Annotated in this window: 223 protein-coding genes, 2 tRNA genes and 7 pseudogenes (2 of these 232 cut by a window edge); 105 read left to right on the top strand and 127 right to left on the bottom strand. The window is 54.8% G+C overall.

The window, feature by feature from the left end; genetic code table 11:
- The 11 genes from VW41_05720 to VW41_05670 all read left to right on the top strand — a co-directional run.
- Positions 1-636, top strand: the 3' portion of a protein-coding gene (locus VW41_05720; GenBank protein AJZ88567.1) for a nicotinate-nucleotide adenylyltransferase. 12 nt of this gene lie to the left of the window's left edge; 636 of the gene's 648 nt are visible here — the last part of the coding sequence; its start codon lies beyond the left edge, outside the window; the stop codon is at positions 634-636.
- Positions 637-951: 315 nt separating this feature from the next.
- The gene (locus tag VW41_05715; protein ID AJZ88566.1) at positions 952-1,269 is read left to right on the top strand and encodes a ribosome-associated protein; all 318 of its coding nucleotides are present in this window, start codon (positions 952-954) and stop codon (positions 1,267-1,269) included.
- Positions 1,270-1,272: 3 nt separating this feature from the next.
- Positions 1,273-1,743 (top strand): 50S rRNA methyltransferase, encoded by a 471-nt coding sequence (locus tag VW41_05710; GenBank protein ID AJZ88565.1) that lies wholly within the window; start codon positions 1,273-1,275, stop codon positions 1,741-1,743.
- 27 nt (positions 1,744-1,770) lie between these two features.
- Positions 1,771-3,672, top strand: coding sequence for a penicillin-binding protein 2 (locus tag VW41_05705; GenBank protein AJZ88564.1), 1,902 nt, complete (start codon positions 1,771-1,773; stop codon positions 3,670-3,672).
- Positions 3,673-3,674: 2 nt separating this feature from the next.
- Positions 3,675-4,787, top strand: coding sequence for a cell wall shape-determining protein (locus tag VW41_05700; GenBank protein ID AJZ88563.1), 1,113 nt, complete (start codon positions 3,675-3,677; stop codon positions 4,785-4,787).
- Positions 4,788-4,803: 16 nt separating this feature from the next.
- Positions 4,804-6,027 carry a lipoprotein gene (locus VW41_05695; GenBank protein ID AJZ88562.1) on the top strand — a complete coding sequence of 408 codons (1,224 nt, stop codon included), beginning with the start codon at positions 4,804-4,806 and terminating at the stop codon, positions 6,025-6,027.
- 143 nt (positions 6,028-6,170) lie between these two features.
- Positions 6,171-7,382 (top strand): D-alanyl-D-alanine carboxypeptidase, encoded by a 1,212-nt coding sequence (locus VW41_05690; protein AJZ88561.1) that lies wholly within the window; start codon positions 6,171-6,173, stop codon positions 7,380-7,382.
- 109 nt (positions 7,383-7,491) lie between these two features.
- Positions 7,492-7,755: a hypothetical protein gene (locus VW41_05685; GenBank protein AJZ88560.1), complete on the top strand. Its 264-nt coding sequence runs from the start codon at positions 7,492-7,494 to the stop codon at positions 7,753-7,755.
- A 224-nt stretch (positions 7,756-7,979) separates the two neighbouring features.
- Positions 7,980-8,624 (top strand): lipoate--protein ligase, encoded by a 645-nt coding sequence (locus VW41_05680; protein AJZ88559.1) that lies wholly within the window; start codon positions 7,980-7,982, stop codon positions 8,622-8,624.
- A gap of 247 nt (positions 8,625-8,871) precedes the next feature.
- On the top strand, positions 8,872-9,828 hold the full coding sequence (locus VW41_05675; GenBank protein ID AJZ88558.1) for a LysR family transcriptional regulator: 957 nt from the start codon (positions 8,872-8,874) through the stop codon (positions 9,826-9,828).
- 239 nt (positions 9,829-10,067) lie between these two features.
- A complete protein-coding gene (locus VW41_05670; protein ID AJZ88557.1) occupies positions 10,068-11,033 on the top strand; it encodes a lipoyl synthase in 966 nt (321 codons plus the stop codon).
- A gap of 85 nt (positions 11,034-11,118) precedes the next feature.
- Here VW41_05670 and tatE read toward each other — a convergent pair whose 3' ends face one another.
- Together tatE and VW41_05660 are read right to left on the bottom strand one after the other, a co-directional pair.
- Positions 11,119-11,325, bottom strand: coding sequence for a preprotein translocase subunit SecE (gene tatE, locus VW41_05665; protein AJZ88556.1), 207 nt, complete (start codon positions 11,323-11,325; stop codon positions 11,119-11,121).
- A 129-nt stretch (positions 11,326-11,454) separates the two neighbouring features.
- A complete protein-coding gene (locus VW41_05660; protein AJZ88555.1) occupies positions 11,455-12,243 on the bottom strand; it encodes a hydrolase in 789 nt (262 codons plus the stop codon).
- A gap of 103 nt (positions 12,244-12,346) precedes the next feature.
- On the opposite strand from VW41_05660, the gene VW41_05655 reads away from it, so the two are divergent.
- The gene (locus tag VW41_05655) at positions 12,347-12,730 is read left to right on the top strand and encodes a camphor resistance protein CrcB (protein AJZ88554.1); all 384 of its coding nucleotides are present in this window, start codon (positions 12,347-12,349) and stop codon (positions 12,728-12,730) included.
- Between the two features lie 216 nt (positions 12,731-12,946).
- Here the strand turns inward: VW41_05655 and VW41_05650 are convergent, their stop codons facing one another.
- The 7 genes from VW41_05650 to VW41_05620 form a co-directional block, all read right to left on the bottom strand.
- Positions 12,947-13,156 (bottom strand): cold-shock protein, encoded by a 210-nt coding sequence (locus VW41_05650; GenBank protein ID AJZ88553.1) that lies wholly within the window; start codon positions 13,154-13,156, stop codon positions 12,947-12,949.
- A gap of 195 nt (positions 13,157-13,351) precedes the next feature.
- Positions 13,352-13,921: a phospholipid:lipid A palmitoyltransferase gene (gene pagP, locus VW41_05645; GenBank protein ID AJZ88552.1), complete on the bottom strand. Its 570-nt coding sequence runs from the start codon at positions 13,919-13,921 to the stop codon at positions 13,352-13,354.
- A 197-nt stretch (positions 13,922-14,118) separates the two neighbouring features.
- Positions 14,119-17,238: a cation transporter gene (locus VW41_05640; protein AJZ88551.1), complete on the bottom strand. Its 3,120-nt coding sequence runs from the start codon at positions 17,236-17,238 to the stop codon at positions 14,119-14,121.
- Entirely contained in the window at positions 17,235-18,701 is a 1,467-nt protein-coding gene (locus VW41_05635) for a cobalt transporter (protein ID AJZ88550.1), read from the bottom strand. Before VW41_05635 ends, VW41_05640 begins: the two co-directional genes overlap by 4 nt.
- On the bottom strand, positions 18,701-19,954 hold the full coding sequence (locus tag VW41_05630; protein ID AJZ88549.1) for a heavy metal RND transporter: 1,254 nt from the start codon (positions 19,952-19,954) through the stop codon (positions 18,701-18,703). Before VW41_05630 ends, VW41_05635 begins: the two co-directional genes overlap by 1 nt.
- A gap of 11 nt (positions 19,955-19,965) precedes the next feature.
- Complete coding sequence (locus VW41_05625; GenBank protein AJZ91875.1) at positions 19,966-20,256, bottom strand: hypothetical protein; 291 nt, start codon at positions 20,254-20,256, stop codon at positions 19,966-19,968.
- Between the two features lie 153 nt (positions 20,257-20,409).
- The gene (locus VW41_05620) at positions 20,410-20,820 is read right to left on the bottom strand and encodes a hypothetical protein (protein AJZ91874.1); all 411 of its coding nucleotides are present in this window, start codon (positions 20,818-20,820) and stop codon (positions 20,410-20,412) included.
- Between the two features lie 411 nt (positions 20,821-21,231).
- On the opposite strand from VW41_05620, the gene dcuC reads away from it, so the two are divergent.
- Positions 21,232-22,608, top strand: a complete 1,377-nt coding sequence (dcuC, locus tag VW41_05615; protein ID AJZ88548.1) for a C4-dicarboxylate transporter — start codon at positions 21,232-21,234, stop codon at positions 22,606-22,608.
- A 90-nt stretch (positions 22,609-22,698) separates the two neighbouring features.
- Positions 22,699-23,502, top strand: coding sequence for a ribonuclease I (locus VW41_05610; protein ID AJZ88547.1), 804 nt, complete (start codon positions 22,699-22,701; stop codon positions 23,500-23,502).
- 346 nt (positions 23,503-23,848) lie between these two features.
- Here the strand turns inward: VW41_05610 and VW41_05605 are convergent, their stop codons facing one another.
- Positions 23,849-24,082, bottom strand: a complete 234-nt coding sequence (locus VW41_05605; protein AJZ88546.1) for a hypothetical protein — start codon at positions 24,080-24,082, stop codon at positions 23,849-23,851.
- Positions 24,083-24,496: 414 nt separating this feature from the next.
- Between VW41_05605 and VW41_05600 the strand changes: the two genes are divergently transcribed.
- Together VW41_05600 and VW41_05595 are read left to right on the top strand one after the other, a co-directional pair.
- Positions 24,497-25,873, top strand: coding sequence for a permease (locus VW41_05600; protein AJZ88545.1), 1,377 nt, complete (start codon positions 24,497-24,499; stop codon positions 25,871-25,873).
- A 162-nt stretch (positions 25,874-26,035) separates the two neighbouring features.
- A complete protein-coding gene (locus tag VW41_05595) occupies positions 26,036-26,446 on the top strand; it encodes a nucleoside diphosphate kinase regulator (protein ID AJZ88544.1) in 411 nt (136 codons plus the stop codon).
- Between the two features lie 236 nt (positions 26,447-26,682).
- On the opposite strand, the gene VW41_05590 is transcribed toward VW41_05595, so the two are convergent.
- The 11 genes from VW41_05590 to VW41_05540 form a co-directional block, all read right to left on the bottom strand.
- On the bottom strand, positions 26,683-27,369 hold the full coding sequence (locus VW41_05590; GenBank protein ID AJZ91873.1) for a hypothetical protein: 687 nt from the start codon (positions 27,367-27,369) through the stop codon (positions 26,683-26,685).
- Between the two features lie 167 nt (positions 27,370-27,536).
- On the bottom strand, positions 27,537-28,484 hold the full coding sequence (locus VW41_05585) for a flagellar motor protein B (protein AJZ88543.1): 948 nt from the start codon (positions 28,482-28,484) through the stop codon (positions 27,537-27,539).
- On the bottom strand, positions 28,484-29,347 hold the full coding sequence (locus VW41_05580) for a flagellar motor protein MotA (protein AJZ88542.1): 864 nt from the start codon (positions 29,345-29,347) through the stop codon (positions 28,484-28,486). The genes VW41_05585 and VW41_05580 overlap by 1 nt, the downstream gene beginning before the upstream one ends.
- 23 nt (positions 29,348-29,370) lie before the next feature.
- Complete coding sequence (locus VW41_05575; GenBank protein AJZ88541.1) at positions 29,371-30,057, bottom strand: flagellar biosynthesis sigma factor; 687 nt, start codon at positions 30,055-30,057, stop codon at positions 29,371-29,373.
- A gap of 24 nt (positions 30,058-30,081) precedes the next feature.
- Positions 30,082-30,549: a flagellar biogenesis protein gene (locus VW41_05570; GenBank protein ID AJZ88540.1), complete on the bottom strand. Its 468-nt coding sequence runs from the start codon at positions 30,547-30,549 to the stop codon at positions 30,082-30,084.
- A gap of 12 nt (positions 30,550-30,561) precedes the next feature.
- Entirely contained in the window at positions 30,562-31,116 is a 555-nt protein-coding gene (locus VW41_05565) for a hypothetical protein (protein ID AJZ91872.1), read from the bottom strand.
- A 470-nt stretch (positions 31,117-31,586) separates the two neighbouring features.
- Positions 31,587-31,892, bottom strand: coding sequence for a hypothetical protein (locus tag VW41_05560; GenBank protein ID AJZ88539.1), 306 nt, complete (start codon positions 31,890-31,892; stop codon positions 31,587-31,589).
- The gene (locus VW41_05555) at positions 31,885-32,280 is read right to left on the bottom strand and encodes a flagellar biosynthesis protein FliS (protein ID AJZ88538.1); all 396 of its coding nucleotides are present in this window, start codon (positions 32,278-32,280) and stop codon (positions 31,885-31,887) included. The genes VW41_05560 and VW41_05555 overlap by 8 nt, the downstream gene beginning before the upstream one ends.
- Positions 32,281-32,293: 13 nt before the next feature.
- Positions 32,294-33,613, bottom strand: coding sequence for a flagellar hook-associated protein (locus tag VW41_05550; GenBank protein AJZ88537.1), 1,320 nt, complete (start codon positions 33,611-33,613; stop codon positions 32,294-32,296).
- A gap of 215 nt (positions 33,614-33,828) precedes the next feature.
- Positions 33,829-34,635 carry a flagellin gene (locus tag VW41_05545; GenBank protein AJZ91871.1) on the bottom strand — a complete coding sequence of 269 codons (807 nt, stop codon included), beginning with the start codon at positions 34,633-34,635 and terminating at the stop codon, positions 33,829-33,831.
- 201 nt (positions 34,636-34,836) lie between these two features.
- The gene (locus VW41_05540) at positions 34,837-35,643 is read right to left on the bottom strand and encodes a flagellin (GenBank protein AJZ91870.1); all 807 of its coding nucleotides are present in this window, start codon (positions 35,641-35,643) and stop codon (positions 34,837-34,839) included.
- Between the two features lie 717 nt (positions 35,644-36,360).
- Between VW41_05540 and VW41_05535 the strand changes: the two genes are divergently transcribed.
- Positions 36,361-37,314 carry a transcriptional regulator gene (locus tag VW41_05535; protein AJZ88536.1) on the top strand — a complete coding sequence of 318 codons (954 nt, stop codon included), beginning with the start codon at positions 36,361-36,363 and terminating at the stop codon, positions 37,312-37,314.
- Positions 37,315-37,348: 34 nt separating this feature from the next.
- On the top strand, positions 37,349-37,753 hold the full coding sequence (locus tag VW41_05530; protein ID AJZ91869.1) for a hypothetical protein: 405 nt from the start codon (positions 37,349-37,351) through the stop codon (positions 37,751-37,753).
- 220 nt (positions 37,754-37,973) lie between these two features.
- Here the strand turns inward: VW41_05530 and VW41_05525 are convergent, their stop codons facing one another.
- The 12 genes from VW41_05525 to flgB are packed head-to-tail and all read right to left on the bottom strand — an operon-like array spanning position 37,974 to position 47,731.
- Positions 37,974-38,981 carry a hypothetical protein gene (locus tag VW41_05525; GenBank protein ID AJZ88535.1) on the bottom strand — a complete coding sequence of 336 codons (1,008 nt, stop codon included), beginning with the start codon at positions 38,979-38,981 and terminating at the stop codon, positions 37,974-37,976.
- Between the two features lie 2 nt (positions 38,982-38,983).
- Positions 38,984-39,868: a flagellar hook-associated protein gene (locus VW41_05520; GenBank protein AJZ88534.1), complete on the bottom strand. Its 885-nt coding sequence runs from the start codon at positions 39,866-39,868 to the stop codon at positions 38,984-38,986.
- Between the two features lie 53 nt (positions 39,869-39,921).
- A complete protein-coding gene (locus tag VW41_05515) occupies positions 39,922-41,292 on the bottom strand; it encodes a flagellar hook protein FlgK (GenBank protein AJZ88533.1) in 1,371 nt (456 codons plus the stop codon).
- Positions 41,293-41,295: 3 nt separating this feature from the next.
- The gene (locus VW41_05510) at positions 41,296-41,685 is read right to left on the bottom strand and encodes a peptidoglycan hydrolase (protein ID AJZ88532.1); all 390 of its coding nucleotides are present in this window, start codon (positions 41,683-41,685) and stop codon (positions 41,296-41,298) included.
- 9 nt (positions 41,686-41,694) lie between these two features.
- Positions 41,695-42,786 (bottom strand): flagellar P-ring protein FlgI, encoded by a 1,092-nt coding sequence (locus tag VW41_05505; GenBank protein ID AJZ88531.1) that lies wholly within the window; start codon positions 42,784-42,786, stop codon positions 41,695-41,697.
- 12 nt (positions 42,787-42,798) lie between these two features.
- The gene (gene flgH, locus VW41_05500; GenBank protein ID AJZ88530.1) at positions 42,799-43,464 is read right to left on the bottom strand and encodes a flagellar basal body L-ring protein; all 666 of its coding nucleotides are present in this window, start codon (positions 43,462-43,464) and stop codon (positions 42,799-42,801) included.
- Positions 43,465-43,491: 27 nt separating this feature from the next.
- A complete protein-coding gene (flgG, locus tag VW41_05495) occupies positions 43,492-44,277 on the bottom strand; it encodes a flagellar basal body rod protein FlgG (protein AJZ88529.1) in 786 nt (261 codons plus the stop codon).
- 18 nt (positions 44,278-44,295) lie between these two features.
- Entirely contained in the window at positions 44,296-45,027 is a 732-nt protein-coding gene (locus tag VW41_05490; protein ID AJZ88528.1) for a flagellar basal body rod protein FlgF, read from the bottom strand.
- Positions 45,027-46,220, bottom strand: coding sequence for a flagellar hook protein FlgE (flgE, locus tag VW41_05485; GenBank protein AJZ88527.1), 1,194 nt, complete (start codon positions 46,218-46,220; stop codon positions 45,027-45,029). The genes VW41_05490 and flgE overlap by 1 nt, the downstream gene beginning before the upstream one ends.
- A 35-nt stretch (positions 46,221-46,255) precedes the next feature.
- Positions 46,256-46,930 carry a flagellar basal body rod modification protein gene (gene flgD / locus VW41_05480; GenBank protein ID AJZ88526.1) on the bottom strand — a complete coding sequence of 225 codons (675 nt, stop codon included), beginning with the start codon at positions 46,928-46,930 and terminating at the stop codon, positions 46,256-46,258.
- Between the two features lie 2 nt (positions 46,931-46,932).
- Positions 46,933-47,358 (bottom strand): flagellar basal body rod protein FlgC, encoded by a 426-nt coding sequence (locus VW41_05475; GenBank protein AJZ88525.1) that lies wholly within the window; start codon positions 47,356-47,358, stop codon positions 46,933-46,935.
- A 22-nt stretch (positions 47,359-47,380) separates the two neighbouring features.
- On the bottom strand, positions 47,381-47,731 hold the full coding sequence (flgB, locus tag VW41_05470) for a flagellar basal body rod protein FlgB (GenBank protein ID AJZ88524.1): 351 nt from the start codon (positions 47,729-47,731) through the stop codon (positions 47,381-47,383).
- 224 nt (positions 47,732-47,955) lie between these two features.
- On the opposite strand from flgB, the pseudogene VW41_05465 reads away from it, so the two are divergent.
- The 3 genes and pseudogenes from VW41_05465 to VW41_05455 all read left to right on the top strand — a co-directional run bounded on the left by VW41_05465 (position 47,956) and on the right by VW41_05455 (position 49,187).
- Positions 47,956-48,333, top strand: a pseudogene (locus VW41_05465) (flagellar basal body P-ring biosynthesis protein FlgA).
- A 140-nt stretch (positions 48,334-48,473) separates the two neighbouring features.
- Positions 48,474-48,746 carry a flagellar biosynthesis anti-sigma factor FlgM gene (locus VW41_05460; protein AJZ88523.1) on the top strand — a complete coding sequence of 91 codons (273 nt, stop codon included), beginning with the start codon at positions 48,474-48,476 and terminating at the stop codon, positions 48,744-48,746.
- A 3-nt stretch (positions 48,747-48,749) separates the two neighbouring features.
- The gene (locus VW41_05455; protein ID AJZ88522.1) at positions 48,750-49,187 is read left to right on the top strand and encodes a hypothetical protein; all 438 of its coding nucleotides are present in this window, start codon (positions 48,750-48,752) and stop codon (positions 49,185-49,187) included.
- Between the two features lie 66 nt (positions 49,188-49,253).
- Here VW41_05455 and VW41_05450 read toward each other — a convergent pair whose 3' ends face one another.
- From VW41_05450 to VW41_05410, 9 genes are read right to left on the bottom strand one after another with little or no spacing between them, the layout of a single operon-like run.
- The gene (locus VW41_05450; GenBank protein AJZ88521.1) at positions 49,254-50,198 is read right to left on the bottom strand and encodes a hypothetical protein; all 945 of its coding nucleotides are present in this window, start codon (positions 50,196-50,198) and stop codon (positions 49,254-49,256) included.
- 36 nt (positions 50,199-50,234) lie between these two features.
- Positions 50,235-51,647, bottom strand: a complete 1,413-nt coding sequence (locus tag VW41_05445) for a glycosyl transferase family 2 (protein ID AJZ88520.1) — start codon at positions 51,645-51,647, stop codon at positions 50,235-50,237.
- Between the two features lie 10 nt (positions 51,648-51,657).
- Entirely contained in the window at positions 51,658-52,095 is a 438-nt protein-coding gene (locus VW41_05440) for a flagellar export protein FliJ (GenBank protein ID AJZ88519.1), read from the bottom strand.
- Positions 52,096-52,101: 6 nt separating this feature from the next.
- Complete coding sequence (gene fliI / locus VW41_05435) at positions 52,102-53,421, bottom strand: ATP synthase (protein ID AJZ88518.1); 1,320 nt, start codon at positions 53,419-53,421, stop codon at positions 52,102-52,104.
- Positions 53,414-54,160 (bottom strand): flagellar assembly protein H, encoded by a 747-nt coding sequence (gene fliH / locus VW41_05430; protein AJZ88517.1) that lies wholly within the window; start codon positions 54,158-54,160, stop codon positions 53,414-53,416. Before fliH ends, fliI begins: the two co-directional genes overlap by 8 nt.
- Before the next feature lie 2 nt (positions 54,161-54,162).
- On the bottom strand, positions 54,163-55,197 hold the full coding sequence (gene fliG / locus VW41_05425; GenBank protein AJZ88516.1) for a flagellar motor switch protein G: 1,035 nt from the start codon (positions 55,195-55,197) through the stop codon (positions 54,163-54,165).
- Positions 55,166-56,836, bottom strand: a complete 1,671-nt coding sequence (fliF, locus tag VW41_05420) for a flagellar MS-ring protein (protein ID AJZ91868.1) — start codon at positions 56,834-56,836, stop codon at positions 55,166-55,168. The genes fliG and fliF overlap by 32 nt, the downstream gene beginning before the upstream one ends.
- 10 nt (positions 56,837-56,846) lie before the next feature.
- A complete protein-coding gene (locus tag VW41_05415; GenBank protein AJZ88515.1) occupies positions 56,847-57,209 on the bottom strand; it encodes a flagellar hook-basal body protein FliE in 363 nt (120 codons plus the stop codon).
- A 19-nt stretch (positions 57,210-57,228) separates the two neighbouring features.
- Positions 57,229-58,275, bottom strand: coding sequence for a Fis family transcriptional regulator (locus VW41_05410; GenBank protein AJZ88514.1), 1,047 nt, complete (start codon positions 58,273-58,275; stop codon positions 57,229-57,231).
- A gap of 508 nt (positions 58,276-58,783) precedes the next feature.
- On the opposite strand from VW41_05410, the gene VW41_05405 reads away from it, so the two are divergent.
- From VW41_05405 to VW41_05375, 7 genes are read left to right on the top strand one after another with little or no spacing between them, the layout of a single operon-like run.
- Positions 58,784-59,668 carry a flagellar motor switch protein FliM gene (locus VW41_05405; GenBank protein ID AJZ88513.1) on the top strand — a complete coding sequence of 295 codons (885 nt, stop codon included), beginning with the start codon at positions 58,784-58,786 and terminating at the stop codon, positions 59,666-59,668.
- Positions 59,649-60,056 (top strand): flagellar motor switch protein FliN, encoded by a 408-nt coding sequence (locus VW41_05400; protein ID AJZ88512.1) that lies wholly within the window; start codon positions 59,649-59,651, stop codon positions 60,054-60,056. Before VW41_05405 ends, VW41_05400 begins: the two co-directional genes overlap by 20 nt.
- Positions 60,053-60,823, top strand: a complete 771-nt coding sequence (locus VW41_05395; protein ID AJZ88511.1) for a flagellar biosynthesis protein flip — start codon at positions 60,053-60,055, stop codon at positions 60,821-60,823. The genes VW41_05400 and VW41_05395 overlap by 4 nt, the downstream gene beginning before the upstream one ends.
- A gap of 2 nt (positions 60,824-60,825) precedes the next feature.
- Positions 60,826-61,098, top strand: coding sequence for a flagellar biosynthesis protein FliQ (locus VW41_05390; GenBank protein ID AJZ88510.1), 273 nt, complete (start codon positions 60,826-60,828; stop codon positions 61,096-61,098).
- Between the two features lie 3 nt (positions 61,099-61,101).
- Complete coding sequence (locus tag VW41_05385; GenBank protein ID AJZ88509.1) at positions 61,102-61,875, top strand: flagellar biosynthesis protein FliR; 774 nt, start codon at positions 61,102-61,104, stop codon at positions 61,873-61,875.
- Positions 61,875-63,014, top strand: coding sequence for a flagellar biosynthesis protein FlhB (locus VW41_05380; GenBank protein ID AJZ88508.1), 1,140 nt, complete (start codon positions 61,875-61,877; stop codon positions 63,012-63,014). The genes VW41_05385 and VW41_05380 overlap by 1 nt, the downstream gene beginning before the upstream one ends.
- The gene (locus VW41_05375; GenBank protein ID AJZ88507.1) at positions 63,001-65,100 is read left to right on the top strand and encodes a flagellar biosynthesis protein FlhA; all 2,100 of its coding nucleotides are present in this window, start codon (positions 63,001-63,003) and stop codon (positions 65,098-65,100) included. The genes VW41_05380 and VW41_05375 overlap by 14 nt, the downstream gene beginning before the upstream one ends.
- 90 nt (positions 65,101-65,190) lie before the next feature.
- On the opposite strand, the gene VW41_05370 is transcribed toward VW41_05375, so the two are convergent.
- The 5 genes from VW41_05370 to VW41_05350 all read right to left on the bottom strand — a co-directional run bounded on the left by VW41_05370 (position 65,191) and on the right by VW41_05350 (position 70,331).
- Positions 65,191-66,183, bottom strand: coding sequence for a hypothetical protein (locus VW41_05370; GenBank protein AJZ88506.1), 993 nt, complete (start codon positions 66,181-66,183; stop codon positions 65,191-65,193).
- Between the two features lie 179 nt (positions 66,184-66,362).
- Positions 66,363-67,379 carry a LacI family transcriptional regulator gene (locus tag VW41_05365; protein ID AJZ88505.1) on the bottom strand — a complete coding sequence of 339 codons (1,017 nt, stop codon included), beginning with the start codon at positions 67,377-67,379 and terminating at the stop codon, positions 66,363-66,365.
- A gap of 70 nt (positions 67,380-67,449) precedes the next feature.
- Positions 67,450-68,949 (bottom strand): PTS system N-acetylglucosamine-specific transporter subunit IICB, encoded by a 1,500-nt coding sequence (locus VW41_05360; GenBank protein AJZ88504.1) that lies wholly within the window; start codon positions 68,947-68,949, stop codon positions 67,450-67,452.
- A gap of 300 nt (positions 68,950-69,249) precedes the next feature.
- On the bottom strand, positions 69,250-69,462 hold the full coding sequence (locus VW41_05355) for a ribosome-associated protein (protein AJZ88503.1): 213 nt from the start codon (positions 69,460-69,462) through the stop codon (positions 69,250-69,252).
- 2 nt (positions 69,463-69,464) lie between these two features.
- On the bottom strand, positions 69,465-70,331 hold the full coding sequence (locus VW41_05350; GenBank protein AJZ88502.1) for a methenyltetrahydrofolate cyclohydrolase: 867 nt from the start codon (positions 70,329-70,331) through the stop codon (positions 69,465-69,467).
- Positions 70,332-70,527: 196 nt separating this feature from the next.
- Between VW41_05350 and VW41_05345 the strand changes: the two genes are divergently transcribed.
- From VW41_05345 to VW41_05330, 4 genes are all read left to right on the top strand, one after another.
- A tRNA-Arg gene (locus VW41_05345) sits at positions 70,528-70,604 on the top strand.
- Between the two features lie 132 nt (positions 70,605-70,736).
- Positions 70,737-70,946 carry a hypothetical protein gene (locus VW41_05340; protein AJZ91867.1) on the top strand — a complete coding sequence of 70 codons (210 nt, stop codon included), beginning with the start codon at positions 70,737-70,739 and terminating at the stop codon, positions 70,944-70,946.
- Between the two features lie 348 nt (positions 70,947-71,294).
- A complete protein-coding gene (locus VW41_05335; protein AJZ88501.1) occupies positions 71,295-71,513 on the top strand; it encodes a hypothetical protein in 219 nt (72 codons plus the stop codon).
- The gene (locus VW41_05330; GenBank protein AJZ88500.1) at positions 71,494-72,273 is read left to right on the top strand and encodes a methionine aminopeptidase; all 780 of its coding nucleotides are present in this window, start codon (positions 71,494-71,496) and stop codon (positions 72,271-72,273) included. The genes VW41_05335 and VW41_05330 overlap by 20 nt, the downstream gene beginning before the upstream one ends.
- 77 nt (positions 72,274-72,350) lie before the next feature.
- On the opposite strand, the gene VW41_05325 is transcribed toward VW41_05330, so the two are convergent.
- Both VW41_05325 and VW41_05320 read right to left on the bottom strand, forming a co-directional pair.
- Complete coding sequence (locus VW41_05325) at positions 72,351-73,484, bottom strand: FAD-dependent oxidoreductase (GenBank protein AJZ88499.1); 1,134 nt, start codon at positions 73,482-73,484, stop codon at positions 72,351-72,353.
- A gap of 1,119 nt (positions 73,485-74,603) precedes the next feature.
- Complete coding sequence (locus VW41_05320) at positions 74,604-74,831, bottom strand: hypothetical protein (GenBank protein AJZ88498.1); 228 nt, start codon at positions 74,829-74,831, stop codon at positions 74,604-74,606.
- On the opposite strand from VW41_05320, the gene VW41_05315 reads away from it, so the two are divergent.
- Positions 74,828-74,902, top strand: a tRNA-Arg gene (locus VW41_05315). The two genes, VW41_05320 and VW41_05315, sit on opposite strands and share 4 nt — an antisense overlap.
- A 227-nt stretch (positions 74,903-75,129) precedes the next feature.
- On the opposite strand, the gene VW41_05310 is transcribed toward VW41_05315, so the two are convergent.
- The 3 genes from VW41_05310 to VW41_05300 all read right to left on the bottom strand — a co-directional run bounded on the left by VW41_05310 (position 75,130) and on the right by VW41_05300 (position 79,101).
- Entirely contained in the window at positions 75,130-77,238 is a 2,109-nt protein-coding gene (locus VW41_05310; protein AJZ88497.1) for a colicin V synthesis protein, read from the bottom strand.
- Positions 77,204-78,505, bottom strand: a complete 1,302-nt coding sequence (locus VW41_05305) for a colicin V secretion protein CvaA (GenBank protein AJZ88496.1) — start codon at positions 78,503-78,505, stop codon at positions 77,204-77,206. Before VW41_05305 ends, VW41_05310 begins: the two co-directional genes overlap by 35 nt.
- 260 nt (positions 78,506-78,765) lie before the next feature.
- Positions 78,766-79,101, bottom strand: coding sequence for a hypothetical protein (locus tag VW41_05300; protein AJZ88495.1), 336 nt, complete (start codon positions 79,099-79,101; stop codon positions 78,766-78,768).
- 648 nt (positions 79,102-79,749) lie between these two features.
- Here VW41_05300 and VW41_05295 point away from each other — a divergent pair.
- The 5 genes and pseudogenes from VW41_05295 to VW41_05275 all read left to right on the top strand — a co-directional run bounded on the left by VW41_05295 (position 79,750) and on the right by VW41_05275 (position 83,031).
- Positions 79,750-79,971, top strand: a complete 222-nt coding sequence (locus VW41_05295) for a hypothetical protein (protein AJZ88494.1) — start codon at positions 79,750-79,752, stop codon at positions 79,969-79,971.
- Between the two features lie 30 nt (positions 79,972-80,001).
- Positions 80,002-80,307 carry a hypothetical protein gene (locus VW41_05290; protein AJZ88493.1) on the top strand — a complete coding sequence of 102 codons (306 nt, stop codon included), beginning with the start codon at positions 80,002-80,004 and terminating at the stop codon, positions 80,305-80,307.
- Between the two features lie 920 nt (positions 80,308-81,227).
- Positions 81,228-81,857: pseudogene (locus tag VW41_05285) on the top strand (transposase).
- Between the two features lie 187 nt (positions 81,858-82,044).
- Positions 82,045-82,488, top strand: coding sequence for a membrane protein (locus VW41_05280; protein ID AJZ88492.1), 444 nt, complete (start codon positions 82,045-82,047; stop codon positions 82,486-82,488).
- A 243-nt stretch (positions 82,489-82,731) separates the two neighbouring features.
- Positions 82,732-83,031 carry a hypothetical protein gene (locus VW41_05275; GenBank protein AJZ88491.1) on the top strand — a complete coding sequence of 100 codons (300 nt, stop codon included), beginning with the start codon at positions 82,732-82,734 and terminating at the stop codon, positions 83,029-83,031.
- A 176-nt stretch (positions 83,032-83,207) separates the two neighbouring features.
- Here VW41_05275 and VW41_05270 read toward each other — a convergent pair whose 3' ends face one another.
- Entirely contained in the window at positions 83,208-85,415 is a 2,208-nt protein-coding gene (locus tag VW41_05270; GenBank protein AJZ91866.1) for a CirA, read from the bottom strand.
- 605 nt (positions 85,416-86,020) lie between these two features.
- On the opposite strand from VW41_05270, the gene VW41_05265 reads away from it, so the two are divergent.
- Positions 86,021-86,251 (top strand): hypothetical protein, encoded by a 231-nt coding sequence (locus VW41_05265; protein ID AJZ88490.1) that lies wholly within the window; start codon positions 86,021-86,023, stop codon positions 86,249-86,251.
- Between the two features lie 1,571 nt (positions 86,252-87,822).
- Here VW41_05265 and VW41_05260 read toward each other — a convergent pair.
- Together VW41_05260 and VW41_05255 are read right to left on the bottom strand one after the other, a co-directional pair.
- A pseudogene (locus VW41_05260) lies at positions 87,823-89,679 on the bottom strand (invasin).
- Between the two features lie 540 nt (positions 89,680-90,219).
- Positions 90,220-90,612 (bottom strand): hypothetical protein, encoded by a 393-nt coding sequence (locus tag VW41_05255; protein AJZ88489.1) that lies wholly within the window; start codon positions 90,610-90,612, stop codon positions 90,220-90,222.
- Positions 90,613-91,224: 612 nt separating this feature from the next.
- Between VW41_05255 and VW41_05250 the strand changes: the two genes are divergently transcribed.
- Complete coding sequence (locus tag VW41_05250; GenBank protein ID AJZ88488.1) at positions 91,225-91,644, top strand: hypothetical protein; 420 nt, start codon at positions 91,225-91,227, stop codon at positions 91,642-91,644.
- Positions 91,645-91,999: 355 nt separating this feature from the next.
- Here the strand turns inward: VW41_05250 and VW41_05245 are convergent.
- Both VW41_05245 and VW41_05240 read right to left on the bottom strand, forming a co-directional pair.
- Positions 92,000-92,374, bottom strand: a pseudogene (locus VW41_05245) (hypothetical protein).
- A gap of 95 nt (positions 92,375-92,469) precedes the next feature.
- Positions 92,470-93,300, bottom strand: coding sequence for a hypothetical protein (locus tag VW41_05240; protein ID AJZ88487.1), 831 nt, complete (start codon positions 93,298-93,300; stop codon positions 92,470-92,472).
- A 141-nt stretch (positions 93,301-93,441) separates the two neighbouring features.
- Between VW41_05240 and VW41_05235 the strand changes: the two are divergent.
- Positions 93,442-93,705, top strand: a pseudogene (locus tag VW41_05235) (hypothetical protein).
- A gap of 69 nt (positions 93,706-93,774) precedes the next feature.
- Here VW41_05235 and VW41_05230 read toward each other — a convergent pair.
- The 3 genes and pseudogenes from VW41_05230 to VW41_05220 form a co-directional block, all read right to left on the bottom strand.
- Complete coding sequence (locus tag VW41_05230) at positions 93,775-94,137, bottom strand: hypothetical protein (GenBank protein ID AJZ88486.1); 363 nt, start codon at positions 94,135-94,137, stop codon at positions 93,775-93,777.
- A gap of 233 nt (positions 94,138-94,370) precedes the next feature.
- Positions 94,371-95,027: pseudogene (locus VW41_05225) on the bottom strand (hypothetical protein).
- 364 nt (positions 95,028-95,391) lie between these two features.
- The gene (locus VW41_05220) at positions 95,392-95,733 is read right to left on the bottom strand and encodes a DNA-binding protein (protein AJZ91865.1); all 342 of its coding nucleotides are present in this window, start codon (positions 95,731-95,733) and stop codon (positions 95,392-95,394) included.
- Positions 95,734-95,905: 172 nt separating this feature from the next.
- On the opposite strand from VW41_05220, the gene VW41_05215 reads away from it, so the two are divergent.
- The 3 genes from VW41_05215 to VW41_05205 all read left to right on the top strand — a co-directional run bounded on the left by VW41_05215 (position 95,906) and on the right by VW41_05205 (position 97,172).
- Positions 95,906-96,256, top strand: a complete 351-nt coding sequence (locus VW41_05215) for a membrane protein (protein ID AJZ91864.1) — start codon at positions 95,906-95,908, stop codon at positions 96,254-96,256.
- Positions 96,257-96,264: 8 nt separating this feature from the next.
- A complete protein-coding gene (locus VW41_05210; GenBank protein ID AJZ88485.1) occupies positions 96,265-96,669 on the top strand; it encodes a hypothetical protein in 405 nt (134 codons plus the stop codon).
- A gap of 218 nt (positions 96,670-96,887) precedes the next feature.
- Positions 96,888-97,172, top strand: a complete 285-nt coding sequence (locus VW41_05205) for a membrane protein (GenBank protein ID AJZ88484.1) — start codon at positions 96,888-96,890, stop codon at positions 97,170-97,172.
- 31 nt (positions 97,173-97,203) lie between these two features.
- Here VW41_05205 and VW41_05200 read toward each other — a convergent pair whose 3' ends face one another.
- Together VW41_05200 and VW41_05195 are read right to left on the bottom strand one after the other, a co-directional pair.
- On the bottom strand, positions 97,204-98,490 hold the full coding sequence (locus VW41_05200; protein ID AJZ88483.1) for a membrane protein: 1,287 nt from the start codon (positions 98,488-98,490) through the stop codon (positions 97,204-97,206).
- Positions 98,490-99,398: a LysR family transcriptional regulator gene (locus VW41_05195; GenBank protein ID AJZ88482.1), complete on the bottom strand. Its 909-nt coding sequence runs from the start codon at positions 99,396-99,398 to the stop codon at positions 98,490-98,492. The genes VW41_05200 and VW41_05195 overlap by 1 nt, the downstream gene beginning before the upstream one ends.
- A gap of 165 nt (positions 99,399-99,563) precedes the next feature.
- Here VW41_05195 and VW41_05190 point away from each other — a divergent pair.
- The 3 genes and pseudogenes from VW41_05190 to VW41_05180 all read left to right on the top strand — a co-directional run bounded on the left by VW41_05190 (position 99,564) and on the right by VW41_05180 (position 101,383).
- A pseudogene (locus tag VW41_05190) lies at positions 99,564-100,336 on the top strand (sugar dehydrogenase).
- 21 nt (positions 100,337-100,357) lie between these two features.
- Positions 100,358-100,858: a hypothetical protein gene (locus VW41_05185; GenBank protein ID AJZ88481.1), complete on the top strand. Its 501-nt coding sequence runs from the start codon at positions 100,358-100,360 to the stop codon at positions 100,856-100,858.
- Between the two features lie 93 nt (positions 100,859-100,951).
- Positions 100,952-101,383 carry a universal stress protein UspG gene (locus VW41_05180; protein ID AJZ88480.1) on the top strand — a complete coding sequence of 144 codons (432 nt, stop codon included), beginning with the start codon at positions 100,952-100,954 and terminating at the stop codon, positions 101,381-101,383.
- Positions 101,384-101,427: 44 nt separating this feature from the next.
- Here VW41_05180 and VW41_05175 read toward each other — a convergent pair whose 3' ends face one another.
- A complete protein-coding gene (locus VW41_05175) occupies positions 101,428-102,813 on the bottom strand; it encodes a deaminase (protein AJZ88479.1) in 1,386 nt (461 codons plus the stop codon).
- 49 nt (positions 102,814-102,862) lie between these two features.
- The gene (locus VW41_05170; protein ID AJZ88478.1) at positions 102,863-103,468 is read right to left on the bottom strand and encodes an ankyrin; all 606 of its coding nucleotides are present in this window, start codon (positions 103,466-103,468) and stop codon (positions 102,863-102,865) included.
- Between the two features lie 178 nt (positions 103,469-103,646).
- Here VW41_05170 and VW41_05165 point away from each other — a divergent pair, with 178 nt between their 5' ends.
- From VW41_05165 to VW41_05085, 17 genes are all read left to right on the top strand, one after another.
- Entirely contained in the window at positions 103,647-104,576 is a 930-nt protein-coding gene (locus VW41_05165) for a LysR family transcriptional regulator (protein ID AJZ88477.1), read from the top strand.
- A 91-nt stretch (positions 104,577-104,667) separates the two neighbouring features.
- The gene (locus VW41_05160; GenBank protein ID AJZ88476.1) at positions 104,668-105,252 is read left to right on the top strand and encodes a hypothetical protein; all 585 of its coding nucleotides are present in this window, start codon (positions 104,668-104,670) and stop codon (positions 105,250-105,252) included.
- Positions 105,245-105,586, top strand: coding sequence for a hypothetical protein (locus tag VW41_05155; protein AJZ88475.1), 342 nt, complete (start codon positions 105,245-105,247; stop codon positions 105,584-105,586). The genes VW41_05160 and VW41_05155 overlap by 8 nt, the downstream gene beginning before the upstream one ends.
- Entirely contained in the window at positions 105,570-106,451 is an 882-nt protein-coding gene (locus tag VW41_05150) for an alpha/beta hydrolase (protein AJZ88474.1), read from the top strand. The genes VW41_05155 and VW41_05150 overlap by 17 nt, the downstream gene beginning before the upstream one ends.
- A gap of 5 nt (positions 106,452-106,456) precedes the next feature.
- On the top strand, positions 106,457-106,906 hold the full coding sequence (locus tag VW41_05145) for a hypothetical protein (protein AJZ88473.1): 450 nt from the start codon (positions 106,457-106,459) through the stop codon (positions 106,904-106,906).
- Between the two features lie 218 nt (positions 106,907-107,124).
- Positions 107,125-107,847, top strand: a complete 723-nt coding sequence (locus VW41_05140) for a DeoR faimly transcriptional regulator (GenBank protein ID AJZ88472.1) — start codon at positions 107,125-107,127, stop codon at positions 107,845-107,847.
- 272 nt (positions 107,848-108,119) lie between these two features.
- Positions 108,120-108,371, top strand: a complete 252-nt coding sequence (locus VW41_05135) for a membrane protein (protein ID AJZ88471.1) — start codon at positions 108,120-108,122, stop codon at positions 108,369-108,371.
- A gap of 234 nt (positions 108,372-108,605) precedes the next feature.
- Positions 108,606-109,193 (top strand): sulfate ABC transporter substrate-binding protein, encoded by a 588-nt coding sequence (locus VW41_05130; protein AJZ88470.1) that lies wholly within the window; start codon positions 108,606-108,608, stop codon positions 109,191-109,193.
- A gap of 48 nt (positions 109,194-109,241) precedes the next feature.
- Positions 109,242-111,653 (top strand): formate dehydrogenase, encoded by a 2,412-nt coding sequence (locus tag VW41_05125; GenBank protein ID AJZ88469.1) that lies wholly within the window; start codon positions 109,242-109,244, stop codon positions 111,651-111,653.
- An 11-nt stretch (positions 111,654-111,664) separates the two neighbouring features.
- Entirely contained in the window at positions 111,665-112,549 is an 885-nt protein-coding gene (locus tag VW41_05120) for a formate dehydrogenase (GenBank protein ID AJZ88468.1), read from the top strand.
- Positions 112,536-113,192, top strand: coding sequence for a formate dehydrogenase (locus VW41_05115; protein AJZ91863.1), 657 nt, complete (start codon positions 112,536-112,538; stop codon positions 113,190-113,192). Before VW41_05120 ends, VW41_05115 begins: the two co-directional genes overlap by 14 nt.
- A gap of 213 nt (positions 113,193-113,405) precedes the next feature.
- Complete coding sequence (locus VW41_05110) at positions 113,406-113,666, top strand: hypothetical protein (GenBank protein AJZ88467.1); 261 nt, start codon at positions 113,406-113,408, stop codon at positions 113,664-113,666.
- Between the two features lie 33 nt (positions 113,667-113,699).
- Positions 113,700-114,467 (top strand): signal peptide protein, encoded by a 768-nt coding sequence (locus VW41_05105; GenBank protein ID AJZ88466.1) that lies wholly within the window; start codon positions 113,700-113,702, stop codon positions 114,465-114,467.
- A 93-nt stretch (positions 114,468-114,560) separates the two neighbouring features.
- Complete coding sequence (locus VW41_05100; protein AJZ88465.1) at positions 114,561-114,827, top strand: membrane protein; 267 nt, start codon at positions 114,561-114,563, stop codon at positions 114,825-114,827.
- A gap of 22 nt (positions 114,828-114,849) precedes the next feature.
- On the top strand, positions 114,850-115,680 hold the full coding sequence (locus VW41_05095) for a hypothetical protein (protein ID AJZ91862.1): 831 nt from the start codon (positions 114,850-114,852) through the stop codon (positions 115,678-115,680).
- A complete protein-coding gene (locus VW41_05090) occupies positions 115,677-116,426 on the top strand; it encodes a hypothetical protein (protein AJZ88464.1) in 750 nt (249 codons plus the stop codon). Before VW41_05095 ends, VW41_05090 begins: the two co-directional genes overlap by 4 nt.
- Before the next feature lie 40 nt (positions 116,427-116,466).
- Complete coding sequence (locus VW41_05085; GenBank protein ID AJZ91861.1) at positions 116,467-116,913, top strand: DoxX family protein; 447 nt, start codon at positions 116,467-116,469, stop codon at positions 116,911-116,913.
- Between the two features lie 76 nt (positions 116,914-116,989).
- Here VW41_05085 and VW41_05080 read toward each other — a convergent pair whose 3' ends face one another.
- The gene (locus VW41_05080) at positions 116,990-117,883 is read right to left on the bottom strand and encodes a LysR family transcriptional regulator (GenBank protein AJZ88463.1); all 894 of its coding nucleotides are present in this window, start codon (positions 117,881-117,883) and stop codon (positions 116,990-116,992) included.
- A 156-nt stretch (positions 117,884-118,039) separates the two neighbouring features.
- On the opposite strand from VW41_05080, the gene VW41_05075 reads away from it, so the two are divergent.
- From VW41_05075 to lldD, 5 genes are all read left to right on the top strand, one after another.
- Positions 118,040-118,435 carry a germin gene (locus VW41_05075; protein AJZ88462.1) on the top strand — a complete coding sequence of 132 codons (396 nt, stop codon included), beginning with the start codon at positions 118,040-118,042 and terminating at the stop codon, positions 118,433-118,435.
- A 13-nt stretch (positions 118,436-118,448) separates the two neighbouring features.
- Positions 118,449-119,189 (top strand): oxidoreductase, encoded by a 741-nt coding sequence (locus tag VW41_05070; GenBank protein ID AJZ88461.1) that lies wholly within the window; start codon positions 118,449-118,451, stop codon positions 119,187-119,189.
- A 216-nt stretch (positions 119,190-119,405) separates the two neighbouring features.
- Positions 119,406-121,061, top strand: a complete 1,656-nt coding sequence (locus VW41_05065) for an L-lactate permease (protein ID AJZ88460.1) — start codon at positions 119,406-119,408, stop codon at positions 121,059-121,061.
- The gene (locus VW41_05060; GenBank protein ID AJZ88459.1) at positions 121,058-121,846 is read left to right on the top strand and encodes a transcriptional regulator; all 789 of its coding nucleotides are present in this window, start codon (positions 121,058-121,060) and stop codon (positions 121,844-121,846) included. Before VW41_05065 ends, VW41_05060 begins: the two co-directional genes overlap by 4 nt.
- Positions 121,843-122,985 (top strand): lactate dehydrogenase, encoded by a 1,143-nt coding sequence (lldD, locus tag VW41_05055; protein ID AJZ88458.1) that lies wholly within the window; start codon positions 121,843-121,845, stop codon positions 122,983-122,985. Before VW41_05060 ends, lldD begins: the two co-directional genes overlap by 4 nt.
- Before the next feature lie 7 nt (positions 122,986-122,992).
- On the opposite strand, the gene VW41_05050 is transcribed toward lldD, so the two are convergent.
- From VW41_05050 to VW41_05025, 6 genes are all read right to left on the bottom strand, one after another.
- The gene (locus VW41_05050) at positions 122,993-123,295 is read right to left on the bottom strand and encodes a DNA-binding protein (GenBank protein AJZ88457.1); all 303 of its coding nucleotides are present in this window, start codon (positions 123,293-123,295) and stop codon (positions 122,993-122,995) included.
- Positions 123,285-123,614, bottom strand: coding sequence for an addiction module protein (locus VW41_05045; GenBank protein AJZ88456.1), 330 nt, complete (start codon positions 123,612-123,614; stop codon positions 123,285-123,287). The genes VW41_05050 and VW41_05045 overlap by 11 nt, the downstream gene beginning before the upstream one ends.
- A 207-nt stretch (positions 123,615-123,821) precedes the next feature.
- Entirely contained in the window at positions 123,822-124,118 is a 297-nt protein-coding gene (locus tag VW41_05040; protein AJZ88455.1) for an acetolactate synthase 1 regulatory subunit, read from the bottom strand.
- Between the two features lie 3 nt (positions 124,119-124,121).
- On the bottom strand, positions 124,122-125,810 hold the full coding sequence (locus tag VW41_05035; protein ID AJZ88454.1) for an acetolactate synthase catalytic subunit: 1,689 nt from the start codon (positions 125,808-125,810) through the stop codon (positions 124,122-124,124).
- Positions 125,811-126,147: 337 nt separating this feature from the next.
- A complete protein-coding gene (locus VW41_05030; GenBank protein ID AJZ88453.1) occupies positions 126,148-126,345 on the bottom strand; it encodes a hypothetical protein in 198 nt (65 codons plus the stop codon).
- Between the two features lie 141 nt (positions 126,346-126,486).
- A complete protein-coding gene (locus tag VW41_05025; protein AJZ88452.1) occupies positions 126,487-128,592 on the bottom strand; it encodes a carbon starvation protein A in 2,106 nt (701 codons plus the stop codon).
- Positions 128,593-128,982: 390 nt separating this feature from the next.
- On the opposite strand from VW41_05025, the gene VW41_05020 reads away from it, so the two are divergent.
- Together VW41_05020 and VW41_05015 are read left to right on the top strand one after the other, a co-directional pair.
- Positions 128,983-131,208, top strand: a complete 2,226-nt coding sequence (locus VW41_05020) for an outer membrane receptor protein (GenBank protein ID AJZ88451.1) — start codon at positions 128,983-128,985, stop codon at positions 131,206-131,208.
- A gap of 278 nt (positions 131,209-131,486) precedes the next feature.
- Positions 131,487-132,830 (top strand): glutamate dehydrogenase, encoded by a 1,344-nt coding sequence (locus tag VW41_05015; protein ID AJZ88450.1) that lies wholly within the window; start codon positions 131,487-131,489, stop codon positions 132,828-132,830.
- A 37-nt stretch (positions 132,831-132,867) separates the two neighbouring features.
- On the opposite strand, the gene VW41_05010 is transcribed toward VW41_05015, so the two are convergent.
- Positions 132,868-133,686, bottom strand: coding sequence for a GNAT family acetyltransferase (locus VW41_05010; GenBank protein ID AJZ88449.1), 819 nt, complete (start codon positions 133,684-133,686; stop codon positions 132,868-132,870).
- Positions 133,687-133,746: 60 nt separating this feature from the next.
- The gene (locus tag VW41_05005) at positions 133,747-134,361 is read right to left on the bottom strand and encodes a membrane protein (protein AJZ91860.1); all 615 of its coding nucleotides are present in this window, start codon (positions 134,359-134,361) and stop codon (positions 133,747-133,749) included.
- 90 nt (positions 134,362-134,451) lie between these two features.
- Between VW41_05005 and VW41_05000 the strand changes: the two genes are divergently transcribed.
- Positions 134,452-135,879, top strand: coding sequence for a DeoR faimly transcriptional regulator (locus VW41_05000; protein AJZ88448.1), 1,428 nt, complete (start codon positions 134,452-134,454; stop codon positions 135,877-135,879).
- Between the two features lie 76 nt (positions 135,880-135,955).
- Here the strand turns inward: VW41_05000 and VW41_04995 are convergent, their stop codons facing one another.
- The 3 genes from VW41_04995 to VW41_04985 all read right to left on the bottom strand — a co-directional run bounded on the left by VW41_04995 (position 135,956) and on the right by VW41_04985 (position 137,009).
- Positions 135,956-136,180, bottom strand: a complete 225-nt coding sequence (locus VW41_04995; GenBank protein AJZ88447.1) for a hypothetical protein — start codon at positions 136,178-136,180, stop codon at positions 135,956-135,958.
- Entirely contained in the window at positions 136,177-136,431 is a 255-nt protein-coding gene (locus tag VW41_04990) for a hypothetical protein (protein AJZ88446.1), read from the bottom strand. Before VW41_04990 ends, VW41_04995 begins: the two co-directional genes overlap by 4 nt.
- A 131-nt stretch (positions 136,432-136,562) precedes the next feature.
- Positions 136,563-137,009, bottom strand: a complete 447-nt coding sequence (locus VW41_04985; GenBank protein AJZ88445.1) for an AsnC family transcriptional regulator — start codon at positions 137,007-137,009, stop codon at positions 136,563-136,565.
- Between the two features lie 105 nt (positions 137,010-137,114).
- Here VW41_04985 and VW41_04980 point away from each other — a divergent pair, with 105 nt between their 5' ends.
- The gene (locus tag VW41_04980) at positions 137,115-138,008 is read left to right on the top strand and encodes a multidrug DMT transporter permease (protein ID AJZ88444.1); all 894 of its coding nucleotides are present in this window, start codon (positions 137,115-137,117) and stop codon (positions 138,006-138,008) included.
- A gap of 286 nt (positions 138,009-138,294) precedes the next feature.
- Positions 138,295-138,606 (top strand): cysteine methyltransferase, encoded by a 312-nt coding sequence (locus tag VW41_04975; protein ID AJZ88443.1) that lies wholly within the window; start codon positions 138,295-138,297, stop codon positions 138,604-138,606.
- A 27-nt stretch (positions 138,607-138,633) separates the two neighbouring features.
- Here the strand turns inward: VW41_04975 and VW41_04970 are convergent, their stop codons facing one another.
- Complete coding sequence (locus VW41_04970; GenBank protein AJZ88442.1) at positions 138,634-139,206, bottom strand: hypothetical protein; 573 nt, start codon at positions 139,204-139,206, stop codon at positions 138,634-138,636.
- A gap of 200 nt (positions 139,207-139,406) precedes the next feature.
- Here VW41_04970 and VW41_04965 point away from each other — a divergent pair, with 200 nt between their 5' ends.
- A complete protein-coding gene (locus tag VW41_04965) occupies positions 139,407-140,267 on the top strand; it encodes an acyl-CoA thioesterase (protein AJZ88441.1) in 861 nt (286 codons plus the stop codon).
- 92 nt (positions 140,268-140,359) lie between these two features.
- Here VW41_04965 and VW41_04960 read toward each other — a convergent pair whose 3' ends face one another.
- The 5 genes from VW41_04960 to VW41_04940 all read right to left on the bottom strand — a co-directional run bounded on the left by VW41_04960 (position 140,360) and on the right by VW41_04940 (position 146,365).
- The gene (locus tag VW41_04960; GenBank protein ID AJZ91859.1) at positions 140,360-141,652 is read right to left on the bottom strand and encodes an ammonium transporter; all 1,293 of its coding nucleotides are present in this window, start codon (positions 141,650-141,652) and stop codon (positions 140,360-140,362) included.
- A 31-nt stretch (positions 141,653-141,683) separates the two neighbouring features.
- The gene (locus VW41_04955; protein AJZ88440.1) at positions 141,684-142,022 is read right to left on the bottom strand and encodes a nitrogen regulatory protein P-II 1; all 339 of its coding nucleotides are present in this window, start codon (positions 142,020-142,022) and stop codon (positions 141,684-141,686) included.
- 260 nt (positions 142,023-142,282) lie between these two features.
- Entirely contained in the window at positions 142,283-144,058 is a 1,776-nt protein-coding gene (locus tag VW41_04950; protein AJZ88439.1) for a multidrug ABC transporter ATP-binding protein, read from the bottom strand.
- Positions 144,048-145,829: a multidrug ABC transporter ATP-binding protein gene (locus VW41_04945; GenBank protein ID AJZ88438.1), complete on the bottom strand. Its 1,782-nt coding sequence runs from the start codon at positions 145,827-145,829 to the stop codon at positions 144,048-144,050. Before VW41_04945 ends, VW41_04950 begins: the two co-directional genes overlap by 11 nt.
- Before the next feature lie 74 nt (positions 145,830-145,903).
- On the bottom strand, positions 145,904-146,365 hold the full coding sequence (locus VW41_04940) for a transcriptional regulator (protein ID AJZ88437.1): 462 nt from the start codon (positions 146,363-146,365) through the stop codon (positions 145,904-145,906).
- 115 nt (positions 146,366-146,480) lie between these two features.
- Between VW41_04940 and VW41_04935 the strand changes: the two genes are divergently transcribed.
- Positions 146,481-147,533 carry a cysteine synthase gene (locus VW41_04935; protein ID AJZ88436.1) on the top strand — a complete coding sequence of 351 codons (1,053 nt, stop codon included), beginning with the start codon at positions 146,481-146,483 and terminating at the stop codon, positions 147,531-147,533.
- A gap of 174 nt (positions 147,534-147,707) precedes the next feature.
- Here VW41_04935 and VW41_04930 read toward each other — a convergent pair whose 3' ends face one another.
- Entirely contained in the window at positions 147,708-148,532 is an 825-nt protein-coding gene (locus tag VW41_04930) for a thiamin pyrimidine pyrophosphate hydrolase (protein ID AJZ88435.1), read from the bottom strand.
- A gap of 94 nt (positions 148,533-148,626) precedes the next feature.
- On the opposite strand from VW41_04930, the gene VW41_04925 reads away from it, so the two are divergent.
- Together VW41_04925 and VW41_04920 are read left to right on the top strand one after the other, a co-directional pair.
- Complete coding sequence (locus VW41_04925) at positions 148,627-150,330, top strand: peptide ABC transporter substrate-binding protein (GenBank protein ID AJZ88434.1); 1,704 nt, start codon at positions 148,627-148,629, stop codon at positions 150,328-150,330.
- 75 nt (positions 150,331-150,405) lie between these two features.
- The gene (locus tag VW41_04920) at positions 150,406-151,101 is read left to right on the top strand and encodes a queuosine biosynthesis protein QueC (GenBank protein ID AJZ88433.1); all 696 of its coding nucleotides are present in this window, start codon (positions 150,406-150,408) and stop codon (positions 151,099-151,101) included.
- Positions 151,102-151,245: 144 nt separating this feature from the next.
- On the opposite strand, the gene VW41_04915 is transcribed toward VW41_04920, so the two are convergent.
- The 9 genes from VW41_04915 to VW41_04875 all read right to left on the bottom strand — a co-directional run bounded on the left by VW41_04915 (position 151,246) and on the right by VW41_04875 (position 161,688).
- Positions 151,246-151,647, bottom strand: coding sequence for a thioesterase (locus tag VW41_04915; protein ID AJZ88432.1), 402 nt, complete (start codon positions 151,645-151,647; stop codon positions 151,246-151,248).
- A gap of 132 nt (positions 151,648-151,779) precedes the next feature.
- On the bottom strand, positions 151,780-152,136 hold the full coding sequence (locus VW41_04910; protein AJZ88431.1) for a competence protein ComEA: 357 nt from the start codon (positions 152,134-152,136) through the stop codon (positions 151,780-151,782).
- 139 nt (positions 152,137-152,275) lie between these two features.
- Positions 152,276-154,150, bottom strand: coding sequence for a molecular chaperone (locus tag VW41_04905; protein ID AJZ88430.1), 1,875 nt, complete (start codon positions 154,148-154,150; stop codon positions 152,276-152,278).
- Between the two features lie 236 nt (positions 154,151-154,386).
- Complete coding sequence (locus VW41_04900; protein AJZ88429.1) at positions 154,387-154,659, bottom strand: transcriptional regulator HU subunit alpha; 273 nt, start codon at positions 154,657-154,659, stop codon at positions 154,387-154,389.
- Positions 154,660-154,868: 209 nt separating this feature from the next.
- Positions 154,869-157,223: a DNA-binding protein gene (locus VW41_04895; protein ID AJZ88428.1), complete on the bottom strand. Its 2,355-nt coding sequence runs from the start codon at positions 157,221-157,223 to the stop codon at positions 154,869-154,871.
- 176 nt (positions 157,224-157,399) lie between these two features.
- A complete protein-coding gene (gene clpX / locus VW41_04890) occupies positions 157,400-158,674 on the bottom strand; it encodes a Clp protease ClpX (GenBank protein ID AJZ88427.1) in 1,275 nt (424 codons plus the stop codon).
- 130 nt (positions 158,675-158,804) lie between these two features.
- A complete protein-coding gene (locus VW41_04885; protein AJZ88426.1) occupies positions 158,805-159,428 on the bottom strand; it encodes a hypothetical protein in 624 nt (207 codons plus the stop codon).
- A 295-nt stretch (positions 159,429-159,723) separates the two neighbouring features.
- Positions 159,724-161,022, bottom strand: coding sequence for a trigger factor (locus VW41_04880; protein AJZ88425.1), 1,299 nt, complete (start codon positions 161,020-161,022; stop codon positions 159,724-159,726).
- Positions 161,023-161,370: 348 nt separating this feature from the next.
- A complete protein-coding gene (locus VW41_04875; protein ID AJZ88424.1) occupies positions 161,371-161,688 on the bottom strand; it encodes a transcriptional regulator BolA in 318 nt (105 codons plus the stop codon).
- 305 nt (positions 161,689-161,993) lie between these two features.
- Here VW41_04875 and VW41_04870 point away from each other — a divergent pair, with 305 nt between their 5' ends.
- Positions 161,994-162,572 (top strand): hypothetical protein, encoded by a 579-nt coding sequence (locus VW41_04870; GenBank protein AJZ88423.1) that lies wholly within the window; start codon positions 161,994-161,996, stop codon positions 162,570-162,572.
- A gap of 57 nt (positions 162,573-162,629) precedes the next feature.
- A complete protein-coding gene (gene ampG, locus VW41_04865) occupies positions 162,630-164,105 on the top strand; it encodes a muropeptide transporter (protein AJZ88422.1) in 1,476 nt (491 codons plus the stop codon).
- Positions 164,106-164,184: 79 nt separating this feature from the next.
- Here ampG and VW41_04860 read toward each other — a convergent pair whose 3' ends face one another.
- The gene (locus tag VW41_04860; protein AJZ88421.1) at positions 164,185-166,962 is read right to left on the bottom strand and encodes an NADH:flavin oxidoreductase; all 2,778 of its coding nucleotides are present in this window, start codon (positions 166,960-166,962) and stop codon (positions 164,185-164,187) included.
- Between the two features lie 644 nt (positions 166,963-167,606).
- On the opposite strand from VW41_04860, the gene VW41_04855 reads away from it, so the two are divergent.
- The gene (locus tag VW41_04855) at positions 167,607-169,118 is read left to right on the top strand and encodes a citrate:succinate antiporter (protein ID AJZ88420.1); all 1,512 of its coding nucleotides are present in this window, start codon (positions 167,607-167,609) and stop codon (positions 169,116-169,118) included.
- Between the two features lie 47 nt (positions 169,119-169,165).
- Here VW41_04855 and VW41_04850 read toward each other — a convergent pair whose 3' ends face one another.
- Both VW41_04850 and VW41_04845 read right to left on the bottom strand, forming a co-directional pair.
- On the bottom strand, positions 169,166-170,491 hold the full coding sequence (locus tag VW41_04850) for a molecular chaperone DnaJ (GenBank protein ID AJZ88419.1): 1,326 nt from the start codon (positions 170,489-170,491) through the stop codon (positions 169,166-169,168).
- A gap of 2 nt (positions 170,492-170,493) precedes the next feature.
- Positions 170,494-172,194 (bottom strand): Heat shock protein 70, encoded by a 1,701-nt coding sequence (locus VW41_04845; GenBank protein AJZ88418.1) that lies wholly within the window; start codon positions 172,192-172,194, stop codon positions 170,494-170,496.
- 542 nt (positions 172,195-172,736) lie between these two features.
- Here VW41_04845 and VW41_04840 point away from each other — a divergent pair.
- The 6 genes from VW41_04840 to VW41_04815 all read left to right on the top strand — a co-directional run bounded on the left by VW41_04840 (position 172,737) and on the right by VW41_04815 (position 179,048).
- Positions 172,737-173,699: a cytochrome o ubiquinol oxidase subunit II gene (locus tag VW41_04840; GenBank protein AJZ88417.1), complete on the top strand. Its 963-nt coding sequence runs from the start codon at positions 172,737-172,739 to the stop codon at positions 173,697-173,699.
- A 19-nt stretch (positions 173,700-173,718) separates the two neighbouring features.
- The gene (locus VW41_04835) at positions 173,719-175,710 is read left to right on the top strand and encodes a cytochrome o ubiquinol oxidase subunit I (protein AJZ88416.1); all 1,992 of its coding nucleotides are present in this window, start codon (positions 173,719-173,721) and stop codon (positions 175,708-175,710) included.
- A complete protein-coding gene (locus VW41_04830; GenBank protein ID AJZ88415.1) occupies positions 175,700-176,308 on the top strand; it encodes a cytochrome o ubiquinol oxidase subunit III in 609 nt (202 codons plus the stop codon). The genes VW41_04835 and VW41_04830 overlap by 11 nt, the downstream gene beginning before the upstream one ends.
- The gene (locus tag VW41_04825) at positions 176,308-176,637 is read left to right on the top strand and encodes a cytochrome o ubiquinol oxidase subunit IV (protein AJZ88414.1); all 330 of its coding nucleotides are present in this window, start codon (positions 176,308-176,310) and stop codon (positions 176,635-176,637) included. The genes VW41_04830 and VW41_04825 overlap by 1 nt, the downstream gene beginning before the upstream one ends.
- A gap of 11 nt (positions 176,638-176,648) precedes the next feature.
- On the top strand, positions 176,649-177,536 hold the full coding sequence (locus VW41_04820; protein ID AJZ88413.1) for a protoheme IX farnesyltransferase: 888 nt from the start codon (positions 176,649-176,651) through the stop codon (positions 177,534-177,536).
- A 147-nt stretch (positions 177,537-177,683) separates the two neighbouring features.
- Entirely contained in the window at positions 177,684-179,048 is a 1,365-nt protein-coding gene (locus VW41_04815; GenBank protein ID AJZ88412.1) for a membrane protein, read from the top strand.
- A gap of 13 nt (positions 179,049-179,061) precedes the next feature.
- On the opposite strand, the gene VW41_04810 is transcribed toward VW41_04815, so the two are convergent.
- Complete coding sequence (locus VW41_04810) at positions 179,062-179,553, bottom strand: nucleotide-binding protein (GenBank protein AJZ88411.1); 492 nt, start codon at positions 179,551-179,553, stop codon at positions 179,062-179,064.
- Positions 179,554-179,693: 140 nt separating this feature from the next.
- Between VW41_04810 and VW41_04805 the strand changes: the two genes are divergently transcribed.
- Positions 179,694-180,611, top strand: coding sequence for a 2-dehydropantoate 2-reductase (locus tag VW41_04805; protein AJZ88410.1), 918 nt, complete (start codon positions 179,694-179,696; stop codon positions 180,609-180,611).
- Positions 180,571-181,167, top strand: a complete 597-nt coding sequence (locus VW41_04800; GenBank protein AJZ88409.1) for an oxidative-stress-resistance chaperone — start codon at positions 180,571-180,573, stop codon at positions 181,165-181,167. The genes VW41_04805 and VW41_04800 overlap by 41 nt, the downstream gene beginning before the upstream one ends.
- Before the next feature lie 211 nt (positions 181,168-181,378).
- Here the strand turns inward: VW41_04800 and VW41_04795 are convergent, their stop codons facing one another.
- Positions 181,379-182,827, bottom strand: coding sequence for a tRNA s(4)U8 sulfurtransferase (locus tag VW41_04795; GenBank protein ID AJZ88408.1), 1,449 nt, complete (start codon positions 182,825-182,827; stop codon positions 181,379-181,381).
- A gap of 221 nt (positions 182,828-183,048) precedes the next feature.
- On the opposite strand from VW41_04795, the gene VW41_04790 reads away from it, so the two are divergent.
- The 4 genes from VW41_04790 to VW41_04775 all read left to right on the top strand — a co-directional run bounded on the left by VW41_04790 (position 183,049) and on the right by VW41_04775 (position 187,242).
- A complete protein-coding gene (locus VW41_04790) occupies positions 183,049-183,291 on the top strand; it encodes an exodeoxyribonuclease VII small subunit (GenBank protein ID AJZ88407.1) in 243 nt (80 codons plus the stop codon).
- Between the two features lies 1 nt (position 183,292).
- On the top strand, positions 183,293-184,192 hold the full coding sequence (locus VW41_04785; GenBank protein ID AJZ88406.1) for a geranyl transferase: 900 nt from the start codon (positions 183,293-183,295) through the stop codon (positions 184,190-184,192).
- Between the two features lie 29 nt (positions 184,193-184,221).
- Positions 184,222-186,084 carry a 1-deoxy-D-xylulose-5-phosphate synthase gene (locus VW41_04780; protein AJZ88405.1) on the top strand — a complete coding sequence of 621 codons (1,863 nt, stop codon included), beginning with the start codon at positions 184,222-184,224 and terminating at the stop codon, positions 186,082-186,084.
- Between the two features lie 183 nt (positions 186,085-186,267).
- Complete coding sequence (locus VW41_04775) at positions 186,268-187,242, top strand: oxidoreductase (protein AJZ88404.1); 975 nt, start codon at positions 186,268-186,270, stop codon at positions 187,240-187,242.
- Between the two features lie 535 nt (positions 187,243-187,777).
- Here the strand turns inward: VW41_04775 and VW41_04770 are convergent.
- From VW41_04770 to VW41_04750, 5 genes are all read right to left on the bottom strand, one after another.
- A complete protein-coding gene (locus tag VW41_04770) occupies positions 187,778-188,749 on the bottom strand; it encodes a thiamine monophosphate kinase (protein AJZ88403.1) in 972 nt (323 codons plus the stop codon).
- A 62-nt stretch (positions 188,750-188,811) separates the two neighbouring features.
- Positions 188,812-189,231, bottom strand: coding sequence for a transcription antiterminator NusB (nusB, locus tag VW41_04765; protein ID AJZ88402.1), 420 nt, complete (start codon positions 189,229-189,231; stop codon positions 188,812-188,814).
- A 19-nt stretch (positions 189,232-189,250) separates the two neighbouring features.
- Positions 189,251-189,721: a 6,7-dimethyl-8-ribityllumazine synthase gene (gene ribH, locus VW41_04760; protein AJZ88401.1), complete on the bottom strand. Its 471-nt coding sequence runs from the start codon at positions 189,719-189,721 to the stop codon at positions 189,251-189,253.
- A 76-nt stretch (positions 189,722-189,797) separates the two neighbouring features.
- Positions 189,798-190,916: a 5-amino-6-(5-phosphoribosylamino)uracil reductase gene (ribD, locus tag VW41_04755; GenBank protein ID AJZ88400.1), complete on the bottom strand. Its 1,119-nt coding sequence runs from the start codon at positions 190,914-190,916 to the stop codon at positions 189,798-189,800.
- Positions 190,917-190,921: 5 nt separating this feature from the next.
- Entirely contained in the window at positions 190,922-191,371 is a 450-nt protein-coding gene (locus tag VW41_04750; protein AJZ88399.1) for an NrdR family transcriptional regulator, read from the bottom strand.
- 153 nt (positions 191,372-191,524) lie between these two features.
- Here VW41_04750 and VW41_04745 point away from each other — a divergent pair, with 153 nt between their 5' ends.
- Both VW41_04745 and VW41_04740 read left to right on the top strand, forming a co-directional pair.
- Positions 191,525-192,085 (top strand): lipoprotein, encoded by a 561-nt coding sequence (locus tag VW41_04745; GenBank protein AJZ88398.1) that lies wholly within the window; start codon positions 191,525-191,527, stop codon positions 192,083-192,085.
- A 595-nt stretch (positions 192,086-192,680) separates the two neighbouring features.
- Positions 192,681-193,535 carry a nucleoside-specific channel-forming protein Tsx gene (locus tag VW41_04740; GenBank protein ID AJZ88397.1) on the top strand — a complete coding sequence of 285 codons (855 nt, stop codon included), beginning with the start codon at positions 192,681-192,683 and terminating at the stop codon, positions 193,533-193,535.
- 40 nt (positions 193,536-193,575) lie between these two features.
- On the opposite strand, the gene VW41_04735 is transcribed toward VW41_04740, so the two are convergent.
- The 7 genes from VW41_04735 to queA form a co-directional block, all read right to left on the bottom strand.
- Positions 193,576-194,277: a DeoR faimly transcriptional regulator gene (locus VW41_04735; protein ID AJZ88396.1), complete on the bottom strand. Its 702-nt coding sequence runs from the start codon at positions 194,275-194,277 to the stop codon at positions 193,576-193,578.
- A gap of 59 nt (positions 194,278-194,336) precedes the next feature.
- Positions 194,337-194,702, bottom strand: a complete 366-nt coding sequence (locus VW41_04730; GenBank protein ID AJZ88395.1) for a glyoxalase — start codon at positions 194,700-194,702, stop codon at positions 194,337-194,339.
- Between the two features lie 132 nt (positions 194,703-194,834).
- Positions 194,835-195,806 carry a preprotein translocase subunit SecF gene (locus VW41_04725; protein AJZ88394.1) on the bottom strand — a complete coding sequence of 324 codons (972 nt, stop codon included), beginning with the start codon at positions 195,804-195,806 and terminating at the stop codon, positions 194,835-194,837.
- A gap of 10 nt (positions 195,807-195,816) precedes the next feature.
- Entirely contained in the window at positions 195,817-197,631 is a 1,815-nt protein-coding gene (gene secD, locus VW41_04720) for a preprotein translocase subunit SecD (GenBank protein ID AJZ88393.1), read from the bottom strand.
- 60 nt (positions 197,632-197,691) lie between these two features.
- Positions 197,692-198,024 (bottom strand): preprotein translocase subunit YajC, encoded by a 333-nt coding sequence (yajC, locus tag VW41_04715; protein AJZ88392.1) that lies wholly within the window; start codon positions 198,022-198,024, stop codon positions 197,692-197,694.
- A 21-nt stretch (positions 198,025-198,045) separates the two neighbouring features.
- Positions 198,046-199,173, bottom strand: coding sequence for a queuine tRNA-ribosyltransferase (gene tgt / locus VW41_04710; GenBank protein AJZ88391.1), 1,128 nt, complete (start codon positions 199,171-199,173; stop codon positions 198,046-198,048).
- 215 nt (positions 199,174-199,388) lie between these two features.
- Entirely contained in the window at positions 199,389-200,459 is a 1,071-nt protein-coding gene (gene queA / locus VW41_04705; protein ID AJZ88390.1) for an S-adenosylmethionine:tRNA ribosyltransferase-isomerase, read from the bottom strand.
- Between the two features lie 114 nt (positions 200,460-200,573).
- Here queA and VW41_04700 point away from each other — a divergent pair, with 114 nt between their 5' ends.
- Complete coding sequence (locus VW41_04700; protein AJZ88389.1) at positions 200,574-201,155, top strand: ACP phosphodiesterase; 582 nt, start codon at positions 200,574-200,576, stop codon at positions 201,153-201,155.
- A 200-nt stretch (positions 201,156-201,355) separates the two neighbouring features.
- Entirely contained in the window at positions 201,356-201,958 is a 603-nt protein-coding gene (locus tag VW41_04695) for a peroxiredoxin (GenBank protein AJZ88388.1), read from the top strand.
- Positions 201,959-202,170: 212 nt separating this feature from the next.
- Here the strand turns inward: VW41_04695 and VW41_04690 are convergent, their stop codons facing one another.
- The 3 genes from VW41_04690 to VW41_04680 all read right to left on the bottom strand — a co-directional run bounded on the left by VW41_04690 (position 202,171) and on the right by VW41_04680 (position 205,312).
- Positions 202,171-204,039 (bottom strand): amidohydrolase, encoded by a 1,869-nt coding sequence (locus VW41_04690; protein ID AJZ91858.1) that lies wholly within the window; start codon positions 204,037-204,039, stop codon positions 202,171-202,173.
- A 20-nt stretch (positions 204,040-204,059) separates the two neighbouring features.
- On the bottom strand, positions 204,060-204,605 hold the full coding sequence (locus tag VW41_04685) for an antibiotic biosynthesis monooxygenase (GenBank protein AJZ88387.1): 546 nt from the start codon (positions 204,603-204,605) through the stop codon (positions 204,060-204,062).
- A gap of 65 nt (positions 204,606-204,670) precedes the next feature.
- Positions 204,671-205,312 carry a hydrolase gene (locus VW41_04680; protein AJZ88386.1) on the bottom strand — a complete coding sequence of 214 codons (642 nt, stop codon included), beginning with the start codon at positions 205,310-205,312 and terminating at the stop codon, positions 204,671-204,673.
- A gap of 164 nt (positions 205,313-205,476) precedes the next feature.
- Between VW41_04680 and VW41_04675 the strand changes: the two genes are divergently transcribed.
- Positions 205,477-206,394 carry a LysR family transcriptional regulator gene (locus VW41_04675; GenBank protein AJZ88385.1) on the top strand — a complete coding sequence of 306 codons (918 nt, stop codon included), beginning with the start codon at positions 205,477-205,479 and terminating at the stop codon, positions 206,392-206,394.
- Between the two features lie 25 nt (positions 206,395-206,419).
- Here the strand turns inward: VW41_04675 and VW41_04670 are convergent, their stop codons facing one another.
- The gene (locus VW41_04670) at positions 206,420-208,237 is read right to left on the bottom strand and encodes a maltodextrin glucosidase (protein ID AJZ88384.1); all 1,818 of its coding nucleotides are present in this window, start codon (positions 208,235-208,237) and stop codon (positions 206,420-206,422) included.
- 159 nt (positions 208,238-208,396) lie between these two features.
- Here VW41_04670 and VW41_04665 point away from each other — a divergent pair, with 159 nt between their 5' ends.
- Positions 208,397-208,612 carry a hypothetical protein gene (locus VW41_04665; protein AJZ88383.1) on the top strand — a complete coding sequence of 72 codons (216 nt, stop codon included), beginning with the start codon at positions 208,397-208,399 and terminating at the stop codon, positions 208,610-208,612.
- Between the two features lie 37 nt (positions 208,613-208,649).
- Here the strand turns inward: VW41_04665 and proY are convergent, their stop codons facing one another.
- The 4 genes from proY to VW41_04645 form a co-directional block, all read right to left on the bottom strand.
- Positions 208,650-210,020, bottom strand: coding sequence for a proline-specific permease (gene proY, locus VW41_04660; GenBank protein AJZ88382.1), 1,371 nt, complete (start codon positions 210,018-210,020; stop codon positions 208,650-208,652).
- Positions 210,021-210,092: 72 nt separating this feature from the next.
- Positions 210,093-211,412 (bottom strand): branched-chain amino acid ABC transporter substrate-binding protein, encoded by a 1,320-nt coding sequence (locus VW41_04655; protein AJZ88381.1) that lies wholly within the window; start codon positions 211,410-211,412, stop codon positions 210,093-210,095.
- 426 nt (positions 211,413-211,838) lie between these two features.
- On the bottom strand, positions 211,839-213,146 hold the full coding sequence (gene phoR / locus VW41_04650; protein ID AJZ88380.1) for a phosphate regulon sensor protein: 1,308 nt from the start codon (positions 213,144-213,146) through the stop codon (positions 211,839-211,841).
- 22 nt (positions 213,147-213,168) lie between these two features.
- Positions 213,169-213,858, bottom strand: a complete 690-nt coding sequence (locus tag VW41_04645; protein ID AJZ88379.1) for a transcriptional regulator PhoB — start codon at positions 213,856-213,858, stop codon at positions 213,169-213,171.
- A 199-nt stretch (positions 213,859-214,057) separates the two neighbouring features.
- On the opposite strand from VW41_04645, the gene VW41_04640 reads away from it, so the two are divergent.
- Together VW41_04640 and VW41_04635 are read left to right on the top strand one after the other, a co-directional pair.
- A complete protein-coding gene (locus VW41_04640) occupies positions 214,058-215,275 on the top strand; it encodes an exonuclease SbcD (protein ID AJZ88378.1) in 1,218 nt (405 codons plus the stop codon).
- Entirely contained in the window at positions 215,272-218,427 is a 3,156-nt protein-coding gene (locus VW41_04635; GenBank protein AJZ88377.1) for an exonuclease SbcC, read from the top strand. The genes VW41_04640 and VW41_04635 overlap by 4 nt, the downstream gene beginning before the upstream one ends.
- Before the next feature lie 781 nt (positions 218,428-219,208).
- Here VW41_04635 and VW41_04630 read toward each other — a convergent pair.
- The gene (locus VW41_04630; protein ID AJZ88376.1) at positions 219,209-220,120 is read right to left on the bottom strand and encodes a fructokinase; all 912 of its coding nucleotides are present in this window, start codon (positions 220,118-220,120) and stop codon (positions 219,209-219,211) included.
- A 125-nt stretch (positions 220,121-220,245) separates the two neighbouring features.
- Between VW41_04630 and VW41_04625 the strand changes: the two genes are divergently transcribed.
- On the top strand, positions 220,246-221,157 hold the full coding sequence (locus tag VW41_04625; GenBank protein AJZ88375.1) for a recombination associated protein: 912 nt from the start codon (positions 220,246-220,248) through the stop codon (positions 221,155-221,157).
- 58 nt (positions 221,158-221,215) lie between these two features.
- Here VW41_04625 and VW41_04620 read toward each other — a convergent pair whose 3' ends face one another.
- The 4 genes from VW41_04620 to VW41_04605 form a co-directional block, all read right to left on the bottom strand.
- Entirely contained in the window at positions 221,216-221,509 is a 294-nt protein-coding gene (locus VW41_04620) for a hypothetical protein (GenBank protein AJZ88374.1), read from the bottom strand.
- An 82-nt stretch (positions 221,510-221,591) separates the two neighbouring features.
- The gene (locus VW41_04615; GenBank protein ID AJZ88373.1) at positions 221,592-222,269 is read right to left on the bottom strand and encodes an AroM protein; all 678 of its coding nucleotides are present in this window, start codon (positions 222,267-222,269) and stop codon (positions 221,592-221,594) included.
- A 256-nt stretch (positions 222,270-222,525) separates the two neighbouring features.
- On the bottom strand, positions 222,526-222,717 hold the full coding sequence (locus VW41_04610) for a hypothetical protein (protein ID AJZ88372.1): 192 nt from the start codon (positions 222,715-222,717) through the stop codon (positions 222,526-222,528).
- Positions 222,718-222,758: 41 nt separating this feature from the next.
- On the bottom strand, positions 222,759-223,283 hold the full coding sequence (locus tag VW41_04605) for a shikimate kinase (GenBank protein ID AJZ88371.1): 525 nt from the start codon (positions 223,281-223,283) through the stop codon (positions 222,759-222,761).
- Positions 223,284-223,633: 350 nt separating this feature from the next.
- On the opposite strand from VW41_04605, the gene VW41_04600 reads away from it, so the two are divergent.
- Positions 223,634-224,386: an ABC transporter substrate-binding protein gene (locus VW41_04600; protein AJZ88370.1), complete on the top strand. Its 753-nt coding sequence runs from the start codon at positions 223,634-223,636 to the stop codon at positions 224,384-224,386.
- Here VW41_04600 and VW41_04595 read toward each other — a convergent pair.
- Entirely contained in the window at positions 224,383-224,844 is a 462-nt protein-coding gene (locus VW41_04595) for a hypothetical protein (GenBank protein AJZ88369.1), read from the bottom strand. The two genes, VW41_04600 and VW41_04595, sit on opposite strands and share 4 nt — an antisense overlap.
- A 179-nt stretch (positions 224,845-225,023) precedes the next feature.
- Between VW41_04595 and VW41_04590 the strand changes: the two genes are divergently transcribed.
- Positions 225,024-225,833, top strand: coding sequence for a pyrroline-5-carboxylate reductase (locus VW41_04590; protein AJZ88368.1), 810 nt, complete (start codon positions 225,024-225,026; stop codon positions 225,831-225,833).
- A gap of 214 nt (positions 225,834-226,047) precedes the next feature.
- On the opposite strand, the gene VW41_04585 is transcribed toward VW41_04590, so the two are convergent.
- The 4 genes from VW41_04585 to VW41_04570 form a co-directional block, all read right to left on the bottom strand.
- Positions 226,048-226,359, bottom strand: a complete 312-nt coding sequence (locus tag VW41_04585; GenBank protein ID AJZ88367.1) for a hypothetical protein — start codon at positions 226,357-226,359, stop codon at positions 226,048-226,050.
- Positions 226,360-226,461: 102 nt separating this feature from the next.
- Positions 226,462-227,880, bottom strand: coding sequence for an alkaline phosphatase (locus VW41_04580; GenBank protein ID AJZ88366.1), 1,419 nt, complete (start codon positions 227,878-227,880; stop codon positions 226,462-226,464).
- Between the two features lie 93 nt (positions 227,881-227,973).
- Positions 227,974-228,234, bottom strand: a complete 261-nt coding sequence (locus VW41_04575) for a hypothetical protein (protein ID AJZ88365.1) — start codon at positions 228,232-228,234, stop codon at positions 227,974-227,976.
- A gap of 274 nt (positions 228,235-228,508) precedes the next feature.
- Positions 228,509-229,726, bottom strand: a complete 1,218-nt coding sequence (locus tag VW41_04570; GenBank protein ID AJZ91857.1) for a multidrug transporter — start codon at positions 229,724-229,726, stop codon at positions 228,509-228,511.
- Positions 229,727-229,958: 232 nt separating this feature from the next.
- Between VW41_04570 and VW41_04565 the strand changes: the two genes are divergently transcribed.
- Positions 229,959-230,686: the 5' portion of a D-alanine--D-alanine ligase gene (locus VW41_04565; GenBank protein AJZ88364.1), read on the top strand. The gene runs 373 nt beyond the window's last position; 728 of the gene's 1,101 nt are visible here — the first part of the coding sequence; its start codon is at positions 229,959-229,961; its stop codon lies off the right edge, out of view.

Genomic DNA, 230,686 nt, shown 5'->3' with positions numbered 1-230,686 from the left:
TCTCTGCTGGCACTGTATGGCGGCACCTTTGATCCTATCCATTACGGTCATCTGAAATCCGTGGAAGCCCTGGCCAGGCTGGTGAAGCTAAAAAGCGTCACCATCATGCCCAATAATGTGCCTCCGCACCGCCCACAGCCGGAAGCCAGCAGCGCGCAACGCAAAGAGATGATTGAGCTGGCCATCGCGAATCACCCGCTTTTCACTCTGGATGACCGCGAGCTGACCCGCACCACGCCGTCCTGGACTGTGGAAACGCTGGAGCAGCTTCGCGCTGAGCTGGGGCCAAAACAGCCGCTGGCGTTTATCATTGGCCAGGACTCATTGCTCAGCCTTCATCGCTGGCACCGCTGGGAAACGCTGCTTACGCTGTGCCATTTGCTGGTCACCCAACGCCCCGGCTATCCGCTAACCATGGAAACGCCCGAACAGCAGGCATGGCTTGATGAAAACGTGACTGACGCCGTTGAAACACTGCACCAGCAGCCCGCCGGCAAAGTCTTTCTTGCCCAGACGCCGCTCTACGACATCTCCGCGACAACTATCCGTCACCGGCTTGAGAACCACCAATCCTGTGACGATCTGCTCCCCCCGGACGTGCTGACGTTTATTGTTCAGCAAGGGTTGTACCGCTGAGCGGCCAGGCCAGCGCTGAATCACTTGGGAGAACGGCAGTGAAATGCCCGGCTTTAGGCTATTATGTTTTACCGGAAGCCGCAGCCATTGACACCACTCCTCAGGCTGTTATGCTCCGCTGCCATAATTTCCTGCCCGTAATCCGGCTTTTCTGAAATAGTTTTACAAAAATGGCAATGCAAACTCTGGCGCGCAATGGGATGATAGCCCGCGCTTCGCGCTGGCGGGCCAATTTTTCAGCCAAAGCCGCCTGCCCTGCTGGTCCAGGGTTTTTACGGGCTAAACCAAACACTCTCATTCTCTCAGGGGGAACACTTGCAGGGTAAAGCACTTCAGGATTTCATTGTCGATAAAATCGACGACCTCAAAGCCCAGGACATCATCGCGATTGATGTTAAAGGCAAATCCAGCATCACCGATTGCATGGTCATCTGCACCGGGACGTCTAACCGTCACGTCATGTCTATTGCTGAGCACGTTGTTCAGTCCTCCCGTGAAGTTGGCCTGTCGCCAATGGGCGTGAAAGGCATTAACGCTTCTGACTGGGTTGTTGTCGATCTGGGCGAAATTATCGTTCACGTCATGCAGGAAGAGAGCCGCCAGCTGTACGAACTGGAAAAACTCTGGAGCTAACGGGTGAAGCTGCAACTGGTGGCCGTTGGAACCAAAATGCCTGACTGGGTGCAGACCGGCTTTACCGAGTACCTGCGTCGTTTCCCTAAAGACATGCCTTTTGAGCTGGTAGAAATTCCGGCTGGAAAACGCGGCAAAAATGCCGATATCAAACGTATCCTCGAAAAAGAGGGTGAAATGATGCTGGCCGCCGCGGGCAAAGGTAACCGAATCGTGACGCTGGATATTCCCGGTCAACCGTGGGATACCCCGCAGCTTGCCACACAGCTTGAGCGCTGGAAGCAGGATGGCCGTGATGTCAGCCTGTTAATTGGTGGTCCCGAGGGATTAGCGCCAGCCTGCAAGGCCGCAGCCGAGCAAAGCTGGTCGCTCTCCGCGCTAACCATGCCTCACCCTCTGGTCAGGGTGCTGGTGGCGGAAAGCCTCTATCGGGCGTGGAGCATTACTACCAACCACCCTTACCATCGTGAGTAAACCTGAGCGGGTAATACTAAGCAGCGAATGAAATTACAGAATTCTTTTCGCGACTACACTGCTGAGTCTGCGCTCTTTGTGCGCCGGGCGCTGGTCGCTTTTATCGGCATTTTGCTGCTTACCGGCGTGCTGATCGCCAACCTTTATAATCTGCAGATCGTTCGCTTTAACGACTATCAGACGCGGTCCAACGAAAACCGTATCAAGCTGGTTCCCATTCCGCCCAGCCGCGGCATTATCTACGATCGTAACGGCACCCCGCTGGCGCTGAACCGCACCATCTATCAAATCGAGATGATGCCGGAGAAAGTCGATAACGTTCAGGAAACGCTGGAGGCGCTGCGCCCGGTGGTTGACCTGACGGATGACGATATTGCGAATTTCAAGAAAGAGCGTGCCCGCTCGCACCGCTTCACATCCATTGCGGTCAAAACTAACCTGACGGAAGTTCAGGTTGCCCGCTTTGCGGTAAACCAGTACCGCTTCCCTGGCGTGGAAGTGAAAGGCTACAAACGCCGCTTCTACCCTTATGGCTCAGCGTTGACCCACGTTATTGGCTATGTCTCTAAAATCAACGATAAAGACGTTGAACGCCTGGATAAAGAAGGCAAGCTGGCCAACTACGCCTCGACCCACGACATCGGCAAGCTCGGTATCGAACGCTATTACGAAGATGTGTTACACGGGCAAACGGGCTACGAAGAGGTTGAGGTTAACAACCGTGGGCGCGTCATTCGCCAGCTAAAAGAAGTACCGCCTCAGGCCGGGCATGACATTTATCTGACCCTCGATCTGAAACTTCAAACCTATATCGAAACCCTGCTCGAGGGCAGCCGCGCCGCGGTGGTTGTCACCGATCCGCGTACGGGCGGGATTCTGGCATTGGTTTCTATGCCGAGCTACAACCCGAACCTGTTCGTCGACGGTATCTCCAGCAAGGACTACTCGGGCCTGCTTAACGACCCGAATACGCCGTTGATTAACCGCGCCACGCAAGGCGTGTACCCTCCGGCATCTACCGTGAAACCGTATATGGCAGTTTCCGCCTTGAGCGCCGGAGTGATCACCCGCAATACCTCGCTATTTGACCCTGGCTGGTGGCAATTGCCCGGTTCGGAAAAACGCTACCGCGACTGGAAAAAATGGGGCCATGGCCGCCTGAACGTCACAAAATCCCTGGAAGAATCGGCGGATACCTTCTTCTATCAGGTCGCCTATGACATGGGGATCGACCGCATTGGCGAATGGATGAGTAAGTTCGGCTACGGTCATCTGACCGGCATCGACCTTTCAGAAGAGCGCGCGGGCAACATGCCAACGCGTGAGTGGAAACTGAAGCGCTTTAAAAAACCGTGGTATCAGGGCGATACCATCCCGGTCGGTATCGGCCAGGGTTACTGGACAGCCACGCCAATCCAGATGAGCAAGGCGATGATGATCCTGATAAACGACGGCATCGTTCGCGTCCCGCATCTGCTGATGAGCACCACCGAAAACGGCAAGCAGGTTCCCTGGCAGCAACCGACCGAAGCGCCGGTGGGCGATATCCACTCTGGCTATTGGGAAATTGCCAAAGACGGGATGTATGGCGTCGCAAACCGACCAAACGGCACCGCACATAAGTTCTTTGCGAATGCGCCTTACAAAGTGGCGGCGAAATCCGGTACCGCACAGGTCTTTGGCCTGAAAGCCAACGAAACTTATAACGCGCATAAAATTGCTGAACGTCTACGTGACCACAAGCTGATGACGGCATTTGCGCCGTATGACAACCCACAGTACGCCGTGACCATGATTCTGGAGAACGGTGGCGCAGGCCCGGCAGTCGGGACCATCATGCGCCAGATCCTCGATCATCTGATGCTGGGGGATAACAACACGGTACTGCCGTCGGAAGCACCGGCCGCCTCGGCCGCTGAGGATCAATAAGCATGACTGACAATCCTAATAAAAAAACAATTTGGGATAAGGTTCACCTCGACCCAACCTTCCTGGTGACCATCCTCGCGCTGCTGGTGTTCAGCGCCCTGGTGGTGTGGAGCGCCAGCGGGCAGGATATGGGCATGATGGAGCGTAAAATCGGCCAGATCCTGATGGGGCTGGTGATCATGGTGGTCATGGCGCAAATTCCGCCTCGCGTCTACGAAGGCTGGGCGCCCTACCTCTATATTTTCTGTATTATTCTGCTGGTTGCGGTTGACGCCTTCGGGGCAATTTCAAAAGGGGCACAGCGCTGGCTGGATCTGGGCTTCGTGCGTTTCCAGCCTTCGGAAATCGCCAAGATTGCCGTCCCGCTGATGGTGGCCCGCTTTATTAACCGCGACGTTTGCCCCCCCACGCTGAAAAATACCGGCATTGCGCTGGTGCTTATCTTCATGCCTACGCTGCTGGTTGCCGCCCAGCCTGACCTGGGGACATCCATTCTGGTCGCCGCATCGGGCCTGTTTGTGCTGTTCCTTTCCGGCATGAGCTGGCGGCTTATTCTGGTTGCCGTTTTGCTGGTGGCGGCCTTCGTGCCAATCCTGTGGTTCTTCCTGATGCATGACTACCAGCGCGCGCGCGTGATGATGCTGTTAGATCCGGAAAGCGATCCGCTCGGCGCGGGCTATCATATTATTCAGTCCAAAATCGCTATCGGTTCCGGCGGACTGCGCGGTAAAGGCTGGCTGCATGGCACACAGTCGCAGCTTGAATTCTTGCCCGAACGCCATACGGACTTTATTTTCGCGGTGCTTGCGGAAGAGCTAGGCTTAGTAGGCATTCTGGTGCTGCTGGCGCTCTATCTGCTGCTGATCATGCGCGGCCTGTTTATTGCCGCCCGCGCGCAGACCACCTTTGGCCGAGTAATGGCTGGTGGACTGATGTTGATCCTGTTCGTCTATGTATTTGTAAATATTGGCATGGTTAGTGGTATCTTACCGGTGGTCGGCGTACCGCTGCCGCTTGTCAGCTACGGGGGGTCAGCGTTAATCGTGCTGATGGCCGGGTTTGGTATCGTCATGTCGATACATACTCACAGAAAAATGTTATCAAAAAGCGTGTAACTGGATGAGGTGCGCAATGGGTAAGCAAAAACGGTGGGCTGGCGTCTGCATCGCAGCAGCGTTACTGGCAGCATGTTCGTCAAATGATGAGAGTCAGCAGCCGGTTAATCAGGCGCCACAGCCGGCCGTGTGCAACGGCCCAGTCGTGGAAATCAGCGGCGCTGAGCCACGCTACGAACCGCTGAATCCATCAGTTAACCAGGATTACCAGAACAACGGCAAAAGCTACAAAATTGTTCAGAATCCGGCAAACTTCAGCCAGGCTGGTTTCGCGGCTATCTACGACGCTGAGCCCGGTAGCAATCTGACCGCCTCTGGCGAGGCGTTCGATCCTAATGCGTTGACCGCAGCGCACCCTACGCTGCCTATTCCAAGCTACGCCAGAATCACTAATCTCGCGAATGGTCGCATGATTGTGGTCCGTATCAACGACCGCGGCCCCTACGGCAACGACCGGGCTATCTCGCTCTCCCGCGCGGCGGCAGACAGACTGAACACCTCGAACAATACCAAAGTCCGTATCGACCCCATCATTGTTGCGCAGGACGGCACAATGTCTGGCCCGGGTACGGCCTGTACAACTATCGCCAAGCAGACCTATGCGCTGCCGGCCCGGCCGGATCTTAGCGGCGGCATGGGCAGCGCCTCCTCCCCGGCTCAGCCAGCGGCACCACAGGGTGACGTACGCGCTATCAGCAACTCGACGCTGCAAAGCGCAGATACCACTGGCGCGCCGGTTCAGAGCAGCGGTTTTCTGGGCGCCCCTACGCCACTTGCGGCAGGCGTGATAGAAACGCAAGATACCGCAGCCACGGCGGCGGCAACCCCCGCGACACAACAGCCTGTTGCAGCGGCAGCCGCCGCAGCGCCCACGCCGCCTGTAGCCCCACAACCGGCCCCGATTGTTGAGCAGCCGGCCCCTGCCGTTTCTGCCCCAGTAACCGCGCCAGGTTCGACGCAAGGCCACGTCCAGCGCAGTGCGGCTGCAGCAAGTGCGCCGGCCAGCAGCGGGCGCTATGTTGTTCAGGTTGGGGCAGTCAGCGACGGCGCGCGCGCCAGCCAGTGGCAGCAGAAGCTCAGCCAGCAGTTTGGTGTCCCAGGCGCAGTGTCTCATAACGGCGCCGTGTACCGCGTTCAGCTTGGCCCGTTCAGCAGCCGCAATGAAGCCACAGCCCTGCAGCAGCGCCTGATGTCGGAAGCGCAACAGCAGTCATTTGTGACTAACGCTCCCGCTATGTAAAGCCGTGACTGGCCTGTTTCTTTCCCGTAAATTTGTGTAAAGACCATTAACAAACTCACGCGCAAAGTCAGATGCCAGTCAAAAATGCTTTTGCTATAGTAAGGCACTTTTTTTAATTCCATCACGGACGTCGTAGTTCCATCATGAATACAGCTCCTTCTGCACGTTTTGTTAAGCGCCTGGCGCTCACCTCGGCTTTCGCTCTTGCGGCTATGGCCTCTGCTCAAGCTGACGACCTCAATATTAAAACTATGATCCCGGGCGTCCCGCAGATTGATGCAGAAGCGTACATCCTGATTGACTACAACTCAGGCAAAGTGCTGGCCGAATCAAATGCCGACGCACGTCGCGACCCGGCCAGCCTCACCAAGATGATGACCAGCTACGTTATTGGCCAGGCGATGAAAGCCGGTAAATTCGACGACAATGCTATGGTCACCATCGGTAAAGATGCCTGGGCAACCGGTAACCCGGTGTTTAAAGGCTCCTCGCTGATGTTCCTGCAGCCGGGTATGCAGGTACCGGTCAACAAACTGGTTCGCGGCATCAACCTGCAGTCAGGTAACGATGCCTGCGTGGCGATGGCCGACTTCGTCGCCGGTAGCCAGGATGCCTTCGTGAGCCTGATGAACGGCTATGTTTCAGCCCTGGGCCTGAAAAACACCCACTTCCAGACCGTGCACGGCCTGGACGCCGAAGGCCAGTACAGCTCCGCGCGTGATATGGCGTTGATCGGCCAGGCGCTGATCCGCGATGTACCGAACGAATACGCTATCTACAAAGAAAAAGAGTTCACCTTCAACAATATCCGCCAGACCAACCGTAACGGCCTGCTATGGGATACCAGCCTCAACGTGGACGGCATTAAAACCGGCCATACCGATGCAGCAGGCTATAACCTCGTAGCATCTGCTACCGAAGGCCAGATGCGCCTGATCTCCGCGGTACTTGGCGGACACACCTACAAGGGCCGTGAAACAGAAAGCAAAAAGCTGCTGACCTGGGGCTTCCGCTTCTTTGAAACCGTCTCTCCGCTGAAAGCCGGGAAAGAGTTCGCTTCTGAGCCAGCGTGGTTTGGCGATAACGACCGTGCATCCCTGGGCGTGGATAAAGACGTTTATCTGACCATTCCTCGCGGCCGCATGAAAGACCTGAAAGCCAGCTATGTCCTGACAACATCTGAACTGCACGCGCCGCTGCAGAAAAACCAGGTTGTAGGTACTATTAACTTCCAGCTGGACGGTAAAACCATCGAGCAGCGTCCGTTAGTTGTGCTGCAGGAAATGCCGGAAGGGAATTTCTTCAGCAGAATCATTGATTACATCAAACTGATGTTCCACCACTGGTTCGGTTAATTATTGAACACTTGAAAGTGTCGAAGTTGACCCCATATACTTAGCATCAAAGCAACTCCCGCCCGCTGGCGGGAGTTATTATTTTTATTGCCGTAACGCTGGAGCTCCCATGAAAACCAAACTTAACGAACTGCTCGAATTCCCAACCTCTTTTACTTACAAAGTAATGGGCCTGGCGAAACCGGAGCTGGTTGACCTGGTCGTTGAGGTGGTGCAGCGCCACGCCCCTGGTGACTACACGCCGCAGGTTAAACCAAGCAGCAAAGGTAACTACCACTCGGTTTCTATTACCATCAATGCCACACACATTGAGCAGGTTGAAACCCTGTATGAAGAATTAGGCAACATCGAAATCGTTCGTATGGTGCTGTAATCCGATAACCCGGCTCAGGCCGGGTTTTAGCTTGATGACAAACAGTCGAAAATCGTGGTTTTCGCCTGTTTGGGGCAAACCTGGGCACAGCATTCATTGCTTTGATTAGATCAAGGCGCAAGTTTTTTAAATCAATTAACTTTGTTTGCAGCCTCTAACCCGGCTCAGACCGGGTTTTTACTGTGATATACTTCCAGCCACCCTTTTCTCCCGGAGACGCTGTTTTGTCTCAAGACACTATCCTGATTCGCACCCTTGGCCTGCAGCCTTATGAACCTGTCTCGCAGGCAATGCACGACTTTACCGACACCCGTGATGACACGACGGCCGACGAGATTTGGCTGGTTGAGCATCCTCAGGTTTTCACTCAGGGCCAGGCCGGTAAAGCCGAGCACGTCCTGATGCCGGGGGATATTCCGGTTGTGCAAAGCGATCGCGGTGGTCAGGTGACCTTTCACGGCCCGGGCCAGCAGGTTATGTATCTGCTGCTGAACTTAAAACGTCGTAAGCTTGGCGTGCGGGAGCTGGTAACCATACTGGAACAAACCGTGGTTAACACGCTGGCAGAATATGATATCCAGGCTTACCCCCGCGCCGACGCGCCGGGCGTGTATGTCGACGGACGCAAAATTTGCTCTCTGGGGCTTCGCATTCGTAAGGGATGTTCTTTCCACGGTCTGGCACTAAACATCAACATGGATCTATCCCCGTTCCTGCGTATTAACCCCTGCGGCTACGCCGGGCTGGAGATGACACAGGTCAGTCACTTTGTCGAAGGTATCACCGTGCATGATATCCAACCCCGACTGGTGGAAAACTTTATCGCCCTGCTAAACCACCCGCCCTACCAATATCCTGACGCAGAATAAACATCAGGCAGGCCTCCTGCAGGCCTGACATTGTTTTTTTATCACTTTCTCATCCATCAGTTATAATCACCAATTGGATAATTCAGTAACGTCATTATTTAAATAATATGACAGTCCAGAATGGGCTTCTGTGGCTTAATTTTTCTCATTCGTGCTTGGGTTGGCAAAATAACTACGCTAATTCCCCCAAATGCTCTATTTGTATCTATAAATATAATATTCTTTATTTTTTTAGCGGAGATCTGACATGGGGCAAAACCCACTGTCTGAGAAAAAAATCGTGGATCGTGATGGTGAAAACAACTATCCCGTATTCAAGACGTTACGCAACATAGATTTAAACTTGCTGACAATTTTTGAGGCCGTTTACATTCATAAAGGCATCGTCAATGCAGCCAGAGTGCTTAACCTCACGCCCTCGGCTATCAGCCAGTCTATCCAAAAGTTGCGCTATATTTTTCCCGACCCATTATTCATTCGTAAAGGCCAGGGCGTCACGCCGACGGCGTATGCGGCACACCTGCACGAATATATCAGCCAGGGCCTGGAATCAATTCTTGGCGCTCTGGACTTTAACAGCAGCAACGATCAGCAACGTACCATCACAATTGCCACCCAGCCGTCCATAGGGGCTTTAGTTATCCCTAAAGTCTATTCTGCGATCCGCAAAGTTAATCCAAACCTGCTTATTCGTAACGTGCCGATTAATGACGGCGAGTCACAGCTAAGCCAGTTTCAGACCGACCTGATTATCGACACCAGCCGCCACTACGCGCGCACAATAACCAGCGTACCGCTGTATCAGGAAAGTATCGCCGTGGTCTGCCGGGAAGGTCATCCTTGTCTTGAACAGCGGCTGACTCGCGAAGATCTGCAAAATATGGAGCACACCTTCCTGATCATGCAGGATGACCTGCTGCGCGATCTGCGCCAGGAGATCAGCGAGCGGCTTCCCAACAGACAGATAGCGTTTAGCAGCTACAACTACGTCACGCTGTCCTCACTGCTTGGCAGCAGTGATTTGCTGGGCTTCATGCCCTGGCGGCTGTACGAAATGTTTAAAGAGACGTGGAATCTCCGCGCCGTCGACTGCGATCTGTTTGCCGACAAGGCGATGGAAACCAGCATGCATTTTAACAAGCTAAGCATCCGGGATACGGTTTTGCAGGAGATAATCAAAGCCATTCGCACCGAGTTCGCTTGATCCCCAGTGGTTTTCACCTCTTACCGGACGTTTCAGAGGTGAACACCATGCCTGTTAACCTCGCATTTAGCACAAAACAACAACCCATTTACAATTCTTTCTCCATTTCATGTTGGGGTATACTGATTCTCCCTGGCCGTGATGATATACTCCCGGCCATTAATTCAAAAATAGTTGATAGATCCTAACTTAGCTTGAATTAGCCTGACTTCATTATCCGCAACTGGAATACGCACCCTATGAGCAAACCCATTGTGATGGAACGCGGCGTTAAATACCGCGACGCCGATAAAATGGCTCTGATCCCGGTTAAAAACGTGGTGACAGAGCGCCAGGAACTGTTGAGAAAACCAGAATGGATGAAAATTAAACTTCCGTCTGACTCAACCCGTATCCAGGGCATTAAAGCGGCGATGCGCAAAAATGGTCTGCACTCCGTTTGCGAAGAAGCCTCCTGCCCTAACCTCGCGGAATGTTTTAACCACGGCACCGCGACCTTTATGATTCTGGGCGCCATTTGTACCCGCCGCTGCCCGTTCTGCGACGTCGCCCACGGCCGCCCCGTTGCGCCGGATGCCAATGAACCCGAAAAACTGGCGCAAACCATAGCCGATATGGGCCTGCGTTACGTCGTGATTACCTCCGTTGACCGTGACGACCTGCGTGACGGCGGTGCCCAGCACTTCGCAGACTGCATCCGTGCTATCCGCGAAAAAAACCCAACCATCAAAATTGAAACGCTGGTGCCTGACTTCCGTGGCCGTATGGACCGCGCGCTGGACATTCTGACGGCAACGCCACCTGACGTGTTCAACCACAACCTGGAAAACGTACCGCGCGTCTACCGCAACGTCCGTCCAGGCGCAGACTACAACTGGTCACTTAAGCTGCTTGAACGCTTTAAAGAAGCCCATCCGGATATCCCTACCAAGTCCGGTCTGATGGTAGGCCTGGGCGAAACCAACGAAGAGATCATCGAAGTGATGCGCGACCTGCGCCGTCACGGCGTGACCATGCTGACGCTGGGCCAGTATCTCCAGCCAAGCCGTCACCACTTGCCGGTACAGCGCTATGTTAGCCCGGATGAGTTTGAAGAGATGAAAGCCGAAGCGCTGGCAATGGGCTTCACCCACGCCGCCTGTGGCCCGTTTGTTCGCTCTTCCTATCACGCCGATCTGCAGGCAAAAGGGATGGAAGTGAAGTAACAAGAGTTACATATTGTTACGTTTAAACTGACACACATTAAAAAACCGGCCATTATGAGCCGGTTTTTTATTTTGCAGTCGTCATTCAGTCTTTGTGAACGATGCGCTGTTCTGCAGAGGCTTCAGCTTCGGTATCGGGCTTTTTGCCACTGTCGTCTTCAGCCATCGCTTTCTTAAAGCCTTTGATGGCAGAACCGAGATCGCCGCCCAGCGTGCGCAGCTTCTTGGTACCAAACAGCAATACGATCAGCGCGCCGACAACCAGCAGCTTAGTGATACTAATCTCTCCCATACCTACCTTCTTTTGTGATGCGTGCCGTGACAACGGCGAATAAAAGACCTGATTGCATTAACGGACATTTGTCCGCGCGACACAATAGCAATCTGTAACAAGGTGAATCAAGGTTTGATTAAAAAAACATCATAGCATTTGCGGCACCGCAAAACGCCGGTTAAGCAGCACCGGCAGCATTTGCCTGACCGCCGCCACACGCTCTGCTGCGATCTCGGCAAAAATCAGCGCCGGGGACTCTGCTGCCGCCGCAACGGTCACTCCCAGCGGATCAATGATTCGGCTCTGGCCAATATTCTTATTGCCGCACTCCCCGGAAGCAACCACGTAACAGGTCGAGTCCAGCGCGCGCGCGGCGAGAAGCGTTGCCCAGTGAGCCTCTTTATGCGGGCCTTTCAGCCAGGCCGCGGGCAAAACCAGAACCTCTGCCCCGCTAAGTGCCAGGCTCAGCGCCATGTCAGGAAAACGCAGGTCGTAGCAGGTCATAAGCCCCACGTTCATCCCGGCAACCTTAATCAAGGGGGCCAGGCTTGCCCCGGCGTCCACCAGCCGGGACTCCTGCACGCTGAAAGCGTCGTACAGATGAACTTTCTGGTAGCTCGCCACAATCTCGCCGCTGCGGATTGCCAGCAAGGTGTTTGCCGCCCGCCCTTCTTGGGTAGGGACATGCAGCGTTAGCACCGTTGTCATATCGTTCTTCCGGCTTTCAGCCTGCAGCTGTTGCACATAGCCGCCATCCAGCTTCTGCGCTGACTTGACTGACAAATCCGAATCGCTATCACTCCGGGCCAGTACCGCCTCGGGTAAGACTAACAAATCGGCCTCTTTCGCCGCCGCCTGCGCCATCAGGCTAACGCAGGTTGCCGCGTTTTCCTGCCAGACTGGCCCTACAACGAACTGCCCCACAGCAACCTTCATATTCGCCTCACCGCTCAAAGGATTAATTACAGCACATTGGGTATAAATCTCCCGCGCTGAACGCTACACTTTTTCCATTGCTGATGTTTAATAAGGATTAATCGTGATTCAGATGCTTTTCGCCGTCTTTATCGGCGGCGGGATGGGCAGCGTAGCACGCTGGTTTCTCAGTATGAAGTTCAATCCGTTGCACATGGGGATCCCCATCGGGACGCTAATCGCTAACCTGACCGGGGCATTTATCATCGGCCTTGGGCTGGCGCTGTTTAGCCGCTTCAGCAATGTCGACCCGATGTGGAAGCTATTAATCACCACTGGTTTTTGCGGCGGCCTGACGACGTTCTCGACGTTTTCTGCGGAAGTCGTTTTACTGCTACAGGATGGGCGATTGATGTGGGCAAGCATGAACGTCCTGCTCAACCTTGCGGGCTCATTTATGATGACCGCGCTCGCATTTTGGTTGGTTTCTCTTTTCGTGACCCAATAAGCCGGCTGCGTTAATGTTAGCTTAATTTTTCTCTGCCACTATCCCTGCCATATCTTTGGGGGAACAGGCAATGAAAGAGCAAATAACCGGCTGGGCGAGCGTGCTGATAAGCGTCATCATCGTCGGGCTGTTTTTGAAAACGTATCTGTTTGCCTGAGAAATCACAGGCAAAAAAAAACCCGCCTTAGCGGGTTTTTATATTCTACTGGTAATGACTTAGATAGGCATTACGTTTGCAGCAGAAGGGCCTTTGGCACCGTTAGTGATTTCAAACTCAACGCGCTGGCCTTCAGCCAGGGTTTTGAAACCATTGCTCTGGATTGCAGAGAAGTGTACGAACACGTCTTTGCTGCCATCTTCCGGAGTAATGAAGCCGAAGCCTTTGGATTCATTAAACCACTTAACGTTACCTTTAATCTTAGACATCAAAATTACCTTTACATGAAAAAACGACACAAATGCTGTGTCGGGCATCAGTACAACAATTGTGGTGGCTTTTGTCCAGTCCAGAATTGCTAAAAAGTGATAAAAGTCGCTAACTTTTTACTAGCTTGCGCATTACACCTTGTTTTTTAAGGGGTATAAAAACCCTCAGTTTTCACAGGCTTCAGGCGCACAAAATCAGAACTGGAACCGCATCCAGGCAAAGTAGACATTACCGTTATTATAGGTACCCGGAATGTAGGTCATCTGGAAAGTCGCCGGACCATAGCCAATCGAAGCCAGCGGCAGCACCACCGGGATAGGAATATAGTTCCAGTTGTCGCGAGCAGTGACACCGACGGTATACCCCAGACCTAAATGGAAATTATCATCGCGTAGCGGTCGCCAGGTTTTCTCCCAGCCGTAACCGCCGATAGGCTCCCACTTATTAAAGGAGTCCTTGAACGCCATCAAATAGATGCCATTCCAGTTGCCATTTTCATCCCAGCGAGACTGACCAAAACCTGCACCCCACGGCCGCTCGTTATAGCGATCGGTTTTCTCTTTGTCATAGGCAAAGCGGGCGTGCCAGGTAATCGCCGGCACGTAAAGATCATAATGTTCTGGCTCGTGCCAGGTTTTAGAAACCTGGCCAGAGAAGGTGTCCCATGCATTGCTGAAAAAGCCGCCTTCCGCAGCAGCAGAAGTGCTCAACCCAAGCGTGCAAACAAAAATCAAAATTGAGAACAGTTTATTCGTGTAAGTCACGTCGTTATTACCATATTAAAATTCGACAGTTAGCTTACTGAATTATATCTCAATGAAAGCTAAATCTGCACATGACTTGTAAAGAAAATTATCCAGCATTCGTGCTCAACACGCTGATTTCTCAAATAGCTATCAGACAATTATGAATAAGGTTGTAGGCCGAAGCGCATAACTATATACGCCTCGGCCGATGGAACTTATTTCCGTTTTTTGATAAGCATATATACCGCCGGGATAACCAACATCGACAGCAGCGGCGCCGTCACCATTCCCCCAATCATCGGCGCGGCAATTCGCCGCATCACCTCTGATCCGGTACCATTGCCCCACATAATCGGCAGCAAACCCGCCATAATGGTGGCAACCGTCATCACCTTTGGCCTGACGCGCAGCACAGCGCCCTCATGAATAGCACGCCGCAGTATGCCATCATCCTGCACGTCATCGGTTTTTTGATGCCTGGTAAGCGCCTGATTTAAATAAAGCACCATGATCACACCAAATTCAGCCGCAACCCCTGCCAGGGCAATAAAACCAACGGCTCCGGCAACCGACAGGTTATATCCCAACAGATAGAGCAGCCACACGCCGCCAATTAATGAGAACGGTAAAGTCCCCATAATTAATAGCGCATCCTTTACTCGTGAGAAGGTGACATATAACAGTACAAATATGATTAACAAGGTAAAAGGCAGGACGATTTTTAATTTCGCCGTCGCGCGATCCAGGTATTCAAACTGCCCTGACCAGGAAAGGGAAACGCCTTCAGGTAATTTCACCTGCTCGGCCACGGCACGCTGCATATCCTCAACGGCGGATTTCAAATCACGGCCACGCAGATCGACATAAATCCAGTTTGAAAGACGCGCATTTTCACTTTTCAGCATCGGCGGTCCCTCTGTAATCGCAATATTTGCCAGTTCAGAAAGCGCCACCTGACTGCCGTTTGAGGTAATAACCGGTAAATCGCGCAATTTCTGCACGTTGTCGCGCAGTTCACGCGGATAGCGCACATTTATAGGAAAACGCTCGCGTCCTTCAATGGTTTCACCGATGTTTTCCCCTCCGATAACCGTGGCAACCAGCGACTGCAGCTCTTTAACCGAAACCCCATAGCGCGCCGCTTTACGTCTATCGATGTCGATATCCACATAGCGCCCGCCGCCCAGGCGCTCAGCCAGCGCAGACGTCACCCCAGGCACCTGCCTCACCACATGCTCAATCTGCTCGGCCACCGACTCGATGGCGGCAATATTATTGCCGTTCACCTTGATCCCAACCGGGCTTTTGATCCCGGTGGCCAGCATGTCCAGCCGGTTACGGATAGGCGGCACCCACACGTTGGCAATGCCCGGCACCTTCACCACGTTGTCCAGTTCGTTCACCAGCTTGTCCATCGTCATTCCCGGCCGCCACTGGTCGCGCGGCTTAAAGCGAATGGTGGTTTCTATCATCGTTAGCGGCGCAGGATCGGTGGCCGTTTCGGCGCGTCCGGCTTTACCAAAAACGGTTTCAACTTCCGGCACGGTTTTGATCAGACGATCGGTCTGTTGCAGCAGCCGCCCTGCCTCACGCGTCGAGATCCCCGGCAGCGTCGACGGCATATACAGCAGATCCCCCTCATCCAGCGGCGGCATAAACTCACTGCCCAGTTTGCTCAGCGGCCACAGCGTAGCCACTAACAGCACGCCGGCTACCGCAAGCGTTGTCCTCGGCCTGTCGAGCACCTTTTCCAAAATGGGTTCGTAGGCCGCAATCAGCCAGCGGTTAATCGGGTTGGCCTTTTCATCGGGGATCTTGCCACGAATGAACCAGCCCATCAGCACCGGTACCAGCGTTATCCCCAGCCCCGCGGCCACCGCCATCGAATAGGTTTTGGTGAAAGCCAGCGGCGAAAACATTCTCCCCTCCTGCGCCTCAAGAGAGAAAACTGGAATAAACGACAGGGTGATAATCAGCAAGCTACAAAACAGCGCCGGCCCCACTTCTACCGCCGCCTGTTGGGATATTTGCCAGTAATCCTCGCCGCGCGGCTGTTCTCCCGGATGATCGTGCCGCCACTGCTCCAGCACCTTGTGCATGTTTTCAATCATCACTATCGCCGCATCAACCATCGCGCCAATGGCTATCGCGATTCCGCCCAGCGACATAATATTGGCATTCACGCCCTGGTAATGCATGACGATAAACGCCCCCAGAATACCCAGCGGCAAAGTAATGATCGCCACCAGCGCGGAGCGGAAGTGGAACAGGAACAACGAACAAATAATGGCAACAACGATAAACTCTTCCAGCAGCTTGTGGGAAAGCGTTTCAATTGCGTTTTCAATAAGGTGAGAGCGATCGTAGACCGGCACAATTTCAACGCCCGCCGGCAAACTTTTCTGTAGCTGGGCCAGTTTCTCTTTCACCGCGTTAATCGTTTCAAGCGCGTTTTTGCCATAGCGCATCACGATTATGCCGCCCGCGACTTCGCCTTCCCCGTTAAACTCGGCGACGCCCCGGCGGATTTCCGGCCCCAGCCTGATGGAAGCAACATCGGAAAGCAGCACCGGCACGCCGTCGCGGCTGGCGATCGCGACCTGCTTAAAGTCATCCAGGTTTTTGAGATAGCCAGAAGTACGCACCATGTACTCGGCCTCTCCCATTTCGAGCACCGACCCGCCCCCTTCCTGATTGGCATTTTTTACCGCATTGATGACTTGTTCATGGGTGATATTCAGCGCCTTCATGCGCTCCGGGTCGAGCACAATCTGGTACTGGCGCACCATGCCGCCTACGCTTGCCACTTCGGAGACGTTAGGCACGGTTTTCAGCTCAAACTTCAGCGTCCAGTCCTGGAGGGCCCGCAGATCGGCCAGGCTGTGTTTCCCGGTTCTGTCCACCAGCGCATATTCATACACCCAGCCAACTCCGGTAGCATCCGGCCCCAGCGAGGCTTTGGCTTCCGGCGGTAGTTGAGATTGTACCTGGCTCAGGTATTCGAGCACCCGGGAACGCGCCCAGTAAGGATCGGTCCCGTCATCGAACAGAATGTAGACATAGGAATCGCCAAACATGGAGAAACCACGCACCGTTTTAGCGCCCGGGACGGACAGCATAGTGGTGGTCAGCGGATACGTGACCTGGTCCTCAACGATTTGCGGCGCTTTGCCCGGATAGCTGACCCGCACAATCACCTGCACATCAGAGAGATCTGGCAGCGCATCCAGCGGGGCCTTTTGCAACGACCACAGCCCCCACGCCGCCATAATAATGGCGGCCAGCACCACCAGCAGACGATTTTTAAGCGACCAGCGAATAACGGCGGCAATCATTTATGCGCCCCCGCCATTGGCATCAGGTGAGTGATAACGGCCCCATGTTCGTCATCCATCGTAAAGCTGAACATTACCGTATCGCCCGGCTTCAGGCCGGTGGGCGATGTCAGCGCAAAAGGCATGACCATCGCCCCCCAGTTCAGCGCGGGGATTGGATGATGAGCAATTGTAATAGCATCCGCACTGACCGCTTTGACCACGCCCTCTCCATCGTAGGTTGTTGCTGCTGGCGGAGCTTTAGGCTGCCCTTCCGGCTCCGGCAAAGCGCTGCGCAGGCTCGCCTCTGAGTCGATAAGGAACTGGCCGGAAGTGACCACTTTCTCCCCCTCATTCAGCCCGGAACGAATTTCCACCCAGCCTTTATCGCTGATGCCTGGCACCACGCTCACCGGGCGGAAGTGGCCGCCGTCTTCGGCAACCAGCACGCGGCTTTGACTTCCGGTTTCAATCAGCGACTCCTCGGGTACAGCCAGAACGGCGGCGTGAGGCTGTTGATTCGCCAGATGCACGCTGAGATACATGCCGGGCTTGAGCTTCATTTGCGGATTATCCAGCACAATGCGCGCCTTCAGCGTGCGGGTGGTGGTCTCGAGGTTCGGCAGCAGTTCGCTTACCCGCCCGTGGAATACCTCCCCAGGCCAGCTGTCTGCGGTCGCGACAATTTCGCTGCCCGGCTGCAATGCCTGAGCCTGCGACTGCGGGTAATCCACCACAATCCACACCGACGCAAGGCTTGCCACTTCGAACAGCGGAGCGTTCGCGGTCACCTGCTGCCCTTCCCGCGCCTCCAGCTTATTCACGTACCCGGCAAGCTTCGCGCGCAGGGTAACGCGGGTTTGGGGCTTGCCGCTGCGCTCAACCTGGCGAATGACCTCGGCGGGCATAAACTGCAGCTGCAGTCGCTCTCTGGCCGCAGCGGTTAAAGCGCTGTCTCCCAGCTTGCGTACCGCCAGAAACTCCTGTTGCGCCGCGGTCCATTCCGGGAACCAAAGCTGTGCCAGCGGTTCTCCGGCCTTCACGTACTGCTGCGGGGCTTTGACATACAGCGTTTCCACAATACCGTTAGCGCTGGCCGGGATTATCTGGACGCTGCGTTCGTCCAGCGTCACGGTGGCAAAAGCGGCGAACGGCACGCTCAGGGCCTTACGCTCAACGCTGGCCGTCTTAATGCCCAGGTTTTGCTGCTGCCGGCTGCTGACCGTCACGCCGCCATCGTTGGCCACTTCATCCGCATAGCGTGGCACCAGCGCCATATCCATAAACGGCGATTTTCCCGGCTTGTCGAACCGCTGGCCCGGCACCATAGGATCGTACCAGTAAAGCACTTTGCGGCCGCCTTCCTGTTGGGGCTGAACCTCGGCATTCTGCTGGGCGGTTTGCTGCTTCCCGGCGTAATATCCCGCGGCCAGCGCGGTAACGACCGCCACCGCCAGCAGGGAAAAAGTGAGTGATTTTTTCATTAGTTTACATCCTGTGGCGTGAGGTAGCGGATGGCAGCCCAGTTGGTGGCCACGGCTTTTTCCGCGCTGCTGGCGGTCAGTTCGCTGTCCAGAAGATCCCGGCGGGCGGCCAGCAGTTCAGCCAGAGAGGACTGCCCGGCACGATACTGAGACTCCAGCAAAGACAGACGCTGGCGCTGAAGCGGCAGCGCTTGTTCCTGCTGACGCTGCCAGACGCTTTGTGCAGCCTGATAATTCGCCACCAGGCTGTGAACCAGGGCGATACGCTCGCGGCGAGCCAGCGCCAGCTGATCGTTCGCTTCCATCGCACGGGAAACATCGGCGGAGTAGTCTTTATCCTGGCGCTGGGATTTAAACAGAGGTAAGTCGACGGTGAACATCACCCCCGCCATATCGTCGTACCCTTCCGCCCGGCGGCCGTAATACACCTCAATGCCAACATCCGGTTTAGCCGCCACGGCAGACTGCGCCGACTTTGCGCGAGCCACATCGGCTTCGCGGGCAGCCTCAACCACTTCCGGGTGCTGCATCACGCCTTCTTCAAGCACCGCCGGATCGGCAGGTAATCGCTGGTAGCGGGGCAGCGTGCCAACCACGCTATCTACCGTCTGGCCGGTCAACTGCAGCAACCGCGTCTGCGCCAGCGTGACATCGCGCTCGGCAAGCGTAACTTTGTCCTGCATAGTCAGCAGCGTCATGCGGATATCCACTACGCCAGAGGCGGGTGAACTGCCGCTGGCGACGGTGGCTTTCTGAACGCCAATTTGCCGCTCGGTTTCGCTCACCAGTTTACGAGCGGCCGTCAGCACGCGTTCAGATAAGGCAAGATCCAGCCATGCCTGTGCGGTGTCGCGTTGCAGATTGGCGCGAATCACCTCGGCTTTCGCCTGGCTGCTGGCCGACTGAGCCAGGATGGTGTCCGCTTTGCGATCGCGTTTTTCTTCGCTGACGTAGTCCTGCATGATGCCGATGCGCTGCATGGTCATGCCGTCGCGGCTAAAACGATGGTTATTACTGCCCTGCACCGGCACGTTTTCGATGCCAAACTTCAGCTTTGGATCGGGCAACTGCCGGGCAGAGTCGGCCATCGCGTTCAGGGCATCGCTCTGGTTACGGTTGGCGGACAGCGCCGCAGAATAGTGCTCGGCGGCCAGCAGAGTCTGTTGCAGGCTGAGCTCCGCCGCCTGAGCGGCGGAGACAGACGCAGTCAACAGCACCCCGCCAAGCCAGAGGCTCAGGGTGTGTCGTTTCATGGCAACCTCGGTTATTTCAGCGGGGTGGCGGAAACCAACTGGTACCCGGCTGCATGCTGGGCGAATGAGAAAGCAATCTTCTCTCCCACCGCTAACGCAGGCAGTGAACCGTCCTTCGGCAAAGCGAACGTCATGGTCATGGCTGGCCAGCCAAGCTCGGCGACGGGGTGATGGGCAATAGACACTGTATCGGCGGTGATTTTCTTCACTACGCCTTCGGTTTTATAAACCTGAGCAGAGGGTGAAGCCTGAGAAGACATCGCCATACCAGGCATATCAGACATCCCCTTCATGGAGGACATATCGTGGGAAGTTTCAGCGGAAAAAGCAGGGAAAGCGGCAACAACAAGCAGCGCACAGGCGGCAGCAGAACGAATAGCGTTAAACATGATTTATCTCCAAAACACAGTCAAAAAGGGAATGGGCAAAGCCCCAATGCATTGACGGTGCTGGAGTTATTCTCTAAAGCGGCAAAAACGAATGGTTGCCGGCGGTCCTGTTGTGGGAGGAGTAAGGTAAGGGGCGGATTCAACGGCCGCGGAACACTGAGGCGAGACCAGCGCGAGGGTATCGGCAACCGGCAGCGCCACCAGCGAACTGTGCCCGTTGTCTTTTTGCATGACGTCCGGCACGCAGTGTTTTTCACACAGCGGGTTGCTGAGTTTCGCCTGCATAGCCTTATCAGGCATCTGCATGGTGTCGCTATGCGGGGCTGCCATTGGGCCAGCCGTCATTTCAACCGGGCAATCGTAAGATGCTATCGCCACCTGACTGTTGACAAAAAACCAGCCCAACGCCAACAGCAGCATCAAAAGATGCTTCCTGATAAAGCGCCAGCGGCTTGTCGACCAGAGGGAGGTGTGCAGCATAAAAACCCCGACATAAAAGAGATCGGCAGTATAGGCGGCAGCCTGTGGCGTTTAAAAGTTTTTTTTAACTGCTTTACGAAAAAGCCACTTGTTAACAATCCAGCAAAGTAATCATTGTTTTCACATAACAAATCGTCGTTTTTACCGCCAAAATCCGCACGATTTTTATGCCTTATTTTTTATCAGCCGCGACGGTAAACGTAATGCAGCTAACAAAAGCTTTGCCTAAAGTTGATCCGTTGCAACGAAAATTGATGCTCATCAGAAACTCCAAACGGGTTCTGAGGCAAATTCTTAGCCCTTTACAGCCGACTGTAAAAAATCACTATTTTAATTTTCTGAGAGAAAACCACTTTTAGCCGCCAGCGTGAGGACGCCGAAGAGCGCCTTAACGTATCAGGGGATATCATGCTTACCATTCTGGAACTTATTATTGGGGTAGTGGTGATTGTGGGCGTTGCCCGCTACATCATCAAAGGCTACTCAGCCACCGGCGTGCTGTTCGTCGGCGGGTTGTTGTTACTTATCGTCAGTGCGCTGATGGGGCATAAAGTGCTGCCCGCCAGCGCGGAGAGCACCGGCTACACCGCTACGGACATTTTTGAATACGTCAAAATCCTGCTGATGAGCCGCGGCGGCGATCTGGGCATGATGATCATGATGCTCTGCGGTTTTGCGGCCTACATGACCCACATCGGCGCCAACGATGTGGTGGTCAAGCTGGCCTCTAAGCCACTGAAATTCATTAACTCGCCTTACCTTCTGATGATTGCGGCCTACTTCGTCGCCTGCCTGATGTCGCTGGCGGTATCTTCGGCAACCGGGCTTGGCGTGCTGTTAATGGCGACGCTGTTCCCGGTCATGGTCAACGTCGGCATCAGTCGTGGCGCTGCAGCGGCCATCTGTGCCTCTCCGGCGGCGATTATTCTGGCGCCTACTTCCGGGGACGTGGTGCTGGCAGCTCAGGCCTCTGAAATGTCGCTGGTGGATTTTGCCTTTAAAACGACCATTCCTATCTCCATCGCCGCCATCATCAGCATGGCCATTGCGCACTTCTTCTGGCAGCGCTACCTCGACAAGAAAGAGCACATCAACCATGAAATGCTGGACGTGAGTGAAATCCAGACTTCTGCGCCCTCTTTCTACGCCATCCTGCCGTTTACGCCGATCGTCGGCGTGCTGATTTTCGACGGCAAATGGGGCCCGCAGCTGCATATCATTACCATCCTGGTGATATGTATTTTGATTGCCGCCCTGATTGAGTTTTTCCGCAGCTTCAATACGCAGCACGTCTTCTCCGGGATGGAAGTGTGCTACCGCGGCATGGCGGACGCCTTTGCCAATGTGGTGATGTTGCTGGTTGCCGCCGGCGTATTTGCCCAAGGGTTAAGCACCATCGGCTTTATTCAAAGCCTGATTTCCATTGCCACCTCGTTTGGCTCGGCGAGCATTATTCTGATGCTGGTGTTGGTGGTGCTGACCATGCTGGCGGCCATGACCACCGGCTCCGGTAACGCGCCGTTCTATGCCTTTGTCGAAATGATCCCAAAACTGGCTCACTCTTCCGGAATTAACCCGGCTTACCTGACCATTCCGATGCTGCAGGCTTCAAACCTGGGCCGCACCATTTCTCCGGTTTCCGGTGTCGTGGTAGCCGTTGCCGGGATGGCAAAAATTTCGCCTTTCGAAGTCGTGAAGCGCACTTCCGTGCCGGTGGCCGTCGGCCTTATTGTGGTGATTATCGCCACGGAGATTCTGGTCCCTGCCGCAGCGATCGTTCACTAACAGGCAGGCATCATCGTTTCAAGCGCCTGCAACAGGCGCTTTTTTTATGCCTATAATAAGCCCGCCTCCAGGACAGATAAGAGAATAACGATGAATTTCACACCGCGATATTTACTGCTTTGCACCCCGCTTTTCCTCAGCCCTGTGGCTTTTGCCGACGCCCTTCAACCCAGCCAGTACGGGGATTTTGATCGCTACGTGTTAGCGCTCTCCTGGCAAACCGGCTTCTGTCAGAGCATGCACGACCGCAATCGCAACGAACCCGCGGAGTGCAAAGCCCAACAGGAACAGGCGGATAAAAGCGCTTTTCTGACCGTCCACGGCCTCTGGCCGGGCCTGCCAAAATCTATCGCCTCGCGCGGCGTCGATGAAAAACGCTGGATGCGCTACGGCTGCGCCACCCGCCCGATACCGAATATGGCTGAAGCCAGGGCCTCAAACAAATGCGCCGCGCCGGACACCGGGCTTTCCGTTGAAATGGCGTCAAAGCTGGCGGGCGTAATGCCCGGCGCCGGGGGGCAATCCTGCCTGGAACGCTATGAGTACGCCAAACACGGCGTCTGCTTTGGGTTTAACCCCGACGATTACTTCGGCACGATGGTACGCCTGAACGGAGAAGTGAAACAAAGCGCCTTTGGCCAGTTTCTGGCTCAGAACTACGGCCAGGTTGTGACGCGTAAAGCGTTTAACAAAGCCGTGAAGCAAACCTGGGGCAGCGACGCAGTGGACGCTATCAAACTCACCTGCGACGGCAACCCCAGCTACCTCACGGAGATGCAGATCTCCCTGTTGGCAGATAAGATCAACCAACCGCTGCAAACTGCCTCCTTTGCCCCGCAAAAACACCCGGGCAACTGCGGGAAGAGCTTCCGTCTGGACGCAGTTGGCTACTGATTGAATAAATACTGAAGTCAAAAATTAATCGCATCACTATTTGTTCCGGTTTTTTGGTTATAGCCTTCAGGTAACGGAACTGGAGGTCACCATGAGCAGAACAAAACGGTATTTATTGCAGTTGAAGGCACAGTTCGAGAGTGAAGGCAGTCGGCAAAAACTGCTGGGATTTATCTGGCTCTCGCCGCAGGAGCGCTATGACATTCTCAAAGAGCTTCTGCTGCCGATAGCGGAGCACAATGTTCGTTAATACCACTCGGGCCAGCGCATAAATCGGTGGCCCGGTCGTTCAATAATTCGTAAAAACATCCTTTCTGCAACGGTATAACCGAACGACGAGCCTTAATTAATAACCCGCGGCTTTATTAGCAGCCTTAATTCTTTCATTTCTCATATTTTTATCATGCGAGTCTTTGGCATTTAATATTTCACCCGTCGCGCTGATGAAATCCGAGGCCGTACAGCCGGTTAGCAGTAACGCCGTAGAGAAAAAAACTGCTTTAAGCATAGAACCATCCATGAAGAAGTTAATACCAACAATAGCAATTAGCCAGATTAAAAAAATACAAAGAAACTGCATTTCCCACTGATATTCAGCGGGCGTGGATTTTAGCCGGCGTGAAAATAAACACAAGAATTTTCCGCCCCGTTGAAATAAATTACCCATAAAGTATTACTGCCAGAAAAAATAATAAAAACACAGTCACGCTACTGCCTGCCCGACAACTGAATATTTCCTATCCCCCACATCCTCTGTCGGCGAACCAAACCCGGCACAGGCGCATGTCAGATTTTCTCCGGCCAAACAATTCTCCCGCTCACCTTTCGCGCTGATTATTTTGATTGTTTGAACTTCATCCCAAAATGTTAACAAACATTACAGAGTTCATTTACAGACAGCTGGATGTTACCGATATCATGTTACCGGTATCAACATCACCAGATAATAAGCTTTTGGTGCATTCATCTTAGAATTTGCCACTGGGGAAATAAAATGACTGAAATAACAACAAGTTTAGGCGCAGGAAGCCTGCTGGGTATTGCCGCCTGTTCCGTCGTGCTCCTGCTCATTTTGATCATGCGCTTTCGCGTGCATGCTTTTCTGGCGCTGACCCTGGTCAGCGTTATTGTCGCCCTCGTCACGGGCGTGCCCTTCGACAAAATTGTGCCCACGATTCTGGGCGGCTTCGGCAGCACCCTGGCGGGAGTCGCTTTATTGGTTGGGCTAGGCGCCATGATAGGCCGCCTGCTGGAAATTTCCGGTGGCGCAAAAGTGCTGGCGGATACGCTGATTGGCACCTTTGGCGCTCATCGGGCGCCCTTCGCGCTCGGCGTCGCCTCACTTCTGTTTGGCTTCCCGATCTTCTTCGACGCGGGCCTGGTGGTCATGCTGCCGATTATCTTCAGCGTGGCTAAGCAATTTGGCGGTTCAACCCTGAAATATGCGCTCCCGGCAGCCGGCGCCTTTGCGGTAATGCATGCGCTTCTGCCGCCACACCCAGGCCCCGTGGCCGCCAGTGAATTGCTGGGCGCGAACATCGGCCTGTTGGTGGTAGTGGGGCTGATTATCGCCATTCCGACCTGGTATATCGGTGCCTATCTCTTCGGGCTGTATGCTGGAAAGAAATTCGACATCCCTCTGCCAACCTCTTTCCTCGGCAAAATCGAAGTGGACGAAAATCACCAGCCACCGTCGTTTGGGATGGTGATGGCCATTTTACTGATGCCGCTGGTGCTGATTTTCCTTGATACCGGCCTCAACACCGCCACGGTGCTCGGCTGGGTCGGCGCCGACAATACGCTGGTGAACTTCTTGCGTATGCTGGGCAAAACGCCGATTGCGCTGCTGATCACCGTCTTTTTTGCGCTGATTGTCTTCAGCGGCAAGCACAGCCGTCAGCACCTTGAAAAAATTTGTGACGGTGCGCTGGGTCCGATTTGCGGCATTATCCTGGTCACCGGCGCCGGCGGTATGTTCGGCGGCGTGCTGCGCGCCAGCGGCATCGGCGACGCGCTGGCAGGCGTACTCTCGGACACCGGCATGCCGGTTATCGTTGCCGCCTTTGTTATCTCGACCGCGCTTCGCGTCGCTCAAGGGTCAGCCACTGTTGCCCTGACCACGACCGCCGCGCTGGTATCACCGATGGTCGAAGCCACCACCGGTCTCAGCCAGTTCGACCTGTGCTTTATCGTTATCGCCATCGCCGGGGGAGCAACCGTGCTGTCCCACGTAAATGACTCAGGCTTCTGGCTGGTGGGGCGTTTCCTGGAAATGGATGAGAAAACGACGCTGAAAACCTGGACCGTGATGGAAACGCTGATCGGCACCATCGCCTTCCTGCTGGCGGCGCTGGGAAGCGTGATTTTGTAAGCGGCACGGGTAAAGTCAAAATGTGACTTATCTCGCTTTCAACTGAAGGCCAAGCTCAGTATCATCGTTCCAACATGAACAACCCTCGCCGGTTTCGGTGGGGGTTTTTCTTTGTACGATTTCAGCACATGAGTGCCCTGTTTTTTTTACACGGAGAGAACTATGTCCAGACCTGCCATCATCATCAACGAACTAGACGCCGAACGCCTTGACCGCCTGCTGGAACAGCCGCAGTACGCCAAAGCCCCGGTGGCAGAGGCGCTCAACGCCGAACTCGATCGCGCGGAGATGTGCAGCCCGGAGAAGATGCCACCGGATGTGGTGTCCATGAACAGTCGCGTAGAGTTCCGCGATTTAAGCACTCAGGAAGTCCACGTTCGCACGCTGGTCTACCCGGCAAACCTGACCGACAGCGACAGCCAGCTTTCCGTTATGGCCCCGGTAGGTGCCGCGCTGCTGGGCCTGCGTGTAGGTGATAGCATCAACTGGGCGCTGCCAAACGGCAGCCAGACTCACCTTGAAGTGCTGGCGTTGCACTACCAGCCGGAAGCCGCCGGTGAGCTTCACCGTTAATTCGATTCGCCGGGGCGGTCTCTCTTCCGGGAGGGGCTGCTTGTTAGCCACAAGCCCCCACGATTATGGAAGCGCAGCGATTATTCCGTTGGCTTCCAGCCCGGCTTTATATGCAGCCACCGCGCCGGGGAACGGCGCGCTTTATGTCCGGGTACTGATTTAAACCAGCATTTCGCTGCTGGCTTTTACCTTCCCCCTCGCCCCCTGAGGGGAGAGTGCCGGGGTGAGGAGTAGCCTTACAAAATCGCCTCCTCGGTCAAAATACGTTTCGCCCCCAGATAATGATCCTGCCAGTAATTGTCTGCCAACTGGCTGATGCGAATATTTAGCCCGGTTCTGGGCGCTTCGATAAACTGCCCTTCCCCTAAATAAACCCCGACGTGATCGGCGCTGCCCTGGCTTTTGATACTGAAAAATACCAGATCGCCGCGCCGAAGCTCACGCTGACTGATTCGCTTGATGCGCCTATCCTGGAACATTCCGTTGGCGGTACGCGGAAGCTTTTGGCTGAGCAGCTGGTTATAGGCGTAATAAATTAGCCCGCTACAGTCGAACCCTTGTTCCGGCGTCTGCCCGCCCCAGACATAGGGTTTACCCAGCTGGAGCTTGAGGCGGGCGATCACTTTGTGGAGGGTGGCTTCAACCCGCGGGCTGCTCATCTCAGCCATAAGCGCTTCGGTCGCCAGCGGCCACAAAGCTTCAGAACCGCCTATCAACCCAGGTCGCCAGCGAATGTGCATGGCAAGCTGTTCACGGTTTAGAGCCCGGGCGGCTAGTTTTTCCGCGGCCTGGCGCTTTTTCTGTTCAGGCGTAGGCGGGACAACGGCGAGGCGCGGCCGGGCATTCGCGAGCAACCTCGCGCGATTCTTCATCCGTTCGCGAGCTTCTTTACTCTGCGGCTGCACGACCTGGGGGCGCTTCACTCCGGCTTTCGGCTTCTTAGCGGGTGAAGCCCAGGCTTGTGAAGAAAACAGAACAAAAAGCAGCAGAAAAAAAAATCCCGCCATGCGCCGGGAGAGTTCGGACGCAGGCGGAAAAGTGGAGACAATTGAGGTAGAAATCGATATGAACAAAACCAATACCTGAAAACTTATCGTGCCGTGGAGGGCTGCCGCGCGACGCGCTCGGCCAGAGGTTTAAGAACTTTCTCCCCGTGCTGGCCAAAGAACTGATATAGCGACGCGCTCGCGGAATGGGTTAACACCATAATTTCAATCCGGCGGTTGGCCGAACTGAGAGGATGCTCAGGATCGAGCAGCATCTGGTCCGCCATCCCGCTCACCTGCAGCACTTTCCCGTCAGCCAACCCGCCCTTGGTCAGCGCTTTACGTGCCTGCATGGCGCGCTCACCAGACAGGTTCCAGTTGTTGTAAAGCTCCTGATCGCGAAAGCGCGTGGAGTCGGTGTGCCCGGTAATAATGATTTTGTTATCTATGGAGTTCAGCGCCGTAGCAAACTCCGTCAGCAGGCGGTTAAAAAAGGGGGTCAGAATGGCGCTGCTACGCTGGAACATTTCTCTTTTTTGGTCATCCTGCACCAAAATACGCAGCCCCTGCGGCACGATTTCGATTTGCAAGTTGGACTGGGCATCATACGCAGAGGTGATCTTCATGATCACCCGGGCCAAATCTTCAATTTCCTGCTCAGAGCGGCGGTTCACGTCCTCCAGCCTTTCGCTCTGGCTTGCCGTTTTAGTCAATGCATGCAGGGCGGCGACATCCTGTTGAATATCGTGGCTGGCGTCATCCGGCTTCGATTTCCCGGCCAGGATGGTCACGCTCCCCCCGGAGCCGTTTGGCTGGGTTATGGGCGTCGCGGACATCCCGTCAAACAGCGAGTCGCTGTTAAGCAACGAGACAATCTCTTTACGCTCTTCTTCGGTGACCGCCCCCATAATCCACAGCACCATAAACAGCGCCATCATGGCCAGGGTAAAATCAGCAAACGCCACCTTCCACGCGCCGCCATGAACAGCGTCATGGCTTCTGCGTGAAGCGCGCTTAATAATGGTGGTAGGCCCCTTTGCTTTGCCACGCATTACGCTTCACCCGTCATCTGGTTTACCCAGCCATCGAGTGTGGCAAACGTGGGTTTGGAGTCCAGCGGCAGCATTTTTCGCCCGGCATCCACCGCCAGCAGCGTCGGTTTACCGGCAACGTGATTCACCAGCACGGTTCGCACGCACTCGAGCACCGCCATCTGCTTCTTGGTGCGCTGCTCCATGGCGTTTGCTACCGGATCCATCAGGCAGTAACAGAAAAAGACCCCAAGAAAAGTCCCCACCAGCGCGGCCGCTACTTTCACGCCGATAACGGCGATGGAGCCATCGATAGACTGCATGGTAATGATTATTCCGAGCACCGCGGCGCAAATCCCAAACCCCGGCATGGCCTCGGCGATACGCTGCAGCGAGCGGGACGGCAGCAGCAGATCCTCTTCCATCGCCACCAGCTCCTGCTCAAGGATCCCCTCCAGCTCGTGCTCGTTGATTTTGCCCATCGCCATCAGGCGGAAATTGTCCGAAATAAAGGTAATCAGCGCTTTGTCGCGCAGAATCAGCGGGTACTTTTGAAACAGCGGGCTACTTTCCGGCACTTCAATATGCTCGTCCAGCACCTTCAGACCGCCGTCCTGCACCAGTTCCAGCAGCTCAAAAAGCAGCATCAGCAGCTGGCGCTGATACTCATCGGTATACTCATTTTTGCGCATCACGCCGCGAAACTGGCGGTACATTTCGGCCAGCACCGCTTTAGGGTTAGCCAGCACCAGCGCCCCAAAACCGGCCCCTAAAATGATAATGATTTCACCAGGCTGCCAGAACGAAGCCAGCCGCCCGCCGGACATAATAAAACCGCCGACAACACAGACGAAAATAATCACTAAACCTAATAATTTCTGCATGAGTTTCCACTTCTCAAAAACTGCTAAAAAAACTGCTCAATTTTTTGCGCTATTTTTTTATTCAGCTGGCAAATTCGAGCCTCCGTCAGCCCCAGCACCAGCGCTATCTCTTTCAGGCTCATTTCATGCTGGTAGTAAAGCGTCAAAATCATTTGTTCACGTTCATCAAGGCTTGCCAGCGCGGTTTTCAGCGTGCGGCTCACCATCACTTCTTCTTCTAAATTTCTGCCATTCAATGAAACAGAATGCGTTTCGCTGCTGAGCAATTCATCCAGGCTGTCCATCGACTTCGCGCAGTCCAGCAGCAGATACTCCTGATACTCTTCGGCATCGATCTCCAGCCTCCCGGCAAGGTCTGAAAAGCTGGGCGGACGGCCAAGCTCACGGGCAACCTCCCGGATAGCGTCGTTCAATTTGTGGGTCTTTTGCCGCAGGCGGCGAGGACGCCAGTCGAGCTGACGAAGCTCATCCAGCACGGCCCCTCGAATGCGGTGCACGGCATAAGCCCCGAACTGTTCATCAGGATGACCATAGCGGCGCAAAGAGCTGAGCAACCCCATCAGGGCAATCTGCTCCATGTCTTCTTTGTCCATCACGCTGCTCGCCTGATATGAAAGCTGCTTCACAACCCGATGCACCAGCGGTAAGTAAGCATTCACATAATGTGACTCTTCCGCAGGCGTCAGCGCATCATCAGCAATAAAATCCATCATTTCCCTTACCGCCGTGGTGACTTACTGAAAGACCATCTTGCTGATGATCACATCCTGAAACGGTATGGTGCTGTTGAGGCTTCTGAAGCGTTCGCCATAGGCCTTCATTAGCTCTGCTTTCAGCTCGGAAACGCTCATAGCACGCACCCTGTCATAGTGCATGTCGGAGAGCAGGCTCACCGTGGCGCCGCGTACCGCCGGGGACATGTCGTTAATCCTCTGCACGCTACCAGGATCGTTGGTCGCTAAGGCCAGCTCCAGCAGCAGGTAACGTTCTTTACTCCCGTTGCTTTGCAGAGTGATAACGACATTTTTAATTTCGACAAACTCAACGCGCTGTTCATCCGTGGAGCTGAACAACGAGGTCAGCATGCCGCTTCCGCCCTCATCCCTGCTCAGAACGTGAGTACCCACTATGGTCAACACCGCCGCAAACGCGGCGGCAATAAGGGCGATTAACAGCCCCAGAGAAAACGTTTTTACTGTCATAATTTTCTGTTATTAAACGGTCATTAGAACGGAGGCATCTTCACGCCGCTCGGTGGCTTGCGCCTCGAGGTCTAAGGCGGCGATAACATCCTGCTGTTGCTCGCGTGACGCCTGTTGCTGCCCGCCATCGCGCTGCCCGTTCTGAGAGGAAACCTGGACATTCACCTGCACAAAATTCTGCTCAGTCAGACTCTGACGTAAGTCATTACTGACCTGCTGAAGCGCACGGTAAACCTCCCCCTGGCTTGCATTAATCGTGACCTGCACGCGTCCGTTTTCGATCTGCACGGCAATGTCTATCTTGCCCATCTCCGGCGGATCGAGCCGGATGGTCGCGTGCTGGATCTGGTCCTTAATCTGCACCTGTAACCGTTCGCCGAGCGCGGACTGCAGCTGTTGAGTCCAGCGTGAAGAGTCGGGCGCAAGCTTGATGGTCGCCGAAGCAAGCGGGGTTTCACTCCCCACAGCGCCAGGCTGTATTACAGGGCGCAAGGTTGAGACAGCCACGCTGTCACCGGCATTCAACCCGGCCACAGGTGCCGTAATCTCAATGTTTTTTATCGCCATCGACGGCATGGCTGGCAGTGCGCCGGCGTCAGTCAGCGTTGTCGCTTGTGCCAGGGCCGGCGAACCTGAGCCTGGCAAACTTACGGGCGAGAACAACGCTTCTCTCACCGGGGCTGGCGGAGTCGCATCAGCTATCAGGCTCGGGGCCGCGTTAACCGGCGCGGCCAGTGAGTCCCTTGCCGCCAGCAAGCCATCCAGCATTTGTTGAAGCAACATCACGGGCGCTCCGGCTTGTAGCGCAGAGTCTCCGTCTTCCTCTTCAGGCCCATGGAGAGTTGTCCCGGCATCGTCCAGTCCGACATCATCCCCAGGCCCGGTTTGCATCACGCTCAGCATCGAAAGCGTAAAAGGCAATGGAGTGGATACCGCGGGCTGCAATCCCGGGATGGCAGGCGCAATGCTGTGCGGCGTGACGGCATTCTGTAAGCCCGGCGCATCAGCCAGCCCCAAAGGTGAGGAGACCATCTTCATCATCGAATGTCCCCTTCATCCATAAAAGCTGCGTAGGCCGCAATCCCCTCCTGATTGCGACGCTGTAGCGCCATTTTTCGCTCCAGTTCTTCGCTTTTCTGGCGACACCTGTCGTTCACTTTCCGGTGCATACGCCGCAGCGCCTCCAGGGCAACACGCTTCTCATCGCTAAGGGGCTCCCCCGCTAATGAAGCGAGTAGCGAAGCGATTTGCTTGTCTACTTCCTGCACCTGAGACCAATTTTCGTTCTCTGCCGCCACGTCAAGCGCGCGCGTCAGGAAGCGAATGACCTGAATATCATTCATGCTGCTGGCCCATTTTTTGCCACCCGTCCTGCAGGTTGCCGAGGATCTTTTCCACCTCATCAACGTACTCAACGGAGAGTTTGTGGCTCGCGTCATACAGGCGATACACGCAGTAGTCATAAAGGTTGGCGAGGCTTAACGCCAAATCGCCCCCTTTGTCATAATCCAGGGCGCTGGTTAGCGCGTTAAGAATGTCGATGCACTTGTTAATGCTCTGCACCTTGCGCTCGTAACGGCGAGCAGCAATGTGGCTCTTCGCGCGGACTAACTCATCCATCAGGCCGTTAAACAACATCAGTACCAGCTGATGCGGGCTCGCCGCTGCGGCCTGAATGGCCAGATCGGACTGCTGATAGTGGCCGAGGCCCTCCTGCTCATTTCCATACATAACTTACTTTCCCTTAGGCCAGGCCAAACATACTCATGGTGTTATTCATCTGCGTCATGATGGACTGCAGTTGGGTAAACTGTTTCAGGTAGCGGTTATATGAGGTGTCATATCGCGCCTGGATTTTGTCCGTTTTGATGTCGATTTCCGTTTGCTGGCGATCCAGCGTTTCCTGGCGCCCTTTCAGCAGGCCGTTAGACGTGTTGAGGTATTTATCCAGCGACTTATCCATGCTTTTAATCAGCCCGCTATTGCCGTTAAACAGTTCATTCAGGCCATGGGGATCGTTCTGAAGAGCCTTATCGAGGCGGGTACTGTCGATGGATAACGTGCCGTCCCGACTGGCGGTGATACCGTAGTCGGTCATATTTTTTTCGCCGAAAGTCTGACGCAACAGGTTATTCAGATCCCTTTCCAGCGAGGCTATCCCGGCATCACCGGCAAAGGCGCCGCGATCTTTCCCGTCGCTGCCGCTGTTGGTGAGCTTACCCAGCTCGGTTTTCAGCGTATTAAACGCATCCACAAAGCTCTGTATCTGCTCTTTAGTGGCGGTGTTATCTACCCCGATATTGATACGCAGCGGCTCATCGCCGTCCTTTTGCGCTTTCGTCAGTTCAATGGTGACGCCGTCGATAAGCTTATCGAGGGTATTAGAACTACTTTCATAGACCTTATCGCTTTCACCCAGCTTAAACTCCGCGTTACGCGGTTTGGTGATGGTTTCTGACACGCCAAATTTTTGCGCGCTAGCCGGATCCAGACCGCTGGCATTGACCTCAACAATGTTGTCTTTGCCGCTTTCATCACTGCTCAGCATCAGGCTGACTTTACCGTCGGTACGAATCAGCGAGGCGGTCACTTTCGGCGCGTCTTTATCGTTATTGCTATTGATCTTCCGGGTCAGATCCGACATCGACTCCAGGCCATCCATCTCGATATCCATCGACTTACCGTTGATGGTGATGGTCATGGTTCCGGCCGCATTTTTGATCGACTCGTCGGTCATATCATCGAACGCAATCTGGTGCGCGGAAGCCAACTGCTGCACGAACAGGTTGTAAGCGCCTTTCTGCGCACCGCTCCCTGCGGTCACGTTAGCCACGCCTTCAACATTCGTCGTGGCCACGTTCTGCAGCATCCCGCTGTCGGTTTTATTCAATCCGGTTAATGCGCTTCGAAAGTCGCTCAAAGCCGTGCGAAGCGCCGTCAATGCCGCTTTTTGAGCAGTCAAAGAGCTGGTCTGTTTTTTCAGCGCCGCCTGCATAGCGGCGATGTCATACCCCGCTAGCTGCGTGGCCAGAGTTTGCGGATCCAGGCTGGTCAAATCAGACATTTTTATCTCCAGAAATACGGGCACGTAAGGCAAGTCAAACGCCGCTGAGCATTGTTTAGCAATTACCGTGCCATGTTTTAAGTTTCAAATTAATCAATGCATTAGATGAACACGCGGAAGAAAAGCTTCCGCACAGAAGGAAGGTGACACGCGAGAGGCAGATACAAAAACACCGCCCTAAAGCGGTGTGTTTTGTCGTCTTAGTGCGTGACGGCTTAGCCCAGCAGGGACATCACCATGCCGGACATGCTGTTGGACTGCTTCAGCATCGACATGCTGGTCTGCGCCAGCATCTGGTTACGCGTCATGGAAGACGCTTCGCTCGCGAAGTCAGCGTCCTGAATGTTGCCCAGCGCCAGTTCGGTGTTGTCTTTCATGTTCGCCAGGTTGGCCGCCGTGTGGCCCAGGCGATTGATGTTGGCCCCCAGGCTTGAACGAATGGTGCCCACTGCCGCCAGGCTGTCTTCCAGGTCAGACATCAGATCCTGGGCGCTGGCTGCATCGGTGATGGTGGTGCCAGACAGGCCATTAATGGCGGTGTTGGCATCTCCGAGGGAAGCCGACAGGCTGACGGTCATTTTCTCGTCCGCGCTCGAGCCAATCTGGAAGTTCATGTCCTGAGTCAGCTTGCCGGCCGCAGCAAACAGCTTCTCACCGCCGTAGGAGGTGTTGCTCATGATGTTGCCCAGCTCTTTTTGCAGTTCGCCCAGCTCAGAGTTGATAGCGTCGCGGTCTTCCGTGGTGTTGGTGTCGTTCGCGCCCTGGGTGGCCAGGTCCTTCATGCGGTACATGATGTTGCTCACTTCATCGAACGCCCCTTCCGCCGTCTGCAGCATCGCCGTGGCATCTGAGATATTGCGCTGCGCGACGGCCATGCCGTTGCTCTGCCCCTGCAGGCGGGAGGCAATCTGCAGGCCAGCCGCATCATCGGCCGCAGAGTTAATGCGTTTGCCGGTGCCCAGGCGCTCCATCGCAGTGGACAGCATGCTGTTGGATTTATTCAGCGCGTTGATCGACGCCATGGAAGAGCCGTTAGTGAAAATAGATAAAGACATAATCAATCCTTTTGATTCAGTTCGTATTGTGTAGCTTTCGTTACTCAATCAAGGCGGCACGCGGGCAGGCAAAATTAAACGGTACGATGAAAAAAACGCATTTTTCTGCCGATAAATAAAAAGCACCGCCCGAAGGCGGTGCTTTTTGTCGGCTCAGTACGCGGCGGTTTAGCCCAGCAGGGACATCACCATGCCGGACATGCTGTTGGACTGCTTCAGCATCGACATGCTGGTCTGCGCCAGCATCTGGTTACGCGTCATGGAAGACGCTTCGCTCGCGAAGTCAGCGTCCTGAATGTTGCCCAGCGCCAGTTCGGTGTTGTCTTTCATGTTCGCCAGGTTGGCCGCCGTGTGGCCCAGGCGATTGATGTTGGCCCCCAGGCTTGAACGAATGGTGCCCACTGCCGCCAGGCTGTCTTCCAGATCGGACATCAGATCCTGGGCGCTGGCTGCATCGGTGATAGTGGAGCCAGACAGGCCATTAATGGCGGTGTTGGCATCCCCGAGGGAAGCCGACAGGCTGACGGTCATTTTCTCGTCCGCGCTCGAGCCAATCTGGAAGTTCATGTCCTGAGTCAGCTTGCCGGCCGCAGCAAACAGCTTTTCACCGCCGTAGGAGGTGTTGCTCATGATGTTGCCCAGCTCTTTTTGCAGTTCGCCCAGCTCAGAGTTGATCGCGTCGCGGTCTTCCGTGGTGTTGGTGTCGTTCGCGCCCTGGGTGGCCAGGTCCTTCATGCGGTACATGATGTTGCTCACTTCGTCGAACGCCCCTTCCGCCGTCTGCAGCATCGCCGTGGCGTCTGAGATATTGCGCTGCGCGACGGCCATGCCGTTGCTCTGCCCCTGCAGGCGGGAGGCAATCTGCAGGCCAGCCGCATCATCGGCCGCAGAGTTAATGCGTTTGCCGGTGCCCAGGCGTTCCATCGCAGTGGACAGCATGCTGTTGGATTTATTCAGCGCGTTGATCGACGCCATGGAAGAGCCACTGGTGAAAATAGATAAAGACATGTTTATTCTCCTTGATGAACCTGATGCTCAGTCTCCTGACTGTTGTACAGAGATAAAACGACACGTCACTCTTTAAGATTAAATCTATTTTCATATTTATTTATGCCCCCTCTGAACCGCAGCCTGATAAAACATCTTTATTTTACAAACAATCATTCTCATTCAATATAAACGAGAGAGGGATGAATAAAAAACATTTCAAAGCGACACTTTTGAGATAAATCTTAAATAAAAAAAATAAATAAAAAATGCGTTGCGCCATTTTTAATAAAAAGAAAATAAAGTTAATAACTCACATTATTGAGAACATTATTTTCACATCAAAAATAATTTTTACAACATCGCCCACTCGCACTCACAATCATTAACTTTTCATTATTTTATTTAATAAAACACCACAAAAACCGCCTTAAAACATATTGATAATCACATTTTTATAGCGTAAAAAAGAGGCAAGGAAGATGACATTACTATCTCCACCCCTTTAAGCCACACCTTTCACCATCCACAGACGAACAAATCTGTACAAAGGTATAGAGGCAGGTTGCTTTTTCGTTCCCTCAGCAACGAGCAACCGCTTAGTAATGAAGATTAAATGGACTTAATGATGACGAATGTATTCGTGACGCTCACGTATGGCCTCACGATATCCGTTAATTATTATAGGAATGGCTGCAGCCAAAAATGAATAAACGCTATTGTGCTGTAAATAACTGGCTGATTGATATTAGCTCCGGTTCGATTCTCCATTTAACCAGCGGGGAACGTAAACGCCTCGGAGAATATCAGCTAAAACTGCTGGATACGCTGACTCAGCATGCGGGCAAGATCCTCACCAGAGAAGAACTGACCACGCTTGTCTGGGAGCATAGAGTGATTGGCAATAATAGTTTGCCAAACGCTATTCATGCGCTGCGCACGGCGCTGGAAGATGATGGCAAACAGCAAAAGATAATCAAAACCATCCCTCGAAAAGGTTATGTGCTGGAAGCTGATTACTGCAGCGTGATTGAAAAAGAAGAAGATGAAGTCACGGATAAATCGGACGATGCGCTACTCAGCGAGGCCGTACTCTTTGATAACCCGCAGCCTCCGAAAACGGATGAGATGGCAGAGCTCCCCTTCTCACCTGAGCCCGCAAGTGGCACAGCGGACACGCAGAAACCCGCCCCAGCGATGGCTCGCGCTCCCCGGTGGCAACGTTTTCCGACTATTGCCTTAATTGCCGCCGTGGCTCTGATCGTCACTGCCTTTGCAACATGGCGCTATTTTGAGCACGCCCACCATCTCCTGCAGTACCAGGAGCAGGAGAGTAACGTCTACAGCAACATTCATCTGTTCGAGATTTACCCGGCGGGCCATCTGAACGGCAATCAAGATCGGTTTTACAGCGAGCTGAAAGACACCCTCTATCAAATGAATCAACTCCTGAAAGGGCAGTCGATCATGATGAATGTTTATTATCAGAGCATCGATCAAACGCTCAACTATACGTTTTCGCTGAAAAGCCGCTGCGACAGTAAGCAACTGGCCATGGCCATCTACCACTGGCGGATCGACATCAGCCAGCTAAACAACCTGATCCTGAGAGAAACACGAAGAAAAATCGCTGAAATGGAGGAGTGCCGCATTGGTTAAATGGCTTCTGAGTGCAGTAATTGCCCTTCTGCTGATCGGCTTGTTCGGTTTTTACAACTGGCCGCAGGGTGCCACGCCCCCCGAGCAACAGGCTAACGTAGATGTCCAAATAGGCTTTTACGATCTGATGTCGCGGCGAAAAGAGACCTATGACACCCATATGGAAATGGTCAACCATACAATTTTGACGACCATTACCAGCCCGGACGATCCCCGTTTTATCCTGAAAGGAAAGTTCACCCAAATCAGCACCCATCAACGCCAGCAGTGGTTTTCCTGGTCTCCCATTTACTACAACGCCCCCAACAAGGGGTTAATGATTGACGGTATGGTGGATTTAATGATGAATATGGACATCTGGATGCAGCCGATCACACTCGCGGGGCAGCCGCTGGTCGTCGGGCAAAGCGGGATTATATTTCTTTATCCTTCACACTAGCACTTCCCTCTCCGTTCACTTTGAGTCCTGCGGTATACGCAGCCCTGGTGAACGGCTCGCTGTCTGTCGGGTTGTAACTTAAACCGCAGCGTCGCTTCTGGTTTTTACCCTCACCCTAACCCTCTCCCTGAAAGGGAGAGGGAATAAACCCCATATCCCGCGACCTCTTTTCCCTCCCCGCCCCTTTGGGGAGAGGGCCTGAGAGTGCGTAAACATAGCCCTACCCGAGCAAATTTTTCACCGTAGCAAGCTGCACGTTCGCCTGCGCCCCCAGCGCGCGGTTAAGCGTGGTAAAACTGTCGCCGCTTTTCTCCAGCACGCTGCCCAGCGCCTGCGCCGTGTCCTGCGCCTGCTGCGGGCTATACGGCGTGGCCATCTCATCAATACGCGACCGGACGCGCTCCTGATGTGCCCGCAGCTTACCGCGCTGCAGCGTTATCTGCTCCAGCGCCTGCTGCAAATGCGACTGCCCTTCCCGGCTGCTGCCCGGGCGCGCAGCCAGTTGCACCAGATCTTCCTGCTGAGCCTTTTCCGCCTGGACCGCCAGTAGAGTAAACGCATCGGACGGGAAGTTATGCCCTTCCCCCCGCACGCTGAGCTGTTGGCTGACCTGCTCCCAGCGCGATTCATCCACGCTGAAACTAACCTGTCCACTCCTGTCGAGGTTCGCGTGGATCCCCATTCGCCCCAGGCCAACGTTGAGGTGGGTTAAGACCGTGCGGGGCGAACCTTCTTCCGGCAGCGCGACCGCAGCCAGCTCTCGCTTCGCGCCGCCCAGCATAAAGACTAACGTTTCCCCGCCGGGTGAAGTCAGGATTTTGTCACTGCCGGGCAGCGTGAAATTCACCTGCGACTGGCTCTGTAGCCGGACGTTAAACTGGCGATCAACCGTCCCGCCGGAAAGCTGAGTACGCCGTGATAACAGACGCTCAAGCCCTGCCGCCGGCGCCTGAGCTTTCCCCTGATTCGCCGCATGCCGCAACTGCAAAAGCTGCGTTTCGGCGCTGGAAAGGTAGCTGTCCGCCTGCTGCACAGCCGTCAGTTGCTGATTGAGCTGGACGTTGTAGCGCAGCGGGCGAGTAGAGAGCAGCGCCGCTTCAGGAAACGGGCTGCGGGATGCCGTAGCTTCGTCAACCTTACGGCGCTGGACGGCCTGCGGGGCATCAATATTGCCGCGGCTCAGCGCGGCGGCATGTGAAGATGTTGTTGTGGTTAAACCAACCTGCATGGCTACATCACGCTAAACAAGGAGAGCTTACTGATCATGCTGTAAGCCTGGTTGGAAATCTGAACCGAATTTATAAACAATTGAAGGTTCACCGTCGCCGTCGCGGGGTCGCTGTAAGAAAGATCGCGGACCACCTGCTCGTTTGCCGCGCTGACATCAGTATGCGCGTCGCTCAGCAGAGTTAAGCGGTTCTGCCGCCCGCCCACGTCGGTAAAGATTGCCGACACGCTGTCCCGCGTGGCGGTGGTGGATCTCAGCATATCGTCTATCTCACTCTGGTAATCCGCTACCGGAACGGCCGGATCCTGCATCTTCTGCGCCAGCGCCTTGAGCTTGTTGAGCATGTCCAGATCGTCACTCCCGGACGAGAATGCGCTGGCCACGTTAGTATTTTCTTTAATGTTAACGCCGTTCGCCACGGTGGTTTCGCGCGAGCCATCATTGCCGGCAAACACAAATGTCCGTGCGGCCTCATCCCACTGCACCGGCTTAGTCCCGGTTTTGGTGCCGGCAAACAAATAGCTGCCGTTTTCATTCTGCGCATTCATGGATGCCACCAGCGAATCGAGCATTGACTCAAGCTCTGCACCGTAACCCGCCATATCCTTCTGGCTATTGGTGCCGTTAGCCGCCGCCAGCAGCTTGTCGTTCAGTGCCAGCAGTTGGTCGTTCATCGCCTGCAGGTGAGACTCCTGGCTGGCCAGCGTCCCGCTGATGCTGGTGATGTTGCTCTGGTACTGCTGAATTGCCGACTGCTCGCGGTTAAGCTGCACGAGCCGGCTGGCGGCCACCGGATCGTCCGACGGGACGTTGATTCTCTTCTGCGTGGCAAGCTGCTGCATCAGCTTGCTGATGCTCTCGCTGTTGCTGCCCAACTGGCTAAGCATCTGTGAAGAGTTATACAGACTACTGATTCTCATAAAGTGTTCTCCAACCCTCGTTAGAACAGATTAAGCAGATCGCTGAAAATCTGGTCGCCCGTGGCGATGACTTTCAGGTTGGCCTGGTAGGACTGCATATAAATTTGCAGGTTGATCGCTTCTTCGTCCTCGTTGACCGCGCTGAGATTATCGCGCTGGGTCTGGGCCTGATTGGCTACGGAGATAGCCGCTTCTTGTTCAGTTTTATTCTGGCGACTGGCAATCCCCACGCGGGAGATGATCGCCGCGGCCCCCTCGTTAAGGCTCATGTTGCCGAGGCCGCCAATGTTCGTTTTGCTGTTTTTTAGGTCGATAAGCTGTTGCAGGTTATCGCCGTTGCCCGGTTCATCATCCGTCCCTGACAGCGCAATCTCATCCGGTTTCAGGTCAGTGACCTGCAGCATCCCCGCGCTGTTGCTCGGATCAAACACAAACAGCGGCTTGCCGGGGTTCCCATTGAGATCAAACCCCTGCGCCAGCTGAGTGTTAAACAGGTCAGCGACGGCTTCCGCCATGCCCTGAATCGCGCTTTGCATCTCTTTCAACGTGGTCGTTTCATAGTCGTAAAGCGCGCCAAGCTGCCCGCCTGCCGATGGGTTGAGGCTAAATTCGCTGGTGGAAAACTTCAGGCTGAGGGTGCTGTTGCCGTTGGCATCTACACCCGCTTTCATTTCGCCCGCCGTTTTGCCACTGACCAGCGGCTGGCCGCCTTTCAGGGCCACGGTGTAGCTGCCGGTTCCGTCTTCAGTCACTTTCACGTCCGCCAGCTCACTCAGCTTTTTCACCAGTTCGTCGCGCTGATCCCGCAGCACGCTGCTGTTGCCGCCGGTGGACTCCAGCTCGATGATTTTCTGGTTATAGCTGGCGATACCAGAACTCAGGGAATTGATGCTATCCACCGCCGCATTACGCTGGGTAGAAAGTGAGCTTTTCTGGCTGTTGATAAAATCATTCATGCTGTTAAAACGCGTCGCCAGCGAGTTGGCCTGGTTTAACAACTGCTGACGAAGCGCCGGGGATTCAGGCTGCGTGGTCATCGCACTCAGGGCGCCAAAAAACTCATCCAGCCCTTTGCCCAGGCTGGTTGAATCCGTGCCAATCACTTCCTCCAGCGCACCGAGATACTGCTGCCCTGAGGTGTAATAGCTGGCTTTGGTGTTCGTCTGCCAGACCTGATTCACCAGGTATTGGCTGGAAATACGGCGGATACTGTCCACCTGTACGCCGTTACCAGCGGATAGGCCGACCTGGCCCATAGGCCCAACTGCACTTTGCAGCAGCCCCTGCCGGCTGTAGCCCGGCGTCAGCAGGTTGGCGATGTTCATCGAGGTGACGCTCATCCCCGTCTGGGCGGCCTGAATACCGCTATAGGCAATATTAATCATGCTCATCTGTTATGACTCCTGACCGCGACGCATCACGGGGATGACCGGGGTGGCTATTTCTGTTGGCTGCTGTGTTAAAGCGGCACTTTTCATCCCGGCCTTAACCCCGGCAGGCGCCAGCTGAGCGATAATCATCCCGGCAATGCCGGTGCTGCGCTGCGACGCCAGCTCAGAGGCCAGGCGATCGTCGTAAAAGTCACGCATCATGCGCTGCTGCTTACTGTTAAACGGGCTGTCCTCGGCGGCCATGGCATCCGAGGCTTTACGCATCTGCTGCATCATCGAACGCAGGAACATCGCTTCAAACTGTTCGGCTGCCTGCTCAATATTTTGTGGCTTGACCTGGCCGGTCATATCGCCGGGCAGCACGGTTTGTTGCCGGTTAATCGGATTGATCATCTGGGTTCCTTAAATCACCACCAGCTCGGCGTCCAGCGCCCCGGCCTCATGCAGCGCCTGCAGAATGGCCATGGTGTCGTCCGGGGCTGCCCCGAGGCTGTTAATGGTGCTAACAATGCTGCGCAGGCTGGTTCCAGCGGGAAGGGTGACCATCTGACCACGTCCGCGATTAACGTTAACGTCGCTGTCCGGCGTCACCACGGTCCGGCCCTGGCTGAATGCGCCCGGCTGGCTGACATTGCTGCTTTCGCGAATGGTCACCGTCAGGTTGCCGTGAGAAACGGCCGCGGCACGTACCACCACACCGTCACCGATAACTACCGTGCCGGTACGGGCGTTAAACACCACGCGAGGCGGTTGCTTCCCGGCGTTAATTTGCACATCTTCCAGCATCGACATAAAACGCACGCGCTCGCCGGGATCCATCGGCGCACGCACCGCAACGTTAGTCGCGCTTTGCGCGACGGCGGTGTTTGCTCCAAAGGCGCTGTTCAGCGCGACCGCTACGTTATTGGCGGTTTTAAAACTTGGACGCTTCAGGTTAAGCATCACCTGGCTGTTGTCCTGAAAATCGGTTGGGATCTCGCGCTCGATAGAGCCGCCGTTCGGCACTCGCCCTACCGTTGGCGTGTTCACGGTCACGCTGGAACCGCTGTTGCCCTCCGCTTTCACGCCGCCCACCACTACATTGCCCTGGGCCAGGGCATAGACTTCGCCGTCGGCCCCCCGAAGCTGGGTAAGCAGCAGCGTGCCTCCGCGCAAACTCTTTGCGTCGCCAATAGAAGAAACCGTCACGTCAATAGACTGCCCGCGAGCATAGCCCGGCGGTAGCGTGGCGCTGATGGCTACCGCGGCGACGTTTTTCACCTTAGGGTCAATTTTTGTAGGCAACTGCACGCCAAACTGACGCAGCATGTTGGTCACCGACTGACTGGTAAATTTCACCTGGTTTTTATCGCCGGAACCGTCCAGGCCAACCACCAGGCTGTAGCCCACTAGCTGGTTGCCGCGTACGCCCTGAATATCCACGATGTTGCCCAGCGTTTCAGCCAACGCACAGGTACTCCACAGGAGCGAGAGGAAAAGCGCTACGTTACGCATCGTCAACTCCGGTTAGATAGGGAACAGCGGGTGGTTGAAGATACGCGTCAGCCAGCCCGCCGCATTCGAGTCGCTCAGCGCCCCCCGGCCTGCATACGAGATGCGGGCGTTAGCGATGCGCTGGGAAGAAACGGTGTTATCCCGCTCGACATCATCGGCACGGACCAGGCCCGTGACGCGCATGTACTCATCCCCCTGATTGAGGGTGAGCCATTTCTCACCGCGCACCGCCAGCACGCCGTTTGGCAGCACTTTGAATACCGCAACGGTAATGGAGCCGCGCAGGCTGTTTTGCTGCTGGGAACTGGCGTTGCCGTTGAAGTTGCGCTCGCCGTCCACGGAACCGCTTAGCTTGTCGACCGAGTGGCCGAATGCCTGCGGCACGCCGAGCGTGACGTCGTTTTTCTTGCCGAAGTTGGTGCGGGCTTGTTTACTGGCCTGGGTTGACTCATCGAGACGCACGGTCAGGATATCGCCCACGCGATAGGCCCGGCGATCCTGGGTCAGCGACCAGTTATAGCCGCCGTTATAGACCCCGCCCCCCTGCACCGCCGTGTCCGGCATGATGAAATCTTCCGGCGGCGCAAAGGCCGCATCGTCTTTATGCACCAGCAAAGCCGGGCTTTCACACCCGGCCAGCATCAATGCCAGTAAACCGATAAAACACTGCTTTTTCATGACTCTCTTCACTTCATTAACCCATCATCACATCGTCTGGGTGACAAACTTGAGCATATCGTCGGCGGCGGACACCATTTTGGCGTTCATTTCGTAGGCGCGCTGAACGGTAATCATGTCCACCATCTCCTCGACGACCTGCACGTTAGACCCCTCGAGTGAGCCCTGCTCCAGCTGGCCGAAAGCCTCTTCGCCGGGGATGCCTTCGACGGCTTCACCACTGGCGGCCGTTTCGCGGTAGAGGTTGCCGCCCACGGCTTCCAGACCGGCCGGATTGACGAAGTTCACCAGGGTAATCTGCCCTAGCTCAACGGGATCGGCTTCGCCGCCCACCAGCGCCATCACGGTGCCGTCTTTCGCTATCTGAAGCTGTTTGGTATTCGCCGGCAGCTCAATTTGCGGCACCAACGGCAGCCCTGCGGCGTTGGTAATCACCCCTTCTTGATTGCGCTGCAGGTTGCCCGCACGGGTATAGGCGATTTCGCCGTCCGGCGTTTCGACCTGAAAGAACCCTTGCCCGGTAATCGCCACGTCCAGTTCCTGCCCGGTGTTCTGAATGTTGCCGGTGGAAAACTCTTTCTGCGTGCCGACAATTTTCACACCGCTGCCGAACTGGATGCCGGTGGGTGCGGTGTTGTTCTGATCGAGCTGCCCGCCCGGGGCGCGCTGGTTCTGATAAAACAGATCCGAGAACATCACGCGGTCGCGCTTAAACCCGGAGGTATTGACGTTGGCGAGGTTGTTAGAAATCGCGCCCATTTTGGCATCCTGCGCCGCAAGCCCGGTTTTACTTACCCATAAAGCTGGATTCATCGTTCTCTTTCCTTGTCATCAACTGCCGCGCAGCAGGCGATTGCCCGCCGTGGCCAGGTCATCTGCCGCTTTCATCATCTTGATCTGCGCCTCAAACTGCCGGTTCAGCGCAATGCTGGAGACCATCTCACTGATGGCCGACACGTTAGCGCTTTCAAGATGCCCGGAGGCCACCATCACGTCTTCATTACGCGGGTTGTTCAGCGCGTTAGTGACGAGGAGCCCGGCGCTGTTTTTCCGCAACTGCCCGGCGGGGATATCCACCAGCTTGAGGCGATCGATTTCCACCGGTACGGCGGGGCCGCCGTCATCCGGCACAATGCTTATCACCCCGTCCTGAGCAATGGAGATGTGTGAAAATGGCGGCAGCACGATAGGCCCGTTGTCACCTTCGACCGGCAAGCCGCCGATCGTCAGATCGCCTTCAGGGCCGACGTCAATTTGACCGTGGCGGGTATAAACTTCGCGGTTGCCGCTGCCGAGGGCGATCAGGCCGTTTCCGCGCAGGGCAACGTCGAGATCGCGACCGGTCTGCTTCATCGCCCCCGGCGTCATGTCAACGCCGCCGCTAGTCGGCTGCACCAGATAGCGTGAGTCGTAGCCCGCGCCCTCGATCTGCTGAGCCTGCGCGCTTTCCAGATCGCTACGAAAGCCATGGGTATTGACGTTAGCCAGGTTGTTGGCGTGGATCTGCTGCTGGGACAGGCTGCGGTTTGCGCCGCTTACCGCGGTATAAATTAAGTGATCCATTACACGGCCTGGAACAGCGCGTTCATCATGCTGTCGTTGGTGCTGATGACTTTGGTGTTCGCCTGGTAGTTACGCTGGGCGCTCATCAACCCCACCAGTTCGGACGTCAGGTCAACGTTAGAGGCTTCCAGTGCCCCGGCTTTAACCGGGCCGAGCAGGCCGCTTCCCGGGGTGCCGGTCAGCGGTGTCCCTGATGCGGCGGTCTGCATCCAGGTGGTGCCGTCCTGTGCGGCCAGCCCGTTCGGATTCGCAAAGTTGGCCAGGATCAGCTGTCCCTGCAGCATGCGCTCGCCGTTGGAAAACGTGGCATACACCGATCCGTCCTCGTCAATTTGCTGACCCGTTTTTTCACCGGATGCGTAGCCGTTCCCCTTATTTTTACTGACGGAGAAATCAGAGCCGTACTGGGTGGTGCCGGTGTAGCTCAGGTCGACATCCATCGCCTGTGCGCCGGGAATATCAATGGTCAGTTTCACGGCTCCGTTTGGCTCACTCAAAATGCCCTGATCGCTAAAAGTCATGGTTTTGCTCGCCGGGTTCGTCAGCGGCTGGTCGTCCATGTAGTAGTAAACTTCCCAGGTATTTTCGTCGGTCTTAACGAAATACTGATTAATCGTGTGTTCGCGGCCCAGCGAGTCGTAGACCTGCGTCGCGTAAGTATTGTTGTAGGAGGTGTTGTCTTTAGGATCGAATTTAGCGGTAACGGGTTTTTCCGCCCGGGCATCCAGGTTGGCGGTGAAATCGATATTTTCGGTGGCTTTCGCAGGGATGGAACCGCTGCTGATGGTCAGATTGCCGATGCTGCCCACCTGCAGCACGCCGTTGGCGTCAACCGGGTAACCCTGCAGGTTCATGCCGGAGCTGTTGATAAGGTTGCCGTTGTTGTCGGTACCGAAATAGCCCGCGCGGGTATAGGCCGTTGTGCCTGCGCTATCGCGCACCACGAAAAAGCCGTTGCCGGAGATAGCCAAATCCAGGCCATTACCGGTGGCATTGATAGCGCCTCCACGGGTAATGCTCTGGGTCATGCCGGTGACGCCCACGCCAAGCGGCTGGCTTTGGGCATACAGGGCAGCAAACTCCGCGCGGCCGGATTTAAACCCTACGGTACCGGAGTTGGCAATGTTGTTAGAAATCGCATTCAGCTGTTCGGTGATGGCGTTAAGGCCGGAGGTGGCAATGCTAAAACTCATATAATGTCTTCCTGATTAATTCTGCAAACCCTGATTTATGCCTTGCCGGCAGGGGCAGATTGTCCAAATTGGCTGATGTAGTTGTAGGCAATTTCGCCCAGGCCCGAAATGTTGAGCATGGTCGGGCTGCCGTCCAGAGGAATGCGCACGTTGTTGATGATGCCTCCCAGCTCAATCGGCACGGTTTCTTCCCCGGTATCGGTCACCACGCTGAGCGTGTATTTCCCTTCTGCCAGCCCCATTGTTTCCGGGTCGAGGGTAAAATCCACCTGCCCGGCGTCCTGCTTGCCCAGCTCGATTTTGTGCTCGGTACCGGCGGAATCCTTAACGATCACGGTCACGACGCCTGCGGCATGTTCCAGCGTCAACCGTCCGTCTACGGTCGTCGTCCCGTCGGAAGTAAAGCTACTGCTCTGCACCATCACCTTCTGTCCGACGAGGTTTCCGGTGCTGAGCGTTTGCAGGTTGTCCATCAGCACGGCGTTGTTGGCCATCAACTGGGACATGGTTTCCATCGATTGCACCTGGGTCAATTGCGCCAGTTGGCCGACATATTCGGTGCCGTCCGTTGGGTTTAGCGGGTCCTGGTTTTGGATTTGCGCAACCAGAAGCTGCATAAACAGGCTGTTCATACCGGCTGCGCTGCCATTGTTCGCCACGCCATTGTTGCCGCTGGCGCTAAAATTACTGGCGTCGTTATTCACATTCATGTTCACACTTCTCCAAGGCGCAGCAGGCTTTGCTGCATACTTTTCACGCTGTTAAGCACATCCACGCTGGTTTCAAAACTGCGTGAGGCCGACATCATGTCCGCCATCTCTTCCACCACGTTAACGTCCGGGTAATAGACGTAGCCGCGGTCATCCGCCATCGGGTGGTTAGGCTCATAGCGCTGCACCGCGTTGCCGGTTTCAACGACATCCATCACCTGCACTCTTGCCCCGGTCAGCGCCCGGTTGCCCATCAACTCATCATTTTGATAAACCGAGGCAAACACCGGGCGGCGCGCCTTGTAGACGCCGTTTTCTGTCGCCGAGGGCGAGTCAGCGTTTGCCATGTTGCTGGCGATGGTATTCAGGCGAACGGTTTGTGCCGTCATCGCTGAGCCTGAAACACGATAGATATTGTTAAATGCCATCTTGCATGCTTACCTGAGTCCGTTATTTCCCTTCGATAGCCTTTTTCAGGCCAACAAATTTCATGTTCAGAAAGGCCAGGCTTGCCTGGTAGTCCTGCACATTTTTTGAAAACTCAGCCTGCTCCACGTCTAAGGCGACCGTGTTGCCATCGGAAGCGGGCTGATATGGCACGCGATATTTTTCCTGCGGCGAAGAGGCAGTTGAAAAACTCCACGCTGAACGTTGCATCTCCGCGGCAAAATCAATATCTTTAGCCTGGAAGTTTGGGGTGTCGACGTTAGCCAGGTTGGCGGATAGCAACTCTGCTCGGGAAAGTCGAAGTGCTACTGCCTGCGGATGAACACCCAATGCTTTGTCAAAAGAAATACTCACAGCCCACATCCTCGTGATGAAAAACAACGGCCAAAAATCGCTAACTCACCCTTGTTTAGCAATTACCGTGCCAGAGTTATAACATCATGAATATCAAGAATTTTACCAAGCCACACCTGTATAAAGGGAAAGCAAACTTCCCCCTCTTCTTCCGGGTTGCGACGCTGTCGAGTTTGCTCGCGCTGACGCCTGCACTTTATGCCGCCGAGCAGAACGTGGTCGCCGCGAAGCACGCGCTGGAACGTGGGCATGTGTTGACCGGGGCAGATCTTCAGCTCAAAACACGCCCGGTTTCCGGATCGCGTTCCAGCTACCTGACAAATCCCAAAGACGCTCTCGGCATGACGCTGAAGCGACACCTCCGTGCAGACCAGCCCATTACCCGCGCCCACCTCGAGTCACCGGTGCTGGTTGAGCGCGGGCAGCGCGTGCTGATGGTGGCCATGCAGGACGGGATTGAAGCCAGGACCGTTGGGGAAGCGATGAAAAAGGGGCGAAAAGGCGAAATGATTAAAGTGAAGAATGAAAGCAGCCAACGCGTGGTTAGCGCCGTGGTGGCCGAGGCGGGCGTCGTGCGTATGCTCCACGCCGAGACAAAATAATTTTTAATTTTGCTATTAAAGTTTCGCTGTTACCGGGTCGCCTTACCCCGGTAAGGGAACAGGAAAGCGACTTTCCTCCCCGATGGAATCACCCTGCAACGCAATAAAAAACAGAACCATAGAACCACCGGAGAACAGCGATGAAAGTCAATTCAACCCAGTACAGCCCAGCCGTTGCCCCGCTTAACAGCAAAGCGGCTCAGCAGACTCGCCCCCAGGCGGAAGAAGGCAGCAGCGCCGAAAAGGCTCGCCCGGTGGATCCGGTTCTGGGCGAGGCACAGCAGAACATGGCCGCGATGCCGGAAGTGGATATGGCGCGCGTCGAAGCGATGAAAGAAGCCATCAGCGCAGGGAAAATCAGCCTCAATCTGGATGAGTTGACCGGCGCGATGCAGAAATACTATCAGAGGTAAGTGATGAGCAATGCAGCCCAGGGCGTTAAGCAGTTAATTGCAGACATGATTGCTGACCGTCAATACTACACCGAGCTTAACACCCTGCTGGAGCAGCAGCGCCAGCTTATCGTGGGCCATCAGTCCGCCAGGCTGGATGAGCTTAACGGCAAGCTGATACAAATCTATGAACGCCTGGCCGCCCATAGCCAGCAGCGTTATGCCACGCTTGCCGGGCTGGGCATCCCCGCCGGTCCGCAGGGGATTAAAGCCTTGCTTGCTTGTCTGCCGGCGTCACATCAGGGGCAAGTGAACGCCCTTTGGGCCGACCTGGAAATTCAGGCCATGCGCTGTCAAACAGCAAATGAAGGAAATGGGTTATTGCTGGGGATGCAGCAGGAAATCCTTGAGAATCTGGTGAACAGCAGCGAGCCGGAAAACTGGCTTTATCAGCCGGCTTAACGTTATTTTTAGATCAGCCTGACAGCTTCCCCCGTTCCCGTTCAGGCGGCAGCGGGGGGTTTTGCTTTACAGCAGCGAAAGTCCGCAAAGCAGGCTGTAGTCCGCACTGTTTTCTTTGTGCGTCACCGTCGGGTTGGCCTGACGCCAGCGATACCACGCGCTAAACAGCGCAATCATCGTCTTCTCCGTCAAACTTTCCTCTGCCTCGCTCCCGATGGCGAACAACATTTTTAACTGGAAGAAGTCCTGCGCCAGCGAGAACATGGCGGCCCCGTAGTTTTCGCAGCCAGGACCGGGGAAGACGTCGTGATACAGGCGGTAAATCAGTACATTACGTAAGATATGTGGCTGTGTCGTTAGCCATTCACAGCGCTGAAGGCCGGCTTGCAGCTCCAGTAAACGCTCGCTGAGGCGACTGGCGGGCATGACGCCTAATTCGCTCAATTTCAGCATCACGCTCATTTTCTCCGCGATCGGCAGGTTGAGATCCAGACGCATGGCGCCCATCGCTTTTAGCGCGGCCAGGGCGTTTTCTTCAATGGGCGGCAGCATCGCCAACTGTTGTGCCAGCACGCCATGCTCCGCCAGGTGAGCAAGCTGCTCGCCCATAGAAACCAGCCGCGCGGGATCGCAGTTATCGTCAGCAAGATCCTGCTGCGCTTTGCTTAACAGCACGCCGAGGGCGTACAGGCTCTCCTCCAGGGAAAGGGCCGGATGCACCGCCAGATGAATCCCCTGCTGGTTGAGCGTACTGTCCCACGCCTTCAGTTCACCAGCGGCTGGCGATTCCCCCTCCGACATGTGCAACACAAACGCCTGCGGATTAAGCAACAGCTCGCGGGCAACGCTTTCGCAGCCGGGGTCCAGGCTTTCGCGAACCTGGGTCGCCAGGTTTACGCTGATGCGCGGCCAGCCTTCGGGGGCACGGCAGCAGGCCGGGCACTCGCATACCGGATCCAGGGCCGCATGGCGAAGAACAAATTCAGGTTGATAACGTTCGATGATATCCATTTCTTTCTCCAGGATGGAATAGCGCCTTCCGTTGACTTATCGATGTTTACGGAAAAACCAGTGGGTGCAATCGACCGGCTGGCCGGTCTGCCTGTCCAGCGTTTGCTGGATAAAGGCGAAGCTGGGATAAAAACCAAGCCAGCAGCTTTGTTCAAATAATGTCTGACAGGCCTCATCGCGGGTTTGTCCCCCGGCGATGGCCTGGCGGTAGGCCGCAATCAGCGAGGAATAAAAGTTAGCATGCACGGCATAGGCGCAGCCGTTTTCCGCCGCACGCACGCGCACCACGCCAGACAGCGATTTCATTCCACGCAGTTCGCGGTATTTTCCGCCCAGCATCAGCGCCTGCCAGTCGATGTGTTCCAGCCGGGTCAGCAGCGCATTAACCTGCTGTACCGAATTTTCTTTCTTCACAAAGTGCACTGCCGCATCCAGCAGCAAGAGGTTGTGCCAGCCCTCCTGGCGGGCCTGCTCCAGCAGAGCGCAGTGGGTTTTCAGCTCCGCCAGCGCCGGATCGTTTTCCCGCTGAAGCGCCACCGGCAACAGTTGCCCGGCGCTAAAACCAAAATCGATAAGCGTCCGGCACTGTTCCTCAAGCGCCGCTTCCTGCCCAGGAGCGTAGATAACCGCGACCTTGTGGAACACCGACCATGCCACTTTTTGGTTTAGCGGCGCCCGGCTTAAGCGCCGGTAATGTGCCAGCAGATTTTCATCTTTTACCAGGTCTTCCAGGCGCAAATCTACCGGGATACAGCTCCCCATGACGAAGTCTTTGTCGTAGGTGTTGCGGCTGTGGGAAATGCAAACAATGGACTTCTCGGGGGCAAGCTGCAGCACCGGCGTGGTGAAGTTATTAAGAAAGGTTCGTTCTTCTCCCAGCGCGATATCGTCCTGATAACGGTTTTTCTTCAACAGGTTGCGATGCACGCCAAAAGTGCCGTTTAGCGCATGATGCGGGCCAAAGCGGTGGCTGAGGTACATTTTATCAAGGTGGCTGTACCAAACGTATATCTGGTCGCAGCCGGAAAACAGCGCGTTGTGGCCCTGCATTTCCGCCACCTGGTGTGAAATTTTCTCCGGCGGATAGTAGTCATCATCGTCAAAGCTGATGATGTACTCCCCGAGAGCAAGTTCGTTGAGCATATTGCGTTTTCGCCCAAGCGGCAGGCGCTCCGGGCTGTGAACATAACGCACGTTATGCAGCGCCGAATCGACCATCATCTCGATCAGATCCTGATTACTCTGCTCTGAGTCATCCAGAATTATCAGCTCGCGTTTATCCGCCGGGTAGTCCTGATACTGGTAGATGTAGAGCAGGTACGGCAGAAACTCACGCCGGTTCCAGGTCGGGCAAACCACGCTGACAAAGGGCGTCCGGGGCGGCACCGCCGCGCGCTGGCGCTTTAAAAGGTTATCGAGCAAAGTGTTGCGGTTACGCGTTGGTTTCATGAGGTAACTCTTAGCGATGAGCGAGCCGCTGACGGAGCCAGCACTGAGCGGACACGGCATCCGTAGCCTTCCGCTCGCCTCGCGCCTGTTCTGCATAACGCTCGCTGCGTTTTGCCTCGAGTACCACCTCAAGGCTTTTTTCACGCTTCGCTTCCTGCAGCAAAGCGCCCTGTAGCTGGCGCGCCTCCAGCTCGGCCAGCGCCTGCTCTTGCTTCTGCCAGTCGATGACTCGCTGGAGGGTGCGCTTATACCCGGAGTGGTTCACCATTTGCAGCGCCGAAGTCCCTGTTTCCGGGCCGAGTCCGGCGGCAAGGGATGTCAGGGTACTGATATTCTTTTCATAGCGCTGGCACAGCTGTTGCTGAGCATTCAGCCGGGCGCCGGTCTCTTTTACCGCCCGGTTGCGGAGCGTATGTAGCTGTTCAAGCGTGGTTATCAGTTTGCTCATGGCCGATTATCCCGCCTGCGATAGCAGGCATAAGTCACGGATGGTATTGACCAGCGGCGCGGGTTCATGCACCTCTTGCTGAAGAAATTGCGCGATCGCCGGGGCCAGTTTTACCGCCCGGTCAGCCATCGGGTCGGCCCCGGCAACGTAGCCGCCGAGCGGCAACAGCGGCTTGATATTTTGGTATTCGGCGTATAGCTGCTTCAGCGTTCTGGCCGCCAACTGGTGAGGACGTTCCGTTACCTGGCTCATGCAGCGGCTGATGGACTGCCCCACATCGATGGCCGGATAATGCCCGGCTTCGGCGAGATGCCTGGAAAGGACGATGTGCCCATCCAGCACCGCGCGGGCGCAGTCAACGATCGGATCCTGCTGATCGTCCCCTTCCGCCAGCACGGTATAAATCGCGGTCATGGTGCCGCGTCCGGTGCTGTTGCCCGCGCTTTCCACCAGGCGAGGGATCATGCCAAAAGCCGAGGGCGGGTAACCTTTGGTGGCGGGCGGTTCGCCAAGAGAGAGCGCAATCTCGCGCTGGGCCATTGCGTAGCGCGTCAGGGAATCCACCAGCAGCAGGACATCTTTACCCTTATCGCGGTAGTAGCTGGCGATGGTGTGACACAGTTCAGTGGCCTTGATACGCATCAGCGGCGACTCGTCGGCCGGGGCCGCCACGATAACCGACTTCGCCAGCCCCTCGGCCTGCAGCGAGTTTTCAATAAATTCTTTCACTTCGCGTCCGCGCTCGCCGATAAGCCCGACCACCACCACTTCCGCCTGGGTGTAGCGGGTTATCATGCCAAGCAGCACGCTTTTGCCGACGCCGCTGCCCGCCATCAGCCCGACGCGCTGGCCTTTGCCGATCGTCAGCAGGCCGTTGATCGTCCTCACGCCGACGTCGAGCGGCTCCGCCACGCCCTGGCGCGTCAATGGATGAACCTGGGGTAAATGCTGCGGTAGCGGCGTGTCGCCGACAAGCTTGCCTTTGTTGTCCAGCGGCTCGCCCAGCCCGTTGACCACGCGGCCAAGCCAGCGGTCGCCGATCATCACCCCTTCCTGTTTATCTGCCGGAAAAACGCGCGCCCCGGCGATTAAGCCGGTGGGATGTTTAAACGGCATCAGCCAGGTGAGATCGCGGTCAAATCCCACGACCTGGGCATCAATAAGTTCGCTGTCGGCGCCTTCTACCCGACACATCTGCCCTACCGCCAGCCTGCAGCCGACGCATTCAAGCAGAATACCGTTCACACGCACCAGCCTGCCCGCCACGCGGGCAAGGTTGATGTTTTCGATAGAGCGCAGCGCCTGTTCGAAATCCAGATCACTCATCTTGCGTTTCCGGCAGCAGGTTTTCTTTTAGCGCAGCCATGCATTGGTCAAGGCGATGCTGACAGCCGATATCCATTTCGCTGGTCTCCGTGACGACACGGCATTCACCGGCGTCGAGATCCGGGTCGGCGCCCAGCCCCCATTGGCGGGCTTTCTCTGGCTCGGCTTCACTGACGCGCTGGTATTCCTCAGCGCTGAGCAAGACGCGAATTTGTTCGGGGATTTGCGGCAGGCCTTGGAGCGCCTCTTCTACCAGCGTCAGCATCTGGGTAGGATGCAGCGCCAGCTCGCAGCGAATCACCTGGCGGGTGACTTTTTCCACCAATTGCAGAAGTTCTTCGCGACGGCGCTGCTCGTAGGCGCTGAGATACTGGCGCAGCTCCTGGGCGGCGCCGTCCAGCGGCTCAGCCGCAGCCAAAAACAGCTGACGAGCGTGCAGCTTTCCTTCTTCCAGCCCTTTACGCATCCCTTCGTCAAAACCGAGGCGGGCGCCTTCCTGATACCCCTCTTCCTTCCCCTCTTCCATACCCTGGGCAAAGCCACGGTTCAGGCCATCCTGGAAACCCTGAACCAGTTGTTGCTGGTACGCTTCCGGATCGAAGGCCTGGCCCGACTGCTCGAGGCTTGTCTGCTGCCAGCTTTTACGCAGCGGGGGGAATTTATGCAGTCTGGGCTTAATCACGCCCTGACGACGGGCAGTCAGGCTGCCCAGCGTGGCGGCTTTGGCATTTTTAAACATGGTCATTCCAGCGTCTGCTCCGCGAACAGTTGCACCTGGATTTCGCCATCTTCCGCCAGCTGGCGCACGGTGCCCATGATCTCTTTGCGCACCTGCTCAATTCGGCTGACCGGCACCGGGCCGAGGCGCGATGTGGTGCTTTGCAGCAGCTGCACCTGACGCTTTGGCATCACGTTGCAGATGGCCTGCCGCAGCACCGGTTCAGTGCCCTTCAGCGCCACCGCCCATTCTTCCATTGGGATCTCTTCCATCAGGCGCTGGAGCGTGTTTTGGTTCTGCCGGCTGAGGATGAAGAACTCGTACATTTCGTCTTTCAGCTCGTCCACGACGTCTTCGTCACGTTCGCGAAGCTGGTCCAGCAGCAGTTGCTGGTTTTCCGGGATGCGGTTGACGATATTGGCGGCGTGTTTAATACCGGTGACTTTGGAACCATGCTCTGAGAGCACCGCCACGCCGCGATCTATCAGTCTGTCCAGCTCATCAATAACGTCGCGGTTAACGTCATCCAGTTTGGCTATCCGGTAGACGATTTCATCCTGGCGTTCCTGCGCCAGCACGCTCAGCACGCTGGCCGCCACATCCGGCGGCAGGAAAGCAAGGAACACGGCCTGTAACTGCAAGTGCTCCTGCTCGATAAGCGCCGCCAACTGAGGCACGTCCACCCACTGCAGGCGAGCCATGCGGTAGCGAATCTCATCGCCATAGATGCCATTAATCACGCTGCGCGCAATTTCGCCCCCAAGGGCTTTTTCGAGAATGCTGCGCAGGTAGGTGCGTGAGGCGCCGTTAATCCCACTCTGCTCGCGGTAATCCTGAAAGAAATTGTTCATTGCCTGGCGCGCCTGCGTTACCTTCACGCCGTGCAGCCGCGCCATGGTTTCGCTGAGCAAAATCACCTCTTCCCGGCTCAGCTTCTGCATCACCTGAGCGGCGGCGTCTTCGCCTACGCTCAGCAGCAGAATCGCCGCCTGTTCTATGCGTGAGCGCCCGTTGCCTGCGCTGCTTTTACTGCTCTTGCTTACTGTTGGTTCGCTCATTGCTGTTGATCCACTGTTTCAGTACTTCCGCCACCCGCTCGGTTTCGCTCTGGGCGAGCATCTGTAAGTATTCGACTTTCGTTTCAAGGCCGGAGCTTTGCGGTGGCAGGTTGTCATCGTTCTGGAATGACGATTTAGGCAGCCCCGGCGCCAGGCCTTCATCGGTCGCCATTAATTCGTTTTCAAGCAACGAGCCGCTTTCCAGCGCTGGCTCATTTGCCGCCTCAGCAACGACGACTTCGCGGCGGCTGAAGCGCTGTACGACCGGGCGCACGCCAAACAGCAGGGTCAACAGCGCCAGCAGGCCAATGCCGCCGGTTTGCCCCCAATACTGCATGTGCGGATCCTGCCACCATTTCAGCACCGGGAACGCCGTCGCTTCTGGTTCAGTAAAGGCCATCACATCAAGCGTCAGCGAGTCACCCCGCGCCTTGTCTATGCCCGCCGCGTCCTCTACCAGCCGCGTCAGGCCAGCCAGTTTTTCCGGCGTGATCTTCGCCAGCGCAGGCGCGGTCTGGTTCAGGGCTATGGCCACGCGCAGCTTCTCAAGCTGGTAGCCCGGGTGGCGGATATGGCGGATATCGCGGTCGTAGGCGTACTTACGCTGCTCGGAGTTGCGGCTACTGAGGGACTGCGGATTAGCGGGCTGAGTCGCGTTAGCGTTGGCGGGCGCGTTCGCCGCCGCAGCCGGCGGGTTTACAGGGCGGTTACTGAGGGAGCCCGGTACGCCGATGGCCAGTTCATTAGTGACGTTTTCCTGGCTGATATTTTCATCGCTGACCCGGGCGTCTTTCCCCAGGCGCTCCTGAGTCTCTTCCACGCTGCTCATGTCAACCTGGGGCGCTACGCTAATGCGGAAGTTGTTGCTGCCCACCAGCGAGGTCAGTAGCCCGGAAATGTTCTTCTCCGTGTCCATTTTCATGCGCTGCACAACGTCATTGGCCTGACGAATACCGGCCAGGCTGCTGCCGTTTTGTAACCCTTCGGAAAGCAAATTGCCGGCCTGGTCCACCACGCGCACGCTGCTGGCCTTCATCCCCGGCACGCTGCCGGAAACCAGTTGAACAATGGCTGCGACCTGCGATTCATCGAGGGTTTTGCCGTGATGAAGCTGGACGATAACCGACGCGCTGCTCTCGGGCTTGTTGCTCATCACGAAGGAACTGGCTTCGCTAAGCCCAAGGTGAACGCGCGCCAGCTCCACCGGCTCCAGGCCCATAATGCTTTTTGAAAGTTCCCCTTCAAGGCTCCGCTTGTAGCGCACGTTCTGTACAAACTGGCTGCTGCCGAGCATCTCTTCTTTGTCCATCAGCTCATAGCCTTCCGGCAGTACCGCGCTGATGCCCTTCGCCGCCAGCGCCATACGCGCCTTCGACAGTTTGTTTTCCGCCACCAGAATTTGTCCGTTGTCCGGGTTAATCCGGTAGGCAATGTTCTCTGCGCCCAGGGCTTCAACCACCAGGCCGGTTGGCAGATTTTCCCGGGCGCCATACAGGGCGACATAGCCGCCGCCGCTGCGCCACAGTGAGGCCACAATAGCGCCGGTCAGCACCACGGCCGCAGCGCCCATAAACCATTTTTTATGCTTTCCCTGCACCAACGGCATCGCCGCAAGCTGAGTTTTAATTTTGTTTAACACGGTCAGGCCCTTAGAGCGCAATATTCATCACTTCATCCAGCGCGGTGGTGAGCTTGTTGCGCACCTGCATCATCGCCGTAAACGCCACGCTGGCTTTCTGGCTTTCGATCATCGCGCCGGTTAAATCGTCGCTCTGCCCGGTGTCGATGGCCGCCTGACGGGCGCTGGCGGCGTGCTGCATTTGGTCAACGTTGTTAATCGCCTGGGTAAGGACGTTGCCGAACGATACCGGCGTAGCCGCCCCCGTTCCCGTTGAGGCCAGCACTGGCGCGGCTGAAATAGCGCCAGATCCGGCGCTCGCCGCCGTCTGCTGCAGCCGCATCAACATTTCTTGCTGCCCCGCCGGCATGCCTAATCCTGAAATCTTATCCATTGCGGTTTCCTTCCTCTTTTCAGGAGTAACATCCAATATCGATGCCCTCTTCGCGCATCGAAGCCAGCCGATAGCGCAGCGCACGAGGAGTAATTCCTAAGAACTGGGCCGTTTTGGATTTGTTGCCCTGGTGGCGTTTCAACAGGTCGATGATGTACTTGTACTCGGCCATGCGTCCGTGCAGTTTCACGTTACGGATAGCAGCCGAGGTACCGTTTTCAGCCTGATGCGGGGTTTCATGCCAGGCGGGCATAAAACCCACGGCAGCGCTTTGCGCCTGTACCACCGGCGTCAGGCCAAAATCTTTGGCGGTGATTTCGCTGCCGTTGCAGAGAATCAGCCCGCGCTGGATAACATTTTCCAGCTCGCGGACATTCCCCGGCCAGTCGTAGCTCAGCAGCGTCTGGCAGGCATCTTCAGAGAGCTTAATTTTGCCCTGGTGGAATGCGTGGTATTTATCAATGAAGCGCTGGGCCAGCGGGATGATATCCTGCTGACGTTCACGCAGCGGCGTAATATGAATAGGCACTACGGAAATACGGTAGAAGAGATCCTGGCGAAAACGGCCTTCAGCAATTTCAAGCTGCAGATCTTTATTTGTAGAAGCAATAAGGCGAATATCAAGCGGGATTTTTTTATGGCTACCTAAGCGCTCAACTTCTTGCTCCTGCAAAACCCTTAATAATTTTGCCTGAAGCGCCAGCGGCATATCACCAATTTCATCGAGTAATAACGTCCCGCCATTGGCCTGCTCAAACTTGCCGGCCACGCTGGCCACTGCACCGGTAAAGGCACCTTTCTCATAGCCAAATAAAATAGCTTCCAGCATACTTTCAGGAATCGCCGCGCAGTTAACCCCAACATAGGGGGCATCATTGCCCGCAGCATGCTCATGAATATATTTAGCTACGCATTCCTTCCCCGTACCAGTTTCACCTGTCACCAGCACAGAAACATTAAATTTCGCCACACGGCGCGCAAGCGAAAATACACTCACGCTGGCAGGTGCACTGGCCACAAAGCCGTTAAGGTTTCCTGTGCTATGGTCCATAAATATATTCATGATGCATCACCCACTTAGAGTAAATTCTAACTAACGAGGACAGCAAAACCGACTTAACATGTTCTTTAATCATCAAGAAGAAAGAAAGCATTAAGACCGTTTAAATTCAGCGTCAGTCGCCAGATTATTTGACCGTCAGCATTTCAGCACCACGGTTATCGATGAGCGCCAGTATACTTAAGGCGATTCATTTGTCTCATTTTTAATGGGTATTAAAACATTAATCTTTTAAATACAATTAGTTATGAAACACATTAATCATCAATGCGTGCAATTAAATAATAGATTAATAAGCCTGTGGCTATTGCAACAACAAACAGAAGAGAGTCTAATCACCTTCCTGAAAAAAAGTGATGAGATGTTTGAAATTATCAACCCGTGTCGACGAATAAAGAGCGTCATCTCATAGTAGAAACTTAAATATCAGGTAAAATTTTTCTTTGGCGAGCGATGAATCAATAATGAAACTCATCACCAACATCGCCAGACACCATGGTTATGCGGAAGAATTATGCAGCCTGTATTACAACGACTCAGAATCCATCACCGCGATCGGCTTCCCGACCTGGTGAAACTGGAAGTAAATAAGCTTGGCCGTCCGTGGCATAAGCTGCCTAAAATAATGAATGATTGCTTCGATATTCTTGATGCAAGACTCAGCATTTATTTCCTTAAAAAATTCAGAGTGAACGTCATGTTAAAAAATATGACATTTGCTATTGATAAACATTATAAAAACACGCAGATATTTTCTACCGCTTACGGCAATCTCGGTTTCGATATTGATCGTATTTTGTTGCTTAATATTCTTCACGATTACTATGGCCTGAGTAAAGATAGCGCGCAGGTGGTGCCGGATTTATCTCAGCCAATTTCAAAAACCGAAGAGCGGCTTAAAAATAAATTAGGCCAGGAACTGACTGCGCTTATCGTCAATAAAGAAACTTTTGGCGAGGAGCTGGAAATCAAGAATGACTATTCCACGGTCATTAGCCAGTGGGCGTGGTGCATTACGTTTAGCCTGGAAGGGTACGAGCAAGGTGGATTTACCATCCTGCTCGACCCCCTGCATGTGGATCGCATGCTGGCCACGCTGCGCGCCCCGGACGGCGGGGACAGCGAGCGGGAATCCGCCATAAGCACCGGGCAAATAGAAAGATTGTTCTACGACCTGCCGCTAAAGCTGAATGGCCGGCTGGCGTCGCTGAACCTCACTGTCGCGCAAATTGCAGACATTGAGCCTGGGGATATTATTCCCATTTCGCTGAATCAACCTGTCCCGGTTTTTATCGGCAAAGAACAAATTTTTACCGCTGACATTGCGGAAGATCGCGGCAAATTGCTGCTGAGCGAATTTAACGATAAGACGGGGGAGAATCACTATGAGTCAAATTGAACAAGACCTGAACCAAACGCTGGATCTGGATGACCTGAACTTCGGTGATGCTCCGCAGGAAGAGACGGTGGAAGGCAACATCCGTCTGGATCTGCAGGAGAACGCCTCGCGCACAAATCCTATGGATCAGATCCGCAAAATGTCGCTGTTCAGTCGTATTCCCGTCACCCTGACGCTGGAAGTGGCTTCGGTGGAAATCTCGCTGGCTGATTTAATGTCGGTCACCAACGACTCCGTGATTGAGTTGGACAAACTCGCCGGGGAGCCTCTGGATATAAAGGTTAACGGCATCCTGTTTGGTAAAGGCGAAGTGGTGGTGCTAAACGATAAGTACGGGCTGCGCATTACCGAGTTTAACAACAAAAACCTGGGCGAACTGGCGGGATGAACAGCCTGCTGCGTGGCGTAACGAGCCAAAAGAGCGGCCTGGCGGCGCTGCTGATGTTCGGCCTGTGTTTCTCACCGCTGCTGTTTGCCGCCAACGGCGAGGTCACCTTATTTAGCGCCAACGACACCGACGCGGGCCAGGATTACAACGTCAAAATTGAAATCCTAATTCTGATGACCCTGCTCGGACTGCTGCCGATCATGGTGCTGATGATGACCTGCTTCACGCGCTTTATCATCGTGCTGGCGATTCTGCGCCAGGCGCTGGGGCTGCAGCAAAGCCCCCCCAATAAAATCCTGACCGGGATCGCCCTGGCCCTGACGCTGTTGGTGATGCGCCCGGTGTGGACCACCGTGTACAACGACGCCGTGGTGCCGTTCCAGAACGACAAAATCACGCTGAACCAGGCCCTGGCTACCGCCGAAGTGCCGCTGAAGAAGTTCATGCTGGCGCAAACCAACAACAAAGCCATGTCGCAGATGATGAGCATTGCCGGCGTGTCAGGAGACGCGCGCGAACAGGATCTGACGGTCGTCACACCCGCTTACCTGCTCAGCGAGCTGAAAACGGCCTTTCAGATCGGGTTTATGATTTACATCCCGTTCCTGGTCATCGACCTGATTGTTGCCAGTATTTTAATGGCAATGGGGATGATGATGCTGTCCCCGCTGATTGTCTCGCTGCCCTTTAAGTTGATGCTGTTTGTGCTGTGCGACGGCTGGACGCTGATCGTGGGTACGCTGACATCCAGCGTGCAGGGGCTGTAGCGATGATTAACATGGATACCGCCGGCGACATCATGGCTGCCGGCATTCAGCTGGTGCTGCTGATTTCCGCCGTGGCCATCGTGCCCAGCCTGCTGGTGGGTCTGTGCGTCAGTATTTTTCAGGCCACCACCCAGATTAATGAACAAACCCTGAGCTTCCTGCCTCGCCTGGTGGTCACGCTGCTGGTGCTGATTTTTGGCGGCAAATGGATGCTGACCCGACTGGTGGACTTCACGACGGGTATTTTCCACCAGGCCGCTTCGCTGGTTGGCTGACGCATGGGCATCAACATTCACGATCTGCTTAATCCGCTGCTGGCGATGATCCTGCCGTTTGTACGCATCCTGGCATTCGTGCATTTCTGCCCGGTGCTGGATAACAAAGCATTTTCCCGCCGCATTAAAATCGCCACCGCAATGACGCTAACGGTACTGATTACGCCAATGCTGCCCCACAACGTGGTGCTTAACGAACTGATGTCGATGAGGGCAATACTGCTTATCGGTGAACAGTTGCTCTGGGGGTTACTGTTCGGCATGACGATGCAGCTTGTATTCGTTGCGCTCCAGACCGCGGGCCATATTCTGTCGATGAATATGGGCCTCGGCATGGCAATGATGAACGATCCGGTGAACGGCGGCTCGACGGCGGTGATTTCACAAATCATCTTTGTTTTTTGCGCCCTGCTCTTTTTTATTATGGACGGCCATCTGCTGGTGGTCACCATTCTGGTAAAGGGGTTCACCTATTGGCCTATCGGCCAGGCCATCAATGAACCGACGCTGAAACAGCTGGCGCAAAGCCTCGGCTGGATCATGTCTGCCGCCACGCTGATTGCGTTGCCTACGACCTTTGTGATGCTGATTGTGCAGGGCGGTTTTGGCCTGCTGAACCGCGTCTCGCCGACGCTGAACCTGTTTTCACTCGGCTTTCCTATCAGCATGCTGTTTGGCCTGCTGTGCATCACGATGATTGTTTCCCATATCCCGGAGCACTATCTCAATTTGACCAATGAGATCCTCGCCCGGCTCGACGCCATGAGGGGGCAGTAATGTCGTCATCTTCAAGCGGAGACAAGAGCGAAAAACCGACGGCGGGCAAGCTGCGAAAAGCCCGTCAGAAAGGGGATATTCCGCGTTCCAAAGACCTGACCATGGCGGTGGGGTTAGTCGCCTCGTTTGTCACCATTGGCAGCTTCTTCCCCTGGTATAAATCGCTGATAAGCGAGTCATTTCTCTCCGTCGGCAGCATGGCCGGGCGGCTGGATGACAGCGGCGCGCTGAGCCAGTTTATGCTGCTTAATGCGCTGGTTATCCTCAAGTTTATCGCCACGCTGGTGCCGATTCCGCTGGCCTGTATTGGGGCAAGCCTGATCCCCGGCGGCTGGATTTTCACCCCCAACAAGCTGCTGCCGGACTTCAAAAAAATCAACCCGATAAGCGGGTTTAAGCGCATGGTCTCCGGCAGCCACTATGTCGAAGTTGGCAAGATGCTGCTGAAATGCGGGGTGATCCTTGCCGTGCTCTACACCATGGTGCATGAGTCGCTGTCAGGCTTGCTTTACCTGCAGCAGCTTTACCTGCCCCAGGCCATTAGCCGCGGCTTTGATATTTTTCATCACGTTATCAGCTACTTTGTCGCGGTCATTGTGATTTTCGCCCTGCTGGACGTGCCGCTTAGCAAATTCATGTTCACCAAAAAAATGCGCATGACTAAGCAGGAAGTGAAGGAAGAGCACAAGAACAACGACGGTAACCCGCAGATTAAAGGGCGCATCCGCCAGCTTCAGCGCCAGATGGCGATGGGGCAAATCAACAAAACGGTACCTTCGGCGGACGTGATTGTCACCAACCCGACCCACTACGCCGTGGCCCTCAAGTACGATCCAAACAAGGCGGAAGCGCCCTACATCGTGGCGAAAGGCGTTGACGACGTGGCGATGTTTATTCGTGAAGTCGCCCAGAACCACGGCGTGGAAATTGTTGAGTTCCCGCCGCTGGCTCGCGCGGTGTACTACACCACGCGCGTTAACCAACAGATCCCGGCGCAGCTGTTTCGCGCCATTGCTCATGTCCTGACTTACGTGATGCAGGTGAAAGCCTGGCGAGCGGGAAACGTTGAGCAAAAACCCCGCCTTAACAGGCAAATAGACATTCCAAAAGAGGTATTAAAAGCCGATGGCGAACAGTAAGTTAACCCAGGCCGTAAGCCTGTTGAGGCAGACGCACGTAGGCGTGCCTGTGCTGCTGCTCAGCGTGCTGGCAATGATTATTCTGCCGCTGTCACCGCTGGTGCTGGATATTCTGTTTACCTTCAACATCGTGCTGGCGGTCATCGTGCTGCTGGTCGCGGTGAACAGCAAACGGCCGCTTGATTTCGCCGTCTTCCCAACGCTGCTGCTGATCACCACGCTGATGCGCCTGACGCTTAATGTGGCCTCCACGCGAGTGGTGTTGCTGCACGGTCACGAAGGCGAAGGTGCCGCCGGGAAAGTGATCGAGGCCTTCGGCCAGGTGGTTATTGGCGGCAACTTTGTGGTCGGCTTCGTGGTGTTCGTCATTCTGATGATCATCAACTTCGTGGTCGTCACCAAAGGCGCCGAACGTATTTCTGAAGTTTCCGCCCGCTTTACCCTCGACGCCCTGCCGGGCAAACAGATGGCGATTGATGCCGATCTTAATGCCGGCTTAATTAATCAGCAGCAGGCCAAAACGCGGCGTAAAGACGTTGCCAACGAAGCTGATTTTTACGGCGCGATGGACGGTGCCTCGAAGTTCGTGCGCGGCGATGCCATCGCCGGGATCATGGTGCTAATCATTAACGTGATCGGCGGGATCTGTATTGGTATTTTTAAATACGATCTCGATGCCAGCCACGCCTTCCAGCAGTACGTCCTGCTGACCATCGGTGACGGCCTGGTGGCCCAAATCCCGTCGCTGTTGCTGGCAACCGCGGCGGCCATTATCGTGACCCGGGTTAGCGACGGGGGCGACGTTAGCCACGAAATTAAAACGCAATTGCTCGCTCGCCCGAACGTGCTTTATACCGCCGCGTTTGTGATGTTTATCCTGGCCATCGTGCCGGGTATGCCGCACGTCGCCTTCCTGAGTTTCACCGCCCTGCTGCTGTTTGCCGCCTGGCGGCAGAGCAAAGTTGTTCAGCCTGCGCAGCAGCAGGATGACGACATCATGGCGATTCAGGAAGCGCTCATCCCCGACACGGACCCCACCGTCAGTTGGGACAGCATTCCGCTGGTAGAGCCGATTGGCCTCAATCTTGGTTACAAGCTGGTTTCGCTGGTTGATACCGCCAAGGGCAGCCCGCTTTCGCAGCGTATTCGCGGGGCGCGCCAGGTTATCTCTGAAACCTGCGGCGTGCTGCTGCCGGAGATCCGCATTCGTGAAAACTTCCGCCTCAAGCCCGCCCAGTACGCCATCCACATCAATGGTATTCGGGTGGCGCTGGGGGAAGTGAACGCGGAAAAATTAATGGCTATCCCCGGCACCGAGCTGTACGGCGAAATCGACGGCGTGCTGGATACCGATCCGGCCTACGGCATGGCCATTGTCTGGATTGATCCGGACCAAAAGGCGCGGGCATTAAACCTTGGCTATCAGGTAGTGGACTGCGCCAGCGTGGTGGCGACGCACGTCAACAAAGTGGCGCGTCAGCATTTGCCCGAACTGTTTAACTATGACGATATTACCCATCTCCATGCTCGCCTGGCGCTGCAGGCCCCCAAGCTTGCGGAAGACTTAAATTCTGCGCTGAATTTCAGCCAACTGCTGAAAGTGTACCGCCAGCTTCTGCTGGAACAGGTGTCGCTGAAAGACATTGTCACCATTGCCGCGACGCTGCTGGAAAGCGCCGCGGTGACTAAAGATCCGCAGCTGCTGTGTGCCGATGTGCGTTACGCCCTGCGTCGCGCTATTTTGCATAACATCAACGGCGACCGCAGACAGCTTGCCGCCTACACCATTGATAATGAGCTGGAAAACTTGCTGCTAAACGCCCTGAACCAGGCCCAGCAGGCGGGGAAAGTTGCGCTGGACAGTTTCCCGGTTGACCCCAATATTCTGGCGCAGCTGCAAAATACCATGCCGATGATTTACGAGCAGATGAAGGCCAAAAGCCTGCCGCCGCTGCTGCTGGTCACCCCGCAGCTCCGCCCTATTCTGGCGCGCTATGGCCGCCTGTTTAGTGCCGGTCTGAACGTGCTGTCTTATAACGAGGTGCCTGACGACAGTGATTTGAAGATTGTCGGGACATTGGCGTGATTCTCTCCTCACCCCGGGGCTATCCCGTAGGGTGAGGGTAAGACCCGACGCGGTGGTTTAGCTGGCCGGGCACAAGTTCGGGAGCTACCACTACTTATCTAAAAACCGCAGCTTCCAGCCCTGGATAGTGCGCGGCAGGGGATCGGCTTCATTCTCCTTCGAGCGGTAAAATTTCGCTTCCTGAACGCCCTTCTTACCCGGCAGCGTTCGTGCCGCCCACATCTTACCTTCCGGTGTATACATGATAATTGCCGTGTGGCGGTTGGCTTCTCCACGCACCCACATGGCAATCACCTTCGCCCCGATATTGTCTATATCATCCTGATAGATATAGACATTCGCGGCATCGACAAAGTTTTGATAGTCGTTGCCCACCATCTCTCTGAAACGGTTGTCGGTTTCGGTATCCGGAAATATACCGATGGAAAGCAGCGTGGCCTTCGGGCGCGGATCCGTGGCGCTTTTAACGTAACGCCCGTCAATAAAGACGCCCGTCGGCATCGACAATTTACAGCCCCACTCTGCGTTGGTATGCACCTGGATTGAGCCATCCTGGCGCGGGATAAGCAGCAGCTTACAGTTGCTGGTGTTCTGCACTTTTTCCACCACCGCAATGCCGTAGATTTTCCGGGCTTCCGCCGTGAAGTCGTCGCGATTCACCCCTGCCCAGGCCCTGATATCAACGGTTAACGACCATTCCGCATTACGGCTAAAGGTTAAGGTGCCGCCGCTGCGGTTTGCCGCCACGGTATTCCACCACTGCCCCTGCCAGTCAAAGTCCTCTCTGACGCCGGAGATTCGGCTAATACCCTCATAGTAGGCGCGCTCAATGCAGCCATCCGAGGTGCAGCTTTCAAGTGATTTCTCCCATTCCCGATACTCTTTATGTACCGAGGGAGCATCGTATTTCACCAGCATGGCGCGATAAATCACGCTCATCGTGCTGTCGAGCCAGTGCAGGGTGTCATTATTGCAAATGGTATTTTCGAGTGGCGTAGCGGCACGCTGACAATTGACGGCCATCGCGCTGCCGGTATAAAACCCCGCCATCAGCAATAAGAGAGAAAGGATTCGCTTGAGCATTTTTAAGAGAAAAGTCCTAATCAGAGACGAGCATTCTGACCAGAAGGTATTCAACTTGCAATCTCAAACTGATTTCATGATTAATTGAAATTAAAATGAGAATAATGCGTTAATAAAATAAAAATAATTATGATGAAATTAATAACATATTAACCAATGCGAAATGATTAATATTAACGTTAAGCCGATTCACGCGGCACCAGCTCCCCGGAAATAATAATGCGCTGTGCCGGTAATCCAGGCTCTTTGATTTTGCTGACAATCAGAGAAGCAGCCTGCCGGCCGGTCTCTTCGCTGGATGCGGAGACATAGGTAAAGCTCGGCGAGGTCAGATTAATGTACATCATATCTTCGAAACCAATCAGCGAGACCTGCTGCGTTAAGAAAACGTCTTTCCCGACGGTGCGGCCCACCTGCTGAATGCCGGTGATGGCGCCGATGATCGCCGCCGGGGAATGGCACAGCATGGCGGTAATCTGGTTGCTCTTTTCCAGCATCAGGCGCGTGGCAAACGCCGAAGCCGATGTGTCGTCTGCACATTCCGGCGCCCACTCTTCTCTGAACGGCAGGCCATATTGCTGCAAGGCGCTGCGGTAGCCCGACAGCCGCTCGGCGCGGATCAGGCAGCTTTTTGTGCCGCCCAGCCAGGCAATGTTACGGTGGCCGCGCTCAATGAGGAAGCGCGTGGCCTGGTTACCGGCCTGGCGATTGTCCCGCCCAATCACATCGCGCGTACTGGTAATGGTTGATTCAGAGATGACCACCGTCGGCAGCGGGCAGTCGGTAATGGCCTGGGGAACCTCCGCGGAGTGGCAGTCGGCAGCCAGATAAATCACGCCGGCCACGCCCTGCTGGCTAAACGACGTCAGGCAGTTGCGTAGCTGCTGTTCGCCATCGCGCGGCTGGCCGAGAAAGACCATATAGCCTTGTTTTTCCAACTGCTGGACAACGCTCGCGGTCACGTTGACGGAGAAAGAGTTGTTGAAGTCGCGAATAATCAGGCCGATCAGGTTAGAGGTGCTGGAGCGAAGGTTGGCGGCGGCAACGTTATGCACGTAGCCCAGGGTTTTGATAGCAGCATTGACCTTATCAATGGTCGCCTCAGAAATTTTGCCCTTCTGGCGCAGAACCAGAGAAACCGTCGAGACCGATACGCCCGCCAGCTCAGCGACATCAATGATGTTGACCTTTTTCATTCCACCCCTGCAACCGCACATCCATAAATTTCAGCCCCCTGAAACATACAGGAGGCCGAAAGGTATTACATTATTTACCGATCATCGTCGACATTGTCTGTGCAATAAATTGCGCTCTGGCACCAAATATCACCTGGATGCCTGAATCGCCGACAAACACCACGCCGCGTGCGCCCAGGCTGTTCAGGCCGTCTTTGTCGACCATCGAACTGTCGTCCACCTCGAGGCGCAGACGAGTAATGCAGGAGCCTACAGAGTTAATGTTTGGCGCCCCGCCCAGCAGACCGATAATATCGCCCGCCAGTTCGGTGTCGGTTTTATCTCCCGCGTTGGCGGTCACTTCGGTACGGCCCGGCGTTTTCACGTCGAAGCGGCGAATAACGAAGCGGAAGGTGAAGTAGTAAATCAGCGCCATCGGCACGCCAACTACCACCGCCATCAGGAAGTTAGTCTGGTAGCCGTTGAACGACGGCAGAATACCGAAGGAGATGTAGTCGATCATCCCGGCGGAGAAGGATTTGGCAATATGGGCATGCAGCAGATACATACACATATAAGACAGGCCAGCCATCACCGCGTTGAACACATACAGGATCGGGGCAACGAAGATGAAGGTGAACTCAACCGGCTCGGTGATCCCGGTGAGGAAGCAGGTCAGCGCCGCAGAGAACAGAATGCCGGAGGCAATTTTCTTATTCCGGGTATTGGCTTCATGGTACATCGCCAGACAGGCTGCGGGCAGCGCGAACAGCATCAGCGGGAACTCGCCCTGCATGAATTTACCGGCATTCTGGTAGCTGTCGCTGCTGAAGGACTTGACGCCCTCTTCCAGCATTTTAAACCAAATCGTCTGGTCGCCGTGGATCACCTGCCCGGTGTGGGTGGTGTATTCCCCGAAGGAGTACCAGAAAGACGGGTACCAGATGTGGTGCAGACCCAGCGGGATAAGCGCGCGTTCAACCAGGCCGAAGATAAAGGTCGATACGGCCTGATTATCCCCGTTAACCACCACGGACAGGGCATCGATGCCGGACTGGATGTACGACCACACCCACGGCAGCACCATCCCCAGCAGGAAGGAAAGAAATGCCGTCGCGATGGCGACAAAGCGCTTGCCGGAGAAGAAGCCCAGGAATTCAGGCAGTTGCATGGTGTGGAACTTGTTGTAGCACCACGCCGCCAGGATGCCGGAGATAAGCCCGCCAAAGACGCCCATTTGTAACGTCGGGATACCTACCACCATGGCGTATTTCCCGCCCGCAGAGGCCATTTCCGGCGTGATGTGCATTACGGTGCCAATGGTAATGTTAATGATAAACACCGACACCGCCGCAGACAGCGCGGCAATACCCGATTCCGCGGCAAGCCCCACGGCAGAACCAATCGCGAACAGCATGGGCAGGTTATCGAAGATAACCCCGCCCGCATTCATCATTAGCGGTAAGTGAAACTTATCGCCGAATGCGAGCAGTAAGCCTGCGGCTGGCAGCAAAGAGATAGGCAGCATTAACGCGCGGCCAATCATGGAAAGCTTTGATAACGATTTAACAACACTGGACAACAGACTCATGGACGTTTCCCCCGGTGCAGACGCAGTAACCGCGTTTTGTCTGTTCACGCGTTTTTATGGTAGGTAGAACGTTCTAGTAGAACGTTCTACCTAGAGTGCCGAAACGATTTTTAGCCCGCAACTGAAATCTGCGTTGTTGCCATATTGTTATCGAATATTTGAAGTGGCGCAGGTTTTAAGGCCGGGCGCAGAGAAGGAGATTTGAATCTGAGGTGTGAAAAGGATCTTCAACTATCCTTCACTCAAACGGCAAGGAGAGTTGATGCCTGCCCTCTCCGTTCAGAACAGGGCAGCGCTGGATTAAGGCTGAACGGTAATGCTCAGGCTCTCAAAGCTTACGGTCTGGCCCGCCACAATTTTGCAGCGTTTGCGGGTTTCAACTTCACCGTCCACCTTCACGAGGCCTTCGGCAATCACCGCCTTTGCCTGTGCACCGCTTTCGCACCAGCCTTCCAGCTTGAGCAAGTCGCACAGTTCAACGTGAGGGTGTTTACCTAGTGAGAAGGTCGCCATTATTACTCTCCATCAACATCATGATATTCCTCGCAGGCCTGCAAGGTATTCTGAATTAGGGTGGCAACCGTCATTGGGCCAACGCCACCCGGAACCGGCGTAATATACGAGGCTTTGGCGGCGGCTTCATCATAAATTACGTCCCCGACCACTTTCCCGCTCTCAAGGCGGTTGATGCCGACGTCCACGACGATAGCGCCTTCTTTAATCCACTCGCCCGGAATAAAGCCCGGTTTACCCACGGCGACAATCACCAGGTCGGCGTTCTCAACGTGCTGGCGGAGGTTTTTGGTGAAGCGATGCGTCACGGTGGTAGTACAGCCGGCCAGCAGCAGCTCCATGCTCATCGGGCGGCCCACAATGTTGGACGCGCCAATGATCACCGCGTTCAGGCCGTAGGTATCAATGTTGTAGCGCTCAAGCAGCGTCACGATACCGCGTGGGGTACATGGGCGCAGGCGCGGCGCGCGCTGGCACAGGCGGCCGATGTTGTACGGATGGAAGCCGTCCACGTCTTTGTCCGGGTCGATACGCTCGAGAACTTTGACGTTATCGATCCCGGCAGGCAGCGGCAGCTGTACCAGAATGCCGTCAATCTCGGCGTCTGCGTTAAGCGCATCGATCAGCGCCAGCAGCTCAGCTTCGCTGGTGGTTTCTGGCAAATCATAAGAGCGGGAGACGAAACCGACCTCTTCGCAGGCTTTGCGTTTGTTCGCGACATAAATCTGGGATGCAGGGTTCGCTCCCACCAATACAACGGCCAGACCAGGGGCACGTTTTCCTGCGGCAATTCGGGCTTTTACTTTTTCAGCAACTTCAAGCCGTACCTGCTGCGCAATCGTTTTACCGTCAATAATCTTTGCTGCCATCAGAGAGAGAATTCCATCTGTAAACTTAAAGGAAGGGGGTTGCTGCTATTTTGTCAGATGCGCGGCCCGCTGTCAGGCACTGATGTGGGTTTATGCTCAATTGTCGCGCAGGTGGTTGAAAAGCCATTGACTCGAAAGGTGCTGACCGTATAATCCACCCCGCATCAGACCGTAATGTTACTCTGCATTACTCAGTGCGCCCTTAGCTCAGCTGGATAGAGCAACGGCCTTCTAAGCCGTAGGTCACAGGTTCGAACCCTGTAGGGCGTACCATTTCGAAGTTAACAGACATCAACCGATGTCTTTTTTTATGCCTGAAATTCAATTAATTGGCTGATTCTATACCTGACTCCGTAATACACCCCGTCTGCCGTCTGGCTTTCCTGGATGATTTTCCATGCCGCGATGAACCACAATTACATGGCAGAGAGTAGCCACAGAATAACGCGTCCTGAGCTTCCCGATTATCGAGAACAGTTCAGGGAGTCCGACATCAAAAGCGCGGTGGCCTTTTTATTATTTCACTTTCTATTTCAATACGTTGTGTTTTTTCTGAAATCACGTATTTCAATTCGGTTTGGGGTTATCGGGGCGGCTTTTGGCGTTTCTCTCTGACGCTCATCACGCAATTGCTTGACCCACGTTGTCATCGTGGAAAGACCAACATCTATGGCCTTAGCATCGTCAGAGACGGTGTCATTCTGATCGACAACCAGCAGAACGGATTCGCGTTTTAATTCTGGACTGAAATTTCTTCTTTTCATTGGAGCCCCCGTGTTGTTCTGAGGCGAGAATATCGCCTCTGTTCAGGTGACCAAATTTAGTAAACCACTGCAGGCGCAGGATGTTGTGTCAGGGTCAGCACGATCAAAAGTGAGCTTCAATAATGACCACTGAGACTGACGTGACATTTATCAATTACCTATATATGATTCATATACGAAATGTAATGGAACGTATACTATGGGCATTGTAAAAATTTCTGATTTATTACATGAAGACATTCGTGATGCCAGCAAAGCTATGTCGCGATCTGTAAACGCGCAGGCGGAATACTGGATCCGCCTGGGCATGATATGTGAACTTTATCCGCACCTGGACTATCACCAGATTAAAATGATGATGCTGAAATCCAGTTCTGACCGCTTACTGGAGGTGATAGATGCCATCAATTCACATTAAAACTGCCGATGAACTTGCACGCCAGCGCCATGCAGGAGCATTGCTCGCTTCTGTGTTTGATATGCTGGACATGTTTATTATTCCCGGCGTCACCACCATGGAAATAAATGATCGGGTAGAAGCTTTCATCACTGATGAGCTGAAGTCTCGTCCAGCCAGCAAGGGGCAATACGGCTATCCTTATGTACTGAACACATCTGTAAATGAGGTAGTTTGTCACGGCATTCCTAAAACCACTGAATATCTAAAAGCCGGAACTATTGTTAACGTAGATATAACTCTTGAAAAAGATGGCATGATTGCCGATTCCAGCAAAATGTACCTTATCGGAGAGGTCTCTCCAGTAGCCCGTAGATTAGTAAAAATAACCTGGGAAGCTATGTGGCTTGGTATTAAAGCTGTGAAGCCGGGAGCCAGGCTTGGAGATATAGGCTATGCGATTCAAAAACATGTGGAAGACAACGGATATAGCGTTGTAAGAGAATATTGTGGACATGGTATTGGCGCGGAGATGCATGAAGAGCCGCAGGTGCTCCATTACGGTAGACCTGGTACAGGCGTCGAGTTAAAGGAGGGGATGGTATTTACCATCGAACCTATGGTTAATCAGGGCGACAGAAAAATTAAAACTAAAAAAGATGGCTGGACAGTAGTCACCCGAGATAAAAAACTTTCGGCTCAGTGGGAACATACTGTAGTTGTTACCGCCGACGGGTTTGAAGTGCTAACACTGCGTAAAGACGAAAACAATCCCGATTAATGCATACCTCTCTGTCAGGAATACACTGTATGTGCACATAGAGCCGGTCTAAAATATGGCGACCGGCTCGTTCTTGGTTAGTCTCTGCCGAGACCAGTGAACATATCGACCACGCTACCAGGGGCGAAATCACCGAAAAACAGTTCCTGGTTTCGCGCAGACATTTGCGCTATGTCCTGACTTCTGGGAAAAAGAGCCGTTTCATAGGCTGTAATAGCGGCACCCAAATCATCGGGGCTCGCGGCAATCGATTGACCAAGCTCAGCACCGTCCCACATAGCAAGGTTGGCACCCTGGCCAGCAAATGGCGACATGAGATGTGCTGCGTCACCAATCAGGGTCACACCTTCACACCGTGACCACTGGATGTTGGCAGGAAGCGCATAGATCGGCAGGAGGATCGGTTCGGCGATGCTGTCGGTGATGAAATCCAGGAGATGAGGTGCCCACCCCGTGAACTGCTCCGCAATGACTGCCAGGCCAGCGTAAACGTTGCCGAAATTAACGGACCGAATCCATTCCTCTGACTTGTTCAACGCGACATACCCTTTAGCACTGCCATCCTTGTTACGGTGGGCAATGATACCCCGGCCAGGAGCAACCGCCATCAACGTACCCGTGCCTATCGCTAAGATACTTGCTGTGTGACGCGCATCGTCTCGAGTAAGCGCAATTTCGATGAAGCAGGTGCCCGAGTAAAGAGGCCTGGCATCAGTGAGAAGCGGCCGAACCCTGGACCAGGCTCCGTCCGCGCCGACGAGCAAATCCACGACGGTATTGGCTCCATCAACAAAGTCGATTTGGTGCCGACCATCTCCAAGCGGTTTCAGGGACGTAACCTTGCAACCCCAACGGATTGTTCCTCTGGGAAGCGAGCTGATTAGCATTGCCCGAAGCTCGCCGCGATCAACTTCCGGGCGGAGCGAAGATGCGTTGCTGGTGCGATCAAACAGAATGTCACCATCCTTGTTCACTACACGCTTGGCATCTTCACCGTGCCGGACGAGACGCAGAAAATCATCGCTCAATGCGGCAATCTCAAGAGCGCGTTGGCCGCTCTCAGCGTGAATATCGAGTAGCCCTCCCTGCTTGCGGACATAGGGTGAGGGTTCGGCTTCGTAGATCGTAGAGTTTATCCCGTGTCGATAAAGCACACGGGCAAGCATGAGGCCGCTAAGGCCGGCGCCAATAATAGCAATAGTCTGTCGCATAGATGCGCTCCATGTATCGCAGCATCGTTCGATACTGTCAGTTTTTCGGAGACGCTAGCCAACCGTGCCCTTGCACGAGAGGATGTACGCGGCCATGCCTGGTTAGTATGCAAACCTCGGCCAGCCGTTTTTCGCGACATCTGTATTTAACAGCAACTGTGCATGTTCGACAAGTCGATTGGATCGGGTCGGGAAGGAATCAAAAAGTCGGAAAGAAACTGTACTTTGTATGCCGCCAGCTTAAATGAGTGTTAATGTCACTGTTTCTGCTGGAATTAATTTTCTCCCAGAAAACAGTTCCAGATATTATCCTGCGTGCTGGCCCAGGCGGATATCTTCGATTACATTGAAGTGTTGTATAACCGGGTCAGGCGTCACAGTCAGTCCGGAGGCCTTTGAACAGGCCTCATAGTGAGGACAGAATTTGTCTACTGTCGGGGGGTCAGTCCAGTTACCTTTGACGGCTCGCTACTATCAGACGGCGGCACACATCGCAGGGGGAACCACTAACACCTCCGCCACCTTCACCATGACCTATAACTGACGGCATAACTACATAAGCCAAATTTTTCATCGGAGAACGGGATGGTGCAAACGGGCTTTCTCTGGCAGCACCGGCATAGCCCGCTGCTGACATGCGATCTCAGGGCGTTTCAACAGCAATGGCAGCGGCAGGCACGCTGCTGGCAATTAGCGCCCACCGTCCTCGGTTTCAGCGGCGGTGAACCGTTGATGTTATATCAGGGTAAGCCCGCATTGCCGCATACACTCCGACGGCTGGTTGTGGCGGGTTTTCACGGCGAGGAGCCAGCCGGTGTCTGGGGGTGCCTGCGCTTTTTACAGCAGAATCATCCACCGGATTTCATGCACTGTGCCTTCAGCCTGCTGCCGCTGGTCAATGCCTTCGGCTTCTCGCACGGCTGCCGGGGAAATGCTCAGGGGCATGATACCAACCGTGGATTTTCCCGCCGCCTCCTGCTGACCCGTGAGGGCCGACTGCTTATGTCCCATGCGGCACTCCTGCGTGAGGCCGGTGCGTCAGGCACAATGAGCTGCCATGAGGATCTGTCCGCTCATCACGCATACCTTTATACCTACGAGCGAAGCAGCACGGTTGGCTCATTTTCTCTGGGGCTGCGTGCCAGAATGGCCCGGCATTTCATACTGAAAAAAAGCGGTACCGCCGACGGTTACCGTTGCCACCGTGGGATCATATTTAATCAGCAAGATGATTCGTTTGAGTGCTGGATGGCTTCTCTGGGCGTGCCACTGGTTGCCTGCACCGAAACCCCAGGCAAGCGGGATTTTGAGGAGAGAATTCGTGCGAATGCTGCGCTGAACCGGCACTTTCTGCTGCATACTTCGGCAACGGCCTTCTAAGCCGTAGGTCACAGGTTCGAACCCTGTAGGGCGTACCATTTCGAAGTTAGCACACCGCCACTGAATTCTTTTTATCTCCTTTACGCTCCGCATTCCCCAAGAATTACTGAATTTTTCTGTCACGAGCGATGTCGGGACCAGCTCAGTTATACCCCCGTATCTGGGTGCTGGGGGCCTTTGAGGGCCAATGGAACGAGAACGTCCGCTAAGAGCGTAATTTATTGTTTATAATGAGGATAAAATCGCGCGAGCCCCTGAATTAGAGTTAATTCACTGCCCCGAGGGTAATCACCCGGTCTGCCGAGGCTATCGTGCTTTCCCGGTGCGCTATGATGATCCGGGTGATATTTAACTGTCTGATCGCCTGATTAACGAAGCTCTCACTTTCTTTATCAAGAGAACTGGTAGCCTCATCCATAAACAAAATCCCCGGTTTGCGGTACAGCGCACGGGCTATAAAAATGCGTTGTTTTTGCCCGCCCGATAATCCTTCTCCTAGCTCACCGATCAGGGTTTCATATCCCATCGGCATTTTCATAATAACATCGTGGATATGGCTGGCTCTGGCACATTCAGTCATCCAGACATCATCAGGATCCTCCACGAATCCGCAGATATTATCCCTGATTGAGCCGGAAAACAGTTTGTCATCCTGCATGACGGAGGCGATCATTTTATGATAATTGTTTATCCCGAGCTGTCGGACATCAAGACCATCCGCGATAATTTTCCCCGATTCCGGTTCAAATAATCCGCACAGGACTTTCATCAGCGTGGTTTTTCCGGCCCCGGATGGGCCGGTTATTGCCACGCTTTCTCCTGGCTTCACTGTCATGTTCAACTGGCTGAAAATCGCCGGTGACTGGCTGTCATAACGAAAGCTCAGGCCATGTACTTCCAGCGATACCGGTTTCATGCCGGCATGACAGGGAATATCCGGCTTTTTGCTTTCCGTTTCATTAAGTGCGATGTCAGAGATACGTTCATTATGCAGGCTCATCATCCGCAACTGAAGCAGAAAACTGGTCAGCGAAGCAACACGGCCGGAGAACTGTTCCCGGAAAGCGCCAAAGGCCACAAACATCCCGATGGTCATCTGGTTATCGATAACCAGCGAAGTGCCCAGCCACAGAATGACGACCTGGTCACAGGCGGCAATAAACGTATTCAGCCCCCCGAAGAGCAAATCCATTTTAGTCACTTTGATACCCGTATTAACGGTATCAATTTCAAGATTAAGCCAGTGGGCACTTCTTCTCTCCGTCATTCCCTGCATTTTGACGGTGGCTATTCCGTACAGCGTCTCCATGAAATAAGACCCGGCTCTGGCCGCCCTGACCAGCGCTTCCTCTGAAAGCTGTCGGTAATAGTTGTAGGTGAAAAGGCGAATGAAAACATAAACCAGAGTGAACCCCAGCACAAACCAGGTCAGGTATCCGCCATACAGTACCATCATCACCAGAACACCGAGCACCATGATACCGTCCATGATGGCACCGACCACACTGCCCGTAAATGTGGATCGCAGTGTGTCAAGCGAACCAAAGCGGGACTGGATATCGCCCAGCTTACGCCGTTCAAAATAGCCCAGGGGCAGACGCATCAGATGAGAAAACAGACCGCTTTTCCACTGAACGCCGATGAGAGTGCTCATGACCAGGGATGACCAGGCCCGCACCATACCAGTCGCCGCCCGTAGCAAAATGAAAAACAACAGCCCTACGCAGATAAGCGTCAGCAGGCCGCGATCGCCGGCCGGGATGGCATGATCCATGACCAGTTGCGTGCCTATCGGCATAACCAGAGTAATGGATTCAATCACCACTGACAGACTGAATATCTTAAGCAGGGCTCCCCTGATGCCGTGTACGCTGCTGATGAGCGTGGAAAGGCTGAGCCTGTTCCTGACGGTTTTCGCGGTAAAGTCGCTGTCCGGCCAGACTTCAAGCGCCACACCGGTAAAATGTTCAGACATTTCGGACAGGCCTACCGTAAGGCGGCCTCTGGCGGGATCATGGATCACAAACCGCTGTCGTCCGGCACTCACCAGCACCACAAAATGATTAAAGTCCCAGTGGAGTATGCAGGGTTTTTTCAGGACACCGACCTCATCCAGATCCAGAGAGAACGCCCGTGTAGCCATACCCAACTGAGTGGCTATGGTTCTGGCGCCGGCCAGCGTGGCACCGCGGGCGGAAAGATTAAACTGCTGACGCAGGGTAATCAGATCAATATTTTTCCCGTAATACCCGCAGATCATTGCCAGGCAGGCTAACCCGCACTCTGCCGCTTCGGTCTGATGAATGACGGGCACGCGATGGTGTAAACCGGTATCGAGCTTACTGATGAGAGTTCTGAATGACATCCTGATCATTTACTGGTCCTGTTGCACTGTGTTTCATGTCATAGAAAGGAGAAAGCATCCACTGATAAATTTTTCTTTTTTCCAGAAACAGGGTTGCCTGAGCCTTCATTCCGTTATCCAGACTTAATGTTTTTCCATCATAGAAAATGAACTGTTTTTCAGGCCTGACAATGATCTTGTACCAGGGGACAGAAACAGCCAGGCTGTTTTTAGGTGCCCCCGGATACGTCTGCATTTCCTGTAGCGATGCGGGTGTTCTGGAAATCATCTCGATTTCCCCGGCAAACTGGCCAAACTTTTCAGCAGGAAAAGCCTCGTAGCGAAGGTTAACGTTGTCCCCCGCTGAGATGTAGGGGATGGCATCATTCGGCACCCAGATAACCATCTGGTAGTTACTGATCCCTGCGGGTATCATTTGTGACAGGCTGTCGCCAGCATTGATCATCTGTCCGACCGTTACGCTGAGAGAATCAATCTTTCCGTCTGATAGTGCCCGGATGAGTATTTCCCCGCTGGCGTCGGTACCAGCCAGCTCTTTCTTAAGCTCATAACGCTGCAGCTCCATCTGATAAATCCGGTTGTCAAACTCACCCGCCTGTGTCTGGATCTGGCTTTCCAGGTTCGTTATCTGCAGGGCGTTCTGTTCATTTTGTCCGATAAGACTCAGTAAGTTATTTTGCTGCTGATAATAAAGTGCGGTCTGATTGGCCAGTTGATCCTTGTTTATCAGTCCCTGTTGCTGATAGTGCCGGTAATTCTCCATATTTTTTTTCATTATTTTTATGCCTTCTTCTGCTCGTCTGACGATATCAGAAGATTTTTCAAGCGCTTCAATATACTGTGTTTTTTGTTTTTTCAGCGCCGCAAGCGTTGATTCTTTGCTGTTTTCAATACGGGCAATAATATGGCCTATCTGCAAAAGCTGATTTTCTGTATCTTTTCTCAGATTATCACTGACAACACCGCTACTGGTGCTGCGGCTGACATCAATCTGATAAAGGGGATCACCACTTTTGACATACTGGCCTTCATTAACAAATTTTTTGACGACGAATCCCTGAACCCCGGAGTAAATAGTGATCGGCCTGAGATTTGTTATCACCTCTCCCGTAACGTTAACCCGCCGGGTATAGGTGCCGGTGATGATGAACAGCAGAAAGCTGATGAGGAAAAAAGTACAGAATCCGGTAATCAGCCACACCGGAAGTCCGGGCAGCAGCAGCGCTTTCCCCCGCCATCTCATTCTCTGATTTTTAACGGCCTCCTTGCGAAACAAAATTACCTCCTTTATTCAAAACATTACGCGGAGATAAATTCCATCCGGATTTACCAGATAATTAATTTAATGGCCGCATGTCCGTGTAAAAATTAAAGCCAGAGAAAACAGGAGTGTGCAGATATAATAACTTTGCAACAGCAGCCTGTTCTGTTATCAGTCCAGGATAAACACTCCGGTAAAACACAACTGACTGATAAAGAAATCCCTTTAGTGCTGAAAACCAAATAAAAAGGCCGCCCGTAGGCGACCCTGAATCGTTACCTCAGCAGGTTCAGAGGATTAATCAGACCGATGATAGCGCCACCGATATTTGTAATCCCTTTGCCAATTGATGATGTGGCAGTATCAACAGCATGCCCGCCAAGATTAACGCCCCATTCAGCCAGGGATGTAAGGCTTGCTACGCCGGCATCTACCGTAGCCCCAATCCCCGCACCCAGAGCTGTGCCTGGTGCAGTGGCTGTTGTGGAGCCTTTGGACCAGTCAACAACAGCACCAATTCCTTGGCCCAGTAATGAACCGGCTTCCTGTCCGAAACCCAGCCCAATACCACCGACTACTTCGTTAAGTTCAACAACCGTCAGTTCTCTCATAAAACCCCCTGAGAATTAGAATGATAAACATGTTCCCGGGGCAGTAATAATTAAGGGATAGAGCACTTACGTGTATGATTTAAATTGTATCCCTACATAATACTATCTCCGGAAGTGAAGTGCAGTGTTTAACACCTCACAAACATTTAAATAACACCCAACCCACCATGGGTAAAGTTTTATTTGTTATAAAAAATATTTTTTCTGTTATAAGGGCGGCACATTCTTCTTCAATAAACTATTTCTGTTACTAAAAAATAATTTATTATCAGTTTGTTGTGACATTCATTCAGCGCTCGACTTGCGCCTTTCTCACCCCGTAAAATTTTATAAATAGCGGAACGGCCAGAGACGAAAGTCAGTACGTTTTGTCAGGAGCCAGAGTTTACCCGACAAAATCTGTACCGACACATTCCCCCGGATGGTCAACTGCGAGAAAACGATATAAAGCTGCTGAAACGGAAGTAATTTATGTCGCCAAGAAAAATATTGAATCCTGCGTAGAACCCCCTCATGAAAATTTAAGTGATCATATTTTATTGACATGGTACATAAATCAATCTAACTATTATTCTAACTCTTCAGTTTTAACGGAATATCGTCATTAGCCAATAGTGGTTAATTCAGTGCAAACCAAGGAGGTAAGAAATGAGAGAACTAAGCGAGAAAGATATTCAGCAAGTCAGTGGTGCTGGCGAGGTCACCGACCTGATCAATGGGGTACTTGATGCCCCTGCCAGACAAATCGGCTCGGCAATCGGTGCTTTTGCTGGAGATCTCGCTGTACAGGGGTTCCACACGGCCACAAATGCTGTTAATGAGTTATACAAAGGTGTGTCATCCTTTGTCAGCGGTATCTTTGGTCGATAATTTCTAAATGGAATTTCAAGGAGAACAGATATGCGTGAATTAACTATTCATGAAGTTGAGGATGTCAGCGGTGCGGGCATCATTCAGGATGTTCTGACATGGGGTGGCGAAGCCATTGGTACCGCTATCGGCTCAACTGCCGCAGGGCTGGCTGGTGCTGCAGTAGGTACTATTATACCCGTTGTCGGAAATATTATCGGCGGTGGTGCCGGCGCTGGTATCGGCGGAACTATTGGAGCGGGTCTTGGAAGCGTGACAGGCCATACTGCCGGTGCAGTCATTGAAGGTGCCATTGGTGGATTCTTTGACAGTATTTCTCATTCGCAAGTAGCCTGAACACGTAAAACAAACTCTGCACTCAGGTGCAGGGTTTTTTTTACATTGTACCTGCTGGATTTAGTGTAATGCCCCGGTCTGCTGAAGCAACTGCCGACTCTCCGTGTGCGATAAAGATCCGCGTAATATGAAGCCCTTTGATCGCATGATTGACGGCGCTTTCACTTACCTTATCCAATGCACTGGTGGCTTCATCCAGAAATAAAAGCGCCGGTTCTTGTAAATCGCCCTGGCAATAAACAACCCCAAATGCAAGCGTTGAAGGCGTTTCGAATAAGAGACATGAGCAAGAAACATCAAATAAAAACAGTATGTTATCTTATCACCCCCTTAATGCAACAGAACCATTAGAACGCGATCTGATCCGCGAACGCACCTGTGCCAGTCTGGCCGCTGCTGCGGCTCGCGGTCGCAAGGGAGCGCGAAAGCCAGTTGTCACCGCTGACAAGTTGCAGCGGACGCGTGAATATATTGCCACCGGTCTAAATGTCCGCGAGGCCGCTTCAGGGTTCAGGGTTCAGGGTTCAGGGTGAGCAAAACAGCCCTGTATGCTGCCCTGCAAAAGGGAGAACGATGAGTCGCAGACAAAAAAGCAGCGCATTCGGTTTAACGGCGTTCTTCACTTTGAATGCACAGACAATAAATAGTCACGACAATCAGTTCAGTCAGCGTCAGATATAAGTTCGACATTCTGGTCATAAAATATTCACACAACTACTGTGGATAACATTATTTAATAACGTAATCTATTTAGTCTTGCGCGGTTGTCTATCGTGATAATTAAAAAGGATACAATTATGATGAGCAAGATTGCAGGGAAACTTTATGCGTTTTGCCGAGTTAAAGGTCTTAAGCCCAGTTAATACAGGAAGACCGTGCGTTCAAAAACAACGAATTAATCTCTTAACGTGGTTTTTTGCATGATTAGCCGTCAGCCCCCTAAACGTATTTACCGACTCTATCGCGAGCAGGGTCTGTCCCTGCGTCTCAAACCGCCCACGCCGAAATAAATCGGCACAGCGGCGACAGCCCCAGCCTCAGGGGTTGTATCCAAATCATGTCTGCGGCATGGATTTTGTCTCTGACGCCTTATTTGACGGGCGCCGGCTACGTCTGCGGACGGTCATTGATCTCTACACGCGCGAATGTCTGGGGATTTGCGTGGGTCAGAATCTGCGTTCAACGGAGGTCGCAGAGATGCTGAACGCCATTGCGCTCAGATACCCCTTACCACAATGGCTGAAAACCAATAACGGCTCTGAATTTGTAGGGAAATGCTGGACAAATGGGTGTATGAAAGGAGTTTCCGGATTGACTTCTCACGCCCGGGAACACCCACGGACAATGCGACCGTGGAGTCGTTCAACGGCAGGCTGCGGCAGGAGTGCCTGAACGAAAACTGGTTCATGTCGCTGGAGGATGCCCGGTACAAAATCGAAGCCTGGCGCATACACTATAACCAGAGACGCCCTCATTCTGAGCAGGACTGGATGACCCCGTCCGAATTTGCTGAAAAGTCTGCCGGTTGCCAGAACATGCAACCAACATGAAGCCGGTTATTCCTGATTATGACTGGAGCATATTCGGGGTCAGGATCAGGCTGCCTCATCACTAACTTTGCAACAGTGCTCGTCGGACTGCCTGTCACGTCGTTCCACCTCAACCCAACCTGCCCGTTTAGAGGTGGTAGAAATATGTATGATATACTTCAGCTTTTGAAATAAGCTTCCCAAGCAAATGGAAATTGAACTGGATAAAAGTTTTAAAGAGAGAATCTTCCATGCTGTCATTTTCGAAGTGACAGCGAACGTTATCACCGCGCTGTCGCTTGCCTGGCTGATGAACGTGTCGGTACTCCAGTCGGGTTCTTTGTCCGTGATATCAGCACTTACCGCGACGGCCTGGAATTTTGTGTTTAACAAACTCTTTGACGCGCTGCAGAAAAAATACCGCTTTCAACGAACCTTTCTCGTGCGGGCAATCCATGCGGTTGGTTTTGAAGCCGGACTTATCATCACATTAATCCCTGTCGCGATGGTTATGCTGGATTTAACAATGACTGAAGCTTTTTTTGTGGAGGTTGGTCTGATTCTGTTTTTCCTGCCATACACCCTGCTGTTTAACTGGCTTTACGACTACCTGCGCTGGACATTTGTTGGACGTAAACGATCTGTTATGTAGCGGTGGTACGTTTTAACGCGCGTTGATGACTGACCATCGCAATTGGCATTAAGCATTGAGGTGTCGCTTCATGAATAAACCTCTTATTCTTTTCCCCCACTCTGTGTTTAAGCGGTTGCGTGGATCTGGGTAAAATGGGAACACATCCGGAAGTGGCATCTTTCTATATCAATCATCCCAAAAGCCAGGTTGCAGACTGCCTCATATACGCCTCATCCAGGGAACATTTATCGCTGGAATTTGATGACACCCTTCCTGATGGTAGAGAGAGATAATCTGCAGGATAGTGATCCTACCGATGTTGCCTGGGTCGAAGTGAGTAAATTCAGCGGAAAACAGACTTTCGTTGAGTTTTATTATGCCCCGCACGATCCTGCGTTGCATAAATCAATTCTGTCTAATTCCACCTTGTGGCTGGATGAGTTTGATGATCCAACGCTGGCTGGCAAACTCTACAGCAGTGCTTTCCCGCTGGTAGACGTTACCGTCATTCCGGATGATGAAATGGCTGGTCATCGCAGCATGGCCGCTCAGCTTCGGTGACAAACTCATCAGAGGGACCAGGCGCCCAGGCCACAAAGCCGATGATATGGTGGCCTGCTGTCGCACTCTCCCCCGGCTGAATAAGCAGTAGACTGAGATGAGTAGGCGACGTTTCTCGCTATCTGGTGCCTCACAAGGAGGCACCGGTGAACACACGGCAGGACAGCATCATTCTTTCAGAATGATGCTGTCATTGAGGCGTAAAACGTCTGACCAGGTACATAGTAGTTATTACCACTGATTGTACTCCCGGAAGGCTCTGAAGGGGTCGGGTTTTTATCAAACAGGTTGTCTATTCCGGCGTTAAATTTCAGATTTTTAGTTGCCACATACTGTCCAGAGAGCCCATAGATTGTATAGGCATCGCGAATACGTGCGGTGGCAGTTGTACCACGAGATGCTTGATCTGCCTCACTACCCAACCCCAGCATTTTACTGTAATACTGGGCGGTAAATGCCAAGCTCAGATCGTTAGTTACCTGCCAGTCAAGGGATGACCAGGTGGCCAATCTGGGTGTAGTTACCAGCATCACACCCCGTGAATCTTCTGCCTTAATCATCCGGGTGAAGTTATTGCTTAGTGAGAGTTTCTGTAGCCATTGTCCCTTGGGTTCACTGATCAGAGGGATAGCTAGTGAACCCTCAACACCTTGAGTATGGGCATTATCAAGATTAACGCGCTCCAGCCAAAACCCGTTGCCTGGGCCATATGTGTATCCCAACGGGGATGTGGCAATTTTATCTTTGAAACGACTGTCAAAGAAGGTAAGTCCGGCACTCCAGCCCTCATAATCAAACAAGGCACCGATTTCCCAGTTATCAGATGTTTCAGGCTTGAGGCTGTTGTTCCCCATAGTGTAACAACCGCCACCCGTATATTCGGCATAGCCATTACAAGCTGCCCCTTGAGATGTTTCGATAAATCCTGGGCTTGCCTGACGTATCCCGGGGGTCTTGAAGCCTTCAGAATAGCCGCCTTTAAAGGTTAAATAATCTGTTGTGTGCCAAACCAGATAGGCGCGAGGTGTAGTTTTGTTGCCGTAATCCGTATAGTCATGACGAAAACCAAATGTCAGCGTCAGGTCATCTAGCAGGTTTATCTGATCTTCAACAAATAGGCCTTTAGTCGTGGCCTTACCGGTGTTAATACCATAAGTATCCTGTGAAATAGCAGTGACGCCGAGTGAACGGGGATTATTCAGTTCCTCTTGTTTCCATTGTCCGCCGATGGTCAGGCTTTGTGGCAGCACGAATTCGAATGGCAGGTTGAAATCGCCCTCCACAATACGTTCTCGGGTCCATAGTTTTGTGTCCTGAGTACCAACGGCCACGCCGCCACTAATTACAGGAACATTACTTGCAGCATTTTTATAAGTATTCTGATAAGCGGCAATTTTGGCGGAGAAAAAATCAAACAGGCCGCGGTAATCTACGGAGTAGTTTTCACGCTCAAGCTTATTTATACCACGCAATCCGATGGAATCGCCGTTGGTATTTGTGCCAGGAATACCTTCCTCTATACCCTGTTGCGTTGAAACAGAGAGGCGATGATTATCATTGATGTCCCAGCCCAACTCCGCACCATAGTTGTAGAGCTTTTTCCCTTCCAGGCCGCTACCCCAACGTAATGCTCCGGTATCGCTGATATCTGCGTTTCGTTTGTTCCAGGAGCCATTCATGCGTAGATCAAAACCGTATCCTAACGGCCCACCCACCGTGCCGGTCCAGGTATTGGTATCACCCCGCTTAGAATCTTTGGGCTGTCGGGTGCCGGCGGTTAGCGATCCATGCCAGTCAGTTTTAGCATTCTTCTTAGTAATGATGTTGACCACGCCACCCATGGCATCTGAGCCATACAGCGCAGACATTGGGCCCCGGACAACTTCGATACGTTCGATAGATTCTACCGGTAACCAGTTGATATCGTCGAAATAGTTTTGCTGTGTGGATTTAATGCCGTTGCTGGAGCCAATACGCTTACCATCTACAAGCAACAACGTATAGGCTCCAGGCATACCTCGAATTTGAATACCGGAGCTGACGTCGACGCCAATTGCTTTTGATACACCCGTAACCCGGCTAAGAATATCTGCAAGGTCAGTGGAAGATTTACCTATATTCTGCTGAAGTTCTTGGGATGTGATTACAGAAATACTGGCTGGGGCATCTTTGATTCTCTGCTCAATGGCAGAGGCAGTGACCACCATTATATCATCGCTATTCATTGAGATCTCATCGTCTGCGAAAGCAGGGACACTGAAACTCATAACAGGAATAAATATACCTGCTTTTAATTTTCTATTTAAAAACTCAATACTCATCCTTGTATCTCCAGAGATAATAATTAAACACCGCCTGTGACTTTTAGCATACACACATAACATAATGCAACTCACACTGATAATCATTATGATTATCATTAAGGATTGCAAAAATAAACTATGCATAAGGTGATGATAAATAGGAGATATAATTAGAGATAGCTTGGCTTTCCTCCAACTCCAGAGAATGGTAACGCATTGAAAAAAAATCATTATTTATGAAACGGTAATTATTGATAATTTCACTTTCTTATGCACGCACTCTGTCGCCTTAATTGGCCTGAATCTGGGGGATCTAGCCAATCGGAGTGAGAATTAAATTTTGTTAATACCGTGAAAGCATTTCAGATAAAATCTATATCTCCATATTTTACTCACAATCTTTAATTATTTTTACTTTATATTACATTAAACTTCAAACGCTGATTTATAGCGTTGCATGAGCACACACGTTTTAGTTCCTTATATTTTTTCTCCTCTCTGAAAACAGAGCTAGTCTAAACTGAAGTCACCGGTCTTTCTTCCATCCCAAAGGAGGCATATCTCCATGAAAAAGCCCCGTGATGCCGAAGAACAGATCGGGTTTGCGCTGAAACAGGCCGAAACCGCCCCTCGCGTCGGGGAAGTCTGCAGAAAGATGGGCATTTCTGAGGGCACTTTTTATATTTATGGACTTCCTCAGGGCACAGGAAAACCGACTCACCGCCCTGCAGCGCGATCGCCTACAGGTTCTGAATCAGCAGGCCGTGTTGCCGGGCACCGTGCGTATCTCATTCAGGCTAGATGCCCGGGAGAAACGCCGCCAGGCCGAGCTATTGCGGGATGAAAATCGCTTCAATCAGTTCCAGAATCTGGCAAAAATTTATCCCGAGTTTGATGGTTCGGCTACTGTTCCATAATTATCAGCGCTTCCTTGAGGGCCTTAATTTGCATATCAAGGGACTGTGAAGTGGTCTACTGAGTTTTTCTGTCACGAGCGCTCTCGGGGCCAGCTCAGTTATACCCCCGAATCTGGGTGCTGGGTGCCTTTGAGGGGGTTCATCTCGTTCAATGGAAATGAGGGGCTCCTTATGCCACTAAATGCACGACAGATTGATACTGCAAAACCCAAAGAAAAAGTTGTCATGTCTGTCGGGGGATACTGCGACTGATCTTACGCAGGCCTCAATAGCCACCTGCCGAATAGACCTATATCCCCGGCTAAGCAGACTCCATAGATACCACTCCGAAGAAGATCCGCTGAAGCGCAACAGAATTGCTCCCTTCCCGGTATGGCTTCCATTTTGATGATGCCCCCAATAAAGCGTTTATTGGGGGCATCAGGTCAGGGCATTGTCAGTTAGGGCGTGGCAGCGACAATGTCAAACTTCGTAGCGGATGTAACCTTCGTTATTCCATGCACGCGGAAACTTAGCGTCCGGTTTGCTCCTGGCGTTACAGCTTTTAAAATAATAAACTCAGCCCCCTGATTTTTCGAGCAAGTTTGGCCAGAAACAGTTACGAATGACGATAGCACCTCGACAGCCCCTTGACATGGCGTTGGGTTTTTGTATATATCCACCGGCCTCAGAGTGGCGGTTATCTCTTCGCCAACGACATATCTATAGTGATTGAGAGAATAGTTATAAGAAGTTGTACGACCAGGCTCCACATCAAAGTTCGCAGTCTGAATCCAGCCATTGAGCTTCAGTTCAACCTTCTGAAGATCCCTCTTATCATATTTGTACCCTAAGGCTTTTGTGACCTGTACCCTTATCGTATACGTTCCATCCTGATTATCCTTAAAGGAGCGCACGGCGGAGTCGAGGACACCATCAATAACAAGCTTAGTATTAAGATCCTGCCTGGTTAAAGCCCCGGATATTGGGTTATCCTGGGCATCCTTCACCGTCACCGTAATGGTCATCTCATCTCCGGCGGTATAACCACTTTTGTCCACCTTGATGCCGGACATTGCCTGGTCTGGAGCACCGGCCAACAGCGTCACCTCCGAGCTCATGCTGCCGATGGTTGCGCCATTGTAGCGGGGCACGACCACGTATTTACCCGCCAGGGTCCCTTGCAGGCTGGCCGTGTAAGTTCCCGGAGTGCTGCTCTCCGCGATAGCGCTCGCCGTAATGGCCCCTGCGGCAGGCGTATTGCCGAGGGTGTCTTTTATCTCCAACGTCAGGCTGTCTTTCAGGCCTGTCACGGCGTTACCCTGGGCATCCTTCATAACCAGCGTCAGGGTAGATACCGCTACGTTATCGGCGGGGATCGTCGCCGGGCCCGGCGTGAAGGTGGACGCTAAATTATCCGGAGCGCCGGCCAACAGCGTCACCTCCGCGCTCAGGCTGCCAATGGCTGAGCCGTTGTACCAGGGCACGACCACGTATTTACCCGCCAGGGTGCCTTGCAGGCTGGCCGTGTACGTCCCCTGAGTGCTGCTCTCGGTGACAGCGCTCGCCGTAATGGCCCCCGCGGCAGGCGTATTCCCGCCCGCGTCCTGTATCACCCACGCCAGGCTGTCTTTCAGGCCTGTCACGGCGTTACCCTGGGCATCCTTCATAACCAGCGTCAGCGTCGAGACCGCTACGTTATCGGCGGGAATACTCCCCTGGCTCACCGTGAACAGAGATTGCCCGGCATCCGGCAGGGTACGGACAATCGTGACTTTGGCCGGGGCCAGCGCGATGCCGTTCACTGCCGGGGTTAACGTCACCGTCTCCACGTCCACCCCCGCGGTTAGCGTGGCGGTGTAGACGCCCGGGGATTGTTGTGTCAACCCGGACAGCGTGGCACTTTTCAGCGCGCTGCTGGTCAGGCCTATCTCTTTCACATCGAGATCCACCGGCTGGCTATTCTCGTCTTTCAGTGACAGGGTCAGGACCTGCGTGCTCGTCCCGTCCGCCGGCAGTACGCTGCTTGCCGGCGTGAAGGAGGACACCTGCTGGTGCACCAGCCCCGCCGCCGACAGAACCGTGACCTGCGTATTGCTCCGCCCGGAGCGGTTACCCTTTGAGTCCACCGCCACGCCATGCACCGCATACGTGTTTCCCCCCTGCGGGGAGGCACGCCAGGCCGGCAAATGCACCGTATAATCCGCCCCGCTCTGCACAATTTGACCTCCGGCAGCCATCAGCTCCGCGGCCTCCCACTCGATACGGGCCAGCCCGTGCGTGCTGGTGACCGAGACCCCCAGGGACTTCGGCTCGCCGGCATAGCCGGTAATCAGGCCCGCCGCCCGCAGGCGAATGTCTGCCTTTTTGCGGTACTCCAGCACGATATTGTTATTGCGCTCAACCAGGTCATGCCGGCTGCCTGCCAGGCTACGCATCGCCGCCACCGCAGCCGGGTTAACCTGATGCCGCCACGGCACACCGGGGCGGTAGGTCAAATCCAGGGTGAAGCGGGTGTCACTCTTGCCTGACTGGCCCTGGCGCTGCTCTGCGCCCAGGGTGACCAGCGGGATCGGGGTATAGTTGAGCCCTGACGTGAAGGCATACGGGTTCTTTTGGCGATTCTTCGCCCCGAACAGGCCGACCTCGTTCCCGTAATACTGCTCATAAATAAGCTTCCCGCCAAGCTGCGGCAGGGCCGGAAGCCAGGCCTGCGCCCGGATGTCCCAGCCGCTGGCCGGCCGGGCCTGGTACCCCGCCAGGTCCGGAGCGTCTTTCCAGCCCGTCAGGCCCAGGTAAGCATTGGCACCCAACTTCAGGAAATCACGCCAGTATTCCGCCCCTACCCCCGCGCGTATATGGCCCCGGGACAGATCGTAGTCTCCGAACAGGTTGCCCCCGAGCATGTAGGTCGGCGTGAAGTGGCGCAGGCCGGCGCCCAGGTTAGCCTGGGTGCGCCCGTCAGTGCGGTGCAGGCTGCCCTGGGTAAAGGCCAGGGTGTCCATGTGTTCGTAGAAAGGGATCAGCAGATCCAGCTGTGAGTTTTTCAGGGAGAAGTTTTGGTCCACATCCAGCTGTACGCGGGCGGTGCCGAAACGGCTTAGCCACTGCTGTATTTCATCGCTGGCAGCCCCGGATGCCTTTCCTCTGACCATTGAGGCCACCGCCTCGCCATTGGCTTTGCTGGCCAGCAAGTTCCCGGCCTGTGAAGCGTATCCGGCCATCTTCTTTGCCTGTGGCCCATGGTCATCGCTCGCCGGGGCTGACGCGGCTTGTTTCAGTTCGGCGTGCTGGCTGAATTGTTGCTCACCTGGGCTGGCCATGACCGGCGAGAAGGCCATCAAAAGTGGCAAGGCTGCCTGTATGGAAACATTAAGCCAGGCAAAACGACGTAACCCCGGGGAAATAGAAGCTTCTGTATACAGATTCGGTCTGTGTATAAATTTCATATTATTTTTCCACAAAGGATAAAAAAACTCAGCATTACCAGCAGATCCCCAAGCAGGGATAATGTTAATGGTGAGTAAAATTAATTACGGAATGCGATATCTCTATATAAGAACAATAAGCATCAGCAGAAAACATAAACACTATTTAATTGAACGAGCAAAACGAACAGCATCTTACAAATAATAAAATCTACCGCATACTTCCTGTTTGCAATTTACTCACAATGCAAGCTCACTGGTTGAATTTAGTTAATCGCGTAATAATTAACGCCACAACCAATCATTTCCCCATTCAGATCACCTTTAATATTTAAGGAATAATATCATTGGTCATAACTATTCCATGACGCCCGCACCGGGAATTCCAGCGTAATTAAAAATGTTCATAGTGTTTTTCTGAAGGAAATAAAAAATTAACTGCAGATTGCCGTCACCCAGGCAAATTAAACGATGGCCCGGCACATTACCTGGTATAGTGTATGTCCACTATACCAGGTAACTCACAGGTCGCCTTGCTGGTTAGCTGCAGAGATTTTCTGCTTACCGGCGTAGTTCGGCTTCCGCTTCCGCCAGTTCGTCGCGCGCCTGGGCAGCTTTCTTCTCTTTCTGCTTAATCTTTTTCGCGTTGCCGGTTTCTTTCGCGTTGCGCACCTCCGCATCGCGTTCGGCCACCTTGCGCTCTTTCTCCGTGACCTTATTTTGGCGGTCACGCAATAACCCCGCCTCGGTGCAATGGGTGGCGTTCTCAGTGAGTGCCGCCTGCAGCCCGGCGACCTGGTGCTGGTTATTATGAGCCCTCGCGTAGTCAATCTGGCGCTGGATCTCGTCGCGCTTTGCCGCACAGCCGGTTAGTTCGTCTGCAGCCTGACCTTCTATAGTGAAAGCGAGTAAACCAACAGCTGCAATGTAAGTAAGGATGATAATTTTTTTCATCTTGTAACTCCTGGACATAAGGTAAGTCACAGCCTGCAAGTTGAAATATAAACATTACCTCAACGGCCACGGGGCCTTATAGAAAAATGAGGTGCTTTAGATAGCTCACGGTCATTATTTCTGACGTCAGTTTTTCGTTGGAGGCGTTATTTCGCCCTCGCCCGCTGAGGCTGGCGTAGATAAAGCCATAAGTGCACGCATTGTGGCCGCGTGTGTCACCTGAACGTAATCATTACCGCACTTCATGGCCTCCTCTCTCCATGAAAACCCCGCTCTACCGGGAAATACACTGCCAGCCACAGAGTAACGCCAATTAATATGACACAGAGTGTCACACACAAAAGACACACGAGAGCGCCGCCGATATTTCTCTCTTTTAAGAAAAATAATATTACCCTCGTATTTGGGTGTGATGACGCAGGATCTTGATTGAGAGCGACAGGCAAAGAATTACCGCACTTTAAACTTGAGTGTTTTAGTAGGTTTTATCTAAAGCAGCGACGTTAAATAAAATGAAATTACTTTAATAGGGCTTCCAGCAATCCCCCGTTACGTTCGCAGGGCTTCTTACATAAATGTTCGCGGTGCTTCTGACACAGGAAATGTAACGAGATGAAAAAGACAACGCGAAAATTTAAACACACCGTGCTTGCTGTGGCGCTAGCAATCGGAGTGGCTGGCACAGGGATTGCCGCCACAGTAGCCAGCCCCGCAGTCACGGAGGGGGCTCGTACCACGGCAACAGGTGATGCCTCAATTGCGCTCGGGGTCGAGCGCCCGGAGGCTAACGGGAGTGACAGCATAGCGGCGGGTGATAGCCCGCCAGCCGTTCCTCCGGCAGGTGAGAGCGGCTCCGGGGTCGCTAAAGATAGCGCGGCATCAATCGACAGTCGCAAAACGGCGACTGACCCGGACACTAAAGAGGCTGCCGGTAAAAAAGCACCAGTTAATCAGAGCGCGAAAAACATGGCCGACAAAAAGCGGCGATTGATAAAGCAAATACGGCGATTAGTGATAGCAAAAAAGCAGTAGACAAGGCACAGCCCACCGCGGACGGAGTCACTCCCGCCGCAGGTAAAGCGCAAAACGCCGCCGATAACGCAACGGCCAGGGCAGAAATACACCAACTCGCGCAGATTATGTAAAAGATGCCGCAGCCAGTGGCGCCGGGGGCATCTGGGTTCTTTCTCAGGAACGGTTCTTTCCACGACGCCAGCGCGGTAGCGATGAGGTTTCCACCGCCGTCGAGGGCGGCGGTGTGATGAAAATATGCAGGACGGCCAACACTCAAGGAGACTCCGGTTTAGTCCCCGATGTGGACGGGCAGTTCTAACGGTTTGCTAGCCCTCTCCCCCCCTTGAAGCCGCAGTGATGCGTAAAGAGAGGGCTAGCTTTTTAAACAAAAAACAAAGGGGACAGCAGTGCCGGCGAAAATATAGCCTTGCCCCTGCCTGTAAACCCCAAAGTTATGCGAGATATCGGGAGTATAAAAAAACTTCGGCAGTAGTATGGCCAGCTCTCTCTCATTCGCAGTGTCTGAGGGCAAAACGTCTACCTTATTCGAAGTGAGATTGAGCGTTATCCCGTAATGAGAATAACCAAAAAACACCTTACGGTTTATAACCCCAGAGCCCCCGGCTGTACGGGGGTAACTCCCATTTATCAGCATAACCCCGTGCCCGTTGGCGGCGCGAAACTTCATTACTCCGGTCAGGTAAAGGTCATCGACTGAAATGTTCAAATCTGCATTGCACGAAATATCATTAACTACAGCGGGGGCGCTTTCATGCCCAAAAAAATAGCCAGTGGCGGCTACAGCGACAAAGGCGGCGGTGCAGATGGCATACAAACGAACTTTCATTTTGCACTTTCCAGAAAGAATTTAGAGCGGCAGCCCGGCTTGCTCCCGGCAATATTAGCCACGCAGCTGATCACCGAAAAACGGTTAACGCCGGCGTAGGCAGTGACGTAGTTAAATGCCCGCTGGTCACACTCTAACAGGCCATTTTTTAAGATCTGCTCCAGCCTTTTTCGAGGCATGTTGGCGTTAATGTAAACCTTGCACCCTGTCGCGCTTGTTGGGGCAAGTTCGTAGTTTTCCATGTAGTTTGGCGTGTTGTAGCGGCCAAAGGTGAAGGCAATTGCCCACAGGACGACGACCGAGGCCATAGAAGACACCGCAATAGCAAAAATGACCTTGGTTCTGGCTTTGGAGAGCTCATCACTCGGCGGGTTTTCTAAGGCTTCCGGTACATCTGAGGCTTCTGAGGTTTCAGGTATGTTTTTTTGATTAAGTGAGTCGGTGTTATCGCTGACAGGTTCTTCATCGAGCCGCGTGACCTTGATACAGAGGGCCAGCGTCATGCCCCGGCGTGGGATGGTGACGACAACGTCGTCACACAGCCCCAACTGGGTAAAGGCCCGGCGTATGAGGCTAATGTTCTGGTAAACGGTATGCGTAGAAACGAGCATCCCTTTTTGCTTCCAGACGCGATCTAATAGTTCATCTTGCGGCAAGATAGTGCCCTGATTCTCTATTAGCAGCTCCAGGCAACTACTGGTGGGGGTGTGGAGTAATACTTGCTCGGTGGTTTGCTTTTCCGGATTCGGTGGCTCGCCGATAAGCGTCAATGTTCGCGCATCGGTATCGAATACGATCAGATTATTCAAAAGGTACTTTCCCAGCATAAATTTCCCTTTAATAGAAAAGTTAAGAAAAATCCTACCACATATTTTAAAAATGTTGGTTTAAAAATCTAAATACCAGGTGTAATGAAGCATTAATCTCGCTACTGTTGTGACTTTTTTTAAGCATAAGGACGGTGAAACATGGCGCTACTTAGCGTAATTGAGGCGGCGCAGCAGGCAGGTGTATCCCGCAAGACAATTTACCGCCATCTTGAGAGTGGCAAACTCTCCGCTGCCGTCACCGACGACGAACACACAAAGATAGAGACGGCTGAGCTTCTCCGGGTTTATGGCGAGCCGCAAGAGGCAGAGGACGAACCGCCGGTATACGTCGGAAAGCTGTTAGCGCAACTGACCAAAATGCAAGAGCAGATCGACGAGCTAACCAGTGAGATAGCCGACCTAAAGACCACGCTAGCAAAGCCGCAGCCTAAAGGCGTTTTCGGCTGGATGAAGCCACACCGGAAAAGCTAACTAGCTGACGAACTGCAGTTCGACCAAAGCCAAAGCAAGCACTCCCCACAGCACCGGGAAAATAAAGTATTCGAGCACAGAAAAACGCCTCTCGGGTGCTCTCTTTAGTGGCTGCTGCGGGATAAGGTGAGCGGTAGCCGATACGCGCGGCGGCTGGGGCAAAACGCCCTCGCTCGCCTCGTTAAACCACCTGCGCGCCGGGCTACCCGTGTCGAGTAACCCGCCGTCAACGCCGTAGAGCCTCTCCCACCCGATGCGCTCACATTCGACGCATTGCCGCCAGGAGATGGTTAGCCTGTCTTGCCCTTGCCCTTGCCCGTGGTGTGCATCTTGCCGGCGCATGTAGCCACCACAAATGCACATCACTCCCCGCCCCGGCGAAGGATGTCCGACTTCTCGGCAGCTTCGTAAAACCATTCCGTCGCCTTCTCGCCTTCCTCCAGCAACTCACCGCTTTTGAGGCTATACAGCTTCTCTTCGCCGCTATAGCCGCAGAACAGGCAAGTGACGTAGCTAAGCCGCATATCTGCTCGCGCACACCGGCTAGTGCAAGACTCTAATTTTCCTCCACAATTGCATTTAATCCCCCCAGCGCCAGGGCAAAGAACAAGACCACTCCGCAAGTAGTCGGCCACGTCGGCGGCGGGCGTGCCGGAATTCAGCCGGGCGAGCCCTTCGTTAATAACATGGTGTCGAATTTGTTCAATCTCTGCGGTGTAGGTCAGGCATTCCAGCTCCTGAGGCTCACGGCCAAGCGCTTGCCTGATGTACTCGGCGTTATCCGCCAGACGCGCCGAGTAGGCGTTAACGGCGTCGTTAGCGACCAGGTCGTTAATTAGCTTCCCTTCAATATGCCTGAGCACCTCACACAGCCGCTCCGGGGAGCCTGACCTATGCCCGGAGGTTATGCACCGGCGCAGGAGTTCCTTTTTCCCGGCCTCGAAAACGGCGCGCCTGCCCGGATCGCTCTCGCCTTGTGCTTTCAGAAAGTCGGTAACGTCGCAGCGCTCGATGTACGGCAGAACAGACAGGAGGCGCAACCGGCGAGCGGCTGTCAGCGCGGTCACATCAAAATAGGGGTGATATAGCGGCGGGGCATCGCTGCACCCGTAGTTGTCGGCGATGAAGAGCGCGCGATATTCGTCTAACACATGCTCGTAGATTGGGAGAGAAGGCCGAACGCCGTAGAGTGCTTTGATCTCATGTTTTAGCGCGTCTTTTTCTGCGCCGCTTTTAGGTAAAATGTTGTTCATAGCTAAAATCCTTCACGTAGCAGTAATCCCCCCGCTGAAAGCGGGCGGCGAGTGATGCGAAGGCAAAGCCAAAAAGAAAAGAAACGCGCCACTTTGGGCGCTATTAAGTTGCATTAAAACAATCGTTCTTTGAACGGAGCGGCAACAAAAGCCAAAAAGAAAGACGCGAAACGTCACGTAGGGGGAAAGCTGCGGCGGTCAGTTCACCTGCGGCCTGAATTCGGACAAGATTTGCCTGAGCGTCTGCCGCTCAGCCTTCTTCAGCCGAAGGATAAATACTCCATTCTGGCTTGCATACGCGGGCCGCCGTCTCTCCGGGGACTGGATATCGCCCCATGGCGCCACCCGCCTTTTACAATTAATATCAGCGAGATAAATAAAACTCATAGATAACGGCGAGAGTGAAAATTACGTTTATTATCACGGTTATAAAAAACCAGCGTCTAAAGGGCTGTTTCTGCGTTTTGTGGCGAAAGACCTGCTGAGCAAAAATAGCCCCCGGCCAGCCCCCCACCAGACCGAAGATAAGCAACGTTGCCTCCGGCACGCGCCGCCAGCCTTTTACCGCAGCCAGCTTGTCACCCCCGTAAACCAGCAGCGTGAGCACATTCCCCAGCAAAAACCACATCACCAAAGAGTGAGGCATAAAAGCGCTGCCCGCAGCGGCGAGCGCCAGAAGAAAATAACAGAAATGGTTAAGCGTCATTAAAATAGCCGTCGGGCCTACAATCAAAGAAAGTGCGGCAGTATAGCCAACAAACATCCCGTCAGGATTGTGTTTTATGCAATACTTCTGAGCAACCAATGGAAATGGCGGCATGGCAGCCTGCGGACACCCTACCCGCTGCGTCACCCCGGCAAGTAAGGTACGTACCATGATGGAATTTTACAGGCTCCTAAAGCGCCTGCGTGAAGAAAAGCCGCCCCAGGATAACGTCTCCAAAGCAAAGCAAGTCCTGACGGAAAACACTCAGGTGCTTTACGGCATTTTTGGCATGATTGATACCTCGGGTTATTTTCCCCCATTAGCCTTTCTGAATAGCTTTTTTATGGCGGGGAGCGATCCCTGCGACCAGGACGGAAGAATGGCGCCGTGGCGACCTTTTTCCCTGAATGAAGCAGAATATGGTGAGGTCAAAGCATGGTGGATAGCATCCCGGCCCGGCACCGTAGAGTCAGCGCTGAACTGTGAGAGCTGGGATGATTGGGTGCAAATTATACTGGAGTAAACGAACAGATGTGCAATTGCCAGGCGCTCCCCGCCTACGTCGCTGATATTTCTTATGGGCAAAATAGATTTCAGTTTATCGGGGAACATCTGCATGCAGATTATTTCATGCCTCCCGATAGCGAGCATTTTTCTCCGGCTCTGGACTACTCACAAAATCAATATCTCTGCCTGGAATGTGGCCAACAATGGTATTTCGAGTGTGCACCTGAACAGACATCTTTTCCCCTGTTTGCTTTAAAGCTGATATCTGACGCAGAGCCCGGCGTGACGGAGATCAACGCCGCAAAACAGTTTCTCGCCATTCTTGCCCATGATGGTTTTGCGTCTGAAAAATGCCGGATGAAGGGCTGCGAAAACTTTAAATTAAAAGGGCGTGAAATGTGCCATTTACACCTCAGGTTTCCCGACTAAGCTCCGCAAAATAGTTAGCTGATTAATTATTTCATTAGAAACAAAGTGGATTTGTATCTTATTGAATATTCAAGGATCGCCCGCAAGTAATTGTGGCAGATGACACGCTCTTTTACTTTTCCCCGCCCGCGCCCGCTTCACACCGCAGTAGACTTAACGGTACCGCCACCTCCTTATGGAGCTGGCCCCCAAAACGCTTATGTCAGCAGGTGAATAACATGCACAAAGCCATCAAAATGCTGCTTGCCAGCTCGATTTGCTTGCCTTTATTCGCCGCAGCGGCCGACCCCGTGATTCCCTGGGCCGACAACAGCGGTGGAACCGAAAGCCAGCACATCGCCGCCATGGGGCAAAACCTTAACGGCCAGCACCAGGCCATCAGCAAAACACAGGAAGGCGTCTGGGCGGACAACAGCGGCTCAATCAGCGCTGACGAACAGGCATTAAGCAGCAGCAAACCTGCTTTCGCAGGAGACCCAAAACTTATGCCCCATCAGGGCTAGCCACGCTGCACGGGGCCTGCCGCCCCGTGCATTAAAACCGCAGCCCCCAGCCCTCAATCACCCCCGGCAGTTGTGAAAGCAAATAGAGCACCAACCCGACCGATCCGCCAACCAGCGTGCCGTTAATGCGAATAAACTGCAGATCTTTACCGATGTTCAGTTCAATTTGGTGAGACATGTCTTTTGCGTCCCAGCTTTTTACCGTGTCGCTAATGTGCCGGGTGAGAAAGGCAGAGAAATCCGGCGCAATATGCCGGGCGGCCTGCTCAAGGTGCTCATTCAGCGAGGCCCGGAGCGAAGCATCGGCCATTAGCGTTTCTCCCAGCCATTGCCCCGCTTCGGCAATGCGCTGTTGCACCCGCGAGTCATCGCTGGCGATATCTGTTTTCAGCCAGCCCCGCAGGTCGTTCCAAAGCTCGCCGAGGTAGAGATTAAACTTCTCATCCTCCTTCAGGTAACTTTTGATAGTTTCCCCTTTGGCAGCCATTTCCGGGTCATTTTTCAGGCTGTCGATAAGTCGCTGCACGGCACGGTCAAACGCCCGACGAAGCTGATGCGTCTTGTCCTGGCTCACGTCATCCAGAAGAGAGTTAACGGCGTCGGACACCAGATCTGCGCTTTGCTCGCCCAGCCATTCGGTGGGCAGCACCCGGGCCTTAACCGGGTGCTCCGTTTCCAGCCAGTGGACGATTTGGCGGGCAATAAATTCCCGGCTGGCCGGTTTCTCCAGCAGCGCCAGCAACTGAGCTATCACCGAGTCCAGCAGCGCCTGATGGCGGTTATTTTTGGTCAGACTTTCCAGCAGCAGCGCGCTGGAATAACTGAGATCGACTTTATCAATGGCTTTATGCACCGCCCGGCGAATCAGCCCCTGGATCCGCGTATCGTCCGTCAACGATAGCCACGCCTCCATCACCCTGAGCAAGTGCCGCCCTACCTGCTGAGCATTTTCGGGCTGACGGAACCAGGTTCCCATCATCTGCGCCGGTTCATGGCGACGGATCAGGTCAATCAGCGACTGAGTGTCCAGAAACTTTTCCTGCACGAACTTGCCAAGATTCTCGCCGATACGGTCTTTATTACGCGGAATAATGGCCGTATGACGGGCGATAAAGGGGATCGGCACGCGGCGAAACAATGCGACCACCGCAAACCAGTCCGCCAGGGCACCGACCATCGCCGCTTCAGAAATAGCTTTCAGGCCGCTTATCCAAAAATTGGGAGGCAAAAATAAGGTCGCGACAAACGTCGCGGCAGCAATCAGTAAGAGTGAGAGTGCCAGCCGTTTGGCGCGCTTTAATTCGGTGAGTTTTTCCATTATTTAAGCGTAGCGCCCGTCTCTGCCACCAGCCAGTCATGGAACAACGTGACCTCCGGGCGGCGGCTGGATCGTTCTGAACGAACAATAAAATAAGACCAGGTCAGCGGCCATTTGTGCTGCGGGAAAAGCTGGCGCAACTGCCCGAGGTCGATCAGTTGCTGCACCAGCGCCCGGCGTACAACCGCCACACCACGCCCGCTAAGTGCCGCCAGAATAACAGCTGACGTAGAGTTAATGTGCAGGCCATTTTGCTCGCATAACGCTACGCCGATATTCCGGGAAATCGTTTCCCAGTCCGGGAAATTCGCCCCGGGATGCGGCGTATCATCGTAGATAAGCTTCTGTTTTGACAGCCAGTCCGCTTCGGTGACGCCGGTCAGCAGCTGCGGGCTGCAGACAATTACCGCCTCTTCATCCATTAACCACGTTGACTGCAAACCGGGCCAGTTGCCAGGGCCGCAGCGTATGCCGACGTCGGCCTCGCCGTGCAGCACATCGGTCAATTTTTCCGTGACGTTAAGGCGCAGGTCAATGTTGTCATACTGTTCGGAAAAGCGGTTCAGGCGCTCCATCAGCCAGTTCATCATCTGTACCTGAGAAGCGGTTATCACCACCACGGCGCGGGCTCTGGCGCCGCGCAGCTTATTCAGCCCCAGCTCGAGGCTGTCCAGCCCAACGGTAATGTCCCGCAGCGCCTCCTTCGCCTCTTCCACTAAGGTAAGTCTCTCTTTCCCGCTGCGGGTGCGGTGCAGCAGCGGATGGCCGACCCATTCCTCCAGCGAGCGCACCAGTTGGCCCACCGCAGCTGGCGTGACCCCCAGTTCTTCTGCCGCGCCGGTAAAACTGCCGTGGCGCGCCGTGGCTTCAAAAGCGTGCAGCCATTTCAGGCGATTTAGCGATCTCATGTTTTCTTTTCCGCAAAGGGCGACATACCGACAAGATAGTTTTTCTTTCTCGATATGCAAGTTCTTATGCTTCGTCAGGCACAAATGGTTTTGGCATTCTGTCGCCATTGTGAAGCGTCGCAGCAGGCAGCTTCATCTTATTAAACTCAAATATACGAGGTCATCATGTCTCTATCATTCGCAGGTAAGAAACTTTTAGTTGTTGGCGGCACCAGCGGTATGGGTCTGGAAAGCGCCCGTCAGGTGCTGGAAAACGGCGGCAAAGTTGTGCTGGTCGGGAATCGCGCCGAGAAAGCTGAACAGGCACGCCAGGCGCTGTCTGCCCTCGGCGAAGATCCGTCATCGTCGCGGACCTGATGAGCAGCGAAGGGATGCACAAAGTGATGCACACGATTAACGCCGAACACCGCGACATCAGCCTGCTGGTAAACGCCGCCGGGGTCTTCTTCCCGAAAGCCTTTACCGAACACGAAGAAGCGGATTACGACATGTACATGAACATTAACCGCGCAACCTTCTTCATTACCCGTGAAGTGGTGAAAAACATGGTTGCCGCCGGGATCAAAGGCTCAATCGTCAACATCGGCTCCATGTGGGCACAGCAGGCCATCGGCGCGACGCCATCTTCAGCCTACTCGATGGCAAAAGCCGGTTTACATGCGCTGACGAAGAATCTTGCCATTGAGCTGGGTTCTCACGGCATCCGCGTCAATGCGGTTTCTCCTGCCGTGGTGCATACGCCAATTTACGAAGGCTTTATTCCGAAAGAGGATGTGGCGGACGTGATGGGCAGCTTTGATAGCTTCCACCCTATCGGCCGCGTAGGCACCCCACGCGACGTCGCAGGAGTGGTTAGCTTCCTGTTGTCCGACAATACCACCTGGGTGACCGGCGCGCTGTGGGACGTTGACGGCGGCGTGATGGCAGGTCGCAACTAGGTACGACTTTCCTTCTCCCGTATGGGCTGTGCTTGGTCACAAATACCCGCTATGAAAGAGCGGCTCAGGGGAATCACCGTCATTCCCCTGAGAACCCGGACTCCCGGCGAAATAAATCGACCGCTGAAGCGGCAGACCTCCGTTTTAGCCCCGCTGTATGTCTGGTACGAACTTCAACCGCAGCATCGTTTCTGGTTTTCCCCCTCACCCCGGCCCTCTCCCCAAAGGGGAGAGGGGGAAAGCAAGCGGTGGCGAGTTTTTTATCCCTTCTCCCCAAAGGGGAGAGGGGGAAAGCAAGCGGTGGCGAGTTTTTTATCCCTTCTCCCCAAAGGGGAGAGGGAGAAAGCAAGCGGTGGCGAGTTTTTTTATTCCCTCTCCCTCCGGGAGAGGGTTAGGGTGAGGGGAAACCGCAATGCGGTGGGTGAAGTCAGTCCCGGGTTAAAAGCGAGGCCCTGGTTCCGGCTTCAATCCAGCATAAAGAATCAAATAGCCCCTCCCCCTGTCTTCATCCCAAAAGAGTGAAAACGAAAAAATGCCTTATTTCCCCGCCAGATCACGGCGAAACAGCATCGTTAATGCCAGGATGAATGAAACGTGACCAAAAGGAGATGAACGATGTATAAAACCATCTTAATGCCGGTGGATGTTTTTGAAATGGAGCTCACGGATAAAGCAATTCGCCATGCCGAATACCTGGCGAAAGAGTCTGAGGGCACTATCCACCTTCTGTACGTTCTGCCTAAATCCCCGCTGTTTAATACCCACGGCTTTTCCTCTGACATCCGTAAATTCGACGAGTATCTGAAGAAAAACGCCGAAGAAAAAATGGAAGAATTGCGGGGGCATTTCTCACTGCCTAAAGAGCGAGTGGTGCTGGAGATTCGCTACGGCTCGGTGCGGGATGAAGTTAACGAGGTCGCGCAGGAAATTCATGCGGATGTGATTATTGTTGGTTCGAAGAATCCGTCTATTTCTACTCACCTGCTCGGCTCCAACGCTTCCAGCATTATTCGCCACGCCCGTTTCCCGGTGTTTGTTGTGCGGTAAAATGCCCATAAATAGCCTGCTTTCGCAGGCTATTTTGTCCCGCATTAAATCACGCTTCCCCAGACTAAATTGCCCTGATGGAAGGTGGCGGTACGCGGCGAAATACGCGCCACGGCTTCCGCAGAACAGGATGCATCCACCAGCACAAAGCTCGCCTCGTCCTGCACCTTCGGCCACACCTGTTTACCTTTATCGTCCAGCGGCAAAATATTGCCGGTGGCAATGGCCAGCGAACGCGACAGGCTAAGCTCGCTCGGGCGAACGTAGAGTTGCGCATAGAGGTTGGCTTTTTCCAGCATGTCGCCCAGGCCGTACGGCGACCAGTGATCGATCACGCTGTCGGTGCCGGTCATCACCAGCACGCCTTTTTGCTGGAGCTGCTTCAGCGGCATATGCAAAGTCCCGATGGGGACGGTAGACGCGATGCTAATCTGCTGGGCGGCCATACGCGTTGCAATATCATCCACCTGCTGTGGCGTAAGGGTAGCCAGCGCAAAGCCGTGGCTGATGGTCAGTTTGCCTTTAAGCTGCGGCGTTTTCTCTACCGTTTCCACCATGTAATTCACCGCCGCTACGCCCGCCGGGCTGGTTTCGTGCAGGTGAATGTCCACGCCTTTGTCGTAATCCAGCGCTATCTGGAACATGGTATCGAGCGATTTCTCCATCGCGCCATCCACGTTGGTGGGATCCAGGCCGCCCACGTAGTGCGCCCCCGCCTGCATCGCCTCCCGCATCAGCGGTTCAGATTTTGACAGAAGCAAACCGTGCTGTGGAAACGCAACAATTTCACAGTTCAGGCCTGACTTTCGCTCTGCCAGCACCGCCTGCAGGTTTTCAAGGTTTTTCAACCCGGAAACGGGCTCGATGTTGCAGTGGCTGCGGGCAATCGTTGAGCCTTTGGACTGGATAAGATCGATGAGCTTTCCGGCGCGCTCGCGGGTGTAGGGCTGCAGCTCAGGCAGAATTTTACGCTCGTAGGCAATCATATCCATGATGGTGGTGCCTTCCGGGCGGTTATGTACCTGCCACGGGCCGCCGTAGAACGTCTTGTCCAGGTGGATGTGCATATCACGCATTGCCGGCAGCAGCAGCTTACCGCCCGCATCATACGCGTGAAGCGCGCTGTCAGGATGCAATTTGTTGGCGCTAATTGCCGCAATTTTGCCGTCTTTGATTTCTAACGTGTGCAGTTCGGTGCGGGTGCTGACGGCGGTTTCGCCTTCATAGTTAAACCCGGTTTCCAGCCGCACATTGTCGAGGTAGTAATGTTTTTCGCTGATGGCATTCATTTGGCGGCTGCTCTCACAAGCGGTGGCGGGTGTTTTTGCGGCCCAGGCTGCGGTGCCGGTAGCCCCAAACAGCGCACAGGCGGCGGCGACTTTGCCGCCCCCGCTGATAAAATCGCGACGGCTTTTTTCAATCTCAGTCATTATTATTTTTCTACCCAGAGTGTGATGGTGGTTGTCAGGGATGTTGCGGCTATGCGCCCGCGTCTCTCAGTAGCTGAGCGATTGCGCGGTAGCCTTTTTCTTCAGCCAATTCCAGCGGCGTTTTGCCGTATTTATCGGTCATATGCGGGCTGGCACCGTGTTCCAGCAGCAGGGAGACAATCTCCTGCTGCTTTTTGCCGCCGTCGTTCAGCACGATGGCCTCAAGCAGCGGCGTCCAGCCGAGGAAGTTAGTGTGGTTGACGTTAATCTCGGTGCGCGCCAACAGCTCGCGAACAATCTCAAGGTGCCCTTTCTCGCTGGCAGGCGTAATGCCTACCCCGCCAAAGCGGGTTAAGCGAGTCAGGTCAGGCTTCGCGGGTAACAGCAGGCGTAACAGTTCAAGATCGTTATTCAGACAGCTAATCAGGAAGGGATTAAAGCAGGTTTCATCCTGGTGATTAATGTCCGCACCGGCCTCAATAAGCAGCGCCACGCAGTCATATTTTTGGTTCAGGCTGGCAATGGTGATAGCCGTTCTGCCCTGCCGGTTGGTGGCGTTAACATCCACGCCCTGCGCCAGGCATGTTCTAAGCGTTGCCGCGTCTCCGTTCAAAGCCGCCGTCAGAAACCCGGTAACCCGTTCTTTGTCAGACATAATGTTCTCCTGTCGTTCGCGGTTAATGCTGAAATTCGAGAATAACAACGCCCTGCCGGGATGAACATCCGCTTAAAAAAGATTCATCGCTAATGTCGCTATTGTTGAATGCGTTTCAATAATCCTTTTCAGAATGTGTCAAACTCCCCGCATCACGCGTCATCGAAGGGAGCACGGAATGAACTCCATCTTTACCGAAGAGAATTTGCAGGCCTTTACCTGTGCCGCCCGCTACGGCAGCTTCAGCCGTGCGGCCGAAGAGCTGGGCGTGACCACCTCCGCCATCAGCTACACCATAAAACGCATGGAAACCTGGCTCGGTGCGCCACTGTTTATCCGCAATACCCGCAGTATTGAACTGACAGAATCCGGGCTCTACCTTTACCGGAAGGCCAGCGACTTATTGAATGATTTTCAAGGGATCCGCCGGGGTATTGAGACTATTTCGCAGGGGATCGAAGCCAAAGTCAGGATTTGCATTAACCACCTGCTATACACGCCTCACCACACGGCGAGGCTGCTGAATATTTTGAAACAGCAGTTCCCCGGCTGCCAGATTGCCATCACCACCGAGGTGTACAACGGCGTCTGGGACGCGATGCTCAACAATCAGGTGAATATTGCGATCGGCGCACCGGATTCGCTGCTGGGCGGGGGCGGGATTGACTACACGGAGATTGGCGTCATCCACTGGGCGTTCGCCGTCGCGCCAGATCACCCTCTCGCCACGGCACAGGAACCCATCCCCGAAAGCCAGCTCAGGCTGTACACCAATATCATGGTGGAAGACACCGCCTCCACCATAAATAAAAAAGTGGGCTGGCTGCTGCATGGCCAGGAAACCGTGGTAGTGCCGGACTTCCCGACCAAATGCCAGTGTCAGATTTTGGGCGAAGGCATCGGTTTTTTGCCGGATTACATGGTGCGTAGCGAGGTAGAAAACGGCCGGCTGACGATCCGCCAGGTACATAACCCGCGCCAGCATTCCCGCATGTTACTTGCTACCCAGCACGCGGCGACGGGGCAGGTCACCCGCTGGATCAAAAAGCAATTTCGTCCCGGTGGCGTTCTGGCAGCGTTGTACCAGGATTTGATGCACCAGGCCTAAACTCATCGGACTATTTTACCCGGGTATAATTGACAAGGTTAACGCCTGCCGATAGGCTGTTATTTTTACCCGGATAAAATAGGTGCTACCCATGCCTCCAGTCACCCTCACCGCCTTTCTACAGCGGCGGCAGATTGCCCACGGCAACCTGAGTGAAATCCTGCAGCAGATAAAGGCCACGCCAATCGGCAACGAGTCGGTTTTTATCTTCAACGATCAAACCGGTAAACGGCTGGATATCCACCCCCACGGGGACGAAGCCAGCGCCCTGACGGCTTACCCGGAACTGGCCGAACAGCAACCCGAAGAGTCCGCCACGGTTAAAACTCGCGGCAGGCCAAAACTTGGCGTATCGGCGAAGGAGGTCACCCTGCTGCCGCGCCATTGGGAGTGGCTGGCTACGCAGCCGGGCGGTGCCTCTGCGACCTTGCGCCGGCTGATCGAGCAGGCCAGAAAAGCCAGCGAGCCGGCGGACAACAAACGCCGTAGGCACGAAAGCGCCTACCAGTTTATGCATGAGGTGGCGGGCGACCTGCCCGAGTATGAAACTTGCCTGCGCGCGCTGTTTGCCGATGACGAAACGGCCTTTAATGCCGCGATGACGGACTGGCCGCAGGATATTCGCCGCTATGCGGCAACGTTAGCTTTCGGTAAACAGGAGCCCAAAAATGACTGAAGCCATAAATAAAAAAGACCTGAAGCAGAGCTATAAAGACAGCCCCACAACGGCCGGAATTTACCTGATCGCCAATACGCAAACCGGCCACAAGCTGCTGGCCAGCGCCGCAAACGCACAGGGCGTGTTAAACCGCCATTTGTTTGAACTGAAATTCGGGCAGCACCGCAATAAGGCGCTGCAGCACGCCTGGAATCAATACGGTGAGCCCGCGTTCGAGTTCACCGTGCTCGAAAGAGTAAAACCGGACGAGCAAAACGTGAACGCCGCGCTGGAGAAGCTGCTGGAAACCTGGCAGCAAAAACTGAGGATCGCCCATGAGCACTGCTACTAACCTGCCGGTCTCCCTCTACTTCGACGCCTTTGGCGAAAAAACCCACCCGGCCATCGTGCTATTGCCGGGCCTGGGCAGCCAGAGCATTAGCTGGTCTCAGGGCTTCTGCCAGCGCCTGGCCGACGCCGGGTTCTTCATTTTACGGGTCGATAATCGCGACTGCGGGCTGTCTCCCATGATGAACCACGCGGGCGTACCCAATCTGCAGGCGCTCTCCCAGGGCCAAAGCATCCCCATCGCCTATACGCTCCGGGACATGGCGGCAGACGTTGCCCTCACGCTGGACAACGCCGGTATTCCGGCGGCGCACATTGTTGGCCGCTCAATGGGCGGCATGATTGCCCAGCTTTTTGCCGCGCGGTATCCGCAAAAAACGCGGTCTCTGTGCGCCATCATGTCCAGCACCGGCAATCCGCAGCTCCCGCCTCCGGCCCCGGATGTGATGGCCATGCTAATCGGGCCGAAGCCGGATCCGCATTCACATCAAAGCGCCTGGCTTGAGCAGCAGCTCGCTTTCTTCAGGCGGATTGCCTCCACGCACATCCCGTTTGACGAGCAGTATTACACGGCGCTGTTAACAACCTCGCTGGCGCGCGCCAGTTCGATGCCCGGTATGCTGCGCCAGATTGCGGCCATGGCGGCCACCGGCGATCTCCGCCTGGAGACAAACCGGATCGCAGCCCCCACGCTGGTGATCCACGGCACGCGCGATCCGCTCTTCCCGGTAGAGGCCGGGCAGGACATTGCCAGGGCAATCCCCGCCGCAAAATTGCAGCTCATTGAAGGCATGGGCCATGAAATCCCGCCCGCGCTGGAAGAAGAAGTGGCCTCCCTGCTTCTCGCGCATTTCGCTATCGGGAAATAACGGGAATGATTATGGCCACGTCCTCAAACGCAGCACCTTATCTGCAGCCAACCCAGGAGGCCGGACGCAATTTTATTATGAAAAAAATTCCCGGGGAGGTTTATATGCTTAACCTCCTGCGTTTTCGGGAAATTGCGGATTATTCGGCTACTCCAGAGTTAATGCCGCTCAGGCCCGTTAGCGGCGCGGAAGCTTTTCAGCGTTATATACAGCACACGCTGCCTTTTTTACGCCAGAGCGGCGGGGATATTACTTTTCTTGGCAGCGCTGGGGACTGGCTGATTGGCCCGCCGGATGAGCGCTGGGACTGCGTCATGCTCGTGCGGCAAAATAGCCAGGCGGCTTTTCTGGCTTTTGCGGACAATGAGGCGTATCTCCAGGGAATTGGCCATCGCGCGGCGGCGCTGGAAGATTCTCGCCTTTTACCCATTACTCAAGGCGATGCCTTGATATGAGTAAAGGCTTATAGAAAAAGCGGGTACGCCCTGTTTTAGCACTATCAATTACAATTATTCACAGAAATTATTTATCACTAACAAATAAACGCTTTTTTAATTCTATTAAATAGCAATTCATGCGCTTGTAAATTTAATAAATTGCTAATCCTTTATCGATATGAAATTAATTAGCGTTCACCTGCAGACCAATAAATTTTATTTAGGGGTTAATTCTGATGTCAGAAATTATTTCAACACCCATTACTTATCAAGTCGAGAATCAAACCTTTGAAGGCGCACTGGTCTACCAGGAAAACCAAAGCGCTGCGCGGCCAGGTATTCTGATAGCCCCCAACTGGATGGGCGTGAGTACCGGCGCGGTTGAACAGGCTAAAGGGATCGCCGCCCAGGGCTATGTGGTACTGGTTGCCGATCTTTACGGCCAGGGTCAGCGCCCGACCAACGCCGATGAAGCTGGTGCCCTGATGATGGGTGTGAAGGATACCCCGGCAGAGGTTGGCCGCATGCAGGCCGCGCTGGACACGCTTGCCACGCAGAAAACCGCAGCCGTCGACGGCAGTAAACTGGCTGTCGCAGGCTTTTGCTTCGGCGGGCACTGCGCGCTCGAACTGGCAAGAAGCGGGGCGGATATCAAAGCGGCGGTTTCTTTCCACGGCACGCTCAACACCCTAAAAACGCATGCCGCCGGAGAGATCAAAGCCTCTATTCTGGTGCTGGACGGCGCGGAAGACCCGCTGGTGCCGCGCGAACAGCTCAGCGAGTTTGTCAGTGAAATGAACGCCGCATCGGTAGACTGGCAGCTGGTGAGCTACGCCGGCGCCGTGCATTCATTCACCGACCCGGGTGCGGACGTTGAAGGCGTGGCGAAATACCACCCGGAAGTGTCAAAACGCGCTTTCACCCAGATGTACACGCTGCTGCACAACGTTTTTAACTGATGCTCAGGGCCTCTGTTCTCAGGGGCCGCTCAAACTGCTGCCCAACCTCTGGCGAGAGAAGAAATACCAGAAGGTTAGTTAAAAATCAGGAAAATCAATTCATTGATTTTCGGCTGATAGCCACAAAGAGGGAAAAACCACGCTTTTTTCCTCTTTGTCAGCACTCGCAGCGGCCTCTGTTCTCAGGGGCCGCTTTCCCTCTTTTCTCAAATGGTTTACACCCGGGTACACTTTCCTGGACAATAGCCTTTTAACCTCAGGCTAACAACGTCATGAACCATCCACATCAAGCGCTGCTAAGCGCGGGCGGCATTTTGCTGCTGGCCTTTCTTTCATGCCTGCTGCTCCCGGCCCCGGCGTTAACGCTGACGCTGGCACAAAAGCTCATCGACACTTTCCACCTGGTCGACCTCAGCCAGCTCTACGTGATCTTGTTCTGCATCTGGTTCCTGGTTTTGGGCACCATTGAGTATTATCTGCTGCGCTTTATCTGGCGTCGCTGGTTCTCGATTACCCGTATCTGACCCAAAGTCTTCAGCGTGCCGTTTCCCCGATAAACGGCACCGCTTCTGACCGCATCGCTTTACTCCCCTTTTATCTTCCTCAGGCACACGCCGGTATTATCCCCACCTGATAACCACTAACACCAAAGGGGTAATCGCCTACCCAATGTTTATCGAATTGATTTCACGCAATATCTGAATGGCTATAGCTGTTATTTTCGCCCGCACTAAAAACGTCGTAACAATGAGGTGACGATGAACGTCAGTCGCAGGAAGTTTTTCAAAATCTGCGCCGGCGGAATGGCAGGTACAACGGCGGCGGTGCTGGGCTTTGCCCCAAAAGCCGCGCTGGCGGAAACGCGCAACTACAAGCTGCTGCGTGCAAAAGAGACTCGCAATAGCTGTACTTACTGTTCTGTTGGCTGTGGTTTATTGATGTATAGCCTGGGAGATGGCTCGAAAAACGCCAAATCCAGTATTTTCCATATCGAAGGGGATCCGGATCACCCGGTTAACCGCGGCGCGCTATGCCCGAAAGGCGCCGGGCTGCTCGACTACATTCACAGCGATAATCGCCTGCGCTACCCGGAATACCGCGCCCCGGGGTCAGACAAGTGGCAGCGCATCAGTTGGGATGAGGCATTCTCACGCATTGCGCGCCTGATGAAAGACGATCGTGACGCCAACTTCATCGAGAAGAATGAGCAAAACGTGACGGTTAACCGCTGGCTTTCCACCGGGATGCTGTGCGCCTCGGCGGCCAGTAACGAAACCGGCATGTTAACCCAGAAGTTTGCCCGTTCGCTGGGCATGCTGGCGGTAGATAACCAGGCGCGCGTCTGACACGGACCAACGGTAGCAAGTCTTGCTCCAACATTTGGTCGCGGTGCGATGACCAACCACTGGGTTGATATCAAAAACGCTAACGTGGTAATGGTGATGGGCGGCAACGCCGCTGAAGCCCACCCGGTCGGATTCCGCTGGGCGATGGAAGCCAAAAATAACAACGACGCCACGCTGATTGTGGTCGATCCGCGCTTCACCCGCACGGCATCGGTAGCAGATATCTACGCGCCGATTCGCTCCGGCACCGACATTACCTTCCTGTCGGGCGTGATTCTGTACCTGATCTCCAACAACAAAATCAACGCCGAGTACGTCAAACACTACACCAATGCGGCCCTGCTGGTGCGCGAAGACTTTACCTTTGAAGACGGCCTGTTCAGCGGCTACGACGAAGAAAAGCGCCAGTACGACAAAACCACCTGGAACTACCAGTTTGACGAAAACGGCTTTGCAAAGCGTGATGACTCGCTAACCGATCCGCGATGCGTCTGGAACCTGCTCAAAGAGCACGTATCCCGTTATACGCCGGACGTCGTCGAGCATATCTGCGGCACGCCACGGGCAGACTTCCTGAAAATCTGTGAAGTGCTGGCCTCCACCAGCGCGGTGGATCGAACCACCACGTTCCTGTACGCGCTGGGCTGGACCCAGCACACGGTGGGCGCGCAGAACATCCGCACGATGGCGATGATCCAACTGCTGCTGGGCAACATGGGTATGGCGGGCGGCGGCGTGAACGCGCTGCGTGGCCACTCCAATATTCAGGGTCTGACCGACCTCGGCCTGCTGTCCACCAGTCTGCCGGGCTACCTCTCTTTGCCGTCCGATAAGCAAACCACGCTCGACGGCTACCTCGCCGCCAACACGCCAAAAGCCACGCTGCCGGGCCAGGTGAACTACTGGAGTAACTATCCGAAGTTCTTCGTCAGCCTGATGAAAACCTTCTACGGCGACCAGGCGCAGCAGGAAAACGGCTGGGGCTTTGACTGGCTGCCGAAGTGGGATCAGGCCTACGACGTGCTGAAGTACTTCGACATGATGGATCGCAATCTCGTCACCGGCTACCTGTGTCAGGGCTTTAACCCCGTCGCCTCGTTCCCGGATAAAAACAAGGTGGTCGCCAGCCTGAGCAAGCTGAAGTACCTGGTGATTATCGACCCGCTGGTGACGGAAACCTCCAACTTCTGGCAGAACCACGGCGAGATGAACGACGTTGATCCGGCGCAAATCCAGACCGAAGTGTTCCGCCTGCCTTCCACCTGTTTTGCGGAAGAAGATGGCTCCATCGCCAACTCGGGCCGCTGGCTGCAGTGGCACTGGAAAGGCGCGGACGCGCCGGGCGAAGCGCTTAACGACGGCGAAATTCTTGCCGGGCTTTACCACCAATTGCGCCAGATGTACCAGGCCGAAGGCGGCAAAGGCATTGAGCCGCTGATGAAAATGCGCTGGCACTACCACCAGCCCGATCGCCCCGAGTCCGAAGAGATAGCCAAAGAGAGCAACGGCTACGCGCTGGATGATCTGTTTGACGCCAGCGGCAACCTGCTGGCGAAGAAAGGCCAGCTGCTGGACTCCTTCGCGCTGCTGCGCGACGACGGCTCCACCGCCTCCGGCTGCTGGATTTACGCCGGGAGCTGGACTCGCCAGGGCAACCAGATGGCAAACCGCGATAACGCGGATCCGTCCGGGCTGGGTAATACGCTGGGCTGGGCGTGGGCGTGGCCAATGAACCGCCGCGTGCTGTATAACCGCGCCTCGGCGGATCTGCAGGGCAAACCCTGGGATGCGAAGCGCATGCTGATTGAGTGGAACGGCACGAAATGGGTCGGGAACGATATTCCGGACTTCAGCTCCGCCGCCCCCGACAGCGGCGTTGGGCCATTCATCATGCAGCAGGAAGGTCTGGGGCGCCTGTTTGCCCTCGACAAGCTTGCCGAAGGGCCGTTCCCTGAGCACTACGAACCGTTTGAAACGCCGCTGGGGACTAACCCGCTGCACCCGAACGTGGTTTCTAACCCGGCGGCGCGCCTGTACGAAGCGGACGCTAAACGCATGGGCCGCAGGCAGCAGTTCCCGTATGTCGGCACGACTTATCGCCTGACCGAGCACTTCCACACCTGGACCAAGCACGCGCGGCTTAACGCCATCGTGCAGCCGGAACAGTTCGTTGAAATAAGCGAAGGGCTGGCGAAGGCGAAGGGCATTGCGCACGGTGACCGGGTGAAAGTCAGCAGCAAGCGCGGCTTTATTAAAGCCGTGGCCGTGGTGACGCCGCGCCTGCAAACCCTGCGGGCGGGAGGCCAGGAAATCGAAACCATCGGTATTCCGCTGCACTGGGGCTTTGAAGGCGTGGCCCGCAAGGGCTATCTCGCCAACACCCTGACCCCGTCGATAGGCGACGCCAACTCGCAAACGCCGGAGTACAAGGCGTTTCTGGTCAACATTGAGAAGGCGTAAGGGAGAAAACAATGTCCATGCAATCTCAGGATATTATCAAACGCTCGGCGACCAACGGCTTCACGCCGCCGCCGCGGGCGCGTGACTTCAAGGAAGAGGTCACCAAGCTCATCGATGTCTCAAGCTGCATCGGCTGCAAAGCCTGCCAGGTTGCCTGCTCGGAGTGGAATGACATTCGCGACGAAGTAGGCCACTGCGTGGGGGTTTACGACAACCCCGCCGACCTGAGCGCCAAGTCCTGGACGCTGATGCGTTTTTCGGAAACCCGTGAAAACGGCAGGCTGGAATGGCTGATCCGCAAAGACGGCTGTATGCACTGCGAAGATCCTGGCTGCCTCAAGGCCTGCCCGTCGGCCGGGGCGATTATTCAGTACGCCAACGGCATCGTGGACTTCCAGTCCGAGCACTGCATCGGCTGCGGCTATTGCATCGCTGGCTGCCCGTTCAACGTTCCTCGCCTGAACAAAGACGATAACCGCGTTTATAAATGCACCCTGTGCGTTGACCGCGTGAGCGTGGGCCAGGAGCCCGCCTGCGTGAAAACCTGCCCCACCGGCGCGATTCGCTTTGGCACTCGCAAAGAAATGCTGGAAATGGCAGATCAGCGCGTTGAGAAGCTGAAAAAACGCGGCTTTGAGCAGGCGGGCGTTTACAACCCGCAGGGCGTGGGCGGCACGCACGTCATATACGTGCTGCACCACGCGAACCAGCCGGAGCTGTACCACAACCTGCCGAAAGAGCCAAAAATTGATACCCCAATCAACCTGTGGAAAGGCATTCTGAAGCCGCTCTCAGCCGCAGGGTTTGTTGCCACCTTCGCGGCCCTGATTTTCCACTATGTCGGGATCGGACCAAACGAAGAGGTGGACGAAGACGAGGCAGATAAGCATGAGTAAGATGATCCTCAGAACGAAATTCATCGACCGGGCCTGCCACTGGACGGTGGTGATTTGTTTCTTCCTCGTGTCGCTATCCGGCATTGCCCTGTTCTTCCCGACGCTGCAATGGCTGACGGAAACCTTCGGCACGCCGCAGATGGGGCGTATTCTTCACCCGTTCTTTGGCGTGGCTATCTTTGTGGCGCTGATGTTTATGTTCGGGCGCTTCGTGCATCACAACATTCCCGATAAGCAGGATTTACCCTGGCTGAAGGGGATCGTTGAGGTGCTGAAAGGCAACGAGCATAAAGTGGCGGATGTGGGCAAGTACAACGCCGGGCAGAAGATGATGTTCTGGAGCATTATGAGCATGATCTTCGTGCTGCTGGTGACCGGGATTATCATCTGGCGGCCCTGGTTTGCGCACTACTTCCCGATGTGGATGATTCGCTACAGCCTGTTGGTCCACGCCGCGGCAGCCATTATTTTGATTCACGCCATCCTGATCCATATGTACATGGCATTTTGGGTGAAAGGGTCGATTAAGGGCATGATCGTCGGTAAGGTCAGCCGCCGCTGGGCGAAGAAGCACCATCCGCGCTGGTATCGCGCCATCGAGGCCGAAGAAGCCAAAAAAGAGAACCGGGAAGGCATCAAGTAGCCGCCCATTACCCCTCCTCCCGCCCGGGGAGAGGGGTTACCTCAGCAAGAAACAAAAGAATTGTGTTGTTTTGTATCCACATCCCCTGCTGCTAAACAACAAAACAAATCCCCTTTCCTCTGACACAGCCCACATACAAACCAGGCGTTAAATAAGCGCATCCGCCACCTTCCGGCGGCAACGTGTTCCACGACCTGATATGTGAGGCTTATGATGAAACTGTTCCGCAACGTTATTCTCCCGCTCGTCCTTGCCGCTGCTGTAGCGCCCGCTTTTGCTGCCAAAGAAGTCCATAGCGCCCAGGGCCTGGTCAAAATTGGCACCGTCTCAGAAAGCAGCAGCACCACCCTGTCCCTCGACCAGCTTAATGAAAAACTGGCTGAAAAAGCTGAAAAAGCCGGAGCCAGCGCCTGGCGAGTCGTCTCCGCTGGCGGCAACAACAGCTTCTTTGGCAGCGCCGATATTTACCGCTAATTAACCCCGTCCCTTTTAAAACAGGAAAAGAAGATGAAACCCACGCGTAAAACGCTGCTGGCGCTGGCTGCGGCTGGCCTGATGACCGGGTTTGCCGCCCAGGCGGAAACGCAGCACACCATCGTGTTAGTGCACGGTGCCTTCGCCGATGCGACCGGCAGTTGGGAGCAGGTGATCCCGGTGCTGCAAACGCGCCACTACGAAATCATCACCGCACAAATCCCGCTCACATCGCTGAAAGATGACGTAGCGGCGACCAAACGCGCCATCGCCCGTGCTAAAGGCGACGTTATTCTGGTCGGCCATTCCTGGGGTGGCACGGTCATTACCGAGGCCGGCAATGACCCGAAAGTTAAAGGGCTGGTGTACATCAACGCCTTTGCGCCATCGCCGGGTCAGTCGACGGCAGACCTGGCCAACAGCTTCCCCGCCCCGCCCGGCAGCGCAAAAATCATCAAGGGCGAGGACGGCTTCCTGAGCCTCGACCCGAAGGCCGTGGCCACCGACTTTGCTCAGGATGCGACGCCTGAGGCGCAGAACATTATCGGCATCACCCAGATGCCGATCGCCGCCGCAAGCTTCACCGAAAAAGTGACCACCGCTGCCTGGCAGCAGAAGCCAAGCTGGTTCCTGGTCGGCAGCAATGACCGGATGATTAACCCGGACCTGGAGCGGGCAATGGCGAAGAAAATCCATGCACACGTCACCGAGCTGCCGGTCAGCCATGTGCCGATGCTGTATGACCCGAGAAATGTCGCACGCACGATATTTAAAGCCGTGAATATTACTTCGGGGAATTAACTCGCCTTATTCAGTCAGGAGGAAATAACGCTCTCAATAATTAGTCGATTATTTACCGCCCCCTAATTTCATTTTAATTATCTGGAGAACACGATGAACCGTATTGCTATGTCCGCTATTGCCCTTTCTTTGGTGTCTTTCAGCGCGGCTTCTTTTGCCGCCGAATTAACCGGGCCAAACCTTGAGCGCTGCTTTGGAATAGCCAAAGCTGCAGATAACGACTGCAAAGCCGGCGCCGGCACCACCTGCGCAGGGACTTCTAAGGTCGATTACCAGAAAAATGCCTACAAGATGGTGCCGGCGGGCACCTGCACAGCGATCCAAACGCCAAATGGCCACGGCTCGCTGACCGAAGGTTAATAAAAGGGCCACTCCCATGACGATGACGCACCATTTAGGCGCCGGATTAGGCCTTAAGCCCGAGCATTACGCCGACGCCTGGGCCAGTCCATCAACACTCTGGTTCGAGGTTCACAGTGAAAATTATCTCATGGCGGGTGGCCCGCGCAGAGAGTGGCTGGCGGCCATCCGCCAGCAGCACCAGATCTCGCTGCACGGCGTATCGCTTTCGCTGGCGAGTGACGCGCCGCCGGATGCGCAGTTGCTCTCACAGCTACGAGCGCTTGTGACCGACCTTAAACCTGCCCTTGTTTCAGAGCACCTGGCCTGGTCGCGCTGGAACGGCATTTATTACCCTGACCTGCTGCCGGTGCCGAGGACTACGCGATTAATGCACCGCCTTGTCGATAACATTACCCGCACCCAGGACGCGCTTGGCTGCCAGATTTCACTGGAAAACCCCACGCATTATTTGCAGATGCCGGAACATGAGTGGGAAGAAATCGAATTTCTCGACGAAGTCAGCCGTCGGAGCGGATGCGGCCTGCTGCTGGATCTGAACAACGTCTGGCTTAGCGCCCACAATCTCGGCTTTGAGGCCACAACCTGGCTGAGCCGTTTCCCGGTCGAACGCGTCACGGAGATTCATCTGGCGGGCTTTAGCGTCGACGAAGGCGGCAGCTCTTTGCTGATCGACAGCCACGACCAGTCGATCTCCGAGGAGGTCTGGCTGCTGTATACGCACCTGATTCAGCGAGCGGGGGCAAAGCCCACGCTTATCGAACGGGATGACAACCTGCCCGCGTTTAGCGTGTTGCTGGCCGAGCAGCAGCGCGCTCAGCGCATCATCGACACAATGGGAGCCGCCGAATGAGCACTCAGTTAAGTCGCTACCACGAGGCATTTATTGGCCTGCTGTATGGCGAAGCACGCCCCGAACTTAGTCATCTCCAGCCGCAGCCCGGCCTTGCCGTTTACCGCAACGGCGTGATCAAAGCCTGCGTTGACGCCCTGGAAGCTAACTTCCCCAGCGTTTCGCGGCTTACCGGCAGCGACTTTTTCCGCGAAATGGCGCGCGGCTACGCGCTGGAACGGCCTCCACACGGAGGCGAACTGGTTCGCTACGGCGATGCCTTTCCCACCTTCATTAGCGCTTACCCGCCGGCCAGAGAACTGCCGTATTTAAGCGCGGTGGCCGAGCTGGACAAGCTGTGGCTGGACGTGTTTTGCGCCCCGGCCTCGGCTCCGCTGGATGTTCATGCCCTGGCCAATACCGCAGCAGACTCGTTGGGAACCACATCATTACGGCTGCGGGACAGCGTTCGCTGGTACTGGCACCCCACGCTGCCGGTGTTCACGCTCTGGGCGTTCAACCGCGAGCAAAAAGCTGCGCCGGAGACGATTCACTGGCAGGGGGAAGGCGCCCTGCTGGTTCGCCGCCAGCGGCACATTTTTGCCGACCCCTTAAGCCAGGGCGGCTCGGCCTTTCTGACCGCCTGCGGCCAGGGGGCAACCCTCGACCAGGCCAGTGAACAGGCGCTGGTTGCCGAGCCCACTCTCGCCCTCGGCCCTTTTTTCAGCCACCTGCTCAGCAGCGGCGTATTCGCCGCATGTGAATAACACTCTTTGAGGCTAAATGATGAAAGTATCTGAACAAAAAATGACTACGCAGGGGGGATGCTCTCTGTGGAACAGACTCTGGGGTCGGATCCAGAGAGGCATTGGCGACAACGTGCTGTTGCTGGTAGCCCGAGTGGGTATAGCCGCCGTGTTCTTCCTCTCCGGCCGCACCAAAGTGACGGGGTTCATGACGCTAAAACCGTCCACCTACGAACTGTTCCGCACCGAATACGCGCTGCCGCTTATCCCCTATGACATCGCCGCGCACCTGGCCACGCTGGCCGAACATACCTTCCCTGTTCTGCTGGTGCTGGGATTGCTTTCACGCTTCGCGGCCGCAGGACTGCTGTTTATGACCCTGGTGATTGAAATTTTTGTCTACCCGGACGCATGGCCCACGCACCTGATCTGGGGCGGGTTATTGCTGCTGATTATCGCCCGCGGCGCAGGCCGCTGGTCGCTGGACAGAGTGCTGAAGCTAGCCTGAGGGTAAGGCAGGCGCGGCGCGTAATTTTAGCGCGCCTCGCCTGCGGCAAGAGTAAGCTCCGTTCATCATCTGCCGGTCAGGACGAATATCTCAGCGCATCCACCAGCAGGGAGAAGGCGGTCGTGTGCTGCTTACGGCTGGGGTAGTAAAGGTAATAACCGGGGAATGGTTTGCACCAGGCCTCAAGCACCCGAACCAGTCGCCCTTCGGCAATCTCGTTAGTCACCGTGTCGCTCGGCACAAACGCCAGGCCGAGGCCATGCAGCGCCGCATCAATGCGCTGACGCAGGCTATTGAACGTTAATTGCCCGTCCACGCGAATTTTCAGTTCGCGGCCGTCTTTTTCAAATTCCCAGGCATAGAGCCCTCCCAGGGTAGGCAGGCGCATATTGATGCAATTGTGCTGCTGGAGATCCTGCGGCGTCATCGGGTGGCTATGTGTTGCAAAATAGGCCGGGGAACCAATAACCGACATACTGAGTTCCGGGCCCAGGCGCACGGCCACCATATCTTTAGCCACCTGCTCGCCGAGCCGAATACCGGCGTCGAACTGCCCGCTGACGATATCGGTCAACGCGTTATCCACGCTGATTTCTATGTTTATGTCCGGGTAATCGACCAGAAAAGTTCGCAGCACCGGCCATAAAACCGACTGCATGCTGTGTTCGGCCGCGGTCAGGCGAATATTACCTGCCGGTCGATCGCGCATTTCGCTCAGCGTAACCAGTTCATTTTCAAGGTCAGCAAAGCGAGGCGCCAGGCTGGCAAGCAGCTTTTCACCGGCTTCTGTAGGGGCGACGCTGCGCGTGGTACGGGTAAGTAAACGCAGCTGAAGACGCTCCTCAAGTCCACGAATCGCGTGGCTAAGGGCGGACTGGGAAACGCCAAGCTTGGCCGCCGCGCGGGTAAAACTGCGCTCGCGAGCCACCGCCATAAATGACATTAGATCGTTGAAGTTCTCTTTCAGCATGCTTATACGCGCCTTACTCAGCCACAGACTATCCTCAGTATAGCGAGATTCATGAGCTGAATTCATAAGCTCTTGTACTTTTCCCCGACTAGTCCGCTGCGCTGTTCGGGGCTACGGTATGACGACGAATGATGACCTTCTCGACTGGAGCATTTGATGAAAATTATCCGCAGCGGCTCACAGCCCTCACAGCAGGGGCCAGAGAATTATTTTACCGGCAAGGTACGTATTGATTCGCCCTTTAGCGGCACAGACAACGCCCGCGTTGGCGGGGCCATAGTCACCTTTGAGCCCGGCGCACGCACGGCCTGGCATACGCATCCGCTGGGTCAAACGCTGATCGTGACTCAGGGGCGCGGGTGGCTACAGGAATGGGGGGAGGAGATTCAGGAGCTGAATCAGGGCGATATCGCCTGGATACCCGAAGGGATAAAACACTGGCATGGCGCATCACCGGATACGGCAATGACGCATATCGCCATTGCCGAGTCCTTAAACGGCAGCCCCGTGGAGTGGCTGGAAAAAGTCAGCGATGAGCAGTACAAAAAATAGCGACGGAGGTGACATGGTACAGGGTATTGAAAACAAAGTTGTCGTTATCACCGGCGCCAGCAGCGGGCTGGGTGAGGCTCTGGCGCGCCGGCTGGTAAAAGACGGCGCTAAGCTGGTACTGGGCGCGCGCCGACTCGAGCGGTTAAAAAAGCTGGCGCAGGATCTGAACCTGAACCCTGAGGCCGCGGTGCAGACCGATGTGACTCAGCCTGAGCAGGTGCAGGCGCTGGTCGATAAAGCCGTGGCGCTGTATGGGCGAGTCGATGTGATGGTCAACAATGCGGGCCTGATGCCCCATTCGCTGCTGGAACGCAAAAAGTTTGATGACTGGAACGCGATGATAGACGTCAACCTTAAGGGCGTGCTGTACGGCATCGCCGCCGCCCTGCCTTATATGCAGCGGCAAAAAAGCGGCCATATCATTAATACCTCTTCCGTCGCGGGGCACAAGGTTCGCCCAGGCAGCGCGGTTTACGCGGCCACCAAAACCGCGGTACGGGTGATATCTGAAGGGCTGCGTCAGGAGGTAAAACCTTACAACATCCGCACGACCATCATCTCGCCGGGTGCCGTTGAGAGCGAGCTGGTCGCCAGCATTACCGAGGCGGACGTGGCGGCAAACATCCAACAGTTCTACGACGACGTCGCGATCTCCGCCGAGTCGTTTGCGAGCGTGGTCGCCTTCGCCATCAGCCAACCGGAAGAGGTCGACATTAACGAAATTCTGTTCCGCCCTACCCGCCAGGAGCTTTAACATTTATCCCTCTCCTCCGCCCGGAGGAGAGTTTTTTGGTCCTACCAATCTGACTAAAAACGTGCCCTTTTCTACAAAACGCCGATAAACACTCGCCGGGGCGTTGCCAATCGTTAACACAAGATTAACCATTAGCCATCATTTGCTCTACAAAGCAAAATTGGTCCTACCAATCAAATAAAAAACGATAAACGCCTCACCCTGGAGAACACCTGCATGCAAGTCTGGCCCCAACTCTACGACCCGCTTGGAAATATCTGGCTGTCGAGTCTGATTGCCGCGCTCCCGATTCTGTTCTTCTTCTTCGCGCTGATTAAGCTACGGATGAAGGGCTACAAAGCGGCAACGCTGACGGTATTTATCGCCCTGCTGGTTGCCTTATTTTTATACCGCATGCCGGTAGATCGCGCGCTTGCCTCGGTGGTGTATGGGTTCTTTTATGGCCTGTGGCCCATCGCCTGGATTATTGTTGCCGCGGTGTTTGTCTACAAGATTTCGGTCAAAACCGGACAGTTCGACATTATTCGTTCCTCCATCCTGTCGATTACGCCGGATCAGCGCCTGCAAATGCTGATCGTCGGTTTCTCTTTCGGGGCGTTTCTGGAAGGTGCCGCCGGGTTTGGTGCGCCGGTCGCGATTACCGCTGCGCTGCTGGTTGGCCTTGGCTTCAAGCCGCTTTATGCCGCGGGCTTGTGCCTGATAGTGAACACTGCGCCGGTGGCCTTCGGCGCAATGGGGATCCCGATTATCGTCGCCGGACAGGTCACTGGCCTGGACAGCTTCGAAATCGGCCAGATGGTGGGCCGTCAGCTGCCGTTCCTGACGATTATTGTGCTGTTCTGGATCATGGCAATTATGGACGGCTGGCGCGGCATCAAAGAGACATGGCCTGCGGTGATGGTCGCAGGCGGCTCGTTTGCTATCGCCCAGTATCTTAGCTCTAACTTTATCGGCCCCGAGCTGCCGGACATCATCTCCTCGCTGGTGTCGCTGGTGTGCCTGACGGCGTTCCTGCGGGTCTGGAAGCCAGGACGTATTTTCCGCTTTGATAGCGAGGGGGCGGCTGCAACCCTGCACGAGCAGTCGTCAAAGAAATACACGACCGGGCAGATTGTCAAAGCCTGGATGCCGTTCCTGTTTTTAACGGCCACGGTCACGCTGTGGAGTATTCCGCCGTTTAAAGCGCTGTTCGCCAAAGGCGGCGCGATGGCCGACTGGGTCTATAATTTCCCGGTGCCTTTCCTGGATAACCTGGTCGCCAAAATGCCGCCGGTCGTTGCCGCAAGCGCACCTTACGCGGCGGTGTTTAAGTTCGACTGGCTGTCAGCCACCGGTACGGCAATCCTGGTCGCGGCGCTGATCTCAATCGTTTACCTGCGCATGAAGCCGAAAGCAGCACTGGTGACCTTTGGAGAGACGCTCAAGGAGCTGGCGCTGCCGATTTACTCCATTGGCATGGTGCTGGCGTTTGCTTTTATCTCCAACTATTCCGGGCTGTCGGCGACGCTGGCCCTGGCCCTGGCACATACCGGCCACGCCTTCACTTTCTTCTCGCCGTTCCTTGGCTGGCTGGGCGTGTTCCTGACCGGATCGGACACCTCGTCTAACGCGCTCTTTGCCGCACTGCAGGCCACGACCGCGCAGCAGATTGGCGTCTCAGACCTGCTTCTGGTGGCGGCCAATACCACCGGCGGCGTGACCGGAAAGATGATTTCGCCGCAGTCGATTGCCATTGCCTGTGCGGCGGTGGGGCTGGTTGGTAAAGAGTCGGATCTGTTCCGCTTTACCGTGAAGCACAGCCTGATTTTTACCTGCATGGTGGGGGTGATTACCACGCTGCAGGCTTACGTTTTAACCTGGATGATCCCATGACCCAAGCTGTTCCACGCCTTGCCGACCAGATGGTTGAGCGTGTTAAGACGCTGATTGAAGAACGTCACCTGGAGGCGGGCATGCGGTTGCCCGCCGAACGCCAGTTGGCCGCCGAGCTGGGCTGTTCACGCTCGATTTTACGTGAGGCGATTCAAAAGCTGATTGGCGAAGGCGTGCTCGCCAGCCGACGCGGCGGCGGCACTTATCTGCGCTACCAGACCGAGCAATGGTCGGAACAGCGCATCGTGCAGCCGCTGAAAACGCTGGTTGAGGGCGATCCTAATTACCAGTTAGATATCCTCGAAGCGAGACATTCCATTGAAGGCAGTACGGCCTGGTACGCGGCAATGCGGGCGACGCAGGCTGACAAAGAAAAGCTGATCGCCTGTTTTGATGCCACGCTCAAATTTAAAGAGAGCGACGACCCGGATCTCGCCGCGCAGGCCGACGTTCGTTTTCACCTGGCAATCGCCGAAGCCTCCCACAATATCGTGCTGCTCCAGACCATGCGCGGGTTCTTCGACCTGCTGCAATCTTCGGTGCTTCACAGCCGCCAGCGCATGTACACCGTCCCGGCCATTTTTGCCGGGCTGACCGAGCAACACGACGAATTATTGCAGGCGATTCTGGCCGGAGACGCCGAGCGCGCAAGGCGAGCCGCCCAGTCGCACCTCGGCTACGTTCACGCCACCATCAAGACTCTGCAGGAAGACGAAGCCCGTCAGGCACGTATTACCCGCCTCCCGGACGAAGCAAGTGATGAAATAAGGGAAAAGAAACGATGATTATTTCCGCAGCAACCGACTACCGTGCCGCCGCCGAGCGCATTCTGCCGCCATTTTTATTCCACTACATTGACGGCGGGGCCTATGCCGAGCATACCCTGAAGCGCAACGTGGAAGATCTGACGCAGGTGGCGCTCAAGCAGCGCGTACTGAAGAATATGTCGGCGCTGAGTCTGGAAACCCGGTTGTTTAACGAAACGCTCTCCATGCCGGTGGCTCTCGGCCCCGTGGGGCTTTGTGGCATGTACGCGCGCCGGGGTGAAGTGCAGGCCGCAAAAGCTGCCGCAGCAAAAGGTATTCCTTTTACCCTGTCAACGGTATCCGTTTGCCCAATTGAGGAAGTCGCGCCGGCGATTAACCGCCCGATGTGGTTCCAGCTTTATGTTTTGAAAGATCGTGGTTTTATGCGCAATGCGCTGGAGCGTGCGAAAGCCGCCGGGTGCTCTACGCTGGTATTCACCGTCGATATGCCCACGCCCGGCGCTCGCTACCGCGATGCCCACTCAGGCATGAGCGGCCCTAACGCGGCAATGCGCCGTTATCTTCAGGCCGTAACGCACCCGCAGTGGGCATGGGATGTCGGCTTAAACGGCCGTCCTCACGATCTCGGCAATATCTCTGCCTACCTCGGCAAACCGACCGGGCTGGAAGATTACATCGGCTGGCTGGCGAATAACTTTGACCCGTCAATCTCCTGGAAAGACCTGGAGTGGATCCGTGAATTCTGGGACGGCCCGATGGTAATTAAAGGGATCCTCGATCCGGAAGATGCGCGCGATGCGGTGCGTTTTGGCGCCGATGGGATAGTGGTGTCTAACCACGGCGGCCGCCAGCTGGACGGCGTGCTTTCCTCCGCGCGAGCCCTGCCCGCCATCGCCGATGCGGTAAAAGGCGACATTACGATTCTGGCGGACAGCGGCATCCGTAACGGCCTGGACGTGGTGCGTATGCTTGCCCTGGGCGCCGACACCGTACTGCTGGGACGAGCCTTCCTGTATGCGCTGGCCACCCACGGCGAGGCCGGCGTCAGCAACCTGCTAAGCCTGATTGAGAAAGAGATGCGCGTGGCGATGACGCTGACCGGCGCGAAGTCTATTGCCGAAATTACGCCTGACCTGCTGGTGCGCCAGGGCTTCTGATTTGCGGCTAGCCCGCAATCTCAGAGAAGTGGATCCCCACCGCGTGCAAAACCTTTTTGGTGGTTTTGATGGTGGGGTTTCCGCGCTCGGACAGCGTGCGATAAAGCGTTTCGCGGTTTAGATTTGCTACTCTGGCAATCTCCGTAAAGCCACCTCTGGCTTCTACCAGTCGGCGCATGGCAATCAGAAACACCGCTTCGCCGTCGTCACCGTCCAGCCCAATAAAAGCTTCTTTCAGGTACTCCACGGCGAAGGCACGATCGTCGCGGAGCATATCAATAACCGTTTGATCAAATTCGCTAAATTTCATTTTTTCTCCCCTGGTGTTCAAGCCACCATTTTTTTGCACGTTCGATATCCGCCTGTTGATTGCGTTTATCTCCCCCCGCCAGCAGCAGCCAGACTGCTTTGCCATCCTGGGCGTAGTACACCCTGTAACCCGGTCCTTCATCGATGCGCATTTCCCATACGCCCTGCCCGCAGGGTTTACTCTCGCCGGGGTTACCAAAAGAAAGGCGGTCCACCCTCATCACTATTTTGGTTTTTGCTCTCGCATCCTCTAGCACACGCAGCCAATCTTTGAACGGCGTTTTTCCTTCTTCCGTTTCGAAGAACGTAATTATGTTCATCTTTGACTCCCCGAATGTAGCTTAAAAGCAACACACAAGCACGAACAAAATTTAGTCGTGCTTATTTTTCTCAGGGCAGGCTAGCGAATTATTGAGAGAAATTGAGGGTAATTGTTCATCACAAAGCGGGGATTGCGGCACGGCTTCCGGGGTTTATGCACCCGGGCCCGGGGCTTTCAAGAATATGCCTGAAAGCCCCGGTTTTATTTACTGCACAAATGCGCTCAGGCGGTTAAAGATACCCGGATCATCGGCGTGGCGAATGATCTGCACCACATCCTCTAACTTATCGACCTGGCTGACCATCTGCTCCAGCCGCTGGTCGTCCCCCACCTGCAGCCAGATGCGGCTCTGATCCCCCTCCGGCAGCGGCAGGCAGAGAATGCCTTCCACGTTAAATGCCCTACGGGCAAACAGGCCGCAAATATGTGACATCACGCCCGGGTGGTTGCGCACCGTAAGCTCCAGAATGACGGTTGATTGTTTAGCGATTGATTGTTGCATGACTTACTCTCCAATCATCTGAGTGTTGGCGGCACCCGGCGGCACCATTGGGTAGACTTTTTCATCCGCATCGATGCGAACGTGGATCAGGCAAGGCCCGGGGCGAGAAATCGCCTCCTGCAGCGCGGCGTGCGGATCTTCCGCCTGGTTCAGGTCGCAGGTCGCCAGGCCAAAACCGCGCGCGATGGTAATGAAATCCGTCTTACCCGGATAAGTCGCGGCAAAGATATTCTGCTGGTAGAACAGCGTCTGCTGTTGGTGCACCAGCCCCAATGCCTGGTTGTTCATCAGGATGATTTTTACATCAAGATTATTTTCCGCCGCCGTCGCCATCTCCTGGATATTCATCATCAGACTGCCGTCGCCGGAGAAGCACAGCACCTTGCGGCCAGGCTCGGCCAGCGCCGCACCTACCGCTGCCGGTAAGCCAAAGCCCATGGTGCCAAGTCCGCCAGAGGTCAGCCACTGACGAGGACGGTTGAGCGGATAAGCCTGAGCCACCCACATCTGGTGCTGACCTACGTCGGTGGTCACGATAGCTTCATCATCCACGCACGCCGCCGCAGCTTTGATCAGCCCGTAAGGCATCAGCGGGTTGTCCGCGCCCGGCGTGGCAAACGGGAACTCGCGCTGCAAATCGCTCACCGTTTGCAGCCACTCGCCGCGCCGTGAGGCTTTGGTTTGCGGAATAAGCTGGCTCAGGACTTCACGCACGTCGCCGCGAATAGCCACATTCGCCTGCTTAATTTTGCCCAGCTCGGCGCGATCGATATCGACGTGGATAATTTTTGCATTCGGGCAAAATTCTTCGGTTTTGCCAATCGCGCGGTCGTCAAAGCGAGCTCCAAGCACGATCAGCAGGTCCGCTTCGTGAAGGATAAAGTTGGTGCTGCGCGCCCCGTGCATCCCCAACATTCCCAGGGAGAGTGGATGCTGCGCGGGGATCGTGCCCAGCGCCATCAGCGTCATGGTTGTCGGCAGCCCGGCACGCTCAGCCAGTTCACGCGCCTGTTCGGCCGCGCCAGCGCTGATGATGCCACCCCCCAGATAAAGTACCGGACGTTTGGCTTCGTTGATCATCGCCGCCGCACGGGCGATGTCCTGATGGTCAAAGGCCGGAGCTGCCGAAGGCGCGGCCACCGCCGGCAGTTCGGCGATGTCGATTTCAGCGGTTTGAATGTCTTTTGGAATATCGATCCACACCGGGCCAGGGCGGCCAGATTGCGCAATGCGGAAGGCGTCGGTAATCACCTGCGGCAGCTCGCTGATGCTGCGCACCAGGTAGTTATGTTTGGTGATTGGGATCGAAATACCGTAGGTGTCCACTTCCTGGAAAGCATCGGCGCCAATCATCGAGGTTGGTACCTGGCCGGTGATACAAACCAGCGGGATGGAGTCGAGGCGCGCATCGGCAATGGCGGTGACAAGGTTTGTAGCGCCCGGCCCGCTACAGGCAATGCAGACCGCCGGCTTGCCGCTGGTACGCGCCATGCCCTGCGCCATAAATCCCGCGCCCTGCTCGTGGCGCGCCAGTACGTGGCGAATGCGGGTGCTTTGGCTCAGAGCATTGTAGAGCGGCAGAACGGTGCCACCTGGAATGCCGCTGACCGTGGTAATCCCGTGATGCTCCAGCATTTTTACAATCAGCTGAGCACCAGTGATGCGTTGTGAGGGTGTGTCCGAAATTGCCATGCTCCAGTCCTTCTAATTAGCCGGTTCGCTTCTGGGCAGGCACTTAAAACAAGAAACCCCGCCCGGTTTGCGCCGGCGGGGTTTGGAATCGATGCGTTGATTCAGTCCCTACGGCGCATTGCCGACGACCACCACCACACGCACGACGACCACCGCGGCTGGTAGCGCGGTAACTAGTAGGGTCGAAGTCTGCAGGGAATGGGTCATGGGTTTCCTGAATCTGTTTTAAAAGTCGTCATTGATAAAATCACACTCGCCGGTTTCGCACAACAGGATTTTTGCTGTCCGCTAAAAAACGAGTGAAGTGTCACAGTTAATCAAACGCCAATACCCTGCTTTAGCAGCAACGAGCGCCGCCTTTGCCGCCGTAGCGCGCGTCCTGACGCTCGCGGAAAAACTCTTCATAGGTCATGGGCGTTTGCTCCGGGTGGGTCTGGCGCATGTGCTGCACGTAGTTGTCGTAATCGGGTACGCCAATCATCAGTTTTGCGGCCTGGCCGAGGTATTTCCCGGCTTTAGCGAGATTATCGAACATGGTGTCTCCAGTGAGTTGCCCCTCCCCCCGGCCCTCTTTCCAAAGGGGAGAGCGGGAAAAGATAAAGACCAATCTCCTCTCCGCTCAAGGCTAAGGTGAAGCTCAATTGCTCCCCTCTCCCTTCCAGGGAGAGGGTAAAAATCAATGCACGCTCTTCGCCTGCGCCACAATCTCCTGGTAATTCTCAGGCATCGGCTCGTACGGCGTCTCGCTCGACGTTGGTTGGTCAGACTTCAGCGCCTTAAGCGCAGTTTTCAGCGAGAACCAGCCGAGCACTACCACAACCACCATAAAGAAGATGGTCAGCCCCGCGTCCAGACGGTTATTGAACACCAGTTGGCTAAGCTGCGACTGCGTGTACTGCGCCGGAATATTGCCGCTGTCGATCATCGCCTGGAACTTGTTGGCGATGGCGAGGAAGCCCACTTTTGCATCCGAACTGAACGCTTTCTGCCAGCCAGCGGTTAAGGTACACACCAGCAGCCAGGCGGTCGGCATCAGCGCAACCCAGGCATAGCGTTGTTTCTTCATTTTGAACAGTACCACTGCACACAACATCAGCGCCATGCCCGCCAGCATCTGGTTGGCGATACCGAACAGCGGCCACAGCGTGTTAATGCCACCCAGCGGATCGACCACGCCCTGATGCAGGAAGTAACCCCAGGCCAGCACACAAAGCCCGGTGGCAAGCAGGTTGGCCGGCAGTGAATCCGTCCGTTTCAGCCCCGGCGAGATAACGCCCAGCAGATCCTGCAGCATGAAACGCGCCGCACGAGTCCCGGCATCCACCGCCGTCAGGATAAACAGCGCTTCAAACAGGATGGCAAAGTGGTACCAGAACGAGACGTCCATCAGCCCACCCAGCGCACCGTGCAGGATATAAGCCATGCCCACGGCAAGCGTTGGTGCCCCACCGGCGCGGGAGATGATGCTCTGTTCGCCCACTTCGTTGGCGATATTGGTCAACGTTTCAGGGGTGATATGGAAGCCCCAGCCGCTCACCACCTGCGCGGCAGAAGCGACGACATCCGCCGTGCCCGCTGGAGCCAGTACGGCCATTGGGCTGTTCATCGCGAAGTACACGCCCGGGTCGATAATACAGGCCGCCACCAGCGCCATGATCGCCACAAAGGACTCCATCAGCATGCCGCCGTAGCCAATGAAACAGGCCTGATTTTCGTTCGCCAGCATTTTGGGCGTGGTCCCGGAAGCAATCAGCGCGTGGAAGCCTGAAACAGCCCCGCAGGCGATGGTGATAAACAGGAACGGGAACAGATCCCCGCTCCACACCGGGCCGGTGCCATCGATGAATTTTGTTAATGAAGGCATCTGCAGCGTCGGGCGCATGATCAGAATGCCGATCGCCAGCCCGATGATGGTGCCGATTTTCAGGAATGTGGAGAGATAATCACGCGGGGCTAGCAGCAGCCACACCGGCAGTACCGAGGCCACAAAACCATAGCCCACAAGCATCCACGTCAGCTGTACGCCCGTAAAGTCGAAATACGGAGCCCAGGTTTCACTCTCGGCCACCCAGCCGCCGGAGATAATGGCAAACACCAGCATCACCAGGCCAATGACCGAAACTTCGCCGATGCGCCCCGGGCGCAAATAGCGAATATAGACGCCCATAAACAGCGCCAGCGGGATGGTAAAGGCCACGGTGTACGTGCCCCACGGGCTGTGGGTGAGCGCCTTCACGACGATCATCGCCAGCACGGCCAGAATAATCACCATGATCATAAAGCAGGCCACCAGCGCGATAACCCCCGCGGTGTTGCCCATTTCTTCTTTAACCAACTCCCCTAGCGAGCGTCCGTTGCGGCGCGTGGAGACAAACAGCACCATAAAGTCCTGCACGGCGCCCGCCAGCACTACGCCCGCCAGCAGCCAAAGCATACCCGGCAGGTAACCCATTTGCGCGGCAAGCACCGGCCCCACCAGCGGGCCAGCCCCGGCGATAGCGGCAAAGTGGTGGCCAAACAGTACTTTTTTATCCGTGGGAACGTAATCAAGACCGTCATTGTTTCGCACGGCCGGCGTCATGCGCGTGGCATCCACCGTCAGCACGCGTTTAGCGATAAACAAACCGTAGTAACGATAGGCGATCAGGTAGATACAGACTGAGGCAATAACAATCCACAGTGCATTTATCTGTTCACCACGATTCAGTGCGATATAGCCGAGGGCGAATGCGCCTATCAAAGCAAGCACGACCCAGATGAGGTGTTTCCCAAATTTATCCATCAATTTTGTCCGTTTTCTAAGTGGATACCGAGAGTTGTTACATTTTGTTTCTAGCCTGGAATGGCTTTTCTCACAATCTGAAGCGGACAAAACGGCGGGCATTTACCTCAGTTTGTTAATGAGATCACCTAAATATGTATCGCAACCGTAACGGCGACAGGTCAACTGTGGAGTATCAGATTGATGAATAGTTAATGCGAGGAATGATAACCAGACCTGATTAATTAGCGGATTTAATGGGTTCAAAGACACAATTGATAAAGATATTGATAATTATTTTTATTTGCGATAGCGTGTTTCCGCACTTTCAACTCCAGGCACTTTTGCCGCGTCCTTCCTCGTTTGGGAAAGGAGCTTAAGGGACGCAGGCGGTGACACTCAGGATAAATAATGAACAATACATTATCGTACTCCCTCGCCACACTGGTGAGTCTGGGCCTCTACGGCACTACCTTTACGGCGGCGGCAGAGACGGCCCCGGTAGAAAATGAAGACACGCTGGTCGTCACCGCGGCCCAGCAAACGCTGCAGGCACCCGGCGTATCGGTTATCACCTCTGAAAAACTAAAGAAGCACCCTGTCGCACGCGACGTCTCTGAAATCATTCGCACCATGCCGGGGGTGAACCTGACCGGGAACTCCACCAGCGGGCAGCGCGGCAACGGTCGCCAAATCGATATTCGTGGTATGGGGCCTGAAAACACATTAATCCTGGTCGACGGTAAACCGGTTAGCAGCCGCAACTCGGTACGCCTTGGCTGGCGCGGCGAGCGCGATACCCGCGGGGACGCATCCTGGGTTCCACCGGAGATGATCGAGCGTATTGAAGTCCTGAGAGGCCCGGCAGCGGCCCGCTACGGCAATGGTGCGGCGGGCGGCGTGGTGAACATCATCACCAAACGCAGCAGCAACGAGTTCCACGGCAGCTGGAATACCTATTTCAATGCCCCGGAACATAAAGATGAAGGCGCGACGAAACGCACCAACTTCAGCCTGACGGGGCCGCTCGGTGACGACGTGAGTTTCCGCCTCTACGGCAACCTCGATAAAACGCAGGCGGACGCCTGGGACATCAACCAGGGGCACCAGTCGCTGCGCACCGGGTCTTACGCCAACACGCTACCTGCTGGCCGCGAAGGCGTTATCCATAAAGACCTGAACGGAATGATTCGCTGGGAATTTGCCCCTATGCAGGCGCTGGAGTTTGAAACCGGCTACAGCCGCCAGGGTAACCTCTACTCAGGCGATACACAAAATACAAACACCAGTCAGTTGGTGAAGGATAACTACGGCAAAGAGACCAACCGCCTCTACCGCCAGACTTATGCCGTCACCTGGACCGGCGGCTGGGATAACGGCGTCACCACCAACTCTTACGCGCAATACGAACACACCCGCAACTCGCGCATGAACGAAGGCCTGGCTGGCGGCACGGAGGGGATCTTCTCCAACAACCAGTTCTCGGATATCGATCTCAGCGATGTCATGCTGCACAGCGAAGCAAGCATCCCGTTTAATCTGTTGGTGAATCAAAATCTCACCGTCGGCAGCGAATGGAATCAGCAGCGCATGAAAGACGGGTCGTCCAATACCCAGTCGTTAAGCGAAGGCGGGGCGATTCCTGGCATTTCATCCACTGGCCGGAGCCCATACTCCAAAGCGGAAATCTTCTCCCTGTTCGCTGAAAACAACATGGAGTTAACCAGCAGCACCATGCTGACGCCGGGGCTGCGCTTCGATCATCACTCCATCGTGGGGGATAACTGGAGCCCGTCGCTGAACCTGAGCCAGGAGTTAGTTGAAGATCTGACGCTGAAACTTGGTATTGCCCGCGCCTACAAAGCGCCAAGCCTGTATCAGACCAACCCAAACTACATTCTCTATAGCCGTGGCCAGGGCTGTGCCGCGAGTGCCGGGGCTTGTTATCTGATGGGCAATGAGGATTTGAAAGCCGAAACCAGCGTCAACAAAGAGATTGGCCTGGAGTTCAAACACGAAGGCTATCAGGTCGGACTCACCTGGTTCCGTAACGACTATCGCAACAAAATTGAATCCGGCTATTCGCCTATCGCCTCTAACAGCAAGAAAACCGATATCTATCAGTGGGGCAACGTGCCTAAAGCCGTTGTGGAAGGGCTGGAAGGCACCATCAATCTGCCGCTGACCGAGACCGTAAGCTGGAATAACAACCTGACTTACATGCTGCAAAGCAAAAACAAGGAAACCGGCGATCGTCTGTCGATCATCCCTGAGTACACGATTAATTCCACGCTGAGCTGGCAGGTTCGCCCGGACATTTCGCTGCAAAGCACCCTGACGTGGTACGGCAAACAGGCACCGAAGAAGTACAACTATAAGGGAGACCCGGTCACCGGCAGCGACACCAACGAGGTCAGCCCCTATAGTATTCTTGGCATGAGCGCGACCTGGGACGCGACTAAAAATGTCAGCTTTACCGCCGGGATCGATAACCTGCTGGATAAGCGCCACTGGCGCGCGGGTAATGCACAAACCACCGGGAACGACACCACCAAATCCTACATGTACGGCGCTGGCGCGGAGACCTACAACGAAGCAGGTCGCACGTATTACATGAGCGTCAACACGCACTTCTAACCCCTTCCGGGAGGCTAATTAGCCTCCCAAATTGATTTCAAACGGCCGAAAATCGTGGTTTTCGGTCGCCAGGGATCCACCAGAGAACAGAATTTATTGCCTGTTATTAGACCGGAGTTTAGATTTTTTTAGGGTAAATAGCCTTACTAAACGCTTCCCTTCTTTATTGCCTTTCTGGTGAAAAAATCGCTTGATGCCCGTTCATAAGAAAATGTTATAGTCGAAAAATAACCCAAAAAAAGACCGACAACACAATCTTCAACAAGGAGTTACCTCTGATGGCTCAAGCACTATCTCTCGAAGACTTTTTAACCTCAGTCCAGTCCCGTGACCCGCACCAGGTAGAATTCGCTCAGGCGGTTCGCGAAGTGATGAGCACGCTGTGGCCGTTTCTGGAAAATAATCCGCAATATCGCCAGCAGGCGCTGCTCGAACGCCTGGTGGAGCCTGAGCGCGTGATCCAGTTTCGCGTTGCCTGGGTGGATGACCACAATCAGGTGCAGGTCAACCGGGCGTGGCGCGTGCAGTTCAACTCGGCCATTGGCCCATTTAAAGGCGGAATGCGCTTCCACCCTTCCGTTAATCTGTCGATCCTCAAATTCCTTGGGTTTGAACAGACTTTTAAAAACGCCCTCACCACGTTACCAATGGGCGGCGGCAAAGGCGGCAGCGACTTTAATCCGAAGGGTAAAAGCGAAGGCGAAATCATGCGTTTTTGCCAGGCCCTGATGCTTGAACTTTATCGCCACCTTGGGCCCGATACCGACGTCCCGGCGGGGGATATCGGCGTGGGTGGTCGCGAAGTCGGTTACATGGCGGGGATGATGAAAAAGCTCTCCAACAACACCGCCTGCGTGTTTACCGGCAAAGGGCTATCGTTCGGCGGTAGCCTGATCCGCCCGGAAGCCACCGGCTACGGCCTGATCTACTTCACCGATGCCATGCTACAGCGACACGGGCTGGGCTTTGAAGGCATGCGCGTGGCGGTTTCCGGCTCCGGCAACGTGGCTCAGTATGCGATAGAAAAAGCCATGTCGCTCGGCGCTCGCGTGGTCACGGCATCCGATTCCAACGGTACCGTAGTGGATGAAGCGGGCTTTACCGCGGAGAAGCTGGCCCGCCTGTGCGAAATCAAAGCCAGCCGCGATGGCCGGGTAGCGGATTATGCCCGCGAATTTGGCCTGACTTATCTGGAAGACCAGCAGCCGTGGAGCGTCCCGGTCGATATCGCTCTGCCTTGTGCAACGCAGAACGAACTGGACGTCGACGCCGCGAAAACGCTTATCGCTAACGGCGTGAAAGCCGTAGCCGAAGGGGCAAATATGCCGACCACGATTGCCGCGACGGATTTGTTTGTGGACGCTGGCGTGCTGTTCGCGCCGGGTAAAGCGGCAAACGCTGGCGGCGTGGCCACTTCAGGGCTGGAAATGGCGCAGAATGCGGCCCGTCTGAGCTGGAAGGCCGAAAAGGTCGACATTCGCCTGCACCACATCATGCTTGATATTCATCAGGCCTGCGTGGATTACGGCGGCGAAGGAAAACAAACCCAGTACGTTCGCGGTGCGAACATCGCCGGTTTTGTGAAAGTTGCGGACGCGATGCTGGCTCAGGGCGTGCTGTAATTTGTCTGGTGAGGGCATTCGCCCTCACCTTCTCAGGCTACAGAGTAAGCTTCATTTCGTACTGCTGGATCTTATCCTGGGTAAAACCACTGCTTAAAAACACTGGCGCAACGGCTTCAGGCAGGCCGGGAATCGTTACCAGCCCGGGGAACCGGCGCTGAAGCAGCAGCAGCAGTTTTTTTGCCTTCCCCGACCGCCGCGCATGCGGCTCAACAAACAGCCCTCTTAGCTTCGGTATCTCACCGGGAACGACCATCGCATAAGCCACTTCATCCAGTACCAAAGCCTTACCGGGCAGCTTATACAGTGTTTCAGCCGCGCAAAGCCACGGCAGTGGCTCATCGTCAGCGGCCATCATTTTCCGGGCCATATGCAGAGGATCGACCTCCTGCAGGTTGCCGTCGGCTTCTCCCTCTGGCACGCCAGAAGACTGGAAGCCCAGCAGCGTTTGCTGAGGCACAAAGCCCATCCGCTCATAGAGCGCCAGCCCGCCCTCGTTGCCCAAAATCACTTCCAGGTAAAATTGCTTATCGCCACGGGCTCGCGCCGCGTCGATCAGTTGCTGAATGAATATTTTGCCTAATCCCTGGCCGCGCAGTTCCGGACGAATCGCAAACGCGGCCAGGCGACAAGTTTGCCCGCGCCGGGTGACCAGCGCCATCGCTTTGGGCTCCCCACGGTAAAGCCAGATGGGGCTGTCGCCGGGGAAAAAATCTTCAGAGGCAAAACGCCAGCCGAACGTTTCGCCTTCCAGACGGAAAGGCACCACGTACTGTTCAAAACAGTGGGTTAATATCTCTGCCAGCTGAAAGCTGTTCCAGTTCAGCGCTGGTTTACTCACAATCTCGTGCCGCATGCTCTCTTCCGCTCAGCGAATATTGTTCTCCGGAAGATACTGTGTAGCACAGTCAGAGAGTCAGGATGTAGTTTCCGGTGCAGCCGCTATTGTGTTATTCAGCGGCTTAACGCGAAACCACGGCAGGCAAAGCTGGATCAGCGGTCCGATGGCCAGAGCATAAAGCACGGTGCCCACGCCAAAACTGCCGCCCATCAACCAGCCGGAGATCAGCACGGTCACTTCAATGGCGGTTCGCACGCTGCGCACCGACCAGCCCGTTCTGGCGTGGATCCCGGTCATCAGTCCGTCTCGTGGCCCGGCGCCAAATCCCGCGCCGATATACATGCCCGTTGCCAGGGCGTTCACCACCAAAGCGCCGACCAGCAAAATGGAACGAGCGAGAAGCGACTCCAGCAGCGGCATTAGCGCCAGCGTAGCATCCGCCGCCAGCCCCAGAACAATCACGTTGCTGATGGTGCCGAGCCCTGGACGCTGACGCAGCGGGATCCACAGCAGCAGCACCAGCGCCCCCACAATAATCATCACCAGGCCAAGGTTGAGCGAGAACAGTCTCGCCACGCCGAGGTGGAAAACGTTCCACGGATCGGCCCCCAAATCGGCACGAACAAACATGGCGGTTGAAATGCCGTAAAAAACCAGGCCGGTATAAAGCTGCAGCAGGCGACGAGCCATCATGACAAGATCCTCATTGTGTTTTTATGGCTATACCCTCTCGCAAAATGGACTTAGTATTAAGGTCCAGTTACCAGAAAGTGGACTGCTATGACGCTGCGCAGAATCGGAATTTCATCTTTAACACGCCTGCTGGGCCACTGGCATCAGGCGTCATCCCGTTCGCCGGTTTATCGCCAGCTGGCGGATGGGCTGCGGCTGCTGATCCTCGATGGCCGCTTGCCGCTCGACAGCAGGCTGCCGGGGGAAAGAGAGCTCTCTGGCGCACTGGGCGTGAGCCGCACCACGGTGGCCTCCGCGCTGGCTCAGCTACGTGAGGAAGGCTATCTGCTCAGCCGACAGGGTTCTGGCTCCGTCACCATGCTGCCCGAGAGCAGCCCGGCCATTTCCCCTTTGCCCGGGCATGCCCCGGGGCTGGATCTGTCTACCGCCGCCCTCAGCGCCGGCCCGGAAATTCATCGGGCCTATTCCGCCGCGCTCACTTTCCTGCCGGAACATTTATCCTCCACCGGCTATGACAGCCAAGGCTTGCCGGAACTGAGAGAAGCGATTGCGCACCATTATGCGTCACGGGGGCTCCCCACAACGCCTGACCAAATTATGGTGGTCAACGGCGCCGTCAGCGGGCTGGGGCTGATCCTCCGGCTATTCACCGGCCCGGGGGATCGCGTTGTGGTTGATCATCCCACTTACCCGATGGCGTTAGCGGCCATTCGAGGAGCCTCCTGTCGCCCTGTGCCGGTCAGCCTGCCCGCGAGCGGCTGGGATGTTGACGGTCTGGCGGCGACTATCGCCCAGACTTCTCCCCGGCTGGCCTACTTAATTCCTGATTTTCATAATCCTACCGGCCGCTGCATGGATGCGGCCACGCGCCAGCGGGTGAATGAGATAGCTGCCCGCAGCCACACAACGCTGGTTGTGGATGAGACGATGGCCGATCTCTGGTTTGACGCACCTCCGCCTCCTCCCCTGGCCGCTTTTGGCCCCGAGGAACACACCATTTCGCTGGGCTCCGCCGGGAAAAGTTTCTGGGGCGGGCTGCGCCTCGGCTGGATAAGGGCTTCAGGCAAAACCATCAGTTCGCTGATACAAATCCGCAATACCTTCGATTTAGGAACGCCTTTGCTGGAGCAGCTGGCCGCCACTCAATTGTTTAACGATGCGGCGCAGTTCTTGCCTCAGCGCAGAGAAATGCTTCGCCAACGCTGCGAAACCAGTTTCGCCACAATGCAAACGCTGTTCCCGGACTGGCAAACGTCGCCCCCGGAAGGCGGGCTGTCATGGTGGGTGGAATTACCGAAGCCGCTGGCCACGATTTTTGCCGCCGCCGCCGAGAGCCAGGGCATTCGCATTGGCGCCGGGCCGCGGTTTGGGGTCGAAGGGGCTTTTGAGCGTTTTTTACGCCTCCCCTTCAGCCTTGAGCCCGCAGAGATGCAGCTGGCCCTGCAGCGGCTGCAGCCGCTATGGCAGCATCTGGCGGCAACGCGATATGAAAGTCTCAGGGGAATGGTCTTTTAGAAAGAGAAATATTTCCCTCTAAAATAAAAGAGGGAAATATTATTCTGCAAGGATAGCAATACGGCGATGCAATAAATTAGTTTTGTGAAATTCTGGGAATCGCGAACCCTTTTAGGGTGATGGTGAAATGTTCACCCTCTTTTTTTATACTGGCCCCGGTATCACACCAGTCTGAAGCGATACGGAAAAACTCATCGCTGCCAATATTCCAGCCCAGCTTCACTTTTTTCAGGTAGCCTGAACGTAATAACTCACAGGCTTGCTGATAGTTGTAGGCGGTACTGTCCGTACCGGCGTTCATTTTTTCTTCTTCAGTAGTTTACGTAATGCCTTGATCTCACGATCGTTTAATGGCGTCACGCGGGCCTCGGAAGTATGCTGGCTGTCCACATCATCTTCATCGACGCCCACATCACCGTCAAGATTATCAAAGGCTTTGGACAGAAGTCGCTCCGTTACGCTTGCCAGGGTTTCACTATTTTCTTCCGCATAGTGACGAATCTTCTCTTTTAACTCGATGCTTATTTTTACATTCAGCGTAGCCGTCGTCATTGCAAATCCTTAATGCTTAAACAGAGGTTTGTGTTTAATACTATAGAGAATAAATAAGATCCAGTCAGTGCGGTAAATTTAATATTTCTGTCATAATTCAAATACCCGGAAAATATATCCGGATTATTTCTTTACAAAGGCGGCAGCCTACGTTTCACCGGTGTACTTTTGACGATAGAAGTATTGCACTGGGCAAACTCGGCCAGCTCATCAAGGATTTCATCCAGTTGCTCAATAGAGCGGATCACCAGCCTGATGATAAAGCAGTCTTCACCGGTAATTTTGTCGCATTCTATACACTCGGGAATCGCCTGAATCATCTTCTCCACTTTGTGCAGCATGCCCGGTAGCGGCTTCATGCGAACCAGTCCCTGCAGGGTGTAACCCAGGGCCGCCAGATTGGCATTCATGGTGTAGCCGTTGATCACGCCGCGCTCCTCCAGCCGCTTTACCCGTTCTGCGGTACTCGGGGAAGAGAGACCAATTTTTCCGCTCAGGACTTTCAGGGAGATACGGGCATCTGCCGCAAGAATAGTCAGAATATGCCTGTCGATATCATCGGGAAGGTAATCGTTCATTTTTATCTCATTTATAAAGGTAAAAGTATTTTATAACCTAATTTTAACACTTCAACAGGCCCGCCGCAGTGCTCAGAATAAAGCTCTTTATTCTGGAGAGACAAAATGACTCGTGAGATAAGAACCGGCAGCCTGCAAATGATTGCGGCGATGCTCATCTCCGGCACCATTGGCGCACTCGTGGTGATTTCTCAGCAGCCTATCGCCAATGTCGTATTCTGGCGCTGCGTTTTCGCGACCATCACACTGTTCATACTGGGCTTGATTAGCGGCAACTGGCGCAGTCATTTGAACCGCAAGGTTATTTTGATAGCCGCCCTCGGCGGCGTGGCGCTGGTTGTGAACTGGCTGCTGCTGTTCGCCGCCTACTCACGAACGTCCATTGGACTTGCCACGGTACTCTACAACACGCAGCCGCTGATGCTGGTCGGAATGGGCGTTTTTATCCTGAAAGAGAAAGTCAGCCGCAGCAAGTGGCTGTGGCTGGGAGCGTCATTTGTCGGCATGCTGCTTGTGTTATCGAGCGGGCTTAACCATGCCGGTAACGGCGGCTGGCTTTTGGGCATCGTGATGGCGCTGGGCGCCGCGTTTTTTTATGCCCTGACGGCGCTTATCACCCGCCAGTTGAGGGGCATACCTCCGCAGCAAATCGCACTCGTCCAGGTAGCCGTCGGCACGCTTCTGCTGCTGCCGCTGGTAGATTTCCAGCAGCACATGACGTTCACACATTGGGGGATTGTGGCCATGCTGGGCATTGTTCATACCGGCATTATGTACCAGTTGCTGTACGGCGCGATTCAAAAGCTACCGACATCCATTACCGCCTCGCTCTCTTTTATCTACCCGATTGTGGCGGTGGTCGTGGATCGCTTTGTGTTTAATCACAGCCTGAGTCCAGTGCAGTTTATCGGCGGCGCAATGATTTTGCTGGCTGCAGCGGGGATCAACTTAGGATGGGGAGAAAAGCGCGGGGCTAAAACGGTGCTGGCGAAAGGGTAAGCCAGAAATGGGTGGGGGCCCTGCCAGCTACATCCCGGCACACACGTCGCCTGCTGCGGCTGCTTCCTTCCGGACCTGACCGAGTTCACAAGTTAGTGTTGCGGGAGAACCAACAGGGCCCCCATTGAGAGCGTTGTTATCCAACGCGCTGGCGCATTATCCACATCCCCCCCGCGAATTGCAAGCCGGTGGCGGTCAGGTGTTGGTTTATTGCGCATCAACGGTTTAACTTGGTGCTTTCTCCGACGCCGATTATCCTTAGAAGCGATTTTGTCAGGAGTTCTCTATGGATAAGCACGATTCCTTTCCGCAGCGGGTTTACCAAATTGTCGCCGCCATTCCCGAAGGTTACGTGACCACCTACGGCGAAATTGCCGCGCTTGCCGGGTCGCCCCGAGCTGCCCGCCAGGTCGGGGGCGTACTCAAGCGCCTGCCGGAAGGCAGCCGTTTACCGTGGCATCGGGTGGTGAACCGGCAGGGTATCATTTCACTGACAGGGCCCGATCTCCAGCGTCAGCGCCAGGCGCTGCTTTCTGAGGGGGTTATGGTGTCAGGAGACGGGCATATCGATATGCTGCGTTACCGCTGGAAATATTAAAACGCCCCCATTCGGGGGCGTTTCGCTTTAGTACGTTGTTGGCGCAGGCACCGCAGAAGATGGCGTTACCTGAGTCGGCGAGGTGGATGGCATCGTGCTCGCCGCCCCACCGCCTTGCTGAAGCGGAATAGCCGTATTTTGTACCGGGACCAGCGTCAGGTCGGCCTTCGTCCCGCCCTGGTTTATCACCGGCTGGAAGGTGTCGGTGATAAACATCAGCTTACCGTCCACGGTGATGGCCGCACTCAGCAGGATCCGCGCGTTCGGCTGAATGTCAGCCGGGTTGAACGGGATCACGAAGCTGAAAGGCGCCTGTTTACCTTCGGTACGCGTTACTTTCTGGGCAATGACTTTAGAAGGGGCATCGGCCAGTGAAGCATCGGAGACGGTGACTGTCAGCACCGCATCTGGCGGCAGAGCAACGCGCTGACGGATCCATGCCGTACCGGAGACGTTAGGTAATGCGATGTTTGATTGCTGGGCAGATGCAGCCCCGGCGGATGCACTTGGCGCAGGCGTAGGCACATCAGCACTCTTATGCGAACAACCTGCCACAGCAACCGCGATGGCCAAAGCACTTAACATAGGCACAAGTTTCATTGATTTTTTCTCCTTATTATCAATGTAGCGCCGGGGACGAACCCCGTTGAAAAACGCGCTTAAGGCTTTAAGTGTGGCACAGATCACTGAATTCTGCTCAAAACCAGGAATGTTCCCAGCATCGGCTCATCAAATACGCCGTTTACGGGCATGTTATAATCGTGGAAATTTGCCACATTTCCCCTTATTGAGGACATTTTATGAGTCAGGCGCTCAGCAATTTATTGGCGTTACTTAACCTGGAAAAAATCGAAGAGGGATTGTTTCGTGGCCAAAGCGAGGATTTAGGTCTGCGCCAGGTATTTGGCGGGCAAGTAGTGGGCCAGGCGCTTTACGCGGCAAAGGAAACCGTGCCGGAAGACCGCCTTGTTCACTCTTTCCACAGCTACTTTTTACGCCCGGGCGACAGCCAAAAGCCCATTGTTTATGACGTAGAAACCCTGCGCGACGGCAACAGTTTTAGCGCCCGTCGCGTGGCTGCAGTGCAGAACGGCAAGCCGATTTTCTACATGACCGCGTCATTCCAGGCACCGGAATCTGGCTATGAGCACCAGAAAGAGATGCCCCCTGCCCCGAAACCGGACGGGCTGGTGTCCGAAACAGACATTGCCCGCTCGCTGGAAAAATTCCTGCCGCCGCAGGCGAAAGAGAAGTTTCTGAGCGAAAAACCGCTGGAGATTCGCCCGGTGGTGTTCCACAACCCGCTGAAAGGCCACGTCGATCAACCGGCTCGCCAGGTCTGGATCCGCGCGAACGGCAATATGCCGCAGGATCTGCGGGTGCATCAGTATCTGCTCGGCTATGCCTCCGACTTCAATTTCTTGCCGGTCGCCTTACAGCCGCATGGCGTAGGCTTCCTGGAGCCGGGGATGCAGGTCGCGACTATCGATCACTCAATGTGGTTCCACCGTCCGTTCGACATGAACGAGTGGCTGCTGTACAGCGTGGAAAGCACCTCCGCATCGAGCGCTCGCGGCTTTGTGCGCGGGGAGTTTTATACGCAGGATGGCGTGCTGGTAGCGTCCACGGTTCAGGAAGGCGTGATGCGCCATCGCGGGTAGCGAACGCTGAAGAAAAAAAACCACCCGCGAAGCGGGTGGTTTTCAGAGAAGACTCATCACCTCACCCGGCCGGGCGAGGTGATGGAAACGAATTAGTTGTTGTACGCGTTTTCGCCGTGGCTGTTCACGTCCAGACCTTCGCGCTCCTGCTCTTCTGGCACGCGCAGACCTACGGTCAGGTCAGCAATCTTGAACGCGATGAACGCCACTACGCCAGACCAGACAATGGTGATAGCCACGCTTTCAAGCTGAACCAGAAGCTGATGCCCCATGGTCACGCCTTCAGCATATCCCACGCCGCCCAGAGAAGTGGCCGCGAAGATACCGGTCATGATGCAGCCGATGATACCGCAGACACCGTGCACGCCGAACACATCACATGGGTCGTCAACATTGAGCCATTTTTTCAGCGTCGTCACGCCCCACAGGCCGGCCAGACCCACCACCAGACCAATCAGCAGCGCACCGCCCACACCAACATAGCCACACGCCGGGGTGATACCAACCAGACCCGCGATAGCACCGGAACAGGCACCCAGCAGAGAAGGTTTACCGCGCAATGCCCACTCGCCGAAGACCCAGGAGAGAATAGCCCCGGCAGTAGCCACAACGGTATTCACGAACGCCAGAGCAGCGATTTCGTTGGCCGCACTTGCAGAGCCGGCGTTGAAACCGAACCAACCGAAGTACAGGATTGCGGTGCCGATAAACACCATTGGCAGGTTGTGCGGCTTGAACGCTTCTTTGCCGAACCCTACGCGTTTGCCTACCAGGTAAGCACCCACCAGGCCTGCAACAGCGGCGTTAATGTGCACCACGGTGCCGCCCGCGAAGTCCAGGGCGCCATGTGTGGCCAGGATACCGCCGCCCCACACCATGTGCGCAATCGGCACATAGGATAGCGTCAGCCAGACGGCAGCAAAAATCACCACCGCAGAGAAGCGCACGCGTTCGGAGAGAGACCCCACGACCAGCCCAACGGTAATACAGGCGAAGGAGCCCTGGAAGGCAACGTGAATGTACTGATAGAAGGTGCCCATCAGCGCTTTCAGCTGGATGTTTTTGAGCATCACCCAATCAAAGTTGCCGAAGAAGTTGTTCCCGGTGCCAAACGCCAGGCTGTAGCCATAGACGACCCACAGCACGCAAACCAGCGCAAACGTAACGGAGATTTGCGTCAGCATCGACAGCACGTTTTTGGAGCGAATCAGACCGCCGTAGAACAGCGCAAGGCCTGGGATGGTCATAAATAGCACCAGCGCGGTGCATATCATCATAAAGGCGTTGTCGGCTTTGTCCGCGACCGCAGGCGCGTCCGCAGCGAAGGCGAGCGTCGGCAGTAATGCCAGTGCGCCTAAACCAAGGAGTGCAGCTAATTTTTTCATTTTTCCCATCCCAATCAAGGCTTGCCAGCAGTTACAGAGCGGCTTCGTCGGCTTCGCCGGTACGAATACGAATAACGCGTTGCAGTTCTGCAACGAAGATTTTCCCATCACCGATTTTGCCGGTGTAGGCGGCTTTGCTAATCACGTCGATAACTTCATCGAGCTGGTCGTCAGCAATAGCAACATCAATTTTTACTTTCGGCAGAAAGTTGACGCTGTACTCGGCGCCACGGTAAAGCTCCGCATGGCCTTTCTGGCGACCGAAACCCTTAACTTCAGTAACGGTGAGCCCTTGAATACCGATTGAAGAGAGCGCTTCACGCACGTCTTCAAGCTTGAACGGTTTGATTACCACGGTTACCAGCTTCATAAATTCTCTCCACTCAGAATTAGGTCGTTACCTGCACGTAGAGAGCAAAGCAAAGCCCATGCCAGGAATAAAAAACCAGCGTGATTCAGCACGTTTTCAGGATTCAGGCGGGTTACCGGAAAGCCGGGTCAGGGAGTGAGATCGGGCGGGATTAGTCTGAAAAGAAAAAACGCACCACTGCAGTGCAGGATGCGTTTTCGTTTTGCACCAACGCGGAGAGGCGATGGTTTTTATGCGGTCTGTTGCATGGTTGTGGTGCATCAGGCCGTCAGGGATTCTTCCTGTGCTGAGGCGGCCAGCTCCTCACCTGCCAGCTGGAGCTGATACATCTGCCAGTAGCGCCCCTGCTGCGCCAGCAGTTCGCTGTGCGTACCTCGTTCCACGGCCTGGCCGCGATGCAGCACCAGAATCGTGTTGGCGTCGGTAATGGTGGACAAACGGTGGGCAATCACCACCAGGGTTGTGTGCTGACGCACCGCCGCCAGCGCCCGCTGGATGGCCTGCTCGGTCCCGGAGTCGATGTTCGCCGTGGCTTCGTCGAGGATCAGGATCTGCGGCGCTTCAACCAGCACACGGGCCAGGGCAAGCAACTGCTTCTGGCCAACGGAGAGATTGTTGCCCTGTTCGCCCAGGCGAGTGTGGATCCCTTCCGGCAGCGCTCGCGCCAGCTCGGCCAGTTGCACCGTTTCCAGCGCCTGCCAGACCATCTCTTCGCTGATATCCCGCCCCAGGGTTACGTTGGCAAAGAACGAATCGGCCATCACCACCGGATCTTGCTGCACCATCGCCACGCCGCGGCGCAGCGTTTCATGGCTGAGGGAGTCCAGCGGCCGGCCGTCGAGGCGTATTTCACCTTTCGTTAACGGGTAATAGCCCATAAGCAGGTTGGCCAGGGTGCTTTTTCCGCTGCCGGTATGCCCGACCAGGGCAATAAAGCTGCGCGAAGGTACTTCCAGATTAATGTCCTGCAGCACCAGGCGATCGCCACGGTAGGCAAATGAGACATTGTCGACGCTGATAGCGCCGCTGGCGAGGGGCCGGTTATCATTGCCGTAGTCCTGACGTTTGCCGTCCATCAGCTCAAACACGCGCTCCCCGGCAACCACCGCCTGCTGCAGAATCGACTGCTGGGTCGTCAGCTCGATCAGCGGTTCGTTCAGTCGGCCAAGGTAGTTAATAAAGGCGTACAGCACGCCAACTTCGATGGTGCCGCGAGAAGTGAAGCCGAACAGCATAAGCAGGCCGCACAGAATCATCGCCGAAAACAGGCTAAGCAGCGGCCGCAGAAGCCAGCCATCGAGCCGCAGGGTTTGCATCCGCGCCAGATAGTGAGAACGGCTTGCCTGCCCCATGCGTTCGCCGAAGCGGGCCTGCTGGCGAAACTGCTGAATCACGCTCATGCCGTTGATAACTTCGTTAAACCCGTCGTTGATGTCCGCCAGATAGCCGCGGACCCGGCGCACAATCGGCGTACTGTAACGCTGGTAGATAAACATCACGGCGATCACCGCCGGGAAGATGGTTATCGCCACCAGCGCCATGCGCCAGTCGAGCGTAAACATCGCCACCAGCATCGCGCCAATCAGCGCCGCACTGCGCAGCACCGTTGCTACAACGGTGACATACAGGTCACGGATCACCTCGGTGTCGTTCGTCACGCGAGAGATAAGCTGCCCCACCGGCTGCGTGTCAAACGCGCTCAGCGGCTGGCGCAGCGCAGCATCCATCACGTCGGTACGCAATTTTTGCACCACACCTACCGCCGCACGGTTAAACAACAGCGCCTGAAGATAGTGCAGCCCCGCGGCGCTAATCGACAGCAGGATATAAGCCACCGCCAGCCCGGCCGCAAGACCAAGCGGCATCTGGTTTTTAGCGACCAGGTTATCAATAAAATAGCTCACCAGCACCGGGCCACAAACCTCGGCAGCCGCCGCGACCCACAGCATCAGCATCGCTCCGCCCAGCGGTTTACGCCACGGCGAGCCGTAAGCCAGCAGGCGCTTAATGGTTGGCCACTGTTGTTTACGACTCATTGGCGCTCTCCCTGACTTCTTCCTGCTCCGGAGCCTCGTCCAGCGCGGCCTCCAGCTGTTGATAGCGGTACATATCCCGATACCATCCCGGCTGGGACGCCAGCCCGTCATGGCTGCCGCGCTGGGCGATATGCCCGTGCTGCATCACCAGGATCTCGCTGGCTTCCGTTAACGCAGACAGGCGGTGCGCGCTGATAATGACCGTGCGGTGTTCGCCCCACTCGCGCAGGTTATGCAGAATCTGGTGTTCGGTGCGGCCATCCACGGCGGAAAGCGCGTCGTCCAGGATCAGGATTTCGGCATCCAGCAGCAGCGCCCTGGCAATGGAGATACGCTGTTTTTGCCCGCCGGAAAGCATTACCCCACGCTCACCCACTTCGGTGTCGTACCCTTGAGGCAAGCGCAGGATATCCTCATGAACGCTGGCCAGGCGAGCCACGCGCTCAATGTCCTCCTGGGTGGCACCCGGCTTACCCAACGCAATGTTGCTGGCAACGGTGTCAGAGAACAGGAATGGCGTCTGGTTTACGATAGCCAGGCGGCTTCTCCAGCCGTCAATTTTCAGCGCCGTCAGCGGGATATCGTGGTAGCGAATGTCGCCCTGGTCCACGTCGAAATGACGCTGGATAAGCGCGAGGATTGTGCTTTTCCCTGACCCTGTTGGCCCGCACAGGCCCAGCATTTCCCCAGGTTTAAGGGTGAAATTGACGTTCTGCAGCGTGGGCTGCGCAGTCTGCGGATAGTGGAACTGGCGAATCGACGCCACCAGCTCAGACCGCCCTTCCGGCAGCGTTTTATCGCCGTCAACCACGCCCGGCTCTTCTTCCAGCATCGCGCGGATACGGCTGTAGGCCGCACTCCCACGCTCAACAATATTAAACATCCAGGCCAGCGCCAGCATCGGCCAGATCATCAGGCCGAGGTACATCACAAAGCTGGTGAGCTGCCCCAGAGTCAACGTGCCGTCGACAACCATCCAGCTTCCGCCACCGATGGCTAAAAGGTTTGCGGCCCCAATCGCCACATAAATGGTGGGATCAAAACGCGCATCAATGCGCGCGACGCGCATGTTTTTTGCCCCCGCATCCTGGGCCTCTGCGGCAAACAACGCCGACTGCCTGTCCTCAAGGCCAAACGCCTTGATCATGCGGATGCTGGTCATGCTTTCCTGAGTGCGATCGTTTAACGCTGAGAACGCGGCCTGCGCCACTTTGAAGCGATCGTGCAAACGGGCGCCGTCGCGTTTGATAACCACGGCCATGACGGGCATCGGCAAAAGGGCCAGCAGAGTGAGCTGCCAGCTGATTTGAGTCGACATCACGATCAACACCGCCAGCCCCATGACCAGCGAGTCCACCAGCGTTAGCACCCCTTCCCCCGCGGCAAATACAACGCGATCGACATCGTTGGTGGCGCGAGCCATCAGGTCGCCGGTACGGTGACGGAGATAAAATTCAGGGTGGTGCCGGCTTAACTGGCGGTAATAGTTTTCCCGCAGCTCAACCGCAAGCTGGTAAGACGCCCCGAACAGCAGGACACGCCAGACATAGCGCACCAGATAAACCACCACGGCAATAAGCAGCATCAGGCCAATCCACATCAGCACCTGCTGAGAGGAGAGACGCTGCTGTACTACGCCATCCACAATCACGCCCACCACTTTTGGCGGCACGAGCTGTAAAATAGCGATGATAATAAGCAAAGCCACCGCGCCGAGGTAGCGTCGCCACTCGCGGGTGAAGTACCAGCTTAATTGAGCAAATAATCGCACGAAGTTTAGATCCTGAAATGCTGCCTGCCGGCCAGGGCAAAAGAGTAGAGGCTACTGTTCCGCACAGTGCGGAATCAGGAAGTTAGAGGTAATGCTGTGGTGTATTTTATCTGTTCCATGGCAAAACTCGAAGTGACATCGCTTAATCCCGGGATGCCGTTCACCAGCCGCTTATAAAAGTCGTCATACCGCTTCATATCGGCCACCTGAACCCGAATCAGATAGTCATATTCGCCGGCCATGCGCCAGAACCCCAGAACTTCGGGCATGGCTTCCACCACCGAAACAAATTTGCAGTACCACTCGCTGCTGTGCTGCTGGGTTTTAATCAGCACAAACGCCGTCAGACCAAGGCCGAGTTTTTCCGGATCCAGCAGCGCAACTTTGCCGCGAATATAGCCTTCGTCTTCCAGGCGTTTTAAGCGTTTCCAGCACGGGGTGGTGGTCAGATTAACGGCATCCGCCAGCGCCTGCAAAGACAGGGTACAGTCCTGCTGCAGCATCGCAAGCAGCTTTCGGTCAATTTTATCTATCACAAGGCCACCGGGGAGAAATATTTTCTCTAATGGAAGCGCTAAAAAGACAAAATGGCAACTTTTTTATCCTTGCTTTGGATTACGCTAAGCACAAATTGATAAATGAGAATTTTCCATGACCAGCACCTGGGTGACTAACGCCATCAGCGAGATCAACGCCGACTATCAACGCTCTGCAGATACGCATCTTATCCGCCTGACTTTGCCCGCTTTTCCGGGTATTCAGCTGTATCTGAAAGATGAGAGCACGCACCCGACCGGCAGCCTGAAGCACCGCCTCGCGCGCTCACTGTTCCTGTACGGGCTGTGTAACGGCTGGATTAAAGAAGGCACCACGATTATCGAAGCTTCTTCTGGCTCAACGGCGGTGTCTGAAGCCTATTTTGCTCGTCTGCTTGGTTTGCCGTTTATTGCCGTGATGCCCGCCAGCACCGCAAAACGTAAAATTGAACAAATTGAATTCTACGGCGGCCGCTGCCACTTTGTAGAAAGCGCCTGCGAAATTTACGCCGCTTCGGAAATGCTTGCCCGTGAGCTAAACGGCCATTATATGGATCAGTTCACCTACGCCGAGCGGGCAACCGACTGGCGCGGTAACAACAACATCGCCGACAGTATTTTCCGCCAGATGACCCATGAGCCGCATCCGGTACCGGATTACATCGTGATGAGCGCCGGTACTGGCGGCACATCGGCCACTATCGGGCGCTACCTTCGCTTCCAGGGCCATGACACTAAGCTCACCGTTGTCGATCCGCAGAACTCGGTGTTTCTTGATTACTGGCATCAGCGCGATTGTGGCCTGAAAAGCGAAGTTGGCAGCAAAATCGAGGGTATTGGCCGCCCACGCTGCGAACCTTCGTTTATTCCCGATGTGATTGACGAAATGATGCGCGTTCCGGACGCAGCCAGCGTCGCCACCATGCTGTGGCTGGAATCCCAGCTTGGCCGGAAAGTGGGTGCCTCAACCGGCACCAATATGTGGGGTGTGCTGCAACTTGCCGCCAGAATGCGCGAGGAAGGCCGGAGTGGTTCTATCGTGACGCTGCTGTGCGATAGCGGTGAACGCTATCTTGAGTCCTACTACAATTCTGCCTGGGTCAACGATCATATCGGCGATCTCTCACCGTTTAAGGCTGAGATTGCCCGACTCATATCAATCCCCTAAATAATTCGAGTCGCAGGACAAAAAGACTTTCAGGTCGTTTTGAACAGCGCTTGCGCTGGCCCCGAAGGGGTGAGGCTCATGAATAAGCCGGCCGTCAACGCACCTGCGGCTTGAAGTATGACGTGTATAGGCGGGTATAAAAAAACCGGGCTAAATGCCCGGTGCTGTAAGGTCTCAATATTCGGGGGAATAGGTGAGATGTGGAGTGTCCAGCCAGTGCGTCAAATAGTGCGAGACCGCCTGGTTACGGCAATGGCCAATAACCGGCAGATGGGGTAAGTCCGCTTTTAACTGCGGCATGGCGTTGCCCATAATCAGGCCGTGCCCTACCGCCGAGAGCATTTCGCGGTCGTTCATCGCGTCGCCAAATGCCATGCAATCCTGCAGAGTGAAACCTAGGTGGGTGCTCAGTACGCCAAGCGCTGCCCCCTTGTTGCTGCCCACCGGCAGCACTTCCAGGCAATCCATTGCCGAGAAGCAAATAAATGCGCGATCGCCCAGCGCTTCATTGAGCTGAATACGCAGGCGGCAGAGATCGTCGTGATCGCCGCAGAAGCAGATCTTAGTGACTTCGTGAGCCGGTAGAGTACGAAGATCGACGATATGCGGCCGGAAACCGCTATAAACGTGCGCATGAAGCATTTCCGGGATTTCATGGCTGGTTAACCAACCTGAATCGTTAAATGCATGCATGCTCGCTTCCGTGTCCCAATGGCCGTGCAGCACCGTCTCTACCGCCCACGGCGAAAGATCGTTGCGGTGCATTAACTCACCTTCCATGCTGTGAACGCGCGTGCCGTTCCCGGTGATAAGGAAAGCCTCCAGATCGATCTTGCCGAGGATATGGCGCATCTCCAGCTCGTGCCGACCCGTAGCAAAGGCCAGGGTTATCTGGCGCTCTTCACGCAGGCGCTTCAGCGTATTCAGGGTTGCTTCCCCAAGGTGATGGTCGGGCAGCAGCAGCGTGCCGTCCATATCAAATGCAGCCAGACGAGCCATGGTTACTCCAGAAGTGATCGTGACAGCTAAAAGTATCCTCTGGAATATACGGAACTAATAGTGAATACTTGGTAAAAAATGTTCCGGGTTTATTATGCGACTTCTGAATCGGCTCAATCAGTTCCAGCGTTTATGGCAGCCTTCCGGCGGAGAACCGCAGCAGGTGACCGTTGCCGAGCTGGCCGAGCGCTGCTTTTGCAGCGATCGTCACGTCAGGACGCTGCTTAACCAGCTTGAAGATGCGGGCTGGCTGCGCTGGCGCGCGCAGTCTGGCCGCGGTAAACGCGGTGACCTCACCTTTCTGGTTTCACCGGAACATGTCCGTTCGGGCATGATGGAGCAGGTTTTAGATAAGGGTCAGCATCAGAACGCCCTGGAGCTGGCCCAGCTCGCCCCGGAGCAGCTTCGCCAGCTATTACAGCCGTTCCTCGGCGGCCAGTGGCAAAACGATGTCCCGACGCTGCGCATCCCTTATTACCGCCCGCTCGATCCCGTCGCCCCAGGTTTTCTGCCGGGCCGGGCCGAGCAGCACCTCGCCGGGCAGGTGTTTTCCGGCCTGACGCGGTTTACCCGTGAAAGCCCGGAGCCCCAGCCTGACCTCGCCCACCACTGGCAAATATCAAACAACGGCCTGTGCTGGGACTTTTTTATCCGCTCCACCCTGCACTGGCACAACGGTGAACCTGTAGAAACCCATCAGCTTCAGCACCGGCTGATGATGTTGCTGGAACTCCCTGCTCTGCGGCGGCTGTTCATCAGCATAAAACGGATTGAGATCCCCCATGCGCAGTGTCTGCGGTTTATTTTGCATCGGCCTGACTATTGGCTCGCGCACCGCCTGGCGAGCTACTGCAGCCGCCTGGCCCATCCGCAGGATACTCAGCTGGGCTGCGGCCCATTCCGCATAGTCGGCTTCAAGCCGAATCTGGTGCGGCTGGAAAGCTTTGAAAGCTACCATCTGAAACACCCGCTGCTGAAAGCCATTGAATACTGGATAACCCCGCAGCTCTTCGAAACCACACTCGGCACAAGCTGCCTGCATCCGGTACAAATCGCCATCGGCCAGCAGGATGAGTTGGAGAATCTGCGCCCGGTCAGCAATAGCATCAGCCTGGGCTTTTGCTATCTGGGGATCAGGCCGCAGGGGAGGCTCAGCGCAGCACAGGCCAGAACAATCATGCAGATTGTCCGGGAGCCGGAGATGATCGCCACGCTGCCGCTTAACAGCGAGCTTATCACCTCCAATCGGGAGATGATCCCCGGCTGGCAAATTCCCGGCTGGGATACCCACACAGCCGTAGCGTTACCGAAAAAACTCACGCTGGTTTACCATTTGCCGGTTGAGCTTCATGCCATGGCCCTGCAGCTCAGGCACTATCTGGCAGAGCGCGGCTGTGAACTGACGGTCATTTTTCACGATGCCAAAACCTGGGCTGGCTGCGAGGATTTAGCCCAGGCCGATATCGTGATGGGCGACAGACTGATTGGGGAAGCCCCGGAATACACCCTTGAGCAATGGCTTCGCAGCGATGTCCTGTGGCCTAATTTATTAAGCGCCGGGCATTACGCACACCTGCAGGCCACGCTGGATGCCGTGCAGGCTTACTTTCCTCCTGTTGAGCGTAATGAAGGCCTGAAAGAAGTCTTTCACGGCCTGATGCGGGAGGCCGTGGTCACGCCGCTGTTTAATTATCGCTACCAGATTAGCGCCCCACCCGGCGTAAATGGCATTGAACTGAATGCCTGGGGCTGGTTTGATTTTTGTGAAGCCTGGCTGCCGCCGCCAGGAATGGCGTGAAGAAGCTGGCCCGCGCCCTGGCGGGGCGTTACCATACCCCTTTTCCAGACACCCTTGTGAACGACAGGATAGAGAATGAAACGTACAGTCGTGGTTTTCAGCGGCGGACAGGACTCCACCACCTGCCTGATTCAGGCTTTACAGCAATACGATGAAGTGCACTGCGTGACCTTTGATTATGGGCAGCGGCATCGGGCAGAAATAGACGTGGCCCAAAAGCTGTCTCTGAAGCTTGGCGCCCGCGCACATAAAGTCCTGGATGTCACCCTGCTGAACGAACTGGCGGTGAGCAGCCTGACGCGAGACAGCATTCCGGTGCCGGGCTATAACCCCGAGGATAAAGGCATTCCAAGCACTTTCGTACCGGGCCGCAACATCCTGTTCCTGACCCTGGCGGCGATTTACGCGTACCAGGTTGAAGCGGAATCCGTGATAACTGGCGTCTGTGAAACGGACTTCTCTGGCTACCCGGACTGCCGCGATGAGTTTGTCAAAGCGCTCAATCACGCGGTAAGCCTCGGGATGGCAAGAAACATCCGGTTTGAAACGCCGCTGATGTGGCTGGACAAAGCGGAAACCTGGGCGCTGGCCGATTACTGGCAGAGCCTGGAAACGGTGCGCCAGGAGACGCTAACCTGCTACAACGGCATTCAGGGCGACGGCTGTGGAGAATGTGCCGCCTGCAACCTGCGTGCTAACGGCCTGAACCACTATCTGGCCAATAAACCCGCAGTAATGGCCGCGATGCAGCAAAAGACTGGCCTCAAATAAGACATAACGGCGTGGTGACCAACCTCTGTCGATAGAAGAAATACCGGACGGTTCGTAAAAAAGACCGGAAAATCAATTTATTGATTTTCGGCTGATAATCACACAGAGGGGAAAACCACGCTTTTCCCCTCTTTGTCAGCAATTTTAGGCATTCATCATCTGTTCGAGCTTGTCACGCAGTTCACCCTCCAGCGGAACGGCCTTTTGCGTTTTTAAATCAATGCAGACAAAGGTCAGCAGCGCATCGGCGACGGCTTCGCCTTCAGGCTCGAGCGTCACCACCTGGCTTAATACCCCACTTTTACCGTTTAGCTGTTGAAGCGAACTTTCGATACGCAGCAGGTCGCCAAGCACCGCCGGGCGGCGGTAGCTGATATTGATATTCACCACGATAAAAGCGATGTTGTGTTCCGTCATCCACTGGAAGCCCGTTGTTTTTTCCAGCCCTTCCCAGCGGGCTTCCTCGAGGAACTCGAGATAACGAGCGTTGTTAACGTGTTGGTAGACATCCATATGGTATCCACGAACTTTGATATGTGTCTGCATAGCGCGAAACCCTTGTACTGTTTATTGTTGTCATCAGGTGAAGGTAAGCGAGGCCATACCCCACCAACTGGTATGACCTCTAACTCAGCGTAGCAAACTTTCTTCTTCAGGTGGAAGCCTGAGCACGTAAACTCAAAGTTTTATGCGAGCCAGGTTACGTTCTACCAGCGATGCGCCAATGCCAGGCACCTCATGCAGCTGGTCGAGTGTTTTGAAAGGACCAAATTCATCGCGATAGCTCACGATGGCCTGCGCCTTTTTCAGCCCCACGCCGTTCATCTTCTGAGCCAGTTCTTCTGCCGGGGCGCTATTGAGACTCACCAGCCCCTCCCCTTGCTCCGCCGCTTTGGCTGGGGCCGTTTTAGGCTGCGCCGCTGAGGTGTTGACCGGGGCCGAACCCGCCTTTTCTGCGGCAGAATATGCCGGTGCGCAGCCAAGTAAACCGGCCAGTACGAGGGAGAGTGAAAATGCTTTGATTCCTGATGTCATGCTGTGTCCTCCATGTGTGTTGACAGCCCACTCACCATAGCGAGGATAAAAATCAGCGACAAACGCCGGGTTGAAGATATGGAAAAGGCCGCGAAAGCGGCCTTCTGGAGTTACACTGCGTTGCAAAAATTTGCGAGGATTACTGCTGCTGGTCGATGATATCGCCCAGTTTAATCTTCGCTTCTTTGCGCAGGTTGGACATCAGCGCTTCGAAAGCAATCTGGGCGTTGTTCTGGGTGATCCCCTGCACCATCGCTTTTTTCTGCTCGTCCGGCATAGAGCCCGCTTTCACTTCGTCCAGAGACAGCAGTACAACGTTGCCCTGCATGTCATTGGCGACGCCATAGCTCGGCTTGTCTTTCGCCGGCAGAGGCAGACCAAAGGCAGCCTGGCTGATAGGATCCTGTCCGGTGCGGCTCAGGGTTTTCGCCTCGCCGAAGCTCAGGCCAGCGGCTTTCATGTCATCAGCACCTTTGCCCAGTTTCAGCGCGTTCAGCAGCTTGTCGGCATCCAGCCTCGCCTGCTGCTCAGCTTTCTGCTGCTTCACGGCGGCAATCACCTGGTCACGCACTTCTGCCAGCGGTTTAACCGCTTCGGCTTTATGCTCGGCAACGCGCAGAACGAAAGCGCGATCGCCGTCGACGGTGATGATGTCAGAGTTGCTGCCCGGTGAACCGTTTTCGCCCACCAGACCGCCGCTGAAGATAGCGTCGGCAACCGGTTTAAAGTTCAGCTCGTCCGGCAGATTGTCGTGGCCGAACCAGACGGTTTCAACGGCTTTAACGCCTGCAACTTTCTCGGCGCTTGCCAGAGATTCGTTATCGTTGCTAGCGGCATCGCTCACTTTCTGCTGCAGCGCATAGTAAGCGTCAACGGCTTTTTCCTGCTTAACTTTAGCCACGATGCCGTCACGGACTTCCGCCAGCGGCTTCACAACGGCAGGCTGGATATCATCCAGGCGAACAATCAGGAAACCAACGGAAGACTTGACGACGCCCGACAGCTGGCCTTTTTCTTTCAGACCGGCATTTTTCAGTTCATCAGGCGTGGTGGAGGCTTCCAGCCAGCCCATGTCACCGCCGTTGCGGGCAGAGATAATGTCAGCTGATTTGGCCTTCGCCAGCGCGGCAAAATCGCCGCCCTTGTTCAGCTCGTCAAGAATCGCTTTCGCTTCATCTTCAGTTTTGGTCTGAATCACGCTGTAGCGGTTGCGCTGCGGCTGGGTGAATTCATCTTTGTGCTGATCGTAGTAAGCCTGAACGTCCGCATCACTGGCCTCTTCCTGCATGGAAGCGGCGTCCAGTTTGATGTAGCTGACTTTAAACTGTTCCGGAGTGATGTAGCGGCTTTTGTTCTGCTCGTAGTTGGCGTTGATTTCCTGCTCGGAAGCCTCTTGCTTCGCGGCCAGCGCTTTCACGTCAATAGTGGCTTCACGCACTACGCGTTGCTGGGAAACCAATGCCGCCAGCTCGTCGGTTTCACCGTTGAGCATAAAGTCGGTACCAACCACGGCTTTAATCAACTGGTCGGTGGTGAGCTGATTACGCAGCGCCTGTGCGTACTGATCGGCCGTCAGTCCCATATTGCCGATGATTGCGTTATAGCGAGCGTTATCGAACTTACCGTTATTCTGGAAGGCAGGCTGGCTGAAGATGGCCATTTTCACCTGCTCGTCGCTGATGCCGAGGCCCAGATGTTTGGCGTACTGATCGAGCAGCGCCTCATCAATCAGCTGGTTGAGCACCTGCTGACGCATCTGCTTCATGTAGCCTTCGTTGCCCGCGAGGACGGAGAACTGATCGCCCAATTGCTGCTGCTGACGATTACGCTCGTTAGCCACCGCATTTTCGAACTGGCTACGGCCGATCTCCTGGCCATTTACTTTTGCGGCATAATTATTGTTACCGCCAGTCAGGTAGCTACCCACGCCAGTCAGAACGAATGACAAGATAATCAAACCCAGAATGATCTTGAGCACGACATGGTTAGCCGCCGCTCGTAAATTGTCCATCATGGTGTAACAACACTCCGCTGTAGTATGACTTGGTAAACCTGCGCAGGCGCTAAGCTGGCATCCTTAGTGACTCAAGCTGCCCTGTGCTGCGCGCAAGGGCGTATTGTGACAAGAAACCCGCTGCAAATCATCAACACCTGCGTAAAATTCGGCTTCAGGCAATAAAAAAGGCACATCAAATGATGCGCCCCTGCGATACCTGACACCATACACCCCAGTCAGTCGGGGCTAATAAATCAGTTAACAGCGTCTTTCAGCGCTTTACCAGCACGGAAGCCTGGTACTTTTGCTGCGGCGATGGTGATTTCTTTACCGGTTTGAGGGTTACGGCCAGTACGGGCAGCACGCTCTTTAACAGCAAAGGTACCAAAACCTACCAGTGCTACGTCTTCCCCGGACTGCAGAGATTCAGTAACAGAAGCAATAACAGCATCTAACGCACGTCCAGCCGCGGCTTTAGAAATATCAGCACCTGCGGCAATTTTGTCTATCAGTTGAGATTTATTCACTCTTCTCTTCCTCTCTTTATAATTTATATCGCACCTGATATCCCTCAGGCGCGACCGCGCAGCAGTTATAACAGGCTCGTCATGCCCTTACAACAGGAGTTGTGGACGATAAGCTCAGCCAGCAACTAAATTAGCGACACAAAAAAAAGCTGGCAAGTGACAATTCACTTACCAGCCCTAATTTTATTGACTGTATTTGCGTCAGGTCACTATTTTGCGGTGACTACCTGCATGCCGGAAGGCTCATTCTGCAGCGCAAGGGTCAGAACTTCCTCAATACGCTTCACAGGATGAATAGTCAGGTCGGCAATCACATTGTCCGGAATTTCTTCCAGATCGCGCTTGTTGTCGTCCGGGATCAGTACTGTTTTGATGCCGCCCCGGTGTGCCGCCAGCAGCTTCTCTTTCAGACCACCAATCGGCAACACCTGACCACGCAGGGTAATTTCACCGGTCATTGCCACATCGGCACGCACCGGGTTCCCCGTCAGGCAGGACACCAGCGCGGTACACATTGCGATACCGGCACTTGGACCGTCTTTCGGCGTAGCCCCTTCCGGTACGTGAACGTGAATATCACGTTTTTCGTAGAAGTCACCGTTGATACCCAGTTTTTCCGCACGGGCACGAACCACGGTCAGCGCAGCCTGGATGGACTCCTGCATGACTTCACCGAGAGAGCCGGTATAAGTCAGCTTGCCTTTACCCGGTACGCAGGCGGTTTCAATGGTCAGCAGGTCGCCGCCCACTTCCGTCCACGCGAGCCCGGTCACCTGGCCTACACGGTTTTCGCTGTCGGCACGGCCGTAATCAAAGCGCTGCACCCCAAGGTAATCCTTCAGGTTATCGCCGTTGATTTCGATGTGTTTGAGCGATTTATCCAGCAGCAACTGTTTCACCGCTTTACGGCACAGCTTGGAGATTTCACGCTCCAGGCTACGGACGCCCGCTTCACGAGTGTAATAGCGGATAATGCCGACAATGGCGCTGTCATCAACCTTCAGCTCGCCTTTTTTCAGGGCGTTGCGTTCGATTTGCTTCGGCAACAGGTGCTGTTTGGCAATGTTCAGTTTTTCGTCTTCGGTGTAACCCGACAGACGAATCACTTCCATACGGTCCAGCAATGGCGCCGGGATGTTCATGGAGTTAGAGGTCGCCACAAACATCACGTCGCTGAGATCGTAGTCCACTTCCAGGTAGTGATCGTTAAACGTCACGTTCTGTTCTGGATCAAGCACTTCCAGAAGAGCAGACGCCGGATCGCCACGCATGTCGGAAGACATCTTGTCGATTTCATCCAGCAGGAACAGCGGGTTTTTCACCCCGACTTTTGCCATCTTCTGAATCAGTTTACCCGGCATAGAGCCGATGTAAGTCCGGCGGTGACCGCGGATTTCCGCTTCGTCACGCACGCCGCCCAGCGCCATGCGCACGTATTTACGGCCCGTGGCTTTAGCGATGGACTGGCCCAGAGAGGTTTTACCTACCCCTGGCGGCCCGACCAGGCAAAGAATTGGCCCTTTCAGTTTGTTCACGCGGCTCTGGACTGCGAGGTATTCCAGAATGCGATCTTTCACACGTTCGAGGCCGTAATGGTCAGTATCGAGGATTTCCTGCGCCTGACGCAGATCTTTTTTGACCTTGCTGCGGGCGTTCCACGGAACCTGAACCATCCAGTCAATATAGCCGCGCACCACGGTGGCTTCCGCAGACATCGGCGACATCATTTTCAGCTTCTGCAGCTCGGCTTCGGTTTTCTCACGCGCTTCTTTCGGCATTTTCGCCGCGTCAATTTTACGTTTCAGCGCTTCATTTTCGTCAGGTGCATCATCCATTTCGCCCAGTTCTTTCTGAATCGCCTTCATTTGCTCATTCAGATAGTACTCGCGCTGGCTTTTTTCCATCTGCTTTTTAACGCGGTTGCGAATGCGTTTCTCAACCTGCAGCAGATCGATTTCCGACTCCATCATCGCCATCAGGTATTCGAGACGCTCGTTGATATCGGACATCTCAAGCACTGACTGCTTGTCCGACAGCTTCAGCGGCATATGGGCGGCAATGGTATCGGCCAGACGTGCAGGGTCATCGATGCTGTTCAGCGACGTCAGCACTTCCGGTGGAATTTTTTTGTTCAGCTTGATATAGCCTTCAAACTGATTGATTGCGGTGCGAACCAGCACTTCCTGCTCGCGCTCTTCAATCGCCGGCGATTCCAGGTACTCAGCCTGGGCTGAGAAGTGCTCGCCGTTGTCAGACAGCGTAGTGATGCGTGCGCGCTGAAGCCCTTCCACCAGTACTTTTACCGTACCGTCAGGCAGTTTCAGCATCTGCAGAATTGAAGCAACGGTACCTACAGTGAACAGGTCGTTAACACCTGGCTCATCCGTCGAAGCCTCTTTCTGCGCCACCAGCATGATTTTCTTATCATGGTCCATTGCAGCTTCCAGGCAGCGAATGGATTTTTCACGCCCGACAAACAGTGGAATAACCATGTGCGGATAAACCACCACATCGCGCAGCGGCAATACGGGGATTTCAATGCGTTCAGAACGCTCAGGATTCATAGAGCTCTCTCTTAGTTTAATGTCCGCCAGGTGATTTGGTGAACGCTTCCGCTCCACCAACAAGTAAATCAGTATATGGGGCTGTTTCCCGGACATTCAACTGTGGGAATGCAGGAAAAATAAATGGGGGATAAAATCCCCCATTTTCTTATTAACTGACTGGTTATTCTGGCGAATTATTCACCGGAGGCCTGCTGCGCTTCCGGCTTACCATAAATTAATAGCGGCTTGGACTGGCCGGCAATGACGGACTCGTCAATGACCACTTTTTCCACGTCGTCCAGAGATGGCAGATCGTACATGGTGTCCAGCAGCGCACCTTCCACGATGGAACGCAGGCCGCGAGCACCGGTTTTACGGATCATCGCTTTCTTGGCAATCGCATCCAGCGCTTCATCACGGAATTCCAGCTCTACGCCTTCCAGATTGAACAATGCCTGATACTGTTTGGTCAGGGCATTTTTCGGCTCTTTCAGGATCTGGATCAGCGCGTCTTCGCTCAGCTCGCTTAACGTCGCAACAACCGGCAGACGGCCAATGAACTCAGGGATCAGACCAAATTTGATCAGATCTTCTGGCTCAACCTGGCCAAGCAGCTGGCCTTCGCTGGCTTTCTCAGACTTCGCTTTTACCGTTGCACCAAAACCGATACCAGAGCCCGTTTCTACGCGATTAGCGATAACTTTATCCAGGCCTGCAAATGCGCCGCCGCAGATAAACAGAATCTTGGAGGTATCAACCTGCAGGAATTCCTGCTGCGGATGCTTACGCCCACCCTGAGGTGGAACCGCAGCCACGGTGCCTTCAATCAGTTTCAGCAGTGCCTGCTGCACGCCTTCCCCGGACACGTCACGGGTGATGGACGGGTTGTCAGATTTGCGGGAGATTTTATCGATCTCATCGATGTACACGATACCGCGCTGGGCTTTCTGTACGTCGTAGTCGCATTTCTGCAGCAGCTTCTGAATGATATTTTCAACGTCTTCGCCCACGTAACCTGCTTCGGTCAGCGTGGTTGCATCCGCCATGGTAAATGGCACATCCAGCAGGCGAGCCAGCGTTTCTGCCAGCAGCGTTTTACCGCTACCGGTCGGGCCGATCAGCAGGATGTTACTTTTCCCCAACTCGACGCCGTTGGACGTGTCGCTGTTGCGCAGACGTTTGTAGTGGTTGTAAACCGCAACCGCCAGCACTTTTTTAGCCTGCTCTTGGCCGATAACATAATCGTCAAGATGGTGGCGAATTTCGTGCGGCGTTGGCAACGCGCTGCGTTCACGGTGCGGCGCAACTTCTTTAATCTCTTCGCGAATGATGTCGTTGCATAAATCGACACACTCATCGCAGATATACACTGACGGCCCGGCAATCAGCTTGCGCACTTCATGCTGGCTTTTGCCGCAAAAAGAGCAGTACAGCAGTTTGCCTGAACCGTCTTTGCGCTTATCTGTCATCAGTAAAACCTCTTCTCTTTTCTGTGTGCTACCACCGGTAGCACAAGTGCCATTCTACGGCGCAGCCGATAGTGAAGCGTTCAGTCAGGCCGCTACTTGACTATAGTATAGCGGCCCAATGCTTCGGGCATTAGTTACGGTGAGTCAGGATCGAATCGACTAAACCGTACTCTACCGCTTCGCTTGCGGAGAGGAAACGATCGCGCTCGGTGTCTTTCTCGATTTGTTCAAGCGATTTGCCCGTATGTTCTGCCATCAGCTCGTTCATACGTGCCTTCACTTTCAGGATCTCTTTAGCGTGGATTTCGATGTCCGTCGCCTGGCCCTGATAGCCGCCCAGCGGCTGGTGAATCATGACGCGGGAGTTAGGCAGGCAGAAACGCTTACCTTTTGCCCCTGCGGTCAGCAGGAATGCGCCCATCGAACAAGCCTGGCCCATACAAATGGTGCTGACGTCCGGCTTAATAAACTTCATGGTGTCGTAAATCGACATCCCGGCCGTAATTACGCCACCCGGAGAGTTGATGTAAAGATAGATATCTTTCTCCGGGTTTTCTGCTTCCAGAAACAGCATCTGCGCCACAATCAGGTTAGCCATATGATCTTCTACCTGACCGGTCAGGAAGATGACGCGCTCCTTAAGCAGACGAGAATAGATATCGTATGAACGTTCGCCGCGGGATGTTTGTTCAACAACCATCGGCACCAGGGCCATATGGGGTGCTAATTGATCTCGTTCGCCACTGTATGACATGTCCGTCTCCTGGAGTAATTAAGCCTACTGTACTGATTCTACTTGAGACGCAGGATATTGACTATGTTCCTTGCGCCGATTCTGGACGGAGTCAGTCAGGGATTGTTAATGGAACCTCACCCGAATAATGGGGATGATTTGCCCTGTTTCAAGCATAACAACCTTTTGTTGTTACGCTAACCCTGAAATGGGGTTTTATTGATGGCTTATCGTGTGATTTAGCGATAAAAAAAGCCCGCCACCAAGAGGTGACGGGCCCGATGCTGCGTTTTTTGGCTAATCAGCCAAAAAGCACTTACGCCTGCTGGTTCATCAGCTCGCTGAAAGTGGTCGCTTTTTCGGACACTTTTGCTTTAGCCAGAACGGCTTCAACAGCCTGCTCTTCCAGCGCAACGTTGCGCATGTTGTCCATCAGCTCTTTGTTTTTACCGTAGAACTCGATGACTTCAGTCGGATCTTCGTAGGCAGAAGCCATTTCTTCGATCAGACCTTTAACACGCTCTTCGTCAGCTTTCAGCTCGTGGGTACGAATCACTTCGCCCAGCAGCAGACCGACAACAACGCGACGTTTAGCCTGCTCTTCGAACAGTTCACGAGGCAGTTCCAGAGCTTGCTTCTCGTTGCCACCGAAACGCTGTGCAGCCTGACGGCGCAGAACGTCGATTTCGCCGTCGATCAGCGCAGCTGGTACGTCGATGTTGTTGGCGTTAACCAGACCGTCGATCGCCTGAGACTTAACGCGGTTACGCACTGCGCCTTTCAGTTCGCGATCCATGTTTTTACGGACTTCGGTACGCAGGCCAGCTACGGAACCATCTTCAACGCCGAAACGCTTGATGAATTCTTCGGTGAATTCTGGCAGCTCACGCGCTTCAACTTTCTTCAGCACGATGTCGAACTTCGCTGCTTTCCCTTTCAGGTTTTCAGCGTGATATTCTTCCGGGAAGGTCACTTCGATAGTGAACTCTTCGCCAGCTTTGTGGCCAACGATGCCGTCTTCGAAGCCAGGGATCATGCGACCCTGACCCATTGCCAGCACGAAGTCAGAGGCTTTACCGCCTTCAAACACTTCGCCGTCAACGGAACCGGTGAAATCGATGGTCACGCGATCTTCTGCGGTCGCTGCAGCGTCGCTGTCTTTCCAGGTCGCCTGCTGCTTACGCAGGGTGTCCAGCATTGCATCAACGTCTTCGTCGGTCACTTCAACAACCGGTTTTTCAACTTCGATGGCTTCCAGACCCTGCAGCTCAACTTCTGGGTACACTTCGAACTCAACCGCGTAGGTAAAGTCTTCGCCCAGCTTGTATTCGCCCGGCACGTAGTTAGGTGCGCCAGCCGGATTGATCTTCTCTTTGATGATCGCATCAATGAAGTTGCGGCTCATCAGTTCACCCAGCACGTCCTGGCGTACAGATGCGCCATAACGCTGAGCAACTACGGTCATCGGCACTTTACCCTTACGGAAGCCGTCGATACGTACTTTTTTAGCCACGTTGACCAGCTCGCTTTTTACAGCGGTTTCGATGCTGTCTGCAGCGATGGTAAGCGTGAGACGGCGGCCAAGGCCCTGAGTGGTTTCAACTGAAACTTGCATCTTGTTACCTCAAAAAATCACAGTGCTCGGTCAACTCTGGAAGCCCTGGTGGCTTCACAGAACCAGGATGTTCTCTGAATCAGAAACACATTCCCTGTCGTCAGAATCATCCCGAAGACATTCAAAAAATAAGACGCAGCATTATAGCGGCATCGCTGGGGTGAGTCGAGAACGGCAATAGCCCACGGCTGCGGCCTTTTTCACACTTCTTTGTCATTTATTCTTTTTTGCCCGCCTCCCCGGAGAGACAGGCAAAACAAAACGGCCCGCAGGCCGTTTTTGGAAACGCAGTATACATACCGCAACATAACGGAAAAGTTCCCTTAGTTGCAAACGCTTAGCGGTAAATCAGGCGATGCTGCCCGCGCCACGACAGTTCGGGGACGCAAACACCGTATCCTGCAGTCCTTCCCACTCTTTAACGGTGTAAGTGTGCAGCGCCAGCGCATGCACCGGACCCGCCAGTTCTTCGCTCAATGTGCCGTAAATCATGCGGTGGCGGTTTAAAAAGCGTTCGCCCGTAAAACGGTCGCTAACCAGCACAACCTTAAAATGGCTTTCAGAGCCCGCCGGGACATTGTGACGATAGCTTTCATCCACGACTTCCAGGTACGCGGGGGTAAAGGCGGCTTTTAACTTCTCTTCTATCTGCTCGCGTATCAGCATGAACTTTCTCCTCGACAACGTAGAGATGCCACTCATCCCTTTAAATGTTAGCCGCTTTTAGCCAGATTTTGCTTTGAACACAACAAAAATTTAACTTTCACGGGCCTTTCTTCACCCGCTTATCAGAACGTTCATAGGCTTAAGGCACTAAACCGACGGAAAAGTGTCAGAAGGTTTTGCTGAGGCCCGGAAAAATGGCAACGCGATGAAATTCCGTGCGTTAAGCACTTCCCCTGAACGGCCGCAGTGTTATGATGGCGTGATTTTTTATCAGCCTGCCCTTTGAGTACATTGAGAAAGCGAACATGTTAAAAAAATTACTTTTCCCGCTGGTTGCCATGTTTATGCTGGCCAGCTGTGCAACACCGCCAACCACCATTGAAGTGTCGCCAAAAATCACCCTGCCACAGCAGGATCCAAGCCTGATGGGCGTTACGCTAAGCATCAACGGTGCCGATCAGCGTACCAGCCAGGCACTGGCAAAAGTGACCCGCGACAATCAGCTAGTCACGCTGACGCCATCCCGCGATCTGCGCTTCCTGCTGCAGGAAGTGCTGGAGAAGCAGATGACCGCTCGTGGCTATATGATTGGGCCGAACAGCCCGGTTGACCTGCAGATCATCGTTAACCAGCTGTATGCCGACGTTTCCCAGGGTAACGTGCGCTACAACATTGCTACCAAAGCGGACATCTCCATCATTGCTACCGCGAAAAACGGCAACAAGATGACCAAGAACTACCGCTCCAGCTATAACGTCGAAGGCGCGTTCCAGGCCACCAATAAGAATATCGCTGACGCGGTTAACTCCGTGCTGACCGATACCATTGCGGATATGGCTCAGGACACCAGCGTTCACGACTTCGTTAAGCAGAACGCTCGTTAATTTTTACCCCGTTGGCCTGCTCGCGCGGGCCAACAACAGAGTTTGCACAATTCCCCTATGTCCAATCATTATCTGCGCATCTTTCAGCAGCCTAAATCAGCCATTTTACTGATTCTGGGCTTTGCATCCGGCCTGCCTTTAGCCCTGACCTCAGGTACGCTTCAGGCCTGGATGACCGTCGAAAATATCGACCTGAAAACCATCGGTTTCTTCTCGCTTGTGGGCCAGGCCTACGTCTTTAAGTTTCTTTGGTCGCCGGTAATGGACCGCTACACCCCGCCGTTGCTCGGGCGTCGTCGTGGCTGGCTGTTAATTACGCAAATTCTGTTGTTGGTGGCGATTGCCGCTATGGGGTTCCTGGAACCGTCCTCGCAGCTGCGCTGGATGGCTGCTCTGGCGGTGATCATCGCCTTCTGTTCTGCCTCCCAGGACATTGTTTTTGATGCATGGAAAACTGACGTTCTGTCTGCCGAAGAACGCGGTACCGGGGCCGCCATCAGCGTGCTGGGATACCGCCTGGCCATGCTGGTTTCCGGCGGCCTTGCGCTCTGGCTGGCGGATCGCTATTTGGGCTGGCAGGCTACTTACTGGCTAATGGCTGCCCTGCTTGTGCCCTGTATTATTGCCACGCTTTTAGCGCCGGAACCTACCGATGCCGTTCCCGTTCCTAAGAGTCTGGAACGTGCCGTCGTTGAGCCGCTGCGCGACTTCTTTGGCCGCAACAATGCCTGGCTGATTTTACTGTTGATTGTGCTTTATAAGCTGGGCGATGCCTTTGCCATGAGCCTGACCACCACATTCCTGATCCGCGGCGTTGGCTTTGATGCCGGTGAAGTTGGCGTGGTGAACAAAACCCTTGGGCTGTGCGCCACTATTTTCGGCGCGCTGCTTGGCGGGATGCTGATGCAAAAGCTGACGCTGTTCCGCGCGCTGCTGATCTTCGGCATTTTGCAGGGCGTGTCCAACGCCGGTTACTGGCTGCTGTCGGTGACGGATAAAGACATGATTACCATGGCGAGCGCGGTGTTCTTTGAAAACCTGTGCGGTGGCATGGGTACTGCGGCCTTTGTGGCGCTGTTGATGACGCTGTGCAATAAGTCATTTTCGGCCACTCAGTTCGCGCTGCTTTCCGCGCTTTCCGCCGTTGGCCGCGTGTATGTCGGCCCGATTGCCGGCTGGTTTGTGGAAGCCCACGGCTGGCCAACCTTCTATCTGTTCTCCGTGGTCGCCGCAGTACCGGGGATCCTGTTATTGCTGGTGTGTAAGCAAACGCTGGAATTCACCCAGCAAACCGAAACCTTTATGTCACGCAGCGAATTTGCTCCGGCCTATCGCCTGGCGCTGCGTATTCTGGGTTTTGGCTGCCTGCTGCTGGCGGCGTGGCTGCTGGTGATTATCAGCAATGCACTGGGGTTGACCGAGTGGGCGTTTGGATTACAGCTTCTGGAATGGGGCGCTTTGCTTGCCATCGGCGGCATTCTGTTTGGCGGCGTGCTGGACTTCCTTGCCCTGCGTAAAACGGCGCTTATTTAAAAAGAATAAAAAAACCGGGCAAGGTATCGCCCGGTCTGAGAAAGCCGGGAAGGTTACCCTTTCCGGCTTTTTTATCGCCTTAAGCCAGCGCGTGTGCCGCCGCGTTTTGTCCGGCGAGCGTACCGAAGATGATGATATCGGCGACGGCGTTGCCGCCGATGCGGTTTGCACCGTGAATACCGCCCACCACTTCACCTGCGGCCCAGACTCCCTGAATAACCTGATGCTGTTCGGTTACCACTTCGGCGCTGGTATTGATAGTGACACCGCCCATTGTGTGGTGAACCCCTGGCGCAATGCGGATCGCGTAATATGGCCCGGTGTCCAGCGGGAAACGCATCCCGGTGGTGCGCCCAAAGTCCTCATCCTTTTTCTGCTTCACAAAGCCGTTGTAGCGATCCAGCGTTTGCTGCAGCGCGTGAGCATCCATATTCAGCTTCACCGCCAGCTCTTCCGCAGTCGGGGCGCTGAGCACAAACCCACGGGCAATGTATTCATCCGCCGCTTTGTTGTTCTGGCGCACCTGCTCGTCAAACAGGATCCAGGCGCTTTTCTCCGGCAGGGCGATTATCTCCGCGGAAACCTTGTCACGCGTTTCCAGTTCATTGAAGAACCGCTGCCCTTCCTGGCTGACCAGGATAGCCCCACCGCCGCGGATGGACTCGGAGATAAGATAAGAGGTAGTTTGCTCCACGGTCGGATGGATCTGGATCTGATCCATGTCCACCGTACCGGCGCCGATCTTCTCCAGCAGGGCAATACCGCTCCCGGTGGCGCCTTTATGGTTGGTGGTCACAAAACCTTTCAGCTCAGGACGGTAGTGAACCACCATTTTACGGTTGGCGCTGAAGCCGCCGGTAGCGACAACCACGCTTTTCGCCAGCAGAATATGGTGTTCGTTATATTCGTTAGCGACCTTAACCCCCGTGACCACACCATTTTCATGCAGGATCTCTTCCACGGTGGTGTCCAGCAGAACGTCGATGCTGCGCTGGTTTACGTTGTTGACCAGGCCACTTATCAGGAAGCCGCCGACGGCCGAGCGGTCTGCCGGGCGGTGCGTACGGTCGATGCTCATCCCGCCGGTGATAGTGATGTCGTTCAGAACGATATCCAGGCTTGCCAGCCAGTCGATAGCACCCGGCGCACGCTCAACGAACTCTTTTAGCAGTTCGGTGTTGTTTCTGAATTTACCGCCTTTCAGCGTCTCATCGTAAAACAGCTCTTTGCTGTCTTTAATGCCCTTCATCGCCTGGAAACGCGTTTCCGCCGCGTTCATGCCCACGGAAGCTTTGATGGTATTGCCACCGATGGTTGGCATCTTCTCGATGATCACTACGCGGGCACCGGCGTCAGAAGCACGAATAGCCGCCGCCAGGCCTGCGCCCCCGCTGCCGATCACCGCCACGTCGTAGCTTTGAGGCGCATCCGGGTTGCCGCCCTCTTCAATAACGTGTTCTTTACTGGAGGTGGTCATCGCCCGGGAGACCGCTTTCTTCAAGGCTTCACTTTGTGCCGTTGCCCCGGTGACCGCATCCACATACGGGCTGTTTGCCACCAGCATACGCGAGCGCAAAATTTCGAAGCTTGGGGTGAAGTCGACATCCACCGAATCATCCTGCACCAGGGTAATGTCGGTGATACGGTCAGTGTCGAGCGTAACGCTGATTTTGAGTTTAAGCGCTTCGGCTTCCACTTTTTCCTGGAAGACCCCGGCTTTATATTTGCGGCCCGCGGTGCTGGTGTCGCGGATCATGGCATCGACCAGCGAGAAGCGCCACAGTGGCTCGGGGATCAACAGCTCTTCACGCCTTGTGCTGTCGATAAACAGATCCAGCGTTTCATTTTTCAGTACGCGATCGGCCCAGTCCGGGTAAGCAATACAGGCTTTACCGACGGCAATCAGGTCGTAACCCAAGCCCAGAGCTTCTTCGGCATCGCTGCGGTTAACGACCCCGCCCACCCCGATAACCGGCACTTTCGCCAGCGTTTCAGAACGCATTGCTAGGTACTTGTTGATAAGCATAGTGGGATCTTGGGTATCGACTATCGAAGCGCGCTTGAAATAGCCCACGGAGAAGTGCAGGTAATCAACGCCCCTTTCCGCCAGCTTTTCCAGCAGGTACATGGTGTCGTCAAAGCGAATACCCGGCACTTCAATCTCTTCCGGCGAGAAACGGTAGCCGATAATAAAGGAAGCATCGGCGAAACGGCTGACCATTTTGTGGGTAATTTCGAGCACTTCCAGCGGGAAACGCGCGCGGTTGTCGCGGCTGCCGCCCCACTTGTCGTCACGCTGGTTGGAGTTTGGCGAATAGAACTGCTGGATCAGGTAGGTGTTTGCGCCGTGGATCTCCACGCCGTCGAATCCGGCTTTGATGGCACGGTTAACGGCATCGCCGAACTTGGTGATCATCACATCCACTTCTTCGGCGGTCAGGGCTTCAGGCGTGGTGGCCCCTTCACGCGGTGCGGCAATGGCGCTTGGCGCGACGGGCTTCTTGCCGCCAATCAGCTCCGGCTCAACCATTCGACCGCCGTGGTAAATCTGCAGAATTGCTTTAGAGCCGCGGGATTTAATCGCGCTGGCAATCCGCGCCAGGCCAGGGATTTTGTTGTCACTGTCGATAGCCAGGGCGCCAGGGAAAGCTGGGCCTTTAGGATCGATAAAGCAGCATTCGACAATCACGGTGCCGATTGTGCCCGCACGTTCGCGGTAATACTCAACCAAATCGCTCGGTACGCTACCGTCGTAAAAACCGGTACAGGTGGTCATGGGCGCCATGATCAGGCGGTTTTTCAGCACCGCGCCGTTGGGCAAGGTGAGTGGCTTCAGGATCGGAGTTTTGGAGTTCATTCTTTATCATTCCAGCAGGTGAGGTCGACATTGTCCGGCACTCAATGAATAGCCCCGGCAGGCAACACAATTATCAGGGAGTAACGTAATTTGAATTAGTAAACAGAAACGGCAATTTTGCGGAATATTTTTTCGAATGTTAGTCAACGTCTTAAAAAAAGCAAATACAAATAATAACCTTAAATAACAAAAGGTTTTATATCGCTTTGCTGCTACTGAATAGTTGGTGGCAATTAGCGAAGCGGCTTATTTACATCAGGTTACGATTTGATCTTTAACCATTCAAAGACTATGGGTATAAATGAAGCAAATTTTTTAGTTAAATAAAATCGTTGGCTTTTCGCTATACAGAAACCAAAATCAAATACCTGGCACGGCCAGGTGGAGCGCAAAAGAAGGGATAATGTCCCATTGTTTCAGTATGATGAAGGATTCAAGAAACAATCATCTATCACTCAGTAAATATAAGGTTAAATGGAGACTGGGATCGGGTGCGATGAGCGGTCAGATTTGCACCGGTTAAAAAAACTATCATGAATGTATAAAATTCTGCCTATAAAAGATGAGGTGGAAATAAAAGTTGGGAAACAGGTTTTGCAGGGAATATTAATCGAATTCATCATGATAACTTTAAGGCACAGGCTATGACAAACACCTCGACAATAAGCGCGACTGCGAAAGCACCGCCCCCAGATGCGGGGAATAAAAAGCGCTTGATATTGCTATTTTTACCGATCCTGATCAGCATCATTATATTATTGCTCCCGGTTCCTGCGGGGCTAGAGCCTTACGCATGGCACTTCTTCGCCGTCTTCGTCGGCGTGATTGTCGGGCTGATCTTCGAACCGTTACCGGGGGCAGTTATCGGGCTGACGGGCATCGTGGTTATTGCGCTATTCAGCCAATGGCTGTTGTTTAGCCCGGCGGAGCTGGCAGACCCTAAATTTAAGCTGGCCAGCCAGTCCTTCCAGTGGGCGGTCAGCGGCTTTAGCAATTCCACCGTTTGGCTGATTTTCGGCGCCTTTATGTTTGCCGCCGGCTATGACAAAACGCAGTTTGGCCGTCGACTGGCGCTGATTCTGGTGAAGTATCTGGGCCGACGCAGCCTGACGCTGGGCTACGCGATTACCTTCGCCGACCTGCTGCTCGCTCCATTCACGCCGTCTAACACCGCGCGCAGCGGGGGCACTATCTACCCGATTATTGCTAACCTGCCGCCGCTGTATGGCTCTCTGCCGAACGACCCAAGCTCGCGCAGAATTGGCTCTTACCTGATGTGGGTGGCTATCAGCGCCGCCTGTATCACCAGCTCAATGTTCCTCTCCGCGCTGGCACCGAACCTGCTGGCTCTGGCGCTGGTGAAAAGCATCATCGGCTTTGAGATCTCCTGGGGCATGTGGTTCCTGGCCTTCCTGCCGCTGGGCGTGCTGCTGATCCTGACCATGCCGCTGCTGGCCTACTGGTTCTATCCGCCTGAAGTGAAGGTGAATGACGAAGTGCCGAAATGGGCTGCCGCAGAGCTGGAAAAACTGGGCAAACTATCCCGCAACGAAATCCTGCTGCTGCTGTTCGTGTGTAGCGCCCTGCTAATGTGGATTTTTGCCGCGGCGTGGATTGAGCCAGCGATGGCTGCCCTGCTGGTCATCATCCTGATGCTGTGGACCGGCGTTCTGAACTGGAACGACATTATCAGCAATAAACCGGCCTGGAATACCTTTGCCTGGTTTGCCACCCTGGTCGCGCTGGCCGATGGTCTGGCCCGCGTGGGCTTTATCGCCTGGCTGGGGAAAGAAGGTGCCGCGCTGCTGCACGGCTTCGACCCGCAGGTGTCGGCGGTGATGCTGCTGGTTGCGTTCTACCTGCTGCACTATCTGTTTGCCAGCACCACGGCGCACACCACCGCCCTGCTGCCAGCGACCCTGACCATTGCCGCGTCTATTCCGGGGATTAACATGCCGGTCTTCTGCCTGATGATGGTGACCTCGCTCGGCGTAATGGGGATCATCACCCCGTACGGCACTGGCCCAAGCCCGATCTACTACGGCAGCGGCTATCTGCCGACCAAAGATTACTGGCGAATGGGCACCATCTTTGGCGCCATCTTCCTGTGTTCGCTGATGCTTATCAGCTACCCATGGATGGTGTTGATGTTCTGATGCCCGACGTTTGATGTGAAAGCCCCCGGTTTACGCCGGGGGCTTTTTTATTTTATGAAGTAGACCATTTTGATAATGATGCCGTAAAGCATAGGCAGCAATATCGCAGCCAGCACATTAACCAACGGCGGCAGGCCGCGAATGGCTTTGACAGGGAAAACGATAATAGCCTTCACAATGCTCTGCGGGAGCGTCCTCCAGCGGCTGCGTTTTTCCCACAGAGTAAAATCCAGTGGAACCAGCAAAATAGCAGCCATCATCAGCACACGCGTCAGACCTGAACTGACTTTGTTATCTAAGTAATACAAGTGATGGAACAGTTTATAAAAGGGGAACAACAGAATAACTAACGAAATCAGCCAAAAGTAGGACTCAACCCTCTCTAATCGTCCCGGGTGCTGCCTACAAAGGCGCATCAAAGCCGGATATCCCCAGAGATAGAGAGCCACAATCCCCAACATAGCCACGGCATGCGCGGCCATTTTCAACGACTCCTGACCCGGTAACCAGGCCGTATACCCCCAGAAAACCACGGTAATAATGGTTTCCCAACTGAGCACCAGTCTGGGTTTATCAACCGCCTCGAGCAGTACAGGGTTAAGCCTCTCCTGTAATAAAGGAAACTGCTGCCGCACTTCGATAACCTGATTTCTTAATTGCTGAATAAAATCCGGTACCAGCCACGCCCACCAGGGGATGCCGGCCCCCTTTTCTGTTAACAATCGCCATTTAAGTTGGGCCAGCTTACCGCCATCGTATTGCCGGCTCAGAATTAACCAGTAGTTTTCTCGGTCGGTATTGGCAATTTGGGCGTCGAGAGCGTGTATCAGCCAGTCAGGCAGTTGAGATGAGCGGTAGTTATCAATCTGCCAGCCCATAATCGCAGAGGCTTCATTCAGCAGGCTGCGGTAAAGCCAGGGCTGCTCGCTGAGCGCTTCGGCAAGCATCAGACTAAAGGTTTTCCCGGCCGTCAGTGAATCGGGAATCTCTTGCTCAAGGTAGTGGTGTAACTCGCCAAAACCCGTGGTTTCATCCCTGACTAACAGCGCGGCGAACGCCTGCGCCTGCTGCCAGAGTTCATTTCTATTCCAACCTTCCTCCGGCACGTCAGCTTGTGCAGAAGGCGGGGCGACTTCCTCCATAAACTCAGGGCCAGGCTCATCGACTAACACGATATCCCGCGCGTCTATCCAGAGCGTTTCTGGCGTCGAACTGGCATAGCGTTTGGCGCTATCAAATGCCTCGCGCAGTGCCTGAAAGCCCTTCGGGTCTTTGTCCGGCCGCCGCAGCTTTAACTCCCGGGCATAAGCCCGGCGAATTTCGCTTTCATCTCTTGTAGGCTTAATGCCCAGTACATCCCATATCGTCGCCATCTTTACAGTCCGTCGTTAAGCTGGTCTAACACCCGGCGCAGTTCGTCCCGCGCGGCAGCAATAATCCGCAGATCCTGGCTACCCAACGCCCGTTCAAACTGCGTGGCGTAATGATCGATAATCTGCCGTCTGTCTCCCAGCGTCTGCTCATAGCGTTTTGCCGCTTCGGCAGCCAGCTGGCGATTTTCCGGCACATCCCGTGGATGTTGTTTGAGGGCGTCCAGCTGTTTTAAGCGTTTTGCAATTTCCTCGGCGCTGAGCGTGCCTGGCGATTTTTCAATTACCATCGTGGAGGCGGTTTGCTCCCCGTCGACTTTGCATTCCACTTCCAGGATACCGTCGAGGGTATAGGTGAAACGTACGTCCACGCTCAACTCCCCCGCTTTGCGGGGTGGGATCTGAATAGACATGCTGTCCAGCCGCAGGTTGTCGCTTACTTTGCGTGATTCTCCCTGGTAAACTTCAATCTCGATCTTCCGCTGGTTATCATTTACGGTGCTGAAGGTCTGCATCACGCTAACCGGCACGAAGGCATTGCGCTCAATCAGCGGCGCGAAAAAGCCTTCTTCTATTCTGTCGCCGTGACGGCGGGCAACTTCGATCCCCAGTGAATAAGGCATCACATCGGTGAGTACCACATCGTCCAGGGCTTTGTCTTCCGCGATAAGCCCGGCCTGCACGCCGGCACCCAGCGCCACCACTTCGTCGGGGTTCAGTTCATTGCGCGGGAAGCGCCCAAACATGCGGGTCACCAGCTGGCGAACCAGCGGCATACGCGTTGCGCCGCCCACCAGAATAACGTGATCGAGTTGCGCAACGTCGAACTGTGCATCCTGCAACGCCTGAACCACCGGTTTTTTCAACCGGGACAGTAGAGTGCCGCAGCACGTATGGAAAGTCTCTTCGTTGAGATCCCAGCTAAATTCTTCCCCGGCATAAACCAGCTTAGCGCTGGCTCTGTCCTGACTGCTGAGCTGTTGTTTTAGCGATTCGGCCTGGCGCGTCAGTTCTGCGGCAAAGGTCGGGTCATCGAGCGTCAGTTGAGGGTAATGGCTCAGCATCCACTGACACAGGGCTTCGGTAAAATCATCGCCGCCGAGCCAGGCATCGCCGCTGCTGGCACGAACTTCAATCACGCCTTCGAACATATCGACGATGGAGACATCGAACGTCCCGCCGCCTAAGTCGAAGACCAGGAATTTTTGCTCGCGGCTGTCGGCAAGCCCGTAGGCCAGCGCTGCCGCAGTGGGCTCATTGAGAAGGCGTTCAACCTCCAGCCCGGCCATCTGCCCTGCGGCTTTAACAGCTTTGCGCTGGGAGTCATTGAAATAAGCCGGCACGGTAATGGCCGCGCGCGTGACGCTGCGGCCAAGCGCCACTTCGGCATCCGCTTTTAATTTTCTCAGCACTAAGGCGGAAAGCTCTTCGGCACGAAATGACTGCGGGCCCAAAGTGAAAATTTTATCGGTGCCCATATAACGCTTGAAACTGGCTACCGTGAGATGAGGATGGCTAACCAGTCGGGCTTTGGCCGCCTCGCCAATCAGCAGATGCCCATCATCATCCAGTCCGACAACGGAAGGGGTTAAACGCTCACCGCTGCGGCCCAAAATTAAAGCAGCACCCGCGTCACTAAACCAGGCCACGGCGCTATTGGAGGTGCCGAGATCGATACCAATAATGGGTGAAATATGTCCTGTCATGAAATTATCCCTGATAAATACAATGGCTATTCAGCGCCCTTAACCCCGCCGTTATCACCGGCTTTTGTAAGCAAGAAAATGTAATTAATACCGGACAGTTACTTTTTTTGTCTATTAATTACCCAGTCCATTAAGTGTTACCGTCGAGGACTATTTATCGTAATTAAATACAGTTTTCTTTAATTACTTTGTTCAATAAGCATTAAAAGATTATCCTTAACGATTCAGCCCGGTGAGAAATTAATATTTGTTGGAAACATGTGACAAATGCTGCCGCATTGTTAATTAAATGTATTTCAATTTGACTGGTTATACCCATTTACCCGGACTATTTCCGCCAACATAGGTTTTCGTTATAACCTGCGGGGCCCGCGCACCAACGCTAGATTTTACAGTTTGTTGCATTCTGTGTGACATCGTAGGCAGAACCCGGTAACACCCTACTGACACTGAGCCATTCATGTTTACAGTAATGTAACCTTCCCGTAAAATGCCGGCACACTTTAAACGACAATAGAGCTCCCTGGAATTGAGGTCGTTAAATGAGACTCAGGAAATACAATAAAAGTTTGGGATGGTTGTCATTAATCGCAGGCGCATTTTTACTCAGTGGCTGTGATTCTGCACTCCTGGATCCCAAAGGACAGATCGGACTGGAACAACGTTCACTGATACTGACGGCCATCGGCCTGATGTTGATTGTCGTTATCCCTGCAATTGCAATGGCTATCGGTTTTGCCTGGAAGTATCGGGCATCCAACAAGGACGCCAAATACAGCCCTAACTGGTCGCACTCGAACAAAGTGGAAGCTGTAGTCTGGACGATTCCTATCCTTATCGTTATCTTCCTCGCGGTACTGACCTGGAAAACCACTCACTCTCTTGAACCTAGCCGCCCGCTGGAACATGAAGCGAAGCCGGTGACCATCGAAGTTATCGCCATGGACTGGAAATGGTTCTTCATCTATCCGGAGCAGGGTATCGCAACGGTGAATGAAATCGCCTTCCCGGCCAATACCCCAGTGGAATTCAAAATCACCTCTAACTCGGTGATGAACTCCTTCTTTATTCCGCGCCTGGGTAGCCAAATCTACGCAATGGCAGGCATGCAGACCAAACTGCACCTGATTGCAGATGAAGCCGGCACCTACGACGGTATTTCGTCAAACTACAGCGGTAAAGGTTTCTCCGGCATGAAGTTCAAGGCTATTGCCACGCCGGACATGGATACCTTCAACCAATGGGTTGCCAAAGCGAAACAGTCTCCTGAAGCCATGAACGATATGGCGACCTACGAGAAACTGGCCGCGCCAAGCGAATACAACAAAGTCGAATACTTCTCCAGTGTTAAACCTGATTTGTTTAAAGACGTTATTAACAAATTTATGGGGCACGGGAGCATGCACATGGCCAAGCCGGAAGGTGAACAGGCTTCCCATGACGATATGAAAGGCATGGAAGGTATGGAAGGCATGGACATGAGTCACGCGGAAACCTCTCACTAAGGGGCCGAGGAATAATACGATGTTCGGAAAACTTACACTGGATGCAATCCCGTACCATGAGCCAATTGTCATGGTTACGGTTGCGGCAATCATCGTCGGGGGACTGGCGCTGCTTGCGGCTATCACTTACTTCGGTAAGTGGGAATATTTATGGAAAGAGTGGCTAACCTCCGTTGACCACAAACGCCTCGGCGTGATGTACGTTATCGTCGCTATCGTTATGCTGCTGCGCGGCTTTGCCGATGCGATAATGATGCGTAGCCAGCAGGTGCTAGCCTCCGCCGGCGAAGCAGGCTTCCTCCCGCCTCACCACTACGATCAGATCTTTACCGCCCACGGCGTTATCATGATCTTCTTCGTGGCGATGCCTTTTGTTATCGGCCTGATGAACCTGGTTGTGCCGTTGCAGATTGGCGCGCGTGACGTTGCCTTCCCATTCCTGAACAACCTGAGCTTCTGGTTCACCGTTGTCGGCGTGGTGCTGGTTAACCTGTCACTGGGCGTGGGCGAATTCGCTCAGACCGGCTGGGTTGCTTATCCACCGCTATCGGGGATTGAGTACAGTCCGGGCGTCGGGGTCGATTACTGGATCTGGAGTCTCCAGCTATCCGGTATCGGTACGACACTGACCGGTATTAACTTCTTCGTGACCATTCTGAACATGCGTACCCCGGGTATGACTATGTTCAAAATGCCGGTGTTCACCTGGGCTTCGCTGTGTACTAACGTACTGATTATCGCCGCGTTCCCAATCTTCACCGTGACCGTCGCACTGCTGACCCTTGACCGCTACCTTGGCACCCATTTCTTTACCAACGATATGGGTGGCAACATGATGATGTACATCAACCTCATCTGGGCCTGGGGCCACCCGGAAGTTTATATCCTGGTGCTGCCGGTGTTTGGTGTGTTCTCTGAGGTGGTTGCAACCTTCTCTAAAAAGCGTCTGTTCGGTTACACCTCTCTGGTGTGGGCGACCATCGCGATTACCGTCCTGTCGTTCATCGTTTGGCTGCACCACTTCTTCACCATGGGCAGCGGTGCGAACGTCAACGCCTTCTTCGGTATTGCCACCATGATCATCGCCATCCCTACCGGGGTGAAGATCTTCAACTGGCTGTTCACCATGTATCAGGGCCGCATCGTCTTTAACTCTGCGATGCTGTGGACCATTGGCTTCATCGTCACCTTCTCTATCGGTGGGATGACCGGCGTTCTGCTGGCGGTACCGGGCGCGGACTTCGTGCTGCACAACAGCCTGTTCCTGATTGCACACTTCCACAACGTTATCATCGGCGGCGTGGTCTTCGGTTGCTTCGCAGGTCTGACCTACTGGTGGCCAAAAGCGTTCGGCTTCACGCTGAACGAAACCTGGGGCAAACGCGCCTTCTGGTTCTGGATTATCGGTTTCTTCGTGGCATTTATGCCGCTGTACGTGCTGGGCTTCATGGGCATGACCCGTCGTCTGAGCCAGCAGATCGATCCACAGTTCCACACCCTGCTGGTTGTTGCAGCCTGTGGTGCGGCGCTGATCGCTCTGGGCATTCTTTGCCAGCTGATTCAGTTCTACGTCTCTATCCGTGACCGCGAGCAGAACCGCGATCTGACCGGTGACCCATGGGGTGGCCGTACGCTGGAGTGGGCAACGTCTTCTCCACCTCCGTTCTATAACTTCGCCCACCTGCCACACGTTCACGAGCGTGATGCATTCTGGGAGATGAAAGAGAAAGGTGAAGCGTACAAACAGCCTGCGCACTATGAAGAGATTCATATGCCGCGTAACAGCGCAGCCGGTATCATCATCGCTGCATTCAGCACCGTGTTTGGCTTTGCCATGATCTGGCACATCTGGTGGCTGGCGATTGTTGGCTTTGCCGGCATCATCATCACCTGGATTGCGAAAAGCTTCGACGAAGATGTGGATTACTATGTTCCGGTGGCTGAAGTCGAAAAACTGGAAAATCAGCATTTCGAAGAAATCACCAAAGCAGGGCTGAAAAATGGCAACTGAGACTGTAAATAACGCCCACGCCGCGGAGCATGGGCACCACGATGCGGGAACCAATAAGGTCTTTGGTTTCTGGATCTACCTGATGAGCGACTGCATTCTGTTCTGTTGCTTGTTCGCGACCTATGCCGTTCTGGTGAACGGCACCGCAGGTGGCCCGGCAGGGAAAGACATCTTCGAACTGCCGTTCGTGGCCGTTGAAACGGCCCTGCTGCTGGTGAGCTCCATCACCTACGGCATGGCGATCATCGCCATGAACAAAGGCAACAAAAGCCAGGTTATCTCCTGGCTGGCGCTGACCTTCCTGTGCGGTGCGGGCTTCGTCGGGATGGAAATCTATGAATTCCATCACCTGATCAAAGAAGGTTTCGGTCCGGATCGCAGCGGCTTCCTGTCAGCGTTCTTCGCGCTGGTTGGTACCCATGGTCTGCACGTAACCTCTGGTCTGGTATGGATGGCATTCATGATGATTCATGTTTCCCGTCGCGGCCTGACCAGCACCAACCGTGCGCGTCTGATGTGCCTGAGCCTGTTCTGGCACTTCCTTGACGTGGTGTGGATCTGCGTATTCTCTGTAGTCTATCTGATGGGGGCGATGTAATGAGTCATTCAACTGAACACAGCGGCGCCCACCACGGTAGCGTGAAGACCTACATGACAGGTTTTATCCTGTCTATCATCCTGACGGCTATCCCGTTCTGGATTGTAATGGAAGGCACGGCCTCTCACGGCACCATGCTTGCCGTGATCCTGGTGACTGCAGTCGTCCAGATTCTGGTGCACCTCGTGTGCTTCCTGCATCTGAACACCTCTTCGAGTGAGCGCTGGAACCTGGTGGCATTTGCCTTTACGGTGCTGATTATTGCCATTCTGGTGGTCGGCTCGATCTGGATTATGTGGAACCTCAACCTGAACATGATGGTTCACTAAGAGCGGCATGTATGATTAAGCAATACCTGCAAGTAACGAAACCAGGAATTATTTTCGGTAATTTAATTTCTGTCATTGGGGGATTTTTACTGGCCTCGAAGGGCAGCATTAATTACCCGCTGTTCCTCTACACGCTGGTTGGCGTATCACTGGTGGTCGCATCAGGTTGTGTCTATAACAACTTTATCGACCGCGATATCGACCAGAAAATGGAGAGAACGAAAAATCGGGTGCTGGTTAAAGGCCTGATTTCACCGAAAATTTCGCTGGTGTACGCCACCGTGTTGGGTATTGCTGGCTTCATGCTGCTGTGGTTTGGTGCTAATCCGCTGGCGATGTGGCTGGCCGTGATGGGCTTCGTGGTTTATGTCGGGGTGTATAGCCTCTACATGAAACGCCACTCGGTCTACGGCACGCTCATCGGCAGCCTGTCCGGTGCGGCTCCTCCGGTTATCGGCTACTGCGCTGTGACCAACGAGTTCGATACCGGCGCCGCTATCCTGCTGGCTATCTTTAGTCTGTGGCAGATGCCGCACTCCTATGCGATTGCCATCTTCCGCTTTAAAGATTACCAGGCCGCCAATATTCCGGTTCTGCCGGTGGTAAAAGGCATTTCTGTCGCCAAGAACCACATCACGCTGTACATCATCGCTTTTGCGGTGGCGACGCTGATGCTTTCTCTGGGCGGCTATGCCGGATACAAATACCTGATCGTCGCCGCGGCGGTCAGCGTCTGGTGGCTGGGCATGGCGTTACGAGGCTATAAAGTGGAAGACGATAAGGTGTGGGCGCGCAAGCTGTTCATCTTCTCTATCGTGGCCATTACCTCGCTGAGCGTCATGATGTCGGTCGATTTTATGGTGCCAGACTCGCATAATCTGCTGACTTACGTCTGGTAAGTCGCGAAAAGCATAAAAGGGCACCTCGGTGCCCTTTTTTATCAGTATCATCAAAGCACCCGCCCTGTAATATCTGTTAAATAACTATCGATTTACCCTCCCCTGCCCTCGCACTACACTAAGGCCGACTTTTTATCTGAGGTGGTAATGAACGATTACAAAATGACGCCCGTCGAGCTGCGTGCGACGTGGGGTTTAGGCACCGTGTTTTCCCTGCGTATGCTGGGTATGTTTATGGTATTGCCGGTTCTGACCACCTGGGGTATGGCGCTGCAGGGCGCAAGCGAAGCGCTCATCGGCCTGGCAATCGGTATTTATGGCCTGGCGCAGGCCGTCTTCCAGATTCCTTTTGGCCTGCTTTCTGACCGTATTGGCCGCAAACCGCTTATCGTCGGCGGGCTGGCTATCTTTGTGCTCGGCAGCATTATCGCCGCCCTGAGCGACACCATCTGGGGCGTAATTTTAGGCCGTGCGCTGCAAGGCTCCGGCGCAATCGCAGCCGCGGTAATGGCGCTGCTTTCCGACCTGACCCGCGAACAGAACCGAACCAAAGCTATGGCTTTTATCGGCGTCAGCTTCGGGGTGACGTTCGCCATCGCGATGGTACTCGGCCCGATAATTACTCAGGCGCTTGGCCTGCAGGCGCTGTTCTGGATGATTGCCGTCTTAGCCACCTGCGGCATTCTGATTACCATTTGGCTGGTTCCGAATACCGAAACGCATGTGCTAAACCGCGAATCGGGGATGGTTAAAGGCTGCTTCCGCAAAGTGATTATGGAGCCGAAGCTGCTAAAGCTGAATTTCGGCATTATGTGCCTGCACATCATGCTGATGTCCACCTTTGTCGCCCTGCCAGGCCAGCTTGAACAGGCGGGCTTTCCGGCCGCTCAGCACTGGAAAGTGTACCTTTGCACCATGCTGATTTCGTTTGTTTCGGTGGTGCCGTTCATCATCTATGCCGAAGTTAAGCGCCGCATGAAGCACGTCTTTGTGGGCTGCGTGGCGGTGTTGCTGATTGCTGAGATCGTGCTTTGGGGCGCGGGTCCGCACTTCTGGGATCTGGTGATTGGCGTGCAGCTGTTCTTCCTCGCCTTTAACCTGATGGAAGCGATTCTGCCTTCGCTTATCAGCAAAGAATCTCCGGCGGGCTACAAAGGCACCGCAATGGGCATCTATTCCACCAGCCAGTTTATCGGCGTGGCCATTGGCGGGTCACTCGGCGGCTGGCTGAACGGGCTGTTTGATTCGCAAACCGTGTTTCTCGCGGGCGCGGTGCTGGCGATGGTTTGGCTATTCGTCAGTTGGACAATGCAGGAGCCACCGTATGTCAGCAGTCTGCGTATTGAGCTGCCGGAAAGCAGCGTGAACGATAGGCATTTGCGTGAAAGGCTTCTGGCTCAGCCGGGCGTGAGTGAAGCGAATATCATTCCGGAAGAACGCAGCGCGTATGTGAAAATCGACAGCAAGCTGACGAACAGATATGAAATTGAACAGGTGGTGAAAGGGGCGTAAACGCCCCTAACCGTTAGTCGCGGAAGTTCTTAAACTGGAACGGCTGCCCCAGATTGCCGCCACGAATCAGCGCCATTACGGCCTGTAAATCATCGCGAGCTTTACCCGTCACGCGGATCTCTTCGCCCTGGATCTGGGTCTGAACCTTCAGCTTGCTGTCTTTAATCAGCTTAATGATTTTCTTGGCAACGCTTGCTTCAATACCCTGTTTCAGCTTAGCTTCCACGCTCCAGGTTTTGCCGCTGTGAACAAACTCTTCAGGCACATCGATAGAGCTGCCTTCGATGCCGCGCTTCAGCAGTTTGGCCCGCAGAATATCCAGCAGTTGGTTTACCTGGAAGTCAGATTCGCTGGCAACTTTGATGGTCTGATTTTTTTCATTCAGCTCAAAGCTCGCCGGCACGTTACGGAAGTCAAAACGGGTCGCCAGCTCGCGCTCGGCGTTCTCTACCGCGTTGTTCACTTCCTGCAGGTCGATTTCAGAAACGATATCAAAAGATGGCATGTGTTTTCTCCCTCTCTGGTTTGCGTTGCATAATACCCGCTGGGCTGCGCAAAACAACCTGTTAAAGAGCCGGAAAGCCGATAACGCTATAATAGAAAGTAAGTTTAGCATTCGCGTAGTGTGCGAATGGGGAGGCAATAATGAAAATCACCGTGCTGGGTTGCGGTGCGCTGGGTCAGCTATGGTTGACCGCACTTCACAAGCAAGGGCATGAGCTTCAGGGCTGGCTGCGAGTGCCGCAGCCGTATTGCCACGTCAATCTGCTCGATAATACCGATGGCAGCGTCTTTAACGACTCCTTTACCGCTAACGACCCCGAGTTTCTTGCCAACAGCGACCTCCTGTTAGTGACGCTCAAAGCGTGGCAGGTTTCCGATGCCGTGCGCACCCTGGCCGCAAAGCTCCCTTCAGGCTGCCCGATATTGCTGCTGCATAACGGGATGGGGACGCTGGATGAGCTAAGCGGCCTGCGCCAACCTTTGCTGCTCGGGTTAACCACTCAGGCAGCCAAAAGAGACGGGAATGTTATTGTTCACGTCGCTTCCGGCATCACTCACGTTGGGCCAGGTAACGCCAAAGCCAGCGACTACAGCTACCTCGCTGATATGCTGCAGGCTGCCCTGCCCGATGTGGCGTGGCATAACAATATCCAGCCAGCCAGCTGGAACAAACTTGCGGTAAACTGCGTGATAAACCCGCTAACCGCACTGTACAACTGCGCTAACGGCGAGCTGAAGAATCATCTTGATGAGGTGACCAGCATTTGTGAAGAAGTGGCGCAGGTAATGACGCGCGAGGGCCATCATACCTCGCCCGAAAGCCTGCTGGATTATGTCGGGCAGGTGATTGAAAGCACGGCAGAAAACACCTCATCAATGCTGCAGGACATCCGCCTGGAGCGCCACACGGAAATTGACTATATCACCGGCTACCTGCTGCGCAGAGCGAGAGCTCACGGCGTCCCTGTCCCGGTGAACGCCCGGCTCTATGAGCGGGTTAAACGTAAGGAGAATGAATATGAGCGCACAAGCGCTGGTCTGCCTGGCACCTGGCACTGAAGAGACTGAAGCTGTCACCACTATCGATCTGCTGGTTCGCGCCGGGATCAAGGTGACAACGGCAAGCGTCGCCCCCGATGGCGACCTGAAAATTGTTTGCTCACGCGGCGTGAAATTACTGGCCGACGCGCCGCTGGTTGAAGTGGCCGACGGCGATTTCGATATCGTGGTGCTCCCCGGCGGCCTGAAAGGTGCCGAATGCTTCCGCGACAGTCCGCTGTTGATCGAGACCGTGCGCCAGTTTCACCTGTCTGGCCGTATCGTTGCCGCCATTTGCGCAGCAGCAGGCACGGTGCTGGTCCCGCACGAACTGTTCCCGATAGGCAATATGACAGGTTTTCCAGACCTGAAGGACACCATTCCCGAAGGGCAATGGCAGGATAAACGCGTCGTCTGGGACCCACGAGTGAACCTGCTCACCAGCCAGGGGCCGGGAACCGCCATTGATTTTGCGCTCAAGATTATTGATTTGCTGGTGAGCCGCGAAAAGGCTCATGAAGTGTCGCAGCAGCTGGTGCTGGCGGCAGGGATTTACAGCTTCAGGGATTATCAGTAAGAGCCCCTCACCCTAACCCTCTCCCCAAAGGCGCGAGGGAACCAGAACGGTGTTCCCCCTCTCCTTTGAGGAAGCAAGCTAACCAGAATTCGTCCTCTCTCCAAAGGAGCGAGGGCACCAGAACGGTGTCCCCCCTATCCTTTGAGGAAGCGAGCTAACCAGAATTCTCCCTCTCCCTTTTAGGGAGAGGGCCGGGGTGAGGGTCAGTCCTTTACGGGCGATAAACCTTAATATTCTTAAAGCCCTGCTCGCTCAGGTACAGCGCCTGCAGGCGGCTCATCACCCCACGCTCACACCACAGCAGGTAGGTTTTGCTCTGGTCGAGGGAGGAAAATTGGGTGCTCAGCTTGTAGAACGGCAGCGCCACGACCTCAACGCCTTCCAGCGCAAAAGGTTTCTCATCGACTTCGTCGTTGGAACGAATGTCCAGCAGCACCTCGTTTGCCCCAAACGCATTAACCGTTTCGACTTCCACCACTTCCTGCTGCGTCTGCGTCGCAATATCGCGGATATCGATATTGGTCGCTTCGGCAACCACGCGATCCAGAATCGAGAAGTCAAACTTCTGCTCTTCTTCTTCAATCTTCGCCTTCACCGCTTTTACGGTCGGGCTTTTCGAGATCACGCCGCAGTACTCCGGCATGGTGCGGGCAAAATCCGCGGTACCGATTTCACGCGCCAGATCGATAATGTGTTCTTTGTCGTGGGAGATAAGCGGGCGCAGGATCAGCGTATCGGAGACGTTGTCGATCAGGCGCAGGTTGGTCAGGGTCTGGCTGGACACCTGGCCTAACGCTTCGCCGGTCACCAAAGCCTGAACGCCATAGCGCTCGGCAACCTGAGAGGCGGCACGCACAAACATACGTTTCAGCACCACGCCCATCTGCCCGTCTTCCACTTTCTCCAGGATCTCGCCGACCACTGGCTCAAAGTTAATCGCGACAAAGCGCACGCGGTGGGAGCTGCCGAAGCGGTTCCACAGGTAGTGTGCCACCTGCTTCACGCCGATCTCGTGGGCGGCACCGCCCAGGTTGAAGAAGCAATAATGCACGCGGCAGCCGCGGCGCATCAGCATGTAGCTGGAAACACCGGAATCGAAACCACCAGAAATCAGCGACAGTACATCTTCCTGAGTACCGATTGGGAAACCGCCGATGCCTTCATAGCGACCTTTAACCAGCAGCAGGCGATCGTTTTCGATCTCAAGATTAACCGTGACGTCCGGATCGTTGAGCTTAACGCGCGCGGATTCGATGTGTTGATTCAGGCCGCCGCCAACATAGCGCTCGACTTCAATGGAGCTAAATTCGTGTTTTCCACGGCGTTTTACGCGCACGCAGAAGCTTTTCCCTTCCAGCTTGTCGCGGTACAGCTCCAGAGCCTGCTCAAAGATATTGTGCATGTCGGTGTACGGCACATCTTCAACTTCAAGAATGTGGTGGATACCCGGAATGCGGGTCAGCGCTTCACGAATGGCGATACGCTGGTTTTCATCTTTGGCGCGAACTTCAATGTTGTCCCAGTGGCGAACAACCGCCAGGCTCTCATCGTAGTGTTTTAAAACGTTACGAATATTCCCGGTGAGCATCTTAATAAAGCGTATGCGCACAGATTGGCTCTTGATGGTGATTTCCGGGAACAATTTAATGATAAACTTCATGGCGGTAAGGGTTCGTTTAGTCAGCCGGGCTGGCTGCGCAGCACGCGGGCATAAAAAGAAGTACTTGCAGCGGCGTCATGCCACCTGCATCCAAGGCGCGGAAGTATACCACCATCCCACAAAGACTGCGCACCTTAACCGACTTGCACGAGCTAGCTTGATAATCACATTGACTCCGCTACCATGTCGGCGTCGAATTAAAACAGAGTCAGACATTCACCATGCCGAAAAAAACTGAATCTCCGGCCAGCTTCGAAACCGCGCTGGTCGAACTGGAGCAAATAGTTACTCGTCTGGAAAGCGGCGATCTCGCCCTTGAAGAAGCGTTAAACGAATTTGAGCGCGGCGTACAGCTCGCTCGCCAGGGGCAAGTGAAACTCCAGCAGGCAGAGCAGCGCGTACAGATCTTACTGAGCGACAGCGAAGACGCCCCTCTGACTCCCTTTACCCCGGACGCCGAGTAATATGGATTTTAATCAACAGCTTCAGGCCCATGTTGTGCGGGTTAACGACGCTATTGCGCGTTTCCTGGCTCCGCAGCCGTTTCAGAACAGTCCACTGGTTGAAGCGATGCACTATGGCGCATTATTGGGCGGCAAACGCCTGCGTCCGTTCCTGGTGTACGCCACCGGCGAAATGTTCGGCGTCGCCGATGAAGCACTCGACGCCCCGGCGGCGGCAGTGGAATGCATTCACGCCTATTCCCTGATTCACGATGATTTACCGGCCATGGACAACGACGATTTACGTCGCGGGCAGCCGACCTGTCACATTAAATTTGGCGAAGAGAATGCCATTTTGGCCGGAGACGCCCTGCAAACGCTGGCGTTTTCTATACTGAGTGATGCACCGATGCCCGGCGTTGCCATTGCCGATCGCTTGGCTATGGTTTCGGAACTTGCCACTGCCAGCGGCGTTGCCGGGATGTGTGGCGGCCAGGCGCTGGATTTAGAAGCCGAAGGCAAGCAGGTTGATCTTGCCTCCCTGGAGCGCATTCACCGCCATAAAACCGGAGCATTGATTCGCTCAGCCGTTCGCCTGGGCGCGCTAAGCGCCGGTGAAGCAGGCCGTAAAGCCCTGCCAGTTCTGGACCGCTATGCCGCAAGCATCGGCCTCGCTTTCCAGGTTCAGGATGACATTCTGGACGTGATCGGCGATACCGCCACCCTGGGCAAACGCCAGGGCGCCGACCAGCAGTTGGGCAAAAGTACTTATCCGGCGCTGCTGGGGCTTGAACAGGCGCAGGCAAAAGCGCAGGATCTTTATCAGGAAGCACTGCAGGCTCTGGCCGAGCTTGCTGAGCTGTCGCTGGACACGGCGGCACTGGAAGCGTTAGCCAACTACATTATCCACCGTGATAAATAACGTATAACAACGATGAGTTTAGATTTCTGATGAGTTTTGATATCGCCAAATACCCGACCCTCGCTCTGGTTGATGCCAGCCCGGATCTGCGAGTGCTGCCTAAGGAGAGCTTACCTAAGCTTTGCGATGAGCTGCGCCGTTATCTGCTCGACAGCGTAAGCCGCTCCAGCGGGCACTTTGCCTCCGGCCTCGGCACGGTCGAACTGACCGTGGCGCTGCATTACGTGTATAACACGCCGTTTGATCAACTCATCTGGGACGTAGGCCACCAGGCCTATCCGCACAAAATCCTGACCGGCCGCCGCGATAAGATTGGCACCATTCGCCAGAAAGGTGGCCTGCATCCGTTCCCATGGCGGGCGGAAAGCGAGTACGACGTGCTGAGCGTGGGTCACTCCTCGACCTCTATCAGCGCAGGTATCGGGATCGCCGTTGCCGCAGAAAAAGAAGGGAAAGACCGTAAAACCGTCTGCGTGATTGGCGACGGCGCAATTACCGCCGGTATGGCCTTCGAAGCGATGAACCACGCGGGGGATATTCGCCCGGACATGCTGGTCGTGCTTAACGATAACGAGATGTCGATTTCCGAGAACGTTGGCGCGCTGAATAACCACCTGGCGCAGCTGCTGTCCGGCAAGCTTTACTCCACGCTGCGCGAAGGCGGCAAGAAAGTCTTCTCCGGCGTGCCGCCGATTAAAGAGCTGCTAAAGCGCACCGAAGAGCATATCAAAGGCATGGTCGTGCCGGGCACGCTGTTTGAAGAACTCGGCTTTAACTACATCGGCCCCATCGACGGGCATGATGTGATTGGCCTGGTGAATACGCTGAAGAACATGCGCAGCCTGAAAGGCCCGCAGTTCCTGCATATCATGACCAAAAAAGGGCGTGGCTACGCGCCGGCGGAAAAAGATCCGATCAGCTTCCACGCGGTACCGAAGTTCGATCCACAGAGCGGGACGCTGCCGAAAAGCACCGGCGGGCTGCCGAGCTATTCGAAGATTTTCGGCAACTGGCTGTGCGAAACCGCAGCTCACGATGACAAGCTGATGGCCATCACCCCGGCCATGCGTGAAGGTTCCGGCATGGTAGAGTTTTCGCGCCAGTATCCTGACCAATATTTTGACGTGGCGATTGCCGAACAGCACGCGGTGACTTTCGCGGCTGGCCTGGCAATTGGCGGCTATAAGCCGGTTGTCGCAATCTACTCCACCTTCCTGCAGCGAGCTTACGACCAGGTGATTCACGATGTGGCGATCCAGAAGCTGCCGGTGATGTTCGCCATCGATCGGGCAGGGATTGTCGGCGCTGACGGCCAAACGCACCAGGGGGCTTTTGATATCTCCTTCCTGCGCTGCATTCCGGACATGGTTATCATGACCCCAAGCGACGAAAACGAATGTCGCCAGATGCTGCATACCGGCTACCACTATAGCGAAGGCCCAAGCGCCGTGCGCTATCCGCGGGGTAGCGGAACCGGCGCCGAGCTGGAACCTCTCGCGGAGCTGCCGATTGGTAAAGGCATTGTAAAACGCGAAGGCGAAAAAATTGCGCTGCTCAACTTTGGTACCTTACTGCCGGAAGCCGCAGCGGTGGCCGAAACGCTGAACGCCACGCTGGTCGATATGCGGTTTGTTAAGCCTCTGGATGAAGCTCTGATTCTGGACCTTGCCGCCAGCCACGATTCACTGGTAACGATTGAAGAAAATGCCATTATGGGCGGCGCCGGTAGCGGCGTGAACGAAGTGCTGATGGCGCACCGCAAACCGGTGCCGGTACTTAACCTTGGTCTGCCTGACTTCTTCATTCCTCAGGGCACTCAGGAAGAAGCGCGCGCGGCAATCGGCCTGGATGCGGCGGGGATCGAAGCTAAGATCCGGAGCTGGGTAAGTTAACTTCAACCGTACAGTAAATAATTCAGCCCACAGCACGACGGCAAGTGAACATATCCCGATGAGCTTACTCAGGTAAGCTATTCGGGTATGAGAGCGCCGCCAACATCGCTGTGGTTTGAAGTATGACGAGTACAGCCTGCTATGCTTTTAGGATAACCCTACAACATAAGCAGGAGCGACATCGTGCAATACAATCCGTTAGGCACCACCGACCTTACTGTCTCCCGCCTTTGCCTCGGCTGTATGACCTTTGGCGAACCGGATCGCGGCAGCCACGCCTGGACGCTGCCCGAAGAGAGCAGCCGGGAGATAATCCGCCACGCGCTGGAAAAAGGGATTAATTTCTTTGATACCTCAAATAACTATTCCGACGGCAGCAGTGAAGAAATTTTGGGCCGTGCGCTGCGTGATTTCGCTCGCCGTCAGGACGTTGTGGTTGCCACGAAGGTTTACAACAAAGTCGGCGATCTCCCGCAGGGGCTTTCCCGTCCGCAGATCCTGCGTGCGATTGACGACAGCCTGAAACGGCTCGGCACCGACTACGTTGACCTGCTACAAATCCACCGCTGGGACTACAGCACGCCCATTGAAGAGACGCTAGAGGCACTTAACGAGGTGGTTAAGGCCGGTAAAGCACGCTATATCGGCGCTTCTTCAATGCGCAGCGATCAGTTCGCTCAGGCTCTCGCCCTGCAGTCTCACGAAGGCTGGGCGCGGTTTGTCACCATGCAGGATCACTACAACCTGATTTACCGCGAAGAAGAGCTGGAGATGCTGCCGCTGTGTTACAAAGAAAAAATCGCGGTGATCCCCTGGAGCCCGCTGGCGCGCGGCAAGCTTACCCGCCCGTGGGGAGATACCACGGCAAGATCTGTCTCGGACGAAGTGGGAAAATCGCTGTACCAGACCAATAACGAAAATGACGCGCTTATCGCCGAGCGGCTGGCAAATGTCGCGGCCGATAAAGATGCTTCGCGCGCACAGGTGGCGCTGGCCTGGCTGCTCAGCAAGCCGGGCATTGCCGCGCCAGTTGTCGGGCCTTCGCGGCTGGAGCAACTGGACGACCTGCTTGGTGCGGTAGATTTAACGCTGAAGCCGCAGGAGATTGCCGAGCTGGAGACGCTTTATCAGCGTCATCCGGTGGCAGGATATAAATAGTGTCCCTCACCCCACCCCTCTCCCTGAGGGAGAGGGAGAAAACCACTGTCCGTTTTAAGCCCGCTCTCCCTTTTAGGGAGGGGGAGAAAACCTTTCCCGCTTTAAGCCCCTCTCTCTTTTAGGGAGAGGGGGAAAACCACTGCCCGTTTTAGGCCCGCTCTCCCTTTTAGGGAGGGGGAGAAAACCATTGCCCGTTTTAGGCCCGCTCTCCCTTTTAGGGAGGGGGAGAAAACCACTGCCCGTTTTAGGCCCGCTCTTCCTTTTAGGGAGAGGGAGAAAAACCTTTCCCGCTTTAAGCCCCTCTCTCTTTTAGGGAGAGGGAGAAAACCTTTTCCCGCTTTAAGCCCTTCTCCCTTTAAGGGAGAAGGAGAAAACCTTTTCCCGCTTTAAGCCCTTCTCCCTTTAAGGGAGAGGGAGAAAACCTTTTCCCATTTTAAGCCCCTCTCCCTTTAAGGGAGAGGGAGAAAACCTTTTCCCGCTTTAAGCCCCCTCTCCCTTTTAGGGAGAGGGCTGGGGTGAGGGTCACGGTCAGCGGTTACGAAAAGTGGTCGTAACCCTTCATCTCCAGCGTCACCGGCTTCCCTTCACGGGTAAACTGCAACCCTTCAGACGCAGAAACAATCTGCCCGATACAGGTATAAGGCACGCCCAGATTCCCGATAGCCACGTCCAGCGCCCCGCGATTTAGCTCCGGCACGGTGAAACACAGCTCATAATCTTCGCCCCCGGACATCGCCCACTTCAGCGCCTGCTCCGGCTCTACGTGCTCACGCAACGCTTCGGAATACGGCAGCAAATCGAGATCGATACGTGCCCCGCAGTCGCTGGCCTTTAGGATATGGCCGAGGTCAGAAATCAGACCGTCTGAAAGATCGATAGCGCTATTGGCCAGATCGCGGAGCGCCTGGCCGTGTAAAACGCGCGGCGTTGGGCGCAGGTGCCGCTTAAGCAGATAATCCGCATGCTGTGCATTCGCAACCTGCAGACGCTCCTGCAGGATGGCAAGACCCGCCGCGCTGTCGCCCGGCGTCCCGGTGACATAGATCCAGTCCCCGGCTTTTGCACCGCTGCGCTTCAGCGCCCGGCCTGCCGGGATCATGCCGTGAATACCCAGCGTCAAAGAAAGTGGGCCACGGGTTGTATCGCCGCCAATGAGCTGCATATCGTAATAATCCAGCTGCTCAAACAGGCTATCGCTGAATGCCGCCAGCCACTGTTCATCCACTTCAGGGAGCGTTATCGCAAGCGTAAGCCAGGCGGGATCAGCGCCCATTGCAGCCAGATCGCTTAAATTCACCGCCAGCGCCTTGTAGCCTAGATCGCGCGGGTCGATATCCGGCAGGAAGTGATTGCCGCTAACCAGCGTATCGGTGCTGATAGCCAGCAGTTGTTTTTCGGGTACCGACAGCAACGCACAGTCGTCGCCAATACCGGCTTCCACATCACGACGAGAACTTGTAACGCGATCGAAGTAACGGGCAATCAGGGAAAACTCACCGCATGCCATGCGTGATACCTCAGGAATGTCAGTTGCAGAAAAAAGAAGGCCGGGAAAACCCGGCCAGGAGATTACTTCTTGTGGGGACGAATAGCGGGAGCGGCCTTGTCGAGAACACCGTTAACGAACTTATGGCTGTCTTCGGCACCGAAGGTTTTCGCCAGCTCAATCGCTTCGTTGATGGCCACTTTGTATGGCACATCATCACGTTTGGACAGTTCAAACAGCGCAATGCGCAGCACCGCTTTTTCCACCTGGCCCAGCTCTTCGAGCAGACGGGACAGGTAAGGCTTCATCAGCCCATCCAGATACGCGCTGTTAGTAGCCACGCCGCTCAGCAGCTCACGGAAGTAGACAACGTCAACGTCTTTGACGTCCTGTTCCGCCAGGAACTGGTATTCGACATCAGCAATGTCGTTTTTAGACAACTGCCAGGAGTAGAGCGCCTGGACGGCACACTCACGGGCGCGGCGACGAGCAGCAGGTTTCACGGATTTCCCCTTACAAAAATCAGGCCTTGATGGCTTTCAATACATTAATCATTTCAAGCGCGGTCAGTGCAGCTTCTGCACCTTTGTTACCGGCTTTGGTGCCAGCGCGTTCGATGGCTTGTTCAATGCTTTCAGTGGTCAGCACGCCGAAGGCAACGGGAATACCGCTGTCCTGGCCTACGCTTAACAGACCGTTGCTGGCACCGCCGGCAACGTATTCGAAGTGTGCAGTGCCTCCGCGAATCACGGTACCCAGCGCGATAACAGCATCGTATTTACCGGTTTTCGCCAGTGCATCAGCGGCCAGTGGCAGCTCGTAAGCGCCCGGCACCCAGACTACGGTGATGTTTTTGTCTTTCACCTGGCCAATGCGTTTCAGGGCGTCGATAGCACCTTCCAGCAGGCTGTCATTGATGAAGTTGTTAAAACGCGCGATGGTGATGGCGACGCGAGCGTCAGGAGTAGCAACAGCAGCTTCAATAATGTTCATAATCTTCCTTTACGGGTTCTGTTTAGCCCCGCAGGGGGGCGGATTTTATCATAATCTTTTCGTGACTGCTTACGTTTTACTGGCGTCCGTAAATGGGCGTCAAATGCAGGCACAAATCAGGGCCGACCTGACGGACTTCGCTAAAGCTGAACTCCGGCGCATCAGCAAGTTTTTCAAGGCCTGGAAGCTCGCACAAACCGCGAGCGTCATTGCCTAATAATTTAGGTGCCACGTAGACAATAAGCTCATCCACCAGCCCTGCCTGCAACAGCGCGCCGGCGAGAGTCGCCCCTGCCTCAACCCAGACAGAATTCACCTGGCGTTTGCCAAGCTGCATCATTAACACAACCAAATCAAGGTGGCCATTATGTTCAGGCACCAGCAGTTGCTCCACGCCATCCGGCCAGTGTTGTTCATCTGCCTGGCTGCGGGCAAGCCAGGTTTGGCCCGGGTTAGCAATAATTTGATGCTGCGGCGTCACTCGGTTTTGACGATCCAGCACAATACGAATCGGCTGGCGCAAATCCTGTTGAGGATAAATGGCCTGGCTGGCGCTATCCAGTTCATCCCAGCGTACCGTTAATGAAGGGTTATCTGCCAATACGGTAGCGTCGCTTGAAAGAATCGCAGCACTTTGGGCGCGCTGGCGCTGCACATCGCGACGCGCCAGTGGAGAGGTAATCCATTTACTCTCTCCGCTCGCCATCGCGGTACGGCCGTCCAGCGAAGCGCCAAGTTTAAGCTGGATGAATGGGAAACCGGTGCGCATGCGCTTGAGGAATCCGCGGTTAAGCGCTTCGGCTTCGTTCATCATCAGGCCATGACTGACGTCGATACCCGCCTGCTGCAAGCGGTATAGACCCCGGCCGGCAACTTGCGGGTTAGGATCCTGCATGGCGGCAACAACGCGAGACACGCCTGCGGCAATTAAGGCATCACAGCACGGCGGCGTGCGGCCATGGTGGCTGCAAGGTTCTAGCGTGACATAGGCCGTTGCGCCTCGGGCCTGCTCACCCGCCATGCGCAAAGCGTGAACTTCCGCATGAGGTTCCCCGGCGCGAAAGTGGAATCCTTCTCCCACAATTTTGCCGTCTTTGACAATCACGCAGCCGACGTTTGGGTTCGGTGCCGTGGTAAAACGCCCGCGCTTTGCCAGCTCAAGCGCTCGAGCCATAAACTGTTCATCAAGAGACATCGGCATTAATCCTGTAAACGGGCGATTTCTTCACCAAATTCTTTGATATCTTCAAAGCTACGGTAAACCGAAGCAAAGCGAATATAGGCAACTTTATCCAGCTTTTTGAGCTGCTCCATCACCAGGTTGCCAATGAGTTTACTCGGGATTTCGCGTTCGCCGGTTGCTCGAAGGTGCGACTTAATATGGCTGATGGCCATTTCGACGTCATCAGAATTGACCGGACGCTTTTCCAGCGCTTTCAGGATGCCGCTGCGCAGTTTGTCTTCGTTAAACGGCTCGCGCACTTCATTGCTCTTCACAACTCTCGGCATCACCAGCTCCGCAACTTCGAAAGTCGTGAAGCGTTCGTGACAAACCAGGCACTGGCGCCGACGGCGTACGGAGGAACCTTCACCCACCAGGCGAGAGTCAATAACTTTGGTGTCCACGGCGAAACAGAATGGGCAATGCATGGCGTTTCCTGCTGGGATTATAAAGATGAACAATAGTTTACCGCGAAGTTGCGGGAGTACAAAGACAGCGCCAACCCTGCAACATCAAATATGACTTTTCAAGCGCGGAGAACTACGCTTAAATCAGCGAACCCTAACAAGGAAAAACTAACCATGACAAAGACTTACTTAAGAATTATCCTGGTTTCAAGTCTGATGAGCCTGACCGCTTGCGCCCAGCAAACTGAAGTGCGTCAGATGCGCAGTCAAATTGGTTCGTTAAATCAGGAAATGACCAAACTTAGCCAACAAACGGTGAAGCTTACCCAGCAAAATGCCCTGAATGCGAAGTCGACCAGCGGTGTTTACCTGCTGCCGGGTTCAAACACAGCCGCACGCCTGAATAGCCAGATTGGTAACCTGAAAATGTCGCTGACGAACGTTGCGGCGGAGGCCAACGGCACCCGCGCCACGTTGCTGATTCAAGGGGAGTCTAACGATCCGCTGCCAGCCTTCAGCGGCAAAGTAGAATGGGGGCAGATTCAGGGCACCACGGACAACTTCCAGGAAGTTAACGTGCAGACGCAGCCCATTGACGCTCCGGCCAGCATTCTCGCCCCGAGCGATGTGTCGATTCCGCTTCGCCTGTCCGGCATCACGCCCGATAGGTTAGGCTTTGTGCGCGTGCACGATATTCAGCCAGCTGCTGCCGCACAGCCAGCCCCCGCGCAATAACTTGCCACCCCGTTGCCCGGCGCAGACTTCAACCGCAGCTTCTCTTCTTCCCCTCTCCCAGAAAGGGTGGGGGGATAAATCAAACCCTCTGAATATGTTTTTCCCGCGCGACAGTTGGGGGAAGGAATAGAGCGTGTTACCTGCCGTCGTTTTTCCCCTCCCCCTCAGGGAGAGGGCAGCGGTGAGGGGTGAAATCCCCCCGCTCTCATGCCGAAGGTTTGAAAGGAAAAGGTAGCTCAGAGACATTTCCCGGCAACAGAGCCTGTCACACTCTCTCACACCCCCCGCACAATATGTGAAGCAAATCCCCCGTTACCACCCCGGCACTAGCGTGATCCAAATCACACTTACATGTAACAACCCGGCATACGTTTGCGTAATTTGACGAAGCAGGTACAATCACGCCGTTTTTAATGTGCGCAAACGTGAACGCAATCGATTACGCATATGAGAAGAATGTGAAATAGAACATATTTTTGTGAGCAGGGATTTCTATAATAGTCGCGCTGCAATGGTCCTTCCCCTGAGACCCGCGGCCAGGGATGACATCTCACATCCGCATCGCACCAAAATTACGTAAACAGTGGCTAAAAATATGAAAAAAATTATTCTGGCAGCCGGCACCGTTCTGGCGCTTTCCAGCTCTTTCTCTGCCAGCGCAGAAGAAGCAAAAAACAGCGAATACCTCTCCGACTGGTGGCACCAGAGCGTTAACGTTGTCGGCAGCTACCACACCCGTTTCGGGCCGCAGCTGCGCAACGATACCTACCTGGAATATGAAGCGTTCGCCAAAAAAGACTGGTTCGATTTCTACGGCTACGTGGATGCGCCAGTCTTCTTCGGCGGTAACACTCAGGCGAAAGGGATCTGGAACCACGGCTCCCCACTGTTTATGGAAATCGAACCTCGCTTCTCCATCGATAAGCTGACCGGGACCGACCTGAGCTTTGGCCCGTTCAAAGAGTGGTACTTCGCGAACAACTACATTTACGACATGGGTCGTAACCAGGCTAACCGCCAGAGTACCTGGTACATGGGTCTGGGTACCGATATCGACACTGGCCTGCCAATGAGCCTGTCGATGAACGTGTATGCCAAGTACCAGTGGCAGAACTACGGTGCGTCTAACGAAAACGAGTGGGATGGCTACCGCTTCAAGGTGAAATACTTCGTGCCAATCACCTCCCTGTGGGGCGGTAAACTGAGCTATATCGGTTTCACCAACGTGGACTGGGACTCTGATCTGGGCAACGAGCAGTACCGTACCAATAACTCCGTCGCGTCCAGCCACATCCTGTCGCTGAACTACGATCACCTGCACTACTCCTTCGTGGCTCGTTACTTCCATAACGGCGGCCAGTGGAAAGATGGCGATCAGCCGTTCTTCATGAACGAGCGCGTGAAGTCCACCGGCTTCGGCTACTACGTGGTTGTCGGTTACAACTTCTAACCGTCGCTGCAAATAAAAAACCGGCCAACTGGCCGGTTTTTTATTTCTCAGGCAGGTAGCCTTTAGCCTTCTGAAGGGCAATAAAAGCCTGCAGAGAGCGATCGTGACGTTCCTGATACACCCGTCCGGTGACAAGAATATCCCGACAGCGATCCAGCCTGAAACTGCGGTAATCATCCCTCGCTTCACACCAGGCCACCAGCAGCCAGACTTCTCCCCAAAATGACAGCCCCAGCGGGTGAACATCTCGCTCCGTCAATTCACCTTTTTCATCTTCGTAAAGCAAATGAACAACCCGGCATTTATCGATGGCGGAATGAAGCTGATCGAATCGGGCTTTCACCTGCGGAAACTTGTTAAAATTTGGCGAGATAATGCGGCTGCGTTCGGCGACCCGGCGTTTTTCCGGCGTAAGCACGGCGAGGAGTTTTTCATGCACGGACTCAGCAGATTTCGCCAGCGTTTCTCCGCTCCAGGTTTGTACCATTCTTAACGCCGCAATGACCGCCTCCACCTCCCCGGTTGTCAGCATGAGTGGGGGAAGATCGTACCCGGCCAGCAGGCGATAGCCGCAGCCCGCTTCCCCTTCTATCGGCACGCCGGATAGGGAAAGATCCTGAATATCGCGGTAGATAGTTCGCTCTGAGACTTCCAGTCGTTCAGCAAGCTGTGCAGCCGTCGTCAGGCGCCTTCCGCGCAGGATTTGCACTATCTGAAATAATCGGTCGGCTCTTCTACTCATGGGGTTACCGGGGAAAATAAGCCTGCCCAAGCGGCAGGCTTTAGTGTCAGTATTGAGGCTTAAACCGGCTGATGCAAGCCAACGCGATTGCCCTCGCTGTCGATCATTAACGCAATCGTGCCGATATCATAGGGCAGCGCCTGCGGGCCAAAATCCAGACGGCCACCCGCCGCTTCTACCTGCTGCAACGCTTTAGTGAGATCGGGCGTATAAAGATAAATCACCGCGCCTGTATCAGAAGGAACAAACCGCTCTCCCTTAACTAAAGAGCCTCCGGTGGCAGGTTGGTCATACGAAAATACGGCATTCTCTACGCCGGCTATCGTCTCACGACGAAATTCAGCGTTCAGTACACGTTGGTAAAAAGCGACCGCGCGCTCCATATCGGTAACGGGGATTTCAAACCAGTTGATGAGTGTGCTCATTGTTTTTCTCCTGTGTTGTCAGTAACCACGAGTCTACTGCCCCCCTCCTGACACCATACTGTCAGGAGAAAAACACCGGGCGAAAAAAAACCGCAGCTCTAAGGCTGCGGTTTTATCAGACGCTTAACGCGATTACGGCAGAATGGACGGCTGATCCGCCCCTTCTTTCTCTACCTTTTGCTGCAGCATGTGCTCGCGCTTCATGCCCAGCTTCAACGCCAGCGCAGAGGCGACGTAGATAGAAGAAGCCGTACCGACGGTGACACCGATAAGCATCGTCAGGGAGAAGCCTTTCAGCAGTGCCCCACCAAACAGATACAGCATCAGGATAACCACTAACGTGGTGCCTGAGGTGATCAAGGTACGGTGCAGCGTCTGGGTCAGGGAGACGTTAAAGATTTCGTAAGGCGTCCCGCGACGAATTTTGCGGAAGTTTTCACGAATACGGTCCGAAACCACGATGCTGTCGTTCAGCGAGTAGCCGATAACCGACATCAACGACGCGACGATAGTCAGGTCAATTTCGATGTGGAATAGCGACAGCACGCCCATCGTGATAATCACGTCGTGCGCCAGCGAGATAACCACACCGGCTGCCAGGCGCCACTCAAAGCGGAACCCAACGTAAACCAGAATGGAAATCAGCGCTACCAGCAGCGCCATCGCACCGTTTTGAGCCAGGTCCGCACCGACGCTCGGGCCAACAAACTCAATACGTTTCACCGCGGCATTCTGGCTGGTCGCTTCGTTAATCACGCTCACAACCTTGCTGCCCAGCACCTGGCCACCTGCTTCACCTTTGGCAGGCGGCATGCGCACCATGATGTCGCGGCTGCTGCCGAAGTTCTGCACCAGCGGCTCTTCAAAGCCTGCTTTCTGCAGGGAAGCACGCATCGCATCAAGATCGGCCGGTTTTTCCAGCCCGATTTCGATTACCGTTCCGCCCGTAAAATCCAGACCCCAGTTGAAGCCTTTCACGCCGATAATCACGACGGAAAGGATCAGCAGGATACCGGAGATACTAAAGGCCCAGTAATCCCAGCGCATAAAGTCGTGGACTTTACGGCCGTGGTTCAATTGTTCAACAGTATATTCCTGTGCCACAACGCACTCCTCAGATAGACAGCTTGTTGATGCGTTTGCCGCCGTACAACAGGTTCACAATGGCACGAGTCCCGACAATTGCGGTAAACATCGAGGTTGCGACACCAATACCGGTGGTGATAGCAAAGCCTTTGATTGCCCCGGTGCCTACGGCATACAGGATAATAACTTTGATAAGCGTGGTGATGTTGGCATCAAAAATGGAGCTGAACGCGCCTTTGTAGCCTTCATCAATCGCCTGCTGGACCGAACGCCCGTTGCTGATCTCTTCTTTGATACGCTCGTTGATCAGCACGTTGGCATCCACCGCAACCGCAAGGGTTAAGACGATCCCCGCGATACCCGGCATGGTCAGCGTTGCGCCCGGCAACAGAGACATAATCCCCACAATCAGCACCAAGTTAGCCAGCAGCGCCGTGGTCGCGATCAGGCCAAACTTCTTATAGAAGAACAGCATGAAGATGATGGACACCACCAGACCCGCCAGACATGCTTCCAGGCCTTGCTTGATGTTTTCCAGACCCAGCGTTGGACCGATGGTACGTTCTTCAACAATCTGAATTGGCGCGATCAACGCACCGGCACGCAGCAGCAGAGACAGCTGACGGGCTTCATTCGGGTTGCTGATCCCGGTGATGCGGAAGCTGTTACCCAGGCGAGACTGAATGTTCGCCACGTTGATAACTTCTTCTTCTTTCATCAGAACAGAACGGCCATTCGCGTCTTTCTTACCGCTGTCCTTGTACTCCACAAAGAGGGTCGCCATCGGCTTACCGATGTTGTCCTTTGTGAAGTTAGACATGATGTTACCGCCAGCGCTGTCCAGGGAAATGTTTACCTGTGGCTGGTTGTATTCATCCATGCTGGACGTGGAGTCTGTGATGTGGTCCCCAGTCAGAATCACGCGCTTGTACAGCACAACCGGCTGACCTTCGCGAGTCTGCTTCACTTCAGAGTCACCCGGCACGCGGCCAGAGGCTGCAGCAGAGGCATCCACATTGGTGTTAACCAGACGGAATTCCAGCGTCGCGGTCGCACCCAGAATTTCTTTCGCGCGAGCGGTGTCCTGAATACCCGGCAGTTCAACCACGATACGGTCAGCACCCTGGCGCTGCACCAGCGGTTCGGCGACGCCAAGCTGGTTCACACGGTTACGCAGGATATTGATGTTCTGCTGGACCGCGTACTCACGCGCTTCGCTCAGGCGAGCATCGCTCATCACGGCACGCAGCGTATTGCTACCCTGGTTGGAGAACACCAGATCGCGATGGCGGGAGGAGAGGTAATCTCTTGCAGCGTCGCGGGCGCTTGAATCACGGAAGACGATGTCTACGCCGTAATTGTCCGCTTTACGCACGTTGGTGTAAGCAATGCCCTTGTCACGCAGATCGCTGCGCAGGCCATCGATATTTTGTTCCTGGAGTTTGCCCAGCGCTGTGTCCATATCGACTTCCATCAGGAAGTGGACGCCGCCGCGCAGGTCAAGGCCGAGCTTCATCGGGTTCGCACCGATAGTCGACATCCAGCGAGGGGTGGCAGGAGCAAGGTTAAGCGCCACGACATAGTTGTCGCCCAGCACGCTCATCAGCGCTTCACGCGCACGCAGCTGGGTATCCGTAGAGTCGAAGCGAGCGAGAATGGCGCCCTCTTCCAGCGCCACGGACTTAGCGGTGATATTTTCTTGTTTTAAGGTGTTTTCGACCTGGATCAGCGTTTGTTCACTGGCGGCGGCACCGCGCACGCCAGTTAACTGAACTGCCGGATCCTCACCATACAGGTTGGGAAGCGCATACAGCAGGCCAATCGCCAGCACGGCGATCAGCATGATGTACTTCCACAAAGGATAACGGTTTAACACGTGTAGTTCCCTTAGGGAAAACGAAAATTACAGCGCCTTCATGGTGCCTTTCGGCAGAACGGCAGCTACGAAATCACGTTTGATAACCACTTCGGTGGTATCGTTCAGCGCGATAGCAATGTAGCCAGTTTCAGCTACTTTAGTCACGCGGCCAACCAGACCACCGTTGGTCAGCACTTCATCACCTTTGGAGATGGAGTCCATCAGTTTTTTATGCTCTTTGGTACGCTTTTGCTGCGGACGCAGGATCATAAAGTAGAAAATCAGACCGAACACCACCAGCATAAGAATCAAAGAGTACGGGCTACCCTGCGATGGAGCACCTGTTGCAGCTACCGCATCAGAAATGAAAAAGCTCATTAAAATTCCCTCATTATTAAATTAATCAACGTTCAAAGGTGGAACCGGCTTACCTGTCCGCTCGTAAAAATCCGTCACGAAGTGCTCTAATTTACCCTCTTCAATGGCCTGGCGTAAACCAGCCATTAAACGCTGGTAATAGCGCAGGTTGTGAATGGTATTGAGACGCGCGCCCAGTATTTCGTTGCAACGGTCAAGATGATGCAAGTAAGCGCGTGAATAATTGCGACACGTATAGCAATCACACTCGGCATCGAGCGGGGCGGTGTCATCTTTATGCTTAGCATTGCGGATTTTCACTACGCCGTCCGTCACAAACAGGTGACCGTTACGCGCATTACGAGTTGGCATGACGCAGTCGAACATATCGATACCGCGACGCACCCCTTCCACCAGGTCTTCCGGTTTACCTACGCCCATCAGGTATCGTGGTTTGTCGGCAGGGATTTGCGGGCAGACATGCTCCAGAATACGGTGCATGTCTTCCTTCGGCTCGCCTACCGCCAGGCCGCCGACAGCGTAGCCATCAAAGCCAATCTCTACCAGACCTTTTACCGAGATATCTCGTAAATCTTCGTAAACGCTGCCCTGAATAATGCCGAACAGCGCGTTTTTATTCTGAAGAGAATCAAAACGATCGCGGCTACGCTGCGCCCAGCGCAGGGACATTTCCATGGAGCGCTTCGCGTAATCCCAGTCCGCCGGGTACGGCGTACATTCGTCGAAGATCATCACGATATCGGAACCCAGATCGTACTGAATTTCCATGGATTTTTCAGGATCGAGGAAAATCGGATCGCCGTTGATCGGGTTGCGGAAATGCACGCCCGCTTCGGTGATCTTGCGGATGTCACCCAGGCTGAACACCTGGAAACCGCCGGAGTCCGTTAAAATTGGGCCTTTCCACTGCATAAAATCATGCAGGTCGCCGTGCAGTTTCATGATTTCCTGACCAGGACGCAGCCATAAATGGAAGGTATTGCCCAGGATAATCTGCGCGCCCGTGGCTTCAACTTCTTCCGGCGTCATCCCTTTTACAGTGCCGTAAGTGCCCACCGGCATGAAGGCCGGGGTTTCGACGGTGCCGCGTTCAAAGACCAGGCGACCGCGTCGTGCGCGGCCGTCGGTGGTATCTAATTCAAATTTCACATTTCCTCCAGCACCAGAGAAACAGTCTGGTGAGTCAATTAACGCCGTGGGCGGGGCTCACGGCGGAATAAGCTGGGGGAGGTTACCCTCCCCCCGACCCTCTCCCTAAAAGGGAGAGGGAGAATAATGAGTTCCAGTTTATTCTATCCCACAGAGGGGAGGTCGCCCTTCATTATCCTCTCTCCCCGCGGGGGAGAGAGTTAGGTAAGGGGCAATCACGCCCCCGGGCGTTCGTTGATCGCCTGCGGATTACAGGTAATGAACATCGCATCGCCGTAGCTAAAGAAGCGATATTCCGCCTTCACCGCTTCGTGGTAAGCGTGCATCGTGTTTTTATAACCGGCGAACGCGGAGACCAGCATAATCAGCGTAGACTCTGGCAAGTGGAAGTTCGTCACCAGCGCGTCGATCACTTTGTACTGATAGCCCGGGTAGATAAAGATTTGGGTATCGCCGAAGAACGGCTCGATCAGATCGTTTTGCGCGGCCTGAGCGGCGCTTTCCAGGGAGCGAACCGACGTTGTCCCTACCGCAATAACGCGGTTGCCGCGCGCTTTACAGGCCAGCACTGCGTCCACAACGTCCTGAGGCACTTCGGCATACTCAGAGTGCATGATGTGGTCTTCGATGCTGTCCACGCGCACCGGCTGGAACGTCCCCGCCCCAACGTGCAGCGTGACGAACGCCATATCAACACCTTTATTACGCAGTTTTTCCAGCAGCGGCTCGTCAAAGTGCAGGCCAGCGGTCGGCGCAGCAACGGCACCCGGCTTCTGGCTATAAACCGTTTGATAAAGCTCGCGGTCGGCTTCTTCATCCGGGCGGTCGATGTACGGCGGCAGCGGCATATGGCCGATGTTATTTAAGATATCCAGCACCGCGCGTTCGTCGTTGAACTCGACTTCAAACAGCGCATCGTGGCGCGCAACCATGGTGGCGTGTACGCTTTCATCATCGCCCAGCAGCAGCTCGGCGCCGGGTTTTGGCGCTTTAGAGGCGCGAATATGTGCCAGAATGCGTTTATCATCCAGCATGCGCTCGACCAGCACTTCAATTTTCCCGCCGCTGGCTTTACGGCCAAACAGACGAGCCGGAATAACGCGGGTGTTATTGAACACCAGCAGATCGCCGGGGTTGAGCTTGTCGAGCAAATCGGTGAAAGTGCCATGCGCCAATGCGCCCGTCGGCCCGTCCAGCGACAGCAAGCGGCAGCTGCTGCGCTCGGCTTGCGGATAATGAGCAATCAGGGATTCAGGCAGTTCAAAGGAAAAATCAGCAACGCGCATGGTATAGCACTCAGACTTAAAAACAGGCGGCTTAGTCTAGTGGCAGGGGGCTTTCCCTGCAACACGTTTACCCCGCCGGGGCCGTTTTAAAGCCATAAATGGAATAACTATTCGATGAATTTTCTCGCCCATCTGCATCTGGCGCATCTGGCCCAAAGTTCACTGCTGGGAAATTTGCTGGCGGATTTCGTGCGCGGCAGCCCGGACGACAGCTTTTCGCCCGAGGTGGTTGCAGGCATTTATATGCACCGCAGAGTCGATGCCCTGACGGACGGACTGCCGGAAGTAGCCCTCGCCCGCGGCTGGTTCAGCCCAAAGACGCGACGGGTGTCGCCGATTTCGCTGGATGTGATGTGGGACCACTTCCTGTCGCGCCACTGGCATAAAGTCTGCCCTGATATCGGGCTTGAGGATTTTGTCGCCTATGCTCGCGGGCAGATTGTGCCCAGGCTCGATGACACACCGCCGCGTTTCATTAATCTTAATAACTATTTATGGCGCGAACGCTGGCTGGAGCGTTATCAGGATATGGACTTTATTGCTAACGTTCTCAACGGGATGGCGAGCCGTAGACCAAAACTTGATGCCTTGCGAGATTCCTGGCAAGACCTCGACGCCCATTATGACCAACTGGAGGAATTGTTCTGGCAGTTCTACCCGCGCATGATGGCGATGGCGGAGCAAAAAAGTTTGTGATCGTTCCCGGTTCACGTTAGAACAACTTGCCCTTTTCGAAAAAAGGGCTATCTTGGTTACCGGCATCAAGTTATGCGTCTTTTTGATAGCCAAAACCTATCTGATTGATTGGCAAGATGCCATTGAGCTACATGGAATGGAGCCCCTATACTCCCCCCGTTGCGTTAACATTCACTTTAACAAAATTAACAGGAGTACATATGGTCCTGGTTACTCGTCCAGCCCCTGACTTTACCGCTGCTGCCGTCCTGGGCAATGGCGAAATCGTTGAAAACTTCAACTTCAAAAAACACACCAACGGTAAAGCCACCGTTGTGTTCTTCTGGCCGATGGACTTCACCTTCGTTTGCCCGTCTGAACTGATCGCGTTCGACAAGCGTTACGAAGAATTCCAGAAACGTGGCGTAGAAGTCGTTGGTGTATCTTTTGACTCCGAGTTCGTGCACAACGCATGGCGTAAAACCCCGGTTGATAAAGGCGGCATCGGCGAAGTGAAATACGCGATGGTTGCTGACATCAAACGTGAAATCCAGCAAGCCTACGGTATCGAACACCCGGAAGCGGGCGTTGCGCTGCGCGGCTCCTTCCTGATCGACAAAGCCGGTATCGTTCGCCACCAGGTTGTGAACGATCTGCCGCTGGGTCGTAACATCGACGAAATGCTGCGTATGGTTGACGCGCTGCAGTTCCACGAAGAGCACGGTGAAGTGTGCCCGGCTCAGTGGGAAAAAGGGAAAGAAGGCATGAACGCGTCTCCGGACGGCGTTGCTAAGTACCTGAGCGAGAACGTTGCTAAGCTGTAATCGCTAAGCAAACTCGAAGAAAAGGCCGCAATTGCGGCCTTTTAAGTTTGCTGACAAAGAGGGAAAAAGCGTGGTTTTTCCCTCTTTGTCGTTATGAGCCGAAAATCAATGAATTGATTTTCCTGCTTTTTTAACGAGCCGTCGGGTATTTCTTCTCTTGCCAGAGGTTTGTCAGCAGTCTGAAAGGGCCTTTTGGCCCTTTTTTGTTTTTGTCAGAAGGCGAAGCAGGAGCAGCCCATCACGCCCCAGAATGCGGTCTCATCGCCGACGGGAATCGAGGAGTTACGCGCCACATCATGCTGATGCCCGTGGACGTTACAGCTGCCGCAGCACTGATGAACCGTTGCCATCATCCCTACTTTTGCCGCCGCAGGCGGGGCAGAACGGTAATGCCCCGGCACGCTCACCACAGGCGACCAGTCAGGCAGAACAGGAATGGCAGGCGGAGCCAGAGGCGTAAAGGCACCGGTCGCGTAAACCACTTTTCCATCCACTACGGTCATTACCGATTCAATGCCCTTGATAGCCTCTTCCGGCACGCTGAAGTAGTCCTGAGACAGCACGACCAGGTCGGCCAGTTGTCCCGCCTGAATCCGCCCTTTCTTGCCCTGCTCGTTAGAGAACCAGGCGCTGCCTGCGGTCCATAGCTCAAGCGCGACGTCGCGAGACATGCGGTTATTCTCGTCGTACATTTGCATCCCACCAACCGTGCGCCCGGACACCAGCCAGTAAAGCGCCGTCCACGGGTTGTAGCTGGCCACGCGCGTGGCGTCGGTGCCCAGGCCTACGGGCACGCCAGCGGCAAGCATTTTCGCCACCGGCGGGGTTTGTTTCACCGCCTCAATCCCGTAGCGTTCCGCATAATATTCCCCCTGGAAAGCCATGCGGTGCTGAACCGCAATCCCACCGCCCAGCGCCTTAACGCGGTCTATATTACGTTCGGTAATCGTCTCCGCGTGGTCAAACAGCCAGTGCAGGCCGCTGAACGGAATATCACGGTTCACCTTTTCGAACACGTCCAGCATGCGGCTGATGGACTCGTTGTAGGTCGCATGCAGGCGGAACGGCCAGCGGTGTTCAACCAGATGGCGCACCACCCGCTCCAGCTCCTGCTCCATACCGTCCGGCAAATCCGGGCGTGGCTGCAGGAAGTCCTCGAAGTCCGCCGCCGAGAACACCAGCATTTCACCGGCCCCGTTGGCGCGGTAAAAATCAGTCCCCTGCCCCGGCGTCAGCATATCGGTCCATTTTTCAAAATCTTCCAGCTCATGCTGAGGCCGCTGGGTAAACAGGTTGTAGGCAATGCGCACCGTCATCTGCTTTTTGCCGTGCAGCTCATCGATGACCTGGTAATCCTCTGGGTAGTTCTGGAAACCACCGCCCGCGTCGATCGCGCTGGTCACGCCCAGGCGGTTCAGCTCGCGCATAAACTGCCGCGTAGAGTTCACCTGCATCTCCAGCGGCAGTTTCGGCCCTTTAGCCAGGGTGGAATAAAGGATCATTGCGTTAGGCTTTGCCACCAGCATTCCGGTCGGATTGCCGTTGCCGTCACGAACAATCTCACCGCCCGGCGGGTTCGGCGTCTCTTTGGTGTAGCCCACCGCTTTCAACGCGGCACGGTTGAGTAAAGCCCTGTCATAAAGGTGCAGCACGAACACCGGGGTATCCGGCGCGGCCTCGTTAAGCTCTTCAACGGTTGGCATGCGGCGTTCGGCAAACTGGAACTCCGTCCAGCCTCCCACCACGCGAACCCATTGGGGGGATGGCGTGCGCAGCGCCTGTTCTTTTAACATCCGTAGGGCATCAGCAAGCGAAGGCACACCTTCCCAACGCAGCTCAAGGTTGTAGTTCAGCCCGCCGCGAATCAGGTGCAGGTGAGAATCGTTCAGGCCGGGGATCACCGTGTGGCCTTTCAAATCGACGACCTGGCTACCTTCTCCGGCAAAGCTCATCACATAAGCAGTGCTGCCCGCCGCCAGAATTTTACCGTCTTTAATCGCTACCGCTTCGGCCAGAGGATTCTCTTTATCCAGCGTGTGGACTTGGCCGTTAGTCAAAATTAGTGAGGCATGTTGAGACATAATCAGGTACTCCTGAGAAATCATGCTTTTTTTAGCCAACCGGCAAACAGCTTCGTCACCGTCGGCATCCAGAGCCAGACCACCAGCGCCACCACGCAGGCATCGTTCAGCAGGTGCCCGGGAAGCGTGCCGCGTAAGCCAGGGAACAGCATGCCCGTCACCCACGGCACCAGGTTGGTGCTGGGGAAGATAACCAGCAGAGTTATCAGGAACTGCTTCCACTGCGGCGGGCGTTTTACCGTCGCGCTTTCCGGGGTAAACCAGAAGGCGGTTTCGGTGTGAACCTGCACTTTGTCGTCATCGGCAAGAGAGGATTTAATCTCTTCCACAAGGCGATGGCGTTCAGGGGAGTCAGTCCAGGCGTTGAGATGCTCGAGCGTGTCGAAGCGAATCACCACGTTATAGGTGTCGTTCCCGGTCGTAGGGCGAATCACATGTACCCCAAGGTGGCCGGGGAAACGGGCGGCGGTCGGCATAATTTTTTCCAGCCATTGCTCGTAGCGAGCGGCCTCGCCTGGCCGGATTGCGTGGGTGATCACCAGCGTAACGGTATTATTGTCGGCCATGCCGCAATTCCTGAGTCAGAATGGGGAGGGAAACGGAGCGGTGAACCCGCCCCGAGTGTGATTCATCAGGCTTTACGTTCCGGCGCACCGTGAACCATCGTATAAGCGTAGTCAACGCCCATGCCGTAAGCCCCGCTGTGCTCACGAACCAGGTTCATCACCGCGTCGTAAGTTTCTTTGCGTGACCAGTCACGCTGGTACTCCAGCAGAACCTGCTGCCAGGTCACCGGCACAGCACCGGCATGCACCATCCGGTCAATAGCGCGCTCGTGGGCATCCACAGAAGTCCCGCCAGAAGTGTCGGTCACCACATACACTTCGAAGCCTTCTGCCAGCGCCATCAGTGCCGGGAAGGTTAGACACACTTCGGTCCACAGGGCGGAAATAATCAGTTTTTTACGGCCCGTCGCCTTCACCGCCTCAACAAACGCTTTATCTTCCCAGGAGTTCATGGAAGTGCGCTCAATCGGCTTAATTTCCGGATGAACGGCTAATAATTCAGGCCAGATATAGCCGCTGAAGCTTTTGGTTTCGACGGAGGTATAAATCGTCGGCACCTTAAATATTTTGCCCGCCTTCGCCAGCGCCACGGTGTTATTTTTCAGGGTCTGGCGATCGATATTCGCCACGCCGAAAGCCATTTGCGGCTGGTGATCGATAAAAATAAGGGCGGAGTTTTCTGGATCAATCAATTCACGAATAGACATTTTATTCCCTCAGCTATCAATGAGTTATTAAGGTATCCATCTCTGGATGACGCCCTTATTCTCTGCATACAGGCTCGGGGTTGATAGCCGGAATTTTCTAACGTCTTATTTAATTTTTTGGTGATAGACTTTTGTAAGGACCAGGCCCCGAACGGACTATGACTATGCGCGTGAATTTAGATGTTCTGCTTATTCTTGATGCCTTAGACAAGCACGGCAGTTTTGCCGCGGCCGCCGAGTCGCTGTTTAAAACCCCGGCCGCATTAAGTTATATGGTGCAGAAGCTGGAAAACGATCTGAATATTAAACTGCTGGATCGCTCAGGCCATCGGGCTAAATTCACCGATACCGGCAGGATTGTGCTGGAAAAAGGGCGCATGGTGCTCAGCGCCGCGAAGGATCTGGAAAGCCAGGCATTGCGCTCAACCTCCGGCTGGGAAAAAACGCTCACCATTGCCCTGGACGGATCGTTTCCGTTTCATTTGCTACTGCCACTAATGGACGAATTCTACGCCCTCGACCAGCAAACCACGCTTAATTTTACCCACCATACGCTGGCTGGCGCATGGGAAGAGCTGACCCACAACGGAGCCCATATCATTCTCGGCGCCATTAACGAGCCGCCGACCTCCTCTGAGTATTCCTACAAGATGCTGGGCACGCTCGACAACGTGTTTGTCGTCTCTCCCGACCACGCGCTGGCAAAATCGGAACATGTGCTTACCAGCGACGAAGTTTGCCGCCATCGCGCCGCCATCATCGGCGATACGGCGCGTTACTGTCATCCCATTAATACCAACTACATTGAAGAGCAAGAACGCGTGGTGGTGTACGACTTCCCGAGTAAGGTCGCGATTCTGGCCGCCGGGCTGGCCTGTGGATTTTTGCCGCGCCACATCGCTCAGCCGCTCCTGAACAGCGGCAAACTGATTGAAAAACCGGTTGTATCGTTCCGCCAGACGGACGTGACCTACATCGGCTGGCACAACCGGGGCGAAGGCCTGGCCGCTCGCTGGTGGCGAGAGAAGATCATCGAAGGGGATTTAGTGAATTCGCTTTATCAGCTCCCGACGGATAGCTAAACCGCCACCCGCCGGAGCTTCCAGGCTACAGGCTACGCCAGACCGCAGCGCTGACGGCAGGCAGCGTCAATTCGCGGTTATCGAGCCCGGCTTTGCCTTCGAGCTGCGTCCAGGCCCTGCCGCTCAGCAGGGCATCCCACGGGAGCGTGACCTGAACCTCGCTGCCGCGGTTTATAGCCACCAGCACGCGCTCGTTTTGATAAGCCCGAACAAATACCGCAACATCTCCTGCCGCATAAATAACCCGGCAGCCGCCCTGGCGGAGCGCCCGGCTTTGCTTCCGCAGTTTGCCTAAACGCTGATAGAGCGCCAGCAGGTCTGAGTCCTGATCCTGCGGCTTCCACGGGAAAGTCTTGCGGCAGAAAGGATCGTTGTTGCCATCCAGCCCCACTTCATCGCCGTAATAAATACAAGGCACGCCGGGCCAGGCGTACAGCCAGATGACGGCCAGCGGCAGGCGGGCAACATCTTTGCCAAGAATCGACTTAAAGCGGGCGGTATCGTGGCTATCGAGCTGGTTAAACATGCGCAGCTGCTGCTGATGGGAAAGCGCCGAACGATACTCTTCCATCCACGCCATACAGGTTTGGGCGTCAATATCCTGCGGCTCGTAAGAGATATCGGTGTTTGCCAAAAATCCCCACAGCGGGAAAGTAAAACCGCGATAGTTCATGGCGGCGTCTTCGGCATCGGCCTGCAGCCACTGCCGGGCATCGCCAAAGTGCTCGCCCAGGACGTAAGCATCCCGTTTGGTTTCTTTTGCCGCCCGGGTAATGCCGCTGACGTGCAGCAGGTTATTTTTCGCCCCGCCCGCTTCGCCCAGCATATGCACCACGTCCAGCCGCCAGCCGTCGATACCCCAGGGCTCACGCAGCCAGTGCCGCACAATGCTTTGCTCGCCCCGGTAAATTTCATCCACCAGCGTGGCGGAGCGATAATCCAGCTTAGGCAGGCTGGAATAGCCCAGCCAGTCGAGCGCCAGCCCCTCATCGGAGAAGCTGTACCAGTCGCGCCACGGTGACTGTGGGTTATGGCAGGCGCCGCTGTCGCTCTGCTGATGCCTGTCAAACCAGGCATGCGTATCGCCGCTGTGGTTAAAGACGCCGTCCAGCATAAGCTTCATGCCCTGCCTGCGGGTATTTTCCCTCAGCCGCAGGAAAGCGGCGTTACCGCCAAACTGCTCGTCCACCTGTCGGTAATCCTGAGTGTCGTACTTATGCACGCTGGGCGCGGTGAAAACCGGGTTCAGATAAAGCGCCGTCACGCCGAGCTTTTTCAGGTACGGCAGTTTTTCGCTGATGCCGTCGAGATCGCCCCCGTAAAAGGTAGAACCTCCTGCCTCTCCGGTTAAAGGCTCATCCCATTCCCGGCGGACGATCTCCCGCCCGGCCGCATGATGAAAATAAACGTTATCCTGCCCCGGCTGGCGATTCGATCCTCGCGCAAAACGATCCGGGAAGATCTGATAAAACACCTGATCCTGCACCCAGTCCGGGCCATCATCCGGCGTATCGAAAGCGAACTGTTCCAGGCGAGCCGGCGGTGTTTTCTGAAAGCCCTGGGGCGTGTACCAGCGCTGCCTGTCCTGCCAGAGCAGCTTAAAGCTATAGCGACGGCGCGGTTGCCCTTCGCCGGTATCGAGGGTGACTTTCCAGGCAACCACGCCCTCCAGGGGAGCGTGTTTCTGGCGCGTCATGGCCAGGGAAATCTCTTCGTTATCTTTTTCGCCGCGCAGAATCACTTTTTCCGGCAGGTCGTCCCCCGCCAGCCATAGGGTGATGACAAGGCTTTGTTCCCGTTTCTGGATAAACGGTGTCACCGGCAGGTGCCAGGCATTCAACATAGTAACTTTCCCATCGCTTAAAAATGACGCCACCTTGCCACAGCATAAGGCTTTATCACTCATCATTCCGGGTTAATTTGGGGGAGGACAGCAGGGGTGGAGACGGGAGAAATTATTCCCCTCACCCCGGCCCTCTCCCCAGAGGGGCGAGGGGGAAAAATGAGGGAGGATAGCGCTATTTATCTCATCTCCCTGCTGGGAAAAAGGGAAAAGAGGCAGCGGAGAACGCTATTTATCCCCTCTCCCTTCCAGGAAAAAGGAAGAAGAAGCAGCGGAGAACGCTATTTATCCCCTCTCCCTTTCCGGCAAAAGGAAAAAGAAGCAGCGGAGAACGCTATTTATCCCCTCTCCCTTCCAGGGAGAGGGTTAGGGTGAGGGTAAAACCAGAAACACATTTTAACCAAATCAGCCACTAAACCGGCAGTGACTGCGCCTTAACCCGGCGCTTAACGAGCCAGCCAATCAGCAACAGCGCAATCCAGCCGCAGCCCACGTACAGCGAAATACGGGTTTCCGGGTGGTAGCCAATCAGCCCAATGATAAACACCAGGAACACCAGGCCAACCACGGTCGTCGCCACGCCGCCGGGGATCGGGAATTTCAGCGCCTTCGCTTCTTCCGGCGACAGGCGACGGCGGAAGGCAATCTGCGACAGCAGGATCATAATCCATACCCAAACCGTGGCAAACGTTGCCAGCGACGCAATCACCAGGAAGACGTTTTCCGGCATGATGTAGTTCAGGTACACCGCCAGCAGCATCGCGCAAGCCATCACCACGACGGTGACCCACGGAATACCGTTGCGAGAGGTTTTGGCGAAGATTTTGGGCGCGCTACCCTGCTCGGCCATGCCGTGCAGCATACGGCCCACGCCAAACACATCGCTGTTAATCGCCGAGAGCGAAGCGGTGATAACCACAAAGTTCAGAATACCGGCTGCGGCGGTGATGCCCATATGCTGGAAGGTCATCACAAACGGGCTGCCTTCGGTGCCCACCAGGTTCCACGGATAGATGGACATGATGACGAACAGCGTGCCCACATAGAACACCAGAATACGCAGCGGCACGGAGTTAATGGCGCGTGGAATAGACTTTTGCGGATCTTTTGCTTCACCGGCGGTGATGCCGATAATCTCAATCCCGCCGTAGGCAAACATCACCATCTGCAGGGACATGATCATGCCCAGCCAGCCGTTGCTAAAGAAGCCCCCATTGCTCCACAGATTATGGATGCCGGTCGCCTGGCCGCCGTTGCCAATCCCCCACACGATGATGCCAATCCCGGCAACGATCATGATGATGATGGTGGCCACTTTGAAGAACGAGAACCAGAACTCCAGCTCGCCAAACACCTTCACGCTCATCAGATTGATGGCGCAGATAATCAGCACCACGCTAAGCACCCAGACCCAGTGCGGCACCGCCGGGAACCAGATGCCCATATAGATCCCGAACGCGGTCACGTCGGCGATGGCAACAATCAAAATCTCAAAACAGTAAGTCCAGCCGGTAATGTAGCCTGCCAGCGGCCCAAGGTTGTCCTGGGCATAGCGGGAAAACGAGCTGGCAGCAGGGTTGTGCACTGACATTTCGCCCAGCGCGCGCATGATGATATAGGCCGCCACGCCGCCGATGATATACGCCAGCAAAACGCTCGGCCCCGCCATTTTGATAGCGTCCGCCGAACCGTAAAACAGCCCTGTGCCAATCGCCGACCCCAGCGCCATAAACCGAATGTGCCGGGTGCTCAAACCGCGCTTGAGCTTGTTGGTGTTTTCCATTAATCCAAGTACCACGCTTTACAATAAAAAAACCACGGAGGAGGACTCCGTGGTTACATAATAATCAGAAACTTAGTGGGCGGCAGAGGTGACCTGGCGCCCTGCTGCCTTATCCCAGATAGCGGTGATAACCACCATCGCAACGGTCGGCAGTAGCCAGGCAAGCCCCTGATCCGCCAGCGGCAGCTTCGCTGCCCAGCCAGGCAGCATGTCGCTGATGGCCGATGCTTTAATGCCGTCAATCATACCAAACAACAGGCTTATCAGCATCGCCGGCGCAATAACGCGGGTGGAATTGTTCCACCACGGGCGGGTAAAGCTCAGCACCACCAGGGCAATACAAGGTGGGTAGATAGCCGTCAGCACCGGGATCGAAATCTGAATCAGATGGCTCAGACCAAGGTTGGACACCACCATCGAGAACAGGCCCAGGATAAACACCAGCGAGCGATAAGAGAGCGGCAGATACTGGCTAAAGAACTCTGCGCAGGCGCAGGTCAGGCCAACGGCAGTCACCAGACAGGCCAGGAAAATCAGCGCTGCGAGGAAGAAGCTCCCGGCCCCACCAAAGGTATGAGCCACATAAGCGTGCAGAATAGCCGCGCCGTTGGCTTTCTGATCGACCAGGTTCGCGCTATCGGAACCGAGGTGGAACAGCGCCAGGTAGATAATTGTCAGGCCGATACCGGCAATCAGGCCAGCCCAAATAGTGTAGCGGGTCAGCAGGCGAGATTCCGTCACGCCACGGGAGCGCGCGGCATTCACGATAACAATCCCGAACACCAGCGACGCCAGCGTATCCATCGTCAGGTAGCCGTTCACAAAGCCGTTAGAAAACGCCGCGTTCTGGTAAGCTTCAGTTGCCGTGCTCAGACCACCAGCCGGCCACAGCACCGCACCGGCGGCCAGGATCAGCAGCGCGATGATTTTTACCGGCGCCAGTACGTGGCCCACGGTATCCAGCAGCTTGCCCGGATAAAGAGAAATACCAATCACCAGCGCAAAGTACACCACGCTGTAGATAAACAGCGGCATATCGCCCATGCCGGTCAGCGGGGCAATCCCCACTTCAAAGGAAACTGTGGTGGTACGCGGCGTGGCAAACAGCGGCCCTACGGCCAGGTAGCAGACGGTCGCCAGCAAAATACCTGCGCGGCGGCCAATCGGTGAGCTAAGGCTGTCAATACCGCCGCCCACGCGGGCAATCGCCACGATGGTCAGAACCGGTAAGCCTACCGCCGTCACCAGGAAGCCAAGCGCCGCCGTCCAGACGTGTTCGCCGGCCTGTAAGCCAACCATAGGAGGAAAAATGATGTTGCCCGCGCCAACAAACAGCGCAAAGGTCATAAAGCCCAGAGCGATGATGTCACGAGATTTCAAATGATAGGTCATAAAATAAAGCAGCCTGTGGATGTGTGGTGTTGAAAATGCTCAAATTTTTAAACCGACGCTCAGTCCAAATAACGTTCGGTAAAAACGCGGCTATTACCGGTAACGACAGCGGAATATGCTTCTCCATATCGGTGGCGAAGAATAGTTAGTCGAATTACCACGCAATTTCAGTCGGTCTGGTAATAGCAGGGGGGCAATTAAAACGCTTATAGCGTTTGAAGACAAGAAGGGATCGGGAAACCAGAAATATATCCTTTAAAAATGCGCATAACCAGTGAATAAAGTTGATTATACGCTTTTGTTATGGCTTATCATTCGGACAAAAAAGCATCAATTCGATATTCAGCACTTAACGAGTGGTGGAAATACAAACAAAAAAGGCCAGAAAACTGGCCTGTGGAAAGCATACTTGACGGTTACGGCGAATTAATGTGCTGCCACCGCGGACTCATGGGCAATCAGGCGCTCGGGCAGAATGAACGAAAACGTCGATCCCTGCCCCGGCAGGCTTTCTATATCCAGCCGCGCATCATGATGGCTAAGGGCATGCTTAACGATGGCCAGGCCAAGCCCGCTGCCCCCTGTTTGCCGGGAACGCGCTTTATCTACGCGGTAGAAACGCTCCGTCAGACGCGGAATATGCTCGGCGGAGATCCCCGGCCCGGTATCCTTAACGCTAAACGCAACCCCGTGAGGCAGCCTGCGCCAGGTAACGGTAATGTGTGTCCCGGCAGGCGTGTGATTCACCGCGTTATAAACCAGGTTCGAGATAGCGCTGCGCAGCTGCTCTTCGTTGCCGTAAACCTGAAGCCCGGGCTCAACGTTAAAAGTGAGCGTTTGCTTCTGCTGGCTCAGCGTCTGCGCTTCACGCTCCACCACGCGCAGCATCAGCGGCACGTCAATTTTCTCATTCATCGACAGCGTGGGTGCGGCTTCTATACGCGACAGCGTTAACAATTGCCTCACCAGCCCTTCCATTCGCGAGGTTTGCTCGCGCATGGTATGCAGCGCTTTGTCCCGCAGCGGCCCTTCCAGAGTCTGATCCTGCATCATCTCCAGATAACCCTGTAACACAGTCAGCGGTGTGCGCAGCTCATGGCTAACGTTGGCAAAGAAGTTACGGCGAGCACCTTCAAGCTGATGCATCTGCGTGACGTCACGCGCCACCATCAGCCACTGCCCGTCGGCGTAGGGCATCACGCGGAATTCAAGATGACGGCCATTGTTCAATACCAGCGTCAGCGGGCGACCAAACTGCTGCTTCGCCACGTATTGCGAGAATTCAGGGTAACGCAGGAGGTTGAGGATATTTTGGCCGTTGTCGTCCGGCCAGCGCAGACCAAGCAGCTGCTGTGCCAGGCCGTTACACCAAAAAATAGTGCCTTCTTCCGTGGTCAGCACAACCGCATCGGGCAGAGATTCGGCTCCGCTTCGAAAGCGTTTGATCAGGTTACCTAACTCTTTGCGGCGCTTTTTATTACGCAACTGCATCTGGTGCAGCCCGTACAGCAGAGGTTCCCAGCTTCCCCGCCCGGGCGGCGGGGTCATGCTGCGGTCAACCCACAGCCACCAGGAAAGACGAAGTAAATTCCAGAAATGCCAGCTTAACAGGGCGGTCACTGCCGCCAGTAAAAACCAAGGCAGGTGGCCAAAAATCAATCCGAGAATTGCCGCTGGCATACAACAGAGCATCAGCTCCAGTACCAGCCTTTTCCATGACAGCCGTTCCAGCACGCGTCACGCTCCTGTCAGCATATTAAAAACGGGTTGAAAAACGATAACCCGTGCCGCGAACTGTTTGCACCATTTTGTCATGACCACTTGTTTCCAAAGCTTTACGCAGGCGACGAATATGCACGTCTACGGTACGGTCTTCAACGTAAACGTTAGTCCCCCACACGTTATTGAGCAGCTGTTCACGGCTGTAAACGCGCTCCGGGTGGGTCATAAAGAAGTGTAACAGCTTAAATTCAGTTGGCCCCATGTCGAGCGGATCTTCGCCGGTCATTACGCGGTGTGAGGACGGATCGAGGCTCAGCCCCTGCATCTCAATCACTTCTTCCACCGCCATTGGGGAAATACGGCGCATCACAGCTTTGATACGAGCCACCAGCTCTTTCGGGGAGAACGGCTTGGTGATGTAGTCATCGGCACCGACTTCAAGTCCTCGCACACGATCTTCTTCTTCGCCACGCGCGGTCAGCATCATCACCGGGATTTCGCGGGTCAGCGCTTCACGCTTAAGGTGCTTGATAAACTGTATCCCGGAACCACCAGGTAGCATCCAGTCCAGCAGGATCAGGTCGGGGAAAGGTTCGATCAGCAGGTTAACCGCGCTGTCATAATCTTCCGCCTCTACCGACTGGAAGCCATTTTGCTCGAGCACAAAGCTCACCATTTCACGAATAGGAGCTTCATCTTCTACGACTAAAATGCGTCTCGCCATGATTTACCCTGTTGAAAAGAGACCATCTCTCATTAATTGTGCGCCAGTATGCGTCAGATTTGTGACAGATTTATGAAAAAGATGACGGCCAGATATTTCACCTTTTTGAATTATGACAGCAACTGATTTTTACTGACGGTTACGCTGCCAGCTCAATAGCTTATAATCGGTGATTCGCCTCTTTGCCATGGGACAGGTTATGCGCATTCTCCACACATCAGACTGGCACCTCGGCCAAAACTTCTATACCAAAAGCCGGGCGTCTGAACATCAGGCCTTTCTCGGCTGGCTATTAAACGCCGCGGTCGAACATCGGGTGGATGCCATCATCGTCGCGGGAGATATCTTTGATACCGGCTCACCGCCGAGCTACGCCCGTGAAATGTATAACCGTTTTGTCGTTCAGCTGCAGGCCACCGGCTGCCAGCTTGTGGTGCTGGCGGGGAATCACGATTCCGTTGCCACCCTGAATGAATCCCGCGAGCTGCTGGCCTGCCTGAATACCCAAGTCATTGCCAGCGCACGCCACAACAAAGACGAACAGGCGCTGACACTCAACCAAAAAGACGGCACGCCGGGGGCGATACTGTGCCCTATTCCTTTCCTGCGCCCGAGGGATATACAAAGCAGCCAGGCCGGGCTGTCCGGCCATGAAAAACAGCGCTCTTTAATGGAAGCCATCAGCGAACACTATCAGCAATGTTATGCCGCCGCCGTGGCGCTGCGAGGTGATCAGCCGCTGCCCATTATTGCTACCGGGCACCTCACTACCGTGGGCGTCACGAAATCCGACGCGGTGCGCGATATCTATATCGGCACGCTGGATGCTTTCCCGGCGCAGCACTTCCCGCCCGCCGACTACATTGCGCTCGGGCACATTCATCGTGCGCAAAAAATTGGCGGTACGGAACATATTCGCTACAGCGGATCGCCGATTCCGCTGAGCTTTGACGAAACCGGCAAAGCGAAAACCGTTTTCCTGGTGACCTTCCGCGAGGGCGCCCTGGCAAGCGTCGAGCCGCTTGAAGTTCCCACCAGTCAGCCGCTGGCTATCGTGAAAGGGTCGCTGCGTGACATCGAGCAGCAGCTAGAGCAGTGGCGAAACGCCCCGGCCGAGCCCAAAGTCTGGCTGGATATTGAAATAGCCACCGACGAATATCTGCACGACATGCAGCGCCAGGTGCAGGCGCTCACCGAAGATTTACCGGTCGAAGTCGTCCTGCTGCGCCGCAGCCGCGAACAGCGCGAGCGGGTGATGGCCAGCCAGCATAAAGAGACGCTGAGCGAATTAAGCGTTGAAGAGGTCTTTGAGCGGCGGCTGAGTCAGGAAGAAACCAGCGAGGAACGGGCTGCCCGGCTAAGAACGCTGTTTGCGCAAACGCTGTCAGACTTGCACCAGCAGGAGGAACAGGCATGAAGATCCTCAGCCTTCGGTTAAAAAACATTAACTCCCTGAAAGGCGAGTGGAAAATTGATTTCACCCGGGAGCCTTTCGCCAGCAACGGGCTGTTTGCCATCACCGGCCCCACGGGCGCGGGCAAAACCACCCTGCTGGACGCTATTTGCCTGGCGCTTTACCACAAGACGCCGCGCCTCAACACCGTGTCGCAGTCGCAAAACGACCTGATGACCCGGGACACGGCGGAATGCCTGGCCGAAGTCGAGTTTGAGGTAAAAGGCACGGGCTACCGCGCTTTCTGGAGCCAGACCCGCGCCCGCAATGCGGCAAACGGCAATCTTCAGGCACCCCGCGTGGAGCTGGCCCAAATCAGTGACGGCAAAATTCTGGCGGATAAAATCAAAGACAAACTGGAAATTATCGCCTCTCTTACCGGGCTGGACTACGACCGCTTCACTCGCTCGATGATGCTCTCCCAGGGGCAGTTCGCCGCCTTTTTAAACGCCGATGCCAACGACCGCGCCTCGCTGCTTGAAGAGCTGACCGGCACGGAGATTTACGGCACGGTTTCCGCGGCGGTCTTTGAAAATCATAAGCAAATCAAAAGCCGGCTTGAAAACCTGCTGGCTCAGGCCTCCGGCGTCGCGCTATTAACCGCAGAGCAGCAACAGCAGCTTACAGAGAGTTTGCAGGCGCTCACTCTTGAAGAGAAAAAGCTCTCCGCTGAGCATCACCGGCAGCAGCAACACCAGCAATGGCTCACTCAGCGTACCCGGCTTTCAGCCGATAAAATGCAAAAGCAGCATGCGCTGGACGCCGCCAATCAGGCTCTCAAAGACGCAGAGCCAATGCTGGCGAAACTCACCCGCGCCCTGCCCGCCGAAAAACTTCGCCCTCACTGGCAGCGGCTGCAGGAAAAGCAGCTGTCGCTGAAGCAAAACAGCGAGGCGGCGGAGAAAGTGAATACCCGCTTACAGCAGCTTTTCGTCCGCCGGCAGCAAACCCGGATGCTGGCCACCGGCCAGGCTCAGCGGCTGAAGAGTGAAGCACAGCAGGTCGAAGACTGGCTCGCGGCGAATGACCGCTATCGCCTTTGGGCCGCAGAACTGGCGGGCTGGCGCATGGCATTTACGCAGCAGCAGCGCGACGACAAACAGCTGGCTGAGCTAAACCAGACGTTAGAAGCCAGTCGGCAAAAGCTGCAGGGACTGCCGGCGCCAAAACTCGGCCTTTCTCCCGATGAAGTGAGCGCTCATTTACAGCGAATGCTGGCGACCCGGCCAGCTCGCCAGCTGCTGGCCACTTTGCAGCCGCAGTTTGCCGCGCTTGAGAAACGCAAAATCGAGCAGCTGCGCGAGCTTGCCGAGCTGGATAAATCAATTGCAGAGTGTGACGTTGAACTGGGGCAAAAGCGCCAACAGTACAAAGACAAACGCCAGCACGAAGCGGATCTGGAAAAAGTCGTCGAACAGGAAAAGCGCATTCAAAGCCTTGAGGCCGAGCGCGCACGCCTGCAGCCTGATTCGCCGTGTCCGCTTTGTGGCTCAACCCAACACCCAGCGGTGGAGGCGTATCAGGCTCTCGAGCCCGGGGAGAACCAACAGCGCCTGGCCGCCCTTAAACAAGAAGTGGCTAAACTCGCCGAGCTTGGCTTTGCCCTTAAGGGCCAGCTTGATACCCGGCGCCAGCAGCGCGAAAAGCTGATACAGGCAAGCGCGACGCTTCAGGCCGAAGAAGCGTCGCTGTCGGCCCGCTGGCAGCAACAGTGCGCGGACCTAGCTATTGCGTTAACGCCTCAGGACGATGTCAGCGCCTGGCTTGACGAGCAGGAGCAGCGCGAACAGCAGTTGCGCCAGCTTAGCGACCGGCTGGCGCTGGAGGCGCAATATCAGCGTGACAGCCAGCAGCACGAAAAGCTGAACGCAGACGTCATGGCGCAGCGCGCTTCGCTACAATCGTCGCTGGAGCAGGCTGGCCTTCAGCGTCCTGAACCGGGCGACGAGCAACACTGGCTTGAGGCTCGCCAACAGGAATCTCAGCAATGGCAGCATCAGCAGGACAAACTGCCCCAGCTTCGCCAGCAGCTTTCCGCTCTCGATATGCTGCTCTCGACCCTTGCGGACGATGGCTCCACACCGCTGCCGCTGGATGAACATGAACATCAGGCGGCACTGCAAAACTGGCAGGCATTGCATAACGACTGCAACCTGCTGGAAGGGCAGCGCCAGTCATTAGAGCAGCAGCTGAACCACAGCCAGGCGGAGGCCAGCGCGGCACAGGCACAGTTCAGCAGTGAGCTTTCAGCCAGCCAGTTCAGTGACGAGGCCGACTTCCGCGGCGCATTGCTGGAAGAGAGCGAGCGCCTTGAGCTGGAACAGCGTAAACAGCAGCTGGAACGCCAGCAGCACCAGCAGACTACGCTGCTGGAACAGGCGGCAAGTGCGCTGGCTCAGCACTTATCGGCGCGGCCAGAAAATCTGCATGAAGAAACCGATCTCAGCGTGCTGGAGGCGCAGACAGCCTCGCTCAGCCTCCAGTTACGTGACAATGCTTCTCGCCAGGGACAAATCGTCCAACAGCTGCGTCACGACGAGGAAAACCGGGTCCGCCAGCAGGCGCTGATGCAGGAGATAAAAGCCTGTGAAGCGCAGGTAGAAGACTGGGGCTATCTCAACGCGCTTATCGGCTCCAAAGAAGGGGATAAATTCCGTAAGTTTGCCCAAGGCCTGACGCTGGATAACCTCGTCTGGCTGGCAAACAATCAGCTCAATCGCCTGCACGGGCGCTACCTGCTGCAGCGTAAAGACAGCGAAGCGCTTGAATTACAGGTTGTCGATACCTGGCAGGCTGATGCGGTGCGTGATACGCGCACGCTTTCCGGCGGCGAAAGCTTCCTGGTGAGCCTGGCGCTGGCGCTGGCGTTATCCGATCTGGTCAGCCATAAAACCCGTATTGATTCCCTGTTCCTGGATGAGGGTTTTGGCACCCTGGATGCGCAAACGCTGGATACCGCCCTCGATGCGCTGGATACGCTGAACGCCAGCGGCAAAACCATCGGCGTTATCAGCCACGTTGAGGCAATGAAGGAGCGGATCCCGGTGCAAATCAAGGTGAAGAAGATTAACGGGCTTGGCGTGAGCCGGCTGGATAAGGCTTTTGTGGTGGATTGAAACTCGCCCCGGCTCGCTTCCGGGGAAGTGTCTGGTAGTCACATTTTCCTTTCAAATCCTCCGAGAGATGTCTTTCGATCCGCAGTTATTCCGTTCACTCGTACATTTGTTTCCCCTGCACGTTCAGATAACGGTGAACGTGTCCGGGGGATCACGCCATCCCCCGAACAGCCCCGGCGCCCGGCGAGCTCATCGCCGCTGAAGCGGTAAACCCACCGGCTATCACCCAAACATTCGGGGTCGTTCGCGATTCGTTCCCGACGATCGCTCTCTTTCGCTGCTCCCGGCAGCTCAACCCCGCCTGAGTTGGGTCATAACCGGGGGCGATGAGAGCCGGGGACAAGGGCATGGTTGTAAGTCTTGAAGCGACAGTGATGTTCAGCGTGGCTGGGAACAAAAAGCAAGGCACGGTTCCGGCTTAAATCGCCTCCGTTTTCTCTCCGACTGGCCAGGGTCCGGGCGTCGGGAACGGCCGGAGGCTGAGTGCGTCGGGAACGCATCTCAGCCGACCCAGGACTGGGAGATAAAACGGAGGTCTGCCGCTTTAGCGGTCGATTTATTTGGCCGGGAGTCCGGGGTCTCGGGGAAGTGACGGTGACTTCCCCGAGTCGTTCACCGTTACGGTGGCTACATATGAAGTTTATCTGGAAGTGAACGGAACCTTAGTCGATCCTTCATAGAACATATTTGTGACTAAGACCCAACTGAGACAGAGACAGAAAACCGCGCTCTCTTTTAATCCCCTCTCCCCCATGGGGAGAGGGTTAGGGTGAGGGGCGATTTAGTCCTCTATCGGCCACAGCCACGCCGCACCGCGAACGCCGCTGGAATCCCCGTGCACCGCTTTGCGAACGGGCGTTTCACACTCGCCGCCAAACACCCACGGTTTCATCAGTTGCGGCACCGTTCGGTATAAACGATCCACATTACTCATCCCGCCACCCAGCACGATCACGTCCGGATCCAGAATGTTGGCGATATGCGCCAGCGACTTCGCCAGGCGCATCTCATAGCGGCTGATAGCCAACTCAGCCAGCGGGTCCTGCTGCTCCGCCAGGCTGATGATCTCATGCCCTTTTAGCGTTTTTCCGCTAAGGCGCCGGTAGTCCGTGCCGAAACCGGTGCCGGAGATAAAGGTCTCAATACATCCCTGCTTGCCGCAATAGCACGGGACTTCTTCCCGGAAACGTAGCTCATCTTCATCCATCCACGGCAACGGGTTATGTCCCCACTCGCCCGCGGTGCCGTTGCCGCCTATCAGGCTTCGGCCATTGATCGCCACGCCCGCGCCGCAGCCGGTGCCGATGATCACCGCAAAAACGATCGGTGCCCCTGCGGCAGCGCCGTCGATAGCTTCCGATACCGCCAGACAGTTAGCATCGTTAGCCAGCCTGACCTCACGCTTGAGGGCCAGGCTAAGATCTTTGTCAAATGGCTGCCCGTTTAGCCAGGTCGAATTCGCATTTTTCACGACCCGGGTATAGGGGGATATTGACCCCGGGATCCCAAGCCCTACCGTACCGGTCTCGCCCGTAGCATCTTCCGCCAGCCGCACCAGCTCAACAATGTTTTTGATGGTGGCCTGGTAGTCGTTTTTTGGCGTTGGCAAACGGTGGCGGTAGAGCTGTTTACCGTCGTCAGCCAGCGCGATCACTTCTGTTTTAGTCCCACCGAGATCGATACCTATGCGCACAAGAACTTCCTCATTTGGTGATAATTATCAACTACCTAAAATGCAGGCCAAGCAAAGACAATGAAACGAGGCCGTCAATTCGTTATCATGCCCGCTGCGTTTAACTGACAACCTGGGACAGAATCATGCTGTGGTTTAAAAATTTAATGGTTTACCGTTTAAGCCGTGACATCACGCTGACGGCGGATGCAATGGAAAAACAGTTAGCCGCCTTCACCTTCACCCCATGCGGCAGCCAGGACATGGCCAAGACCGGTTGGGTGTCGCCGATGGGCTCGCACAGCGATGCATTAACCCATGTTGCCAACGGCCAGATTGTGATTTGCGCCCGTAAAGAAGAAAAAATTCTGCCCGCCCCGGTCATCAAACAGGCTCTTGAAGCCAAAATCAATAAGCTGGAAGCAGAACAGGCCCGCAAGCTGAAGAAGACTGAGAAGGACTCCCTGAAAGACGAAGTGCTGCACTCTCTGCTGCCGCGCGCTTTCAGCCGCTTCAGCCAGACAATGATGTGGATAGACACGGTTAATGGTCTGATTATGGTTGACTGCGCCAGCGCCAAGAAAGCGGAAGATACGCTGGCGCTGCTGCGTAAAAGTCTGGGTTCTCTGCCGGTAGTACCGCTGGCGCTGGAAACACCTATCGAACTGACGCTGACGGAGTGGGTGCGCTCAGGGGATGTTCCGGCAGGCTTTGCGCTGATGGATGAAGCCGAACTTAAGGCTATTCTCGAAGGCGGCGGCGTGATCCGCTGCAAACAGCAGGAGCTGGTGTGTGACGAAATCGCCGCGCACATTGAAACCGGCAAAGTGGTCACCAAGCTGGCGCTGGACTGGCAGGAGCGGATTCAGTTCGTACTGGCGGACGATGGTTCCGTCAAACGCCTGAAGTTTGCCGATACCCTGCGCGAGCAGAACGACGATATCGATCGGGAAGATTTTGGCCAGCGTTTTGATGCCGATTTTATTCTGATGACCGGCGAACTGTCGGCGCTGATTACTAATCTGGTAGAAGCCCTGGGCGGAGAAGCGCAGCGTTAATTGCTGCGGCTGACGCAATAGATAACCCCTCGCCGTAAACGAGGGGTTTTAAACTCAGTTATTTATCTGCCAGGTAGCGGCAAAGGTAGGACGTTGGCTCGGCAACCTGCAGATGAAACTCGCTGTGGCCTGGGACGTTAAAGACTTCGCCCGCAGCATAAGTTTTCCACTCTGTTTCCCCCGGCAGCAGAACGTGCAATGCGCCGCTCACGACTGTCATCTCTTCCGGCTGGGCGGTCCCGAAGGTGTATTCTCCCTCCGCCATCACCCCAACGCTCGCACGGCCAGTGCTGCTGCTGGTAAAACCGATGGATTTTACTTTACCGGAGAAGTACTCGTTACTCTGAAGCATGGACAGGCCCTTTATCGACATTAGTGAAAAAACCACTATAGAGGCGAACTCTCCGGCCTGTCACGCAAATTGTTAATTCCGTTCAGATAAGCAATTCCGCCGCTAATCTGGCCACCAGCACATTGGATAACAGCACCGGCACATCCAACTGCTTTTGCAGTAAATCCCGGTGTTTTTGGTGGTAGCCGAGGCAATCAAGGACCAGAACATCCGCCCCTTCGGCCATCAGTTTTCTTCCGGCTTCCAGCAGTTCGGCTTCGCTGCCGTGTATCGGGTTAGCCAGCGCGTAAAGCGGCGGATGGGTCAGCTTGCGCCACTTCAAGGCCTGGGACTTAATGATTTCGGCAATTGGCAGAATGATCCCCACCTGGTGGCCATCGACAATCGAAGCCACCAGCGGAGGAATGATGCGCTCTGGCTCCAGCAGGATGGCGTTACGTGCGCGGAGCCCCGTCAGCGGCATCGTACTCATCAGCAGGATGACCTCATAGCCCTGGTTATCCAACTTTTCGATGATCCCCTGCATCGCAATGGAAATTTTGTCGCGCCCGACTGGCGTAATAATGTTATCCGCCAGCAGCGTGAGCAGCGGCTCTTCGCCGGGGGATGGGGAAAATTGAAGGCGAACCTCATCGGAGGAGAGATTGCCCAGCAGGCTGACCTGTGAGATTTGCTGTTCAGAGATATGTTCGGTTAAAAAAGGTAAAACCTCACTGACTGACACTTTGCCGACGGTGAGAATGGCTACAGTTGGTTTCATGCTTCGCTCCGCTATTACTCAGTCACCGCCCTTTTCGCTGCACTGCTCCACGTCCGCTATGAAATAACTCCGCCGGGGTCGATCGTTTTTTGCTCGCCGTAATCCGCAGCATACAACCAGAGCGATATCGAAATCCTTAACGAAACATCAACTACTGAGCAACATCTCTAAATGGATATATTTTAGCCAAATGAATGAGATAAAAGTTTATCTAATCAAAAATGAAACATTCATGGCGCGAGCCTGGAGAGAACGGTCAGGATTTCTGCGGGTCTTCATAGCGCTGTTTTGCGTCCAGAGCTTCCTGATGCGTTTCGTGTTCGCTTATCAGCGTGTCCTGGTGAGGGTGATCCGCTCGCAGCTGGTACCAGGTTACGGCTGAACCCGGCACGCCTTTCTGCACTTCAACAATTCGGGCTTCACGGGGGTAAGGAGGTTGAGTTGCCATCGCTCGTCCTTAATTTCTTATGGATGAGCGTTAAGTATAGGCTAACTGGCACGAGCCATTTGTAATGCGCGGAGGATAGCTTCCACCACGGCATCCGGGGAACGGGTAGCGTCCACAATGTGGCGGGCAACCTGGCGGTACAGTCCTTCGCGGGCGGCGAGCACGTCAACGATTTCATCGGTAACGCCTTTACCGGTAAGCGTTGGGCGCTGCCCTTCTTCCGGAGAAGCTATCAGGCGTGAAGCCAGTACCTGCGCCGGGGCATGTAACCAAACGGGGATACCGTTTTCCTGCATAAACTGACGATTTCTTTCCGCCAGCACCATGCCGCCGCCGGTAGCCACAACGGTCGCCGGGGCAGTCACGCGCTGAAGCGCATCGGACTCACGCGCACGAAACCCTTCCCAGCCCTCTTCGGCCACAATCTCCGCCACGCTTTTACCGGTGTGGTTCAGCAGAAAACTATCGGTATCAACAAAGGCGTAACCCAGCGTACTCGCCAATGCCTGACCGACGGTCGTCTTACCACAGCCGCGCGCGCCGACTAAGAACAGGGGTTGAGTCATCAGAGATAATCCTCGGAAATGCGGGCCTGAAGCCACTGGGGGCAAAAGCAGAAAAACAGAATGCGATAATACCATTAAACTAGTACGCGACAAGTGTAAACTTATGATTACAATATTGAAATCTGTCGCTTAAAACCCAGTCATAACGGCATTAACTGATATGCAACAAGTGTAAACTAAATCCACCACCTGCTAACAGCGCCACAATACTTTAAACGCCAGGCCAATGACAACCCTTAATCTGAGATTCGGTAACACATTTATGGTTAGCTTTACGATTAAGGCGTTTCACCTACGCTGAATTTGATCCAGACTCGTTTTAAGACTTCATCATGACAGAGGTATGAACCATGCAATCTGAAGAGCAGCGTCTTATTGACGGGCTTTTTGACCGTCTGAAACAGGCCGAAAGCCAAAGTGCCACTCGCGATGCGGCCGCAGAACAGCGGATTGCGCAACACCTCAGCCAGCAGCCGGGTGCCGCTTACTACATGACCCAGACGATCCTGATTCAGGAAGCGGCCATGAAGCAGCTGAACGGCAAAATTCAGGCTCTGGAAGCACAGGTGAGCGAGCTGGAGCAGAAATCCCGACAGCAGCAAAGCAGCGGCGGTTTCCTTGCCGGATTGTTCGGCGGCGGCAGCAACAGCAATAACACGGCTCGTGGCTCCGATCCAATTCCGGGCAGCCAGAACTATGGCGCCTCTTCAGCGCCGGGCTACGGTGCCCCCCAACAGAGCGGGTACGGTGCTCCTGCCGGTTATGGTGCGCCACAGGCGGCACCTGCCAGCGCACCTCGGGCCGGAGGCGGTTTCCTTTCTGGTGCGTTGCAAACCGCAGCCGGCGTAGCCGGGGGCGTTGTAGTGGCTGAGATGCTGACCAGCATGTTCCACCGCAGCCAGCCGGAAGAGATAGTCAATATTATCAATGAACCGGCGCCCACTTTTGACAACAGTTCGTTTGACTCGGTCAACGACTACAGTCAGGTCGACGACCGTCAGTTCCTGAACCAGGGCGGCTGGCAGTCGCAGGACAACGCCGATTACGGTAACGATGATTTTGGCGGCGACGATTACGGCGACGACGACGATAGCTTTATCTAAGACTTTTGCGCCCGCGCGACCTTCAGCAGCCATTTCTCCAGCTCATTGGCAAACTGCTGGCGGTCGCGCTGGCTCAGACTGTCCGGCCCGCCGGTTTGCACACCGCTGGCACGCAGGGTATCCATAAAGTCACGCATCGTCAGGCGTTCACGAATGGTTGCAGGGGTATACAGCTCCCCCCGAGGGTTCAGCGCCACGGCCCCTTTCTCCAGCACATCCGCCGCCAGCGGAATATCGGCGGTGATAACCAGATCGTCTTTCTCACAGCGACGCACAATTTCGTTATCCGCTACGTCAAATCCAGAGGCAACCTGAAGGCTGCGGATAAAGCGCGACGGCGGCGTTTTCATCCCTTGATTGGCCACCAGCGTGACCATAACCTGAGCACGATCTGCCGCCCGAAACAGTACTTCTTTGATGACTTTTGGACACGCATCGGCATCCACCCAAATTTGCATTATGGCTCCTGACTTTCGGTGGGAATGGGGGCGATTTTGCCGTGGTTTTGCCGAATGGCAAAATTTATCTGTTTCCACCCCGGCCCGCTCGCCGTGGAGTGCAAACATAGCCTAAGCGGTAAAAAGCGCGTTAAGCTATTACCATCAAATGACAAAACACATCACCATGGAGTAACGCTATGGACAAGAAAATAGGGTTTATTGGCTGCGGTAACATGGGCAAGGCTATCCTCGGCGGCCTGATTTCCAGCGGCCTTGTGCCTGCGGGCAATATCTGGGTCTACACCCCGTCACCGGACAAAGTTCAGGCATTGTGTGAAGAATATGGCATTAATTCGGCGCAGAGCGCACAGGAAGTCGCCCAGATAGCCGACATCGTCTTTGGCGCCGTGAAGCCAAACATCATGCTTAAAGTGCTCAGCGAAGTTAATTCTGACCTGAATAAAGATACCGTTATTATCTCCATTGCCGCAGGTATCACTCTGGAAACGCTGGCCAAAGTGCTGGGCCATGACCGTAAAATTATCCGCGCAATGCCGAATACGCCAGCGCTGGTGAACGCCGGCATGACGTCGGTAACGCCAAACGCGCTGGTTACCCCCGAAGATATTGCCGATGCGGTGAGCATTTTCCGCAGCTTTGGCCAGGCAGAAGTGGTCAGCGAAGCGATGATCCACCCGGTCGTAGGCGTCAGCGGCTCTGCACCGGCCTACGTCTTCATGTTTATCGAAGCTATGGCCGATGCCGCCGTTCTGGGCGGTATGCCGCGTAAACAGGCCTATCAGTTTGCCGCTCAGGCGGTGATGGGCTCTGCGAAGATGGTACTGGAAACCGGTACCCATCCGGGGGAACTGAAAGACATGGTCTGTTCCCCTGGCGGCACCACCATTGAAGCGGTCAAAGTGCTGGAAGAGAAAGGTTTCCGTGCCGCCGTGATGGAAGCGATGGTGAAGTGTATGGCGAAGTCGGAACTGCTCGGGAAGTCCTGATTTTGGAATAACCCCTCATCCATTCCCCCCACCGCCCCCCAAAAGGGCTGATCGAATAAAAGCCCTCTCCCCACGGGGAGAGGGCTCTGGATCGAGCTAACATCTACGTTTTTCCCCTCTCCACCAGGAAGACGGGATTGGATAGAGCATAAACCTACGGTTTCCCCCTCTCCCTTTCAGGGAGAGAGCCGGGGTGAGTAAGCTTTAAAACAGCTTACTTTTTCTTCAGGCAATTACTCATGAAGGTTTTTCTGGCGTCGCCCTTCAGCGATTGCTTCGCGGCGTCCGCATTACAGTCCTTCATTTTTTGCTGCTGAGGCGTCAGCGTTTTCCCCGCTGCCGCCGGCGCTTCCCCTTTAAGACAGCTACTCATATAGCTCTTACGCTGATCTCCTTTCAGAGACTGCGAAGCCGCCTGCTGATTACAGGTCGTCATACGCTGCTGCTGCGGCGTCATCGTTTTATCCGCCGCCGTTGCAGATCCAACCAGCCCTACCAGTAACACCGCTAATAATGAAAATTTCATACCTTATTCCTTTTTTATTGTGACGTTTAAAGTCTGGCCTAAGGCAAAAAAAATGCGACGTTTCCGCCGCATTTTTTTCTTCCTCGTTACGTATGCACGCCTTTACTCCAGCGCCATCGCCGATTTCATGGTGTAAAACAGATCCGTCTGGTCGGTCAGGCCCACGACATTGGCTGCATGTGGGCCATAGGCCGCCACGCGGAGCTGGGTGCCGGTATGCTCCTGAGACTCGCCTTCAGAATTGCCGTAGCTGATGACCATCACCGCGCCGTCTTTGGTGTTCAGCGCCTGAGTCAGACCAGGGGCTTTGGTATCCGGCGCCACAATCTGGCTGGAATGGGCGTGGTCCGCGGTGACAATCACCAGGGTATTGCCATCTTTGCGGGCAAACTCCAGCGCTTTTTGCACGGCTTCATCGAGATCGACCGTCTCACCAATCTGCCCACACGGGTTAGCGGCGTGGTCCTGCTTGTCAATAGAAGCGCCCTCGACCTGCAGGAAGAAGCCTTTTTCATTGCCTTTCAGCAGATCGATAGCTTTTTCGGTCATCTGCGCCAGGGTCGGCACGCTGGAATCACGCTTCGGATTTGGCGTACAGGTTACTGCGGGTTGATCGATGTTTCCGTGGTAGGTTGCCTTCGGGCCTTCCCAGCGTACCGGCATATTGCCGTCGGCGAACATCCCAATCAGCGGTTTCTGCTGGTTGGCTTCTGTCACCGCCGCAAGGCCAGCGGCATTGTCCACCCACTGGTAGCCACGGGCATCGGCCTGCTGGCGCAGTGTTTTACCGTTCCACTCGCCGGCTTTTGCCACTTCGCTAAAGGTTTTTGCCCCACCGCCGAGCGTGACGTCGGCACGGGTGTTTAGCAGCTGCTCGGTAATAGAGCCTTTGCCTCCGTTTTCCAGCGCGTTAGTGGTGCATTTTTCGCTGGTCGCACTCGGGCCATAACATTTACGGCCCGTGACGTGGGAAACCAGCGCCGCTGGCGTGGCATCCTGAATTTCTGCCGTTGAAACGTTGCCCGTCGCCTTACCGGCCGCCTTCGCCAGTTCGAGGATTGTCACATGGTCTTTCCCGTCAACGTCCACGCCCAGCGCGCCGTTATAGGTTTTCACACCGGTGCTCCACGCCGTGGCGGAAGCAGCAGAATCAGTCACGTAATCCGGTTTTTTCGTTTTCTTGTCTAAAGAATAATGGGTGTATTGCCCGGTCAGCGGTAACGCATCAATCCCCTTAAAGAAACCACCGGCCCCTTCAGCATAGTTTCTGGCGGCGGTAATTTCCGAATCGCCCATGCCGTCACCAATCAGCAGAATAATGTTCTTTGCTGTTTTATTGTTGAGCGAGGCGCGAATCGCTTCGGTTTGATCGCCAGTAATACGGCGAGCGCCACCGGGCTGAGTTAAATCTCCCTGAGCGGCGCGATTTTCCAGAGGGGAAGAGGATGTTTCTTGTGATTTTGATGGGGCGCTGACAAGCAGCAAAGGCAGCAGGCTGGCGATAATTACGCTCTGTTTCACTTTATTTTCTCCATGTAGTAACTACTGAATATAAATAAAAACAGAGCGAGTATAAAAATGGCTTATGACACTAATATGACAGCAAATTTTGATTCAACTACGGGGATGGATAAGGAGCTTTTTTAAATATTGTCGGAGTAATTCGGTATCCTGGGCCGGCACTGCCGTCTTTGGGGAGGCATCATCTAACGCCCCTTCAATGCTGGCAACCAGTGCGGAGCGTTCTCCCTGTTCAAGGCGTCTCAATAAGGCTGTCACCACTATTTCCAGCGCTTCAACCTGAGCAACCAGCTCTTTCGATTCTTCTTCCTTTTCGGCGAGCTTAACCAATAACTCTGCAATAAGATTTTTCATTTTCTCAGTCCCTGCGGGGTTAAGACATGACGTTAACACTCAGATCCACCTGAGAGCAATATCCCAGGTTAAATATGTGCGTCATAGCAAATAGCAGCAATATTAAAATGATTCTGTCTGATAATAATCCCGCGGACGAATTTTTTGCACCACAAAAAAAGAATAATGGAATATTATTCTCTAAATCTCCAACTGCGAACTAAATGAATAATAAGTCGAAATCAATCTTCATATTTCGCTCACTAATATCACATACAGATAAACAGGCTGGCGGTTAAGTGCTTTTGTCGGCCATCGCCTGGCGGGCATTTTTGCGCTTAAAAGCAACCGCCAGTTGCCAGACATTGAGCAGCACAACGACGGCGGTTGCCGCAAAAACGTAGCGAAAACCGGCCATTGCGGATACCCCTGCCCCCATTAAAGGCCCGGCGACATTCCCCAAATACATAAACGACTGGTTATAACCGAAGATTCGCCCGGTGACCTGGTCGCTGCAGTATTTGAGTAACAGCGTCTGCACCGCCGGCAGCATCGCTCCGTCGGCAAAGCCCAACAAAAAACGCAATATGCCGAGCTGCACCGGAGAGGTGACAAAGGACATGGCCAGGAATAACACCACCGCACACACCAGGGTGGCCATTAAAATACGTTCAGTGCCAATCCGGTCACCCAGTTTGCCCAATTTTGGCGCCGCAAAGAGCGCGGAAATTCCCGGCAAAGCGGCGATAAACCCGCTCATAAACGCGATATTGTTGCTGTCCGGCGCCAGTTGTTTGATAAACAGCGCCAGAATGGGGCCAATAGAGCCATTACAGAGCTGGATCACCAGCGTGGTAATAAACAGGCTGAGGATAAGCCACGGGTAGGGCAGCGTGGCGAATACCTCTTTCCCGGTCAGGCGCTCATCCTTGCTGATTTTGGGGCGGGCGCCCTCTTTAATCAGCAGCAGTGTCACCAGGAAGCTGACCATCAGCAGCCCGGCGGTGGCAAAGAAAACGGGCCTCAGTCCCAGGTGGTCCGCCATAAAACCCCCGAGCAGCGGGCCTACAATCACGCCGCTGATTTGCCCGGTAGACAGGGTACTGATGGCCCAGCCGCTGCGTTCCCGGGGCACCTGAGAGGCAATCAGCGCCATAGCGTTAGGGATATAGCCCGAGGTTAACCCCATCACCGCCCGCAGCAAAAAGAGCTGCCAGACGTTGGTGGCAAAGGCCTGGAGAAGTATCGCCACCGCCATGCCAAACGAGGCACGGAGCAGCATCAACTTGCGCCCTTTGCGATCGGCCAGGCTCCCCCACATCGGGGAAACAATGGCCGAGACCAAAAACGTGACGCTGAAGGTCAGGCCGGACCAAAGCGAAAGGGCTTCGTGGGAAGTGACCCCCAGTTGCTCAACATAGAGCGGAAGAAAAGGCAAAATTTGGCTGATCGCAAGGCCGGTAAAAAAACAGCCGAACCAGACCGAAATGAGATTGACCTTCCAGGACTCCATAGCGCGCTTTTTCAAGGGGGATGCAACCAGAATAGAACGATTTCTGGAAAGCTTATCACACTAATGAATATTGCCGTCAGCTCCCCGGCACGACCATTACGATCCAGAAATGATTGCTTACTAAAGCACATATCCTGCCCGACCGGGCCTGTTGATGCAGGAACCACATGAATCCCCGTTATGAGCGTGCTATGTTGTCCTCTTTCGTAAAGTTTATGGGTGGATTAAAGGCATGGCAAAACTGCGGGTTGGTATCGTGTTTGGTGGAAAATCGGCAGAACACGAGGTGTCGCTGCAGTCGGCAAAAAATATCGTCGACGCCATTGATAAGTCGAAGTTTGATGTTGTATTGCTGGGCATTGATAAACAGGGCCAGTGGCATATCAACGATGCGTCCAGCTACCTGCTGAACGCCAACAACCCGGCGCTTATCGCCCTGAATCGGTCAGAGAAAAATGTGGCGCTGGTCCCCGGCCAGACCGAACATCAGCTCATTGAAACCAGCACCGCAGAACAGCTTTCCCAAATCGACGTGATTTTCCCGATTGTTCACGGCACGCTGGGTGAAGACGGTTCCCTGCAGGGCATGCTCCGCGTGGCCAATCTGCCGTTTGTGGGCTCCGGCGTGCTGGGCTCAGCGGTCAGTATGGATAAAGACGTAGCCAAACGCCTGCTGCGCGATGCGGGCCTTAACGTCGCCCCGTTCATCACTCTAACTCGCGCTAACCGCGCCAAAATCAGCTTCGCAGAGGTCGAAAAGCAGCTGGGTCTGCCGCTGTTTGTTAAGCCTGCCAACCAGGGTTCTTCCGTCGGCGTCAGCAAAGCCAGCACCGAAGAGCAGTACCACGCGGCGGTAGCGTTAGCCTTCGAGTTTGACCATAAAGTAGTGGTAGAAACCGGCATTAAAGGCCGTGAAATCGAGTGTGCCGTACTGGGGAATGATTACCCTCAGGCCAGCAC

This window comes from Klebsiella michiganensis, assembly GCA_000963575.1.
In the GTDB taxonomy this organism is placed as follows: domain Bacteria; phylum Pseudomonadota; class Gammaproteobacteria; order Enterobacterales; family Enterobacteriaceae; genus Cedecea; species Cedecea michiganensis_A.
Note: the sequence above shows the minus strand (reverse complement) of the source record. Positions and strands in the feature narration are given on the sequence as shown.

Coding starts and splice junctions, on each gene's coding strand:
- VW41_05705 (AJZ88564.1), top strand. CDS start 1,771: ATGAAATTACAGAATTCTTTTCGCGACTACACTGCTGAGTCTGCGCTC.
- VW41_05700 (AJZ88563.1), top strand. CDS start 3,675: ATGACTGACAATCCTAATAAAAAAACAATTTGGGATAAGGTTCACCTC.
- VW41_05695 (AJZ88562.1), top strand. CDS start 4,804: ATGGGTAAGCAAAAACGGTGGGCTGGCGTCTGCATCGCAGCAGCGTTA.
- VW41_05690 (AJZ88561.1), top strand. CDS start 6,171: ATGAATACAGCTCCTTCTGCACGTTTTGTTAAGCGCCTGGCGCTCACC.
- VW41_05685 (AJZ88560.1), top strand. CDS start 7,492: ATGAAAACCAAACTTAACGAACTGCTCGAATTCCCAACCTCTTTTACT.
- VW41_05675 (AJZ88558.1), top strand. CDS start 8,872: ATGGGGCAAAACCCACTGTCTGAGAAAAAAATCGTGGATCGTGATGGT.
- VW41_05670 (AJZ88557.1), top strand. CDS start 10,068: ATGAGCAAACCCATTGTGATGGAACGCGGCGTTAAATACCGCGACGCC.
- tatE (AJZ88556.1), bottom strand. CDS start 11,325: ATGGGAGAGATTAGTATCACTAAGCTGCTGGTTGTCGGCGCGCTGATC.
- VW41_05660 (AJZ88555.1), bottom strand. CDS start 12,243: ATGAAGGTTGCTGTGGGGCAGTTCGTTGTAGGGCCAGTCTGGCAGGAA.
- VW41_05650 (AJZ88553.1), bottom strand. CDS start 13,156: ATGTCTAAGATTAAAGGTAACGTTAAGTGGTTTAATGAATCCAAAGGC.
- VW41_05640 (AJZ88551.1), bottom strand. CDS start 17,238: ATGATTGCCGCCGTTATTCGCTGGTCGCTTAAAAATCGTCTGCTGGTG.
- VW41_05635 (AJZ88550.1), bottom strand. CDS start 18,701: ATGAAAAAATCACTCACTTTTTCCCTGCTGGCGGTGGCGGTCGTTACC.
- VW41_05630 (AJZ88549.1), bottom strand. CDS start 19,954: ATGAAACGACACACCCTGAGCCTCTGGCTTGGCGGGGTGCTGTTGACT.
- VW41_05625 (AJZ91875.1), bottom strand. CDS start 20,256: ATGTCCTCCATGAAGGGGATGTCTGATATGCCTGGTATGGCGATGTCT.
- dcuC (AJZ88548.1), top strand. CDS start 21,232: ATGCTTACCATTCTGGAACTTATTATTGGGGTAGTGGTGATTGTGGGC.
- VW41_05610 (AJZ88547.1), top strand. CDS start 22,699: ATGAATTTCACACCGCGATATTTACTGCTTTGCACCCCGCTTTTCCTC.
- VW41_05605 (AJZ88546.1), bottom strand. CDS start 24,082: ATGCAGTTTCTTTGTATTTTTTTAATCTGGCTAATTGCTATTGTTGGT.
- VW41_05600 (AJZ88545.1), top strand. CDS start 24,497: ATGACTGAAATAACAACAAGTTTAGGCGCAGGAAGCCTGCTGGGTATT.
- VW41_05595 (AJZ88544.1), top strand. CDS start 26,036: ATGTCCAGACCTGCCATCATCATCAACGAACTAGACGCCGAACGCCTT.
- VW41_05585 (AJZ88543.1), bottom strand. CDS start 28,484: ATGCGTGGCAAAGCAAAGGGGCCTACCACCATTATTAAGCGCGCTTCA.
- VW41_05580 (AJZ88542.1), bottom strand. CDS start 29,347: ATGCAGAAATTATTAGGTTTAGTGATTATTTTCGTCTGTGTTGTCGGC.
- VW41_05575 (AJZ88541.1), bottom strand. CDS start 30,057: ATGGATTTTATTGCTGATGATGCGCTGACGCCTGCGGAAGAGTCACAT.
- VW41_05570 (AJZ88540.1), bottom strand. CDS start 30,549: ATGACAGTAAAAACGTTTTCTCTGGGGCTGTTAATCGCCCTTATTGCC.
- VW41_05565 (AJZ91872.1), bottom strand. CDS start 31,116: ATGGCGATAAAAAACATTGAGATTACGGCACCTGTGGCCGGGTTGAAT.
- VW41_05560 (AJZ88539.1), bottom strand. CDS start 31,892: ATGAATGATATTCAGGTCATTCGCTTCCTGACGCGCGCGCTTGACGTG.
- VW41_05555 (AJZ88538.1), bottom strand. CDS start 32,280: ATGTATGGAAATGAGCAGGAGGGCCTCGGCCACTATCAGCAGTCCGAT.
- VW41_05550 (AJZ88537.1), bottom strand. CDS start 33,613: ATGTCTGATTTGACCAGCCTGGATCCGCAAACTCTGGCCACGCAGCTA.
- VW41_05545 (AJZ91871.1), bottom strand. CDS start 34,635: ATGGCGTCGATCAACGCGCTGAATAAATCCAACAGCATGCTGTCCACT.
- VW41_05540 (AJZ91870.1), bottom strand. CDS start 35,643: ATGGCGTCGATCAACGCGCTGAATAAATCCAACAGCATGCTGTCCACT.
- VW41_05535 (AJZ88536.1), top strand. CDS start 36,361: ATGAATAAACGCTATTGTGCTGTAAATAACTGGCTGATTGATATTAGC.
- VW41_05525 (AJZ88535.1), bottom strand. CDS start 38,981: ATGCAGGTTGGTTTAACCACAACAACATCTTCACATGCCGCCGCGCTG.
- VW41_05520 (AJZ88534.1), bottom strand. CDS start 39,868: ATGCTTAGCCAGTTGGGCAGCAACAGCGAGAGCATCAGCAAGCTGATG.
- VW41_05515 (AJZ88533.1), bottom strand. CDS start 41,292: ATGAGCATGATTAATATTGCCTATAGCGGTATTCAGGCCGCCCAGACG.
- VW41_05510 (AJZ88532.1), bottom strand. CDS start 41,685: ATGATCAATCCGATTAACCGGCAACAAACCGTGCTGCCCGGCGATATG.
- VW41_05505 (AJZ88531.1), bottom strand. CDS start 42,786: ATGCGTAACGTAGCGCTTTTCCTCTCGCTCCTGTGGAGTACCTGTGCG.
- flgH (AJZ88530.1), bottom strand. CDS start 43,464: ATGAAAAAGCAGTGTTTTATCGGTTTACTGGCATTGATGCTGGCCGGG.
- flgG (AJZ88529.1), bottom strand. CDS start 44,277: ATGAATCCAGCTTTATGGGTAAGTAAAACCGGGCTTGCGGCGCAGGAT.
- VW41_05490 (AJZ88528.1), bottom strand. CDS start 45,027: ATGGATCACTTAATTTATACCGCGGTAAGCGGCGCAAACCGCAGCCTG.
- flgE (AJZ88527.1), bottom strand. CDS start 46,220: ATGAGTTTTAGCATTGCCACCTCCGGCCTTAACGCCATCACCGAACAG.
- flgD (AJZ88526.1), bottom strand. CDS start 46,930: ATGAATGTGAATAACGACGCCAGTAATTTTAGCGCCAGCGGCAACAAT.
- VW41_05475 (AJZ88525.1), bottom strand. CDS start 47,358: ATGGCATTTAACAATATCTATCGTGTTTCAGGCTCAGCGATGACGGCA.
- VW41_05460 (AJZ88523.1), top strand. CDS start 48,474: ATGAAAGTCAATTCAACCCAGTACAGCCCAGCCGTTGCCCCGCTTAAC.
- VW41_05455 (AJZ88522.1), top strand. CDS start 48,750: ATGAGCAATGCAGCCCAGGGCGTTAAGCAGTTAATTGCAGACATGATT.
- VW41_05450 (AJZ88521.1), bottom strand. CDS start 50,198: ATGGATATCATCGAACGTTATCAACCTGAATTTGTTCTTCGCCATGCG.
- VW41_05445 (AJZ88520.1), bottom strand. CDS start 51,647: ATGAAACCAACGCGTAACCGCAACACTTTGCTCGATAACCTTTTAAAG.
- VW41_05440 (AJZ88519.1), bottom strand. CDS start 52,095: ATGAGCAAACTGATAACCACGCTTGAACAGCTACATACGCTCCGCAAC.
- fliI (AJZ88518.1), bottom strand. CDS start 53,421: ATGAGTGATCTGGATTTCGAACAGGCGCTGCGCTCTATCGAAAACATC.
- fliH (AJZ88517.1), bottom strand. CDS start 54,160: ATGTTTAAAAATGCCAAAGCCGCCACGCTGGGCAGCCTGACTGCCCGT.
- fliG (AJZ88516.1), bottom strand. CDS start 55,197: ATGAGCGAACCAACAGTAAGCAAGAGCAGTAAAAGCAGCGCAGGCAAC.
- VW41_05415 (AJZ88515.1), bottom strand. CDS start 57,209: ATGGATAAGATTTCAGGATTAGGCATGCCGGCGGGGCAGCAAGAAATG.
- VW41_05405 (AJZ88513.1), top strand. CDS start 58,784: ATGCAGCCTGTATTACAACGACTCAGAATCCATCACCGCGATCGGCTT.
- VW41_05395 (AJZ88511.1), top strand. CDS start 60,053: ATGAACAGCCTGCTGCGTGGCGTAACGAGCCAAAAGAGCGGCCTGGCG.
- VW41_05390 (AJZ88510.1), top strand. CDS start 60,826: ATGATTAACATGGATACCGCCGGCGACATCATGGCTGCCGGCATTCAG.
- VW41_05385 (AJZ88509.1), top strand. CDS start 61,102: ATGGGCATCAACATTCACGATCTGCTTAATCCGCTGCTGGCGATGATC.
- VW41_05380 (AJZ88508.1), top strand. CDS start 61,875: ATGTCGTCATCTTCAAGCGGAGACAAGAGCGAAAAACCGACGGCGGGC.
- VW41_05375 (AJZ88507.1), top strand. CDS start 63,001: ATGGCGAACAGTAAGTTAACCCAGGCCGTAAGCCTGTTGAGGCAGACG.
- VW41_05370 (AJZ88506.1), bottom strand. CDS start 66,183: ATGCTCAAGCGAATCCTTTCTCTCTTATTGCTGATGGCGGGGTTTTAT.
- VW41_05365 (AJZ88505.1), bottom strand. CDS start 67,379: ATGAAAAAGGTCAACATCATTGATGTCGCTGAGCTGGCGGGCGTATCG.
- VW41_05360 (AJZ88504.1), bottom strand. CDS start 68,949: ATGAGTCTGTTGTCCAGTGTTGTTAAATCGTTATCAAAGCTTTCCATG.
- VW41_05355 (AJZ88503.1), bottom strand. CDS start 69,462: ATGGCGACCTTCTCACTAGGTAAACACCCTCACGTTGAACTGTGCGAC.
- VW41_05350 (AJZ88502.1), bottom strand. CDS start 70,331: ATGGCAGCAAAGATTATTGACGGTAAAACGATTGCGCAGCAGGTACGG.
- VW41_05340 (AJZ91867.1), top strand. CDS start 70,737: ATGAACCACAATTACATGGCAGAGAGTAGCCACAGAATAACGCGTCCT.
- VW41_05335 (AJZ88501.1), top strand. CDS start 71,295: ATGGGCATTGTAAAAATTTCTGATTTATTACATGAAGACATTCGTGAT.
- VW41_05330 (AJZ88500.1), top strand. CDS start 71,494: ATGCCATCAATTCACATTAAAACTGCCGATGAACTTGCACGCCAGCGC.
- VW41_05325 (AJZ88499.1), bottom strand. CDS start 73,484: ATGCGACAGACTATTGCTATTATTGGCGCCGGCCTTAGCGGCCTCATG.
- VW41_05310 (AJZ88497.1), bottom strand. CDS start 77,238: ATGATCAGGATGTCATTCAGAACTCTCATCAGTAAGCTCGATACCGGT.
- VW41_05300 (AJZ88495.1), bottom strand. CDS start 79,101: ATGAGAGAACTGACGGTTGTTGAACTTAACGAAGTAGTCGGTGGTATT.
- VW41_05295 (AJZ88494.1), top strand. CDS start 79,750: ATGAGAGAACTAAGCGAGAAAGATATTCAGCAAGTCAGTGGTGCTGGC.
- VW41_05290 (AJZ88493.1), top strand. CDS start 80,002: ATGCGTGAATTAACTATTCATGAAGTTGAGGATGTCAGCGGTGCGGGC.
- VW41_05280 (AJZ88492.1), top strand. CDS start 82,045: ATGGAAATTGAACTGGATAAAAGTTTTAAAGAGAGAATCTTCCATGCT.
- VW41_05275 (AJZ88491.1), top strand. CDS start 82,732: ATGACACCCTTCCTGATGGTAGAGAGAGATAATCTGCAGGATAGTGAT.
- VW41_05270 (AJZ91866.1), bottom strand. CDS start 85,415: ATGTTATGTGTGTATGCTAAAAGTCACAGGCGGTGTTTAATTATTATC.
- VW41_05265 (AJZ88490.1), top strand. CDS start 86,021: ATGGACTTCCTCAGGGCACAGGAAAACCGACTCACCGCCCTGCAGCGC.
- VW41_05255 (AJZ88489.1), bottom strand. CDS start 90,612: ATGAAAAAAATTATCATCCTTACTTACATTGCAGCTGTTGGTTTACTC.
- VW41_05250 (AJZ88488.1), top strand. CDS start 91,225: ATGAAAAAGACAACGCGAAAATTTAAACACACCGTGCTTGCTGTGGCG.
- VW41_05240 (AJZ88487.1), bottom strand. CDS start 93,300: ATGCTGGGAAAGTACCTTTTGAATAATCTGATCGTATTCGATACCGAT.
- VW41_05230 (AJZ88486.1), bottom strand. CDS start 94,137: ATGTGCATTTGTGGTGGCTACATGCGCCGGCAAGATGCACACCACGGG.
- VW41_05220 (AJZ91865.1), bottom strand. CDS start 95,733: ATGACGCTTAACCATTTCTGTTATTTTCTTCTGGCGCTCGCCGCTGCG.
- VW41_05215 (AJZ91864.1), top strand. CDS start 95,906: ATGGAATTTTACAGGCTCCTAAAGCGCCTGCGTGAAGAAAAGCCGCCC.
- VW41_05210 (AJZ88485.1), top strand. CDS start 96,265: ATGTGCAATTGCCAGGCGCTCCCCGCCTACGTCGCTGATATTTCTTAT.
- VW41_05205 (AJZ88484.1), top strand. CDS start 96,888: ATGCACAAAGCCATCAAAATGCTGCTTGCCAGCTCGATTTGCTTGCCT.
- VW41_05200 (AJZ88483.1), bottom strand. CDS start 98,490: ATGGAAAAACTCACCGAATTAAAGCGCGCCAAACGGCTGGCACTCTCA.
- VW41_05195 (AJZ88482.1), bottom strand. CDS start 99,398: ATGAGATCGCTAAATCGCCTGAAATGGCTGCACGCTTTTGAAGCCACG.
- VW41_05185 (AJZ88481.1), top strand. CDS start 100,358: ATGGGCTGTGCTTGGTCACAAATACCCGCTATGAAAGAGCGGCTCAGG.
- VW41_05180 (AJZ88480.1), top strand. CDS start 100,952: ATGTATAAAACCATCTTAATGCCGGTGGATGTTTTTGAAATGGAGCTC.
- VW41_05175 (AJZ88479.1), bottom strand. CDS start 102,813: ATGACTGAGATTGAAAAAAGCCGTCGCGATTTTATCAGCGGGGGCGGC.
- VW41_05170 (AJZ88478.1), bottom strand. CDS start 103,468: ATGTCTGACAAAGAACGGGTTACCGGGTTTCTGACGGCGGCTTTGAAC.
- VW41_05165 (AJZ88477.1), top strand. CDS start 103,647: ATGAACTCCATCTTTACCGAAGAGAATTTGCAGGCCTTTACCTGTGCC.
- VW41_05160 (AJZ88476.1), top strand. CDS start 104,668: ATGCCTCCAGTCACCCTCACCGCCTTTCTACAGCGGCGGCAGATTGCC.
- VW41_05155 (AJZ88475.1), top strand. CDS start 105,245: ATGACTGAAGCCATAAATAAAAAAGACCTGAAGCAGAGCTATAAAGAC.
- VW41_05150 (AJZ88474.1), top strand. CDS start 105,570: ATGAGCACTGCTACTAACCTGCCGGTCTCCCTCTACTTCGACGCCTTT.
- VW41_05145 (AJZ88473.1), top strand. CDS start 106,457: ATGATTATGGCCACGTCCTCAAACGCAGCACCTTATCTGCAGCCAACC.
- VW41_05140 (AJZ88472.1), top strand. CDS start 107,125: ATGTCAGAAATTATTTCAACACCCATTACTTATCAAGTCGAGAATCAA.
- VW41_05135 (AJZ88471.1), top strand. CDS start 108,120: ATGAACCATCCACATCAAGCGCTGCTAAGCGCGGGCGGCATTTTGCTG.
- VW41_05130 (AJZ88470.1), top strand. CDS start 108,606: ATGAACGTCAGTCGCAGGAAGTTTTTCAAAATCTGCGCCGGCGGAATG.
- VW41_05125 (AJZ88469.1), top strand. CDS start 109,242: ATGACCAACCACTGGGTTGATATCAAAAACGCTAACGTGGTAATGGTG.
- VW41_05120 (AJZ88468.1), top strand. CDS start 111,665: ATGTCCATGCAATCTCAGGATATTATCAAACGCTCGGCGACCAACGGC.
- VW41_05110 (AJZ88467.1), top strand. CDS start 113,406: ATGAAACTGTTCCGCAACGTTATTCTCCCGCTCGTCCTTGCCGCTGCT.
- VW41_05105 (AJZ88466.1), top strand. CDS start 113,700: ATGAAACCCACGCGTAAAACGCTGCTGGCGCTGGCTGCGGCTGGCCTG.
- VW41_05100 (AJZ88465.1), top strand. CDS start 114,561: ATGAACCGTATTGCTATGTCCGCTATTGCCCTTTCTTTGGTGTCTTTC.
- VW41_05095 (AJZ91862.1), top strand. CDS start 114,850: ATGACGCACCATTTAGGCGCCGGATTAGGCCTTAAGCCCGAGCATTAC.
- VW41_05090 (AJZ88464.1), top strand. CDS start 115,677: ATGAGCACTCAGTTAAGTCGCTACCACGAGGCATTTATTGGCCTGCTG.
- VW41_05085 (AJZ91861.1), top strand. CDS start 116,467: ATGACTACGCAGGGGGGATGCTCTCTGTGGAACAGACTCTGGGGTCGG.
- VW41_05080 (AJZ88463.1), bottom strand. CDS start 117,883: ATGCTGAAAGAGAACTTCAACGATCTAATGTCATTTATGGCGGTGGCT.
- VW41_05075 (AJZ88462.1), top strand. CDS start 118,040: ATGAAAATTATCCGCAGCGGCTCACAGCCCTCACAGCAGGGGCCAGAG.
- VW41_05070 (AJZ88461.1), top strand. CDS start 118,449: ATGGTACAGGGTATTGAAAACAAAGTTGTCGTTATCACCGGCGCCAGC.
- VW41_05065 (AJZ88460.1), top strand. CDS start 119,406: ATGCAAGTCTGGCCCCAACTCTACGACCCGCTTGGAAATATCTGGCTG.
- VW41_05060 (AJZ88459.1), top strand. CDS start 121,058: ATGACCCAAGCTGTTCCACGCCTTGCCGACCAGATGGTTGAGCGTGTT.
- lldD (AJZ88458.1), top strand. CDS start 121,843: ATGATTATTTCCGCAGCAACCGACTACCGTGCCGCCGCCGAGCGCATT.
- VW41_05050 (AJZ88457.1), bottom strand. CDS start 123,295: ATGAAATTTAGCGAATTTGATCAAACGGTTATTGATATGCTCCGCGAC.
- VW41_05045 (AJZ88456.1), bottom strand. CDS start 123,614: ATGAACATAATTACGTTCTTCGAAACGGAAGAAGGAAAAACGCCGTTC.
- VW41_05040 (AJZ88455.1), bottom strand. CDS start 124,118: ATGCAACAATCAATCGCTAAACAATCAACCGTCATTCTGGAGCTTACG.
- VW41_05035 (AJZ88454.1), bottom strand. CDS start 125,810: ATGGCAATTTCGGACACACCCTCACAACGCATCACTGGTGCTCAGCTG.
- VW41_05030 (AJZ88453.1), bottom strand. CDS start 126,345: ATGTTCGATAATCTCGCTAAAGCCGGGAAATACCTCGGCCAGGCCGCA.
- VW41_05025 (AJZ88452.1), bottom strand. CDS start 128,592: ATGGATAAATTTGGGAAACACCTCATCTGGGTCGTGCTTGCTTTGATA.
- VW41_05020 (AJZ88451.1), top strand. CDS start 128,983: ATGAACAATACATTATCGTACTCCCTCGCCACACTGGTGAGTCTGGGC.
- VW41_05015 (AJZ88450.1), top strand. CDS start 131,487: ATGGCTCAAGCACTATCTCTCGAAGACTTTTTAACCTCAGTCCAGTCC.
- VW41_05010 (AJZ88449.1), bottom strand. CDS start 133,686: ATGCGGCACGAGATTGTGAGTAAACCAGCGCTGAACTGGAACAGCTTT.
- VW41_05005 (AJZ91860.1), bottom strand. CDS start 134,361: ATGGCTCGTCGCCTGCTGCAGCTTTATACCGGCCTGGTTTTTTACGGC.
- VW41_05000 (AJZ88448.1), top strand. CDS start 134,452: ATGACGCTGCGCAGAATCGGAATTTCATCTTTAACACGCCTGCTGGGC.
- VW41_04995 (AJZ88447.1), bottom strand. CDS start 136,180: ATGAACGCCGGTACGGACAGTACCGCCTACAACTATCAGCAAGCCTGT.
- VW41_04990 (AJZ88446.1), bottom strand. CDS start 136,431: ATGACGACGGCTACGCTGAATGTAAAAATAAGCATCGAGTTAAAAGAG.
- VW41_04985 (AJZ88445.1), bottom strand. CDS start 137,009: ATGAACGATTACCTTCCCGATGATATCGACAGGCATATTCTGACTATT.
- VW41_04980 (AJZ88444.1), top strand. CDS start 137,115: ATGACTCGTGAGATAAGAACCGGCAGCCTGCAAATGATTGCGGCGATG.
- VW41_04975 (AJZ88443.1), top strand. CDS start 138,295: ATGGATAAGCACGATTCCTTTCCGCAGCGGGTTTACCAAATTGTCGCC.
- VW41_04970 (AJZ88442.1), bottom strand. CDS start 139,206: ATGAAACTTGTGCCTATGTTAAGTGCTTTGGCCATCGCGGTTGCTGTG.
- VW41_04965 (AJZ88441.1), top strand. CDS start 139,407: ATGAGTCAGGCGCTCAGCAATTTATTGGCGTTACTTAACCTGGAAAAA.
- VW41_04960 (AJZ91859.1), bottom strand. CDS start 141,652: ATGAAAAAATTAGCTGCACTCCTTGGTTTAGGCGCACTGGCATTACTG.
- VW41_04955 (AJZ88440.1), bottom strand. CDS start 142,022: ATGAAGCTGGTAACCGTGGTAATCAAACCGTTCAAGCTTGAAGACGTG.
- VW41_04950 (AJZ88439.1), bottom strand. CDS start 144,058: ATGAGTCGTAAACAACAGTGGCCAACCATTAAGCGCCTGCTGGCTTAC.
- VW41_04935 (AJZ88436.1), top strand. CDS start 146,481: ATGACCAGCACCTGGGTGACTAACGCCATCAGCGAGATCAACGCCGAC.
- VW41_04930 (AJZ88435.1), bottom strand. CDS start 148,532: ATGGCTCGTCTGGCTGCATTTGATATGGACGGCACGCTGCTGCTGCCC.
- VW41_04925 (AJZ88434.1), top strand. CDS start 148,627: ATGCGACTTCTGAATCGGCTCAATCAGTTCCAGCGTTTATGGCAGCCT.
- VW41_04920 (AJZ88433.1), top strand. CDS start 150,406: ATGAAACGTACAGTCGTGGTTTTCAGCGGCGGACAGGACTCCACCACC.
- VW41_04915 (AJZ88432.1), bottom strand. CDS start 151,647: ATGCAGACACATATCAAAGTTCGTGGATACCATATGGATGTCTACCAA.
- VW41_04910 (AJZ88431.1), bottom strand. CDS start 152,136: ATGACATCAGGAATCAAAGCATTTTCACTCTCCCTCGTACTGGCCGGT.
- VW41_04905 (AJZ88430.1), bottom strand. CDS start 154,150: ATGATGGACAATTTACGAGCGGCGGCTAACCATGTCGTGCTCAAGATC.
- VW41_04895 (AJZ88428.1), bottom strand. CDS start 157,223: ATGAATCCTGAGCGTTCTGAACGCATTGAAATCCCCGTATTGCCGCTG.
- clpX (AJZ88427.1), bottom strand. CDS start 158,674: ATGACAGATAAGCGCAAAGACGGTTCAGGCAAACTGCTGTACTGCTCT.
- VW41_04885 (AJZ88426.1), bottom strand. CDS start 159,428: ATGTCATACAGTGGCGAACGAGATCAATTAGCACCCCATATGGCCCTG.
- VW41_04880 (AJZ88425.1), bottom strand. CDS start 161,022: ATGCAAGTTTCAGTTGAAACCACTCAGGGCCTTGGCCGCCGTCTCACG.
- VW41_04875 (AJZ88424.1), bottom strand. CDS start 161,688: ATGCTGATACGCGAGCAGATAGAAGAGAAGTTAAAAGCCGCCTTTACC.
- VW41_04870 (AJZ88423.1), top strand. CDS start 161,994: ATGTTAAAAAAATTACTTTTCCCGCTGGTTGCCATGTTTATGCTGGCC.
- ampG (AJZ88422.1), top strand. CDS start 162,630: ATGTCCAATCATTATCTGCGCATCTTTCAGCAGCCTAAATCAGCCATT.
- VW41_04860 (AJZ88421.1), bottom strand. CDS start 166,962: ATGAACTCCAAAACTCCGATCCTGAAGCCACTCACCTTGCCCAACGGC.
- VW41_04855 (AJZ88420.1), top strand. CDS start 167,607: ATGACAAACACCTCGACAATAAGCGCGACTGCGAAAGCACCGCCCCCA.
- VW41_04850 (AJZ88419.1), bottom strand. CDS start 170,491: ATGGCGACGATATGGGATGTACTGGGCATTAAGCCTACAAGAGATGAA.
- VW41_04845 (AJZ88418.1), bottom strand. CDS start 172,194: ATGACAGGACATATTTCACCCATTATTGGTATCGATCTCGGCACCTCC.
- VW41_04840 (AJZ88417.1), top strand. CDS start 172,737: ATGAGACTCAGGAAATACAATAAAAGTTTGGGATGGTTGTCATTAATC.
- VW41_04835 (AJZ88416.1), top strand. CDS start 173,719: ATGTTCGGAAAACTTACACTGGATGCAATCCCGTACCATGAGCCAATT.
- VW41_04830 (AJZ88415.1), top strand. CDS start 175,700: ATGGCAACTGAGACTGTAAATAACGCCCACGCCGCGGAGCATGGGCAC.
- VW41_04825 (AJZ88414.1), top strand. CDS start 176,308: ATGAGTCATTCAACTGAACACAGCGGCGCCCACCACGGTAGCGTGAAG.
- VW41_04820 (AJZ88413.1), top strand. CDS start 176,649: ATGATTAAGCAATACCTGCAAGTAACGAAACCAGGAATTATTTTCGGT.
- VW41_04815 (AJZ88412.1), top strand. CDS start 177,684: ATGAACGATTACAAAATGACGCCCGTCGAGCTGCGTGCGACGTGGGGT.
- VW41_04810 (AJZ88411.1), bottom strand. CDS start 179,553: ATGCCATCTTTTGATATCGTTTCTGAAATCGACCTGCAGGAAGTGAAC.
- VW41_04805 (AJZ88410.1), top strand. CDS start 179,694: ATGAAAATCACCGTGCTGGGTTGCGGTGCGCTGGGTCAGCTATGGTTG.
- VW41_04800 (AJZ88409.1), top strand. CDS start 180,571: ATGAGCGCACAAGCGCTGGTCTGCCTGGCACCTGGCACTGAAGAGACT.
- VW41_04795 (AJZ88408.1), bottom strand. CDS start 182,827: ATGAAGTTTATCATTAAATTGTTCCCGGAAATCACCATCAAGAGCCAA.
- VW41_04790 (AJZ88407.1), top strand. CDS start 183,049: ATGCCGAAAAAAACTGAATCTCCGGCCAGCTTCGAAACCGCGCTGGTC.
- VW41_04785 (AJZ88406.1), top strand. CDS start 183,293: ATGGATTTTAATCAACAGCTTCAGGCCCATGTTGTGCGGGTTAACGAC.
- VW41_04780 (AJZ88405.1), top strand. CDS start 184,222: ATGAGTTTTGATATCGCCAAATACCCGACCCTCGCTCTGGTTGATGCC.
- VW41_04770 (AJZ88403.1), bottom strand. CDS start 188,749: ATGGCATGCGGTGAGTTTTCCCTGATTGCCCGTTACTTCGATCGCGTT.
- ribH (AJZ88401.1), bottom strand. CDS start 189,721: ATGAACATTATTGAAGCTGCTGTTGCTACTCCTGACGCTCGCGTCGCC.
- ribD (AJZ88400.1), bottom strand. CDS start 190,916: ATGTCTCTTGATGAACAGTTTATGGCTCGAGCGCTTGAGCTGGCAAAG.
- VW41_04750 (AJZ88399.1), bottom strand. CDS start 191,371: ATGCATTGCCCATTCTGTTTCGCCGTGGACACCAAAGTTATTGACTCT.
- VW41_04745 (AJZ88398.1), top strand. CDS start 191,525: ATGACAAAGACTTACTTAAGAATTATCCTGGTTTCAAGTCTGATGAGC.
- VW41_04740 (AJZ88397.1), top strand. CDS start 192,681: ATGAAAAAAATTATTCTGGCAGCCGGCACCGTTCTGGCGCTTTCCAGC.
- VW41_04735 (AJZ88396.1), bottom strand. CDS start 194,277: ATGAGTAGAAGAGCCGACCGATTATTTCAGATAGTGCAAATCCTGCGC.
- VW41_04730 (AJZ88395.1), bottom strand. CDS start 194,702: ATGAGCACACTCATCAACTGGTTTGAAATCCCCGTTACCGATATGGAG.
- secD (AJZ88393.1), bottom strand. CDS start 197,631: ATGCTGATCGCCGTGCTGGCGATTGGCCTGCTGTATGCGCTTCCCAAC.
- yajC (AJZ88392.1), bottom strand. CDS start 198,024: ATGAGCTTTTTCATTTCTGATGCGGTAGCTGCAACAGGTGCTCCATCG.
- queA (AJZ88390.1), bottom strand. CDS start 200,459: ATGCGCGTTGCTGATTTTTCCTTTGAACTGCCTGAATCCCTGATTGCT.
- VW41_04700 (AJZ88389.1), top strand. CDS start 200,574: ATGAATTTTCTCGCCCATCTGCATCTGGCGCATCTGGCCCAAAGTTCA.
- VW41_04695 (AJZ88388.1), top strand. CDS start 201,356: ATGGTCCTGGTTACTCGTCCAGCCCCTGACTTTACCGCTGCTGCCGTC.
- VW41_04690 (AJZ91858.1), bottom strand. CDS start 204,039: ATGTCTCAACATGCCTCACTAATTTTGACTAACGGCCAAGTCCACACG.
- VW41_04685 (AJZ88387.1), bottom strand. CDS start 204,605: ATGGCCGACAATAATACCGTTACGCTGGTGATCACCCACGCAATCCGG.
- VW41_04680 (AJZ88386.1), bottom strand. CDS start 205,312: ATGTCTATTCGTGAATTGATTGATCCAGAAAACTCCGCCCTTATTTTT.
- VW41_04675 (AJZ88385.1), top strand. CDS start 205,477: ATGCGCGTGAATTTAGATGTTCTGCTTATTCTTGATGCCTTAGACAAG.
- VW41_04670 (AJZ88384.1), bottom strand. CDS start 208,237: ATGTTGAATGCCTGGCACCTGCCGGTGACACCGTTTATCCAGAAACGG.
- VW41_04665 (AJZ88383.1), top strand. CDS start 208,397: ATGAGGGAGGATAGCGCTATTTATCTCATCTCCCTGCTGGGAAAAAGG.
- proY (AJZ88382.1), bottom strand. CDS start 210,020: ATGGAAAACACCAACAAGCTCAAGCGCGGTTTGAGCACCCGGCACATT.
- VW41_04655 (AJZ88381.1), bottom strand. CDS start 211,412: ATGACCTATCATTTGAAATCTCGTGACATCATCGCTCTGGGCTTTATG.
- VW41_04645 (AJZ88379.1), bottom strand. CDS start 213,858: ATGGCGAGACGCATTTTAGTCGTAGAAGATGAAGCTCCTATTCGTGAA.
- VW41_04640 (AJZ88378.1), top strand. CDS start 214,058: ATGCGCATTCTCCACACATCAGACTGGCACCTCGGCCAAAACTTCTAT.
- VW41_04635 (AJZ88377.1), top strand. CDS start 215,272: ATGAAGATCCTCAGCCTTCGGTTAAAAAACATTAACTCCCTGAAAGGC.
- VW41_04625 (AJZ88375.1), top strand. CDS start 220,246: ATGCTGTGGTTTAAAAATTTAATGGTTTACCGTTTAAGCCGTGACATC.
- VW41_04620 (AJZ88374.1), bottom strand. CDS start 221,509: ATGCTTCAGAGTAACGAGTACTTCTCCGGTAAAGTAAAATCCATCGGT.
- VW41_04615 (AJZ88373.1), bottom strand. CDS start 222,269: ATGAAACCAACTGTAGCCATTCTCACCGTCGGCAAAGTGTCAGTCAGT.
- VW41_04610 (AJZ88372.1), bottom strand. CDS start 222,717: ATGGCAACTCAACCTCCTTACCCCCGTGAAGCCCGAATTGTTGAAGTG.
- VW41_04605 (AJZ88371.1), bottom strand. CDS start 223,283: ATGACTCAACCCCTGTTCTTAGTCGGCGCGCGCGGCTGTGGTAAGACG.
- VW41_04600 (AJZ88370.1), top strand. CDS start 223,634: ATGCAATCTGAAGAGCAGCGTCTTATTGACGGGCTTTTTGACCGTCTG.
- VW41_04595 (AJZ88369.1), bottom strand. CDS start 224,844: ATGCAAATTTGGGTGGATGCCGATGCGTGTCCAAAAGTCATCAAAGAA.
- VW41_04590 (AJZ88368.1), top strand. CDS start 225,024: ATGGACAAGAAAATAGGGTTTATTGGCTGCGGTAACATGGGCAAGGCT.
- VW41_04585 (AJZ88367.1), bottom strand. CDS start 226,359: ATGAAATTTTCATTATTAGCGGTGTTACTGGTAGGGCTGGTTGGATCT.
- VW41_04575 (AJZ88365.1), bottom strand. CDS start 228,234: ATGAAAAATCTTATTGCAGAGTTATTGGTTAAGCTCGCCGAAAAGGAA.
- VW41_04570 (AJZ91857.1), bottom strand. CDS start 229,726: ATGGAGTCCTGGAAGGTCAATCTCATTTCGGTCTGGTTCGGCTGTTTT.